The organism is Endozoicomonas sp. 8E, from assembly GCF_032883915.1.
Lineage (GTDB): Bacteria > Pseudomonadota > Gammaproteobacteria > Pseudomonadales > Endozoicomonadaceae > Endozoicomonas_A.
In genome coordinates, this window is the sequence record NZ_CP120717.1 from 3391128 (window position 1) to 3621813 (window position 230686).

Below are 230686 nucleotides of genomic sequence, written 5' to 3' on the forward strand. Positions count from 1 at the left end.
AGTCATTAACTGCAAGACTACCTGATTCAGGTCAGGCCGGTGGTCACGGCTGTAACCTTGGCAGATATGAATACAATTTAAGTCGTCTGGATTGTCATGACTGTTATAGACTCCATCCACATGAAAGCTGGTGCCATCCAGATTTAATGCCTTGCAAGGAAGTTTCAGATGATTGACGACCTTGACGGCCAGATTGAGATACAAGTCGCTAACACCAGCGTCGTACAAACTGTCGAGAGCCCGACCAAGTACCTTGTCGTTCAAGTGTTCAGCCTGTATACCTTCCCCGATAAGGCGGTCAATCGGCTTATCCTCAAAAAACTCAGGGAGCATGTACAGAGTTTGCCCCGTAAAGCCCAAGCCATTGATGATCATTGCAACTACAGCTTGTCCAATAGTGACATTACGAACATCGGAGTCATTTGTGATACGGGCATCAATGTATTCGGCTATCTTTAACTCCCGACACATAGCGGCAACCAAGCCAAGGTGGTTGAGGTTCTTAGACTGGTATTGAGCTTGAGGCATGTTGGTGTACCTGAATGTCTGTTTATTTCTTTGACAACAGATTTTAGGCAAATATCAATCGGTGTGGTGAAAGGCAGAGACAAAGAGCTGCACCTGATTTGCGACAACTATGCGACTCACAAACACCCGAAGGTGCGAGAATGGCTGGAAAAACATCCTCGTTTTCATATGCACTTTACGCCAACGTCAGCATCATGGTTAAACATGGTTGAGAGATTTTTTCGGGATCTCACGAGTCAGCGGTTACGCCGTGGTGTGTTTGTCAGTGTGCCAGAGCTAGTCAGTGCGATTGATGAATATATTGAAAAGCATAATCAAAATCCAAAGCCGTTTATCTGGACTGCTAAGGCAAATGATATCTTAGAAAAAGTCGTTCGGGCTAATCGCCGGTTAAGTTGCAAAAAGAACGACGCACTACACTAGCAGCCTGTCGGACTTAAGACTGTCCTACACGGCAACTGCTCCTGCGTTGCTCTAGCTCCTGCATCCATGCAGTCGTGCGGTTGCAATAAATTGGTCTAAAAATCCCTGTTTCTTCGTCAAATAGCTCGCTATTCTCCTCAGAAACAGAGATTTTTATCCTCAATTTCTTGCAATCCTCGCTACGGACGCTTAAGTCCGACAGGCTGCTAGCCGATTTATGTTGATTTTGACTATAGGTCAGAGTATCTCTGGTAACTTTCAAAATGAGCTTTAGCTTTCAGATATTCCAGACCTCCCGGGAAGCCTTTGTTTTTGTCTGGAGGTAATAAGTACCTAACCAGTTGGTTTCGCATATTCTGGACGGCGGCTTTTTCCATCCTTCTGCGTTCCAACTCTGGTTGCGTAGCTATGGCTACGCGCCCGTCGTTGCGTCTTGAAGGATGAAAAAATCCTCTCGCCAGAATATGCGAAACCAACTGGCCAGGTACTTAGTAAAAGCTCTTGTAAAACTTCATTGTTTTTTCTTTTCCATTTTATTTCATACCTTGGCAATATCGGATATAAGTGATAAGAAGTCTCTCGACTCCTTTGTAAATCCGAACCAACGGCCTGTATTCCAGTACAAATCATCATCTAAACACGTGTGTATAAAATGTCCTTCATGTTTTATTCGATTGAATATAGGAATAGAACCAAACATGCCGCTAAAGTAAAGATTTTCAGGCAAATCAAAACTAAAAAACAGGCAATCTCCTCCGTATGCAGAATTTATTTCTGAGACAAAACCAACATCCATATAGCTGTCTTCAAAAAAATCGGTAGATAATTCTTCCGGCAATTGCTTGATGTTGACTGTCAACTGCAGCCAAACCAGTGTAGCCCCTTTAGAGGTTTTCATTTTGGCGCTTTCTGCTTTACGAAGAGAGTTTATGCGTTGCAGCTCTTACTGACAATGCTGAGAATTGAACTTGTCTTTGACATCTTCCTCTTTGTTTTTGTTATCAAGTTAGCAATCATGCGCTCCAGCTTCTTTTGCTTATTCGCCAGTCTGCTGGTAATTTTTGTTATGCATTCTTTATATGTAGTTTGATTATCTGCTAAATTGTAGAAAATTTTTTTACAAAACAAGCTCTAAGTATTCATATGATTGATAACTCAAGGAATTGCTCGCTATGAGAACTGTGTTTTTTTTATTTGCTCTTTTTTTTATAAGCCATGTCTTAGCCCAGGAAAATACTGTTTTGATTTATTCAGATGCTGCTTACGAAAATATACTTAAATATGAGCTGGAGACTTTCAAAAAAGATCTTGAAGAAGAAGGTTGGAATACTAAGTTTCTTTTTAAAGGTGAGGAATATCACTCATATCATGAATTTCAAAAAGAATTAAAGTTGCAATATTCTATACACGGAATGAAAGGGGTTGTCTTAGTTGGCAGCTTCCCATATGAAGATGATCATTTAATTGCTTGTAGTAAATGTACTTTTTTTAATTCATTTGTTTTTTCGATAAAACCAGATTTTTGGGTAAGTCGTATTGATCCAAGCTTGGTAGTCTATATAGATAATCTGTCATTGCTTGAAGACTACTTTAGGAGAAATCATGAGTATCGACGAAGCAACTATAATTATCAGAATTTAATTTCATCACCTTCATATGCCTATTTAGATAAATATTCTTACTTCATACAGGCTTTAAAGTCCTTGGGAGGTTATATGCCCAAACTTGTTTACAATTCACATGATTTCTGGGAAGCTCTGAATGAGTCTGATGCAGCAATAACTGAAATAAGTGTTCATGGTACCAGTTCTACTCTATCCATAAATAATCAGCATATTGACTCTATAGACATTTTATACAGGTCTCAATTGAAAAGCAGTTTTCTTGATCTTTATTCTTGCGAGGGTGGTAAACCTGTCAATGGTAATCCTGCATCTGCATTCCTTTTTGCTCAAAATAGTAAAGTGCTTGCTGTTTCAGCAAGATCAGCTTTTTCAAGCTCTCTCAGTCAGGTATATGCACATTATTTAAATTCAATAAGTGGGGGTGTAGGTGATATTTTCTTAGAAAATTATTCTTGGGCAAACCATGCTATGCCACACTATAACGGTCGAATTTTATTAGGTGACGGAACATTAAAGCTGGAGAAATAATTTTGGTCAGTCGCTGGTTGATTCTGAAGCCAATTTAAGCGGCAACTATAAAAATTATGGATCAGGATGTCATCAAGAAGCTCGTCCAGATCTTTGGGCAGTCGAGCGAGTGCCTCCCTTAATTGATTCGACTGGTGGTAGTCTCAAGTCCGACAGGCTGCCAGGTGGCTTTGTTAAGAAAATGGTACAAAAATTATTCTAGCCATATGATCACTCATCATGAAGTATAAAAAGCAGCCTTCGAATTGCTCTTTAGATATATTAATTGAATAACGCTTGATATTGTCCAACAGGCAATGTGTAGTGCTTTCGTTATGTTCAATTAAATCAATTTCTGATGCATGATTTAGGAATGTTCTGTTTGATAGCATTAAATCTACATCATGCCTGTTTAGCCCTCGTGGCTTGTTTTTTTTAGAGCTGTTTTCTGCTGTTAGTACTACAAGATAATTTTTTATTTGATCTGATTTGGTTTGTCTGGAAAGTTGATCGAATGTTGAATAAATTGTAGATGATGCTCCTGAATAATTAATAATCTTGGCAATGTCTTCCTGTTTGTTAATGTAAGTGTCTTGCTGCTCTACATCATCAATCAAGATAGACAAATCATCCTCATTCATCCGAATAGCTTCATTGATTGGAACCACTAATGATGAATTGACGCTGAATTCTGGTGGTACGTCTAATTCAGCATTTGCTCCTGGTGGCGGGAACCTTAGATTCTTAGCTGCTCGTAATACAAAGGATAATCCTCTACCACAGCCATAGAGGATAGTTACAGGAATGGCCGCAATTGAAATACCTGTGACTGCTGTTGCTGCACCAATGGTAAGAAAAGTGCCGCCTATTAAAATACTAACACCTGCCATTGTTGGAATTGATCTGATTGTTGCTCTCCAGCCATGGTATGTTTTTTCAACGCCATTACTTACGATGGTAAGTTTTGCCCCTGTTTCAGAAGTTGAATATTTATATTCAGAAGTTGAATATCTATAGTTGAATTCAAATGAATAAGAATGCTCGGAAGAGGCTAAAGCCAAGAGAAACGATATTATATAAAACAGCTTTATCGTAGAGTGAGTGGTTGTTTTCATAGACTCAACCTATGCATTAGAGCTTTCATTTAAGGTAGAGTCGTTTTTGTCTTTTGTCACGTAACGAGTCTGTAGAAAAAACATCTCAAAGGCTGCTATCTCCAAGAGACTCACTTTAATATTCATTTAATCCTGTTTCAAATATTCAGTTACTGACTTTTTTCTGACTTCTCAGGGTAAGTTCGTTCGGTCGGTCTGATTTCCTGCCTGTGACCAAGCGGTGGTTCCGACGTCACCAGTCGTTTGCCGTAAAAAAACAACCGAGAGGCACCCGGTTACTACTGATGAAGGCTTCTTTATAAGTCCGCTATAGGCTGGCTGTAGCCTGTGAAGTCAGAAACCTCCCTTGACAAGTCGGGGAGTGTCACAGCAGGTATTGTAAATACCTGGATTCCCATTAATAAATGCTTATTATTCCGGCGGTAAATGAGGGCAGGGGATCTGAAGCAGTTGCGCATTTTCATCAACATACCATTCTATTTGTCCGTTTCTGGTGTTTAGCTTCACTGTAACTTCTGGTTCTGTTGCTTTAACGACACCCCATTTCAGATCTTCCATGGAAACAATGGATCTGCCGGAAATTTGGTAAGTTTCCAGTCCCATGATCCCGGCACCTTTTGCTCCCAGTGAATAGGGTGGTTTGCTGGCGATCATTGTGTAATCAACGGCAAGGTTACCGTCTGCCAGTTGTGTGACGGTTATCTGATGGTTATCGTCAGCGTCCCTGCCCATAGGATTCAGCAGAAAGGGGGTCACCTTAAACAGGCGATAAGTCTCAAGTTTGGTCTGGTAAGCAGCAAAAGTCTGGGTCAAAAGTTTTGACAAAGTCCTGGCCGCACGTTTGTCGCCAAGAAAGCGCATAAGTTGAGTGACTTCCAGCGTATTTCCGATATGTGAATAAGTTTGATTCTTTCTTTTCTTTTTGCTGCCAGTGGCTACCTTGAACTGATAGTCTGTTCGCGGGCGGTCCTTTTCAAATTGGGACAGCATTTCGTCGGAATCGTTAATACTGCTCAGAATGGCTTGCCACTCTTTTGTCATGCTTTCTTTTATGCCCAGAAATTCCGGGGAAACAGGCATGTCATGGTTAAGACCGTACTTCAACGCCACGGGTAATCTTTTCGTTATTTCGCCTGTGATGTAGCTCAGCCATTTTTTTGAAGGCTCCCTGATCATTTGACGGGTGTCAACAGAAACACTCGGTAATGAACAGGCATCGTGTATTTCCTCAACGAGAGCAAAAAGGTGTGATAGACCTTTGTCGTAAGAAAAATCTTCAGTTCCTGAGGCCACTTGAACCAGCAATGTGGGAATGTCTGCAACGTAGAAGTTTCTTAAATTTTTATCAGAATTATTGAATCGTTCAACCCTCTGTACAATAAAACCCATATCCTGATGAAATGTTTGTTGCCAGGGAGTGTTCTGAATTCCATGGATAGGTTGATCATTCGTCAGGTGCCGGGCGACAAGTGTAAAAAGCTGGCTCTGCATGCTCATTTGTTCGGGGGCCTGAATCAGCAGTCCCATGATGTAATGATTAAGTCTCTCTTGAGTCAACTGCTGTTGTTGAATATCAGACAACATTCCTGCCAGCAGCTTGTGTGTGCTTTCATCCAGAGAGGCTGAACTCCACGACACAAGGCACTCTATCAAGTCCGGCTGAATGGGATTGGAAGTTTCTACGGCTTGCAGTTGCTGCTCCAGGGTCTTTCCGGCCTGAAATGCGTTTACAAAACGCTGTATGGACTGCTCCAGTCCATCAAAGTATTGAATTCCGGGTAGGAGAGTCAGGTTAATCAGATGGTTTTCATCCAAGGGTTCACAAAGCTGACTCTTCAAAGGCTCATCGACCTGTTGCGACAGGGACTGACAGAAGTGTTCCAGCTTTTGCAATGTCATAAGGCCTGTTTGTTCAGATACCAGCGCCTGAACCGGTCGGGATCTGCGGGTTCGTTCCATTAGTTCAATATGGTCGAGCGTGATATCGACCGAAACCAGGCTGTAACTGTTGTCTTCATCCCGGCGGATAAAGCCCATCTGGCGGAGTTCATCGTTGGCAAAAAGTGGCGCTTCTTCTGTTCTGGCAGGATAAACACAGTGAAACACAAACCCCTGATCAAGTTTGCCACCGTCGTTTAACCAGATTCGACCAAACTCAACCGGGTCTGTACAGGCGAGATAGCGATCGAGCAGGAACAGCTTTCTGTTATTCAGTTTTGATGCGAAGAATCTTGAAGGCTTCAGTGAGTTAACCTGACCAGAAGCCATTCCAAGCCTGGTTAATACAAAGGCTACTTTGCTGCGCAGCTGATTTTTGTCTGCATAAAAGTCCGAATAGTGCCGTTCCAGAGACGCTACAAATTGATTCAGTTCATGCTGCCTGAGTCTTTTTTGGCGCAACTGCAGTAGTTCCTCTCCCTCACCTCTGGCAGTCACCTGCCAGTGTGCCAGGGTTTTTGCAGAAAAGGGCTGAGCTGTCGGGAGCGTATTTTGTGTGGGCAGACTCCTGACCTTATGACCCAGCCAGAGACCGGAGAGACGGCCAAGTCCACTGTGCAGGGAGCGATAGACTGAGCTGACAAAACTGGGTATCCGCATACCGGCTTAATCTTCCATGAAGGGGCTGATGGGAGTCTGTGTAAACCTTAACCTACCATAAAAAAGTTAAAGAAAAATGAGTTGTTAAGCCAGTTTCGTGTGCGCCAAACCGCTGCTAATTATTAAGGGACACTCCCTGTCCGGTCAGAATTGGTAAACCGATTGAGAATTAGTTTTCCAGCTCGAGCATCCAGTCACCGGGTATCCAAAAGTCGTCCAGGTCCAATGATAATACCGGGCGATCACCCTGATCAGACAAGGCCCTGGCATCTTTAAAGGCTTCAAGGCAGTCATCTTCGAGAATTGGGCCGATCAGCTCAGGCCGGTATTTATTGTCTTTTCCTGCCCGGTCGAGAATTTCGACGGCTTCGAATCCGAAAGAGCAATCCCAGAGTTCTTTGAGGCTGACTCTTGAAGCACCGTAGGCGATTCTGGCAATGTTAATATCGTGCATATTGCACCAGAGAATTGTCGACATGGCTGCGCAGTCCGGCTCGGTATTGGTCAGCAGAATCAGCTCCTGATCCCGGCGGACATGATAGTTCTGTGCCAATGCATGAAGGGCCAGACCTTCAGCGCTGAACAGGGGGCTGATATGCCGGGCATAAGCGGCAGTCACCAGAATCTGGCCGCAGGGGTCCAGGATGCAGCAGGAAAAAGGTGCTACGGGGTTGGCATTGATGCCGAGCTCGATCAGCTCTCCCATCATTTCTTCATACTCTTGCATAACTGTCCTCCGGACGGATTGAAATCATCAAGAGAGACACAGGCTATTGTCATGTCCCAATTGTTAAGCGGAAAAGAGCCTGAATAAAGCGGAAAAAACTGCCAAATTTATAGTTCTATTTGTCATCTCCATCAAGGTATTGCGCCCATTTCTTCGAAAAGTGCAATGTACACAAAGCGCAGTATATTTTGGGTACAATTTTCTTATGTCGCAGCAGTGCGATTCTGTACACACTGTTGGAAACTGCCATTGCCAGAGTGCTCTTTACAGTAGCCGGTGCTGACATGATGTTACTGCAAGGCTTTATCAAAAAGTCGGATAAAACCCCGGCAAAGATCTTAAGCTGGCAAAAACACGCCGTAATGATGTATTACGGAAACAGAAAGGAGGTAAGTGATGAGTAATCCCTATATTGGCAGCAGTTTCGACGACTTCCTGGAAGAAGAGGGCTTGCTGCCCGAATGCCAGGCAGAGGCCATAAAGCGAGTCTTGGCCTGGCAAATCAGCGAGTACCTGGAAAAAGAAAAGGTTAACAAATCAACCTTTGCCCGCCGCCTGGGTACCAGCCGTTCACAACTGGATCGTCTTCTTGATCCCAATAGCACCAGCCTGAATCTGAAAACACTGGCGAATGCTGCTCAGGTGATGGGGAGAAAGCTGGAGTTGAGAATTGTTTGATTTGTCCGGCTTCGGTTTCCATCGACTACGGGGGTCGTTAAGGTGGGTGTGTCGCTTGCTACTCGGTCGGCACAAATCACAAAATGCTGTATGGCTGGGAGGTCAGTCGAACCCATTTCTTGTCAGTCAGCAAGGCTTCCCGCTGTTTGCGCTTAGGCGTTGTCCAAAATCGTGTTTTAAGATTTTCCTGTTCGCTGATGAGGTTGCCATTCCAGGTATCCCTGGTTTGCCTTTGACTTGATAGCATTCAGGCTGAATGAGATTGCGAGGATAACTATCATTTACAAACACGCAATCGTTTCGCTCTGCACCTGCGCGGCCCGTCCTTACCGCCTTATATCCCTGCCCATTTGAGGTGTCGAAAAACTCTGGTTCCGATGCTTTCAGGCCCGTTGGGTCAAAGCATTTTTGCTAATGCACTACATTCTATAAAATGCCTAAGGTATAGAGGAGCAATCCATGTCAGTAAATGTGATGACAGGACTATCGTGGCGATTCGAAAAAAATTATTTCCTGTCTGGATGTATTCTTACTTTAACGGCACTGATACTGCCTTTGTCAGGTCTGAGTCTGGAGATCTTATCTGATGAGGTGGTTGAACCTGCAAGCTGTCTCAATCAGGAGCCGGACTTTCTCAGTCGGCTGAAGCATAATCAAAGATATTATCTGTTCTGTCATGTTCCTGCCTCGGACTGGAAGGTTTTTCGTGATGACATCATTGATGATGAATCTTTAAAGGTGGAAGCGGAACAGCTGGTTGAGAAAATCAGTAATAATGACTTTATATTGCCAGCCTCTGCCATTGAAAATTCTGAAGTCAAAAATGATGACGCAGTGCTGGAAAAAATGTTCGACCTTCTGGTCTACATTCATATTCACCTTGCCGATCAACTCACTACTGACAACCTTTTGAATGCTTGGATAACCGAGTTGCTTCCAGCTGCTCAGTTTGGTTCTGCATCAATAAGCAAGCTTGATTCTGTTAGTGATGGCTCTTTTCAGGGTGTCCAGGTTAACCTTGATGAGCGCTATCGGAAAGCTTTCCCCAAATCAGCAACGCGTGTTGACCGTTGCCCTCATGGGGGTTCTGAAAAAGCGGCAGCGGTTTTAACCTGGGTTCGAATTTTGGGCATAAATTTAGAGCCGTTTATCTATGATCGAGAAAAAAACCTGGTGCAGATACCCATCATGGCAAAAGTCTGGGCTGATATTGCCGCACATAATCGATTACATTTCTATCATGAGACCTTCGGACAATCACCGGAAAAACCTGTTCTTTTTCTCGGCGCGCCTGATATAAAAGCGCTCTATAAGCTTCGCAAAAATGGCCTGCACCCGTTGGCACTTTATCACCCAAAACTCAGCGAGCCGTCTCTGACAGCTGACGACTGTTATGCGGGCCCGGCTATGTCTGCCTGGCACGATATGAGCTACATCATACTGTTATCGACACTGTCCAATGACATTAAGCAGCACAGCTATGATCTCTACAATTCATTGACGCAACTGGGACAGGAATTACAAACGGGTACTCCATCATCTCCCGGGAATGCTTTTTTCCTGGCGCACTATTTAGAAGCCATGGATCGGTTATCCAGGACAACGGACTGGAATAAAGACCTGGCATTCTTATTGAGGGGACTGTTCAAATATAAGCCTTTTTTTGAGGGGGAGTCTGTTAACATCAGTGACTCCACTTATTTCGATATTCTTGAAATTGGGCATCACAACCATGCTATTGGTGATGAGCCCATTGATTTAATGAAGCTGTTATCGCTAATGATGCATGCCAAGACTGAGCTTCAAGAAGCCTACTGGGGCTTGGCCGGTCATTATTATGTCTTCACACACATGGACAAATGGTTAGCGCCTGGAAACAGCAAGGAGCTTGGACTGGTTCCGAAAACTCTGGTGGAGGTCTGGAGAGCAGTGCGTCAGTAAATTTGAGAGAGAGCTGGTGGGATATCCTGTTTTATAGCCGGGTTCAGAAGGGTACTATACCTCTCGAGGGAAGCTTAACCAAGAATGACAAGCCCGCAGTATAAGGTGAAAAACGAATGATACCGGTTATTCTTTCAGGAGGCAGTGGAACACGCCTGTGGCCTTTAAGCCGGAAAGACCATCCAAAACAGTTTCTGCGGTTACTCTCGGATCACTCCCTGATTCAGGAAACCCTGCTTCGTCTGAGGGGAGTGACAGAACAGAAGCCTGTTGTCATCTGTCATGAATCCCATCGTTTCAAGGTGCTTGAGCACAGCCGCCAGATCGATCAGCCGCTGGAATCGATTTTTCTTGAGCCGGTGGCCAGAAATACCGCACCGGCACTGGCGTTGGTCGCCTTGCAGAGAGTGGCGCTTGGCAAGAATGAGCCTCTGCTGGTGCTGCCTGCGGATCACAGAATACTTGATATCGAGTCATTTCAGCAGGCGCTGAAAGTGGCTGAACAACATGCCCTGACCGGTGCGCTTGTCTCTCTGGGTGTTGAGGCGAAGGAGCCCAGCACCGGTTATGGTTACATCAGGCGGGGAGGGCAGCAGGGCAATGCCTACCGGATACAAAGTTTTCGTGAAAAGCCTGATCCGGAGACAGCCAGAAAGTATGTGGAGTCGGGTGATTATTACTGGAACAGCGGTATTTTCATGTTTCGACCCGAGGCTTATCTGGATGAATTGCAGCGTAATGAGCCCGGCATTGTCGTAGCCTGTCATGAAGCCCTGAATAGCCTGCACGCTGATCTGCAATTCCTCCGAATAAATGAAAAGGCTTATGCCAGAAGCCCTTCCAATTCTATTGACTATGCCGTTATGGAACATACTCGAAAAGGTGTGGTGGTTCCTGTAGCCTGTGAATGGTCAGACATTGGCAGCTGGACTGCACTTCAGGCTTGCTCTGAACCGGATGAGTTCGGGAATGTTATTAAGGGCAAGGCAATCGTTGAGCAATGCAGTAACAGCTATATCCGTTCCGGTCATAGAACCATAGCGGCAGTCGGGGTCGATAATCTGGTGATAATAGACAGCCACGATGCGGTCATGGTGACTTCTGTGGATCATGTCCAGAATGTGGGCAAGCTGGCAAATCAATTTCAGAGTGGCACCAGTGTTTCACTGTTGCAGGAGGAAGAAGTTTTTCGTCCCTGGGGACATTACAAGAACCTGTCGCTGGGAGAAGGCTACTGTGTCAGAAAACTCAGTATTTTTCCGGGGGCGTCATTATCCGAGCACAGTCATAAGTTAAGATCCGAGAGTTGGGTTGTTCTCAAAGGAGAGGCCCGGATTCTTCTGGATGGGGAGGTTCATGATCTGGGGCCAGGGGAGTCGATTAATATAAAAAGTCAGCTCAGGCACAGACTGGAAAATATTGGTGAGGATACATTGGAAGTGGTTGAAACCCAGACAGGGCAGACTGTCTCGGAAGAGGATATTGATCGGGCTTAGTCAGAGTTGGCCGAAGAAGCATGTTTTAAAAGAGGGGCATCCTCGCCCCCTGGGTTTCACAAAGGCAGCGCCGTAGTGGATTTGACCGAGGCCAGGGCCAGGGCCGTCTTGACATGACTGACACCGGGCAAGGTCAGAAGCTCTTTCATTATAAATTCATTCAGAGCCTGACTATTGGGTGCCATGACTTTTAACAGATAGTCGCCATCGCCGGTTATCGAGTGGCACTCCAGTATCTGATCCATATGAAGGATGGAGGTCTGGAAACTTTCGGCAGAGTGCTTGCCATGGGTTTCCAGTGTCACAGTGACAAAGGCCGAGACATCCAGACCCAGGGCTTCGGGGTTTAGTTGTGCCACCTGCTTCCTGATGTAGCCCAGCTTCTTTAGACGGCTAATGCGTCTGGAGCATTGGGAGCTGGACAGATTCACCTTGTTAGCCAAGTCTGCCAGAGAGACTCCATCTTCCTTCTGCAGACTATCCAGAAGACTTACGTCGTACTTATCCAGAGATTCAGTCATCATGAACAAGGCCCTGATATGCAATCATATTGCATGATGTTGTTTTATTGCTTTTATGTCGCAACCATTTTGCATGACCACCCTTTTATACTGTATTTACTAAGGAAATGCAGCTCTTTCAATGGCCACTGCCACTTGGTTATGGCTGCTGAGTTCTTCTCCCTGAACACCTTTCAGGTTATTGGCAGTCTTGAGCTGAACTAACAAGAAGCTAATAAACGTCTGATTTGCCAAGGTTGGCCGATAGATAGAATAGCGGACTTTAAAGGGATAGTTAGCCCGAATTCATCCATAAAATGAGGGTAATTTATGAAAGGTATTGGCCATTCTGCAAAGGTTTCTGATATCAATCCCATGGGGACAGACGGCTTTGAGTTCGTAGAGTTTGCCTCTGCAGATCCTGCTGCGCTTCATGAGTTTTTCGCAAGCCTCGGTTTTCATGCATCTGGTCATCATAAAACCAGAGATGTTGCTCTTTACAAACAAGGCGATATCCATTTTCTGGTAAACGGCGATGCCGGTAGTTTTGGTCGTCGTTTCTATGAAAAGCATGGCCCCTGTGCCTGTTCTTTTGGTATCCGTGTAGCAGACGCTGAGTATGCATTGGAGCGAGCCTTGAGTCTGGGCGCAGAGCAGGGCAAATCTGAATATTCGGTCGATGGTCGTGAAATTCCCTGCATTATCGGTGTTGGCGGCGCATTGCTCTATCTGGTTGAGCGTTATGGACCGGCAGGCACCGTTTATGACAGCGATTTTGAGTTCGTTCAGGATCAGGCAAAAAAACCTGAAGTCGGTCTGGAAATACTGGATCATCTGACCCATAACGTGGCCCGTGGCAACATGGATAAGTGGGCTGACTTTTATGAAAGGCTTTTTAATTTCCGCGAGATTCGCTACTTTGATATTGAGGGCAAGTTGACGGGGCTCAAGTCCCGGGCCATGACCAGCCCCTGTGGCAAGGTTAGAATTCCCATCAATGAATCTTCCGATGACAAAAGCCAGATTGAAGAATATCTCGAGCAATACAAGGGGGAAGGTATTCAACATATTGCCCTGACAGCCGGAAATATTTATGAAACGGTAGACAGAATGAGAGGCCTGGGGGTTAGCTTCATGACGCCTCCTCCTGACACTTACTACGAAATGCTGAATGAGCGTCTGCCGTGGCATGGGGAAGAGGTTGAAGACCTGAAAAACAGGGCCATTCTGATGGATGGTGCTCCGACTTCAGACGGTGGTTTGCTGCTACAAATCTTTACCGAAACCGCCATCGGACCGATCTTTTTTGAGATTATTCAGCGCAAGGGCGACGAAGGCTTTGGAGAGGGTAACTTCAAGGCTCTGTTCGAAAGCATGGAGAGGGATCAGATTCGTCGAGGTGTTTTGCAGGAAAAATGATGTTTCTTGCATCTCTCAGATCAGGCTGTCTCTGTTTTTGGACAGCCTCCAATCTGTGAAAATGGCTATGGAGGTTGCTTTTTCACAGTAAAAGGAATTTCACATTGAAGAAGCCTACACACTATGTAGCCCGAAAACCTGATGAAGAGGGTTTTATCAAGTATCCGGCCGAAGAGCATGAAACTTGGCGAATACTCTATGAACGTCAGATCAGGGCGGTCGAAAGCAGAGCCTGCCCCGAGTATATCAGGGGGCTGGGGATTCTTGGTCTTTCTGCTGATCAAATCCCTCAGCTCAATGACATCAATGAAAAGCTGCTTGAATGCACCGGCTGGTCGGTGGCCAGGGTGCCAGCGCTTATCTCCTTTGACCGCTTTTTTGAGTTATTGGCCAATCGTCGTTTTCCAGTGGCTACTTTTATCCGCACCCGTGAAGAGCTGGATTATCTTGAGGAACCGGATATCTTTCATGAAATATTTGGACACTGTCCTTTATTGACGAACCCCGATTTTGCTCAGTTTACTGAAACCTATGGTCAATTGGGACTCAAAGCGAGCAAAGAAGAAAGAGTTTATCTGGCAAGGCTGTACTGGATGACTGTGGAGTTTGGCCTGGTGATGACAGATGAAGGGTTGAGAATATATGGAGGAGGTATTCTCTCCAGCTTCAGGGAAACGGTCTATGCTACTGAAAGTGAGGATCCTGAGCGTCTGTCCTTTGATTTGATGACGGCTTTGAGAACTCCCTACCGGATCGATATTCTTCAGCCGGTCTACTTTATTGTCCAGTCCCTTTCGGAGTTGCACAGCCTGACAGAAATGGATCTGATGGCAAAAGTGCATGAAGCCATGAAGCTGGGACTATTAACGTCAAAATTCGCCCCCAAGAGTGCCTGAGTCTATTGTCGCTGGTGCGGAGATCTGGTTGCTTTACCTTTAATATCCTGATAATTTTTCGGCATTCTTGCAGAGCTGTTTGGTGAATGGATAGAACTGCTTGAAAACTTTTGTGATGAGACCGACAGGCTCCTGGCCATAGTTTATGGCGAAAACAATGACACACTGTCGCGGAAGATAGAGAGGCTGACAAGAGAGAGCTATGGAGCCTAGAGACATTGAAATCAGTATCGGGCGGATGAACTTCTCCGGTCAGGAATGGGGCGATCCGGACGGAAAGCCGCTGATTGCCCTGCATGGCTGGCTGGACAATGCCGCCAGTTTTGCTCCCCTTGCTCCCTTTCTGAAAGATATTCGTTTGCTTGCCATTGATCAGGCCGGTCACGGACGTTCCTCTCATCGACCGGATGAATTGGATTATTCCATCTGGCACTATGTCGAAGATCTGATTGCAATCGCTGATAGTCTTGAGTTGGAATCCTTCAGTTTAATCGGGCACTCAATGGGAGCCATTGTTTCGGTGATGGCTTCAGCCATTCTGGGGGATCGGATTGAGAAAGCGATTTTACTGGATGGGCTTTTTCCCATGCCCAGAAAGCCTGAAGATACCCCCAATGCCCTGGCGGCCTACATTCAGGAACGAAAATCCTTTCGAAAAGGCAAGCCAGTAAATCGTTACCGCTCTTTGGAGCATGCTGTTCGTGTACGTTGTCTGGGACAATTTCCAGTAACGCGGGACTCTTCCGCATTGCTGGTGGAGCGAGCGTTATTTCAGGACGGTGATGCCTGGACCTGGCGAACCGATCCACGTCTGAAGTTGCCTTCCCCCACTCGTTTTACAGAAGATCAGGCGTTGGCGTTTGCAGAACAGATGAGCTGTGATGCACACATGCTCTTCGCAAAAGAAGGTTATGTTGATGCTTTGATTGAGCCATACCGTGAACGTCTTGATAATATCCGGTTTTATCCGATGTCAGGCTCCCACCACTTTCATATGGACGGGGAGACGGATTCTGTAGCCACCATAGTGAACACCGTTATGAGTTCTTGACTCTGTCTGGCGCGCCAGGCAACTGAAAGGTACTCATATCTGATAAAAAAGCGGTACTTCATTGGTCGGGATTGAAATGCAAATCATAGCCATTTTTCATTCTTTGTTAACACGAACACATACTTTAACATTGGCAGGTGGCCTTATTGCCTCTGCTACTCTCATTGCTGATGAAATAGTCCCGTTTCCCAATGCCACTCTCAACCTTGAATTCGAACAGCAGGTGACCAGCTATCCGGTCATCAGTAGCCCAATGAAAAAGGTGAATGGTGTCGTGACTGCCGATTCAGAGCAGTGGCTCGATGGCTCTCTCAATCGAAAACTCTACCAGCTGCCCAGTGGTAAAAGCAGTGATGAAGCCTATCGATTTTTTACCGATCAGTTTGAAAAACTGGGTGTCACCCCTGTATACAGCTGCGAACGTTTCAGCTGTGGGGCCAGTAATTTCTGGGCGAACAATGTTTTTGATGTAGCCCGTTTGTACGGACTTGATAAGACTCAGGCCTATTTTCTGGGTGAAAAGAAAGTCGATGGCAAGACCGTTTATTATCTGAACTATACGGTTCGCAGAGGTGACAAAAGAGAGTACGCTCTGGTCGATATCTTCACAGCAGGGAAAACAAAAGTAGTGAAGGGTAATCAGGTTGTCTTCACCAGCTTACCGACCAGTTCTTCAGCTCTGGCCCGTTCAGAAGCCTACAAGTCCCTGCTTAAGGCTTTTGAAAACCAGACCAGAGCCTTATTGATTACGGTCGAGTCAGCTTCAGCTGAAAGAGTCTCTGAGGTGGACAGTCTCAGCAGGCAGTTGCAACAATTCAAAAGCCTCCTTCAATCCAGACTCAGGGAAGATGCTATTGGCTCCAGTCGTTTCCGGATTCAATGGATTGTTGGAGATCACGAAGAGGCAATGATGCATTGGCAGTTGCTTCAGTAGAATAAGATTTTGAAAATCAAGCCTGCCGACATATCCGGAGGCTCGTTATACTGGCAGCGCCATAAGCGCAGCTAGCTATCGAGTCTGAAAATGCTCAATGTGTTGCTTTAGGCTAGCCGGGAACTCCCTGTCTAAGACGATAGCCTCTTGTTCCATTCTTGACTGTGTATCCTGTAGTTTTTTCAGAATAGGATATTGTGCTGACAATTTTCTGTATGAGCTTTCGTGCCAGGGTTTTCCCAGTTTCAGGTTAAAGAGATCAAAATATTCTTCCCACCAGACTGGAATAAACAGCTCAAGCTTCTTGTTCAGCTTTCTGGAAAGTTGTTTGGCGATCTCCAGCCCTTTCTGATCAAGGTCGCCGAAATGTGACCAGCTAAACTCATCCACTTTCTGCAACCAATTTGTAGCAATGCTCTGATTATTGCCGGGAACATAAACATAAAGAACCCCGGGAAGCAGGGGTAATGTATCCCAGGCGCCAGGATTTTCTATGGTCATTATGTGGAGAGTTTTGTTGGTCTCCAGAGTCGTAAATTGGTCAACAGCTCTCTGGTTCAGAATTAACTCGCCCATCGTTTTTATGCAGCTTTCTGCAGATATCGTCCAGTGAGTAAAATGAAAAACCACAGGTTCTGATGTTCTTATCCTCAATGTGTCGCATGAAACAACGGTCAGTTTATCAGGATGAGATTTTGCTGAGGACTTGGAATCTCCGGTCCAGACTGCCTGTGCAACCCTGTGATGAACTTGTGGTGGAAGATTTCCTGTTAACCTGTTTTTCAGAAATGTTGCGTGTTGTACCTCCCTGGATTCGATGGGAGAGTCCCAGTTCTCACCATAATTTTTTTTCATATAGTCACGAAGAGATCGGACACCACTTGGCGTCAGATCGTAGCAGAACCGGGTGTCTTGGCTGATAAAGTTATTCTCTATCAGCCATTGACCAAATTCAGGCATTTTACCGCGTATGCTTATCCTGCCATGCTCCAATAACTCTATAGCTATGGGAGCGGCTTCTTCTATTGGGTAGTGAGGCATTAAACACTTTCCAACGCTACAGGCTTACTTCTGACCCCTGAAAAAATGACGTGTTCATAAGGTTCCATGAGACGTACCATGCGGTACGTGACACCATTCTTTGGAAGAACATTGTCCGGAGCGCCTACCAGTAACTGCAGTGATTGATTGGCGCAGAGCTCTTCCAGAGTCTGGAGTGCCCGGGCATCCAGTCGGGCCGCCTCATCAAGGAACAGCAGGCGATTGGCTGCATGGCCGTTTCCTTCCCGGTTCTGGGATTCCCAGGAGTGCAGCACCATGGTGAGTACTGCCAGACCTGTGCCTATGGCTTCGCCGGTAGACAGGTTGGTCGGATTGGCGGCTTCAAACTGGCTGCTACCCGCGCGTTGAATCAGAATGTTTAGTTTGATGTACTCGCGATAGTCCAGTAGCTTCTCCCCGGTAATGGTGCCCCCTGTTTCCCGCTTGAATATTGCCGCAAGAGCATCTTCAACAGTCATTTCAGGCTGTTTGAAAAGATCGCCATAGAACTGGCTTTGCAGGGCATCCAGGACCTTTCTGAAGCTCTCAATCTCCTGCACTTCGATTTTGATAGAGCGGATGGTGCCAAAGTGAACGCTGGACAATGCAGAGTTAAGTTGAAAAATCTGCTTCCGCTGTCTGTTAATACTGCGTTGAATGTTCTGGCCCATGTATTCCGATTCAGCAAGGAACTGCTCTTCTGCATCTTTGAGTCGCTCTTCCAGTCGAACCAGATGTTCTTCAAGTTGTTCCAGTGCCTGTCTGGGATCATCAGAGTTGGAAATGGTTTTATCCATTCGCTCTGCCAGCAGTTGCTGGGCATAAAGCACGCATTCAAACAGGTCGGGCAGGTCGGAAGCACTGGCTTGGGACAAACGTATGAGCAGGGTGTTTTCAGGTTCAGGCTTGAGAGCCTGTTCAAGTCTCGCCCGGGCGGTTGAAATGTTTTCTTTTAACGCTTCATTACTCTCATGGAGTAATTGCTGAGAGTGAAGCCGGTTCAGCAAGCTGGACTGGCTGGCACGCTCCTCAATCGCTGCCCACTGTTGTTTTGCTGTCTCACACTTTGGGGTAATAGATTGAATGTCTTTTTGCAGTGCTTCCAAATGATTCTGTAGCGTATTCAGCTCTGAGCGACGTTCTGTGACTGACTTGAACAGGGTGTTGTGTTTCGGCTCAAGATCTTTTAGTTGACGGATGACCTCGTCCAGACGGGCTTTCATCTGGTCTGTCAGGGTTTCATGCCAATCCAGTGGGATGCCCTTGATCTCGTTTTCTTTGAGCAGGAGCTGACCTTCGTTGTGTTGCAATACGCTTTTATCGGCAGACACATTACTGTTAAGAGCTTGCAGCTGATCCTTAAGGAGTTCGAGTTCTCTCTGTTGAACCTGTTTTCTGGAGTCTTTTTCTTCCCATTCCCGTTTCAGGGATTCTCTCAGTGAGCTGGTTTCATTCTGACGATGAACTGAATTTTTAAAGCGCAGGTTTGGCAGGGTCTGTTCTGTCCGCTGGAGCAGATCAATAGTGTTACCTGACTCGGCTATCTGGCTGCTGAGTTTATCAAGGCTGGCCTTGAAGACTTCAATGTCATCAGCCGGAGGGGTATCAAGGTATAAACGACTGTTTTCCAGTTGACTGATGTTTTCAGAATGTATTTTGATCCATTCGGCGGCTTCGAGGCACTGATTCTGTCGGGACTTCAGACTCTCCACTGTTATCGCAAGATCAACTTCATCAAGAACAGTGGCATTGGATTGTTGAGAGGCCAGAAGAGAGACAACCAGGTTAAGCGTTTTTAACTCGGTATCTTTCTGAGTCAGGGTGGCCTGAGACGATGTGAGCTGGTTTTGACAGTCTTCAATGCTTACGGCCAGTGACTGGAGGTCAGGTTCCTCTCGGCCAATCCACTGTGATAAAGGTGCCATCCTGTCGAGCAGAGTAAACTGTTTTTCAAGTTTTCTGCGGTTTACGGCCAGCGTTTGTCTCTCATCAAGAATGTTTTCTTCCCGTTCAATGAGTCTTGCTCTCTCTTTCTCGCGGGCCAGCTTACCGAGAGTAGGAAATTCAGGCTCCTTGCTGAGACGGGAAATGTTCTTTGAAAGATTAACCAGTACACTGCCGTCTTCATCCTGATGTAACGGTGATTCAATGAAGAGATCTTCAGAAAAACTGGTGCTCGAATCACCCTCAAGCAACCAGACATCATCGGGGCGATCAGTTTCCTGTCTGATCAGTGCCGCAGCCTTTTCTGCATCCTGTACCAGCAAAGCATTGCGCAACGGACCCATTTTGGCTTCCAGCCAGGCGGCTTCTGCCAGTGAAATCTCATCTTCATCAAAGAACTGGCTTACCAGCTGGCCCTTGGTCAATTCCGCCAGTCTTTGCAGCTGGATCTGTTCTTTTGAATCGCTGATTTCGAGCCCTTTCAACCTGAGTCTCAGGGTGCTCAGTTCGGTTTCAAGCTTAAGGTCCTGACGATGGCAGGTATTCTGCTGTTCGGTCAGTGTATAGCGAAGGGTGCTCAGCTCCTCCGGCTGTTCTAATTGAATATCGCCATTTAGCTCAAACAGCTGTTGTCTGAGACCTTCATATTCCAGCCATTGGGTGTGATCTTTTTGCTTCTGTAAACGTCGCTGTTCCAGCTCCTGCTGTTTCACTTTCAGGTCCTGAATGGCACAGGAAAGCGTGCTCAGTTGTTCACTGATCAGAGCTTTATCCGTCTCTCCCTGCTTCAGGTGAATCAGCCACTGAGCATGGTTTGTAATGGCGTGGTTGAAGGGGGAGGGCAGTCTGGCGATGCTCTCTTTAAGTCGTTGTTGTTCTGCCAGTTTGCGTTGTGTCGAGTCCAGCCTGTCCTTTATAACGGTTATTTGACGTGTATCATGCTCTTTTGAGCGTTTTACCTGAATCCACTTGTCCGATAACTGGCCGGCATTGGCAGCAGACACTTCATTGTTTTCAAGGAGAGACAGGATCGGCAGGCACTGATCAAAGTGATGCCTGATATTTTCCATCTGCTCCAGCAAAGGCAGTTTAATATGATACTCTGCCGAGAGTTCGCTGCGCTGCTCAATCGTCTGCAGAAGAATCTGACTGAGGTTTTTTTCACTCAGGGTCTCATCCGAGAGAAGGCTGCGACACTCTTCCAGGCTGGCTAAAGCCTGACTATAGAGTCCGGCTTTACGGGCTTCTTCAGAATAAGCGTCTTCAGCGTCAGCCAGTTGTTTAACGAGTGAGCGAACGTCCTCTTCGATCTGTTCCAGTTGCTGGTTTTGTTGCTGTTTTTGAGCTTCCAGTATTTCAAGTTGTTCGTTCTGTTGTTGCAGGCGTTCGTGAATGTTGTCATTTTCTTGCTTCAGCAGCCTGGATTCACTGTGGATTCGGTCCAGAGTTTCGGCCTGTTCCTTTTGAGTGCGGGCCATCGTTTCATGGGTCTGGAGCTGTTCCCTGGTACTTTCCAGTTGCTCTATTTCAAGCTCAATTGCACTGATTTGCTGTTGTTGAGCTGTGATATCTGACTCAGTGCGCTCAGTCTGGTTCTGGCAATCAATCAGCGACTGCTCTAGTTGGACCTGAAGTCTTTGTGCCAATGCTATGACGTTTTCGCCCAGTTTGTAGCTTGAATCCAGTAACTCTTTAATCAGCTCCCGTTTTTCACGGGTATGGTGAATACTGTCCCGTGTTTTGCGAGTTTCCTGCAGAGCATTCTGCATGGAACCGACTGACTTTTTAACATTTTCTTCCGATGTCAGCAGGTAATCCCGGAGCCCTTTTTGCATTTCTGAAGACAGGCCGCCATAGAGGCTGGTTTCCAGCATTCGGTAATAACGCTGGCGGTCTCTGGTGTTTTCCATTCTGCGGGGGATGATCCGGCACTGAAATTGCCAGTCCATAAACTGACCGAGAGATTTGAAGCGTTTCAGTGTTCCGCCTTGAATGGCAATCTGGTTTGAAAGAGCGTTTCCTTCCAGGGCATCGTAACGATTCTCACCCGCAGGGCTCATCATCAGATCTTTTACTGAAATGTCGGGGTCTATGCCCGAAATGGCAAACATTTTCAGCTCGACTCTGGGCTTGCCAAGGCGCTTTAGCTGAACACCGGCGATAACACGTTCACCGTTGAACAGAGTGTAATCCACCAGTGAATAGCAGGTACCTTTGTCAATGCGTCCCCAGATACCGTTATCGCTGCGATCCTGACCGCTGTCGGAGTTGTTTCTTAATTTTACCAGACGATTGTCTGGTACCCGGTTAACCAGTAATGCGCCCATAATGGTCGTTTTGCCGGCACCATTATGACCAATCAGGTTGCTCATCCACTGGTGCAATGAGAGGGTTTTAAAGAATATCCCTCGAAAGTTGACCAGCGTCAGACTGTTAATCAGGGTACGTGTCTGACTCATGCTTCGGCTTCCTTAATCTCTTCATTGCTTTCAACGGAACCACTGTCTTCTGTTGCCGGTACGTTGCTGTTTAGTATTTCATCCGTCACTGATTCGTCTGCCACTTCTTCATCTGCCTCCAGAGAAATAGAACCGGATTGCACCAGTTTTTCCAGACTTTCCCGTGTCATTTGGCTGCTTCTTACAGGCTCAATAAATCGCATTAGAGGAGATTGGGTCTGAACTCTGTCTGCTTTCATGCCTTCCATGCGGATCATGCCCAGCTTCGCCAGTTGCCGCAGCGATCTCTTTAGTGTTTCCATGGCTTTTTCACGATCCATCTGGGTATCGATTTTCTTTCTATCCAGCAATCGCGCCAGCCGCTCGTCGCTTACAAGCATCCGTAAACGTTCAAATAAGGAATCCGCTTGAATCCAGCCGCCGCCTTCGAGCTGTTCCGGGTCAAGGTGATACAAGGCCAGAAGCTGGCCCAGCACCATGCTGAGTTCGTCGAGCTTTTTAGAGCGAATCAGATTTTTATTGCCCAGTTTTGGCTGCAGGTAATAATAGTCTTCCTGAGCACAAATCAGATCTATACCATAACGCTGGTAATGCCGGTCAAGCCAGGTTTCGCCTGCCTGTAGCATGCTATAGAGATGGGTATGTCTGGCATCGATATGCTCACCCCGGCGCAGTCGGCTGTCCAGCTCGGGAAAGAGATCGTCGTTTATGACATCGGCCAGAGTCTGGTAGGGGTTGTTAGCATTCAAGCGAAGATTCTCTCTCTGATGTGATGGGTTTTGTTAGCTCTAATTGCAGGTGTTCGGCTTCGAGGTCGGGCATGATTTCGTGCCAGAAACTTTCAGGAATATCCTGAGCATCACGGAAATGGCCCAGTCTGGTCATGGCTTCGAACAGCCAGCCTGCGGATTGCAGAAGATCGGTCATAGGTATGGTGTTGGCAAGTTCGCTCAGGGCTTCCTCATAGGAGGGGAGATAGCCTTTGTCAGAAACCCGTGTTTTTAGCCATAGGGCGATCTCTGCTTTACGACTTTCAAGATCGTCCATGTCGGTCATGCTCTCTTCATCCACGATGACCCGGGACTGAGTGGTCTCAGGTTGAGGCGCATCAATCTCTCTCAGTCGAAGTAAAGGAGCATCGCTGCAAAGATTGAGATACCACGGGTTCTGATCATACTGTTGAATGGCGTCCAGCGTTCTTTCCATCAGGGCTTTGCGTTCATCCATGTTGATAAACTGGCGGATATATTGATGGGCGCGTTGATGGAAACTTTCCCAGTGTGCCAGCCTTTCTCCGCTCCAGTGCTCAATTCGATCCAGGTGTTGCTCGAGTCTGAACACGGAGTGGGCTGCAAGCTTTCTATTCGCTGTTTCGCAGGCCTGGGAAATGGCTTCCAGAAGTTGTCTCAGGTCATGACAGGAGGCCAGCAACAGTTGTTGAAGATCCTGTAATCGGTCCTGGGTGTCATTCAGAAGGTGTTCGCACTGTGTCATGGCATTTTGCCAGTCTTGCTTCAGTAAGGCGACGACGTCAGACCGTGTTTCTATAGCCTCCTGGTCCAGTTGCCTCTGTCTGTGATCAATCGCGGTGACGAGTTGCTGTACAGTCACATCCAACGGTGCTTCGATTTGAAGGCGCCAGTACTGATCGTTACCATCATTGATAGCAGCATCCCTGATCTCCCGCAGGTGGCTGGCTACTGTCATAAACAGTGTGCTCAATGCGGTATGGGAGGCGTCAAAGCCTGTGCAGATGGATTCAACGATTTGCTCTGAAACGGGAGGGAGCAGGTAAGCGTGCTGTTTTTCACCGATACCCTCCAGACAGATGAGCAGGTTTTGATCCATCATGCGGCGAATGGTTTCATTGCAGCGGCGTTCAGATGTGACGGAATCACTGTCTACACGGTGTTTATCAACCTGTTCATAGATGATATGAAGCTCTGCTTCGCTGAACTCTGGCTGAGACTCCTGATCTCTCCAGTACCTCAGGGTAGCGAGAAAGGCCAGGTCTGCGGGTTGCAGGTTAAGTTTTTGACCGCTGGTTAAAATGTTGCTGATCAGTGAAGGGATATCACGAGATGCCGTCAATCCATACTCCCTGGCTACTTAATGTGGATACGATTTTATGCCACGCTGAACCTGTTATAAAGGTGGCACAGGATGAGTCAAAGCACGATTATGGAAAACCAAATGAGTCTCGTAAAGCAGAATTGATAAGCAGTGAGTAATAGTTTGCGAACAAAGGTAATTAATCAGGACAGCTGACACTGAAATACGGGCAACTGACTATAGGGATGGTAAAGATTTTTACTAAAGCAAGCCTCAGGCTCTACGGCACTTCGCCACGACTGGATATCTGGTTGGAAGCAGAGCTTTTAAGAGGGTGGCCCGGCTTGTTCTTTTCCACGGATTTGTCTTCTTACTTGTGTCTGTTAAGCTCTCTCTATCGGAAAACAGATCTGGTTGTTATGAAAACGCATAGTCAACGTTTGCTTCCTGGCGATGATCTCTATCTTGAACTCCAGACCCTTGCGAAGGAATGGCCCGCTGCCTGTCTGCTATCCTGCGTGGGAAGTCTGAAAGTGCTGTCGCTCAGATTGGCCGGCGCTGAGCAGGAGAAGATGCTTCAGGGCCCCTTCGAAATTCTTTCTCTTTCTGGCACCTGTTGTCCATCGGGGTTGCATTTGCATATCTGTGTGGCGGACAAGGAAGGGCGTGTTTTTGGCGGTCACTTAAAACAGGGGTCAATTATTGAAACCACAGCAGAAATAGTTGTGGGTATTCTTGACGATACCTGTTTCACCCGGGAAGCAGGCGATGAAACAGGTTATCTGGAGCTGGTGGTCAAAAAGGCTTCGCAGGCCAGTTCCTGACCAACTTTCGTCTGATGTTGGCCTGCTCTTCACTCGATAAATCACCAATGTGCTTACCGGCATAATCGCTGTAGAGGGTAACAAGTCGACGTGTATTTAACGGGTTGGGAATAACCATATACTGACGGCCAAACATGTCTTTATTGGCTGTAACGGATGCTTTCAGGTCTGGGTCAAAGCCATTTTCTTCAAGGCCAAAGTCAGAGAGCGTGTCACCAATGTACAGTACGATCTGATGTTTTTTTCTATCAACCTCTCCGCTGGTGATCGCACGTCGCTGAGAAGTTTTTGTGCAGTTCTTCAGCTCGACTTCCGAGCAGTATTCACCTTTTAATAAAACGTGGGTTTCATCTGCATCGGGGTAGCCAAGCTCCCTTAATTTCCTGACCGTAAGCATTTCTATGTCTTTTTTGTTGCCCTGTTGACCAGACGACACTGGTATTTCAGAAACATAAAAGATCTCAAATCCTCTTTCCTTTGCGGCAGCAAGAAACTGCGGAGCTCCGGGGATTGGCTTTGCATTTTTTTGTTGTTCAAGGTACCAGCTGAACAGACTGGGTTCTGACCCTGGTGCCGGTAGGCTCAGGTCAGGATTTTGGGGGGTGTATTGTAAAATGGTACCGTTGATGTTTACGACAATAGCAGGGTTCTCCATGGTTTTTCGATTCATTTTTTCCAATATTCTTGTGGATTGATTGTAAGCCTGATACGTCAGGGCATGATAATCCGCTGACGAGTTCATCCACAGCATTGCATTAATGTTGTGCAGTGCAAAACTTGGGTCCTGTATCTGGGCGAAGTGTGAATAGTTCAGCGCATTCAAATTGGCATCGTGCTTTTCATCAGGAGACAGCTGGTTGAAGTTCATAGTCACCACAGCATGCTCCCAGCTTCCATAGACAAGGTTGGGAAAGAAGATCCAATCTTTACCGAATCGGTTATGGTTTTGAAGAACCCACTGTTGTCTCCTGTTGAAGTGATGGCCTTCCACTTCTGCCAGATCATCCAGTTGGTCGCCCAGAAGCATCAGTATATGATAGCCCTTGTCTCTGATTATCTGACGCTGGTTCTCTTTACTTAATGTTTTATTGTCTGTTTGCTGAAAGAGTAGATAATCAGACCCTTTGATCGGGAATCCCAATCGTTTCAGTTTGGCCATGGTAAGTTCCTTGGCTTCATTAAAACGAGCGCTGATATAGAAGATGTCTATTCCCTGGTTTTCAACCTCATTCAGAAAGTCTAAGGCACCGGGCAAGGCTTCCATCCTTTGATCTTTCCACCAGGCTAAAGTAGCCTCGACGTTTCTTGCACCGTCGGTCCCCACCATACTTGAGAAATATGTGGTGCCATCGATCAGAGTGTCATCAATATCAGTCACTATCGCTGCACGCTTGCCTTTCGGTAGTTGATTCAGTGCGTTGCCAAGGTTGTCTCTGGCCATGTTGAAAGACTGGTACACCAGTGCTTCATATTCCGGTGAGTGTTGTTGCCAGTTGGAAGCAACGACTTTTTCTTCATTCAATTCTCTCTGGGAATAATCATCAGGACGCGCTGACGATATCGATGTGTATGCTGCCATTATAAGCAGGATTGAAGTTTGAGCTATGGCCATGAATTCCTCTGTCTGATCGATTTATCGCTGGGCTTTGACGATAGAATCTAGTCGAGGCTTCAGGGAAGGCGTGTTTTTTTTGTAACGGGTTGTTTGCAGGTAAGGTAAATAATGACCCACTGTTTAAGTGGGTCACACGGCGATGTCAGAGTGTTGCAATGTTCTCCGGATTACCTGGAAGCTGGGCATGAAAGGCTTTGCCGTTGACTGAATGGCTGTCGTCTCCCATCAGATACAGATACACTGGCATAATATCTTCAGGGGTAGGTCGGCTCATCGGGTCTTCACCGGGGTAGGCAGACGCTCTCATGGCTGTGCGGGTGCCACCAGGATTGATGGTGTTAACTCTTACCTGACTCAGGCCGTCTTCTTCGTCGGCCATAACTTGCATCAGGCCTTCGGTAGCAAATTTCGAAATGCTATAGGCTCCCCAGTGAGCACGCCCTTTATGACCGACGCTGGATGAAGTGAAGGTAATGGAACCCGATTTAGCCTTGCGGAGCAGGGGGAGCAGTTCTCTGGAGAGCAGAAAGGGTGCGGTCACATTAACGTGCATGACCTCATTCCATTTGTCCAGATCGAACTGTGCAATGGTCTTGAGTTCGCCCAAGAGGCCTGCATTGTGCAGAAGCCCGTCCAGTCTGCCAAATTCCTTGTCCAGAGTTTCTGCCAGGTTGGCATAGTCCTGCTCGGAGGCTCCGGCGAGGTTCATGGGGTAAATAGCCGCCTGGGGCCAGCCATTTTCTTCAATTTCGTCATAGACTTCTTCAAGCTTGCTGGTGGTTCTGCCCAACAAGATGACGGTTGCGCCGTGGCGTGCAAAGGTCAGGGCTGCCGTACGGCCAATACCACTGCCAGCACCAGTGACCAGGATAATTTTGTCCTGGAGGAGGTTGTCGGGTGCGGTATATTCAAACATGCGTTGCTCTCCGTGGCAGCTGCCACTTGTACTTTTCCAGCAGCGGAAGAATCTCTTCTGCGGACGAAACGTTGTAATCAGCGTGCCACTGATCCGGTGTGTCTATGGGGCTGATAAAACCATAGAGTGCTGCGATAGTCACCATTCCTGCGTTTCTGCCAGCCTCGATGTCGCGCAAATGATCACCTATATAAATGCACTTTGCCGGGTTAGCATCTGTTTGCTGGCAGGCTACCAGCAGAGCTTCCGGGTTGGGCTTGGTCAGTTTGACATGGTCTGGACAGATCAATGTTTTTGATCGCTGGCTCAAATCAGCCTGATCCAATAAGATTTTTGCATAAGCTGAAGGCTTATTGGTGACAACTCCCCAGGGAATGGCTTTGTCATCCAGAGTATCTAGCAGCATTGGCATTCCGTCGTACAGTTTTGCCGCCTTTTCTCTGCGATCATTATTGATGTATTCATTATATTCATCAAGAAGCCTGCTTCTCAGGCTTTCGAGTTTCGGGTCAGATGGCTCTAAACCATAGGCAAGTTGAACAAGCTTTCTTGAGCCTTCTGAAACATGGCTTCGAATCAGTTCACTATCAATTGCTGGCATATTGTCATCTGCCAGCATTTTGTTGACGGTGAAAATAAAGTCTTCCGAGGTGTCCAGCAGTGTGCCGTCCAGATCAAAAAAAATACCTTCAATGGCGTTCGGTTGGCTCATCGGGATTCTCATTGGGACTCTGGCTTGCTGCCATAGATCAGGTAATTAACGTCAGTGTCCGACTTTTTAAGGGAGTAAACGCCAGTAAACGGGTTAAAAACCATGCCTGTCATGTCGTGTACTTCCAGATCAGTCTGGCGCATCCAGCTACAGAGTTCATGGGGTTTAATGAATTTACTGTGCTCATGTGTCCCTTTGGGTAGCATTTTTAGAACATACTCGGCCCCGACAATGGCAAACAGCCAGGATTTGGCATTGCGGTTTATCGTAGCAAAGAAGATCTTTCCGCCGGGTTTGAGCAGCTTTTCACAGGCGCGAATAACGGATGCAGGCTCGGGAACGTGTTCGAGCATTTCAAGGCAGGTGACAACATCAAAGGTGCCGGGCATTTCTTCTGCCAGCTCTTCCACCGGAATCTTGCGGTAATTGACCTCGACTTCGCTTTCCATACTGTGCAGGCGAGCGACGGAAAGTGGTGCGTCGCCCATGTCGATGCCAGTCACCTCTGCGCCGCGAAGTGCCATGGATTCGCTGAGAATGCCTCCACCACAGCCAACGTCCAGGACTTTTTTTCCTGCCAGACCTGCTCGCTCATCGATGTAGTTGAGGCGCAGCGGGTTGATTTCGTGCAGTGGCTTGAATTCACCGTTCATGTCCCACCAACGGCTGGCCAACTCTTCAAATTTAGCAATTTCGGCTGGATCGACGTTTTGCACTGGGCGTGGTTCGTCCTGGTTTGCAGTCATAGTGTCCAGTTTCTCATGCGGTTGTGTTGAATGTGCGCCGGGAAGCGGGTCTCTCTGAAGATCGCTTTATGCGAAGAGTAACGCAAAAAACAAATATCGAGAGTTGGTTGATTTCCGAAAGTAACAGCGCAGTTTATATTCTTGTCTGCATTATACAGACAGAGTTATCAGAGTTAAGTATTCCTGTCATAGAGATACTAAACAGTTACTATGTCGTACTTCTGTGTCATTTTTTTATTCACAAATATTGTTGTCAACGCATAGACTGGCTCGCAGTAAGGCTGGCAGCTGTGGTATTATTCCCTACTTAATATGAAAAAAGTAGCCATGCCCTTTTTATCGTTAAATTCATTTCAACGCTCCTTTCTGTTCAGACGGGAACTGAATGATTGCTTCCACATGGCTGCGTGTTGATTGAATTGTTCGGGTTTCCGGCCTTCCGGGTTGAGAAAGGGTACTGACTGGTATCCGTTGGGCGCAAGCTAAAGGACGACTGGGTTTACATGACTGATATCGCCAAAGAGATTCTTCCGGTAAACATCGAAGACGAACTCAAGCAGTCCTATCTGGACTATGCCATGAGTGTCATCGTCGGGCGGGCGCTGCCCGACGTACGTGACGGACTCAAGCCGGTCCATCGGCGGGTTCTCTTCGCAATGAACGAGCTGGGCAATGACTGGAACAAGCCCTACAAAAAATCAGCTCGTGTGGTGGGTGATGTGATTGGTAAATATCACCCCCACGGTGACTCTGCAGTATATGACACCATTGTTCGTATGGCGCAGCCATTCTCTCTGCGTTACATGCTGGTAGACGGGCAGGGTAACTTCGGCTCCGTGGATGGTGACTCTGCAGCGGCCATGCGTTACACCGAGATCCGGATGCAGAAGATCAGTCATGACATCATGGCTGACCTGGATAAGGAAACGGTTGATTACGTACCTAACTATGATGGCACGGAACAGATCCCAGCTGTTATGCCTACCCGTATACCCAATCTGCTGGTGAATGGCGCTGCGGGTATTGCCGTTGGTATGGCAACCAATATACCTCCCCATAATCTGACTGAAGTGGTCAAAGGTTGTCTGGCGCTGATTGATGATGAGAGTCTCTCTGTTGATGACCTGATGGAATACATTCCGGGTCCGGACTTTCCGACTGCTGGCATTATTAATGGTCGTGCGGGCATTTTGCAGGCCTATCGAACCGGACGTGGTCGTATCTATATTCGTGCCCGTGCAAATATCGAGCACGATGAGAAGAAAAACAAAAGCACCATTATTGTTACCGAGCTGCCTTATCAGCTGAACAAGGCACGATTGATTGAAAAGATCGCCGAGCTGGTCAAAGACAAGAAAATTGAAGGCATTTCCGAACTGCGCGACGAGTCTGACAAAGACGGTATGCGTGTCGTGATCGAGTTGCGTCGTGGTGAAGTTGCCGACGTAGTGCTCAATAACCTTTATTCACAAACCCAGCTTGAAAGCGTATTCGGTATCAATAATGTTGCGCTGGTGGATGGTCAGCCAAGACTCCTGAATCTTAAGGAGATGCTGGAAGCCTTTGTTCGCCATCGTCGCGAAGTGGTGACCCGCAGAACCGTTTATGAGCTGCGTAAAGCTCGTGAACGGGGTCATTTGCTGGAAGGTCTGGCTGTGGCGCTTTCCAACATTGATCCGGTGATTGCCTTGATCAAGGACTCTCCAACGCCTGCAGAAGCCAAAGAAAAACTGATGGCTCAAGGGTGGGAGCCGGGCCACGTGCTGGAAATGGCGGAGCGTGCCGGTGCCGATGCCTGTCGGCCTGAAGAATTACCTGCAGAGTTTGGCATGAGGGATGATGGTCTCTACTATTTGTCCCCTGCCCAGGCTCAGGCAATTATGGAAATGCGTCTGCACAGACTGACCGGTCTGGAGCACGACAAACTGCTGGGTGAATATCGCGAGCTGCTGGAAAAAATTGCCGAGTTACTGCTCATTCTTTCCAGCTCCGAGCGTTTGATGGAAGTCATCCGTGAAGAGATGGAAAAAGTGGTTGAAGAGTACGGCGATGAGCGTCGCACTGAAATCACCAGTTCACGCCGAGATCTGACCGTTGAAGATCTGATTTCTGAAGAAGACATGGTAGTCACCCTGTCTCATGGTGGTTATGCAAAAACCACATCGCTCGACACCTATCAGGCACAGCGCCGTGGTGGTCGGGGCAAGTCTGCTGCTTCGGTAAAAGACGAAGATTATGTTGAACATATGCTGGTGGCCAATACCCATACCCAGATTCTTTGCTTCTCCAGCAGGGGTAAGGTCTATTGGTTGAAGGTCTATCAGATTCCGGAAGCAGGCCGTACTTCACGTGGCCGCCCAATTGTGAACATCCTGCCTCTGGAAGAGGGTGAGCGGATCACGGCGATGCTGCCTGTAGAAGAGTATACCGAAGGTTACTTTGTCTTTATGGCAACGGCTGCAGGAACGGTTAAGAAGACGCCTCTGGAGCAGTTTTCCCGCCCAAGAACCAGTGGCCTGATTGCCCTGGGGCTTGATGAAGGTGATACTCTTGTGGGTGCTGAAATTACCACCGGTGAGAAGCAGGTTATGCTGCTTTCCAATGCCGGAAAAGCGATCCGCTTCGAAGAGACTGATGTGCGCGCCATGGGCAGAACCGCCAGAGGTGTGCGTGGTGTCAAGTTACAGGATGCACAAAGAGTTATCTCTCTGATTATCCCCGAAGACGACACCCAGATTCTAACCGTCAGTCAGAATGGTTTCGGTAAACGCACGGCGGTAGAAGATTTCAGAATCACCGGGCGTGGTGGTCAGGGGGTCATCTCAATGCAGTGTACCGATCGAAACGGTGAGCTGATTGGTGCTATCCAGGTGCAGGATGGAGAGGAGATCATGTTGATCTCTGATCAGGGCACCCTGGTAAGAACCCGTGTTGATGAAATATCTGTCATGAGTCGTAATACTCAGGGTGTTACCCTGATCAAGGTTCAGGAAGGCGAGAAGCTAGTCGGTGTTGCCAGAGTTGAGGAGCCGGAAGAGCCTGAGCATTTAGCTGAGGGCGATGAAGCCGAAGAGGCTGGGGAAGAAACCTCTCAGGCCGGACCTGGTGAAGGGAAGGAAGGCTGATTCTGTATCCCATAACTTAACGCCAGCATCTTGCTGGCGTTTTATTTAGTGCGCTGAGTATGGCGCATAGCACCACTGGCGCTGTTTTAGTTTGCATGGCGGCGGCTGGAACGAGGAATCGATCTGTTAACGGCGGTATCAGACCGAATAGCAGCATGGAAAAGTGCTACCAATGGACGAGTTGAATGATGCAATGCCGAACTTGGTGCATGAATCAGGCACTGTCGAAGAAGTTGTTTGATCGAATAGGTTTGATATCGAAGGTTGATTATAATCAGCAGCTTACGGGTTTGAATTTCGGAAATTTCCATGGAAAAAAGTGTATTGGCAGATTGATCTCAGATTCCAGAAGTTGATGAGTTGGCGTCATTTCTGAATTGGTGAGTCTGGCTGTATGGGAGGATGGTATGAATAATCTATTGGCAGAAGCACTGGCTGAGCCGCAAGGGCAAACCTATAACTTTTCGGCGGGCCCGGCGCCTTTGCCAAAGTCGGTGCTTGAGCGTGCTCGTGATGAGCTGCTGGACTACAACCGTGAAGGGGCTTCCATTATGGAAGTCAGTCACAGAGGAAAATCCTTTCTCAAAGTCGCTGAGCAGGCGGAGCAGAATCTGCGTGATCTTTTGAAGATTCCTGAAAACTACAAGGTTCTGTTTTTACAGGGGGGTGCCCGTGGGCAGTTTGCTGCCGTCCCGTTGAACCTGAAAGGTGAGAAAAATAGTGCGGACTATGTCAACAGTGGGCACTGGGCTCAATCAGCTATCAAGGAAGCTCAGCGTTATTTGAATGTCAATGTTATTGCTGATGGTAAGGGTGCTTCGTTCCATACCATGCCGGAAGAGAGTGACTGGCGCTTCAGTTCAGATGCGGCCTATGTCCATTACACACCGAACGAAACGATTGGTGGTCTTGAATTTCCGTTTATACCGGATTCCGGTGATGTCCCGCTGGTAGCAGATATGTCATCCAACATCTTGTCCGGGCCTATTGATGTCAGCCGTTTTGGGGTTATCTATGCCGGTGCCCAGAAAAATATTGGTCCGGCAGGATTGACAGTAGTCATCGTGCGTGACGATCTGCTGGATCGAGGACATTCCAGCTGTCCCGCTGTTTTTGATTATCGAGTGCAGGCGGACAAGGATTCCATGTACAACACCCCGCCAACCTTTGCCTGGTACCTGGCCGGCCTGGTGTTTGAGTGGCTGAAGGAGCAGGGTGGTCTGGAGGTGATCGATCAGGTCAATGCCCGCAAGTCCGGCAAGTTTTACAAGGTGATTGATGAGTCCGGGTTTTATCACAACAAGGTAGACCGCCGCTGGCGTTCAAGAATGAATGTACCCTTTACGCTGACTGACCCTGAGTTGGACAGAGTCTTCTTGGCAGAATCTGAAAAGAATGGCTTTCTTTACCTTAAGGGCCACAAGGCAGTAGGCGGTATGCGGGCCAGTATTTATAATGCAGTACCGGAAGAGCATGTTGATGCGTTGATTGCCTTTATGCGTGAATTCGAAAGAAAATTTGGATAACAAATCCTTGATCCGTTGCAATCTTGATAACAAAGCTCGCAGGATTGCCAGCCGCTGATTGCACGGCTCTGGTCATTACAGTTAAACGCAGAGAACATTATGACAGATGACAAGTTGAAGGGGTTGCGGACAAAAATTGACAAGCTTGATCAGGATATTCTGAAGCTGATCAGTGAGCGTGCGCGCTGCGCTCAGGAAGTGGCCAGGGTCAAGCAGACTGAAGGCGCTGCGGCAGTATTTTATCGCCCGGAGCGTGAGGCTCAGGTTTTGCGTCGGGTGATGGAACGGAACAATGGTCCACTTGACGATGAAGAAATGGCTCGATTGTTCAGGGAGATTATGTCAGCCTGTCTGGCCCTTGAGGAGCCCGTCCGAGTGGCATTTCTTGGTCCGGAAGGCACCTTTACCCAACAGGCGGCCATGAAGCACTTTGGCCATTCTGCGATTTCTGTCCCTATGGCGGCAATTGATGAGGTGTTCAGGGAGGTGACGGCTGGGGCTGTAAGCTATGGTGTTGTGCCTGTTGAGAATTCAACGGAAGGTGTGGTCAGTCATACTCTGGACAGTTTCATGGATTCATCTCTGAAAATCTGTGGTGAAGTTGTATTGAGAATTCATCAGCATCTGCTGGTTTCTGAAAACACCCGTCGTGACAATATTACCCGTATATACTCCCACGCCCAGTCATTGGCGCAGTGTCGTAAATGGCTGGATGCTCACTGGCCAATGGCCGAAAGAGTAGCGGTCAGCTCCAATGCGGAGGCGGCCAAGCGTATCAGGGGTGAATGGAACTCTGCGGCCATTGCCGGTGACATGGCTGCTGATATTTATGGTCTGGAAAAAATCTCTGAGAAAATTGAGGATCAACCGGACAATTCCACGCGCTTCCTGATTATTGGTCATCAGGATGTGCCTGTCAGCGGAGAAGACAAAACCTCAATTGTCGTCAGTATGAGAAACCAGTCTGGTGCTCTGCATTCGATTCTTGAAGCGTTTGATGTTCATGACGTGGATCTCACCCGGGTGGAAACCCGTCCATCCCGTACCGGCATCTGGAACTATGTCTTCTTCATTGACTTTGAAGGTCATAAAGACGATCCGGTTATCCAGAAGGTGCTTGGAAAGTTGGCTGACAGAGTGAATGATCTCCGTGTTCTGGGCTCTTATCCCAAGGGTGTTCTCTAACGAATCAGCCATGAGCGATTGAAACAATTTTTCGTCTCCCATCCTCTGGAAGTTGTCGAGAAGCCTTGGTTCCCGTGCTCCAGTGCGGGATCGAGTAGATGGTAAAAAAACAGGTGAAACATGGGTTGTGATTTTACAAAGCTTGCCGTACCGGGAATACGTGGCCTGAATCCTTATCTTCCCGGCAAACCCGTGGAAGAGCTGGCGCGCGAACAAGGTCTGGATGCCAGTAGTATTGTTAAACTGGCCAGTAATGAGAATCCTCTTGGGGCGGCTCAGTCTTCCCGTGAAGCCATTGCCGCAATGATGGATGAGCTGGCTCGATACCCGGATAGCAGTCTTTACAACCTGCGAGATAGTCTCTGTAGAAAACTCGCGGTTGATCCTGATCAGATAACCTTTGGCAACGGTTCCAATGATGTTCTGGTTCTGTTGGCGCAATGCTACCTGAAAGAGGGGTGCTCAGCTGTGTTCTCTGAATATGCATTTGCGGTTTATCCCATAGCTGTTCAGGCTACCGGTGCTGAAAGTATTGTGGTTCCTGCTAAAAACTGGGGGCATGATCTGGAAGCGATGGCTGAAGCGGTTCGTTCTGATACCCGTATCGTGTTCCTGGCTAATCCTAATAACCCGACCGGTACCCGTTTTTCTGAAACAGAGTTGCGTGTCTTTCTGGGTAATGTGTCTGAAGAGGTTATTGTTGTTCTGGATGAAGCATACTTTGAGTATGTGTTGGAGAGTGAGTACCCGGATGGTATTGCGCTGCTGAAAGAATACCCCAATCTTGTAGTGATCAGAACATTCTCAAAAGCCTATGGTCTCGCGGGTGGTCGAATCGGTTATTCTGCTTCAAGTGGTGAAATAGCCTCAATTGTCAACAGGTTGCGACAGCCTTTTAATGTTAATAATCTTGTTGGGGCAGCAGCGGTTGCGGTTCTTAATGACGAAGAATACCTGAACCGTTCCAGACAGGTTAACCAGGATGGAATGGCTCAGATTGAAGCGGGTCTGAAGTCCATGAATATTGATTACATTCCATCCAGTGGTAACTTCATTACTTTTGATGCTGGCATGGAAGGTGTGGAGTGTTATCAGCGCTTACTCAAACAGGGTGTCATTGTCAGACCTCTTACCAATTATGGAATGCCGGGGCACCTCCGGGTTTCCATTGGTCTGGAAGAAGAGAACCGTCGTTTTCTGGAAGCGCTGGCCGCTGTTAAACCGTTTTGAGTGATATACAGCCCTGAGCCAAATACAGCCCTGAACGATAGCTAGTAGTCTGAAGAGGCTGTTGCCATTTTCAGTCGACAGACATTTGAAAGTGGTTTTTAAAAAGGTTGAACGTGTAGTGATAGAGCAAAACAAGACCGGTACCCCTCTGAATATTCTGGTGGTGGGGCTGGGCCTTATTGGAGGATCATTTGCAGTTTCCCTGAGAGAGTGCAGTGAGAACTTTCATCTGATGGGTTTTGATCTCAGGAGCGAAAACATTGAAGAAGCCCTTTCCCTGGGAATCATGGCAGAAGGTTGCAGTGATTTTGAATCCGCCGTCAGCAAGGCTGATGTTATCCTGCTGTCGGTTCCCATGCTGGCTATGCCAAAGTTACTCCGGCAGCTCAAGGGGCTCGATCTCACTGACAAAGTGATGACCGATGTGGGTAGCTGCAAAGGCTCACTGGTTCAGGCTGCCCGGGAAATATTTGGTTGTGTGCCTGAGAATCTGGTGCCGGGTCATCCCATCGCCGGTTCAGAAAAAAGCGGAGTCACTGCCGCCAGGGCCGGACTGTTCAAGAATCATAAGGTGATCCTGACACCGTTGGAGAATACCGATACTGCGGCTTTATCTCTCGTCAGGCATCTCTGGCAATGCTGTGGTGCTCAAGTCAACACTATGGATTTTCGGCGTCACGATGAAGTGCTGGCAATGACGAGCCATTTGCCTCATCTCCTGGCATTTTCACTGGTGGATACGCTGGCGGGCAATCCTGAAAATCAGGATATCTTTCGTTACGCCGCCGGAGGGTTTAGAGACTTTACCCGCATTGCCGGCAGTGATCCAATTATGTGGCACGATATTGCCCTGGGTAACAGCGAGGCTATTATTTCCTCGTTGGATCAGTTTTCTGAGGGCTTGATGCATCTTCGCCAGGCCATAGTTGAGAAAGACAGCAAAGGGATATTAGCCAGTTTTGAGCGAGCCCAATCAGCACGGCAGCACTTTGCCAGTATTCTGGAAAAAAGAGCCCACATGAACACCCTTGATGAGAACCGGGGTGGTTCCGTAATCTGAGATTCGTATTCTGGATTGTGGCACTGTGGCCATATCCTTACCTAACTTCGTCAACCTGGCTTTAGATGCGGGTCTGGCGCTCTCAACAGAAGGTATTCAAGCGTGAGAGATATTGATATGCCCACAGGGGCAGAAGTAATTTTTCATTACTTTATGGATTAGAGAGTCAGTCAATGAAAACTACTTCATATATAAGTGTGCCAGTCGTAACTATTGATGGCCCCAGCGGTTCCGGGAAAGGAACGGTTGCGGCTCTGCTGGCGAAAGAGTTTGACTGGCATCTGCTCGACAGTGGTGCCTTGTATCGACTGACGGCGTTGGCGGCCATGAATCACGGGGTGGATTTTTCTGATGAAAATTCACTGGAAGTTTTGGCAGGTCACCTGGATGTGCAATTTGAGCCGGGTGCTGAAGGTGAAGGTCTGAAAATCGTTCTTGAGGGTGAGCGCGTTGGCGCCAATCTGAGGACTGAAGAAGTGGGAGCCAAAGCTTCTCAGGTAGCGGCTTTGCCGGGAGTCAGGAAGGCTCTGTTGAAGCGTCAGCAGGACTTTGCAGAGGCTCCGGGTCTGGTTGCCGATGGAAGGGATATGGGGACTGTGGTATTCCCCCGCGCTAACGTCAAAGTTTACCTTACAGCCAGTCCGCAAGAGCGAGCGAAACGCCGTCGAAATCAGTTGCAACAGAAAGGGATTGATGCTAGCTTTGACCAGCTTTTAGCTGACATTCTTGCCAGGGACGAACGTGACATGAATCGCGATGTCGCCCCACTGAAACCTGCCGATGATGCTATTGTTCTGGACAGCACCAGATTGAGTATTCAGGAAGTCTTCAGTCGTGTAGTGGATGTCATGCGACAGAATGGCCTGATCTGATTAACGTTAATCATTTCGGAACCTGTTGGTTGTTGAGGGAGACTCGACAGCCTGTTTGTATCGAGATGGTCTGACCGATTTCCGGAAAGACCGGCGTGAATAACCGTAGGGTGCAGATTGCCAGTTACAACCATACGGTGTTTTTTGAAAAACAACCCACACTGACTGGCGGTGTGGCCAGCATGCGATCGGTAGTCACTGCCTTTCTGAGGCGGTGTTGATTGGAGTGCTGATTGATAGGAATGACCATGAGCGAAAGCTTTGCTGAACTGTTTGAAGAAAGCCTGAAAGATATCGAAATGAAGCCGGGCGCTATTGTTAGCGGCCAGGTTGTCGATATCGACAGCGACTGGGTTACTGTCCACGCAGGCCTGAAGTCTGAAGGTGTTATCCCAAAAGCTCAGTTCCTGAACGAACAGGGTGAACTGACCATCGCTGTCGGCGACGAAGTTCAGGTTGCTCTTGATGCGGTTGAAGATGGTTTCGGTGAAACCCGTCTTTCCCGCGAAAAAGCCAAGCGTATGGAAGCTTGGGGCGAACTCGAAAAAGCCTTCGAAGCTGAAGAGATCGTTAAAGGTGTTATTTCCGGTAAAGTCAAGGGTGGCTTCACTGTTGATGTTAACACTATCCGTGCCTTCCTGCCTGGCTCTCTGGTTGATGTGCGTCCGGTTCGTGACACAGCTCACCTGGAAGGCAAAGAGCTGGAATTCAAGGTTATCAAGCTGGACCAGAAACGTAACAACGTAGTCGTTTCCCGTCGCAGCGTTCTGGAAGCTGAAAACAGCGCTGAGCGCGAGCAGCTGCTGGAATCTCTGCAGGAAGGTCTGGAAGTTAAGGGTATCGTTAAGAACCTGACCGACTACGGTGCATTCGTAGATCTGGGCGGTGTTGACGGCCTGCTGCATATCACTGACATGGCCTGGAAGCGCATCAAGCATCCAAGCGAGATCGTCAACGTTGGTGACGAAATCAACGTTAAGGTCCTGAAGTTTGACCGCGACCGTAACCGTGTATCCCTGGGTCTGAAGCAGCTGGGTGAAGATCCGTGGGTGGCTATCACCAAACGCTTCCCTGAAGGTACCCGTGTATCAGGTCGCATCACCAACCTGACAGACTATGGCTGCTTTGTTGAGCTGGAAGAAGGTGTTGAAGGTCTGGTTCACGTTTCTGAAATGGACTGGACCAACAAGAACATCCACCCATCCAAGGTGGTTGCTCTGGGTGACGAAGTTGAAGTTCAGGTTCTGGACATTGACGAAGAGCGTCGTCGTATTTCTCTGGGTATCAAGCAGTGCAAGCAGAATCCATGGGAAGAGTTCTCCGGTTCCTTCAATAAGGGCGACAAGCTGGCTGGTAAGATCAAGTCTATCACTGACTTCGGTATCTTCATCGGTCTGGATGGCGGCATCGACGGTCTGGTTCACCTGTCTGACATCTCCTGGAACGAAACTGGCGAAGAAGCTGTTCGCAAGTACCGTAAGGGTGATGAAGTTGAAGCTGTTATCCTGGCGATCGACGCTGAGCGTGAGCGTATCTCTCTGGGTATCAAGCAGCTGTCCGAAGATCCATTCAACTCTTTCGCTGGCCTGAATGAGAAAGGTTCCATCGTCAAGGGTGTGATCAAGGAAGTGACTGCCAAGGCAGCTACCGTAGAACTGGCTGAAGACGTTCTGGCTACTCTGAAAGCTTCTGAAATCAGTGTTGACCGTGTTGAAGACGCAACTAACGTCCTGAAAGAAGGCGAAGAAGTCGAAGCCCGCATCATCAGTATCGATCGTAAGAACCGCAATATCTCCCTGTCCATCAAGGCGAAGGATCAGGCTGAAGAGAAAGCGGCTATGAAAGAACTGCGTGCGAAGCAGGAAGACGAGACTTCCGGTCCTACCACCATCGGTGACCTGATCAAGGCTCAGATGGAAAACAAGTAATACTTGTTGGAGAAAGCTTCTGATGAAGCTTTCTTTTACCATAAAAAAACCGCAGCCTAAGCTGCGGTTTTTTTATGGTAATCAATAGGTTGCTTGATTTATTGAATCGGGTTGGCTAGGGTAGGAATTATCTGTAATTCCTATCAGGTTCGGGGCTGCCAGAAGTGTCGGGCGTCCGGCTAATGAGATACTCAGCCGTTCTCGGCTACGACTGTTTAATGTCTTGTTTATCTCCTGATTTGGTTGCAGTGTCTGTAACGATACTGATACTTCAGTGTCACCCAAGGGTGCAGGGATAGGAAGAACGACAATGACCCGATCAGAATTGATAGAACGACTGACCGATCAGCAAGATCAGTTGTCGGTTAAGGATGTGGAGCTGGCCATCAAATCTATTCTTGAGCAGATGTCACAATCTCTTTCCTGCGGAACGAGAGTAGAAATCAGAGGGTTTGGCAGCTTTTCACTGCACTACAGGGCTCCCAGGGTGGGGCGAAATCCCAAGACCGGTGACTCTGTCGTTCTGAATGGAAAATACGTTCCTCATTTCAAGCCGGGCAAAGATATGCGGGATCGTGTAAATAGTAGTCTTCAGACTCTGTAACCTTAATTTTTCCACTGTGTGTTAAGCCCTGTTCAACTATGACTCGGAATCTGATCGTAAATAAGTCATCACTGGAGTTTGATCGAATATGGTCTCTCATTTGAGTATCTGGCTGAAGCGGCTGGTAATACTGTTGGGCAGTCTCCTCCTGCTGATTATTCTCGTCAATTTTATTGTCGCTAACCCTCAATTGGTAAGATTCGACCTGGCCGGTTTCTTATTGCCGGAAGTGAAGGTGTCTTCTGTCGTCGTTATCTCTTTTATAATGGGAGGGCTGTTCGGGCTGCTGGTCTCGCTGCTGGCTATGACCCGGTTGAGGTTGGCCAATGCCAGCTTCAAGCGTAAGCTGGGCCGACGTGATGCAGAAATACAAAAACTCAGAGCGAATGCCTTGCAAGGATTAACCTGATGCCCGATGTTGCACTGCTGGCACTGATTATCGTGGCAATGCTGGCAGGATATCTTCTGGGACGTACTGAAAAAAAGAAAAAAAAGGACCACTTCCCCGGGCGACCCCTTTCTAAAGAGTATTTTGTAGGGTTGAACTATCTGTTAAATGAGCAGACGGATGAGGCCATTGAGACCTTTATCAGGGCGCTGGATATCAATAATGATACTGTCGATACCTATCTTGCCCTGGGTAGCCTGTTTTGTCGTAAGGGAGAGGTGGATAAATCGATCCGGGTGCATCAGGATCTTTTGGCCCGACCCAGTCTGACCCCCCTTCAATCTATTCGTGTTCAGCTGGAGCTGGCCAAGGACTACATGACCGCGGGGTTATTTGATCGTGCGGAAGCCATGCTGGTCGATCTTTCCAGACAAAATCATAAATATCGGGTGGATGCCCTTGAACAGCTTCTGAAAATCTATGAGAGAGAGAAAGAGTGGCAGCAGGCTGTTGAGATTGCAGAATCCCTGCGTAAATTGTCGGGTGAGTACTATGCCTCCAGGCTGGCTCATTTGTACTGTGAGATAGCCGAAGAAAAACTGCTTCATAATGATCGATCGGGGGCCAGAAAGTTCATCAAAACAGCATTTTCCAGGGATAAGAACTGTGTCAGAGCCAGTTTGATACTGGGCCAGATAGAAATGGAGGAAGGCCGTGACAGAGAAGCCGTTAAGGTCCTCCAGAAGGTGTCCATTCAGGATAATCGTTATGTGCCCCTGACTCTGGAAATGCTGGAAACTGTCTGCCACCGCAGTCATCAGCAGCGTGCTCTGGGCAGCTATCTGGCACGGTGTCTTAATGAGAAGCCGGGTACAGCTATTATATTGGCCATGACGGCTCAGTTAATGAACAGTCGTGATGAAGTGTCTGCCATAGAATTTTTAACCAGTCAGTTGCGACGGCAACCCTCTCTCAAGGGTTTGAATGCCTTGATCAATATTCAGTTAAATCATTCCTCTGAACCCTCTCTGACCAGTATCAAACTGTTGAAAGAGGTCACAGACCAGATGTTGGTTTCAAAGCCTGTTTACCAGTGCTTCAGCTGTGGCTTTTCCGGTAAAGAGATGCATTGGCATTGTCCGGGTTGTGATGGCTGGGGAACACTGGCACCCGTTCAGGGCGTAGAAGGGGAATAATATCCCCGTTTGTTTGTTTTACTGAGTATCCTTGTCTAGACCTGTTTATAGAGCCTTCTTAATATATCTTCCAAATTTCAGGATGCAGTGTAGGAGGCAGACAGGAAGTTAAGGATGTCTCCGATGAGAAAAAGAATAATCAGTTTTACCGCAATGACCCTGCTGGCTCTTTCTGCCCCTGTTTTTGCCGACAAAGTCCCATCCCGATTGAAAGTTAAAATCAACATTGCCGCTCTTCAGGAAATGGATGAAGCCAGGGTTGAAGTGCGCCACACACTGACAAAGAGGATTGTCGGAGGCAGGGAAAATAATAACACCTTGAGCTGAAAGTTAAAATTGATTTTCAAGATGCCGCAGTACGACCATCTAATATTCTCATACTCATTCAGCAGATATTTCTTTTTGATATTTTGAAAAAATCCATATAAATAAAAAATTAATATTTCTGAAGTTACGATATTAATTAGTTAAATCGTGAATTGAAATAATTCTCATTTAGGTCTAGTATTCCGCTTGCTTTTCAATCTGTTGTTGTCTTTCCATAAACCGCCTCAGGTTACTCTTTTCACTACATCATCAGATGTATCAGGAAGCACTCTCTCCGGCGTGCTATGCGTTTCGGGAGGAGGCTTGGGAGATTGTGATGACGGTCACTTTAGGGGATCTCCGGACAGGAGAGGAAGCTCGGGTCTTTGCTTTCAGGGAAGCAGGCTCAGCCTATCGTCGTAAGCTTCTGGCCATGGGCCTAACGCCCGGAACCTGTTTTAAAGTATGCCGGGTCGCGCCTCTGGGTGATCCTATTCAGCTCCAGGTTCGCGGATTTCAACTCAGTCTGCGTCGTCACGAAGCGGCAGCCGTTGAAGTGACTCGTCTATGAAGGAACATGTATTTGCGATTGTAGGTAACCCTAATTGCGGCAAAACTACTTTATTTAACAGTTTAACGGGCGCCAGTCAGCATGTAGGTAATTGGCCCGGTGTTACCGTAGAAAAGCGCAGTGGCCGCTATGAGCATAAAAGTCAGCCCATTGAAGTGGTTGACCTGCCTGGTACCTATTGTCTGGATGTGGTCGATGATCAGGTATCGATGGATGAGCGCATTGCCCGTGACTTTATCCTTGCCCGTGAAGCTCAGCTGATCGTCAACGTTGTCGATGCTTCAAATATTGAGCGTAACCTGTATCTGACCACACAGCTGTTGGATATGGGACTCCCCGTGATTGTTGTCCTCAACATGATGGATGTTGCCAGGGACAAAGGTCTCAAGATCAATGCTGAAAAGCTTTCCAAACAGCTCGGTTGCCCTGTTCATGCCATGATAGCCTCCAGAAACAAAGGAACCCCGGGGCTCAAGGATCTTATCAATCAATGCTTTGTTAACGGAGTTGAACCAGCAAAGCCACAATCTCTGGGAAATGATCTGGAAGAGTCTGTTACTCGCCTGCAGGCACGTGTTGCCAGTGAGATCGAAGATCGCTCAATTGCACGCTGGGTGTCGCTTAAATTACTGGAAGGCGAGTCCGGTTTTGTTGATCAGGTTTCTCAGGGTCTGATGAAAGCAGCGGTTGTGGCACGATCCCGGCTTGAGGACGCCTATGATGCAGAGATGGATATCTTAGTGGCAAACGGTCGCTATGAAAGCATCAGCCTCATCATGCAGGATACTGTCAAAACCTCGGGGATTGTAAGTCAAGGTCTCACTGAGCGTGTCGACCGTATTGTCCTGAATCGACTGGTGGGGTTGCCGATTTTTTTTGGCGTTATGTATCTGATGTTTATGTTCTCTGTGAACATAGGCAGTGCTTTTATCGACTTTTTTGACATTCTCTCAGGCACCCTCTTTGTCGATGGTGTGAGCCATCTGCTTGAAAGTATTGGTGCGCCGGACTGGATCATTGCGCTGCTGGCCAAAGGTGTCGGTGGCGGTATTCAGACTGTCTCTACCTTCATACCGGTCATTGCTTTTCTGTTCCTGTTCCTTTCGTTACTGGAGGATTCTGGTTATATGGCCAGAGCCGCTTTTGTCATGGACAGGGCAATGCGTTTTCTGGGTCTCCCCGGAAAGGCTTTTGTTCCTATGCTGGTAGGTTTCGGCTGTAACGTACCGGCCATTATGGCGACCCGGACGCTGGAAAATCAGCAGGACCGGATGCTGACCATTGCCATGGCGCCTTTTATGTCCTGTGGTGCGCGTCTTCCTGTTTATGCGTTATTTGCTGCGGCCTTCTTTCCCGGTTCCGGTCAGAATGTGGTTTTCACACTTTATCTGACGGGTATTTTGGCTGCGGTCATAACGGGTTTGATGCTCAAGAAGAGTTTGTTCAGTGGCGAGGTGACAACTTTTGTTATGGAGTTGCCTAACTATCACAGGCCGTCAGTCAAGCATGTACTGCTCAGAACCTGGAGTCGACTGAAAGCGTTCCTTTTCAGGGCAGGTAAAGCCATAGTTCTTGTAGTAATGATACTCAATACCCTGAACTCTGTAGGAACCGACGGCAGTTTTGGCCATGAAAACACCCGGTCATCTGTGCTCAATAAGATAGGTCAAACCATCACACCTGCTTTTGCTCCCATGGGTATGTCAGAAGATAACTGGCCAGCAGCTGTAGGTCTGTTCACAGGCATTCTGGCAAAAGAGGCGGTGGTTGGCACGCTGAATTCCATGTACACCTCCATCGCTGAGCAGGAGAATGGCACTGAAGCCCAAGCCCATAACTTTGACTTTATGTCTGGCTTTGAGGAGGCTGTGGCAACCATTCCTGCCAATCTTTCAGAGGTGGCATCTTCCCTGGCGGATCCCCTTGGACTCAGTGTTGGGGATTTGAGTAATCTGGAATCAGTAGCACAGGACCAGGCGGTGGAAGTCTCCACCTTCGGGATCATGCAAAGACTGTTCATCAGTGATGCGGCTGTCGTCGCTTATCTCTTGATGATCCTGCTCTACACACCCTGTGTTGCAGCCTTGGGGGCTATTTATCGCGAATCAGGCCCTCGCTGGACATTCTTTGTGGCGGGCTGGACTTTCTTCATGGGATATTCAGTGGCTACTCTTTACTACCAGCTGTCCCGAATCACTATTCAGCCTGTGACATCTCTGTCCTGGCTGTCCATCATAGTACTGGCCATGGCTCTGATGTTTCTGCTACTCAGGAGGGCAGGGCAGAGAGTGCTATTTACTTCAGAAGATATACCCGCTGAAAGACTCAGAAGCTCCACAGGATGCCACTGATGCTGCTATTAATCAGAGATTTTCTGTCAGAAAAAGGTATCTGTACTCTGGCCGAACTGAGTCAGCATTTTGAAGTTGACCCCGAAGCCATGAAGGCCATGCTAAGTCACTGGGTCAGGAAAGGAAAAGTAGTGGAGGAGTCATCTGGCTGCAAACAGGGGTGTGTCAGTTGTGGGTCTGAACAGTTGATTGTCTATCGCTGGTTAAACTCGAGTCAGTACGACCTGATTCCTGTCTTTATTCAGAGTGATTAACCCGATACCGATAGACAGGGCTAAGGTATAAATCGTTAGCCTTGTTCATACACTCAGGCTGCCATCCCGGTAGCCTGAATGTGTGGCTGACGATATAGCAGCCATCCTTGAGTTTCTCCTTAAATGCCTCGGATAACTTTTCCATAGCGCCCGGATAGAGATAACATACGACCAATCCGGCTTCTTCCCATTGATGTTGAAAAATATCCTGCTGGATGATGATCACATTTTTCAGATGGCTGCTGCGTATTCGGCTGATCCAATAGGGGAGGGGAGAACGTTCAATTCCGAAGATGATGCGATCCGGATAAGCGTTTGCCAACACTGGAATCAGAGAACCGAAACCAGAGCCCAGTTCATAAATGTTGCCATCGACTCTTGAAGGCAGGGTTTCCAGCAGTTTTACTCTTACCTTGCCAGAAGTGGGTGTTGGACTGATGCCCAAACGCAGGCTCCAAAAGACAATAGTCGAAGTTATCAGGCTGCCCGCAAAAAAGATCAGAATCAGAATTGTGTGTTCAAAGTTCATCATTCCCTTAAAGAACGTTATTATCCGCCAGGTTTTTATATTGCTCTTTATTTGACGCTTAGATCAAGTTCTGGCTGGACAGTTTTGTTGTATGAACTAGCTTAAAATCAGAGCCTCAAGTCAAGTAGTGCGATGAATAGTGCGATAAATAGTGCGATTAGAAAACTGGCGATGACTGGTGCATTCGCACTGGTCTCCATCATCATTTGCCCACTCCATGCAGCTGAACCTGTCCCGTCTTTTGAAAGTCTGGATGCTGGCTTCCAAAAACTGCAATCGGTACTTGGGCGTTATGAGCCGATGCATGCTAAACAGTTCCGTATCATTATTGACAAGGAGTATAAAAATAAACCTGTCGAAAATGAGCCGGAAACACTGACCATCTCAAAAGGTGAGGTGCTCATTGGTAATCCTTATCGAATGGCGGATGGCATTGCTTTTGATACGATCGAAGCCATCAGGAATACGTTTTATGAAATCGATAAACATGATCAGCGCAAGAAAAAGTTTCGCGAGCACCGCTATCTGGCGATTCGCTATGTATTGAGAATAGATGCCGAACATCAATGGCATTTTGAAAGCAGTGTACTGTCCCACAGTGACCCTGCCGTGGTGGAGTCCCATGCCCTTACAGGCAGCGTCGACTGGCTGAAAAACGGCTTTGAGCTGACAGGTTTTACCTCGGGTGTTGCATACACAGCGGGAGTTAAGCCTCTGCCCATTGCGGTCTATGCTCAATTAAAATTCATACGTGCCGGTGATGAATTGTACATTGATGATCGATGGCAGGATTATAAAATGACCAAAGGTCCCAATGGCAAGCTACTGCCATTCCCGGATTTCAGTCAGCCCGTCGGGCGTCCTCAGTCCTGGTACAGTCGGGAAGCTTCTTACTATGAATAAAAGCCTATCGTCATCTATTGCGGTGCACTTTGGCTGCTAGATGGTTAGGGAGCATAGTAGGCTTAGATTTGCGCCACCGACTTTGCTGGTTTGACTTTTTTTGGTTTTTACAACACAGTGACATTTTCCTGATTTTGACCAAAAATATTCGCTCTTTAAAAAGTTGTTTGAAATCATATAGTTATAAATTGCTCAAAAAATTGGGGTGAATTTGATATTTATTCCTAAGCCGCTGTTATATAAGTGGTTTGATGCTTTATACTCTGGTTCACTGCCGCACAGGCAGCTTAGAAATAGACCCCATCCAAAAACATCAAATAGATTCTGTTCACTGCCGCACAGGCAGCTTAGAAAATTACAGTTTGATGATTTACCCTATGTTGGTAGTTCACTGCCGCACAGGCAGCTTAGAAAAATAATATTCTGAAGATTTAGCAAATGGACTCGTTCACTGCCGCACAGGCAGCTTAGAAAAACACAATCGTCCAGCGAAAAAACCGGCTCAAGTTCACTGCCGCACAGGCAGCTTAGAAAATATCCCCACTTAGCAACACCGGGCAAAATCTGTTCACTGCCGCACAGGCAGCTTAGAAAAGACATCCGGCGTATATCGGCTGCCCATAATCGTTCACTGCCGCACAGGCAGCTTAGAAAACTACTATTGTTGCCGCTATCACTGCACTGGCGTTCACTGCCGCACAGGCAGCTTAGAAATCTTCACGGAAAGGCTGTAACCATTCCGGCATGTTCACTGCCGCACAGGCAGCTTAGAAAATTCTGCTAGTTCCCCATTTACCGGCAGCTAAGTTCACTGCCGCACAGGCAGCTTAGAAAAGTAGGAGAAATGTAATTCATACAAGCAGCTTGTTCACTGCCGCACAGGCAGCTTAGAAACTTGAGGAAGTTTTTTAATTAGATCATCAGTCAGTTCACTGCCGCACAGGCAGCTTAGAAAAGTATCTATTATTGCAATGGTTTTCGGTATTAGTTCACTGCCGCACAGGCAGCTTAGAAAAGTCATTGCCGTTGTAGCCACTGAGAAGAAGCGTTCACTGCCGCACAGGCAGCTTAGAAAAAGAACGTGAGCTTAACCAAGTTAAGCATTCAGTTCACTGCCGCACAGGCAGCTTAGAAATCACGTATCAAGCAAGAATCTTTCTTCAGTATGTTCACTGCCGCACAGGCAGCTTAGAAAATTAATTTGATAATTCACATCGGCTGATACGCGTTCACTGCCGCACAGGCAGCTTAGAAATTTTATCGGTTAATTAAAAATTAGGAGTATTTGTTCACTGCCGCACAGGCAGCTTAGAAAATGAAGGATTTGCAGCCATCGGGCTCTAACGTGTTCACTGCCGCACAGGCAGCTTAGAAAATTCATAGCGTGCTTTCTTGTATGCTTTTAGTGTTCACTGCCGCACAGGCAGCTTAGAAATTGTAACCGTATGCTTGTTAAAACAAGCTACCGTTCACTGCCGCACAGGCAGCTTAGAAAGTTAAAGTTGCTGATGATCTGCGTGATATTGCGTTCACTGCCGCACAGGCAGCTTAGAAAAGTATCAAACGGTTTGTGTCTGATATTAATCAGTTCACTGCCGCACAGGCAGCTTAGAAAGACCTGAAGAAACGTTAAAACACATCGGAACCGTTCACTGCCGCACAGGCAGCTTAGAAATCTAAGTCACGAATACAAAGACTATCTAACATGTTCACTGCCGCACAGGCAGCTTAGAAAATAAAAAGAAGCCACTGGGTAGGATTGTTCTCGTTCACTGCCGCACAGGCAGCTTAGAAAAGTACATGGGTGAACTTGTCATTGAGGTTTTGGTTCACTGCCGCACAGGCAGCTTAGAAATGATGGTGCCTAAATTCATGTAGGTACCGAAAGTTCACTGCCGCACAGGCAGCTTAGAAATTCCTGCATAAGCCTGTCATACCTTCTCTTCCGTTCACTGCCGCACAGGCAGCTTAGAAAAGGGTAATATCGGTCGAAAGTGATGGACTAACCGTTCACTGCCGCACAGGCAGCTTAGAAACACTGTTCACGTGTTATCCACGCTGGCCCTCTGTTCACTGCCGCACAGGCAGCTTAGAAAAAGGTGAAAACGAGCCACGCTTACCAGACTTGGTTCACTGCCGCACAGGCAGCTTAGAAATGTCCAGAGCCGGAATCCGTAGCAACACAAACGTTCACTGCCGCACAGGCAGCTTAGAAATCAGATTTACTACTCTCCTGGGCTCCGCAAATCGTTCACTGCCGCACAGGCAGCTTAGAAAATAAACCCAGCCCATACGCCTGACATGTAACGGTTCACTGCCGCACAGGCAGCTTAGAAATAGAAGGCGCAGTTTTAAGAGAAGAAGATAGAGTTCACTGCCGCACAGGCAGCTTAGAAACTATGTTGACCGCTTCAAATCCCTAAATTTTGGTTCACTGCCGCACAGGCAGCTTAGAAATGCCTCCAGAGAATGTAAGTTGAGCGTAGTCCGTTCACTGCCGCACAGGCAGCTTAGAAAAGCGGAACGGATTACCTTCCGTTCTCATCTGGGTTCACTGCCGCACAGGCAGCTTAGAAACATTTAGGATCAGTGCTGCAGGTTCGGTTGCCGTTCACTGCCGCACAGGCAGCTTAGAAATTTATCTTTCGCAGCCTTGTAGGTCTCTCTAAGTTCACTGCCGCACAGGCAGCTTAGAAATGAGCGGGTCTTAATTCATCCTGCAGGATGCAGTTCACTGCCGCACAGGCAGCTTAGAAAACTCATTAAAGGGCATGGATGCACCATCTTGGGTTCACTGCCGCACAGGCAGCTTAGAAACGATGGATCGCCCTGGCACTTACCAAGTTTTGCGTTCACTGCCGCACAGGCAGCTTAGAAAATCAAGTGAACAAACGTCTTTCTGTTCACCATGTTCACTGCCGCACAGGCAGCTTAGAAATAAAGATCCCAATAAAACGACGGATGATCCAAGTTCACTGCCGCACAGGCAGCTTAGAAAAATAAGGCTCTGATACTGTCCATTGCTGATTTGTTCACTGCCGCACAGGCAGCTTAGAAAAACGGGACATTGTTAAGTACATCACAAGGTTCGTTCACTGCCGCACAGGCAGCTTAGAAAAACGTCGTAGACTTTGTAGAGTCTGTAGAGTTGTTCACTGCCGCACAGGCAGCTTAGAAATTTAAATTTTTGTCGTGTAAATCCTAGCCGTTGTTCACTGCCGCACAGGCAGCTTAGAAAAGCAGTTAAACCCGATACAGAATAAGCATCACGTTCACTGCCGCACAGGCAGCTTAGAAATTGACAATAGAGTTTGTCCCTGATGGTGCCTAGTACATCACTCCGATTTGATCGTCGGGTAAAGCTTCTTGAGTTTTACCCGAGCATCCTCGGTCGTAAATCGCCATTCCATTTTGCTTTCTACACCATTACGCTGGGACTCCCACGCTTCAATCTCTGATTTCAGTGCGGCCTGATCGGGTATGCGTCTACTTAAACACTGACGACTGAGAATACTCAATTCAATCTCTGCCATGTTGAGCCAGCTTCCATGCTTGGGTGTATAGATGATTTCCAACTTACTGGCCAACCGATGAGCCTCTCCTGGTTCAAAGGCTTTATAAAGAGATGCAGGTGTATGTGTGTTCAGGTTATCCATGACAAGACGGATGACATCAGCTTTTGGGAAGTGAACATCAACCAGCTGTTTGATCTGGTGAGCCCAGTCGCAGGCAGTTCGGCTATCAGTCACCTCGATATGTCGCCAACCTTCCAGTGGCGCAAAAAACATGAAGAGAGAACTCACACCATTGCGCTCATACTCATTGTCATATTTTAGGGGTTGGCCAGGCTTCATAGGGAGTGGAGTCCTGACCTCCAAAGTATGCTGCTTACTGCTCTCATCCATACAGATCAGTGGTCGATTCGGATCATGTGGTTGTTGATAAACATCCAAAACACGTTCCATAGCGCAAACAAATTCTGCGTTTGCTTTTTTTGGAATACACCACTCCTTTTTCTGCCAAGGCTTCAACTCGTTTTTTTTAACTCTCGGCCAATGGTTTGATGCGAGATGGAATTGACATGCTCCAACTCAACCATACGGTCAGCGAGAAGCTGTAGCGTCCAGCGGCTATGACCTTCTGGTGGTGTTGAGCAAGCCAGAGCTGTCAATGCCGCCTGCTGCTCCCCCTGGAGTTTTCTTGGGCGGGCAATGCCATTGAACTTGCTATTAACAGCAATATCCAGCCCTTCAAGTACACAGCGTTTGCGTGTTCTCTGAACCGTTTTCGTTGAAACACCACAGGTTTGGCTGGTCTGGAGCTCCGTCAGTTTTGGCCCGTTTTCATCGAGACACAGGAGGATCTGGGCATGAATACGTTTATGCTTGGCCACCTTGGTCTGGTGAATGAGGTCTTTTAATTGCTGCTGTTCGTCTATGGACAGGCGGATACGGTATTGAGCTGGCATAGGTCACCCTGATCTGAATCAGGGAGAAGAATGCCAGAATGGAAAATTCCGGCATTGCTGCAGGACAAAGAAACTGGAGTTATGTACTAGTTCACTGCCGCACAGGCAGCTTAGAAATTGCCCGGAATGCTTGGACAGTCTCCGTTCAGGTTCACTGCCGCACAGGCAGCTTAGAAACATATCATCGTGTAGGTGACTGAGTGACTTCCGTTCACTGCCGCACAGGCAGCTTAGAAATACTCTCGACACGTACAAATGCTTTGTTGAAGGTTCACTGCGGCACAGGCAGCTTAGAAAGATCACTGAAAGGTCGAATGCTGGTCCTCGCCGTTCACTGCCGCACAGGCAGCTTAGAAAAATAAAAGGCAGTCGTCTGATAGTGAATCGAAGTTCACTGCCGCACAGGCAGCTTAGAAATAGAGCTGGCAAGACGTTCAACGTCGTACAAAGTTCACTGCCGCACAGGCAGCTTAGAAAATCCTGTCGAACCACTTCCTGAATTTCTCGACGTTCACTGCCGCACAGGCAGCTTAGAAAGTGTGTGTAGTAAGGCGGCAAAACTTGGTAAGGTTCACTGCCGCACAGGCAGCTTAGAAAATATTGACGGTCTCCCTCTGCCTCCTGACTGCGGTTCACTGCCGCACAGGCAGCTTAGAAAAGAGTAAAAAACCGTGAAGTTATCCGCATGAAGTTCACTGCCGCACAGGCAGCTTAGAAATACCTAAATGAAGATACCCCAGAGCACCATCAGTTCACTGCCGCACAGGCAGCTTAGAAAAATACCTACCCACCTTGAGCAAAAAAAGAATGGTTCACTGCCGCACAGGCAGCTTAGAAAATTTTTCGGTGTCTACACTGTAAGGGTTTACTGTTCACTGCCGCACAGGCAGCTTAGAAAATATTCAATGCTAAACCCTACAAGCCTTCTCAGTTCACTGCCGCACAGGCAGCTTAGAAAATCATCAGGAAGTCGGGAACGGGGTCGTCGTGGTTCACTGCCGCACAGGCAGCTTAGAAAATCTGTCTATGACGACTCTATTTCATCTTGTGGTTCACTGCCGCACAGGCAGCTTAGAAAACTGGCACCGCTTCATTGTGTTGGGTGCTGGCGTTCACTGCCGCACAGGCAGCTTAGAAACAAAACACCACGCTCATGACGCCAGCCTAAACGTTCACTGCCGCACAGGCAGCTTAGAAATCATTTTCATATTGTCGTACCTTCTCGACAACGTTCACTGCCGCACAGGCAGCTTAGAAACAACTAATGTTGTGATCGTGCTTTTTGTAATAGTTCACTGCCGCACAGGCAGCTTAGAAATGCAAGAGATTCATCAACAAAAACCTTCCACTGTTCACTGCCGCACAGGCAGCTTAGAAAAACGACGACCGGAGGAACTGTCTACTGGGGTAGTTCACTGCCGCACAGGCAGCTTAGAAAGTTGAAAAAATCGTCATCATACTGTCGTTCATGTTCACTGCCGCACAGGCAGCTTAGAAAACAAAAGCTCGGCGATGCTCGGTCACGTAAGCGTTCACTGCCGCACAGGCAGCTTAGAAATTGCTCTTAGGCCCGTTTGGATACACTCGTTGGTTCACTGCCGCACAGGCAGCTTAGAAAAATCGCTAGGGTCGGCAGGATCAACGATCAATGTTCACTGCCGCACAGGCAGCTTAGAAAAGAAAAATTTGGCAGGCAGCTTAGCCGTTTGGGTTCACTGCCGCACAGGCAGCTTAGAAAAGATTGTTTCTGACATCATCACAAGACGTGTTGTTCACTGCCGCACAGGCAGCTTAGAAAAGTGAAACCGCTTGTTCTTGTTAAAAATTGCTGTTCACTGCCGCACAGGCAGCTTAGAAAGGACACGCCGCCTGGACTTGAGCCATCAATTGGTTCACTGCCGCACAGGCAGCTTAGAAAAGTTGCTCACGCCATGCGGCACTGGACACTCGGTTCACTGCCGCACAGGCAGCTTAGAAACAGTTAATTTCCAAACAGTAGAAAGCTGATTTGTTCACTGCCGCACAGGCAGCTTAGAAAAATTGCTTGTAACTCTCTGTGTAAAGACTCATGTTCACTGCCGCACAGGCAGCTTAGAAAATCAGGGCCGTCGGCACCAGGACGTGCCCGTCGGTTCACTGCCGCACAGGCAGCTTAGAAATCATTGAGAGCGTCTAACATCCTTCTCAGACTGTTCACTGCCGCACAGGCAGCTTAGAAAATGCAGGTAAGATATCAGTATCCCTTCCTAAAGTTCACTGCCGCACAGGCAGCTTAGAAATGTATTGGTTTACTGTCCTTATTGGAATAGTTGTTCACTGCCGCACAGGCAGCTTAGAAATCATAGCAGCTTTAGACAACTACTCAATTTCAGTTCACTGCCGCACAGGCAGCTTAGAAAAACGGCGAACCGTGGCCGGGGATCGACCGCAAGTTCACTGCCGCACAGGCAGCTTAGAAACTTTTCAGGTGTTAACATCGACAAACGCTCATGTTCACTGCCGCACAGGCAGCTTAGAAAATTAGAGTAAACTTTTACCGACCGCCGATCTTGTTCACTGCCGCACAGGCAGCTTAGAAAATAACCTTCCATCACCATTTTTGTCACTATTTGTTCACTGCCACACAGGCAGCTTAGAAAATTCATAGCGTGCTTTCTTGTATGCTTTTAGTGTTCACTGCCGCACAGGCAGCTTAGAAATGAGACACCTTGGGATAAGAAGCTACACTGCTGTTCACTGCCGCACAGGCAGCTTAGAAACACTGCTCACCGAGGCCAAGTTTGATGCCGCAGTTCACTGCCGCACAGGCAGCTTAGAAAATGGTGAAAGGCTCGAAAGTCGGCCAGCAAATGTTCACTGCCGCACAGGCAGCTTAGAAAGCTTGCAAATAATCGTCGGTTTTTTCGTCCTCGTTCACTGCCGCACAGGCAGCTTAGAAACATATATTCGGTATGACAGTAGACGAGAAGCAGTTCACTGCCGCACAGGCAGCTTAGAAAGACAAATTAAAAAGAGTACAAAACAAACTGATGTTCACTGCCGCACAGGCAGCTTAGAAACATGTTACACATCAGCACCGTTCAGTATCGTGGTTCACTGCCGCACAGGCAGCTTAGAAAGGTCATCTAGCAGTCATGCGTCGAAAGCTGTCGTTCACTGCCGCACAGGCAGCTTAGAAATTGTGCTCGCAATAGCCACTGTTGTAATAATCGTTCACTGCCGCACAGGCAGCTTAGAAAAAACCCAATACCATCAACCACTGGTGGCAACAGTTCACTTCCGCACAGGCAGCTTAGAAAAATAAACTGTGTGCCCTGAGTAACAAATATCTGTTCACTGCCGCACAGGCAGCTTAGAAACGGTTCGATTGTTGAATATTGCTTCGCATTCGGTTCACTGCCGCACAGGCAGCTTAGAAAAACACTCTTTTCCATTTAATAAAAATTTGCATGTTCACTGCCGCACAGGCAGCTTAGAAATTCGGAAAGTCCAACGGCCCCACCTGAGCAATGTTCACTGCCGCACAGGCAGCTTAGAAAGTTGATAAATCTGGAAGGGGGAACCTGCATTGGTTCACTGCCGCACAGGCAGCTTAGAAATAGGGTTATAAAACCTGCTGCAAATGCAGTAGGTTCACTGCCGCACAGGCAGCTTAGAAATTTAATGATCGACTGGCTAACAGTTGTAATTAATTCACTGCCGCACAGGCAGCTTAGAAAAAATACAACAACCGGGAATTACGCAGAGAATAGTTCACTGCCGCACAGGCAGCTTAGAAATTTGCAATCGCGCTGTCACCGTTGCTGATTCTCGTTCACTGCCGCACAGGCAGCTTAGAAAAACTACTACAGGCGGAACTGTCTATTGGGGTAGTTCACTGCCGCACAGGCAGCTTAGAAATTTATATGAGTAAACTCTCAGTCCACTACCTGGTTCACTGCCGCACAGGCAGCTTAGAAAGTCTTGTTGGAGCTGAACGCAAGGAAGCTCGTGTTCACTGCCGCACAGGCAGCTTAGAAAATGATTTCAAAGGCGTCACCGGGGTAACGCTCGTTCACTGCCGCACAGGCAGCTTAGAAAGAAAAGACTGCAGCGGCTGAAAGCTTGATGACGTTCACTGCCGCACAGGCAGCTTAGAAAAATACCCAGAACAGTACTCAGGCGTTGGAGGGGTTCACTGCCGCACAGGCAGCTTAGAAAACTATCGCCGTGCTGTTTTCTGTCTGGCCAAGGTTCACGCCGCACAGGCAGCTTAGAAAATCGAAATTAAACGCTACGCACACGCTAAACCGTTCACTGCCGCACAGGCAGCTTAGAAATGAAAGGAAGGTTTATTCGAAGCGATCAGTTTGTTCACTGCCGCACAGGCAGCTTAGAAAAGATAAATCAAGTACGTCAGCATGCCTCTTATGTTCACTGCCGCACAGGCAGCTTAGAAATTTAAACAGCTTGATAAGGAAGAAAGCCACAGGTTCACTGCCGCACAGGCAGCTTAGAAATGTATTACTAATTTCGGCCTAACGAATAAGGATAGATTGCGCCCAGCCGCAATCTTATCCTGTTGTTGCACAAGCCCGGGTTGAATTCTGGTAAGAAAGGTCTATTGAAGTTTACTTTTCTGGCGGACCTTGAATCAAAACGTTTTTTCTGAACGCTATTTATTCGGATGAGTGTCTCCAGACCACTGCATTACGGTAGTCTTGGATATGACGGATCTGTCTGGCTGAGCTTACATTTCCTCCTTGCTTGTGAATGGCGGTGTTTGTTGCTGAAGAGTACTCAGCATGGTCGCCCCCTTCATCGGACTGCCATTATCCGAATGCAGGACCAGCGGTTGTTCCTTAAGGCTGATCTTATGCTGCATGAACGCTTTTCGGATCATCTGAGCAGCCAGATCAGAGGACTCCCTCTCATGGACTTCCCAGGTCACAATCATGCGGCTATAGACGTCCAGAACCAAATAGAGGTAATAATATTTACCCCTGATGGGTGACCCTAAAAAGGTTATATCTCACGACCAGAGCTGATTTGGTCCCGTGGCCCGATGCGATGTTGGCTTCCGCTTTCCGGGCTTCCGACTGCGACCGCGGTGATGCTGTTGATTATTAGCCTTGAACACTCGATAAAAGCTTGACTCAGAAGCCATATAAACACCTTCGTCGGCCAGTGTCGGTACAATCTGGCTTGGCGACTTACTTTTGAATCGCTCGCTGTTACAGACTTTCAGAATCTCGTTTTGCTCGCTCTTGGTTAGTTGGTTGGCAGGCATTGGCCGGTCTGCGTATTGACGCTGATCTTCCCGCACCTGTTCTACATCGTTTTGCCAGCGCTGAACCGTGCGTATCGACAGGTTGAGCGCAGCACAGGCTTTCACTTTACGTGCACCCTGTGAAACAGCTTCCTGGATTAAAGCAACGGCTTCCTTGCGATCAGGGAGAGGAATCAATCGTCCTCGCGCTCCCCCCAGATCGCGTTTGCCTTTTTTGTTAGAACCAACAGTGCTGCGGTTTCAGCAAGTGCTTTGTCTTTGCGTTTGAGTTCTTTTTCGAGTTTCTGGATGCGCTTCTTGTCATCTCGTCTGGCAGCGGCCTGTACCTGACGGGATTCAGCAGGCTTTGTGCTGCCTGCGATAAAATCAGCTTTCCACTGCTGCAAGTCTTCATAGTAGAGACCCTTCTTACGACAGTATTCGGATAGCTCTGTTGTGTTCATGTTGGCGGTTTCCATCAGAACCGCGAACTTGTTTTCAGCACTCCACTGCTGAGGATTCTTACCATCACCGGGCAAGGCTACACCTTGCGCTTTTGCCTGTTTGCGCCAAGTATACAGGGTTGCATCAGTAATGCCGGTTTCTCTTTTAAGCTGAGTCACAGAAACATTATTGGGCGGCATCATCTTCTGGATAATGGACTCTTTCATTTCTTTGGAATAGCGAGCCATAACAGCCTCTTTCTGAATGCTCTCAGTTATTGAGAGTCATGAATCAAAAGAGGCGACATCTAGCCTGACACAGAGGGGTTTCGATATAACCGGTGACTTTTTTGCATTGCAGTTAAGCTGCTTATGCCATTCTGGTTCAAAAGCCAGGCAGAAATCAACAACATCACAGAATACACTGGTCATAGACAAGGGAGCCTCTGGTTAGACATCTAAGGGCTGCAACCGAGAGTTAGTTAAATCACAGGGGCTCCATTGTCTTTTTTTGCATCGAACTCACGTTAACTGTATGATTCAATAGGCTTCTTTAAAGATCAGTTTTTTTGGTCAAAACCAAGGGATTGTTGCTTTCTTGCTTAGTCCAAAAAAGTCAAACTCTCCTGATACCGGTTTAGTCAATATCTCTCCATGTTGTATGTACCGCCTGTATTTTTCACCTCTCGAGGTGCTAACCAGTTCAAAGTAAGGGTTATCCAAGCCTAGGGTGAACATTTTGTCACGATATGCTTTAACTTCCTCTTGTTTTAGCGAACCTCGCTTTAACAATCTCCTCATCTTGGCAGGGCTCATTTTGGTTTGGAGACGTGAAACGGTTCGGTGTTTTACGTCATCAGGTACGGGTTGAATAGCTGATAGCTGACAGTAACCTGCCATGCCTCCAAGCCAATTGTGTTGCTGAAAGTCTTCCAGTCTGGCAGCAGTAGCATGAAGCCGAATAACCCGCCCGAGTATCACTCTATACTCAGGAAAGCTTACCCCAATATCTCTTGCCTGAAGGTCAAACAAGGCCTTATGCAGCTTGGTATATACAGTGTTAAGCAACCTGTTCTGTCGCATTTCTGCATCGGGCTGGATGCGAATATCCATAAAACTATCCATTGATTACCACCATTCAAATCCGAATATTAGAAACATAGGCCAGTCCTTTTTTGCCAAGATAAAAAGCAGATACACCTGCTTTTTCAATAAGCCCTTTGAGTTCGTTTGCTTTTTCCGGGGAAATATCCAAATTAACTGTCAGGGTACCGCTGGCCTTGGTCAGCATAGATACAACTTCACCTTCACCCGCTCGTCGTTCTTTAAGAATATAGGGGTTGCCCCAGACTATTTTTTTCCGACCAGTGGTATAGCGATCCATAAAGTCTTTTTTGGTAAAACCACGCTTGGATATACCGCCAATGCCTCCATTCCTGGTTTTTGCACTGCTCATATCATAACTCTTACTCAAACGGTCTAATTGTAGGTACAAAGCTGAGCAATAAAGTGATAGAGGAATGGCGAGTCCCTTGTTATTGAGGTAATTGATATCGCCCAAGTATGTCGTTAACGCGTTGATTGCAACTTCAGTATCACCTTCAACCACAATAGCATTCAGTTTTTGTAAAGCTTCCAGTTTCTCAATAACAACTAAAGGTTCATATTTTCTTGTTGTGGTCACTTTGAATTTAGGCTCGGCAATAAACTGGTATAGCTTGTCTAGTTCAAGATCAAGCACTCCCCAAAATTCTGCGGAATAATTTGAGCTGAATATTGGATCATTAGCCCTTATCATGCCCGTGAATGACTGCTGGTCAGTGCTGCCAGTTACGTTGCGAAGATAGACTATCTCTTGCGTTAAACCGTTTCGTTGAGCAGGCTTGTCCTGAAAATGAACAGTTGGCTCAATATCAGCAAAATAATAGCGTGCTGATTGTCTAGCCTGATATAACTTGCGTTGATCACCAATCAGCCGGTTCAGAATCCCCATAACAGTGTTATGGGTAATATCATGTTTAATAAAGTTACCGAACCGGCCTTCTTCTTTCTTTTTAAGAGCTGTCATTGAGCCAATAAAGACTCTGCCTTTTTTTGGAACCGCTTCATTATTAGAGCCAGTCAGGAATGAATTCCGCCAGCTCGATTCGTAAGTGATTTCTATCTGCATGTTAAACTCCGTTACTTGCCATAGAAGTAAACAGCATAATCATTTTCGCGTTCTTCCATGATACTGTCAGGAGTCTGTTTTATCCGCATCATCTTATGACTATTGTTATAGTCAACAGTGATTTCATCGACATACATATAGCCTTTAGCTTGGCGTATGCTGAGTTCACTAACCATCTGCAGGGTTCTGTTAATCAGAATATCGATGGCCGTATCGTCCAGTAGAATACCAACTTCACCCTCTTCAAAAATCGTCCCTTTGCGGACGAAGTTAGGGTGAAATGCTGCTTTAGGATCACGCTCCGGTGCCAGACTTTTGATAAATTCCTGAATGGTGGTTGCAACATTTTCACCTTTGCCCTCTGTGATAATCATCGCTGGGCGATCAAATTTTTTGTCTAGAGATATAAACTGCAACTGTTCGATACTGATTGAGCCATAGGCTTCGTAAAAAGTCTCTCCAAAAGTGGTTTTGGAGAAGAAGGAATTACTGGCAACTTCCTTGCCATCTTTGTCTATATCTTTATCTTTACTGCCGGAACGCCCAAGTTGCTCAAAGTTACCGTTACCCAGCTTATCTTCAAAGTCTTCTATAAGTAGTGGACTGGTGCGTTTACACTGGCTCGAAGGAACAACATAGCCCCGAATCATACCGGTGATAGAGGCGATTAATGGCAACAGATTTTTATCTTTTGCATAGTGCAGGTCATAGGCCTGCTCTCGAAACAGGTGATGTCGGATACAGTTTTGACTGATATACAGCGGATTTTTCTTGAAGTCGATATCAGCCGGGTCTTTTTTAAGCTTGTAGCCTTTATCGCTCTCCTTGCCAGTCAGATTGGTATAACCACGAAGTTTTGGTAATGAGTGGTTATCTACAATTCGCCCTTCACTCTGTAGAGTTGTTGGGCCATTCCAGTTAACAACACCATGCCCCCGGGCAGTGACTTTGAAGTCAACGCTCTTGATACCCGTAATTTGTTCCATATCGGTATACCTTTTTATAACTATGTAGAATAAAAAAACAATCATCATCACATTGCTCGATGATGACGAGGATGAGTTTAAGCTATAGACTCAATAATGTCATTCCAAGAGGGTTTATATCTTATAAGTTATGTGTCGAAATTAGTTGGGCACGGCTATCCTGCCCCCTTTGCTGAACAAGCAGCTTTGAAAAAGAGTGTTTAAATCTTATTGACTGCCGAAAAGGCAGCCAGCGGCAGTAAGGACGACACGATCGTATTACTTGCCGCTCTCCATTATTAGCTTTCCTTTTTTAACAGCTGCTTGAATGCAATAGCCCCAATGGGCTGTTTATCACATACAGCGTAATAGGTAGCTTCACTGTGCGGGGCTTCTCCTCCAAGCTTTAAGGAAAGTTCATCAGGTGTATAGCTAATATAAACAGGGTATTCAGGGTCTCTTGCATAGCTTTCCAGCAAGTTTTTTCGAATGGTCATTTTATTGGCAGGAATCCCCTTGATAATACTGGCTTCATCCATGCGGCCATGTTTTTGAGCCAGATAATCTAACAGACCATCATTTCTGATTTTATCCAGTGACTCCGTCAGGTTATCAATCACCTCACTCTCATTGACACCGATATCATAGGCATATTGATTGAGAATTACAGGCTGCCCTGGCTGATTGACGCAGCACACCGCCATTTGCACAAAACGACTATCACCACGTAATGAGGATTTTGCAATTTTGGCACGTCCCTGTTGTTTCTTTATGGAAAAAACCATCGGTTCAGTGACTTTTGAGTGAATAGTTGTAACGCTTTTCATCAGCGATGCAGTAAGGTCACTAGTCAATGCCTTTGTATAAGCACTGTCAGGCTGGTAAAACTTTTGGTAGAGCTCATAGATATCAGTAAGCACGAATGGCTTGCTTATAGTATTAGACTCATTCAATAAGAATTCGTACCATGCTTTTGTTGAGGCAAAATTGTTATTTCTGGCAAGAAAGCGAGCAACAGCACCAGTACCTTTCCCAGCAGCCAAGGAATCAGGTATTGCAAGAGTAAGTTTGTTTACATCGTGATCATTCACCCCAAACCGATCTAACCGCCCAAGCCGTTGTAATGTATTTTCTGCTGTAGTTATTTCAGTCACCATATTGTCACAGCTAATATTAAGTGATGCCTGTACTATTGGGCCGCTTCGCAATACCTGATACATATGGCTACCTTCATTGCAGAATGAGTCATAGACTTCATCGAACAATCGCTGTTTATCACTCTTTTTAAATTTAGAGTGCAGTAAAATGGCATTTTCTTGATGCTGGTTGACAATAAAGCTTTTTTGTGCTGTGGTAGCTGTATTACTTATGACGAATGTATTGGAAATACAGGGTTGGTAAAGCGGATTACTGCTACCTTCCTGTGTCTCATCATAGTTCTTAAAGCAAAACTGATATAGGCTTGTGTTAAATGAAGGCATTACAACGACATCTTCCTGCCGGATACCCAAAATCTGGTCAAGATAAAAATAGTGGGGCGTTGCTGAAACTAGCAGGGTATTTGCATATTTTTGTTGGGAACGGCTTTTTAGCAGTTCTGCAAACAATAAGTTAAAGGCTGGCATATTTATGTATTCATGAAATTCATCAAATACCGTATGGGTGTTCAGATATTCAATAAATAAGTCTGCCTTAGTGTGGCTGATGATGCCTGCAAACAGCTGATCAATAGTAGTAATGACGATATCACCAGAAAGGTAAGCTCCTTCCGGTGTTGGGTGATCATAGGAGTTCAGGAATTTGAATTCGCCGGTATAAATCTCGATAGAAGCATCAGGCAAATACTGATTGCTTGACAGCTCCAGAAACAGCCCCTGACAGACTTGCACTCTGGGGCAAATCCAAAGGATCTTTTTGGTATTTCTCAGGTTGGCCCACTCCAGAGCAATTTTGGTTTTTCCGCATCCAGCCGCGCCTGAAAGAACCTGGACCTGACTTCCTTGTGCGAGTTGTGATGCTATTTTCGTCTGCTCTTGAGTACGACTACTGTTAGAAAAGCGGCTCAGGCAATCATCAATGTGCATACAGAGACCGTCATCTTTAAGCAAACGATCACCAACAAATTCAACAATGTCTTTATCATTAATCAGTTCATCCAACTCTTGTGCAGTCAGGGCAGAAACCCAGCGGTCAGCGGTAATAACACAGGAACGAACAATATTATTTGTGGCGTTAAAATGGATCTTACCGGAGTATTCTGAAAGCAGTTCACAATCATCGTATTCTTTATACGAAGGTACATTAATATCTTCAATCTCATGTATTCTTTCTAGATTGAGATCTGCCAAATAACATCTACTGAACCAGTCATTGTTTGATTTCTCATAACGCTGATCGATTTTGCTGACTACGTTCAGCATTGGAATTGCCTTTTCAACAATATCAACCCATGCCTGCCCCTTTAAATTTCGGTTCAGTTTTTTATAAATACTGCCATAGGTTTCAAAACCAGCCTCTTTACGGAACGGCTTGGCATGGTGCCAGTAGATGCTATGTCTGACTGATTTTTTATTTTGAGTATTGATTCCTTTAAGGTCGCTATGGTCTAAGAGCATGTAGAGCAAAGCTGATATTTCATTATGCCTTGGATGCTTTTCAAAACTGAAACGGGCTTCATCGATATGCTGTCCATCTTCAGCTATATATTTTTGATTTTTAGGCTTCACAACCCAAGACTGAAAACAGGGGTCAAGTTTTCCCATGTCATGAAAAGCGCCCGCCACAAATACGGCTCTTGCAAGCGCAGTATTTTCAGGAAATAGCTTTTGGCAAAGCATTTGAGCGGTATATGCGACTGCAAATAGGTGCTGATCTAGCCGTTGCAGTTTAGTATTTGCATAAAGCACACCCTTTACAGGCTTACTGGTAGGTATATCCATCGGAACCTCTTTTTCTGTGATATTGACGGGAACCCGCCCGTTATAGCTGAAACGATTTTTACTTCCAACCACCCAAACCAACTCACTACGCGACCGAGACCGAATCCAGTGGCAACTGACGGCAGTACTCTTAGTCGCTGTTTTCCGCAGCAGTTTTTTAACGGCGTTTAATCCTTCCTGAGTAATAATGGTTTGCCAGGTGTTGTCGCCAATTCGGTCTGCAAAAGCATCCAGAACCCGTCGTGTTTTTTTCAGGGCATTTTTTTCGCACTGGGAAACAAAGGTAACCATCATGGCTGCTTACTCCCAGTCATCTTTAAGGGCTATGGCTTTTACTTGATCAAACATAAAATCCAGGGCCTTATGATCAGTAAATGCCTGCAAACACTGTTGTCGGAACTCTTGCTCTGTAGCGCCTTCCTTTGCACAGACAAACGACCAGGGAAGAACCAGCGTATCCTTGATGAGATCAGCTATATCAAATACCAGAGCTCCCCGACGGGTTTTGCCATGCATCACTGCAAAGCCATGAGGGATACCTAATACCCAAAGTGTGGTTGCTGCCAGTCCGTAAGCCAGATAATTACCATGATTCAAAAATGTATTAGCCTGATCTTCTGCGCTGCGTTCACGAGTAAATGAACCATAACCGGTTTGCCGTGCTGCAAACTTATAAAGCGTCTTGGTCAGCCGAGCCTCTGCCTGTAGTAAATCATTGACTGTTAATACCTTGTTGATTGTGCTTTCAGTAGTCTCAAGCTCAGGCTTTATGCTATCAATGAGAAAGCCTTCATTTTTAAGATCTCTGTCTTTGCCCCAGATGGTTTTCATAAACTGAATTCTGGCGAGCTGCATTTGTTTGGCTGCTTGTAATCTTTTCTGCTCATCAAACCAGAACTGCATCCAGCCCTGCATGTATTCAGTGGGGCGATATTCACTTTGTGGCGTTAACCATTCCACCTCATTGGCCATCAACAGGGGAGTTCCACCTCCACCACAAAAGCCAATTAACACACCGGCAGAAGCCAGCATTCGAACAGCGGCCTGAGTAATAGAGGTCCCGTTGCCCAATAGCAGGCAAGTAGTGTTGGCAATGGGAATATTCCAGTAGTGGTTGTTATTTTTTGCTTCGGTAAGATAGAGCACCCGGCCATCTTTCTGCATGATCCGGCATTTTTCCAGATAATAGATATTGGCTCTTTTTGAATGCAGAATGGCCTTGAGATCTGTCAATACATCCATTGCACAACACTCCTTTTCTGAACCATGGCTCTCATTTAAATGCATCAAATTCAGATTTAAAAAAATAAGCAGGATGGTATGGCTGTCTTATTTCGTTCCTGGTACAGTCGGGAAGCTTCTTACTATGAATAGGGGGCTATCGTTGTATATTGCGATACAGTATGAGAAGAGAGGGCTTTCAAGCCCTCCAGAATCGGTCGATCAGATATCAATCACGTCAAAAGGCACCAGTGGATTAACATCCGCCTCATAATCAACACCTTCAACACCAAAACCAAAGAGTTTCAGGAACTCTTCCTTGTATTCAATGTAATCGGTCAGCTCGCTCAGGTTTTCGTTGGTCAGTGTCGGCCAGAGTGCCTGGCAGTGTGATTGGATGTCATCTCTCAGCTCCCAGTCATCCAGGCGCAGTCGGCTGGCGTCGTCCACTGCCGGAGCTTCGCCGTCTTTTCTGTAAAGGCGCTCACGGAACATTCGGCTGATCTGCTCAATACAACCTTCATGAACACCTTCTTCGCGCATCTTTTTGAAGACCATGGAGATATAGAGGGGCATTACAGGAATAGCGGAGCTGGCCTGGGTAACAACGCTCTTGAGTACTGCGATGTTGGCTGAACCGTTCAGGCTTTTCATTTGCTTATCAATGGCGTGGGCGGCACGATCCAGATCCTTTTTGGCCTGACCCAATGCGCCTTCCCAGTATATAGGCCAGGTAAGTTCGGTGCCAATGTAGCTATAGGCCACCGTTTTACAGCCTTCCGCCAGGACACCGGCTTCAGACAGGGCTTTCATCCAGAGTTCCCAGTCTTCACCACCCATTACCGTCACCGTTGCTGCCACTTCTTCTTCAGTCGCAGGCTCAACAGAGGCTTCAAACAGTTGATCTTTGTTGGTGTCGACGGCAGTTGCCTTATAAGGCTGTCCCATAGGCTTGAGTACGGAACGGATCACTTCACCACTGTCAGGCAGTTTACGGACGGGAGAAGCCAGGGAATAAACGACCAGATCAATCTGGCCCAGATCTTCTTTGATCAGTTCGATTGTTTTTGTTTTGGCTTCGTGACTGAATGCATCTCCGTTCAGGCTTTTGGCATAGAGACCTTCTTCATGGGCCAGCTTTTCGAAAGCGGCGGAATTGTGCCAGCCCGCTGTACCGGGTTTTTTTTCGGTTGCAGGCTTCTCGAAGAAAACACCGATGGTGGCTGCACCTGAACCAAATGCCGCAGTAATTCGAGAGGCAAGGCCATAACCACTGGAAGCACCAATGACCAGAACCCGCTTGGGACCTCCGGCGACTTCACCCTGAGCCTTGGTATAAGCGATCTGCTCTTTAACGTTCTGCTCACACCCGACAGGGTGGGTCGTTGTGCAGATAAATCCGCGAATCCTTGGCTTGATAATCATCTTTGGCTCCGGTTAACGATAAGAGACGGCGTTAAGAACACGGTTCGCTGTGTCATAACAGTCGAGTAAAGCTTATCCAAAACCGGCAGGGTGGAAAAGGCGCAGGCGGTATAGATCGGTCGGTATATTGATACGAAATGTATCAAGAGCTCTCAAGATAGAAAAGTTTGCCCCGAACACTGCGCTTAAAGTCGCTTGGCGTGAGCTGGAAGTGTTTCTGAAACAGTCGGCTGAAATAGTCAGGGTCTGTGTATCCGGCCTGGTAGGCTGCTTCCCTGATTGAAAGGTCGGTACTTTTCAGGAGATCCGAGGCCAGTGTCAATCTCATTCGCTGAATATATGCAGTGGGTGAGAAGCCCGTTGCTTCCTTGAATCTTCTGTGCAACGTTCTTCGTGTCAGGCCTGAAGCTGCTATCAGGTTTTCCATCTCGATATCTTCACAATAATGCTGCCTTATCCATTCCTGAAGCTGAATGATGACTTCATCGTTATGAGCAGTGGTGTGATCTTCGGCGAACAGTATCTGATCCATAGGACGACGAATTTCATGGGAGAACTGCTGCTCAACCTTGTGGGCAATTTGCTCTCCCATGCTCAGCTCAATAAGGTGAACCATAAGGTCGGCAACCGAGTTGACACTTCCGGCACAGAATATTCTGCCTGAGCGGGTAATCAGGTGGTGGGGTTTAAAATCAACCTTGGGATAGTGTCTTTTCAGTCGTTCAAGAAAATACCAGTGAGTCGCTGCAGGCTGGTGATTCAATAAACCTGTTTCGGCCATAAATGTGACCCCGGTCGCTGCCACGCAGAAGGTAGCGCCTTGCTGATGCTGATACCTTAGCCATTTCACCATTGCCCTGGACTGTCTGACCACGGGTAGGGGGTTCCGCCAGAGGCCAGGCACAATGACAAGATCTCCGGGACCTGTTTCAGAAAAGGTCACTTCCGGTGTCAGAGGTATGCCGCTCATACTGATGATCGGGTTAAGTTGCTCAGCACAGAAACAGACTTCGACGCCTGGATGCTGATGTCTCAGTCGACTGTAGGTGACTCCTGCCTGGATCATTTCAAGGGGTAAACTGATGCTGGTAGACAGCATATGATCCACAAGGGGAATCAGAACTCTGTTTAGTGAAAACGTTTTCTGTACCAATGCACCGGCCTGTGAATTCGATGGTGTGGCGTAATAATCAGGTATATTGGCGTAAATGTACAGATAAGTTGATGAATGTCCTATTAAACTACCGCTATATCTTTTATCTAAATGGAGTTGTTACCGTGAGCAGATTGCCGGTCATTGTCGCGCAGGGAGGCATTAGCCCGGCGGGACGAAGTTCAGGGTTTCATGGGTATAATCGCTTGATATTTGATCAATTGGGTGCTCAGCAACAGCAGGAAACATTGACTGCTATCGCACGACTCAGGGGCTTGGATAACGACACACCGGCAGACATCATTCTTTCAGGTACCTTAATCAGGCAGCTGGAAACCAACCTGTTTGATAATAACGCTCTCTATTATCACCAGCCCTTCAAAGCTGACAAGGGTTCAGAGTTGATTCTGCCCAAGAGCAGGCTGCCCAGGCCATTACCGGAAAACTGGCAGGTGGAAGAACTGAATGATGGTCGAAATGTCAGAGTTTGTTTTTCTGGTCTGCAAACCCTGATGTTGCCTTCAACAAGGTCAGGTTCGGTCAATGCTGCTGGTCAGTTACCCAGCGGTTTTGATCCTGCTGCGCTCTATCAGTCCAGACATCATCCCCGCTCACTGGCTATGACGGTTTATGGTGCGTCAGACGCCTTGCAATCCTCCGGTTTGGAGTGGCAGCACTTAAAAGAGAATTTGTCTCCCGAACAGATTGCTGTCTATTCAGGCAGTGCCATGAGCCAGCTCGACTACAACGGCTATGGCGGTATGCTGAAAGCCCGCTTGATGGGTAAGAGGGTCAGTTCCAAGCAATGTCCACTGGGTTTTGCTGAAATGTCTGCTGACTTTATCAATGCTTATATCCTGGGTTCACTGGGTAATACCGGCACCTCAATGGGAGCCTGTGCGACATTGCTTTATAACCTGCAGCTGGCAGTAAACGACATTCGTTCCGGCAAGCGCCGTTTGGTGATTGTTGGCAACAGTGAGGCACCGGTTGTTCCTGAAATCATGGATGGCTACAGCACCATGGGAGCGCTGGCTACGGACGATGCTTTGAGGAAGCTGGATGGTCTTGACGATGATACCAACCCCGATTGGCGAAATGCCTGTCGTCCTTTTGCAGAGAGTGCCGGTTTTACTATTGCAGAATCTTCTCAATACTTTGTCTTGATGGATGATGAACTGGCGCTGGAGTCCGGTGCTGAAATTCTGGGAGCAGTCGCTGATGTTTTCGTGAACGCAGACGGCTATAAAAAGTCCATTTCAGCACCTGGCGCCGGCAACTATCTGACCCTTGCCAGGGCTGCCGCTCTGGGCAGGGCGATTCTGGGAGAGGACGCTCTGCGACAGAGGAGTTTTGTTCAGGCTCATGGTACCGGCACCCCACAGAATAGGGTGACTGAATCTCGCATCCTCAATGAAACGGCTCGTCATTTTGGTATGAATAACTGGCCTGTCACAGCGGTTAAGAGCTATCTGGGTCACTCTATTGGTGCGGCTGCTGGTGATCAGCTCATGTCGACACTGGGTTTCTGGCATCAGGGCATTATTCCCGGAATCAGAACAATTCCCGGCATTGCTGAAGACGTTCATCATTCACACCTTGATATCAGTCTGAATCACAAAGAAATGGACCCATCAGAGATGGCCATGTCGCTGATCAATGCCAAGGGTTTTGGGGGCAACAACGCTACGGCAGTAATTCTGAGTCCTGATATAACCCGTGAGATGTTAAAAGCCAGGCACGGTGAGCAGGCACTATCATCCTGGCAGCAGTGTTATGAAACTACGGTCTGCCGTCAGGAAGAGTATGAGTCTGCACAACTGTCTGGTCAGGCGGAGCCTATTTATCTATTTGGTGAAGGGGTTCTTGGAGAAGACGATCTGGAGTTCACCGACCGATCCATTAAGGTACCCGGCTTCGGCCACCCGGTGAATCTCGAAGTAGACAATCCTTTCTGGTCTTTTTGATCTCAGAAGTCTGATGAAATGGCGGTACCACCTTTCCAGCTCGGGACATAAGTACCTAACCAGTTGGTTTCGCATATTCTGGACGGCGGCTTTTTCCATCCTTCTGCGTTCCAACTCTGGTTGCGTAGCTATGGCTACGCGCCCGTCGTTGCGCCTTGAAGGATGAAAAAATCCTCTCGCCAGAATATGCGAAACCAACTGGCCAGGTACATACGAAGAGTTAATGTACCCCAGTATTTGACTGCATTGGATGACATTATCGAGTCATAACCGAGCAAACGTTCGGTTGATTTATGGTCTATTTTACGGGCATGTTCTTCAAAAGCTTTACATCATTATCCGGGCTGGTCATTGAGTTGTGTATAAAGGTAGACTCAATCAGTCCTCCGTGTCTCATTAAAGGGAGAAAGTCATAATGAGAGCCAGACTCAAACTGACCGGAATACTGATTAGCACTGTTGTCCTTACTGCCATGACTGCCAATAGGGTAACGGCAGATGAACAGGCAGGAAGAGTGGAAGTCAGTCACGCCAACAGTACCCATTTAACACTCTACCCGGACAAAACCCTGGTGCGTCAGCAGTTCAAAGTGCTTCCCGGACCGGATGGGAGTCTGGTCGTCGAAGGCATGGCCGATGACTGGGAAGATGACAGCCTTGAGCTGGAATACATCAAAGACAAACAAGGTCTGGTGCCCGCTAGCCTTACCTGGCACAGAGGTGGACTGGACCGGGATCATCTTTACAACAGGTTGGTCGGCAAGTCGGTTGAACTCGTAGGGGGAGGGCTGAACGTCCCGGTACAGGGTGTGTTGCTCTCCTATGACAGTGGGATGGGTCTGGTCCAGGGCAATAACGGTCGACAATACCTGGTGGACTGGAACGATCCGCAAGGTATCAGGCTGGCTTCGCGGGAACAGGTTTTTCTGGAAAAAGACTATCAGACTCGTCTGATAGCACGCTTCCCGGAACTGGACGGCACCGACCAGTTACGTCTTTCTTACATTACGCCTTCCATTCGCTATTCAAGCCACTATCGAATGACTCTGGATGATGATGGAAAGGCCCGTATTGAGCTGACGGCACTTTTAAATAACAACACAGAAACCGATTACAACAACGCAGATATCAAGCTGGTGGCCGGTGATATGGGGCGGCCCAATGTAGGTTATGCTCACAAAATGGTGAGGGCAAATGCTGCCAGTCCCATGCCCGGTCAGGAAAGTCAGCGGGTAGGTGAAGTCATGGTCATACCGTTGCCGAAGGACCAAACGAAACTGACTCCCTTCTCCTGGCAGCAGATGACTCTCTATAAGGAAGATCAGATAGCACTCGATCATTACTATCAGCTGGATGTTAATGGTCGTTCATATTCAGGCAGAGGTTCTGATCTGCAAAGACCCAGGCTGAACTATCGCTTTAAGGCAGGGCGCGATCTTCCTGCGGGTGAGGTGAGAATTCTTGAGTCTACGGGCGACGGCACTGTGATTATCAGTGGTAATGCCATGATTCCCCAGACCACCAAAGGGGATTATGCCCATCTTGCTATGGGCGAAGCCCTGACTGTGAGGGTTGAGAGAAAGCGCGTTGATAGTCAGCAGCGTGAAAAGGAGCTGATCACTCGCTGGCAGGCTGTCGTATTTAATGACAGTGATGAAGAGGTGACCTTGATGATGACAGATCGCGATCACTCTCTGATTAAGTTGGAAGATGTGAAAGGCGGTACTCTGGAACAGACTGACACCATCAAGGTCAAAGTTCCCGTAAAAAGCAAGAAAACGCTTACATATACTTCGGCATACACTCGTTAATACCGTTCAGGGTCAGAAGTCTGAAGGCAGTGGTTGTTCAGGCTTCTGGCAAAATAAAATGCAACTTACTGCAGATCAAAGCCTCATGCTCAATTATCCATCTATTGTAGTTCTGACTGGTGCCGGTATTTCTGCCGAGTCGGGTATTCGTACCTTCAGGGGCAGTGGTGGCCTTTGGGAAAACCATTCGATTGAAGATGTCGCCACGCTGGAAGGTTATTATCGCAATCCGGCCCTGGTGCAGGCTTTCTACAATGACAGGCGACAACGACTGAGTGAAGTGGTTTGTAATGCTGCTCATAAGGCGCTTTCAGACTTTGAAAAGTCTTTTGATGGTGAGTTTCTGCTGGTAACCCAAAACGTTGATGATCTGCATTCCCGGGCGGGCAGTCAGAATCTGATTCACATGCATGGTGAGCTTTATAAAGTGAGTTGTCAGGACACAGAGCAGGTTTTCGAGTGGTATGACGATCTAACTACCGAAACACTCTGTCCATGTTGTCAAATGGCGGGCAACTTGCGGCCTCATATCGTCTGGTTTGGAGAAATGCCTCTGGAGATGGATCGTATCTACAAAGCTTTGTCGCAGTGTGATCTCTTCGTATCCATCGGAACTTCAGGTAATGTTTATCCAGCTGCCGGTTTTTTTGAAGAAGCCAAAGCTGCGGGCGCCGAAACTGTAGAGTTGAATCTTGAGCCCGGTACCAATGCCTCCCGGTTTGATCGGAGTCTTAGTGGGCCTGCTACTGAATTGGTTCCTGAATTCTTTAATGCTTTGTTGGGATAGATGTACGGCATTGTTTTTCTATCTCAAATTTTTCGATGCCCTGCGTGTTGTGCTTCTTCTTAATTGGAGGGAGCGGAGTGTGTGTTTTTTGTCGGTTCGTGCTTCTGTTCCGAAGAGGAGTTTTTTACTTTTTGGGCATTATCCAAAGGTGACAGTTTGTCTGGGTGGCGGGGCTTATAATCTGAGTGCATCAGGTCCCAGTCATCAGGAACGTGTTGAGATACAGTGGCTGCAGAACAGCCAGAGACTGCCTCTTCCCTCAAGTCACCGACGAATATGGCACCTCTTTTACCAGCGCGCCTTTCAACGCGCGTTTGCCCAGTAGCCGGAAAGGCAACAAAATTGAAGAGTTTAGGGTTGATACTGTCATACCTTGTAAACAGATGCTTCAAAACATCTTTAGTGAAGACGCTGCTGAGACAGCCTGAATATTCAAATTCAATCCTGGTTATAGGTTTGTCCGATGTACGCTCCGACACTGACCGTTTGACGAAGAGAGACTGCCCATCTGCAGACCAGCTAAACGAGGCTTTTTCCAGAGACTCAGGAGGAAACCATACCATTGGAACAGCATCAAATCGGTAAGTAACCGTGGTACCCGGCAGGCCAACAGAGACAACAGAGGTAGTACCTTTGATTTCGGGTGGCTGAACAAGAATATTCAGCGATGATAAATAGAAATTTCCCTTAGCTTTACCTTTAAATGACTTCACGTAGCTGAGGTAACCTGCATTCCTGTAATTGGGAGTAGCGTAGTAATCATGGTCAACGATCCACAGATACTCAGGGAACAAATCTGCCGGTGCCTGCGCCATAACCGGTCGAACCGTTGTCATAATAGTCAGAAAAATCACATCTCGTCGCACCAGAAATACCTCCTGATTTATAACAAACAGTAACTATAGACGCTCAAAATGGTTCTGCAGACAACCTTGATCTGAAAATAAAAAATAAAAGGCAATCACAAGCTAAAGGCATTAGAGGTCGGGTCACCGACCTTTGTCACCAATTCATCATGAAACTGACACCCTTGTAACATCACTATGTCTTATTTATTTCATACCCTGTGCTCGCAATATAACCCATAAGAAACGGGAGCCCGTGTGAGAGTTCTGAGTTTTATACCACTGATTGTTTTTTCACTATTGCTGAGTGGCTGTGACGATGAAACAGATACCACCAGTGGTGACAATAATACCAGTGAATACCACTGCCCAGTTGAATAAATAGTAAAGGCAATCAGCTAATTATGAAAAAAGCGTTGAGTCGTCGTAAATTTTTAAAAGCGTCAGGTGTTGGGTTGACTGGCGTGACAGCATCAGGGTTAATTCCACCTTCAATTGTGAAGGCTTTATCCATTCCGGCAAACAATGTCCATGGTAACATCAATGATGTGGAGCATGTTGTTATATTGATGCAGGAAAACCGGGCTTTTGACCACTATTTTGGAAAGTTGGCAGGGGTTCGTGGTTTTGCAGATCGCCATCCTGTTCCTACGGTGTATGGTGATGTCTGGAAGCAAAAATATGAGAAACGACAAAATGAGCGTTTTATTTATCCCTATCATCTGGATGCGGAACAGGGTAATGCTCAGCGTGTGAATGGTACGCCACATACTTTTCCGGATGCTCATGAAGCCTGGGATCATGGGCGCATGAGTGATTGGCCAACCTATAAAGAAGATCAGTCGATGGGGTACTATACAGAGGCTGAATTACCTTTCCAGTTTGCCCTGGCAGATGCTTTTACTGTCTGTGATGAATACTACTGCTCATTCCATGGGGGAACTAATCCTAACCGGCTCTTTCATTGGACGGGTATCAATCACCATGAACTGGACCCTAACCCACCTGCCATTTTTAATGATTATGATAGTCTTGGCTCGTCCAGTGAAGGGTATACCTGGACAACCTATCCCGAGCGTCTGGAGCAGGCGGGTGTTAGTTGGAGGATTTATCAGAACTTACCTGATAATTTTACAGATAACCCTCTGGCCGGTTTTAGACAGTACCGGGAAGCCAATGAATTAAAAGGCAATCAAGCCAATGGTAAGCCCTATCCCGAATGGTCAGAAGACGATGACAACATCAGCCCTTTGCTGAAAGGCGTCGCCAATACCATGGCTGACGGTGGCTTTTTGGAAAGTCTTAAAAAAGATATTGAAAACAAAACGTTGCCACAAGTGTCATGGATTATTGCGCCAGCAACCTATTCCGAGCACCCGGGACCTTCGTCACCGGTACAGGGAGGCTGGTATACTCAGGAAGTTCTGGACGCATTAACCAGCGACCCGGATATCTGGAGTAAAACAGTTCTGATTATCAATTTTGATGAAAATGATGGTTTCTTTGATCATATGCCTCCACCTTGCCCGCCTTCCTTGAGTGAGGGAGCTTTTCATGGTGAAAGTACTGTTGATACAACCGGAGAGTATCATACTGAAAATCAGGCTTATGGTCCGGGTCCAAGAGTTCCGGCATTGATTGTTTCTCCATGGAGCCGGGGAGGCTGGGTTAACTCACAGGTGTTCGATCATACGTCGGTGTTACAGTTTCTGGAAAAGCGGTTTGGAGTGATCGAAGAGAATATTACGCCTTTCCGTCGTGCGGTTTGCGGTGATTTATTATCGGCATTTAATTTTGAAAACCCTAATGACGAGCCATTGCCATCGCTACCGGAAATGACTAAATCAGAGGCTGATATCATAAGATTTTTCCAGCAACTATTGCCACAGATTAATCCTCCGGCTGAAGAAGATCAGCTACCGCCCGTCGCCAATGCCGGTATCCGGCCTTCAAGAGCTCTTCCTTATGAGCTGCACGTTAATTCCCTGGTCGATACAGACCAGTTCTCCGTCGTTCTGACTATGACCAACAGTGGTCAGCAGGGCGCCGTGATCCATGTCTATGATCAACTGAATCTGGAAGAGATACCCCGAAGGTTTGTGATTGGAGCCGGAGATACCGTACGGGCTACATGGCCGGCATCTCTCGACAACAAGTATGACTTGTGGGTGCTCTCTGCCAATGGTTTCCATCGTCAGTTTAAGGGAACCTGCGAGCGGGAGCATAACCAGGAAGTCTCCGTATGTTATGGAGTTAGCAAGGAAACGCCGTCGGTTTTGGTCAGACTGGAAAATCATGGAGATACAGAGAAACAGTTGACTGTAGATTTCTCAGCCTACGAGCCAGGTAATCAACAGACCATCACTCTGGCAGCCGGTGAAAAAGCGTCTGTTGAGCAGTTTATCAAGTCTGCATCCAACTGGTATGAGCTGGAAGTCAGTGTTGAAGGAAGTGACACGTTCAGGCGTTATTGTGGCAGGGTTGAAAATGGTACTCATGGCGTTTCAGACCCTTTGATGGGGTGATAAAACTTCTGAAAATTCAGAGGGCGCCCAGGGTGATGGGTAATACCGATCGAACTTTCTAACTCCCTATTGCGCTGAAGATTTGAGCCTTAATCCTGTGTTGGCGATCGTCGCCATAGTTAAGGCTATGACTCCTGACGCCGCCTTGTCTTAAGGCTCAAATCTCCATACTCATCATGGGAGTTAGCAAGCACGATTGGTATAACCTTTGTTTTTAGAACAAGAAACCTGCGACTTTGAGGAAAGAGTGTTCGGGTTATGACCCGCATTGGCTGTTGGTCTGGGCCGGAGGTTTGGCTAATGATGGATATTTTGAGGCAGGGTGACTATGGAAAAATAACTGGCCAGATGAAATGATAACCCTTAGTAATAATTTTTTAGACAATTTCTGCAGGACATTCTATTGAGCCCTTCAACATGTCAGCTTCCGGATGGTCTGGTCGATGCAATGCGACATTTCAGTGCAATTGATGCCATCTATCTATATGGCTCACGGGCAAAAGGGAACGCCAGGGACGACAGCGATTGGGATCTTGCTGTTATTTATACAGATTATGAAACCGATATTCTGGAACGTGCCGTCCGACCACAAATGATGGAAGCCGAGCTAGAGCGGCTGTATCCCGAGCTTGAACTCAGTGTTGTTGATCTTCGAGAGGTACCTGTGCCTCTGCAATGGAATATTATTCAGGGCATGAAACTATTTGACCGCTATGTTCCGGCCGTTCGCCGTCTTGAGCATGCCATTATTTCTGCCTGGGAAAAAGACTATGAGCGATAAAGCGTACGAACAGGAAATTGAGAATGTTCAGCAGGAGATGATACTTATTCTTGATGAGCTTCATGATGATCTTGGCAGCTGGAGAGCCAGGGACATGCTGGCTGCCCAGAGAGCATTACAAATTCTGATTGAGTCGCTGGTTGGCTTATCCCGTTATGTTTATCAGGAAAAATTTGGAGTTAAAGTCAGTAAATCCCGGGCGGCACTGGATGGTTTAGAGAAGCGGAACGCTTTAACTCGACAGGATTATGACAAAGCGATGAAGATGATCGGTTTTCGAAATGTGCTAGTGCATGACTATCTTGACGTCGATCGCAATATTCTTGAAGCCATTATAAAGAATAAGTTTTATCGTGATATTCAAAGGATTACTCTTCATATACAGGCTCTTTTGTAACACATTAGGGTAGCTATCAGTTTTTACTCGATATTTTTCCAGCCAGAAACGAACCTTCTGGACTGAGCCGATAACTTTGTCCGGGGCTGTTTGGGCTATCGGGGTTAGTCATGCTGATCAATTTCTGATCAAGAGCCGGTTTGAGATAGTTTTTACGAAATGTCGATCGATGCTTTAACCCCAGCTTTTCCATCATATCCTTAACTTTGAAAGGTTCTTCAGGGTCAGTCCGAAGAAGCTGAAGAAGACTTTTTACTTGGTCGCTTACTTGACGGTTTACTTGGTCGCTGAAATGGATGGGTTCACTGGCAAGTGCTTCGTTGAGAGCCTGCTCAATCGCTTTAAGTATGAAAGCGATAAATGGCGTTGAGTCGCTGGCATCGTCGGCCTGACGCAATGCTTCATAATAGGCATTTTGCTGGTCACGAATGATGGTTTCTACGGGCAAAAAAGCCATCGGCTCTCGCCACTTTGACAGGAGCAGGGTTTGCCAGAAGCGACCTATTCGGCCATTGCCGTCTGTAAAGGGGTGAATGAACTCCAACTCATAATGAAAGATGCAACTGCCTATCAAAGGATGAACATCGGTGCCTTCGACCCATGCGAAGAGTTCATACATCAGTCTGGCTACCTGTGAAGGTGGTGGAGGCATATGGACCAGCTGTTCATCCCGGTATATGCCAACGCCAGTATCCCGCCAACATCCAACCTGATCGGTCAACCCTTTCATTAGTAAGGCGTGAACGTGCAATAAGTCTTCTGCATTAGCAGGATCAAGGGTGGGCATGAGGTCATAGGCTTCAAAAGCGTTCCGGACTTCAAGGATTTCCTTTGGCTGACCAAGCACTCGTTTCCCTTCCAGAATGGCCGTTACCTGTTCAACGCTGAGTGTATTATGCTCAATCGCCAAAGAGGCCTGAATAGTTCGAATGCGGTTGTTTCGACGTAAGCGAGGTGTTGATGAAGAACACTGGCTGGCACTGTAGCGACCCAGCAGCTCACTGATATTGGCAACAGAGTCAAGAATAGCCGGGGTGATCGTATAAGGAGGTTGGTATTTTGCCATAGCAATGAGCTGGTAGCCTTAAATCACTGTTAAACCAATAGTCACAAAGTATTGCATATTGTGAGGCAGATCGACAGGAAGGCTGTGCTCTTCGTCATAGCTGTCTGAGTTTAATTCTTTCCGTCGCTGCTCTACCTGTTGGGTCACCGACATTTTTTCTTTAGGCAGAACCAGTTCACCTAAAGGACCGGCAGCCACACTGCTATCAGCAAAGGCATCACGGATGGAAGGTCGCAACGGCGCAAAAAGCCCTTAATACACAGGAGCTTCAGGAAAAAAGAAACCCGCGACTCTGGGGGAAGAGTACGCGGGCTAAGACCATTTTAGGAGTGAAACATAGGTACACAATGCAAGTATCAAGGTCACCTAAATCAGTAACCTAGACTGATTGATCGTAGGGGGAAGTCGACCGGATCAGTAGAAGTAATTATGGTGCAGATTCTTCTCGCGTCCACTGAGCTATAAGATCAATTCTGAATAATCAGCTTTTTTATTACTCTTGAATGATTTGATGCCTGTTAGTTTATCCGCTACAAGTCAGTTCAAAGTGTTTTTATTGTCGAGATTCTCTGAGCCTGAGCCACTATTTAATCCTATCTGCTGCAGTTCTTTCACCTCATCAGGGGTGATATAAAGATCACCTTCCTTACCTTCCAGAGCACCATGGCCATGCCAGGGAAGCAGTTTGTAATCCGAATGGTGGGTGTAATCGAGAAAGGGGTATTTAATGATCTGGAAGTAAGGCGAGTAGTCAAAGTCACTGGGGGTGCAGAGTTTGGGGTTGCGCTGAAACAGCTGAACACCACTTTCTCCATTCATCTTCACCAGAGGCAAAATCGGGAAGTGAATAAAACTGAATGCCTCGGCAATCATACTGGAGCAAACAGTTTTGGTTTCATCTCCGGGTGAATGTTGAAACAAACTGGAACGCCAGCGCCTGGGCATTATGGAATAAGGGAAGAAAAAGCGGGCCAGGTCCAATATATGGCGCACGTTGTAATCAAGACCCAAACGGCTGACAGCATAGTGAATGACCTGCTGGCTGTCGGAATAGTTTAATCCATTGGGTCGACAAATTCTCAGATGTTCACCTTCGTAACGGCTTAAAGGATGTACGACTGTTCCAAATCCGAGTTCACTCTCAATGATGAGTTGATCATCCGGAGAGCCGTCATAAGACTCTTTAACGGTCTGACGAATACGGTCATCTTCTATATCATGCAGACGTCCAATATAAAGCATGGCGTGGGACCAGGGGCTCTGGGTGATCTGTTTGATGACATTGCTGACTCGAGATTTACCTTCAACGAGCACTACATCGCAGGGCTTAAGCTCATGGCGGATTCTTTCGAAATCACAGAGAGGTCGGTTGGTGTCTTCAGGCTGCTGCATGAGCCATTTGGTGAGTAAGCCAGCGAGTGATTTGAAGAGCTGCATTATTTTTCCCTGTCGTTTTTCGACTATGCACTTCTCCATAACTTCAGTGCTTCAATTTAAATAGTAGCATTTGTCAGATCCCTGATAGGGTCATGGTTGGCTTCTGGTCTCGATCTTGCGTACTATCCTTTTTGGGTCGATCGAGTGTCCGGCATAGATAAATCAGACGTCGTCCTCATTAAGACGATATAATGACCTTGTTGCATCCATGTTTCATTCGAGTACTGACGTTTCGCCAGAACAATGACAACAGACAGAGGGGCCGAATTATGAGTGATCAATCCATATCACCCGGACAGCTGGCTGAGAGCATGAAGCCTCTCCTAAAACAGCAGGGTTTACCTCCTGTTCATTCATGGAATCCCGATTTTTGTGGGGATATAGACATGAAAATTTGTCGGGATGGCAGTTGGCTCTATATGGGGTCACCCATCGCCAGAGAGTCCATGGTTAAACTGTTTTCTACCATTCTCAGGCATGATGAGGATGACTGTTTCTATCTGGTGACCCCGGTAGAGAAGGTTAGAATCCAGGTAGAAGATGCTCCGTTTGTCGCCGTTTCCGTTGAAAATAAAGACGATGGCCTGACTTTCACTACTAACGTAGGTGATAAAGTGACTCTGGATCGTGAGCATCCTTTGTGGGTTAACATTGATTCGTCGACGGGAGAGCCTTCGCCGTATATCAGAGTCAGGGCCCAGCTGGATGCCCTTGTTCATCGGAATGTCTTCTATCAACTTATTGAGATGGCAGAAGAAAAGTCTACGGAGCGTGATGTAGAGCTATGCCTCAATAGTCACGGTCAAACTTTCTCGATTGGCAGTATAAAACCTGAATACTGATCCGGGATGGGAAGCAATAAATCTGCCTGAGCATCCATAAAACAGAAAAGGAGCCTGATGGCTCCTTTTCTGTTTGTCCCGAGTTACATGTTCGGGTAGTTGGGGCCACCGGTACCTTCCGGAGCTACCCAGGTAATGTTCTGAGCAGGGTCCTTGATGTCACAGGTTTTACAGTGAACGCAGTTCTGACTGTTGATCTGAAAGCGTTGTTCGCCGGACGTTTCCTCTTCGACAATTTCATACACGCCAGCCGGGCAGTAACGCTGAGCAGGCTCGTCGTATTTTGGCAGATTGTCTTTCAGAGGAATCGATGCGTCCGCCAGCTTCAGGTGGCAGGGCTGATCTTCTTCGTGGTTGGTGTTGGACAGGAACACAGAACTCAGGCGATCAAAGCTTATGACTCCATCCGGTTTTGGATAATCAATCTTCTTGCTATCAGCGGCTGGTTTAAGGGTTGCATAGTCGGGTGTTTTATCACGCAGGGTAAACGGCAGCTTGCCGCCAAAAATATTCTGGTCGACAAAAGCAAAGCCGGCACCTACGAAGTTGCCCCACTTATGCATGGCCGGTCCAAAGTTTCTCTGCGCATTAAGCTCTTCACCCAGCCATGAGTTTTCAAAAGCCCGGGCGTAAGAAGTGAGGTCTTCACCACCTTCGGAACCGCTGCTGATTGACTTGAAAACTTCTTCAGCCGCCAACATGCCGGACTTCATGGCCGTATGTGAGCCCTTGATTTTGGCGCCGTTCATGGTACCGGCATCACAACCGATCAGAAGGCCACCGGCAAAGGTCATTTTTGGCAGGGACTGAGGTCCGCCTTTAGCAAGGGCGCGGGCACCGTAAGAAACCCGTTTGCCCCCCTCGAGGAATTTCTTGATGGTTGGACTCTGCTTGTAACGCTGGAACTCTTCAAAAGGACTGATGTGGGGGTTGGAGTAACTCAGGTCGGTAATGAGCCCCAGAACGACCTGATTGTTTTCAATGTGGTAAAGGAAGCCACCACCGGTTGAGCCGCTTTCAGTCAGAGGCCAGCCAGCTGTATGCACTACCAGGCCCTGAGAGTGGTTTTCCGGAGCTATATCCCACAACTCCTTGATACCTATGCCGTAATGCTGAGGGTCTTTACCTTCGTCCAGATTGAAGCGGCTGATAAGTTCTTTGCCCAGCTGACCACGGCAGCCCTCTGAGAAAAGGGTATATTTGGCGTGCAGTTCCATGCCAGGCATGTAACTGTCTTTTTTCTCGCCATTGGCAGAGATGCCCATGTCGCCAGTAGCAATCCCTTTAACACTGCCATCTTCATTGAACAGAATCTCGTTGGCAGCAAAGCCAGGGAAAACTTCTACGCCCATGCTTTCTGCCTGTTCGGCCAGCCAGCGGCAAAGGTTGCCCAGACTGATGATGTAATTGCCTTCGTTGTGCATGGTCTTGGGTACAAAGGCCCCCGGCACTTTCAGGGCCTTTTCCTGAGAACTCAACCAGTAGATATCGTCGGATGCGACAGCGGTATTCAGTGGCGCACCTTTTTCTTTCCAGTCAGGAAACAGTTCATTCAGAGCAGTGGGTTCGAATACGGCGCCGGACAGGATGTGTGCTCCTACCTCTGATCCTTTCTCAACGACGCAGACAGAGAGTTCTTGACCCGCTTCCTGTGACAGTTGCATAAGACGACAGGCTGCAGACAAACCGGATGGACCAGCGCCCACAATTACCACGTCGAATGGCATAGACTCGCGTTCCAAAATGAATCCCCTCCCTCACCGAGTTATCATATGGTGATTTTCATACACTATTTTTTATCTGATGACGCTTTAACTTTTCCGGTTAAATTTCCCGGCTGCCGTTGTCAGAAGAATCTGCCAGCGTGAAAATCAAACAGTTGTTTGAATTTTTTTCTGCATTATACTGTCTCATACGCAAATAACCAGCATTCGCTGAGTCGAAGTCCCTTCGACGCAGTAGAGTGCCAGGTAGCTTTCTGCCGGTGATATGCCCCTGAGGCAGTTTGCAGATATGCGATAATGTTCGGGCGCTCTAATAAAAGGCACTGGTCAGACAAATAGTTCATAAAACTGCTTGATAATCATCAATCTTGAACATAGGTTTGAACCCTTATTGACGTGCTGTTAGACTGCCCACACAGCAGTGATGTGAAACAATGATAACAATTGATGCTCCGCGCGATGTTTTCGGAGATTTCATACCCTGCCTCACAACCAAGTATCCAGTCATAGTATAAATAAGGAAGGCTGCGAACCCATGAAAATTCTTGTAGCCGTTAAGAGAGTCATCGACTATAACGTCAAGGTTCGTGTAAAAGCGGACCATAGTGATGTCGATCTGACGAACGTAAAAATGGCCATCAACCCTTTCTGTGAAATTGCTGTTGAAGAAGCGGTGAGACTGAAGGAAAAGGGTGTTGCAAGTGAAATCGTTGTCGTATCTCTCGGTACCAAAGAGAGTCAGGAGCAAATTCGCACCGCTCTGGCTCTGGGTGCTGATCGCGGCATTCTGGTAGAAACCGAAGAAAATCCCGGTTCTCTGTCCGTTGCCAAACTGCTGAAAGCCATTGTTGATGAAGAAAAGCCGGATCTGGTGATTCTGGGTAAACAGTCCATCGACAGTGATAACAACCAAACCGGTCAGATGCTGGCGGCGCTGTCTGGTCTGCCCCAGGGTACTTTCGCCTCTGAGGTGACTATAGAAGACGGTAAGGCCTCTGTCACTCGTGAAGTCGACGGTGGTTTGCAGACAGTTTCCCTGTCACTGCCCGCTATCGTGACGACTGACCTGCGCTTGAATGAGCCTCGTTATGCTTCCCTCCCCAACATCATGAAGGCCAAGCGTAAACCTCTGGACGTCAAAACACCTGCAGATCTGGGTGTTGAGGTAACTTCCTCCCTGAACACGCTGAAAGTTGAGCCGCCTGCCGAGCGCAGTGCCGGTATTCGTGTGGGCAGTGTTGATGAACTGATCGAAAAACTGAAAACAGAAGCGAAGGTAATCTAATGGCTATTCTCGTAGTTGCAGAACATGATAATGCAGCCTTGGGCGCAGCCACTCTGAATACTGTAGCGGCTGCCCGTCAAATAGGCGATGATGTTCATGTATTAGTCGCCGGATCCGGCTGTGGTTCTGTTGCCGAAGCAGCGTCAGCCGTTGAAGGTGTCAGCAAGGTTATGGTTGTGGATAATGCCGCCTATGAGCATCAGCTGGCAGAAAATGTCAGTTTGCTGGTTGCTGAACTGGGCAAAGGCTATAGCCATATTCTGAGTGCTGCCAGCACCAGCGGTAAAAACTATATGCCTCGTGTTGCGGCTTTGCTGGATGTTGATCAGATTTCTGACATTATCCGTGTAGACAGTGCAGACACTTTTGCCCGTCCTATCTATGCCGGTAACGCCATTGCAACCGTACAGAGTAGTGCCACTGTGAAGGTTATCACCGTTCGTGGTACCGGCTTTGATCCTGTAGCCGCTACAGGAGGTAGTGCAGCCGTCGAACAGTTGGATATTGCCCACGACGCAGGTATTTCCTCCTTTGTCAGTGAAGAAATGGCCAAGTCTGATCGCCCTGAACTGGGTGGTGCAAAAATCGTAGTATCCGGTGGTCGTGGTATGGGGAATGGAGAAAACTTCGAAATCCTGTACAAACTGGCTGACAAGCTGGGTGCTGCCGTGGGTGCTTCCCGTGCTGCCGTGGACGCAGGCTTTGTTCCTAATGACATGCAGGTCGGTCAGACCGGCAAGATTGTTGCCCCTAACCTCTACGTTGCTGTAGGTATTTCCGGTGCGATCCAGCACCTGGCAGGTATGAAAGACTCTAAAGTCATTGTTGCCATCAACAAGGACGAAGAAGCGCCTATCTTCCAGGTAGCCGACTATGGTCTGGTAGCGGATCTGTTTGAAGCTGTGCCAGAGCTGGAAGGCAAACTCTGATTTCAGAGTCTGGTATCGCTGACAGGCTGGTAGCAGAATAAGCCTGTTGTACGATATTATTCGTGCGCAGGCTTTTTTGATGACATTGGAATGGTTTGCCATCAAGGAAGTGAGAGACGGATTAGGAAAATAACAACTATAAAGATGCAGGTTGGGGTGTTTCATGATTCGCGTACTGATTGCTGACGATCATGATCTGGTGAGAACGGGGCTGTCCCGTATGCTTTCTGATGTTCAGGAGCTGGTTATTGTCGGAGAGGCCGACAGTGGGGAAGAGGCTATCGAAAAATGTCGAAGCCTAAAGCCACAGGTCGTCCTGATGGATGTTCGTATGCCGGGCATTGGTGGTTTGGAAGCCACTCGCAGGATCAATCAGTCATTCCCTGAGATTCAAGTCATCGCTGTCACCGTCTGTAATGATGAGCTTTATCCTGCCAAGCTGATGGAAGCCGGTGCAGCCGGATACGTAACCAAAGGCATCAGTATCGACGAGATGGTAACCACCATCAAGTCGGTGGTCGTTGGCAAGCGTTGCATTAGCCCTGATATTGCACAGCAAATGGCGCTGAAATCATTATGCCCTTCCTCCGGCTCCCCCTTTGAAAAACTCTCCAGCCGGGAGATGCAGATATGCCTGATGATCGTCAGCTGTGAAAAGGTGCAAACTATTTCAGACAAGCTGTGTCTGAGCAGTAAAACGGTGAACAGTTATCGATATCGTATTTTTGAGAAGCTGCAAATAAACAGTGATGTGGAATTAACCCATCTGGCCATTCGATATGGCCTGATTGAAGTGGGGCAGGATATTGTTTCTGTTTAATCAGCTGCTTACTCTGAGTTGAAGTTTCAGTAGGTCTCTGGATTAGTTTATCAGTATACTGTTCGAAATTAATCGACAGTATTAGCACTCCATGACAGGCTCAATGGCTCAGGGTGAAGAAAAAGAGCGCTTCGATCACAAGGCTTTTCTAAAACAGGCGCCCAAACAACCGGGTGTCTATGACATGCGGGACAATCTCGGGAATACTCTCTATATCGGTAAGGCGAAAAATCTCAAAAATCGTCTTTCCAGTTACTTTCGTCCTACTGGTTTGACCACCAAAACCATGGCACTGGTCAGCAAGATACACACTATAGAGGTTACCATTACCAACTCCGAGTTGGAGGCTCTGCTACTGGAGCAAAACCTCATCAAAGACCGGAAGCCGCCTTACAATATCCTTCTCAGAGACGATAAGTCCTATCCTTTTATTTATCTTTCTTTAGAAGATGAGTACCCTCGCATTGGCTATCAGAGAGGTCGGAGTAAAAGCAAGAAAGGCTTGTTTTTCGGTCCTTATCCCAGCGGCGGTGCCGTGCGGGAAAGTCTGAATCTACTGCAAAAGGTGTTTAAAGTCAGGCAGTGCGAGAACAGTTATTTTCGCAATAGAAGCCGCCCCTGTCTCCAGCATCAGATTCAACGCTGTAAGGCTCCGTGTGTGAATCTGGTCAGGCCGGAAGAATATCAGCAAGATGTGCAGGATACTCGTCAGTTTCTGGAAGGAAAGAGCCAACAACTCATCCGTAAACTGATCAAGAGAATGGAGAACGAGTCCGAAGCGTTAAGGTTTGAAGAGGCGGCTGAAATTCGGGATCAGATCAGCCAGCTCAGACATGTCCAGGAGCAGCAGTCGGTGAATCGCAGCACCGGCGATGCTGACGTAGTCGGTTACAGTAATCAGATGGGTAAGGTCTGTTTTGCGGTGCTTTTTTTCCGCAATGGTCAGCTATTGGGTCACAAGAGCTATTTCCCGAACTTCAGACTGGATCATCAGCCGGAAGATCACCTGTCAGAATTTCTGGCCCAATTTTATATCAAGCTCGCTAATAGTCGCAATTTTCCCTCTGAGATTATTCTGCCTATTGCCATGGAGGATCAGCAGGTGCTTGAGCAGGGAATCAGTCAGTTGTCGGGTAAAAGTGTCAAAATCAAGCATCGGGTGAGGGGAGAGCGACAGGACTGGTTGAAGCTGGCAGAGAAAAATGCACAGATGAGCCTTCAGTCTGAGCTGGCCGGTAAAACTCACCAACGCAAGCGCACGGAACAACTGGGTAAGTTGCTGAAGCTGAAAGAACCTTTAACGCGGTTTGAATGTTTTGATATCAGTCATACCATGGGAGAAGCAACTGTTGCCTCCTGTGTTGTTTTTAATCAGGATGGGCCTGATAAAAGCCAGTACCGGCGTTTCGACATAACAGGCATCGAGCCCGGTGATGATTATGCAGCTATGAAGAAAGCCTTGCATAAGCGTTACAAAGGCTTGGCCGAGCATCCAGAGAATACGCCTGATCTGATATTGATTGATGGTGGTAAGGGGCAGCTGAGCATGGCAGAGGAAGTTATGTACGATCTGTCTCTGCAACATATTCCCTTATTGGGAGTCGCTAAAGGGGTTTCCAGAAAACCAGGTCTTGAAACACTGATCTATAAGGGCAGGGAGCTACCTGCGCTGGAAAAAGATGGCGCGCTGCTTCTGATTCAACATATACGGGACGAGTCGCACAGGTTTGCTATCACCGGCCACCGGCAGAAGCGCAGTGTTGCCAGAAAACGCTCAACGCTGGAAGATATTCCGGGTATTGGTGCCAAACGTCGTTCTGCATTGCTCAAGTTCTTCGGAGGGCGTCATGGCGTAATGAACGCACCAGTCGATGAGTTGGCAAAAGTCGAGGGGATCAGTCAGAACCTGGCAGAGCAAATACATGCTCATTTGCATGGTTCCTAGAATTCAGGCCGAAATTGACAGGATTCGGGTTTGTACTCTGTCTCATGACTGTGTAACTTATGCGGTTGTAAATACTTTCAACGACAGTCTGTGGAGTCTCCATTTGTACCAGAACTTCGAGGTTGAATGGGGGGCTCTCATAAAAAAATCGCAGCACTGTTTTCAGATCATGGTTAGTTATCTGTTGCTATGAATATTCCAAATACTCTGACAATGCTACGCGTTGTTCTGGTTCCTTTTCTGGTCTTGATTTTCTACCTGCCCATTGAGATGCGTTACACCCTTTGTGCCGGCATCTTTGCAGTAGCTGCTGTCACTGACTGGTTTGACGGATATCTTGCCAGGCGCTGGAATCAGACCACCTCCTTCGGGGCTTTTTTTGATCCGGTAGCAGACAAAATCATGGTTGCAACAGCGTTGTGTCTGTTGGTCGACGAATTCAGGGCAGCCTGGATAACCATACCCGCTATTATCATTATCGGTCGGGAAATCGTTATTTCTGCTCTGCGTGAATGGATGGCCGAAATAGGAAAGCGTACCAGTGTGGCGGTGAATATGATCGGAAAATTTAAAACGGCCGGGCAAATGATGGCCATTACCTTGTTACTGCTTGCCCCTGCTCCCCTGGAATCCATGATTGGTTATATTGGTTTGGCACTGCTTTACATTTCTGCGATCCTGACACTCTGGTCCATGTACGTATACCTTCATGCGGCATGGCCTGATCTGACACCATTCTCTAAGGCTGAAAGCTAATTCGTTGCTCCAATCTATTGACAGCAGACGAAATATTCTTAAACTACGCAGCATCTTCGACGGACACGAAGCTCAAGCGCTTCAGGTACTGACGAATATAAATGCGGGAATAGCTCAGTGGGTAGAGCACAACCTTTCCCAAGGTTGGGGTCGCCTCAGAGTTAAAGAGTGAGTCTCGTTTCCTGCTCCGGACTTTGAAGAAGTCCTAAAACATCTTTATTGCGGGAATAGCTCAGTTGGTAGAGCACAACCTTGCCAAGGTTGGGGTCGCCCAGAGTTAAAGAGTGAGTCTCGTTTTCCGCTCCGGACTTTGAAGAAGTCCTAAAACATCTTTATTGCGGGAATAGCTCAGTTGGTAGAGCACAACCTTGCCAAGGTTGGGGTCGCCCAGAGTTAAAGAGTGAGTCTCGTTTTCCGCTCCGGACTTTGAAGAAGTCCTAAAACATCTTTATTGCGGGAATAGCTCAGTTGGTAGAGCACAACCTTGCCAAGGTTGGGGTCGCCCAGAGTTAAAGAGTGAGTCTCGTTTTCCGCTCCGGACTTTGAAGAAGTCCTAAAACATCTTTATTGCGGGAATAGCTCAGTTGGTAGAGCACAACCTTGCCAAGGTTGGGGTCGCGAGTTCGAGTCTCGTTTCCCGCTCCAATCTCCCAAGAGATAAAAGGCGAGTTAGCAAAGCGGTTATGCAGTGGACTGCAACTCCATTTAGACCGGTTCGACTCCGGTACTCGCCTCCACATTCGAAAAAACAGGTTAGCTAGCCTGTTTTTTTTCGGCTGGAATAGATAAGCTATTCCTGTCGCCCGGGTGGTGAAATTGGTAGACACAGCAGACTTAAAATCTGCCGATCGTTAAGATCGTGCCGGTTCGATTCCGGCTCCGGGCACCAATCACAAAGGTCATTGTTTATTCAATGGCCTTTTTTTGTGCCTGTTTTAAAGCGTTAGCCCTTGCGAATCCTGTCTTTCGAGCAAAATTTACAACCTTCAAAATTTTTATTTCTCACTATTTTTTACCTCGTTTCACTGTGTTTTTCGTTCAAAAATTATCACTCTTCGATCACTCGATTTACCACTAAATTGATCAGAATCATAGGGATCAGCCTGTCCATACCAAGCCGCTGACGCCACTCTTTCAAACAACGCAGATAGTCTTGAATGTTCATTTTCGGGACGGGTAAAAAACCCGAACATAAGGGTTGGGCAAGGTTCTGGCTTTCACAAAATAAAAGCCCAGCCAGCAAAGCCGTTGGCTCAGGTGTCCGTCAGGGTGACGATCCCGAAACCGGCGATAAACACGAATCGCCATCCAGCCCAGAAATATGCCAGAAGCAGCTGGTCAAACCAGACACCCCAGATCAGACCTACCGCTACGGGGTAGATTTCATCCAGAGACCAGAACAGGAACTGGATGGGGTCGTTGATGGTGCGGGGGATTTCCATGATGCTTTCGACTCATTTACCGCCTATACTCTGTAAGACATATTCTTACAGGAGGTGCAATATGGCTCGAACATTAACCATCAGCCTTGGAGAAGAACTTCAGGGCTATGCTCAACAGTTGGTCGATTCCGGTGCGTACTCATCCGTCAGTGAAGTGGTGCGCGAGGCGTTAAGAAACCTGAGAGAACAGAAAGCTTCGTCAAACCTGGAGCAATTGAGGGCAATGATTGACGAAGGTGACAACAGTGGTGAACCGGTTGATCTTGAAGTTGAAAAGTTCCTTTCCCAAATGAAAAAACGGTAACCCTTATGCCCCCATACAAGCAGTACTTGTTCAAGCCCCGTGCACGACAGGATTTGGAAGGCATATATGACTATACCGTTAGTGAGTTTGGAGAAGAACAAGCTGATCTGTATATCCGAAATCTTTTTGATACCTTTCAACGACTGGCCGAAACACGGGGCTTTGCTCGATGCCGGGATGACCTCAGAAAAGGGCTCAAATCATACCCTGTGAAGGCCCATATCGTTTTCTTCAGAGAAACGGTGAATGGCGCATTAATTGTCAGAGTGCTTCACCAATCGATGGATTTTCAATCACAAAAATACTGATCGATTCTTGGAAATGCTCACTGCTGTCGAAGATTTATAGATTTGGTGTTTTGATAGTGATTGAGTTCTGATGGAGTAATGCTGTCGTATCGGGTTTCCAATTGTTTTCGACTGTCTTCCCGGTGCTGGTCGAAATCCAGCCTTGACCCTTTGCCCGTCAGAGTTTCCAGATTCAACTGTTTCAATGTGTCAGCATTCAACTCTGGCAGTTTGTTTTGCAATTTTAATAATGCCAGCCACTCGCTAAGGTCAATCTGGTTCCAGTTCACAGCTTGCAGAGTTTCAGGCGTTATACCCTGGCAATCGGGATGTTCGGCAGAGCCCCATCCAGTGTTCAGCTGCTTCCTGATCTGCACTTGCAAGATGCGGGAAAGCGTTGAACTGAAACAGCAATAGCTTTTGTACTCCATGCTGCTCAATCCCAAAAACTTGCTTTCTCTGTAACTGCCGACTTTATGGCAGGTTTTTCAAATTCTTCGGTTTCACATTTGTTGGTGATCTGAATAATCAGTTTGGTCATGGTGTATGCTGTGTAGATCATGGTGACTGCACTGATCGCTGAGGGTGATGGCCGGGTTCATAATCAGGGTTTGATGGCTCAGCTGACCGCCCTGGGAAGCCAGGTTGTCACCCACCGTTTGGAACAGCAGATTGGTGGCATCCTCGCCCAGAATTTTATGGACGACTTCCGCCATCTTTCGCATTAGCTGTTGCTGCATATTTCCGAGCATTGCGTCTTGAGTGCACTGTGAAAACCCACGTCCTATGGACGTGCTTATGAATGGTTGGCTTCGCCTGTCATGAACTACCCGTACGACAAAGATCGCCTATACAACCAAGGTTCAGTGATGAACAGAAAGCCTGTTGTGAACTGGTCCGGATGATTGCAGCATCAGGTATTAATGTTCGGGACTATCTGGGGCAGGAGCATACTATCACTACAGCGACTGACAACAGAGATCTGGTAGGTCAGCTTCAGCAGTTCGTGGGTGCCGATGGTCGGCTTACGCCCATTGTAAAAAGCACCGAGCTGAAACTGAATGTTGAAGGACTTAAGGCTATTGAAGTGGTTGACACACCGGGAATGAATGACCCGATTATCTCCCGTGGTCGCCGCACTCAGGAATTTATCGGCCAAGTTGAAAATGATGATATCGCCCGACTCCGACAGGTGCAAGGGCGTATTGTTGGTGTGCTAGTCAATGAGATGGCTGCGGAAGTGGATGCCAGTGTGACTGAAATCCTGGGCCGTTTATCTGCCGAGAAAGATCAGTTTATTCCGGAATTAACCCAGGATCTGAACGCTCAGGTCGAGCAGCTGAGTCAGGATCTTCAGAACAGCGAGCAGAAAATGGGCGAGTATAACCAAGTGCTGGAGTTAGTTTCTGAGGATCTTGAAAAGCTGGCAGTATGAAGAGCGTTTTTTTCCATTTGCCTTTTGTCCCGTAGCTATATTTTTGAACAAGCAGACTCAAGGTAGGAGAATATGAGCGCTCAGTGTGGAGAAGCGTACCGGTTTGGCTCCGAACAAAAGAACCATTAAATGTGGGTATTCAATTTCAGCAGTCAAACCCGTAGACGTTTTCGATATATGGCACAGTGATTGGCATTAATCGAACCCAAGGCCAGAACAAAAGCCATCCCAGCTTCGGCTCCGAGCTCCATGCTGAGGAGTTGCGCTGTTTTTAAGGGGGCGCTTTGATAGATGCTGCTCTGACTTCGGGAGATTCCTTTTGAAATCACTTAGGCTGTATTTATATACAGTACCTTTTGTATCGCCTATTTTAATAAATAAACTATGATATAGTTACTGTAATAAATATTACGGTAACATTTCATGAGATTCTATAACCGAGAAGACGAGCTTGAACAGCTCCAGGAGTGGAGTGAACAAGCCTCTAAAGGAACGGCCCACCTGACGACCGTAGTAGGAATGCGCCGGGTAGGTAAAACCGCTCTGCTAAATAAAACCTTTCCTCAGAACACGGCTGCTGCAGCTTCTATCTATTTGTTTGTATCCAGAAAACAGGAGTCATTGCTGTGTGAAGAGTTTGTCGAACAGATCAGAACGGTTTTAAATATTCCCATATTTGGTCAGCCTGCACGTCTTCGGGAAGTCATGGAAATCCTGTTGCAGTTCAGCATCACGACGCCGGTTACCGTCATACTGGATGAATTTCAGGATATCCAGCGGGTTAATCGGGCGTTTTTTTCCGAACTTCAGGATTTATGGGATCGGTACAGACAACAGAGTCGTATGCACCTGGTCTGCTGTGGCTCTTTATACAGCCTTATGACCCGGTTGTTTCAGGATGGACGAGAGCCCTTGTTTGGTCGAGCCGATCATCGCATCAACCTTCAGCCGTTGCGTTGTCGCTATATCGCCCAGATGCTGAATGACCGGCAGGAGTTTACGCCTGAAAAACTTCTGCAGTGGTACATGCTCAGTGGCGGTGTTCCTAAATATCTGGAGTGGCTGTTTAATATTGATCCTGCAGAAAACCTGTGGTCGCAGCTGATTAATGAACATAGCCTGGTTATTGAAGAAGGGCATTATCGTCTGGCCGAAGAGTTTGGGCCTGAGCATGGTACCTATTTTTCCATATTGGCGGCTATCGCTTCCGGTAGTAGGAGCCGACCTGAAATAGAATCATTGCTGGGCATTTCCGTAGGGCCACAGCTTGATCGTTTGGAAAATGAATTTGATATCATCAGCCGAAACCGGCCAGTGTTGTCTAAACCGGGAACCCGGTTGATTAAATATCGCATTGCCGATGCTTTCCTGGCCTTCTGGTTTCGCTCTATTTATAAGCACCGTAGCGCAGTGGAGATTGGCAACTTTCCGTTTATCCATAAAGTCATTGAGCGTGACTACCCGACCTGGAGTGGTCACTGGCTGGAAGAAATCGTCAGGGAAGTCATTGCTGAAACAGGCGAGTACAATATCGTTGGCAGTTACTGGGAGAGAGGGAACCAGAATGAAATTGATCTTGTCGCGATCAATGAACTGGATAAAAAAGTCCTGATTGCTGAAATCAAGCGTAACCCGAAAAATATCCGAAAAACGCATTTACAGGAAAAAGCCACCAAGTTGGTGCAGCAACTGAAGGGATATGATATTGAGTACAGGGGCTTTGCTCTGGACGATTTGGCAGATTGGTTTTGACAGGATGGCTCTGCCATGCCGCTTCTGTCCGACGGGTCAACAGGCGACGCTACGCGCATGAAAAGGTTTTTTCCCTACCAAGTCCCGTGAAATTCGCGCAGGGCGTGATTGAAAAATCATAGTGTTAATGCTGGACAGCCATATATGAAGGACTTTCTCTTCCACCCATGGGTCTTTCAGAATCCGTTTCTGGTAATCGTACTGGAGTCGATGTATGAGCAATATTTTCAAATGAGAGCCTAATTCATTAGCCATATCGCCCATGCGTAGCTCCATTGCCCTTCCACTTTAGGCAGATAACAGAATGGAAACAGAATCAATTACCACTTGCATGGGTTCATCGCCCCTTAACTGACTTGCCTGAACCTTGTGTAATTTGTTGTCGGTTTTTTTTCCCCGAATGCTTTTCTTTCCGCCACTGTTCAGCCTGTTTTCTAAAGGCTTCCCAGACAGGGTGACCCAGTCGCCCAAAAAGACGGCTGCCTTCTATCTCGTAACATTTGTCGGCAAAGGCCGGGTCGATGGTGTAATAACCCTGTTCCCCCGGCAGCCCAGCATTAAACCGCCACAGTTTCTGTTCCAGCATTTTCTGAATCATGGGGGATAACAGGATATTAAGCGCATGGGTATCGGGAGTTTTTGGAAAGGTTGCTCCAGAGCTTTGACTCAGGGGTAGGGCAGCCAAGTCAGTAATGTGTCGAGCCGGGGGGCAAAACGGCATTATCCATGGCTGAAGAGTTTCAACAGGGCAGAAACAGGGTAGTCTTTCATTCCTGATCATCCTCCGCTTTGCTGATTTTATTTTTTTGCTTTTCCAGTTGTTTAACGCTGGTTTCCGGTGTGGGCAGGTCTTCAGGCATGGTGCCACCCAGCTCATCAATGGTTTGGCGTACTTTGGCGCCGACCTGATGATGGGTCTGGTTGGCCTGGGTTTTGCCCTGCACCTGATCACGGCGCAACTTTTCTTCGGTCTGGGTAGCCCGGAACAGGTTGGCGGCCAGTTCGGTCGAGCCCATAAAATCGAGAATTTTGTGGCTTTTTTTCAGCCCTTTGCGCTGGTGGATATCTTTGGCATCCAGCCCGCCATAAAGCCCTCGGTAACCGTGGTTCTGGAAAATGGCAAAATCCATATTGCTGGTGACACCCGCATCGGCGGCAGCGTCCACCAACTGTTTATTATGCTCTTTCATCTCTTCCCGAAGCAGCAGACGTTTTTCATCTTCCTTCAGCTGCTTGAAAGCCTGATCATCAGCCAGCTCCTGACGGCGGGTTTGCAGGGCAAAGTAGGTCTGACCATTGGCGATCACTGGCTTGGACGGGTCGCCGTTCTGAACCACCAGATAACAGGCGTAGCGGGACAGGCGCACGTCGGGCAGTTTGCGTTTGGCGCCGGAGCCGATCGGGACCATTTCGTGGACCTCCACGAAATGGTTTGAAATAGCCTGATCGCTGTTAGTGCAGGCCTCGGCGGCTTTCGCTATGACAGGCTGAAAGTTTCGATATTCAGAATATCCCAGTACTTTGCTTAATTGTCTGGCAGACCAGAATGCCTGGCCGTGATCATTCACCTGCCTGATCGATTCAAAGCTCTGATGATCTGTGTTCATTGATTTATCCATGCTCTGTCTCTACCTGTATAAAAAAACAGTTATTATATAGCACACCCTGCCAGTTCTGGCTTCTGATCCTATTGCGCAGCTGCGTAATAGGGTCGAGAATGAGGTCGGTTTAATGTCATTCCAGCAACCGCTTTTTTAGCAGGCTCTGTAAATACTGCTGTGCCCAGCGGGTGAGGTGGACAGTGTAAGACGGACTTTCTGTTGCCCCGGACAGTTCAGGTTTGCTCATTAATTACCGCTCGCCAGAGTCTATCTGTTGTTTAAGCCGATTGAAAAACGCTTCAGCGGGTTCGATATCGCCCTGTTCGATCTGTTGCTGACCAGTGGCCAGGATTTTCAGCAAAGCCAGTCACTCCTGCTGTTGCTGGTAGCTGTCGGCATCAAGAATGACGGCGCTGGCCTCGCCGTTCTGGGTAATCACCATGGGCTGGCGGTTTTCCCGGATTTCGTTAATCACCGCTGAGGTGTTTCTTTTCAGATAGCTGATCGGTTTGATTTGGTCCATACGCATGGTGTCCTCCTGATGAAAGTCTTATAAAGTGCCTTTTAAGGTTCTTTATTATTGGCCTTAAGAGGCGCTTTGTAGCAATGGCGGATTGACTGATCCGTCGCTTCTTCCAGCAGTGGTTCCAGCTGGTCAATATCTGGGAACAGGGGTTCGCTTGCGCCATCAAAGCCATCGGTTTTCAGGTGTTCCAACAGAGTGCGGTTGTCGGTTTCGCTGGATTCGGCTTGGATTAGCTGTTGTTCGGTGAGTTGGCCTTCGATCGCCAGAGTTATGAAAGCATCCGAGTATGGAACTTATTGGTATTCTGTATATCTAATCGCTATACTTTTATGTAAGTCTGATAGATATACAGGAGGCGAATATGGCTAAAACAGTCCCCATCAACATGCGTGTAGAACCCGAACAACAGGCTCTGCTGACTATGGCAGCTTCTGTTCTGAAGAAAGACAGATCCGCTTTTATACTTGACGTTGCATGCAGGGAAGCGATGAATGTCTTGCTGGATCAAAGAGTATTCAATCTTGATGAAGCACAGGCTAAAGCCTTCGAAGAGGCTCTGGAAGCACCCGTTCCAGAAAACAGCAAACTCAAAAAGCTATTGGCGGAGCCTGCACCGTGGGAATAATCAAGGCACCAGAATTACTGACTGCTGAACATAATACGGATGACTTTGATTGTGGGCATGTTGTATTAAACCACTGGCTGAAAAAAACAGCTCTGAAAAACCAGTCAGCCAACGCCAGCCGAACCTTTGTTGTGAACAAAGGCAATATTGTTATAGGGTACTATGCTCTCTCCAGCGGCAGTGTCGAGCGAATGCAGGCTCCGAAAGCAATGGCCCGCAACATGCCTGATCCGGTTCCTGTGACCGTATTGGGACGGCTCGCCGTTGACAATCATCATCGGGGGCTGCGAATTGGCTCAGGATTACTGAAGGACGCCATGCTTCGTACACTGGTTGTCTCCGGTCACATTGGTGTTAAAGCCATGCTGGTTCATGCGATTTCGGATGAAGCGAAACAATTTTATCTCCAGTATGGATTTAAGGAGTCACCATTCAACCCAATGACGCTATTGCTTCCTGTCAAACAGATTGCTGACTTATTTCCTCAATGATCTCTGGCTTCGTAACGTAAAGCGTCAGCTTTCGTGTTCTGATATCTGTTTAACTGGCTGGAAGTAATGTCCCGGTAACGGGCTTTCAGTCGTTTGAGGCTATTTTCTCTTCGTTCATCAAAGTCCAGCCTTGAACCCTTGCCCGTTAGAGTTTCCAGATTTGCCCGCCCTGATTTATTCAGCCTTTAACTCTGTGACATAAGACAGAATTTTGCTGCGCAACCAGCAGTTGGTTTTGCTATTGCGCAGTCGGCTATGGGCCAGTAATTTGTAGTTAATGGGCAAAGAACGAAACGGTATTTTCATCACCTGTAAACCAAATTGTTGAGAAAATATCTTCGCCAGACTGCTGCTCATAGTGCCGATACTTTCACTACTGGCTACCAGAGCCATTAACGCAAGCAGGGAGTCGCACTCAGCCATAACCTTTCTTGGTTGCAGGGGCTCTTCTGTAAAAGAGTCTGCCAAAAATGTATTTTCACGCCTCAGTTTCAACGTTATATGTTTTTCCTGATAAAACTGCTCAGCCGAGACGCTTCCCTGGATTCTCGGGTGGGATTGGCTGGCAATCAGGCAGATCTGGTCAGTAAACAAAGGCTGGGAAAAATAAGATAAGGTCGAGACATGAGCAAAATCTATTGCTAAATCCGCCTGCCGTAAATTGAGCTTATCAAGTAACTCTTCCTCAGTGGTCGGTGTTGGGTAAAGCACTATTTCCCGGTTTTCCAATGTTAAGTCAGCTTCAATCTTTGGAAGCAGTACCAGCATTACGGGCTCTGGGGTATACACGACGAACCGGCGCTTTCCGTGATGGCTGAGTCCCTGCATATCACTCAGAGTATTGTTTATAGTTTCCAGGGCGGGCTCAATCTGGCGGGCTATTTCGTGGGCAAAATCCGTTGGCGCAATGCCCCGGCCATCACGAACAAACAGGGTATCTCCCAATTGGTTTTGCATTCTCTTTAATGCGCCACTCACGCCGGGTTGGGTTAGCTCCATAACCTCAGCCGCTACTGTGATTGATTGATGGTGATAGACCGCCAGAAAAACTCGCAGGAGATTAAGGTCGAACTTTGATGCTTTCATCAATACATAACCAGCAGTGATGATTAAACTAAAGAATGCCAAATATATCATTATGAATTAAGCCATTAAAGTGATCGGGTCTTCAGTTCAACCGTGAATAAGGACTACTATGAAACCGACACAGACTCTCTCAGCCATTACCATTGCTATTCTTGCGTCGTTTAATGCAAGTGCTGAATATACCAGCCTCGAGGACTATCAGGGCAAACCTGCCACTGCCCATACTCAACGAGCAAACCAGAATCTGGCAAAAAACCTGCCATGGAAAGATGTATCCGCTTTTGAACGTACCCGCAAAGGGCTGATTGCAGAATTTGGCAATCATGCTGCGGGAGAGCTGAAAAATCGTTTTCAGTACATGACGGATATGTCGATTGACGAAATACCTGCCACGGTCAATCCGTCTATCTGGCGTCAGGGTATGCTGAATTATACGGCCGGCGGCTTGTATCAGGTGACGGATGGTGTCTATCAGATTCGCGGGGCTGATCTATCCAATATGACCATTTATCGCTCCGAAAACGGCTATGTCATTCACGATCCGCTGTTGTCCCGGGAAACAGCCGCAGCTGCCTGGGATTTTGCCAAAACACACCTGCCTGAAATCAATGGTGAGCATAAAATTACTGGAATGATCTACTCCCATATGCATGCTGATCACTTTGGTGGTTCCAGGGGTGTCTATGAGTCCGGCAACTTCGCCGAAGGTGCGCAAATCTACGCACCAAAGGATTTCATCAAAGAGCTGGCTGACGAAAATGTCATCGCCGGTACGGCTATGGGCCGCCGGGCAAACTATCAATATGGAACAACGTTAACCAATAGTACCAAAGGCATCGTTGACAATGCTCTGGGGTTGGGTACGTCGAGGGGCGAGGTCACTCTTGTGGCGCCTACGACAGAAATTACGTCACGTGAAAAAGTGATCAATATTGATGGTCTGGAGTTTTACGCCATAAATATGCCGGGCGCTGAAGCACCCGCGGAAATGGTGCTCTATGTTCCGCAATATCGCTCACTCAATACCGCTGAACTCACTTATGACGGCATGCATAATATCTACACTTTCCGGGGAGCAAAAGTTCGTGATGCACTGGTCTGGACCAAGTATCTGACTGAACTGAAAATGCGTTTTGTGGATTCCGGAATGGTTGACAGTATTCACGCTGCACACTCAGCACCGGTTTGGAATGATCTAGCCACTGAAAACAACGAAATTGCCGAGTATATGACCCTGCAACGGGATAACTATGGCTTTATTCACAATCAGGCCATGCGCCTGGCCAACCATGGCACCACTATTAACGACGTAGGTCGTGAAATTGAGAAGTTGGTGCCAGAGGTTCAAAAACAGACCTGGCACACCAATGGCTACCACGGTTCATACAGTCACAACGCCCGCGCGGTGGTCAATTTATATCTCGGTTATCACGATATGAACCCGGTAAACACCAACCCGCTTGAAACCAGAGACAAGTCTTGTGTTTATGTCGAGGCAGCGGGTGCAGAGGCACTCTATAGAGCAGGAGTTTCAAACTTCAATAACGGGCAATATCAAGAAGCATCCCAGCTGTTCAATGATCTGGTGCAATGTCACCCGGATAACCTGGATTATCGCTATGCACTGGCTGACAGCTTTGAGCAACAGGGTTATCAGTCAGAAACCATGGCGTGGCGCAACTCCTACCTGCAAGGTGCAGTGGAGTTAAGAACCGGAGAGATCAAACCATCCATTAAGCTGGCTTCTGCCGATGTTATTGCTAATACGCCAACAGGCATGTTTCTCGACTTTCTGGCGGTTCGCCTGAATGCCGAAAAAGCGGAGCAGGCGGGTTTAGACTTTAGTTTTGGCCTTTACCACCCGGACTTGGAGCAGCGTTTCTTTGGTGAAGTTTCAAACGCCAATATGAGTAATATAGAAGTGGAAACACTGCCGGAAACGGATGTTGAACTGGTCATTGAAAAAACTGACCTGACAAAAATGGCGCTGGGTCAAACTTCCCTCCAAGCCCTCCTGAAATCCGGTGATGCTGAGATCAAAGGCAACGCAGAGCTGATAGAAAAGCTGTCAGCAACTCTGGATAACTTTGACGGAATGTTTGAGATCATTCCAATGCCTGCCAGCTAATTACTTTTTTGAATCATTTTTTGGTTGAGATGAACGACAGAAGTCATCTCAACCTTTTTTCTACATACAAACTTTATCCGGATCCTTTAGTGAAAAAAATCCTCCACACGCATTTGCCGCGGCTTGTGCTGCATTGACTATGACATGTGTGTTTGTCTTGGCAGAAGAGCTGCAGGATATGTCGATCCTCTGGTGGTCTACACACTGCCTGGTGCTGGCATCACCAATAATGGATTGAATGCCAAGTCAGGCAAAACCTACAATACTGGTAATGACGACACCATGGCCATAGCGGTGTTTGAAATCAGGGGCATCATAAGTGATACCCTGGGCTGGGATAGTAAGGGTACAGACAGCGTTGGCAGAATTTGGCTGCGTAACTTTGGCGTTGATCTGACCTATGGACGCGGCTCTCAGCTGGACATAGACTACAACTTTCATACCGAAGAGGGTCGGGTTTCCTAGGCTTTATTCAGGCTCTGCCAAAAATGGGTGTCCTTATGCTCTTTAAAGCCCTCAGCCAATTCTTGCTTACTGGAACGATAAGCGACTGTTGGAGCACACATCGCTTCGGTGATTGACCCGATTATGGCTATTGTCCCGTCACGACAAGAGAACAATCCGATAGTTGATATGCAGCGTCTGATCATTTACGAACGACCCGATACCGGGTACTGCGCCCACCCCCCGGCAATTTCTCAATACACCCTTTATACAATAAATCAGACAGATGTCGGGTAGCTGTGGCCTTGCTGACTTTTGCTACCTTCTGGTATTGCGATGCACTGATCCCGGATTCAAAGCCCTTCTCTCCTCCATCGAGCAGCCGGTTAAGCACTTTGATTTGCTCATTGGAAAGCCCTGTATCATGAAATGCCTGCCAGAACCGCGTTTTGTTAAGTGTACGGTCAATCTTTCTCAAGGAGGCTTTGATCGTTTCATCGAGCATCTGCAAAAACCAGAGTAGCCAGTGGGTGATGTCCACCTCCCCTCGCTGGGATTGTTCCAGAATCTGATAATAGGCTTTGCGATTATCCAGAATCGCGCTGGACACGGCGCAGAGCCGGATGCTTTGGGCATCGGCTTGTGCCAGGGCCAGGTCGGTAATAGCCCGGGTTAATCGCCCATTACCATCATCAAAAGGGTGTAGAGTCACAAACCAGAAATGACTGATGGCAGCACGAAGCAGGGGATCGCACTTTGGATCGTTTCTGCTCTGGTTAAACCAATCAAAGAATCGCTCCAGCTCTGATGTCAATACACTTCTTGGCGGTGCTTCAAAATGAACGGTGGGCCGATCAATACGTCCGGACACCACCTGCATGGGTTCATCGCCCCTTAACTGACCTGCCTGAACCTTGTGAAAGGTAAACTCCGTATTGGGAAACAGACAGCGGTGCCATTGGCAAAGACGATCCAGGCTGAGTGGGGCATCCAGGTTAGAGATCGCATCCAGCATCATTTCTGCCAACCCTTCAGTTCGCTCGGAAGTCGGGTAGGCAGCGTTATCAGTGCCTTCGAGATTCAGGCGTTTCGCCAGTGATGACCGGACAGACTGGACATTAAGGCGTTCACCTTCGATGGCAGAAGAGGTGATGATGTTTTCCAGCAGGGTGTCCAGTGCAGAGGCTTCTGCTTTATCACACTGGGTAGCGCTGGCTTTTCCTAAAAGGACTCCCAGGCTGAAGCGAACTTCTCTGAGCAGAGGTAATACAGCCTCTTCTTGCCAGTGAAACTGGGGCCAGTCTTTGTTTTGCCAGATCCACAGTGTTGGTGAACAATCGGTCATGTAAGAGTTTACCCAAAATAGTGAGCCGATTGTAAATCTTAATCAGCGCAAATTATGAGCTAAATAATAGTATTAATTGGCTCAAACAACAAGATTACGGGGTACAATCAAAACTACTGAACACAACATCAGTCACAACTCATTCTGTAAATCTGTATAAATGGATTGTTCAGATATACTGAAAGGTCCCGTCAGAAACTATGGGAATAACGATTATTAACTCAGACCACAATCAGGAAATCACTTGAATGCGAACATCACAATCAAATCCTTTACTCATTGATAGCGTTTCTATTCCTGGAGGTGGAATTCTGGGCATGGCCATTGCACCCGGTAAAAAGGGGCAGTCAATGGTTGCAGAGGACTGGAACCGGGATCTGCCTACAGACATTGCCACTATAAAAAAATGGGGTGCAGTGCTGGTGATTTCTCTGATTGAAGAACATGAGTTCCACATGCTGGGTATCAGTGAGCTTGAAGATGAGGTTAACAAAGCAGGTATGAAGTGGCTGCATTTGCCGATAAAAGATTTCTCCATTCCTGATGCCCGATTTGAACAACAGTGGCAGCAGTCTGTTAATACGATTTATCGTTACCTGGATCAGGGGAAGAAAGTATTGGTTCATTGCCGTGGAGGGCTTGGACGCACAGGATTGTTGGTTGCCAGACTGCTAATGGACTATGGGGCATCGTGTGATGAGGCTATTACAAATGTACGAGAAGCCCGGATCGGAGCCATAGAAACCAGGGAGCAGGAAGATTACGTGCGATCTATGCCCTCAGGCAATCACCCTGTCACCAGTAAAGCAAAAAAAGTTTAACAAGCCGCACAAGAAAACACTGTCTCATTCAATGCTTTCTGGTGCGGCCTGAAATCGCTGCGACCACGATGTTTCTCTTTACGGTTGTAGCGGTTTTTCAGCTCTTCCCGACGTTGGCGGAACATAGGGTCTTGCATCAGTTTCAGCACCGCCGAAGGCGAGCGTTTACGAGCGTTTTTTTGCTTTTTCATTGTTCAGTCTCCCTGTGGTTAGTATATTTTCAGTCCAGCCTTGAGTGTTGCCTTTATCGTAATAATATACGTTGTGTACTGCAAACGTGGATTCATGGTTTCAGGGTCGCAGGTTTCAATCACTCGGTCATTCCAGGCCATTACTACTTCTCCTTTACCTAGCCTTTCACATTGACGATCTGTCGCAGTGTACACACGACCTCAACCAGATCGTTCTGCAGGCTCATGACCTTATCGATATTTTTGTAAGCAGCGGGAATTTCATCCAGTACGCCTTTGTCCTTTCTGCACTCTATGCCCTGTGTCTGATCTTCAAGATCACGAACAGAGAAGGCTTTTTTGGCAGCGGTACGGGACATGCTCCGGCCAGCCCCATGAGCGCAGCTGCAAAATGCTTCGGGATTGCCTCTGCCACGGATAATGTAAGACCTGGCCCCCATAGAGCCGGGTATAATGCCCAGTTCGTTCTTTCTGGCCCGGATGGCTCCTTTACGAGTTACCCAGACTTGCTGGCCATCATGTAGCTCCTGCTCAACAAAGTTGTGGTGGCAGTTAATGGCTTCATTGATGACGGTGAACGGTTTCAGATGCTGGTGCAATACGTTAAGAATACTGTTCATCATGTGCTCCCGGTTCAGCAGGGCGTAGTTTTGTGCCCATACCACGGCTTCAACGTAATCATCAAAGTGGTCCGAGCCTTCCTTCAGGTAGCCGAGGTCTCTGTCGGGCAGATGAATCTGCTGCCTTTCCATGTCTTTTCGAGCCAGATGAATAAAGTACTGACCTATCTGGTTACCAATGCCCCGGCTTCCGGAATGCAGCATTATCCATACGTTGTCTTGTTCATCCAGGCACAGTTCAATAAAGTGGTTGCCAGAACCCAGGCTGCCCATCTGACGAACAAACTTGTCCCGATTGCCTCTATGGACAATATCCGGATGCTTTTCCAGAATACGTTGTAAGCCACGAGCAACCGATGAATCTCCGGCTAGTTGTGCTTCTTTATGCTGTCCGCCGGCTCCAAGGGGAATAACCTTTTCAATATCATGCCGAATGGCCAGAAGGCTGTCCGGCAGATCAGAGGCTTTCAGTGATAACTGAACTGCATTCATACCACAACCTATATCGACGCCAACTGCTGCAGGAATAATGGCTTCTGTGGTAGCAATAACAGACCCTATTGTTGCACCTTTGCCCAGATGGATATCAGGCATGCCAGCCACATGTTTGTGAATAAAGGGCAGGCTGGCGACTTTACGCATCTGCTCAAGTGCCTGTGGGCTGACTTCATCCGTCCAAATCTTAACTGGCTTTCGGCTATCAGTTCCCTCTAATAAAGTAATCACCGGCATAATGTAGCACCTCTCTCATTTTTTTCAGCGGTATGGTCCAAAATTTTGTGGAACAGGTGATTGATGGGCTCAAATGCTCCTACAGTCCTTTGCTGGCTGCCCTTGAAGGCTTCCAGCGCAGAGAGTTGTGACTCTATGAATTCATGCAGTGCCGGGATAGCCTGAATGGTTTTCGTTTCGCCACTACTGCGTTTAAGTATAAGGCGTTTATTCTAAACAGCTACAACGTCAAAATGTGATCGAAGTTTGCCGAAAAAGCTGATCCATGGCTGAAGCGGGAAAAACCTTGTTCAATGTGAGCCGTCAGAGCAAATCGAGCCAGAATGACTCTCATCGATTGCGACATTATTTGCAGAAATCTGGATTAAGTTTTCAAGGTATTCAGGGAGCAGAAAACTGATACCTTGCGAGATCAAATATTCGATTGAGTTTGCGCTTTTGTCTGTTTGCGCCAAGTATACAGGGTTGCATCAGTAATGCCGGTTTCTCTTTTGAGCTGAGCCACGGAAACATTACTGGGTAGTATCACCTTCTGGATAATGGATTCTTCCATTTTTTGTAGTGGCGAGCCACAACAGCCTCTTTTTATCGGCTCTCACTTATTGAAAGTCATGTATTAAAAGAGACGATATCTATCCTGACGTAGGGGGTTACCTATATGTCATTTATTTATGAAGCCAAGATATTATCCTACCGTTTTAGAGTATTAGTTACGCTAACTTTCATATTTTTAGATGTATGCCCCAGCTCTATGGCGGGGACAGATCTGATGCCTCCCCCACCCACGATATCCTCATCAGGAGGAGCAAGCGGCGGCGATGGTCGTAACCCCTATAACTGGCAGAAACGCTGGGTGAAAATTGGGGAACAAACATTTTTTGTACATGCCGAAGATGAAGAGCTCCTTCAGCTGCTTTCAGAACAACTTGAGCAGATGCGAAATGCAGGGATGCTTATCCCCTTTAGCATTATTTGGGGAGCCAATCTCTATCCTGGTGAATGGATACCGCAAGCAATAAGAAGGCTGATGGTACACTATCCAAATGGCGTTACTATTTTTTCAGCCAGTGCCTGTTTTGCCGGAATGATAGCTTATTGCAGATATAATGGAATCAGTGGCGCGTTAAGTCCAATGCTAAAAGGTGCAGGTTCGGCCACTTTTTCACATATGATGTTTTTTGTAAATCTATGCCCTTCTTACTTGCAGCGACCATTAATAGTGGGTTCTATAGGTGCGTCTGTCGCTAATACGTTTTGCAGAAATGCCATTGCTTATCATCGTTCAATATTAAAAGCACGCAGGACGACAGTTATAAATCCTCAAGTTGTTTTTCTGGCAGTAGAGCAAGGTCAATTTCAAATGTTGAATTCTGATGAAGATGTAATTTTACAAGCACAAGCAATAAAGCCGGATGATGAGAACGATATTGATGATGCATTACATACTCGTACCCAAACCTTAATAGCAAGACCCATAATTTATTTGAGACAAATGTATCATTGGCTTATGTCCTTTTTTTACCGTCATCGATAATTGATGTTTCAAGGAACATAACCGCCTGCTTCAGCCGAGCGCTGGCAGGCGACTAAAAGTCATGCACGACCACCACTGTGTAACTTATGAGAAAATTCTATCCATAACACGATAGGATCAATGGATACACCGGAATATCCGTTGCTGTTATATCAAACAGTGGCGCAAACCGGAAACCCGTTATAGAAATCTGATCAAGCCGGGCTTTGATCCTATCAAAGCGGCTTCGATGGCAGCCAGTAGCAAAGGGAATTACCGGTTGAGCAAAACTTTTGCAGTGCAGCAGGGCATTGGACGACATTTTTCTTGCAAACCCCGGGCTTGTTTCTCTGAAAGACTTACGGATCAGGTTTCATCGTCCTCGGTGAAACGTCCGGTGCGGACCAACACGCCGGGGTGATGTGGCTCCTGGAGACCTGCGTAAACCCGATTTATGTTGCATTTGTAGACTATCTTTTTGAACTTATAGTATGAAAGCTTGAGGTGAGGTCGTTATGCACTATTTTGGGCTGGTTTTTCTGATTGTTTACTCTGGTTGCATTTTTGCATTAGATAGGCAAAAGCGATACACAGAACCCACTGAAGTTGTTGCACCTGGTTTGCTGCCTTGGGTTGTTAAAATGACAGATGCTAGTGGCACTTTCACTGGAGTATTGATTTCAGATAGACATATAGTAACGGTTGCTCACGCGTTAGATACTTTTTCTGATACTGACTGCCTTAAGGCTCATTTTAAAAATGCTTTGGCTCCATTCTCGGTTAGAGCAAGCAGATATATATTACACTCGAAATTTGATTCTTCACGAATTATTTATAATTATGACTTTGCGATCATTGAACTGGATCAAAAAATATCTCTGGATGAGAAAGGTATAAAGCTACCCTTAATCGATAATAAAACATATTTAACAAATGATTTATATAAAATTAATCCCATTTACGCTGTTGCTTATTCAGATCATGATGCCTTGGAGAAAGTGATTCTGACATGGTTATCAGTCAAAAATTCTGTTTATGAGTTAAATTATGCTGGTTATGGAGAAGATGGCAATTCGGGAGGGCCTCTGTTCTACAGCATGAACGATACTGCATATTTATTAGGATTACTTGACGCAAGCTCTGGCGTGGCTGGTGGCGTAATTATCTTCGAAGCCCTATCAAAATATCTTGATTTTATCGAAGATAATACCAGTTTAAAAAAGTCTCAAAAAGATAATTGGAAGGACGTTATTTGTATTTTTGATATTACTGTTGGCATTGGAGCTGGTGTTGTTGGCACTCTTCTTGGAATAACAGCCATTTTATGTGTAAGTAAAAAACTCAAAGAAACCCGCTTGACAGGAGAAGCAATATAATTGGGATAGGGTAGAGTCTCACAACTCTGCACCTCACTGACCAGGATCAATGCAGATTACCCAGGGATTATGAGGGTGTCGCAAAACTCTCTCCAGCGTGGGAACGAGTTGACTCCCGTCATTCCCGACTTCATTCTCGTCATTCCCGGCTTCATTCTCGTCGTTCCCGGCTTCATTCTCGGCATTCCCGACTTCATTCTCGTCATTCCCGCGAAGGCGGGAATCCACACTGACTCACCACCAGAACCGTACTGCCCGGCGTCCCCCGGCCTTGTCATCCCCGAGAAGGCAGAGATCCACCGTTGGCGATGGATTCCCGCCTTCGCGGGAATGACGACCTCAGAGCATGGGAACGAGCTGTTGGAGTTTTGCGACACCCTCTTCAGGGCGGGGTTCAGTGACAAGAAGTGATTATCCAGTGACAGCAGACAATAAATGATTCCTTCGCAGTTCAGTGATTTTCACCATGCCATACTCGCTGGAGGTAATCACCTGGCTGCCATCAGCGCTAAAGGTGGCCGATGAGAGCCAGTCATCATCGACAATGGTGGCTTTTTCTGACCATGACCCATCATCTTGCTGGCCAATGATTTTCGCTGTTTTATCAATGCTGGCAGTCACAAGATGGCGGCCATCGGGGCTGAAGTTGGCTGATATGACGGAACTCTTATGGGAAAAGATGGCTTTTACTTTCCACGAGCCATTGGCTTTTCTGCGGTAAATTTTTACTTTGTAATCGTAGCCGACAGTCACCAGATGGTGGTTATCGGTGCTGAATCTGGCTGATTTGACCGAGTGTTGAATGGTGGTATTTTTTTTCCATGATCCATTGGCCTTCTTGCCATAGATTTTCGCCTTCCGATCAAGAGTGTTGGTGATCAGATTGCCAGTGTCGGCGCTGAAGATGGCTGACAAGACGTTACTAACATGGGTAATGGTATCTTTTTCTTCCCATGATCCATCGTACTTTTGGCTATAGATTGTCACCGTGTTATCAGAGGCGGTTAATACATGGCAGCCATCGATGCTGAAAATGGCATCATAGAAAAAAGACTGATTGGGAAGGGTGGCCGTTAGCTCCCATGATCCATCGTTCTTTCGACTATGGATTTTAGCTGTATCATCCCAACTGGAGGTCAGGACATTTCGACCATTGCTGCTGAAGCTAGCTGATTTGACGATACCATTATGGTGAATGAGGGTGTTTGGCTTCCATGATTCATCACAACTCAGATCATATATCTTCGCCGTACCATCCGAACTGGCGGTGACTAGATGATGACCATCGGGGCTGAAAATTGCTGATTTGATCCGTCCTTCATGGGGAATGGTGGTTTTTTTTTCCCATGTTCCATCAGGCTTATGGCCGAAGATTTTTGCCGTATTGTCTCCATTGGCGGTCACCAGATAGCGGCTATCGGCACTGAGTGCGGCCGAGTAGACTACATTGATGCTTTCAATTCGGATGAGATCGTCAATGTTGGCTTTAGTAACCAATTCAAAGGTATCACATTCAGACATCAGCTTTGCCTTGGTGAAAAATAACAGACCAGGTAAATAAACACTCGTCGGCCGACGATCTGCGAGTGAATCGGCTAACGCTTTATTATTCGAAAATAACTCAAACCATGCCCGGAGTTGATCCTTGTTTTTTGTACTGATGGTCATCCTTAGTTGATGCTGATGTGCTGAAGTAAACTGACGATACCAGGCTTTTGCCAGAGCATTGTCTTGTTTGATAAGGTCGCGAAGACGGGTAGATACCTTTTGTAAACTGCGTATATCCCGAAGTTTCAAATGACAAAAAATCATGGAAAGTGTATCTGAGGCCAAATCCTGTAACGAAAGTTTTTGCTTTTCTTTCTTGTCAGCTATTGTGATAGACCTACCCTGATGGTTACCCGTTAATGCCAGCGCTCTGACTCTAGCTCGTGTCAGTGGAGGTTCAAAACCGGAATTATTGATTTCATGCATGTCTGGATCCTGCAGTGCTGGTGTTTATTCCCGATCATCAGGGAGGTTTAAAAATTATTTAGTTAGTCAGAGACATTTCCAGAATGAAAGTTCATAACAGGCTGGTTAGTGAAACTAACAAAATGACTTTCGGTGCATGCAGGATCTTGTCACAGAGATAGTTGTCACAGAGATAGTTGTCACAGAGATAGTCACTCACTGACAGCAGACAATAAATGATTCCTTCGCAGTTCAGTGATTTTCACTATGCCATCCTCGCTGGAGGTGATCACCTGGCTGCCGTCGGCGCTAAAGGTGGCCGATGAGAGCCAGTCATTATGAACAATGGTGGCTTTTTCTGACCATGAACCATCATCCTGCTGACCAATGATTTTCGCCGTTTTGTCCCGGCTGGCAGTCACCAGATGGCGGCCATCAGGGCTGAAGGTGGCGGATGAGACCCAATCCTTATGGGAAAAGGTGGCTTTTTCTTTCCACGAGCCATTGGCTTTTCTGCCGTAAATTTTCACTATGCCACGGTCGCCGGTAGTCACTAGATGTCGGCTGTCGGGGCTGAAGGTGGCCGAGTTGACAGGTTCCCCTTGAGTGAAGGCACTTTCTTCCCATGATCCATCGGCCCTCTTGCCATAGATTTTCGCCCTGCCATCCACACCGGCAGTGGCCACATAGCTACTATCGGCGCTGAAGGTGGCTGAAATGACAAAACCAGTATGGGGAATGATATCTTTTTTTTCCCATGATCCATCGTCCTTCTGGCTATAGATTTTCAGTGTATTATCCAGACTGGCGGTTAACACATAGCGGCCATCGGTGCTGAAAGTGGCTGATTCGAGAGATCTGTAATGGGTAAGGATGGCTGATAACACCCATGATCCATCATCCTTCTGGCTATGGATTTTCGCTGTCTTATCCAAACTGGCGGTCAGTACATGTCGACCATCGGTGCTGAAGGTGGCTGATTTGATGACCCCATTATGAATAATGGTGGTTTTTGGTTCCCGTGGTTCATCACACTCCAGATCATATATCTTCGCTCTGCAATTACTACTGACGGTTACCAGATGGTGACTATCGGGGCTGAAAATCGCTGATTTGACCGATCCTTCATGAGGAATGGTTGTTTTTATTTCCCATGATCCATCAGGCTTGTGGTCGTAGATTTTTGCCGTTCGGTCCCCATTGGCGGTGACCAGGTAACGGCCATTAGCACTGAGCGCTGCTGAGTTGACTTTATTGAGGAGTCTCACACCGATTTGATCTTCAGCGTTGAGGTGGGCTGAGTTGGCTTTATAAGTTTTGTCAATCGTGGCTTTAGTGATTAATTCAAATGTTTCACATTTAGACATCAGCTCAGCCCTGGTGAAAAATAACAGCGCAGGTGAATAAACACCCCCGGGCCGGCGATCTATGAGCGCATTGACTAACGCCTGATCATTGGAAAACGGCTCAAACCACGCACGGAGTTGATGCTCATTTTTTATAGCCATGGCCATCCTCAGTTGCTCCTGGTGCGGTGAAGAAAACTGGCGATACCAGCCTTTTGCCAGAGCGTTATCTTGTTTGATAAGGTCGCGAAGACGGGTAGATACCATTTTTAAACTGCGAATATCCCGAAGGTTCAAATGGCAAAAAATCATGGAAAGTGTATCTGAGGCTAAATCTTGCAATGAAAGTTTTTGCTTTTCTTTCTTGTCAGCAACAGAGACGGACCTGCCTGCATTGTTACCCGTTAGTGCCAGCGCTCTGGCTCGAGCTCGCGTCAGTGGTGGCTCGTAACCGGAACTATTGATTCCATGCATGTCTGGATCCTGCAAAACTGGTGTTTATTTCTGATCACCAGGGAGGGTTAAAAATTATTTAGTTAGTCAGAGACATTTCCAGAATGAAAGTTCATAACAGGCTGGTTAGTGAAACTAACAAAATGACTTTCAGTGTCTGCAGGTTGGTTTCACTCAGTGACAACAGACCATGAATGATACCTTCGCAGTTCAATGATTTTTACTATGCCATCCTCGCTGGAGGTGATCACCTGGCTGCCATCGGCGTTAAAGGTGGCCGATGTGACCACGACATCATGGACAATGGTGGCTTTTTCTGACCATGACCCATCATCCTGCTGACCAATGATTTTCACCGTTTTTTTATGGTAGGCATTAGTCAGAACATGGCGGCCATCAGGGCTGAAGGCGGCTGATTCGATCAGAAATTTATGAGAAAAGCTGGCCCTTTCTTCCCATAAGCCACTGGCTTTTCTGCTACAAATTTTCACTGTGCCATCCTCGCTGGCAGTCACCAGATGGCGGCTATCGGGGCTGAAGGTGGCCAGGTTGACGGTATTCCAGTGTTGAGTGACGGTATTTTCTTTCCATGATCCATCGGATTGCTTCTCGTAGATTTTCGCCTTGCAATCCTCACTGGCGGAGACCACATAACGACCATCGGCGCTGAAGCTGGCTGACAGGACAGGCCCATTATGAGGGATGGCATCTTTTTCTTCCCATAATCCACCGTCCTTCTTGCTATAGACTCGCGCCATCTTATCGCTACAGGCGGTTACCAGGTGGCAGCCATCTGTACTGAAATTGGCTGAATAGACAGAAGTCCTGGGAAGGGTAGCTGTTAACTCCCATGATTGATCCTCCTTTTGGCTATGGATTTTCACTACAGTATCCAAACCGGCGGTCACCAAATGCTGACTATCGGCGCTGAAGCTGACTGATGTGATCCAACCACGATGGGAAATGGTGATGTTTGGTTCCCACGATTTATTGCACCTGTGAATATATATCTTCTGCCCGTGACTCCCAATGGTGGTCACAATATGTTGACTATCCGGGCTGAAAATTACTTTTCTGAGCCTTCCGGTATGGGGAATATTGGTTTTTTTTTCCCATGTTCCATCAGCCTTGCAGCGGAAGATGTTTGCTGTATCGTCACCATTGGCGGTGACCAGATAGCGACCGTCAGCACTGATTACGACAGAGTGGAGACTACTGAGGCGAAACATACGCATGTGCTCGTCAAAGCTGGCGGTCGAGTTGGCTTTATAAGTTTTGTCGATGGCGGCTTTAGTGACTAATTCAAAGGTATCACATTTAGACATCAGCTCAGTTTTGGTGAAGAATAACAGACCTGGTAAATAAAAACCCTCCGTTCGGTGATCTGCGAATGAATTGACTAACGCCTGATCATTCGAAAACGACTCAAACCACGCACGAATTTGATTCTCGTTTTTTGTAGCCATGGCCATCCTCAGTTGCTCCTGGTGCGATGAAGAAAACTGCCGATACCAGGCTTTTGCCAGTGCGTTATCTTGCTTGATAACGTCGTGAAGACGGGTAGACACCATTTGTAAACTGCGAATATCCCGAAGTTTCAAATGGCAAAAAATCATGGAAAGTGTATCTAAGTCTAAATCTTGCAATGAAAGTTTCTGCTTTTCTTTGTTGTCAGCAACAGAGACGGACCTGCCCGCATTGTTACCCGATAGTGCCAGCGCTCTGGTTCGAGCTCGCGTCAGTGGTGGTTCAAAACCGGAACTATTGACTCCATGCATGTCTGGATCCTGCAAAACTGGTGTTTATTCTTGATCACCGGGGAGGGTTAAAAATTATTTAATTAGTCAGAGACATTTCCAGAATGAAAGTTCATAACAGGCTGGTTAGTGAAACTAACAAAATGACTTTCCGTGCCTGCAAAATGGTGTCACTCAGTGACAGCAGACCATGAATGTTTCCATCGCAGTTCAGTGATTTTTACTATACCGTCCCGACTGGAGGTGACCACCTGGCTGCCATCGGCGCTAAAGGTGGCCGATGAGATCCAGTCATCATGGGCGATGTTGGCTTTTTCTGACCATGACCCATCATGCTGCTGACCAATGATTTTCACCGTTTTCCTGTAGCTGGCAATAGTCACTATATGGAGACCATCAGGACTGAAGGTGGCTGATGTGACCCAACCAGTGTGGAGAAAGGTGGTTTTTTCTGCCCATAAGCCATTGGCTTTCAGGCCGTAGATTTTTAATGTGCCATCATTGCTGGCAGTTACTACGTGGCGGCCATCGAGGCTGAAGGTGGCAGAGTTGACTCTTTTCCTGTGTTCAATGATGGTATTTTCTTCCCAGGATCCATCGGCCCTCTTGCCATAGATTTTCGCCTTGCCATCCAGACTGGCGGTGACCACATAGCTACCATCGGCGTTGAAGGTGGCTGACATGACAGCTCTATCATGGGGAATGACACCTTTTTTTCCCATGATCCATCGCCCTTCTGGCTAAGTATTTTCGCCTTCTTATGCTGACAGACGGTCACCACATGGCAGCCATCGGTGCTGAAAGTGACTGAATGGACAAACTCGTTATGGGGAAGGGTAAGGGTGGCCGTTAATTCCCATGATCCATCATCTTTCTGGCTATGGATTTTCGCTGTGCCATCCCAACTGGCGGTCACCACATGTCGACTATCGGAACTGAAAGCGGCTGATATGACCAGATAACCATGGGAAATGGTGGTGTTTGATTCCCATGATTCATTGCACCCCCGATCATAGATTTTCGCAGTGTGATCTCCACTGGCGGTGACTACATGGTGGCTATCGGGGCTGAAAATTGCTGATTTGACCCATCCTTCATGAGGAATGGTTGTTTTTATTTCCCATGATCCATCAGGCTTGTGGCCGTAGATTTTTGCCGTCAGGTCTGCATTGGTGGTGACCAGATAGCGGCCATCAGCACTGAGGGTCGCTGAGTTGACTTCATTGTCCTGACTCATACGGATGCGATCGTTTAATGAGGTGGTTGAGTCAGCTTTATAAGTTTTGTCAATGGTGGCTTTTGTGACTAATTCAAAGGTTTCACATTTAGACATCAGCTCAGCCCTGGTGAAAAATAACACAGCAGGTGAATAAACACTCATCGGCTGGCGATTTGTGAGTAACTCGACTGACGCTTTATCATTCGAAAATGACTCAAACCATGCACGAAGTTGATCCTTGTTTTTTGTGCTGATGGCCATCCTTAATTGATGCTGATGTGCTGAAGTAAACTGGCGATACCAAGCTTTTGCCAGAGCGTTATCTTGTTTGATAACGTCACGAAGACGGGTAGATACCTTTTCTAAACTGCGAATATCCCGAAGTTTCAGATGGCAAAAAATCATGGAAAGTGTATCTGAGGCTAAATCTTGCAATGAAAGTTGTTGTTTTTCTTTCGTGTCAGCTGCAGAGACGGACCTGCCCGCACGGCTACCCGTTAGTGCCAGCGCTCTGGCTCGAGCTCGCGTCAGTGGTGGTTCATAACCGGAACTATTGATTCCATGCATGTCTGGATCCTGCAAAGCTGGTGTTTATTCTTGATCACCAGGGAGGGTTAAAAATTATTTGGTTAGTCAGAGACATTTCCAGAATGAAAGTTCATAACAGGCTGGTTAGTGAAACTAACAAAATGACTTTCAGTGTCTGCAGATTGGTGTCACTCAGTGACAGCAGACCATGAATGATTCCTTCGCAGTTCAGTGATTTTTACTATACCGTCCCGACTGGAGGTGATCACCTGGCTGCCATCAGCGCTAAAGGTGGCCGATGAGAGTCGGTCATCATGGACAATGGTGGCTTTTTCTGACCATGACCCATCATCTCGCTGACCCATAATTTTCGCCGTTTTATCAACGCTGGCAGTCACCAGATGGCGGCCATCAGGGCTGAAGTTGGCTGATATGACAAAACCCTTATGAGAAAAGGTGGTTTTTACTTGCCACAAGCCATTGGCTTTTCTGCTGTAAATTTTTACTTTGCATTCGTAGCCGAGAGTCACCAGATGGCGGCTATCGGTGCTGAATCTTGCCGAATTGATCGAGTGGTGAATGGTGGTATTTTTTTGCCATGATCCATCGGCCTTCTTGTCGTAGATAATCGCCTTCCGTCCAAGACCGGTGGTGACCACACTGCCAGTGTCGCCGCTGAAGGTGGCAGACAAGATACCACCAACATAGGTAATGGTATCTTTTTCTTCCCATGATCCATCGTCCTTCTGGCTATGGATGGTCACCGTGATATCAGAGGTGGTTAATACATGGCAGCCATCGATGCTGAAAATGGGTGGATGGAGATAATCGTTATGGGGAAGGGTGGCCGTTAACTCCCATGATCCATCGTTCTTCAGGCTATGGATTTTCGCTGTGACCCTACTGGAGGTCACGATATATCGACCATTGCAGCTGAAGGTAGCTGAATTGACGGCACGATTATGGTGAATGAGGGTGTTTGGCTCCCATGAGTCATCACAGCTCAGACCATATATCTTCGCCGTACCATCCGAACTGGCGGTGACTAGATGACAACCATCGGGGCTGAAAATCGCAGATTCGACCCCACCGTCATGGGGAATGGTGGTTTTTTTTTCCCATGTTCCATCAGGCTTATGGCCGTAGATTTTTGCCGTATTGTCTCCATCGACGGTCACCAGATAGCGGCCATCGGCACTGAGTTCGGCCGAGTGGACTGTATAGATGCGTCTAATTCGGATGAGATCGTCAATGCTGTTGTCGTCTTTATAATTTTTGTCAATGGTGGCTGTAGTGACTAATTCAAAGGTGTCACATTCAGACATCAGCTTAGCCTTGGTGAAAAATAACAGACCAGGTGAATAAAGACCCGTCGGCCGACAATCTGTGAGTGACTCAACTAACGCTTTATTATTCGAAAATGACTCAAACCACGCACGGAGTTGATCCTTGTTTTTTGTAATGAGGGCCATCCTCAGTTGCTGCTGATGGGCTGAAGTAAACTGGCGATACCAAGCTTTTGCCAGAGCGTTATCTTGCTTGACAAGGTCGCGAAGGCGGGTAGATACCTTTTGTAAACTGCGAATATCCCGAAGTTTCAAATGGCAAAAAATCATGGAAAGTGTATCTGAGTCTAAATCTTGCAGTTTAAGTTTTTGCTTTTTTTTCTTGCCAGCTGCAGAAACGGACCTGCCCGCATTGTTACCCGTTAGTGGCAGTGCTCTGGCCTGAGCTCGCGTCAGTGGTTTTTCAAAAGCGGAATTATTGATTCCATGCATGTCAGGATCCTGCAAAGCTGGTGTTTATTATCGATTACCGGGTGAGTTTGAAAATTATTTGGTTATTCAGAGGCAGTTCCAGAATGAAAGTTCATAACAGGCTGGTCAGTGAAACTAACTAAATGACTTGCAGTGTCTGCAGGATGGTGTCACTCAGTGACATCAGACCATGAATGATTCCTTCGCAGTTCAGTGATTTTCACTATGCCATCCTCACTGGATGTGATCACCTGGCTACCGTCGGCGCTAAAGGTGGCCGATGAGAGCCAGCCATCATGGACAATGGTGGCTTTTTCTGACCATGACCCATCATCTTGCTGACCAATGATTTTCGCCGTTTTGTCATAGCTGGCAGTCACCACATGGCAGCCATCAGGGCTGAAGCTGGCTGATATGACCATACTCTTATGGGAAAAGGTGGCTTTTTCTTCCCAAAAGCCATTGGCTTTTCTGTCGCAAATTTTTGCTGTGTGATCATAGCTGGCAGTCACCAGATGTCGGCCATCGGGGCTGAAGGTGGCCGATTTGACAGGTCCCCTGTGTCGAATGACGGTATTTTCTGCCCATGATCCATCAGTCTTCTTGTTGAAGATGATCGCCTTGCAATCCAGAATACTGGCAGTGGCTACACAGTCACCATCGGCGCTGAAGGTGGCTGACATTGCACTGCCACTATGTTCAATGACATCTTTTACTTCCCATGATTGATTGTCCTTCTGGCGATGGATTTTCACCGTCCTATCCTGACAGGCGATCAACACGTAGCAGCCATCGGTGCTGAAAGTGGCTGAATAGACAGCACAATGATGGGAAAAGATGACTGATAACACCCATGATCCATCATCTTTCTGGCTATGGATTTTCGCTGTGTTATCCAAACTCGCGGTCACGATATGTCGACCATCGGTGCTGAAGGTGGCTGATAAGATGAGACCATCATGAGTAATGGTGGCTTTTGGTTCCCATGATTCATTGCATCCCAGACCATAAATCTTCGCCGTGCCATCACCACAGCGGGTCACTGCATGGTGACTATCGGGGCTGAAATTCGCTGATTTGACCCATCCTTCATGAGGAATGGTTGTTCTTATTTCCCATGATCCATCAGGCTGGTGGCCGTAGATTTTAGCCGTATTGTCGCCATTGGCGGTGACCAGATAGCGCCCATCAACACTGAGGGCGGCTGAATTGACTCTATTGAGGTGTCTTATGTGGATACTATCGACTAAATCGAGGTCTGGGTTGGGTTTATGAATTTTGTCAATGGTGGCTTTAGTGACTAATTCAAATCTTTCACATTTGAACATCAGTTCAGCCCTGGTGAAAAATAACAGGGCTGGTAGAAAAACACTCGTCGTCTGACGATCTGAGAGTGACTCCAGTAACGCCTGATCATTCGAAAACGACTCAAGCCAGGCTCGGAGTTGATTCTTATCTTTTCCGGCGATGATCATCCTTAGTTGAGACTGGTGTTCTGAAGAAAACTGGCAATACCAGGCTTTTGCCAGAGCGTTATCCTCTTTGATACTGTCGCGAAGGTAGGTGCATACTTTCTGTAAACTGCGAATATCCCGAAGTTTCAAATGACAAAAAATTAAGGACAGTGTCTCTGTGGGTAAATCCTGTAATGAAAGTTTTTGCTTCTCTTTCGTGTCAACTACTGTGCTGGATCTACCCTGATGGTTACCTGTTGATGCCAGCGCTCTGGCTCGAGCTCGCGTCAGTGGTGGTTCATAACCGGAATTATTGATTCCATGCATGTCTGGGTCCTGCAAAGCTGGTGTTTATTATCGATTACCGGGTGAGTTTGAAAATTATTTGGTTATTCAGAGGCAGTTCCAGAATGAAAGTTCATAACAGGCTGGTCAGTGAAACTAACTAAATGACTTGCAGTGTCTGCAGGATGGTGTCACTCAGTGACATCAGACCATGAATGATTCCTTCGCAGTTCAGTGATTTTCACTATGCCATCCTCACTGGATGTGATCACCTGACTGCCGTCGGCGCTAAAGGTGGCCGAAGAGAGCCAGTCATCATGGACAATGGTGGCTTTTTCTGACCATGCCCCATCATCCTGCTGACCAATGATTTTCGCCGTTTTGTCATAGCTGGCAGTCACTACATGGCGGCCATCGAGGCTGAAGTTGGCTGATATGACTGAACTCTTATGGGAAAAGGTAGCTTTTACTTTCCACAAGCCATTGGCTTTTCTGTCGTAAATCTTTACTCTGCAATCGTTGCCGACAGTCACCAGATGGCGGCTGTCGGTGCTGAATCTGGCTGAATTGACCCAGTGTCGAATGGTGGTGTTTTTTTTCCATGATCCATCGGCCTTCTTGCCATAGATTTTCGTCTTCCATTCAAGACCGTTGGCGACCACATAGTCAGCGTCGGCGCTGAAGGTGGCCGACAAGGCATTACCAACATGGGTAATGGTATCTTTTTCTTTCCATGATCCATCGTCCTTCTGGCTATGGATTTTCACTGTGTTATCTCGAGAGGGGGTTAACACATGGCAGCCATCGGTGCTGAAAATGGCTGGATTGACCTTAGACTGATTGGGAAGGATGGCCGTTAACACCCATGATCCATCGTTCTTCCGGCTATGGATTTTCGCTGTGCCATCCCAACTGGCGGTCACGATATGTCGACCATTGGTGCTGCAGGAAGCTGATTTGACGATACCATAATGGTGAATGATGGTGTTTGGCTCCCATGATTCATTACAGCTCAGATCATATATCTTCGCCGTACCATCCGAACTGGCGGTGACTACATGATGTCCATCGGGGCTGAAAATCGCTGCTTCGACCCGTCCTTCATGGGGAATGGTGGTTTTTTTTCCCATGTTCCATCAGGCTTATGGCCGTAGATTTTTGCCGTATTGTCTCCATTGGCGGTCACCAGATAGCGGCCATCGGCACTGAGTTCGGCCGAGTTGACTCTATTGATGCGTCTAATGTGGATGAGATCGTCAATGCTGTCGGTTGAGTGGGTGTTATAAGTTTTGTCAATGGTGGCTTTAGTGAGTAATTCAAAGGTATCACATTCAGACATTAGCTTTGCCCTGGTGAAAAATAACAGACCAGGTAAATAAACACTCGTCGGTCGGCGATCTGCGAGCGACTCGGCTGACGCTTTATTATTCGTAAATGACTTAAACCACGCATGGAGTTGATCCTTGTTTTTTGTACTGATGGTCATCCTTAATTGATGCTGATGTGCTGGAGTAAACTGGCGATACCAGGCTTTTGCCAAGGCATTGTCTTGTTTGACAAGATCGCGAAGGCGAGTACATACCTTCTGTAAACTGCGAATGTCCCGAAGTTTCAAATGACAAAAAATCATGGAAAGTGTATCTGAGGCTAAATCTTGCAATGAAAGTTTTTGCTTTGCTTTCGTGTCAGCTAAAGTGATGGTCCTGCCTGCATTGTTACCCGTTAATGCCAGCGCTCTGGCTCGAGCTCGCGTCAGTGGTGGTTCAAAACCGGAATTATTGATTCCATGCATGACGGATTCCTGCAAAGTTGTTATTTATCTTTGATCAACAAGGACGGTTAAAAATTATTTAGTCAGTCAGAGTACATTTCAGAATGAAAGTTCAGAACATGCTGGTCAGTGAAACTAACAAAATGACTTTTGGTGCGCACAACCGCCTTTCACCACCCCTGTCAGGAATACATAGACTCGTAAAAAATGCCCAAAATCTGAATGATCGTCCACTGCCTTTCCTTCAAAGACTACCTGATTCAGGTCAGGCCGGTGATCACGGCTGAAACCCTGGCAGATATGAATACAGTTCAAGTCGTAAGTACTCAGCCAGAAATATTCGATTCCGTATGGCTGAGTACTTACGAACATTGGAGTCATTTGTGATACGGGCATCAATGTATTCGGCCATCTTTAACTCCGACACTAGTGGCAACCAAGCCAAGGTGGTTGAGGTTCTTAAACTGGTATTGAGCTGGAGACATGTTGATATACCTGAATATCTGTTCATTTCTTTGACCACAAATTTTAGGTAAATGTCAACCGGGATGGTGGAAGGCAGATGAGAAGTTCACAAAAAAACAAAACGGCCTTATCGAGGGTTCGATCACTGCTTCTGCTGGTGACGATAATATTTGGTGGGCCGCTGCATGCACTGGAATTAGTCGACTCAAGCCCGCTACCAGTCTATTTTCTGTCTTCCCATAAGTTAGCTGAACCTGAACAGCCCGATCCTCTTCGATGGACCTTGACTCCCATGCTTTTAGGCCCTGTGGGCCCAAGGCGTGGGAAGGAGTTGTTGGAGTTTTACGTGCCCCCTGAAGTTCTGGAGAGCACTTCTAGTGGACTGATCGCCGGGGGCGCCGCAGGAGGTTGTGATGGCGATAAGCCTCCTGACGGAAACATCGGGAGTCCTGACCCAGAGCCCCAACCTGACCTTACCCTTATTCCTGATCCTGTCCAAACTTGTCTGCAGCAAAAAAAGCAACTGCTTATAATATTACAAATCAAACGACTATGGGCGATTATTACAGGCCAAACCACGCTGGCCCGGATTTTGTCAGACCGGATCACGGTGATTGAAGTCGATCTTCTTGATCTGGAAAGATCAGACCCTGGCACGATTCAACCAGGGCTGGTTCAGACATGGCTGGCAGAGAATGGTCAGGAACTCAGAGTTTACCGTGAGATGGTTTCTGGCAAATATTCTGGCCGACAGACGGGTAACGGGAAAAAGAATTCATCCTCCCAAACGACCAAAGCATCAACGACCGCGACAACAGGTCAGACCGGCCAGACAAGCGGATCTGCTGGCCGTAACAGGGGAACCCGTTCGACAGGTGCCAATGGTTGTGGAGGCGATGACCCACTGAAACCCTCAGCTGAGCAGAATGCCGGACATTCGGTCGTCGCTTGTTCGAAGTGTGACAAGGCATTGAATCCACAGGAATTAGGACGTGTAGCAAATCAGACAGCAGCTTCAGCGTTGTTGTGCAACACGTGCCTGTCGGGCATTCAAGGTAACAAAAGGGTAAGACGAATCCGGGAAGAAGCAGAAGCGGATTCATCAGAACATGCACCGAAAAAAAAGAAGGGCCCGGGTAGAAAGAGAAATAATTCAACAGCTGTTGCTGAACCAGCGGCCAAAAAAAAGAAACCGCCAGACACTCAAATTCCCGATGATCCGTTAAAAAAAGTAAAAGCAAATATCAAGTACGAATTAAGTCAGGAAGAGCTGAAAAAAGTGCAAACCCTGATGGCTGTATTCAAGGAAAAAAACATCACTGCCAAGGACACTTTTTATAGGCTGCTTGGTTCCGTAGATAGAGATTCTTTTAATGGCTTCTTCGATAATGCCGCCGCCTTTTTCGGGCACCTTTCTGAAAACTTCAAAAATACAGGTATGCTGACCGGCATGCTGAATAATAGCAAAAAACATATCCGTAGTTTTGCAGAGCGTAGCCAGGATGAACTCGAATATTTAGCGAGTTTAGATGTGGTGACTTCTTTCTCGTCCATGAATAATGGCAAAGGTGTGCCCACACATGAGCAAGTGAAAGCAATGCTGGGCTGGTCTGAATGGAAAGACAAGGATGGCGAGTTCAATATTGAACTGTTCCGCTCTTTCTCGTCCATGAATAATGGCCACGGCGTACCCAAACATGAGGAAGTGAAAAAGGTGCTGGGCTGGCCGGAATGGAAAGACAAGGATGGCGAGTTCAGTATGGAGCTGTTCCGCGCCTTCTCGTCTATGAATAGGAGCAAGGGCATGATTAAACATGAGGAAGTGAAAGAGGTGCTGGGCTGGCTGGAATGGAAAGACAAGGGTGGCGAGTTCAATATGGAGCTGTTCCGCGCCTTCTCATCTATGAATCATGGCAAAGGCATCCTCAAACATGAGGAAGTGAGAGAGGTGCTGGCCTGGTCGGAATGGAAAGGCAGGGATGGCGAGTTCAGTATTGAGCTATTCCGCTCCTTCTCATGTATGAATCATGGCAAAGGCATGATTAAACATGAGCAAGTTGAAGAGGTGCTGGGCTGGCCGGAATGGAAAAACAAGGATGGCGAGTTCAATATGGAGCTGCTCCGCTCCTTCTCATCCATGAACAATGGTAAAGGCGTGCTCACACATGAGCAAGTGAAAGAGGTGCTGGGCTGGCCGGAATGGAAAGACAAGGATGGCGAGTTCAGTATGGAGCTGTTCCGTACCTTCTCGTCTATGAATCATGGCAAAGGCGTGCTCAAAAAAAAGGAAGTGAAAGAGGTGCTGGGCTGGCCGGAATGGAAAGACAAGGATGGCAAGTTCAGTATGGAGCTGTTCCGCGCCTTCTCATCTATGAATCATGGCAAAGGCATCCTCAAACATGAGCAAGTGAAAGAGGTGCTGGGCTGGCTGGAATGGAAAGACAAGGATGGCGAGTTCAACATTGAGCTGTTCCGCACCTTCTCGTCCATGAATAGCAGCAAGGGCATGATTAAACAAGAGGAAGTGAAAGAGGTGCTGGGCTGGCCGGAATGGAAAGAGAGGGATGGCGAGTTTGATACGAAGTTGTTCCGATCCTTCTCGTCAATGAATAGTGGCAAAGGCATGCTCAAACATGAACAAGTGAAAGAGGTGCTGGGCTGGCCGGAATGGAAAGACAAGGATGGCGAGTTCAGTATGGAGCTGTTCCGCACCTTCTCGTCCATGAACAGTGGTAAAGGCATGCTCAAACATGAGCAAGTGAAAGAGGTGCTCGGCTGGCCGGAATGGAAGGACAAGTATGGCGAGTTCAGTATGGAGCTGTTCCGCTCCTTCTCATCCGTGAATAATGGTAAAGGCGTGCTCAAAAAAAAGGAATTGAAAGAGGTGTTGGACTGGATAGGTTGCCAGGGGGTGCCCAATCACAGGCTACTGCGAATCGTGCCCAGGCTCTGGGTATCAGAAGGGCTACCTGCTATCAAGATGCTGCAACACCGGGAAACACAACTGAAACAGTTACTGCTTACAGAGCTCACCGGAGAACATAGCAACCCGGATAATGAAGGAGAGGATAAATACAATCGCCAGATAAAAACAGTCGCTCTTTATCTTTCCACTCCTAAGCCGGACTGGTCACTAACATGGACGGTTTTAAAAGAGTTCTGCCAATTTCATGAACAGACTAAAACGATTCTGATGCTGGAATCACTGATAGGGCTTTTATCTTCTTCTGGAGGTAAAAGCGTCAAACGCTACCTTCAGGCTAATCAACAGGATCGGCATTTCTTGTGGCGTCATTCAATGAGAGCCGTGCCTTTGCGCGTGTTAAATAGAGCAATGTTCCTGTGTTCTTTCGATGAAGACAGGGAGCGTTTTGTCTATTTTGTCAAGCGGCTGAAGTCATTGCCGGATAAAAGACTATGGGAGCAGTACTTAGCCCGGTTGCAACCCTTGTCGGCGGTGCTGAAACTCGACTCTATGCAAAGGCTCTATCTGGAAATCCTGCAACCCTTAACAAAGGATGATCAGCTGCGTTTTCTGGATGCCAGCCACGCCCGGGTTGTATTCGACCTGTTTCCCTCGTTGAGCGCCCTGCAAAAACTCAGCAAAGAGCATTCTTGCCATTGGTTAAAGAAGCTGCTTGAAGCCTGCCTGCAACTAAAAACCCATGACATCACTAAAGAAGGCATCCAGATACTGTTTGAAGCGCTGCTTAAAACCCATAGTCTTCTAGCCTGGGATAACGATATCCCCGATCACTTTCTGTCCGGGATGCGAACAACCGACAATAACCATGTTGAGATACCTGTCTCCGGACTTATCCCATCAGGAGAACAGTTGGCCCTGAGCTATATCGCTGTCTTGATGCAGAACCTCAACGAGATGTCCTTTACCGTCAAAGGGCTGTGGCTTGAGGTTGAGGTGCCAGGTGACGGAGTTCAAAACTACCGCTTTCCAATGCCACAACTGGAAATACAGGATGAAAAAATGGCCATCAGCAACTGGTCAGAGGAGCAGTTCAGGACTGTTTTGAAAATCACCCGGATATCTGAACACTATTATTTGACTGCAGATCAATGGCAGAAACTGGATAACGTTCAATTCAGGCAAGCTGAAGCCTATCAGCCAGAGAATGAGTTGGAACCACAAAAACAGGCGTTTGGCAGTTTATGGTTAAAGCTCAATCAGACAGAAATTTTTGGCAGCGAAATACTGAATTTACTGGAGGAGTACGAGAGTGAAATGGAGCTTATGCATACAGTGACTCTCCTTAAAAAAGCCAGAATCGATAGCGCTACTCACATACTGGAAGAATGGCGGCAACGGGCATGCAGTAAAATAGAACAGTTAAAAAAGCAAGACCCTTTATTATCCGATGTTGCTCCTGATGTTTATCAGGGTTGTCAGGAACTGGAGTTGCTTGATGAATGTGGGAGTATTTTCTAAAAAGACTTGTGTCGTCTGATAAAACTTATAAAAACAAACTGTCTGTCAACTCCGTTCATGGCAAGCTTGCCAGTGCGGTGCTATAAAATCTAGCGCAAACGTGAATCATCAGGCCTAAGCCGGATGACGTACGAATTTTTTCCACTCGCGAATGGATTCACAGAAGCTGATTTTATTAGCCTGGATCTATGAGACGCTCACAACAAAAAAAAGCCGCCTGCTCGATGGTCCGATCACTGCTTGTGCTAGTGGCGATGTTGTTTGGGGATTCGCTGCATGCATTGGAATTAGTAGGCTCAAGTCCGCTACCAGCTCATTTCCTGTATTCCCATAAGTTAGCTGAACCTGAACAGCCCGATCCTCTTCGAGGGTGTCACGAGTTGACTCCCGTCATTCCCGCGAAGGCGGGAATCCACACTGACTCACCACCAGAACCGTACTGCCCGGTGCCCCCCTGGCTTTGTCATCCCCGAGAAGGCAGGGATCCACCGTTGGCGCTGGATTCCCGCCTTCGCGGGAATGACGACCTCAGAGCATGGGAACGAGCTGTTGGAGTTTTGCGACACCCTCCGGAGCGTGGGAACGAGTTGTTGGAGTTTTACGTGCCCCCTGAAGTTCTGGAGAACACTTCTAATGGTCTGATCACCAAGGGCGCCGCAGTAGGAGATGATGACGATAAGACACCTGATGGAAACAGTGGGAGTCCTGACCCAGAGCCCCAACCTGTCCTTACCCTTATTCCTGATCCTGTCCAAACTTGTCTGCAGCAAAAAAAGCAACTGCTTATAATATTACAAATCAAACGACTATGGGCAATTATGACAGGCCAAACCACGCTGGCCCGGATTTTGTCAGACCGGATTATGGTGATTGAAGCCGATCTTCTTGATCTGGAAAGGTCAGACCCTGCCAGAATTCAACCGGGGCTGATTCAGACATGGCTGGCGGAGAACGGTCAGGAACTCAGAGTTTACCGTGAGACCGTTTCTAGCAAATATTCTGGCCGACAGACAGGTAACGGGAAAAAGAATTCATCCTCCCGAACGACCAAAGCATCAACGACCGCGACAACAGGTCAGATCGGCCAGACAAGGGGACCTGCTGCCCGTAACAGGGGAATCGATTCGACAGACGTCAATGGTCGTGGAGGCGATGACCCACTGAGTCCATCAGCTGAGCAGGATACGGGTAACTCAATTGTCACTTGTTCAAAATGTGACAAAGTACTGAATCCACAGGAATTAGAACGTGTAGCAAATCAGACAGCAGCTACAGCGTTGTTGTGCAACAAGTGCCTGTCGGGCATTCAAGGTAACAAAAGGGTAAGACGAATCCGGGAAGAAGCAGAACCGGATTCACCAGAACCCGCTCTGAAAAAAAAGAAGGGCCCGGGTAGAAAGAGAAAAAATTCAACAGCTGTTGCTGAACCAGCGGCCAAAAAAAAGAAACCGGCAGACACTCAAACTCCCGATGACCCACTGGAAAAAATAAAAGCAAACATCGAGTACGAATTAAGTCAGGAAGAGCTGAAAAAAGTGCAAACCCTGATGACGGTATGCAAGAAAAAAAACATCACTGTAAAAAACACTTTTTATAAGCTGCTTGGTTTCGTAGAGAGAAATTCTTTTTATGGCTTTTTTGATAATGCCGCCGCTTTTTTTGGGCACCTTTCTGAAAATGTCAAAAATACAGGCATGCTGACCAGCATGCTGGGTAATAAAAAAAAATATATCCGTAGTTTCGCAGAACGTAGCCTGAGTGAACTCGAATATTTAGCAAGTTTGGATGTATTGAATTCCTTCTCGTCCATGAATAATGGCAAAGGCGTGCCTACACATGAGCAAGTGAAAGCAATACTGGGCTGGCCAGAATGGAAAGACAGGGATGGCGAGTTCAATACGAAGTTGTTCCGATCCTTTTCGTCTATGAATCATGGCAAAGGCATCCTCAAACATGAGCAAGTGAAAGAGGTGCTGGACTGGCCGGAATGGAAAGACAAGGATGGCGAGTTCAGTATGGAGCTGTTCCGCTCCTTCTCATCCATGAATAGCAGCAAGGGCATGTTTAAACGTGAAGAAGTGAAAGAGGTGCTGGGCTGGCCGGAATGGAAGGACAAGGATGGCGAGTTCAGTATGGAGCTGCTCCGCGCCTTCTCGTCTATGAATCATGGCAAAGGCATCTTCAAACATGAGCAAGTGAAAGAGGTGCTGGGCTGGCCGGAATGGAAAGACAAGCATGGCGAGTTCAGTATGGAGCTGTTCCGCTCCTTCTCATCCATGAACAGTGGTAAAGGCATGCTCAAACAAGAGGGAGTGAAAGAGGTGCTGGGCTGGCCAGAATGGAAAGACAAGGATGGCGAGTTCAACATGGAGCTGTTCCGCTCCTTCTCGTCTATGCATCATGGCAAAGGCATGCTCAAACATGAGCAAGTGAAAGAGGTGCTGGGGTGGCCGGAATGGAAGGACAAGTATGGCGAGTTCAATATGGAGCTGTTCCGCTCCTTCTCATCCATGAATAGTGGCAAAGGCGTGCTCAAACAAAAGGAAGTGAAAGAGGTGCTGGGCTGGCCGGAATGGAAAGACAAGGATGGCGAGTTCAGTATGGAGCTGTTCCGCTCCTTCTCATCCATGCATAGTCAGAAAGGCATGTTCAAACACAGGGAAGTGAAAGAGGTGCTGGGCTGGTCGGAATGGAAAGACAAGGATGGCGAGTTCAGTATGGAGCTTTTCCGCGCTTTCTCATCTATGAATCATGGCAAAGGCATCCTCAAACATGAGCAAGTGAAGGAGGTGCTGGGCTGGCCGGAATGGAAAGACAAGGATGGCGAGTTCAGTATGGAGCTGTTCCGCGCCTTCTCATCCATGAACAATGGCAAAGGCATGCTCAAACAAAAGGAAGTGAAAGCGATGTTGGATTGGCCGGAATGGAAAGACAAGGATGGGGAGTTCAGTATTGAGCTGTTCCGCGCCATCTCATCTATGAATCATGGCAAAGGCATCCTCAAACATGAGCAAGCGAAAGAGGTACTGGGCTGGCCGGAATGGAAAGACAAGGATGGCGAGTTCAACATTGAGCTGTTCCGCGCCTTCTCGTCCATGAATAGCAGCAAGGGCATGATTAAACATGAGGAAGTGAAAGAGGTGCTGGGCTGGCTGGAGTGGAAAGACAAGGATGGTGAGTTCAGCATGGAGTTGTTCCGTTCTTTTTCGTCTATGCACGCCACAAGGGGCATGCCCAAACAAAAGGAGGTGAAAGAGGTACTCGGCTGGCCGGAATGGAAACACAATAATGGTGAGTTCAATATAAAGCTGTTCCGCGTTTTCTCGTCCATGGATCACAGCCAAGGCTTGCCCAAACATGAGCCTGTGAAAAAAGTGCTGGACTGGATAGGTTGCCGGAGGGCGCCCAATCACAGGCTACTGCAAATCATGTCCAAGCTCTGGGTATCAGCAGGGCTACCTGTTATCAAGATGCTGAAACACTGGGAAACACAACTGAAACAGTTACTGCTTACAGAACTTACCGGAGAACAAAGCAACCCGGATAATGAAAGAGATGACGAATACAATAGCGACTCAGATGATGAAGAGGACAAATACAATCGCCCGATAAAAACAGTCACTCTTTACCTTTCCACCTCTAAGCCAGACTGGTCGCTAAAATGGACTGTTTTAAAACAGTTCTGCCAGTACCATAAAGAGACTAAAACGGCTCTGATGCTGGAATCATTGATAGGACTTTTATCTTCTTCTGGAGGGAAAAGTGTCGAGCGCTACCTTCAGGCTAATCAACTGGATCGGCATTTTTTGTGGCGTCATTCAATGAAAGCCGTGCCTTTGCGCGTGTTAAATAGAGCAATGTTACTGTGTTCTTGCGATGAAGACAGGGAGCGTTTTGTCTTTTTTGTCAAGCGGCTGAAGTCATTGCCGGATAAAAGGCTATGGGAGCAGTACTCAGCCCTGTTGCAACCATTATCGGCGGTGCTGAAACTCGACTCTATGCAAAGGTTCTATCTGGAAATCCTGCAACCTTTAACAAAAGATGATCAGCTGCGTTTTCTGGATGCCAGCCATGCCCGGGCTGTATTCGATCTGTTTCCCTCGTTAAGCGCCCTGCAAAAACTCAGCAAAGAGCATTCTTCCCATTGGTTAAAGAGGCTGCTTGAAGCCTGCCTGCAACTAAAAACCCATGACATCACCAAAGAAGGCATCCAGATGCTGTTTGAAGCGCTGCTCAAAACCCATAGTCTTCTACCCTGGGATTACGATATCCCCGATCACTTTTTGTCCGGAATGCAAACGACCGACAACAAACATGTTGAGATACCTGTCTCCGGACTTATCCAATCAGGAGAACAGTTAGCCCTAAGCTATATCGCTGTGCTCATGCAGAACCTCAACGAGGTGTCCTTTACCGTCAAAGGGCAATGGCTTGAGGTTGAGGTGCCAGCTGACGGAGTTCAAAACTACCGCTTTCCAATGCCACAGCTGGAAATACAGGATGAAAAAATGGCCATCAGCAACTGGTCAGAGGAACAGTTCAGGACTGTTTTGAAAATCACCGGGATATCTGAACACTATTATTTGACCGCAGATCAATGGCAGAAACTGGATAACGTTCAATCCAGGCAAGCTGAAGCATGTCAACCAGAGAATGAATTGGAACCACAAAAACAGGCGTTCGGCAGTTTATGGTTAAAGCTCAACCAGACAGAAATTTTTGGCAGCGAAATACTGAATTTACTGGAGGAGTACGAGAGTGAAATGGAGCTTATGCATACAGTGACCCTCCTTAAAAAAGCCAGAATCGATAGCGCTACTCACATACTGGAAGAATGGCGGCAAAGGGCGTGCAGAAAAATAGAACAGTTAAAAAAACAAGACCCTTTATTATCCGATGTTGATCCTGATGTTTATCAGGGTTGTCAGGAACTGGAGTTGCTTGATGGGTGTGGGAGTATTTTATAAAAAGACTTGTGTCGTCTGATAAAACTTATAAAAACAAACTGTCTGCCAACTCCGTTGATGGCAAGCTCGCCAGTGAACTGCTATAAAGTTTGCCGCAAACGTCAATCAATAGGCCTGAGCCGGACGACGCACAAATTTTTCCCAATAGCGAATGGATTCACAGACGCTGATTTTTTAAGCCTGGATCTATGAAACGCTCACAAAAAAACAAAACGGCCTTATCGAGGGTTCGATCACTGCTGGTGACGATAATATTGGGTGGGCCGCTGCATGCAGTGGAATTAGTCGGCTCAAGTCCGCTACCAGCTCATTTCCTGTATTCCAATAAGTTGGCTGAACCTGGACAGCCCGATCCTCTTCGAGGGTGTCACGAGTTGACTCCCGTCATTCCCGGCTTAATTCTCGTCATTCCCGCGAAGGCGGGAATCCACACTGACTCACCACCAGAACCCTACTGCCCGGTGCCCCCCTGGCCTTGTCATCCCCGAGAAGGCAGAGATCCACCGTTGGCGCTGGATTCCCGCCTTCGCGGGAATGACGACCTCAGAGCATGGGAACGAGCTGTTGGAGTTTTGCGACAGCCTCCGGAGCGTGGGAACGAGTTGTTGGAGTTTTACGTGCCCCCTGAAGTTCTGGAGAACACTTCTAATGGTCTGATCACCAGGGGCGCCGCAGTAGGAGATGATGGCGATAAGCCACCTGACGGAAGCAGCGGGAGTCCTGACATAGAGCCCCAACCTGACCTTACCTTTATTTCTGATCCTGTCCAAACTTGTCTGCAGCAAAAAAAGCAACTGCTTATAATATTACAAATCAAACGACTATGGGCAATTATGACAGGCCAAACCACGCTGGCCCGGATTTTGTCAGACCGGATCATGATAATTGAAGCCGATCTTCTTGATCTGGCAAGGTCAGACCCTGGCACGATTCAACCGGGGCTGCTTCAGACATGGCTGGCAGAGAATGGTCAGGAACTCAGAGTTTACCGTGAGATGGTTTCTGGCAAATATTCTGGCAGGCAGATGGGCAGCGGGAAAAAGAACAAATCCTCCCGAACGACCAAAGCATCAACGACCGCGACAACAGGTCAGACCGGCCAGACAAGGGGATCTGCTGCCCGTAACAGAGGAACCGGTTCGACAGGCTTCAATGGTCGTGGAGGCGATGACCCACTGAAACCCTCAGCTGAGCAGCATACCGGACATTCGCTTGTCGCTTGTTCGAAGTGTGACAGGGCATTGAATCCACAGGAATTAGAACGTGTAGCAAATCAGACAGCAGCTTCAGCGTTGTTGTGCACCAAGTGCCTGTCGGGCATTCAAGGTAACAAAAGGGTAAGACGAATCCGGGAAGAAGCAGAACCGGATTCACCAGAACCTGCTCCGAAAAAAAAGAAGGAGCCAGGTAGAAAGAGAAAAAATTCAAAAGCAGCTGCTAATGCACCACCGGCCAAAAAAAAGAAACCGCCAGACACTCAAATTCCCGATGATCCGTTAGAAAAAGTAAAAGCAAATATCAACTACGAATTAAGTCAGGAAGAGCTGAAAAAAGTGCAAACCCTGTTGGCGGTCTTCAAGAAAAAAAACATCACTGTAAAAAACACTTTTTATAAGCTGACTGGTTTTGTAGATAGAAAGTCTTTTAATGGCTTCTTCGATAATGCCATCACTTTTTTTGAGCATCTTTCTATAAACGTCAAAAATACAGGTATGCTGACCGGCATGCTGAAAAATAGAAAAAAACATATTCGTAGTTTTGCAGAGCGTAGCCAGGATGAACTCGAATATTTAGCGAGGTTAGAGGTAGTGACTTCTTTCTCGTCCATGAATAATGGCAAAGGCGTGCCCACACATGAGCAAGTGAAAGCAATACTGGGCTGGCCAGAATGGAAAGGCAGGGATGGTGAGTTTAATACGAAGTTGTTCCGGTCCTTCTCGTCAATGAATAGTGGCAAAGGCATGCTCAAACATGAACAAGTGAAAGAGGTGCTGGGCTGGCCGGAATGGAAAGACAGGGCTGGCGAGTTCAGTATGGAGCTGTTCCGCGCCTTCTCATCCATGAATCATAGTAAAGGCATCCTCAAACATGAGCAGGTGAAAGAGGTGCTGGGCTGGCCGGAATGGAAGGACAAGCATGGTGAGTTCAATATGGAGCTGTTCCGCTCCTTCTCATCCCTGAACAATGGTAAAGGCGTGCCCACACATGAGCAAGTGAAAGAGGTGCTGGGCTGGCCGGAATGGAAAGACAAGGATGGCGAGTTCAACATTGAGCTGTTCCGCGCCTTCTCGTCCATGAATAGCAGCAAGGGCATGTTTAAACGTGAAGAAGTGAAAGGGGTGCTGGGTTGGTCGGAATGGAAAGACAGGGCTGGCGAGTTCAGTATGGAGCTTTTTCGCGCCTTCTCATCCATGAATAGTGGTAAAGGCGTGCTCAAAAAAAAGGAAGTGAAAGAGGTGCTGGGCTGGCCGGAATGGAAGGACAAGCATGGCGAGTTCAATATGGAGCTGTTCCGCTCCTTCTCATCCGTGAACAATGGTAAAGGCGTGCCCACACATGAGCAAGTGAAAGAGGTGCTGGGCTGGCCGGAATGGAAAGACAAGGATGGCGAGTTCAACATTGAGCTGTTCCGCGCCTTCTCGTCCATGAATAGCAGCAAGGGCATGATTAAACATGAAGAAGTGAAAGAGGTGCTGGCTTGGTCGGAATGGAAAGACAGGGCTGGCGAGTTCAGTATGGAGCTTTTTCGCGCCTTCTCATCTATGAATCATGGCAAAGGCATCCTCAAACATGAGCAAGTGAAAGAGGTGCTGGACTGGCCGGAATGGAGGGACAAGGATGGCGAGTTCAGTATGGAGCTGTTCCGCTCCTTCTCATCCATGAACAATGCTAAAGGCATCCTCAAACATGAGCAAGTGAAAGAGGTGCTTAGCTGGTCGGAATGGAAAGACATGCATGGCGAATTCAACATTGAGCTGTTCCGTTCCTTCTCATCCATGAATGGTAGCAAAGGCATGCTCAAACAAGAGGAAGTGAAAGAGGTGCTGGGCTGGCCGGAATGGAAGGACAAGGATGGCGAGTTCAGTATGGAGCTGTTCCGCGCCTTCTCATCCATGAATCATGGCAAAGGCATCCTCAAACAAGAGGAAGTGAAAGAGGTGCAGGGCTGGCCAGAATGGAAAGACAAGGATGGCGAGTTCAACATTGAGCTGTTCCGCGCTTTCTCGTCCATGAATAGCAGCAAGGGCATGATTAAACATGAGGAAGTGCAAAAGGTGCTGGACTGGCTGGAATGGAAAGACAAGGATGGCGAGTTCAATATGGAGCTGTTCCGCGCCTTCTCATCCATGAACAGTCGTAAAGGCATGCTCAAACAAAAGGAAGTGAAAGAGGTGTTGGGCTGGCCGGAATGGAAGGAAAAGGATGGCGAGTTCAGTATGGAGCTTTTCCGCGCCTTCTCATCCATGAATAGTAGCAAAGGCATGCTCAAACAAGAGGAAGTGAAAGAGGTTCTGGGCTGGCCGGAATGGAAAAACAGGGATGGTGAGCTCAATATGGAGCTGTTTCGCTCGTTCTCGTCTATGAATAGCGGTAAAAGCATCCTCAAACATGAGCAAGTAAAAGATTTGCTCGCCTGGCCGGAATGGAAAGACAAGCATGACGAGTTCAACATTGAGCTGTTCCGCGCCTTCTCATCCATGAACAGTGGTAAAGGCATGCTCAAACATGAGGAAGTGAAAGAGGTGCTGGTCTGGTCGGAATGGAAAGACAAGGATGGCGAGTTCATTATGGAGCTGTTCCGTTCCTTCTCGTCTATGAATCATTGCAAAGGCATGCTCAAACATGAGCAAGTGAAAGAGATGTTGGGTTGGCCAGAATGGAAACACAAGGATGGCGAGTTCAATATGGAACTGTTCCGCGCCTTTTCATCTATGAACAATAGTAGAGGTATGCCCAAACATGAGAGCGTGAAAGAGGTGCTCGGCTGGCCAGAATGGAAACACAAGGATGGCGAGTTCAATATGGAACTGTTCCGCGCCTTTTCATCTATGAACAATAGTAGAGGTATGCTCAAACATGAGAGCGTGAAAGAGGTGCTCGGCTGGCCAGAATGGAAACACAAGGATGGCGAGTTCAATATGGAACTGTTCCGCGCCTTTTCATCCATGAATAATAGAAGAGGTATGATCAAACATGAGAAAGTGAAAGAGGTGCTGGACTGGATAGGTTGCCGGAAGGTGCCCAATCACAGGCTACTGCAAATCATGTCAAGGCTCTGGGTATCAGCAGGGCTACCTGCTATCAAGATGCTGCAACACTGGGAAACTCAACTGAAACAGTTACTGCTTACAGAACTTACCGGAGAACACAGCAACCCGGATAATGAAGGAGATGACGAATACAATAGCGACTCAGATGATGAAGAGGACAAATGCAATCGCCAGATAAAAACAGTTGCTCTTTATCTTTCCACCCCTAAGCCAGACTGGTCGCTAACATGGACAGTTTTAAAACAGTTCTGCCAATACCATAAAGAGACAAAAACGGTTCTGATGCTGGAATCATTGATAGGGCTTTTATCTTCTTCTGGAGGGAAAAGTGTCGAGCGTTACCTTCAGGCCAATCAACAGGATCGACATTTTTTGTGGCGTCATTCAATGAAAGCTGTGCCTTTTCGCGTGTTAAATAGAGCAATGTTCCTGTGTTCTTGCGATGAAGACAGGGAGCGTTTTGTCTTTTTTGTCAAGCGGCTGAAGTCATTGCCGGATAAAAGACTATGGGAGCAGTACTCAGCCCGGTTGCAACCTTTATCAGCGGTGCTGAAATTCGACTCTATGCAAAGGCTCTATCTGGAAATCCTGCAACCCTTGACAAAGGATGATCAGCTGCGTTTTCTGGATGCCAGCCACGCCCGGGTTGTGTTTGACCTGTTTCCCTCGTTGAGTGCTCTGCAAAAACTCAGCAAAGAGCATTCTTGCCATTGGTTGAAGAAGCTGCTCGAAGCCTGCCTGCAACTAAAAACCCATGACATCACCAAAGAAGGCATCCAGATACTGTTTGAAGCGCTACTCAAAACCCATAGTCTTCTCCCCTGGGATCACGATATCCCCGATCACTTTTTGTCCGGGATGCAAACGACCGACAACAACCATGTTGAGATACCTGTCTCCGGACTTATCCAATCGGGACAACAGTTGGCCCTGAGCTATATCGCTGTGCTCATGCAGAACCTCAACGAGATGTCCTTTATCGTCAAAGGGCAGTGGCTTGAGGTTGAAGTGTCGGGTGATGATGTTCAGACCTACCGCTACCCAATGCCACAGCTGAAAATACAGAGTGAAAAAATGGAAATCAGCAACTGGTCAGAGGAACAGTTCAGGACTGTTTTGAAAATCACCGGGATATCTGAACACTATTATTTGACTGCAGATCAATGGCAGAAACTGGATAACGTTCAATCCAGGCAAGCTGAAGCCTATCAGCCAGAGAATGAATTGGAAACACAAAAACAGGCGTTTGGCAGTTTATGGTTAAAGCTGAACCAGACAGAAATCTTTGGCAGCGAAATACTGAATTTACTGGAGGAGTATGAGAGCGAAATGGAGCTTATGCATACAGTGACCCTCCTTAAAAAAGCCAAAATCGATAGCGCTACTCACATACTGGAAGAATGGCGGCAAAGGGCGTGCAGAAAAATAGAACAGTTAAAAAAACAAGACCCTTTATTATCCGATGTTGATCCTGATGTTTATCAGGGTTGTCAGGAACTGGAGTTGCTTGATGGGTGTGGGAGTATTTCCTAAAAAGACTTGTGTCGTCTGATAAAACTTATAAAAACAAACTGTCTGTCAACTCCGTTCATGGCAAGCTTGCCAGTGCGGTGCTATAAAATCTAGCGCAAACGTGAATCATCAGGCCTAAGCCGGATGACGTGCGAATTTTTCCACTAGCGAATGGATTCACAGAAGCTGATTTTATTAGCCTGGATCTATGAGACGCTCACAACAAAAAAAAGCTGCCTGCTCGATGGTCCGATCACTGCTTCTGCTAGTGACGATGTTGTTTGGGGATTCGCTGCATGCATTGGAATTAGTCGGCTCAAGCCCGCTACCAGCTCATTTCCTGTATTCCCATAAGTTAGCTGAGCCTGAACAGCCCGATCCTCTTCGAGGGTGTCACGAGTTGACTCCCGTCATTCCCGGCTTCATTCTCGTCATTCCCGGCTTAATTCTCGTCATTCCCGCGAAGGCGGGAATCCACACTGACTCACCACCAGAACCCTACTGCCCGGTGCCCCCTTGGCCTTGTCATCTCCGAGAAGGCAGGGATCCACCGTTGGCGCTGGATTCCCGCCTTCGCGGGAATGACGACCTCAGTGCATGGGAACGAGCTGTTGGAGTTTTGCGACAGCCTCCGGAGCGTGGGAACGAGTTGTTGGAGTTTTACGTGCCCCCTGAAGTTTTGGAGAAAACTTCAAATGCGCTGATCGCCAAGGGCGCCGCCGGAGGAGATGATGACGATAAGCCACCTGACGGAAGCAGCGGGAGTCCTGACATAGAGCCCCAACCTGACCTTACCTTTATTTCTGATCCTGTCCAAACTTGTCTGCAGCAAAAAAAGCAACTGCTTATAATATTACAAATCAAACGACTATGGGCAATTATGACAGGCCAAACCACGCTGGCCCGGATTTTGTCAGACCGGATCATGATAATTGAAGCCGATCTTCTTGATCTGGAAAGGTCAGACCCTGGCACGATTCAACCGGGGCTGGTTCAGACATGGATGGTAGAGAATGGTCAGGAACTCAGAGTTTACCGTGAGATGGTTTCTGGCAAATTTTCTGGTCGGCAGGTGGGCAACGGGAAAAAGAACCAATCCTCCCGAACGACAAAAGCATCAACGACCGCGACAACAGGTCAGACCGGCCAGACAAGGGGATCTGCTGCCCGTAACAGGGGAACCGGTTCGACAGGCTTCAATGGTCGTGGAGGCGATGACCCACTGAAACCCTCAGCTGAGCAGCATACCGGACATTCGGTTGTCGCTTGTTCGAAGTGTGACAAGGCACTGAATCCACAGGAATTAGAACGTGTAGCAAATCAGACAGCAGCTACAGCGTTGTTGTGCAACAAGTGCCTGTCGGGCATTCAAGGTAACAAAAGGGTAAGACGAATCCGGGAAGAAGCAGAACCGGATTCACCAGAACCTGCTCCGAAAAAAAAGAAGGGCCCGGATAGAAAGAGAAATAGTTCAACAGCTGTTGCTGAACCAGCGGCCAAAAAAAATAAACCGGCAGACACTCAGATCCCCGATGACCCATTGGAAAAAATAAAAGCAAATATCAAGTACGAATTAAGTCAGGAAGAGCTGAAAAAAGCGCAAACACTGATGGCGATATTCAAGGAAAAAAACATCACTGCCAAGGACACTTTTTATAAGCTGCTTGGTTTCGTAGATAGAGATTCTTTTAATGGCTTCTTCGATAATGCCGCCGCCTTTTTTGGGCACCTTTCTAAAAACGTCAAAAATACAGGCATGCTGACCAGCATGCTGAATAATAGCAAAAAACATATCCGTAGTTTTGCAGAGCGTAGCCAGGATGAACTCGAATATTTAGCGAGTTTAGATGTAGTGACTTCTTTCTCGTCCATGAATAATGGCAAAGGTGTGCCCACACATGAGCAAGTGAAAGCAATACTGGGCTGGCCAGAATGGAAAGACAGGGATGGCGAGTTTAATACGAAGTTGTTCCGATCCTTCTCGTCAATGCATAGTGGCAAAGGCATGCTCAAACATGAACAAGTGAAAGAGGTGCTGGGCTGGCCGGAGTGGAAAGACAAGGATGGCGAGTTCAGTATGGAGCTGTTCCGCTCCTTATCATCTATGAACAGTAGTAAAGGCATGCTCAAACATGAGGAAGTGAAAGAGGTGCTGGCCTGGTCGGAATGGAAAGACAAGGATGGCGAGTTCAGTATGGAACTGTTCCGCTCCTTCTCATCCATGAACAGTGGTAAAGGCATGCTCAAACAAGAGGAAGTGAAAGAGGTGCTGGGCTGGCCGGAATGGAAAGACGAGGATGGCGAGTTCAGTATGGAGTTGTTCCGTTCCTTCTCGTCTATGAACCATGGCAAGGGCATCCTGAAACATAAGCAAGTGAAAGAGGTGCTGGGTTGGTCGGAATGGAATGACAGGGAGGGCGAGTTCAGTATGGAGCTTTTCCGCTCCTTCTCATCCATGAATAGTAGTAAAGGCATGCTCAAACATGAGGAAGTGAAAGAGGTGCTGGGCTGGCCGGAATGGAAAGACAAGGATGGCGAGTTAAATATGGAGCTGTTCCGCTCCTTCTCATCCATGAACAATGGTAAAGGCGTGCTCAAAAAAAAGGAAGTGAAAGAGGTGCTGGGTTGGCCGGAATGGAAAGACAAGGATGGCGAGTTAAATATGGAGCTGTTCCGCTCCTTTTCATCAATGAACAATGGTAAAGGCATTCTGACACATGAGCAAGTGAAAGAGGTGTTGAACTGGCCGGAATGGAAGGACAAGAATGACGACTTCAGCATGGAGCTGTTTCGCGCCTTCTCATCCATGAACAATGGCAAAGGCATGCTCAAACATGAGCAAGTGAAAGAGGTGCTGAGCTGGCCGGAATGGAAAGACAAGGATGGTGAGTTCAGTATGGAGCTGTTCCGCTCCTTCTCATCCATGAATAATGGCAAAGGCGTGCTCAAACATGAGGAAGTGAAAGAGGTGCTCGGCTGGCCGGAATGGAAAGACAAGGATGGCGAGTTCATTATAGAGCTGTTCCGCTCCTTCTCGTCTATGAATCATGGCAAAGGAATGCTCAAACAAGAGGAAGTGAAAGAGGTGCTGGGCTGGCGGGAATGGAAAGACAAGGATGGCGAGTTCAACATTGAGCTGTTCCGCGCCCTCTCATCCATGACCAGTAGTAAAGGCATGCTCAAACATGAGGAAGTGAAAGAGGTGCTGGCCTGGTCAGAATGGAAAGACAAGGATGGTGAGTTCATTATGGAGCTGTTCCGCGCCCTCTCATCCATGAACAGTGGTAAAGGCATGCTCAAACATGAGGAAGTGAAAGAGGTGCTGGCTTGGCCGGAATGGAAAGACAAGCATGGCGAGTTCATTATGGAGCTGTTCCGTTCCTTCTCGTCTATGAATCATGGCAAAGGCATGCTCAAACGTGAGCAAGTGAAAGAGGTGCTGGGCTGGCCGGAATGGAAAGACAAGCATGGCGAGTTCAACATTGAGCTGTTCCGTTCCTTCTCATCCATGAACAATGGTAAAGGCATGCTCAAACATGAGCAAGTGAAAGAGGTGCTGAGCTGGCCGGAATGGAAAGACAGGGATGGCAAGTTCAACATTGAGCTGTTCCGCGCCTTCTCGTCCATGAATAACCGCAAGGGCATGATTAAACATGAAGAAGTGAAAGAGGTGCTGGGCTGGTCTGAATGGAAACACAAGGGTGGCGAGCTCAATATAAAGCTGTTCCGCGTTTTCTCATCCATGCATCACAGCCAAGGCTTGCCCAAACATGAGCATGTGGAAAAAGTGCTGGACTGGATACGATACCGGGGTGCCCCCAATCATTGGCTACTGCACATTATGACCAGGCTCTGGTCATCAGCAGGGCTACCTGCTATCAAAGTGCTGCAACGTCAGGAAACACAACTGAAACAGTCGCTGCTTACAGAATTGACCGGAGAGCGTAGCGACCCGGACAATAAAGGAGATGACGAATACAATAGCGACTCAGATGATGAAGAGGACAGATACAATCGCCAGATAAAAACAGTCGCTCTTTATCTTTCCACCTCTAAGCCAGACTGGTCACTAACATGGACGGTATTAAAACAGTTCTGTCAATTCCATGAAAAGACTAAAACGCTTCTGATGCTGGAATCATTGATAGGGCTTTTATCTTCTTCTGGAGGAAAAAGTGTCAAACGTTTCCTTCAGGCTAATCAACTGGATCGGCATTTTTTGTGGCGTCATTCAATGAAAGCCGTGCCTTTGCACGTGTTAAATAGAGCAATATTTCTGTGTTCTTCCGATGAAGACAGGGAGCGTTTTGTCTATTTTGCCAAGCGGCTGAAGTCATTGCCGGATAAAAGACTATGGGAGCAGTATTCAGCCCTGTTGCAACCATTATCGGCGGTGCTGAAACTCGACTCTATGCAAAGGTTCTATCTGGAAATCCTGCAACCCTTAACAAAAGATGATCAGCTGCGTTTTCTGGATGCCAGCCATGCCCAGGCTGTATTCGATCTGTTTCCCTCGTTGAGTGCCCTGCAAAAACTCAGCAGAGAGCATTCTTTCCATTGGCTGAACAAGCTGCTTGAAGCCTGCCTGCAACTAAAAACCCATGACATCACCAAAGGAGGCATCCAGATACTGTTTGAAGCGCTGCTCAAAACCCATAGTCTTCTACCTTGGGATCATGATATCCCTGATCACTTTTTGTCCGGGATGCGAACAACCGAAGATAACCATGTTGAGATACCTGTCTCCGGACTTATCCAATCAGGAGAACAGTTGGCCCTGAGCTATATCGCTGTGTTGATGCAGAACCTCAACGAGATGTCTTTTACCGTCAAAGGGCAGTGGCTTGAGGTTGAAGTGTCGGGTGATGATGTTCAGACCTATCGCTACCCAATGCCACAGCTGAAAATACAGAGTGAAAAAATGGCCATCAGCAACTGGTCAGAGGAACAGTTCAGGACTGTTTTGAAAATCACCGGGATATCTGAACACTATTATTTGACTGCAGATCAATGGCAGAAACTGGATAACGTTCAATCCAGGCAAGCTGAAGCCTATCAGCCAGAGAATGAATTGGAACAACAAAAACAGGCGTTCGGCAGTTTATGGTTAAAGCTCAAGCAGACAGAAATTTTTGGCAGCGAAATACTGAATTTACTGGAGGAGTATGAGAGCGAAATGGAGCTTATGCATATAGTGACCCTCCTTAAAAAAGCCAAAATCGATACCGATAACCGCGTACTGGAAGAATGGCGGCAACGGGCGTGCAGTAAAATAGAACAGTTAAAAAAGCAAGACCCTTTATTATCCGATGTTGATCCTGATGTTTATCAGGGTTGTCAGGAACTGGAGTTGCTTGATGAGTGTGGGAGTATTTTATAAAAAGACTTGTGTCGTTTTATAAGGCTTCTAAAAAAAACTGTCTGCCAACTCCGTTTATGGCAAGCTCGCCAGTGCGGTGCTATAAAATCTAGCGCAGACGTGAATCATCAGGCCTAAGTCGGATGACGTGCGAATTTTTTCCACTAGCGAATGGATTCACGGAAGCTGATTTTATTAGCCTGGATCTATGAGACGCTCACAACAAAAAAAAGCTGCCTGCTCGATGGTCCGATCACTGCTTGTGCTAGTGACGATGTTGTTTGGGGATTCGCTGCATGCAGTGGAATTAGTCGGCTCAAGTCCGCTACCAGCTCATTTCCTGTATTCCCATAAGTTAGTTGAACCTGAACAGCCCGATCCTCTTCGAGGGTGTCACGAGTTGACGCCCGTCATTCCCGGCTTCATTCTCGTCATTCCCGGCTTCATTCTCGTCATTCCCGCGAAGGCGGGAATCCACACTGGCTCACCACCAGAACCCTACTGCCCGGTGCCCCCCTGGCCTTGTCATCCCCGAGAAGGCAGAGATCCACCGTTGGCGCTGGATTCCCGCCTTCGCGGGAATGACGACCTCAGAGCATGGGAACGAGCTGTTGGAGTTTTGCGACAGCCTCCGGAGCGTGGGAACGAGTTGTTGGAGTTTTACGTGCCCCCTGAAGTTTTGGAGAAAACTTCAAATGCGCTGATCGCCAGGGGCGCCGCCGGAGGAGATGATGACGATCAGCCACCTGACGGAAACAGCGGGAGTCCTGAACCAGAGCCCCAACCTGACCTTACCCTTATTCCTGATCCTGTCCAAACTTGTCTGCAGCAAAAAAAGCAACTACTTGTAATATTACAAATCAAACGACTATGGGCAATTATGACAGGCCAGACCACGCTGGCCCGGATTTTGTCAGACCGGATCATGGTGATTGAAGCCGATCTTCTTGATCTGGAAAGATCAGACACTGGCACGATTCAACCGGGGCTGGTTCAGACATGGTTGGCAGAGAATGGTCAGGAACTGAGAGTTTACCGTGAGATGGTTTCTGGCAAATATTCTGGCCGACAGGTGGGCAACGGGAAAAAGAACCAATCCTCCCGAATGACCAAAGCATCAACGACCGCGACAACAGGTCAGACGACAAGGGGATCTGCTGCCCGTAACAAGGGAACCGGTTCGACAGGCGCCAATGGTCGTGGAGGCGATGACCCACTGAGTCCATTAGCTGAGCAGGATACGGGTAACTCAATTGTCACTTGTTCAAAATGTGACAAAGTACTGAATCCACAAGAATTAGAACGTATAGCAAATCAGACAACAGCTTCAGCGTTGTTGTGCAACAAGTGCCTGTCGGGCATTCAAGGTAACAAAAGGGTAAAACGAATCCGGGAAGAAGCAGAACCGGATTCATCAGAACCTGCTCAGAAAAAAAAGAAGGGCCCGGCTAGAAAGAGAAAAGATTCAACCGCTGTTGCTGAACCAGCGGCCAAAAAAAAGAAACCGCCGGACACTCAGATCCCCGATGACCTATTGGAAAAAATAAAAGCAAATATCAAGTACGAATTAAGTCAGGAAGAGCTGCAAAAAGTGCAAACTCTGGTGGCGGTATTCAAGAAAAATAACATCGCTGTAAAAAACACTTTTTACAAGCTGCCTGGTTGTGTAGACAGAAAGTCTTTTAATGGTTTCTTCGATAATGCCGCCGCCTTTTTTGGGCACCTTTCTGAAAACTTCAAAAATACAGGCATGCTGACCGGCATGCTGGGTAATAAAAAAATACATATCCGTAGTTTCGCAGAACGTAGCCTGAGTGAACTCGAATATTTAGCAAGTTTGGATCTATTGAATTCCTTCTCGTCCATGAGTAATAGCAGAGGCGTGCCCACACATGAACAAGTGAAAGCAATACTGGGCTGGCCAGAATGGAAAGACAGGGATGGCGAGTTTAATACGAAGTTGTTCCGTTCCTTCTCGTCAATGAACAATGGCAAAGGCATGCTCAAACATGAGCAAGTGAAAGAGGTGCTGGGCTGGCCGGAATGGAAGGACAAGGATGGAGAGTTCAACATGGAGCTGTTCCGCTCCTTCTCGTCTATGAATCATGGCAAAGGCATGCTCAAACATGAGCAAGTGAAAGAGGTGCTGGCCTGGTCGGAATGGAAAGACAAGGATGGCGAGTTCAATATGGAGCTGTTCCGCTCCTTCTCGTCTATGAATAGTAGCAAAGGCATGCTCAAACATGAGCAAGTGAAAGAGGTGCTGGGCTGGAAGGAATGGAAAGACAAGCATGGCGAGTTCAACATGGAGCTGTTCCGCGCCTTCTCGTCTATGAATCATGGCAAAGGCATGCTCAAACATGAGCAAGTGAAAGAGCTGCTGGGCTGGCTGGAATGGAAAGACAAGGATGGCGAGTTCAATATCGAGCTGTTCCGCTCCTTCTCATCTATGAGTCATGGCAAGGGCGTGCTCCAACATGAGCAAGTGAAACTAGTGCTGGGCTGGCCGGAATGGAAAGACAAGGATGGTGAGTTCAGTATGAAGCTGTTCCGCTCCTTCTCATCTATGAACAGTAGTAAAGGTATGCTCAAACAAGAGGAAGTGAAAGAGGTTCTGAGCTGGCCGGAATGGAAAGACAAGGATGGCGAGTTCAACATGGAGCTGTTCCGCTCCTTCTCATCCATGAATCATAGAAAAGGCATGCTCAAACATGAGCAAGTGAAAGAGGTGTTGGGTTGGCCGGAATGGAAAGACAAGGATGGCGAGTTCAATATGGAGCTGTTCCGCTCCTTCTCATCCATGAACAGTGGTAAAGGTATGCTCAAACATGAGCAAGTGAAAGAGGTGCTGGGCTGGCCGGAATGGAAGGACAAGGATGGTGAGTTCAGCATGGAGCTGTTCCGCTCCTTCTCATCCATCAACAATGGTAAAGGCACCCTCAAACATGAGCAAGTGAAGGAGGTGCTGAGCTGGCCGGAATGGAAAGACAAGGATGGTGAGTTCAGTATGGAGCTGTTCCGCTCTTTCTCATCCATGAACAATGGTAAAGGCGTGCTCAAAAAAAAGGAAGCGAAAGAGGTGCTGGGTTGGCCGGAATGGAAAGACAAGGATGGCGAGTTCAGTATGGAGCTGTTCCGCTCCTTCTCATCCATGAACAATGGTAAAGGTGTACTCAAAAAAAAGGAAGTGAAAGAGGTGCTGGGCTGGCCGGAATGGAAGGGCAAAGATGGCGAGCTCAATATGGAGCTGTTCCGCTCCTTCTCATCCATGAACAATAGTAAAGGCGTGCCCACACATGAGCAAGTGAAAGAGGTACTGAACTGGCCTGAATGGAAACACAAGGGTGGCGAGCTCAATATAAAGCTGTTCCGCATTTTCGCGTCGATGAATCACAGCCAAGGCTTGCCCAAACATGAGCCTGTGAAAAAAGTGCTGGACTGGATAGGTTGCCGGGGAGCGCCCAATCACAGGCTACTGCAAATCATGCTCAGGCTCTGGGTATCAGCAGGGCTACCTGCTATCAAGATGCTGCAACATTGGGAAACACAACTGAAACAGTTACTGCTTACAGAACTTACCGGAGAACTTAGCAGCCCGGATAATGAAGGAGATGATAAATACAATCGCCAGATAAAAACAGTCGCTCTTTATCTTTCCACCCCTAAGCCGGAGTGGTCGCTAAGATGGACAGTTTTAGAACAGTTCTGCCAATTGCATAAAGAGGCTGAAACGCTTCTGATGCTGGAATCATTGATAGGATTTTTATCTTCTTCTGGGGGGAAAAGCGTCAAACGCTACCTTCAGGCTAATCAACCGGATCGGCATTTTTTGTGGCGTCATTCAATGAAAGCCGTGCCTTTGCACGTGTTAAATAGAGCAATGCTCCTGTGTTCTTGCGATGAAGACAGGGAGCGTTTTGTCTATTTTGCCAAGCGGCTGAAGTCATTGCCGGATAAAAGACTATGGGAGCAGTACTCAGCCCTGTTACAACCATTGTCGGCGGTGCTGAAACTCGACTTTATGCAAAGGCTCTATCTGGAAATCCTGCAACCCTTAACAAAAGATGATCAGCTGTGTTTTCTGGATGCCAGCCATGCTCGGGCTGTATTTGATCTGTTTCCCTCGTTGAGCGCCCTGCAAAAACTTAGCAAAGAGCATTCTTCCCATTGGCTGAACAAGCTGCTTGAAGCCTGCCTGCAACTAAAAAACCATGACATCACCAAAGAAGGCATCCAGATACTGTTCGAAGCGCTGCTCAAAACCCATAGTCTTCTACCTTGGGATAACGATATTCCCGGTCACTTTCTGTCCGGGATGCAAACAACCGACAATAACCATGTTGAGATACCTGTCTCCGGACTTATCCAATCAGGAGAACAGTTGGCCCTGAGCTATATCGCTGTGTTGATGCAGAACCTCAATGAGATGTCTTTTACCGTCAAAGGGCAGTGGCTTGAAGTTGAGATGCCAGCTGACGGAGTTCAAAACTACCGATTTCCAATGCCACAGCTGGAAATACAGGATGAAAAAATGGCCATCAGCAACTGGTCAGAGGAGCAGTTCAGGACTGTTTTGAAAATCACCGGGATATCTGAACACTATTATTTGACTGCAGATCAATGGCAGAAACTGGATAACGTTCAATCCAGGCAAGCTGAAGCACGTCAGCCAGAGAATGAATTGGAACCACAAAAACAGGCGTTTGGCAGTTTATGGTTAAAGCTGAACCAGACAGAAATCTTTGGCAGCGAAATACTGAATTTACTGGATGAGTATGAGAGCGAAATGGAGCTTATGCATACAGTGACCCTCCTGAAAAAAGCCAAAATCGATAGCGCTACTCACATACTGGAAGAATGGCGGCAAAGGGCGTGCAGAAAAATAGAACAGTTAAAAAAACAAGACCCTTTATTATCCGATGTTGATCCTGATGTTTATCAGGGTTGTCAGGAACTGGAGTTGCTTGATGGGTGTGGGAGTATTTTCTAAAAAGACTTGTGTCGTCTGATAAGGCTTCTAAAAAAAACTGTCTGCCAACTCCGTTTATGGAAAGCTCGCCAGTGCGGTGCTATAAAATCTAGCGCAAACGTGAATCATCAGGCCTAAGCCGGATGACGTGCGAATTTTTCCACTAGCGAATGGATTCACAGAAGCTGATTTTATTAGCCTGGATCTATGAGACGCTCACAACAAAAAAAAGCTGCCTGCTCGATGGTCCGATCACTGCTTGTGCTAGTGACGATGTTGTTTGGGGATTCGCTGCATGCATTGGAATTAGTCGGCTCAAGCCCGCTACCAGCTCATTTCCTGTATTCCCATAAGTTAGCTGAACCTGAACAGCCCGATCCTCTTCGAGGGTGTCACGAGTTGACTCCCGTCATTCCCGGCTTAATTCTCGTCATTCCCGGCTTCATTCTCGTCATTCCCGCGAAGGCGGGAATCCACACTGACTCACCACCAGAACCCTACTGCCCGGTGCCCCCCTGGCCTTGTCATCCCCGAGAAGGCAGGGATCCACCGTTGGCGCTGGATTCCCGCCTTCGCGGGAATGACGACCTCAGAGCATGGGAACGAGCTGTTGGAGTTTTGCGACAGCCTCCGGAGCGTGGGAACGAGTTGTTGGAGTTTTACGTGCCCCCTGAAGTTCTGGAGAACACTTCTAATGGTCTGATCACCAGGGGCGCCGCAGTAGGAGATGATGGCGATAAGCCACCTGACGGAAACAGCAGGAGTCCTGAACCAGAGCGTCAACCTTACCTTACCCTTGTTCCTGATCCTGTCCAAACTTGTCTGCAGCAAAAAAAGCAACTGCTTGTAATATTACGAATCAAACGACTATGGGCAATTATAACAGGCCAAACCACGCTGGCCCGGATTTTGTCAGACCGGATCATGGTGATTGAAGCCGATCTTCTTGATCTGGAAAGGTCAGACCCTGGCATGATTGAACCGGGGCTGATTCAGACATGGCTGGCAGACAATGGTCAGGAACTCAGAGTTTACCGTGAGATGGTTTCTGGCAAATTTTCTGGTCGGCAGGTGGGCAACGGGAAAAAGAACCAATCCTCCCGAACGACAAAAGCATCAATGACCACGACAGCGAGTCAGACCAGCCAGACAAGCAGATCTGCTGCCCGTAACAAGGGAACCGGTTCGACAGGCGCCAATGGTTGTGGAGGCGATGACCCACTGAAACCCTCAGCTGAGCAGAATACGGGAAATTCGGTTGTCGCTTGTTCGAAGTGTGACAAGGCGTTGAATCCACAGGAATTAGGACGTGTAGCAAATCAGACAGGAGCTTCAGCGTTGTTGTGCAACAATTGCCTGTCGGGCATTCAAGGTAACAAAAGGGTAAGACGAGTCCGGGAACGGGAAGAAGCAGAACCGGATTCACCAGAATCCGCTCCGAAAAAAAAGAAGGGCCCGGGTAGAAAGAGAAAGAATTCAACAGCTGTTGCTGAACCAGCGGCCAAAAAAAAGAAACCGGCAGACACTCAAATTCCCGATGATCCGTTAGAAAAAATAAAAGCAAATATCAAGTACGCATTAAGTCAGGAAGAGCTGAAAAAAGTGCAAACCCTGGTGGCGGTATTCAAGAAAAAAAACATCACTGTAAAAAACACTTTTTATAAGCTGTCTGGTTTTGTAGATAGAAAGTCTTTTAATGGTTTCTTCGATAATGCCGCCGCCTTTTTTGGACACCTTTCTGAAAACGTCAAAAACACAGGCATGCTGACGGGCATGCTGAATAATAGCAAAAAACATATCCGTAGTTTTGCAGAGCGTAGCCAGGATGAACTCGAATATTTAGCGAGTTTAGATGCAGTGACTTCTTTCTCGTCCATGAATAATAGCAAAGGCGTGCCCACAGATAAGGAAGTGAAAGCAATACTGGGCTGGCCAGAATGGAAAGACAGGGATGGTGAGTTTAATACGAAGTTGTTCCGATCCTTCTCGTCAATGAATTGTGGCAAAGGCATGCCGAAACATGAACAAGTGAAAGAGGTGCTGGGCTGGCCGGAGTGGAAAGACAAGGATGGCGAGTTCAGTATGGAACTGTTCCGCGCCTTCTCATCCATGAACAGTAGTAAAGGCATGCTCAAACATGAGGAAGTGAAAGAGGTGCTGGCCTGGTCGGAATGGAAAGACAAGGATGGCGAGTTCAGTATTGGGCTATTCCGCTCCTTCTCATCCATGAACAGTGGTAAAGGCACGCTCAAACAAAAGGAAGTGAAAGAGGTGCTGGGCTGGCCGGAATGGAAAGACGAGGATGGCGAGTTCAGTATGGAGTTGTTCCGTTCTTTCTCGTCTATGAACCATGGCAAAGGCATCCTGAAACATGAGCAAGTGAAAGAGGTGCTGAGTTGGTCGGAATGGAAAGACAAGGATGGTGAGTTCAGTATGGAGCTGCTCCGCTCCTTCTCATCCATGAACAATGGCAAGGGCATGCTCAAACATGAGCAAGTGATAGAAGTGCTGAGCTGGCCGGAATGGAAAGACAAGGATGGTGAGTTCAGTATAGAGCTGCTCCGTTCCTTCTCGTCTATGAGTCATGGCAAAGGCATGCTCAAACAAAAGCAAGTGAAAGAGGTGCTGGGCTGGCCGGAATGGAAGGACAAGGATGGCGAGTTCAATATGGAGCTGTTCCGCTCCTTATCGTCTATGAATCTTGGCAAAGGTATGCTCAAACAAGAGGAAGTGAAAGAGGTGCTGGGCTGGCCGGAATGGAAAGACGAGGATGGCAAGTTCAGTATGGAGTTGTTCCGTTCTTTCTCGTCTATGAACCATGGCAAAGGCATCCTGAAACATGAGCAAGTGAAAGAGGTGCTGGGTTGGTCGGAATGGAAAGACAAGGATGGTGAGTTCAGTATGGAGCTGCTCCGCGCCTTCTCATCCATGAACAATGGCAAGGGCATGCTCAAACATGAGCAAGTGAAAGAGGTGCTGGTCTGGTCGGAATGGAAAGACAAGGATGGCGAGTTCAACATTGAGCTGTTCCGCGCCTTCTCATCCATGAATAGCAGAAAGGGCATGCTCAAACAAGAGGAAGTGAAAGAGGTGCTGGGCTGGCTGGAATGGAAAGAGAAGGATGGCAAGTTCAATATGGAGCTGTTCCGCTCCTTCTCATCAATGAACAATGGTAAAGGCGTGCCCACACATGAGCAAGTGAAAGAGGTGCTGAGCTGGCCGGAATGGAAGGACAAGAATGACGACTTCAGTATGGAGCTGTTCCGCGCCTTCTCATCCATGAACAATGGCAAAGGCATGCTCAAACATGAGCAAGTGAAAGAGGTGCTGAGCTGGCCGGAATGGAAGGACAAGAATGGCGACTTCAGTATGGAGCTGTTCCGCGCCTTCTCATCCATGAACAATGGCAAAGGCATGCTCAAACATGAGCAAGTGAAAGAGGTGCTCGGCTGGCCGGAATGGAAAGTCAAGGATGGCGAGTTCATTATGGAGCTGTTCCGCTCCTTCTCGTCTATGAATCATGGCAAAGGTATGCTCAAACAAGAGGAAGTGAAAGAGGTGCTGGGCTGGCCGGAATGGAAAGACAAGGATGGCGAGTTCATTGTAGAGCTGTTCCGCGCCTTCTCATCTATGAACCATTGCAAAGGCATGCTCAAACATGTGCAAGTGAAAGAGGTGCGGGGCTGGCCGGAATGGAAAGACAAGGATGGCGAGTTCAATATTGAGCTGTTCTGCGCCTTCTCGTCCATGAATAGTGGCAAAGGCATGCTCAAACAAAAGGAAGTGAAAGAGATGTTGGGTTGGCCTGAATGGAAAAACAAGGATGGCGAGTTCAGTATGGAGTTGTTCCGCGCCTTTTCATCCATGAATAATAACAGAGGTATGCTCAAACATGAGAAAGTGAAAGAGGTGCTCGGCTGGTCTGAATGGAAACACAAGGGTGGCGAGCTCAATATAAAGCTGTTCCGCGCTTTCTCGTCCATGAATCACAGCCAAGGTTTGCCGAAACATGAGCCTGTGAAAAAAGTGCTGGACTGGATAGATTGCCGGGGGGCGCCCAATCACAGGCTACTGCAAATCATGCCCAGGCTCTGGGTATCAGAAGGGCTACCTGCTATCAGGATGCTGCAACACTGGGAATCACAACTGAAACAGTTACTGCTTACAGAACTCACCGGAGAACACAGCAACCCGGATAATGAAGGAGACGATAAATACAATCGCCAGATAAAAACAGTCGCTCTTTATCTTTCCACCCCTAAGCCAGACTGGTCGCTAAAATGGACGGTTTTAAAACAGTTCTGCCAATTGCATAAAGAGACTGAAACGCTTCTAATGCTGGAATCATTGATAGGATTTTTATCTTTTTCTGGAGGGAAAAGCGTCAAACACTACCTTCAGGCTAATCAACAGGATCGGCATTTTTTGTGGCGTCATTCAATGAAAGCCGTGCCTTTGCGGGTGTTAAATAGAGCAATGTTCCTGTGTTCTTGCGATGAAGACAGGGAGCGTCTTGTCTATTTTGCCAAGCGGCTGAAGTCATTGCCGGATAAAAGACTATGGGAGCATTACTCAGCCCTGTTGCAACCATTGTCGGCGGTGCTGAAACTCGACTTTATGCAAAGGCTCTATCTGGAAATCCTGCAACCCTTAACAAAGGATGATCAGCTGCGTTTTCTGGATGCCAGCCATGCCCAGGCTGTATTCGATCTGTTTCCCTCGTTAAGCGCCCTGCAAAAACTCAGCAAAGAGCATTCTTCCCATTGGTTAAAGAAGCTGCTTGAAGCCTGCCTGCAACTCAAAGCCCATGACGTCACCAAAGAAGGCATCCAGATACTGTTTGAAGCGCTGCTCAAAACCCATAGTCTTCTACCCTGGGATAACGATATTCCTGATCACTTTTTGTCCGGGATGCAAACGACCGACAATAACCATGTTGAGATACCTGTCTCCGGACTTATCCAATCAGGAGAACAGTTGGCCCTGAGCTATATCGCTGTGCTTATGCAGAACCTCAACGGGATGTCCTTTACCGTCAAAGGGCAGTGGCTGGAGGTTGAGGTGCCAGGTGACGGAGTTCAAAACTACCGCTTTCCAATGCCACAGCTGGAAATACAGGATGAAAAAATGGCCATCAGCAACTGGTCAGAGGAACACTTCAGGACTGTTTTGAAAATCACCGGGATATCTGAACACTATTATTTGACCGCAGATCAATGGCAGAAACTGGATAACGTTCAATCCAGGCAAGCTGAAGCACGTCAGCCAGAGAATGAATTGGAACCACAAAAACAGGCGTTCGGCAGTTTATGGTTAAAGCTCAACCAGACAGAAATTTTTGGCAGCGAAATACTGAATTTACTGGAGGAGTATGAGAGCGAAATGGAGCTTATGCATACAGTGACCCTCCTTAAAAAAGCCAGAATCGATAGCGCTACTCATATACTGGAAGAATGGCGGCAACGGGCGTGCAGAAAAATAGAACAGTTAAAAAAGCAAGATCCTTTATTATCCGATGTTGATCCTGATGTTTATCAGGGTTGTCAGGAACTGGAGTTGCTTGATGGGTGTGGGAGTATTTTCTAAAAAGACTTGTGTTGTCTGATAAGGCTTCTAAAAAAAACTGTCTGCCAACTCCGTTTATGGAAAGCTCGGCAGTGCGGTGCTATAAAATCTAGCGCAAACGTGAATCATCAGGCCTAAGCCGGATGACGTGCGAATTTTTTCCACTAGCGAATGGATTCACAGAAGCTGATTTTATTAGCCTGGATCTATGAGACGCTCACAACAAAAAAAAGCCGCCTGCTCGATGGTCCGATCACTGCTTCTGCTAGTGACGATGTTGTTTGGTGATTCGCTGCATGCGGTGGAATTAGTCGGCTCAAGCCCGCTACCAGTTCATTTCCTGTATTCCAATAAGTTGGCTGAACCTGAACAGCCCGATTCTTTTCGAGGGTGTCACGAGTTGACACCCGTCATTCCCGGCTTAATTCTCGTCATTCCCGCGAAGGCGGGAATCCACACTGACTCACCACCAGAACCCTACTGCCCGGTGCCCCCTTGGCCTTGTCATCTCCGAGAAGGCAGGGATCCACCGTTGGCGCTGGATTCCCGCCTTCGCGGGAATGACGACCTCAGAGCATGGGAACGAGCTGTTGGAGTTTTGCGACAGCCTCCGGAGCGTGGGAACGAGTTGTTGGAGTTTTACGTGCCCCCTGAAGTTCTGGAGAACACTTCTAATGGTCTGATCACCAGGGGCGCCGCAGTAGGAGATGATGGCGATAAGCCACCTGACGGAAACAGCAGGAGTCCTGAACCAGAGCGTCAACCTTACCTTACCCTTATTCCTGATCCTGTCCAAACTTGTCTGCAGCACAAAAGACAACTGCTTCTAATATTACAAATCAAACGACTATGGACAATTATGACAGGCCAGACCACGCTGGCCCGGATTTTGTCAGACCGGATCATGGTGATTGAAGCCAATCTTCTTGATCTGGAAAGGTCAGACCCTGACACGATTCAACCGGGGCTGGTTCAGACATGGCTGGCAGAGAATGGTCAGGAACTCAGAGTTTACCGTGAGATGGTTTCTGGCCGACAGACGGGTAACTGGAAAAAGAATTCATCCTCCCGAACGACCAAAGCATCAACGACCGCAACAACAGTTCAGACCGGCCAGACAAGCAGATCTGCTGCCCGTAACAGGGGAACCGGTTCGACAGGCGCCAATGGTCGTGGAGGCGATGACCCACTGAAACCCTCAGCTGAGCAGAATACCGGACATTCGGATGTCGCTTGTTCGAAGTGTGGCAAGGTATTGAATTCGCTGGAATTAGGACGTGTAGCAAATCAGACAGCAGCTTCAGTGTTGTTGTGCAACAAGTGCCTGTCGGGCATTCAAGGTAACAAAAGGGTAAGACGAATCCGGGAAGAAGCAGAACCGGATTCATCAGAACCTGCTCCAAAAAAAAAGAAGAGCCCGGGTAAAAAGAGAAATAATTCAAAAGCAGCTGCTACCGCACCACCGGCCAAAAAAAAGAAACCGGCAGACAGTCAGATCCCCGATGACCCATTGGAAAAAATAAAAGCAAATATCAAGTACGAATTAAGTCAGGAAGAGCTGAAAAAAGTGCAAACCCTGGTGGCGGTATTCAAGAAAAAAAACATCACTGTAAAAAACACTTTTTATAAGCTGCTTGGCTTCGTAGATAGAGACTCTTTTAATGGCTTCTTCGATAATGCCGCCGCCTTTTTTGGGCGCCTTTCTGAAAACTTTAAAAATACAGGCATGCTGACCGGCATGCTGAATAGTAGAAAAAAACATATCCGTAGTTTTGCAGAGCGTAGTCAGGATGAACTCGAATATTTAGCGAGTTTAGAGGTAGTGACTTCTTTCTCGTCCATGAATAATGGCAAAGGCGTGCCCACACATGAACAAGTGAAAGCAATACTGGGCTGGTCTGAATGGAAAGACAAAGATGGCGAGTTCAATATCGAACTGTTCCGCTCTTTCTCATCTATGAATAATGGCCACGGCGTACCCGAGCATGAGGAAGTGAGAGAGGTGCTGGGCTGGCCGGAATGGAAAGACAAGAATGGCGAGTTCAGTATGGAGCTGTTCCGCGCTTTCTCGTCTTTGAATCATGGCAAAGGCATGCTCAAACATGAGCAAGTGAAACAGATGCTGGGCTGGCCGGAATGGAAGGACAATGATGGCGAGTTCATTATGGAGCTGTTCCGCGCCTTCTCGTCTATGAATCATGGCAAAGGCATGCTCAAACATGAGCAAGTGAAAGAGGTGCTCGACTGGCCGGAATGGAAAGACAAGGATGGCGAGTTCAACATTGAGCTGTTCCGCGCCTTCTCGTCCATGAATAGCAGCAAGGGCATGATTAAACATGAAGAAGTGAAAGAGGTGCTGGGCTGGCCGGAATGGAAAGACAAAGATGGCGAATTCAGTATTGAGCTGTTCCGCGCCTTCTCATCTATGAATCATGGCAAAGGCATTCTCCAACATGAGCGAGTGAAAGCGGTACTGGACTGGCCGGAATGGAAAGACAAGGATGGCAAGTTCAGTATGGAGCTGTTCCGCGCCTTCTCGTCCATGAATAATGGCCAAGGGATGTTCAAACACAAGCAAGTGAAAACGATGCTGGGCTGGCCGGAATGGAAAGACATGGATGGCGAGTTCAGTATTGAGCTGTTCCGCTCCTTCTCGTCTATGAATCATGGCAAAGGCATGCTCAAACATGAGCAAGTGAAAGAGGTGCTGGGCTGGCCGGAATGGAAAGACAAGGATGGCGAGTTCAGTATGGAGCTGTTCCGCGCCTTCTCATCCATGAACAATGGCAAAGGCACGCTCAAACATGGGCAAGTGAAAGAGGTGCTGAGCTGGCCGGAATGGAAAGACAAGGATGGTGAGTTCAGTATGGAGCTGCTCCGCGCCTTCTCGTCTATGAATAACGGCAAAGGCACGCTCAAGCAAAAGGAAGTGAAAGAGGTGCTGGGCTGGCCGGAATGGAAAGACAAGGATGGTGAGTTCAGTATGGAGCTGCTCCGCGCCTTCTCGTCTATGAATAACGGCAAAGGCATGCTCAAACAAAAGGAAGTGAAAGAGGTGCTGGGCTGGCCGGAATGGAAAGACAAGGATGGTGAGTTCAGTATGGAACTGTTCCGCTCCCTCTCATCCATGAACAATGGTAAAGGCATGCTCAAACATGAGGAAGTGAAAGAGGTGCTGGGCTGGCCGGAATGGAAAGACAAGGATGGCGAGTTCAACATTGAGCGGTTCCGCTCCTTCTCATCCATGAATAGTGGCAAAGGCATGCTCAAACAAAAGGAAGTGAAAGAGGTGTTGGACTGGCCGGAATGGAAAGACAAGGATGGTGAGTTCAGTATCGAGCTGTTCCGCGCTTTCTCGTCTATGAATCATGGCAAAGGCATGCTCAAACATAAGCAAGTGAAAGAGGTGCTGGGCTGGCCGGAATGGAAAGACAGAGATGGTGTGTTCAATACGAAGTTATTACGCGCTTTCTCGTCGATGAATCATGGTCAGGGTGTGCCCGGGCATCAGCAAGTGAAAGAGGTGCTGGGCTGGCCGGAATGGAAAGACAAGGGCGAGTTCAATATGGAGCTTTTCCGCGCCTTCTCGTCCATGAAAAATACCAGAGGCATGCTCAAACATGAAAAAGTGAAAGAGGTGCTGAACTGGCCGGAATGGAAACACAAAGATGGCGTGTTCAATATGAAGTTGTTCCGCGCTTTCTCGTCTATGAATAATGGCCGTGGCTTGCTCAAATATGAGCCTGTGAAAAAAGTGCTGGGCTGGATACGTTACCAGGGGGCATCCAATCATCTGCTATTGCAAATTATGTCCAGACTCTGGAAATCAGAGGGGCTACCTGCTATTGAAGTGCTTCAACATCGGGAAACACAAATGAAACAGTGGCTGTCTACAGAATTTACTGGAGAACATAACAGCCCGGATAATGAGGGAAATGACGAATACAATAGCGATTCAGAGGATGAAGAAGATGACGACAAATTCAATCGCCAGATAAAAACAGTCGCTCTTTATCTTTCCACCCCTAAGCCAGACTGGTCACTAACATGGACGGTTTTAAAAGAGTTCTGCCAATTTCATGAACAGACTAAAACGGTTCTGATGCTCGAACCATTGATAGGGCTTTTATCTTCTTCTGGAGGGAAAAGCATCAAACGCTACCTTCAGGCTAATCAACAGGATCGGCATTTTTTGTGGCGTCATTCAATGAGAGCCGTGCCTTTGCGCGTGTTAAATAGAGCAATGCTCCTGTGTTCTTCCGATGAAGACAGGGAGCGTTTTGTCTTTTTTGCCAAGCGGCTGAAGTCATTGCCTGATAAAAGACTATGGGAGCAGTACTCAGCCCTGTTGCAACCATTGTCAGGGGTGCTGAAACTCGAATATATGCAAGAGCTCTATCTGGAAATCCTGCAACCCTTAACAAAAGATGATCAGCTGCGTTTTCTGGATGCCAGCCATGCCCAGGCTGTATTCGATCTGTTTCCCTCGTTGAGCGCCCTGCAAAAACTTAGCAAAGAGCATTCTTCCCATTGGTTAAAGAAGCTGCTTGAAGCCTGCCTGCAACTAAAAACCCATGACATCACCAAAGAAGGCATCCAGATACTGTTTGAAGCGCTGCTAAAAACCCATAGTCTTCTACCCTGGGATAACGATATCCCCGATCACTTTCTGTCCGGGATGCAAACGACCGACAACAACCATGTTGAGATACCTGTCTCTGGACTTATCCCTTCAGGAGAACAGTTAGCCTTGAGCTATATTGCTGTCTTGATGCAGAACCTCAATGAGATGTCATTCACCGTCAAAGGGCAGTGGCTTGAGGTTGAGGTGTCAGGTGACGGAGTTCAAAACTACCGATTTCCAATGCCACAGCTGGAAATACGGGATGAAAAAATGGCCATCAGCAACTGGTCAGAGGAGCAGTTCAGGACTGTTTTGAAAATCACCGGGATATCTGAACACTATTATTTGACTGCAGATCAATGGCAGAAGCTGGATAACGTTCAATCCAGGCAAGCGGAAGTATGTCAGCCAGAGAATGAATTGGAACCACAAAAACAGGCGTTTGGCAGTTTATGGTTAAAGCTCAACCAGACAGAAATTTTTGGCAGCGAAATACTGAATTTACTGGAGGAGTACGAGAGTGAAATGGAGCTTATGCATACAGTGACCCTCCTTAAAAAAGCCAGAATCGATACCGATAACTGCATACTGGAAGAATGGCGGCAACGGGCTTGCAGTAAAATAGAACAGTTAAAAAAGCAAGACCCTTTATTATCCGATGTTGCTCCTGATGTTTATCAGGGTTGTCAGGAACTGGAGTTGCTTGATGGGTGTGGGAGTATTTTCTAAAAAGACTTGTGTCGTCTGATAAAGCTTCTAAAAACAAACTGTCTGACAAATCCGTTCATGGCAAGCTTGCCAGTGTGGTGCTATAAAATCTAGCGAAAACGTGAATCATCAGGCCTAAGCCGGATGACGTACGAATTTTTTCCACTAGCAGCCTGTCGGACTTTAGACTGTCCTACTGCGGTTGCGATAAATTGGTCTAAAAATTCCTGCTTCCTCGTCAAATAGCTCGCTATTCTCCTCGGAATCAGAAATTTTTATCCTCAATTTCTCGCAATCCTCGCTACGGACGCTCAAGTCCGACAGGCTGCTAGCGAATGGATTCACAGAAGCTGATTTTATTAACCTGGATCTATGAGACGCTCACAACAAAAAAAAGCTGCCTGCTCGATGGTCCGATCACTGCTTCTGCTAGTGACGATGTTGTTTGGGGATTCGCTGCATGCATTGGAATTAGTTGGCTCAAGCCCGCTACCAGCTCATTTCCTGTATTCCAATAAGTTGGCTGAACCTGGACAGCCCGATCCTCTTCGAGGGTGTCACGAGTTGACTCCCGTCATTCCCGGCTTAATGCTCGTCATTCCCGCGAAGGCGGGAATCCACACTGACTCACCACCAGAACCGTACTGCCCGGTGCCCCCCTGGCCTTGTCATCCCCGAGAGGGCAGGGATCCACCGTTGGCGCTGGATTCCCGCCTTCGCGGGAATGACGACCTCAGAGCATGGGAACGAGCTGTTGGAGTTTTGCGACAGCCTCCGGAGCGTGGGAGCGAGTTGTTGGAGTTTTACGTGCCCCCTGAAGTTCTGGAGAACACTTCTAATGGTCTGATCACCAAGGGCGCCGCAGTAGGAGATGATGGCGATAAGCCACCTGACGGAAACAGCGGAAGTCCTGACCCAGAGCCCCAACCTGTCCTTACCCTTATTCCTGATCCTGTCCAAACTTGTCTGCAGCAAAAAAAGCAACTGCTTATAATATTACAAATCAAACGACTATGGACAATTATGACAGGCCAAACAACACTGGCCCGGATTTTGTCAGACCGGATCATGGTGATTGAAGCCGATCTTCTTGATCTGGAAAGGTCAGACCCTGGCACGATTGAACCGGGGCTGGTTCAGACATGGCTGGCAGAGAATGGTCAGGAACTCAGGGTTTACCGTGAGATGGTTTCTGGCAAATATTCTGGTCGACAGACGGGTAATGGGAAAAAGAATTCATCCTCCCGAACGACCAAAGCATCAACGACCGCGACAACAGGTCAGACTGGCCAGACAAGCCGATCCGCTGCCCGTAACAGGCGAACCGGTTCGACAGGTGCCAATGGTCGTGGAGGCGATGGCCCACCGAAACCCTCAGCTGAGCAGAATACCGGAAATACGGTTGCCGCTTGTTCGAAGTGTGACAAGGTATTGAATTCACAGGAATTAGGACGTGTAGCCAATCAGACAGCAGCTTCAGCGTTGTTGTGCGACAAGTGCCTGTCGGGCATTCAAGGTAACAAAAGGGTAAGACGAATCCGGGAAGAAGCAGAACCGGATTCACCAGAACCCGCTCCGAAAAAAAAGAAGGAGCCAGGTAGAAAGAGAAATAATTCAAAAGCAGCTGCTACTGCACCGCCGGCCAAAAAAAAGAAACCGCCAGACACTCAAACTCCCGATGATCCGTTAGAAAAAGTAAAAGCAAATATCAAGTATGAATTAAGTCAGGAAGAGCTGAAAAAAGTGCAAACCCTGATGGCGGTGTTCAAGAAAAAAAACATCACTGTAAAAAACACTTTTTATAAGCTGCTTGGTTTCGTAGATAGAGATTCTTTTAATGGCTTCTTCGATAATGCCACCGCTTTTTTTGGGCATCTTTCTGAAAACGTCAAAAATACAGGCATGCTGACCGGCATGCTGAATAATTGTAAAAAACATATCCGTAGTTTTGCAGAGCATAGCCAGGATGAACTCGAATATTTAGCGAGTTTAGATGCAGTGACTTCTTTCTCGTCCATGAATAATGGCAAAGGCGTGCCCACACATGAGCAAGTGAAAGCAACACTGGGCTGGCCGGAATTGAAAGACAAGGACGGCGACTTCAGTATAGAGCTTTTCCGCTCCTTCTCATCCATGAACACTTGTAAAGGCATGCTCAAACATGAGGAAGTGAAAGAGGTGCTGAGCTGGCCGGAATGGAAAGACAAGGATGGCGGGTTCAACATGGAGCTGTTCCGCTCCTTCTCATCCATGAATCATGGCAAAGGCATGCTCAAACATGAGCAAGTGAAAGAGGTGCTGGGTTGGTCGGAATGGAAAGACAGGGAGGGCGAGTTCAGTATGGAGCTTTTCCGCTCCTTCTCATCCATGAATAGTTGCAAAGGCATGCTCAAACAAAAGGAAGTGAAAGAGGTGCTGGGCTGGCCGGAATGGAAGAACAAGGATGGCGAGTTCAGTATGGAGCTTTTCCGCTCCTTCTCATCCATGAATCATGGCAAAGGCATGCTCAAACAAAAGGAAGTGAAAGAAGTACTGAACTGGCCGGAATGGAAGGACAGGGATGGCGAGTTCAATATGGAGCTGTTCCGCTCCTTTTCGTCTATTAATCATAGCAAAGGTATCCTGAAACATGAGCAAGTGAAAGAGGTGCTGGGTTGGTCGGAATGGAAAGACAGGGATGGCGAGTTCAGTATGGAGCTTTTCCGCTCCTTCTCATCCATGAATAGTGGCAAAGGCATGCTCAAACAAAAGGAAGTGAAAGAGATGCTGGGTTGGCCTGAATGGAAAGACAAGTATGGAGAGTTCAATATCGAGCTGTTCCGCGCCTTCTCGTCTATGAATCATGGCAAAGGCATCCTCAAACATAAGCAAGTGAAAGAGGTGCTCGCCTGGCCGGAATGGCAAGGCAAGGATGGAGAGTTCAGTATGGAGCTGTTCCGCTCCTTCTCATCCATGAATAGCAGCAAGGGCATGATTAAACATGCGGAAATGAAAGAGGTGCTGGGCTGGCTGGAATGGAAAGACAAGGATGGCGTGTTCAATATGGAGTTGTTCCGATCTTTCTCATCCATGAATAGCAGAAAGGGCATGATTAATCATGAGGAAGTGAAAGAGGTGCTGGGCTGGCTGGAATGGAAAGACAAGGATGGCGAGTTCAACATTGAGCTGTTCCGCTCCTTCTCATCCATGCACAATGGTAAAGGCATGCTCAAACAAGAGGAAGTGGAAGATGTGCTGGGCTGGCCGGAATGGAAAGACAGGGATGGCGAGTTTAATACGAAGTTGTTCCGATCCTTCTCGTCAATGAATAGTGGCAAAGGCATGCTGCTCAAACATGAACAAGTGAAAGAGGTGCTGGGTTGGCCGGAATGGAAGGACAAGGATGGCGAGTTCAACATGGAGCTGTTCAGCTCCTTCTCGTCTATGAATCATAGCAAAGGCATGCTCAAACGAAAGGAAGTGAAAGAGATGTTGGGTTGGCCTGAATGGAAACACAAGGGTGGCGAGTTCAATATGGAGCTGTTCCAAGTTTTCTCGTCCATGAATCACAGCCAAGGCTTGCCCAAACATGAGCCTGTGAAAAAAGTGCTGGACTGGATAGATTGCCGGGGGGTGCCCAATCACAGGCTACTGCAAATCATGCCCAGGCTCTGGGTATCAGAAGGGCTACCTGCTATCAAGATGCTGCAACACCGGGAAACACAACTGAAACAGTTACTGCTTAAAGAACTTACCAGAGAACACAGCAACCCGGATAATGAAGGAGATGATAAATACAATCGTCTGATAAAAACAGTCGCTCTTTATCTTTCTACCCCTAAGCCAGAGTGGTTGCTAAGATGGACAGTTTTAAAAAAGTTCTGCCAATTACATAAAGAGACTGAAACGCTTCTGATGCTGGAATCATTGACAGGACTTTTATCTTCTTCTGGAGGGAAAAGTGTCAAACGCTACCTTCAGGCTAATCAACAGGATCGGCATTTTTTGTGGCGTCATTCAATAAAAGCCGTGCCTTTGCGCGTGTTAAATAGAGCAATGTTGCTTTGTTCTTCCGAAGAAGACAGGGAGCGTTTTGTCTATTTTGCCAAGCGGCTGAACTCATTGCCAGATAAAAGACTATGGGAGCAATACTCAGCCATGTTGCAACTATTATCGGCGGTGCTGAAACTCGACTCTATGCAAAGGCTCTATCTGGAAATCCTGCAACCCTTAACACAGGCTGAACAGCTGCGTTTTCTGGATACCAGCCATGCCCGGGTTGTGTTCGACCTGTTTCCCTCGTTGAGCGCCCTGCAAAAACTCAGCAAAGAGCGTTCTACCCATTGGTTAAACAAGCTGCTTGAAGCTTGCCTGCAACTAAAAACCCATGACATCAGCAAAGAAGGTATCCAGATACTGTTTGAAGCACTGCTCAAAACCCATAGTCTTCTACCTTGGGATCACGATATCCCCGATCACTTTTTGTCCGGGATGCAAACGACCGACAACAATCATGTTGAGATACCTGTCTCCGGACTTATCCAGTCAGGAGAACAGTTGGCCCTGAGCTATATCTCTGTGTTGATGCAGAACCTCAACGAGATGTCCTTTACCGTCAAAGGCCAATGGCTTGAGGTTGAGGTGTCAGGTGACGGAGTTCAAAACTACCGATTTCCAATGCCACAGCTGGAAATACGGGATGAAAAAATGGCCATCAGCAACTGGTCAGAAGAGCAGTTCAGGACTGTTTTGAAAATCACCGGGATATCTGAACACTATTATTTGACTGCAGATCAATGGCAGAAGCTGGATAACGTTCAATCCAGGCAAGCGGAAGTATGTCAGCCAGAGAATGAATTGGAACCACAAAAACAGGCGTTTGGCAGTTTATGGTTAAAGCTCAACCAGACAGAAATTTTTGGCAGCGAAATACTGAATTTACTGGAGGAGTACGAGAGCGAAATGGAGCTTATGCATACAGTGACCCTCCTTAAAAAAGCCAAAATCGATAGCCCTACCCACATACTGGAAGTATGGAGGCAACGGGCGTGCAGAAAAATAGAACAGTTAAAAAAGCAAGACCCTTTATTATCCGATGTTGATCCTGATGTTTATCAGGGTTGTCAGGAACTGGAGTTGCTTGATGGATGCGGGAGTATTTGCCAAATCCGTTGATGGCAAGCTTGCCAGTGCGGTGCTATAAAATCTAACGCAAACGTGAATCATCAGGCCTAAGCCGGATGACGTGCGAATTTTTTCCACTAGCAGCCTGTCGGACTTAAGACTGTCCTACTGTGGTTGCAATAAATTGGTCTAAAAATCCCTGTTTCTTCGTCAAATAGCTCGCTATTCTCCTCAGAAACAGAGATTTTTATCCTCAATTTCTTGCAATCCTCGCTACGGACGCTTAAGTCCGACAGGCTGCTAGCGAATGGATTCAAAGAAGCTGATTTTATTAGCCTGGATCTATGAGACGCTCACAACAAAAAAAAGCTGCCTGCTTGATGGTCCGATCACTGCTTCTGCTAGTGACGATGTTGTTTGGGGATTCGCTGCATGCATTGGAATTAGTCGGCTCAAGCCCGCTACCAGCTCATTTCCTGTATTCCCATAAGTTAGCTGTACCTGAACAGCCCGATTATCTTCGAGGGTGTCACGAGTTGACTCCCGTCATTCCCGGCTTAATTCTCGTCATTCCCGCGAAGGCGGGAATCCACACTGACTCACCACCAGAACCGTACTGCCCGGTGCCCCCCTGGCCTTGTCATCCCCGAGAAGGCAGGGATCCACCGTTGGCGCTGGATTCCCGCCTTCGCGGGAATGACGACCTCAGAGCATGGGAACGAGCTGTTGGAGTTTTGCGACAGCCTCCGGAGCGTGGGAACGAGTTGTTGGAGTTTTACGTGCCCCCTGAAGTTCTGGAGAACACTTCTAATGGTCTGATCACCAAGGGCGCCGCAGTAGGAGATGATGGCGATAAGCCACCTGACGGAAACAGCGGGAGTCCTGACCCAGAGCCCCAACCTGACCTTACCCTTGTTCCTGATCCTGTCCAAACTTGTCTGCAGCAAAAAAAGCAACTGCTTATAATATTACAAATCAAACGACTATGGGCAATTATGACAGGCCAAACCACGCTGGCCCGGATTTTGTCAGACCGGATCATGATAATTGAAGCCGATATTCTTGATCTGGAAAGGTCAGACCCTGGCACGATTCAACCGGGGCTGGTTCAGACATGGCTGGCAGAGAATGGTCAGGAACTCAGAGTTTACCGTGAGATGGTTTCTGGCAAATATTCTGGCCGACAGACGGGTAACGGGAAAAAGAATTCATCCTCCCGAACGACCAAAGCATCAACGACCGCGACAACAGGTCAGACCGGCCAGACAAGGGGATCTGCTGCCCGTAACAGGGGAACCGGTTCGACAGGCGCCAATGGTCGTGGAGGCGATGACCCACTGAGTCCATCAGCTGAGCAGGATACGGGTAACTCAATTGTCACTTGTTCAAAATGTGACAAAGTACTGAATCCACAGGAATTAGAACGTGTAGCAAATCAGACAACAGCTTCAGCGTTGTTGTGCAACAAGTGCCTGTCGGGCATTCAAGGTAACAAAAGGGCAAGACGAATCCGGGAAGAAGCAGAACCGGATTCACCAGAGCCCGATCCGAAAAAAAAGAAGGAGTCAGGTAGAAAGAGAAATAATTCAAAAGCAGCTGCTAATGCACCACCGGCCAAAAAAAAGAAACCGCCAGACACTCAAATTCCCGATGATCCGTTAGAAAAAATAAAAGCAAATATCAAGTACGAATTAAGTCAGGAAGAGCTGAAAAAAGTGCAAACCCTGGTGGCGGTATTCAAGGAAAAAAACATCAATGCCAAGGACACTTTTTATAAGCTGCTTGGTTTCGTAGATAGAGATTCTTTTAATGGTTTCTTCGATAATGCCGCCGCCTTTTTTGGGCACCTTTCTAAAAACGTCAAAAATACAGGCATGCTGACCAGCATGCTGAATAATAGCAAAAAACATATCCGTAGTTTTGCAGAGCGTAGCCAGGATGAACTCGAATATTTAGCGAGTTTAGAGGTAGTGACTTCTTTCTCGTCCATGAATAATCGCAAAGGCGTGCCCACAAATAAGGAAGTGAAAGCAATACTGGGCTGGTCTGAATGGAAAGACAAAGATGGCGAGTTCAATATCGAACTGTTCCGCTCTTTCTCGTCCATGAATAATGGCCACGGTTTACCCAAGCATGAGGAAGTGAGAGAGGTGCTGGGCTGGCCGGAATGGAAAGGCAAGGATGGTGAGTTCAGTATGGTGGTGTTCCGCTCCTTCTCGTCTATGAATTGCAGCAAGGGCATTATTAAACATGAGGAAGTCAAAGAGGTACTGAGCTGGCCGGAATGGAAAGACAGGGATGGCGAGTTTAATACGAAGTTGTTCCGATCCTTCTCGTCAATGAACAATCGCAAAGGCATGCTCAAACATGAGGAAGTGAGAGAGGTGCTGGGCTGGCCGGAATGGAAAGACAAGGATGGTGAGTTCAGTATGGAGCTGCTCCGTTCCTTCTCGTCTATGAATAATGGCAAAGGCATGCTCAAACAAAAGGAAGTGAAAGAGGTGATGGGCTGGCCGGAATGGAAAGACAAGGATGGCGAGTTCAGTATGGAGCTGTTTCGCTCCTTCTCGTCTATGAATAATGGCAAAGGCATGCTCAAACAAAAGGAAGTGAAAGAGGTGCTGGGCTGGCCGGAATGGAAAGACAAGGATGGCGAGTTCAGTGTGGAGCTGTTCCGCTCCTTCTCGTCTATGAATAATGGCAAAGGCATGCTCAAACAAAAGGAAGTGAAAGAGGTGATGGGCTGGCCGGAATGGAAAGACAAGGATGGCAAGTTCAGTATGGAGCTGTTCCGCGCCTTCTCATCCATGAATAATGGCAAAGGCGTGCTCAAACATGAGCAAGTGAAAGAGGTGCTGGGCTGGCCGGAATGGAAAGACAAGGATGGCGAATTCAGTATGGAGCTGTTCCGCTCCTTCTCATCCATGAACAATGGTAAAGGCATGCTCAAACATGAGCAAGTGAAAGAGGTGCTGGGCTGGCCGGAATGGAAAGACAAGGATGGCGAGTTCAGTATGGAACTCTTCCGCTCCTTCTCGTCTATGAATCATAGCAAAGGCATGCTCAAACAAGAGGAAGTGAGAGAGGTGCTGGGCTGGCCGGAATGGAAAGACAAGGATGGCGAGTTCAGTATAGAGCTGTTCCGCGCCTTCTCATCTATGAATCATGGCAAAGGCATCCTCAAACATGAGCAGGTGAAAGAAGTGCTGGGCTGGCCGGAATGGAAAGACAAGGATGGCGAGTTCTATATGGAGCTGTTCTGCGCCTTCTCGTCCATGAATAGTAGCAAAGGCATGCTCAAACAAAAGGAAGTGAAAGAGATGTTGGGTTGGCCGGAATGGAAAGACAAGGATGGCGAGTTCAGTACGGAGTTGTTCCGCGCCTTTTCATCCATGAATAATAACAGAGGTATGCTCAAACATGAGAACGTGAAAGAGATGTTGGGTTGGCCTGAATTGAAGCACAAGAATGGTGAGCTCAATATGAAGTTGTTGCGCACTTTCTCGTCCATGAATCACGGCCAAAGCTTGCCCAAACATGAGCCTGTGAAAAAAGTGCTGGACTGGATAGGTTGCAGTGGGGCGCCCAATCACAGGCTACTGCAAATCATGTCCAGGCTCTGGGTATCAGAAGGGCTACCTGCTACCAGGATGCTGCAACACTGGGAAACACAACTGAAACAGTTACTGCCTGCGGAACTTACCGGAGAACTTGGCAGCCCGGACAATGAAGGAGATGATAAATACAATCGCCAGATAAAAACACTCGCTCTTTATCTTTTCACCCCTAAGCCAGACTGGTCGCTAAAATGGACGGTTTTAAAAGAGTTCTGCCAATTTGATGAACAGACTAAAACGGCTCTGACGCTGGAATCATTGATAGGGCTTTTATCTTCTTCTGGAGGGAAAAGCGTCAAACGCTACCTTCAGGCTAATCAAGAGGATCGGCATTTTTTGTGCCGTCATTCAATGAAAGCCGTGCCTTTGCCCGTGTTAAATAGAGCAATGTTCCTGTGTTCTTGCGATGAAGACAGGGAGCGTTTTGTCTTTTTTGCCAAGCGGCTGAAGTCATTGCCAGATAAAAGACTATGGCAGCAGTACTCTGCCCTATTGCAACCATTGTCGGCGGTGCTGAAACTCGACTTTATGCAAAGGCTCTATCTGGAAATCCTGCAACCCTTAACAAAGGATGATCGGCTGCGTTTTCTGGATGCCAGCCATGCCCAAGCTGTATTCGACCTGTTTTCCTCGTTGAGTGCCCTGCAAAAACTCAGCAAAGAGCATTCTTCCCATTGGTTAAAGAAGCTGCTTGAAGCCTGCCTGCAACTAAAAACCCATGACATCACCAAAGAAGGCATCCAGATACTGTTTGAAGCACTGCTAAAAACCCATAGTCTTCTACCTTGGGATCACGATATTCCCGATCACTTTCTGTCCGGGATGCAAACGACCGACAACAACCATGTTGAGATACCTGTCTCCGGACTTATCCCTTCAGGAGAACAGTTAGCCTTGAGCTATATTGCTGTCTTGATGCAGAACCTCAATGAGATGTCATTCACCGTCAAAGGGCAGTGGCTTGAGGTTGAGGTGTCAGGTGACGGAGTTCAAAACTACCGATTTCCAATGCCACAGCTGGAAATACGGGATGAAAAAATGGCCATCAGCAACTGGTCAGAAGAGCAGTTCAGGACTGTTTTGAAAATCACCGGGATATCTGAACACTATTATTTGACTGCAGATCAATGGCAGAAGCTGGATAACGTTCAATCCAGGCAAGCGGAAGTATGTCAGCCAGAGAATGAATTGGAACCACAAAAACAGGCGTTTGGCAGTTTATGGTTAAAGCTCAACCAGACAGAAATTTTTGGCAGCGAAATACTGAATTTACTGGAGGAGTACGAGAGCGAAATGGAGCTTATGCATACAGTGACCCTCCTTAAAAAAGCCAAAATCGATAGCCCTACCCACATACTGGAAGTATGGAGGCAAAGGGCGTGCAGAAAAATAGAACAGTTAAAAAAGCAAGACCCTTTATTATCCGATGTTGATCCTGATGTTTATCAGGGTTTTCAGGAACTGGAGTTGCTTGATGAGTGTGGGAGTATTTTATAAAAAGACTTGTGTCGTTTGATAAGGATTCTAAAAAAAACTGTCTGCCAACTCCGTTTATGGAAAGCTCGGCAGTGCGGTGCTATAAAATCTAGCGCAAACGTGAATCATCAGGCCTAAGCCGGATGACGTGCGAATTTTTTCCACTAGCGAATGGATTCACAGAAGCTGATTTTATTAGCCTGGATCTATGAGACGCTCAAAACAAAAAAAAGCTGCCTGCTTGATGGTCCGATCACTGCTTCTGCTAGTGACGATGTTGTTTGAGGATTCGCTGCATGCATTGGAATTAGTCGGCTCAAGTCCGCTACCAGCTCATTTCCTGTATTCCCATAAGTTAGCTGTACCTGAACAGCCCGATTCTCTTCGAGGGTGTCACGAGTTGACTCCCGTCATTCCCGGCTTAATTCTCGTCATTCCCGGCTTCATTTTCGTCATTCCCGCGAAGGCGGGAATCCACACTGACTCACCACCAGAACCGTACTGCCCGGTGCCCCCCTGGCCTTGTCATCCCCGAGAAGGCAGGGATCCACCGTTGGCGCTGGATTCCCGCCTTCGCGGGAATGACGACCTCAGAGCATGGGAACGAGCTGTTGGAGTTTTGCGACAGCCTCCGGAGCGTGGGAACGAGTTGTTGGAGTTTTACGTGCCCCCTGAAGTTCTGGAGAACACTTCTAATGGTCTGATCACCAGGGGCGCCGCAGTAGGAGATGATGGCGATAAGCCACCTGACGGAAACAGCGGGAGTCCTGACCCAGAGCCCCAACCTGACCTTACCCTTGTTCCTGATCCTGTCCAAACTTGTCTGCAGCAAAAAAAGCAACTGCTTATAATATTACAAATCAAACGACTATGGGCAATTATGACAGCCCAAACAACACTGGCCCGGATTTTGTCAGACCGGATTATGGTGATTGAAGCCGATCTTCTTGATCTGGAAAGGTCAGACCCTGGCCCGATTGAACCGGGGCTGGTTCAGACATGGCTGTTAGAGAATGGTCAGGAACTCAGAGTTTACCGTGAGATGATTTCTGGCAAATATTCTGGCCGACAGACAGCTAACGGGAAAAAGAATTCATCCTCCCGAACGACCAAAGCATCAACGACCGCAACAACAGGTCAGACTGGCAAGACAAGCGGATCTGCTGCACGTAACAGGGGAACCGGTTCGAGAGGCGCCAATGGTCTTGGAGGCGATGACCCACTGAAACCCTCAGCTGAGCAGAATACCGGAAATTCAGTTGTCGCTTGTTCGAAGTGTGACAAGGCATTGAATCCACAGGAATTAGGACGTGTAGCAAATCAGACAACAGCTTCAGCGTTGTTGTGCGACAAGTGCCTGTCGGGCATTCAAGGTAACAAAAGGGTAAGACGAATCCGGGAAGAAGCAGAACCGGATTCACCAGAACCCGCTCCGAAAAAAAAGAAGGGCCCGGGTAGAAAGAGAAAAAATTCAACAGCTACTGCTGAACCAGCGGTCAAAAAAAAGAAACCGCCAGACACTCAAATTCCCGATGATCCGCTAGAAAATATAAAAGCAATTATCAAGTACGAATTAAGTCAGGAAGAGCTGGAAAAAGTGCAAACCCTGGTGGCGGTATTCAAGAAAAAAAACATCACTGTAAAAAACACTTTTTATAAGCTGTCTGGTCTTGTAGATAGAAAGTCTTTTAATGGTTTCTTCGATAATGCCATCGTTTTTTTTGGGTATCTTTCTGAAAACATCAAAAATACAGGCATGCTGACCAGTATGCTGGGTAATAGCAAAAAACATATCCGTAGTTTTGCAGAGCGTAGCCAGGATGAACTCGAATATTTAGCGAGTTTAGAGGTAGTGACTTCTTTCTCGTCCATGAATAATGGCAAAGGCGTGCCTACACATGAGCAAGTGAAAGCAATACTGGGCTGGTCTGAATGGAAAGGCAAAGATGGCGAGTTCAATATCGAACTGTTCCGCTCTTTCTCGTCCATGAATAATGGCCACGGCGTACCCAAACATGAGGAAGTGAAAGAGGTGCTGGGCTGGCCAGAATGGAAAGACAAGGATGGTGAGTTCAGTATGGAGCTGTTCCGCGCCTTCTCATCCATGAACAATGGCAAAGGCATGCTCAAACATGAGCAAGTGAATGAGGTGCTGAGTTGGCCGGAATGGAATGACAAGGATGGTGAGTTCAGTATGGAGCTGCTCCGCCCCTTCTCGTCTATGAATAATGGCAAAGGCATGCTCAAACATGAGCAAGTGAAAGAGGTGCTGGGCTGGCCGGAATGGAAAGACAAGGGTGGCGAGTTCAGTATTGAGCTGTTCCGCGCCTTCTCGTCCATGAACAATGGTAAAGGTGTGCTCAAAAAAAGGAAGTGAAAGAGGTGCTGGGCTGGCCGGAATGGAAGGACAAGGATGGCGAGTTCAGTATGGAGCTGTTCCGTGCCTTCTCATCCATGAACAATGGTAAAGGCATGCTCAAACATGAGCAAGTGAAAGAGGTGCTGGGCTGGCCGGAATGGAAAGGCAAGGATGGCGAGTTCAGTATGGAGCTGTTCCGCACCTTCTCATCTATGAATCATTGCAAAGGCATGCTCAAACATGAGCAAGTGAAAGAGGTGCTGGGCTGGCCGGAATGGAAAGACAAGGATGGCGAGTTCAGTATGGAGCTGTTCCGTGCCTTCTCATCCATGAACAATGGCAAAGGCATGCTCAAACATGGGCAGGTGAAAGAGGTGCTGGGCTGGCCGGAATGGAAAGACAAGGATGGTGAGTTCAGTATGGAGCTGCTCCGCGCCTTCTCGTCTATGAATAACGGCAAAGGCATGCTCAAACAAAAGGAAGTGAAAGAGGTGCTGGGCTGGCCGGAATGGAAGGACAAGGATGGCGAATTCAATATGGAGCTGTTCCGTTCCTTCTCATCTATGAATCATGGCAAAGGCATGCTCAAACATGAGCAAGTGAAAGAGGTGCTGGGCTGGCCGGAATGGAAAGACAAGGATGGCGAGTTCGTTATGGAGCTGTTCCAGACCTTCCCGCCTATGAATCATGGCAAAGGCATGCTCAAACATGAGCAAGTGAAAGATGTGCTCGCCTGGCTGGAATGGAAAGACAAGGATGGCGAGTTCAGTATGGAGCTGTTCCGCGGCTTCTCGTTTATGAATAGTGGCAAAGGCATGCTCAAACAAAAGGAAGTGAAAGAGATGTTGGGTTGGCTGGAATGGAAAGACAAGGATGGCGAGTTCAGTATGGAGCTGTTCCGCGCCTTCTCATCTATGAATTATGGCAAAGGCATGCTCAAACAAGAGGAAGTGAAAGAGGTGCTGGGCTGGCCGGAATGGAGAGACAAGGATGGCGAGTTCAATGTGGCGCTGTTCCGCGCCTTCTCGTCTATGAATCATGGCAAAGGCATGCTCAAACATAAGCAAGTGAAAGAGGTGCTGGGCTGGCCGGAATGGAAAGACAGAGATGGTGTGTTCAATACGAAGTTATTACGCGCTTTCTCGTCGATGAATCATGGTCAGGGTGTGCTCGGGCATCAGCAAGTGAAAGAGGTGCTGGGCTGGCCGGAATGGAAAGACAAGGGCGAGTTCAATATGGAGCTGTTCCGCGCCTTCTCGTCCATGAAAAATACCAAAGGCATGCTCAAACATGAAAAAGTGAAAGAGGTGCTGAACTGGCCGGAATGGAAACACAAAGATGGCGTGTTCAATATGAAGTTGTTCCGCGCTTTCTCGTCCATGAATAATGGCCGGAGCTTGCTCAAATATGAGCCTGTGAAAAAAGTGCTGGGCTGGATACGTTACCAGGGGGCACCCAATCATCTGCTATTGCAGATTATGTCCAGACTCTGGAAATCAGAGGGGCTACCTGCTATTGAAGTGCTTCAACATCGGGAAACACAAATGAAACAGTGGCTGTCTACGGAATTTACTGGAGAACATAACAGCCCGGATAATGAGGAAAATGACGAATACAATAGCGATTCAGAGGATGAAGAAGATGACGAAAAATTCAATCGCCAGATAAAAACAGTCGCTCTTTATCTTTCCACCCCTAAGCCAGACTGGTCACTAACATGGACGGTTTTAAAAGAGTTCTGCCAATTTCATGAACAGACTAAAACGGTTCTGATGCTGGAACCATTGATAGGGCTTTTATCTTCTTCTGGAGGGAAAAGCATCAAACGCTACCTTCAGGCTAATCAACAGGATCGGCATTTTTTGTGGCGTCATTCAATGAAAGCTGTGCCTTTTCGCGTGTTAAATAGAGCAATGTTCCTGTGTTCTTGCGATGAAGACAGGGAGCGTTTTGTCTTTTTTGTCAAGCGGCTGAAGTCATTGCCGGATAAAAGACTATGGGAGCAGTACTCAGCCCGGTTGCAACCTTTATCGGCGGTGCTGAAATTCGACTCTATGCAAAGGCTCTATCTGGAAATCCTGCAACCCTTGACAAAGGATGATCAGCTGCGTTTTCTGGATGCCAGCCACGCCCGGGTTGTGTTTGACCTGTTTCCCTCGTTGAGTGCTCTGCAAAAACTCAGCAAAGAGCATTCTTGCCATTGGTTGAAGAAGCTGCTCGAAGCCTGCCTGCAACTAAAAACCCATGACATCACCAAAGAAGGCATCCAGATACTGTTTGAAGCGTTACTCAAAACCCATAGTCTTCTACCCTGGGATCACGATATCCCCGATCACTTTTTGTCCGGGATGCAAACGACCGACAACAACCATGTTGAGATACCTGTCTCCGGACTTATCCAATCGGGACAACAGTTGGCCCTGAGCTATATCGCTGTGCTCATGCAGAACCTCAACGAGATGTCCTTTACCGTCAAAGGCCAATGGCTTGAGGTGCCAGGTGACGGAGTTCAAAACTACCGCTTTCCAATGCCACAGCTGGAAATACAGGATGAAAAAATGGTCATCAGCAATTGGTCAGAGGAGCAGTTCAGGACTGTTTTGAAAATCACCGGGATATCTGAACACTATTATTTGACTGCAGATCAATGGCAGAAACTGGATAACGTTCAATCCAGGCAAGCTGAAGCCTATCAGCCAGAGAATGAATTGGAACCACAAAAACAGGCGTTTGGCAGTTTATGGTTAAAGCTGAACCAGACAGAATTCTTTGGCAGCGAAATACTGAATTTACTGGAGGAGTATGAGAGCGAAATGGAGCTTATGCATACAGTGACCCTCCTTAAAAAAGCCAAAATCGATAGCGCTACTCACATACTGGAAGAATGGCGGCAAAGGGCGTGCAGAAAAATAGAACAGTTAAAAAAACAAGACCCTTTATTATCCGATGTTGATCCTGATGTTTATCAGGGTTGTCAGGAACTGGAGTTGCTTGATGGGTGTGGGAGTATTTTCTAAAAAGACTTTTGTCGTCTGATAAAGCTTCTAAAAACAAACTGTCTGCCAACTCCGTTTATGGCAAGCTTGCCAGTGCGGTGCTATAAAGTCTGCCGCAAACGTCGATCAATAGGCCTGAGGCGGACGACGCACAAATTTTTCCCAATGGCGAATGGATTCACAGACGCTGATTTTTTAAGTCTGGATCTATGAAACGCTCACAAAAAAACAAAACGGCCTTATCGAGGGTTCGATCACTGCTGGTGACGATAATATTGGGTGGGCCGCTGCATGCAGTGGAATTAGTCGGCTCAAGTCCGCTACCAGTTCATTTCCTGTATTCCAATAAGTTGGCTGAACCTGAACAGCCCGATCCTCTTCGAGGGTGTCACGAGTTGACTCCCGTCATTCCCGGCTTAATTCTCGTCATTCCCGGCTTCATTCTCGTCATTCCCGCGAAGGCGGGAATCCACACTGACTCACCACCAGAACCCTACTGCCCGGTGCCCCCCTGGCCTTGTCATCCCCGAGAAGGCAGGGATCCACCGTTGGCGCTGGATTCCCGCCTTCGCGGGAATGACGACCTCAGAGCATGGGAACGAGCTGTTGGAGTTTTGCGACAGCCTCCGGAGCGTGGGAACGAGTTGTTGGAGTTTTACGTGCCCCCTGAAGTTCTGGAGAACACTTCTAATGGTCTGATCGCCAGGGGCGCCGCCGGAGGAGATGATGGCGATCAGCCACCTGACGGAAGCAGCGGGAGTCCTGACCCAGAGCCCCAACCTGACCTTACCCTTATTCCTGATCCTGTCCAAACTTGTCTGCAGCAAAAAAAGCAACTGCTTATGATATTACAAATCAAACGACTATGGGCAATTATGACAGGCCAAACCACGCTGGCCCGGATTTTGTCAGACCGGATTATGGTGATTGAAGCCGATCTTCTTGATCTGGAAAGATCAGACCCTGGCACGATTCAACCGGGGCTGGTTCAGACATGGTTGGCAGAGAATGGTCAGGAACTCAGAGTTTACCGTGAGATGGTTTCTGGCAAATATTCTGGCCGACAGGTGGGCAACGGGAAAAAGAACCAATCCTCCCGAATGACCAAAGCATCAACGACCGCGACAACAGGTCAGACCGGCCAGACAAGCAGATCTGCTGCCCGCAACAAGGGAACCGGTTCGACAGACGGCAATGGTCGTGGAGGCGATGACCCACTGAGTCCATCAGCTGAGCAGGATACGGGTAACTCAATTGTCACTTGTTCAAAATGTGACAAAGTACTGAATCCACAGGAATTAGAACGTGTAGCAAATCAGACAACAGCTTCAGCGTTGTTGTGCAACAAGTGCCTGTCGGGCATTCAAGGTAACAAAAGGGTAAGACGAATCCGGGAAGAAGCAGAACCGGATTCACCAGAACCCGCTCCGAAAAAAAAGAAGGGCCCGGGTAGAAAGAGAAAAAATTCAACCGCTGTTGCTGAGCCAGCGGCCAAAAAAAAGAAACCGGCAGACACTCAGATCCCCGATGGCCCATTGGAAAAAATAAAAGCAAATATCAAGTACAAATTAAGTCAGGAAGAGCTGGAAAAAGCGCAAACCCTGATAGAGGTATTCAAGAAAAAAAACATCACTGTAAAGGACACTTTTTATAAGCTGCTTGGTTTCGTAGAGAGAAATTCTTTTTATGGCTTTTTTGATAATGCCACCGCTTTTTTTGGGCACCTTTCTGAAAACTTCAAAAATACAGGCATGCTGACCGGCATGCTACATAATAGAAAAAAACATATCCGTAGTTTTGCCGAAAGTAGCCAGAGCGAACTCGAATATTTAGCAAGTTTGGATCTCTTGACTTCCTTCTCGTCCATGAATAATAACAAAGGCGTACCCACACACAAGGAAGTGAAAGCAATCCTGGGCTGGCCAGAATGGAAAGATGAGAATGCCGAATTCAATACGGAGCTTTTCCGCGCCTTCTCGTGCCTGAATCATGGTCAGGGCCTGCCCAGACATGAGAAAGTCAAAGAGGTGCTGAGCTGGCCGGAATGGCAGGACAAGGATGGCGAGTTCAGTATGGAGCTGTTCCGGGCCTTCTCGTCCATGAATATTGGCAGAGGCATGCTCAAACATGAGCAAGTGGAAGAGGTGCTGGGCTGGCCGGAATGGCAGGACAAGGATGGCGAATTCGGTATGGAGCTGTTCCGTGCCTTCTCGTCTATGAATCATGGCAAAGGCATGCTCAAACATGAGCAAGTGAAAGAGGTGCTGGGTTGGCCTGAATGGAAAGACAAGGATGACAAGTTCAGTATGGAGCTGTTCCGCGCCTTCTCATCTATGAATCATGGCAAAGGCATGCTCAAACATGAGCAAGTGAAAGAGGTGCGGGGCTGGCCGGAATGGAAAGACAAGGATGGCAAGTTCAGTATGGAACTGTTCCGCGCCTTCTCATCTATGAATCATTGCAAAGGCATGCTCAAACATGAGCAAGTGAAAGAGGTGCTGAACTGGCCGGAATGGAAAGACAGGTATGGCGAGTTCAGTATGGAGCTGTTCCGCTCCTTCTCATCCATGAATAGTGGCAAAGGCATGCTCAAACAAAAGGAAGTGAAAGAGGTGCTGGGCTGGCCGGAATGGAAAGACAGGTATGGCGAGTTCAGTATGGAGCTGTTCCGCTCCTTCTCATCCATGAATAGCAGCAAGGGCATGATTAAACATAAGGAAGTGAAAGAGGTGCGGGGCTGGCCGGAATGGAAAGGCAAGGATGGCGAGTTCAGTATGGAGCTGTTCCGCTCCTTCTCGTCTATGAATCATGGCAAAGGCATGCTCAAACAAAAGGAAGTGGAAGAGGTGCTGGGCTGGCCGGAATGGAAGGACAAGGATGGCGAGTTCAGTACGGAGCTGTTCCGTTCCTTCTCATCCATGAACAGTGGTAAAGGCATCCTCAAACATGAGCAAGTGAAAGAGGTGCTGGGCTGGACGGAATGGAAAGACAAGGATGGCGAGTTCAGTATGGAGCTGTTCCGCTCCTTCTCGTCTATGAATTTTGGCAAGGGTATGCTCAAACGTGAGCAAGTGAAAGAAGTGCTCAGCTGGCCGGAATGGAAAGACAAGGATGGCGAGTTCAGTATGGAGTTCTTCCGCTCCTTCTCGTCTATGAATCACGGCAAAGGCATGCTCAAACAAAAGGAAGTGAGAGAGGTGCTGGACTGGCCGGAATGGAAAGACAAGGATGGCGAGTTTAATACGAAGTTGTTTCGATCCTTCTCGTCCATGAACAGTAGCCAGGGAATGCTCAAACACAAGCAAGTGAAAGCGGTGCTGGGCTGGCCGGAGTGGAAAGACAAGGATGGTGAGTTCAACATGGAGTTGTTCCGTTCTTTTTCGTCTATGCACGCCACAAGAGGCATGCCCAAACAAAAGGAAGTGAAAGATGTACTCGGCTGGCCGGAATGGAAACACAAGAATGGAGAGTTCAATATGAAGTTGTTCTGCACCTTCTCGTCCATGAATCATCGCCTGGGCTTACCCAAACATGAGGATGTGAAAAAAGTACTGGGCTGGATAGGTTACCGAGAGGCATCCGATCATTGGCTACTGCACATTATGACCAGACTCTGGATATCAGCAGGGCTACCTGCTACTAAGGTGCTGCAACATCAGGAAACAGAACTGAAACAGTTACTGCTTACAGAGCTTACCGGAGGACACCGCAACCTGGATAATGAAGGAGATGATAAATACAATCGCCAGATAAAAACACTCGCTCTTTATCTTTCCACCCCTAAGCCAGACTGGTCACTGACATGGACGGTTTTAAAAGAGTTCTGCCAATACCATAAAGAGACTAAAACGGCTCTGATACTGGAATCATTGATAGGGCTTTTATCTTCTTCTGGAGGTAAAAGCGTCAAACGTTACCTTCAGGCTAATCAACGGGATCGGCATTTCTTGTGGCGTCATTCAATGAAAGCCGTGCCTTTGCGCGTGTTAAATAGAGCAATGTTTCTGTGTTCTTGCGATGAAGACAGGGAGCGTTTTGTCTTTTTTGTCAAGCGGCTGAAGTCATTGCCGGATAAAAGGCTATGGAAGCAGTACTCAGCCCTGTTGCAACCATTATCGGCGGTGCTGAAACTCGACTCTATGCAAAGGCTCTATCTGGAAATCCTGCAACCCTTAACAAAAGATGATCAGCTGCGTTTTCTGGATGCCAGCCATGCCCGGGTTGTATTCGACCTGTTTCCCTCGTTAAGCGCCCTGCAAAAACTCAGCAAAGAGCATTCTTCCCATTGGTTAAAGAAGCTGCTTGAAGCCTGCCTGCAACTAAAAAACCATGACATCACCAAAGAAGGCATCCAGATACTGTTTGAAGCGCTGCTCAAAACCCATAGTCTTCTACCCTGGGATAACGATATTCCCGATCACTTTCTGTCCGGGATGCGAACAACCGACAATAACCATGTTGAAATACCTGTCTCCGGACTTATCCAATCAGGAGAACAGTTGGCCCTGAGCTATATCGCAGTGTTGATGCAGAACCTCAATGAGATGTCTTTTACCCTCAAAGGGCAATGGCTTGAGGTTGAGGTGCCGGGTGATGATGTTCAGACCTATCGCTATCCAATGCCACAGCTGGAAATACAGGATGAAAAAATGACCATCAGCAACTGGTCAGAAAAACAGTTCAGGACTTTTTTGAAAATCACCGGGATATTTGAACACTATTATTTGACTCCAGATCAATGGCAGAAACATTCAAACCCGGATAACCCGGTATACGTCCAAAGACGTAAAGCCAGACTCGCCGCAAACAAAGAGCCAAGGGCAAAGAGTCTGGATGAAGCGACCGCCTTCAACCCTTTACCCATTCATATTCTGGTTATTCTGATCAAGGAAGGAATGGTCATCAAACCCGTCACCTGGAAATCCTTTGACCATCATAAAGAGAGACTGCCTGAATCCATGCTTTGCACACTGAGAGACAGAATCGAAACATCAGATACAGAATGCCCCGATGAAATTAGAGAATCGCTGACCCCGTACCTGAATAACGTTCAATCCAGGCAGGCTGAAGCCTATCAGCCAGAGAATGAATTGGAACCACAAAAACAGGCGTTTGGCAGTTTATGGTTAAAGCTGAACCAGACGGAAATTTTTGGCAGCGCAATACTGAATTTACTGGAGGAGTACGAGAGTGAAATGGAGCTTATGCATACAGTGACCCTCCTTAAAAAAGCCAGAATCGATAGCGCTACTCACATACTGGAAGAATGGCGGCAAAGGGCGTGCAGAAAAATAGAAGAGTTAAAAAAACAAGACCCTTTATTATCCGATGTTGATCCTGATGTTTATCAGGGTTGTCAGGAACTGGAGTTGCTTGATGGGTGTGGGAGTATTTTCTAAAAAGACTTGTGTCGTCTGATAAGGCTTCTAAAAACAAACCGTCTGCCAACTCCGTTGATGGCAAGCTCGCCAGTGAGCTGCTATAAAGTTTGCCGCAAACGTCAATCAATAGGCCTTAACCGGACGACGCACAAATTTTTCCCAATGGCGAATGGATTCACAGACGCTGATTTTTTAAGCCTGGATCTATGAAACGCTCACAAAAAAACAAAATGGCCTTATCGAGGGTTCGATCACTGCTGGTGACGATAATATTGGGTGGGCCGCTGCATGCACTTGAATTAGTCGGCTCAAGCCCGCTACCAGCTCATTTCCTGTATTCCAATAAGTTAGCTGAACCTGAACAGCCCGATCCTCTTCGGTGGTATCACGAGTTGACTCCCGTCATTCCCGGCTTAATTCTCGTCATTCCCGGCTTCATTCTCGTCATTCCCGGCTTCATTCTCGTCATTCCCGCGAAGGCGGGAATCCAAACTGACTCACCACCAGAACCGTACTGCCCGGTGCCCCCCTGGCTTTGTCATCCCCGAGAAGGCAGGGATCCACCGTTGGCGCTGGATTCCCGCCTTCGCGGGAATGACGACCTCAGAGCATGGGAACGAGCTGTTGGAGTTTTGCGACACCCTCTGGAGCGTGGGAACGAGTTGTTGGAGTTTTACGTGCCCCCTGAAGTTCTGGAGAACACTTCTAATGGTCTGATCACCAAGGGCGCCGCAGTAGGAGATGATGACGATAAGACACCTGACGGAAACAGCGGGAGTCCTGACCCAGAGCCCCAACCTGTCCTTACCCTTATTCCTGATCCTGTCCAAACTTGTCTGCAGCAAAAAAAGCAACTGCTTATAATATTACAAATCAAACGACTATGGGCAATTATGACAGGCCAAACCACGCTGGCCCGGATTTTGTCAGACCGGATTATGGTGATTGAAGCCGATCTTCTTGATCTGGAAAGGTCAGACCCTGCCAGAATTCAACCGGGGCTGATTCAGACATGGCTGGCGGAGAGCGGTCAGGAACTCAGAGTTTACCGTGAGACCGTTTCTGGCAAATATTCTGGCCGACAGGTGGGCAACGGGAAAAAGAACCAATCCTCCCGAATGACCAAAACATCAACGACCGCGACAACAGGTCAGACCGGCCAGACAAGCAGATCTGCTGCCCGTAACAAGGGAACCGGTTCGACAGACGCCAATGGTCGTGGAGGCGATGACCCACTGAGTCCATCAGCTGAGCAGGATACGGGTAACTCAATTGTCACTTGTTCAAAATGTGACAAAGTACTGAATCCACAGGAATTAGAACGTGTAGCAAATCAGACAACAGCTTCAGCGTTGTTGTGCAACAAGTGCCTGTCGGGCATTCAAGGTAACAAAAGGGCAAGACGAATCCGGGAAGAAGCAGAACCGGATTCACCAGAGCCCGATCCGAAAAAAAAGAAGGAGTCAGGTAGAAAGAGAAATAATTCAAAAGCAGCTGCTAATGCACCACCGGCCAAAAAAAAGAAACCGCCAGACACTCAAATTCCCGATGATCCGTTAGAAAAAATAAAAGCAAATATCAAGTACGAATTAAGTCAGGAAGAGCTGGAAAAAGTGCAAACCCTGGTGGCAGTATTCAAGAAAAAAAACATCACTGTAAAAAACACTTTTTATAAGCTGTCTGGTTTTGTAGATAGAAAGTCTTTTAATGGTTTCTTCGATAATGCCGCCGCTTTTTTTGGGCATCTTTCTGAAAACGTCAAAAATACAGGCATGCTGACCAGCATGCTGAATAATAGCAAAAAACATATCCGTAGTTTTGCAGAGCGTAGCCAGGATGAACTCGAATATTTAGCGAGTTTAGAGGTAGTGACTTCTTTCTCGTCCATGAATAATGGCAAAGGCGTGCCCACAAATAAGGAAGTGAAAGCAATACTGGGCTGGCCAGAATGGAAAGACAGGGATGGTGAGTTTAATACGAAGTTGTTCCGATCCTTCTCGTCCATGAATAGTGGCAAAGGCATGCTGAAACACGAACAAGTGAAAGAGGTGCTGGGCTGGCCAGAGTGGAAAGACAAGGATGGCGAGTTCAGTATGGAGCTGTTCCGCTCCTTATCATCCATGAACAGTAGTAAAGGCATGCTCAAACATGAGGAAGTGAAAGAGGTGCTGGCCTGGTCGGAATGGAAGGACAAGGATGGCGAGTTCAGTATGGAGCTGTTCCGCTCCTACTCATCCATGAACATTGGTAAAGGCATGCTCAAACAAGAGGAAGTGAAAGAGGTGCTGGGCTGGCCGGAATGGAAAGACGAGGATGGCGAGTTCAGTATGGAGTTGTTCCGTTCCTTCTCGTCTATGAACCATGGCAAAGGCATTCTCAAACAAAAGGAAGTGAAAGAGGTGCTGGGCTGGCCGGAATGGAAGGACAAGGATGGCGAGTTCAGTATGGAGCTTTTCCGCTCCTTCTCATCCATGAATAGTGGCAAAGGCATGCTCAAACAAAAGGAAGTGAAAGAGATGTTGGGTTGGCCTGAATGGAAAGACATGAATGGCGAGTTCAGTATGGAGCTTTTCCGCTCCTTCTCATCCATGAACAATGGTAAAGGCATCCTCAAACATGAGCAAGTGAAAGAGGTGCTGGCCTGGTCGGAATGGAAAGACAAGGATGGCGAGTTTAATACGAAGCTGTTCCGGTCCTTCTCGTCAATGAATAGTGGCAAAGGCTTGCCCACATATGAGCAAGTGAAAGAGGTGCTGGGCTGGCCGGAATGGAAAGACAAGGATGGCGAGTTCAACATTGAGCTGTTCCGCGCTTTCTCCTCCATGAATAGCAGCAAGGGCATGATTAAACATGAGGAAGTGAAAAAGGTGCTGGGCTGGTCGGAATGGAAAGACAAGGATGGCGAGTTAAATATGGAGCTGTTCCGCGCCTTCTCATCCATGAACAATGGTAAAGGCGTGCTCAAAAAAAAGGAAGTGAAAGAGGTGCTGGGTTGGCCGGAATGGAAAGACAAGGATGGCGAGTTCAATATGGAGCTGTTCCGCTCCTTCTCATCCATGCATAGTCAGAAAGGCATGTTCAAACACAGGGAAGTGAAAGAGGTGCTGGGCTGGCCGGAATGCAAGGACAAGGATGGCGAGTTCAATATGGAGCTGTTCCGCTCCTTATCGTCTATGAATCATGGCAGGGGCTTGCTCAAACAGGAGGAAGTGAAAGAGGTGCTATCCTGGTCGGAATGGAAAGACAAGCATGGTGAGTTCAACATTGAGCTGTTCCGCTCCTTCTCATCCATGAACAATGGTAAAGGCGTGCTCAAAAAAAAGGAAGTGAAAGAGGTGCTGGGCTGGCCGGAATGGAAAGACAAGGATGGTGAGTTCATTATGGAGCTGTTCCGCTCCTTCTCGTCTATGAATCATGGCAAAGGCATGCTCAAACAAGAGGAAGTGAAAGAGGTGCTGGGCTGGCCGGAATGGAAAGACAAGGATGGCGAGTTAAATATGGAGCTTTTCCGCGCCTTCTCATCTATGAATCATGGCAAAGGTATCCTCAAACATGAGCAAGTGAAGGAGGTGCTCGGCTGGCCGGAATGGAAAGACAAGGATGCCGAGTTCAGTATGGAGCTGTTCTGCGCCTTCTCGTCCATGAATAGTGGCAAAGGCATGCTCAAACAAAAGGAAGTGAAAGAGATGTTGGGTTGGCCTGAATGGAAACACAAGGATTGCGAGTTCAGTATGGAGCTTTTCCGAGCCTTTTCGTCCATGAACAGTAGCAGAGGTATGCTCAAACATGAGAAAGTGAAAGAGGTGCTCGACTGGTCTGAATGGAAACACAAGGGTGGCGAGCTCAATATAAAGCTGTTTCGCGTTTTCTCGTCCATGAATCACGGCCAAGGCTTGCCCAAACATGAGTCTGTGAAAAAAGTGCTGGACTGGATAGGTTGCCGGGGGGCGCCCGATCACAGGCTACTGCAAATCATGCCCAGGCTCTGGGTATCAGAAGGGCTACCTGCTATCAAGATGCTGCAACACCGGGAAACACAACTGAAACAGTTACTGCTTACAGAACTTACCGGAGAACACAGCAACCCGGTTAATGAAGGAGAGGATAAATACAATCGCCAGATAAAAACAGTCGTTCTTTATCTTTCCACCCCTAAGCCAGACTGGTCGCTAAAATGGAAGGTTTTAAAACAGTTCTGCCAATTGCATAAAGAGACTGAAACGCTTCTGATGCTGGAATCATTGATAGGATTTTTATCTTCTTCTGGAGGGAAAAGCGTCAAACGCTACCTTCAGGCTAATCAACTGGATCAGCATTTTTTGTGGCGTCATTCAATGAAAGCCGTGCCTTTGCACGTGTTAAATAGAGCAATGTTCCTGTGTTCTTGCGATGAAGACAGGGAGCTTTTTGTCTATTTTGCCAAGCGGTTGAAGTCATTGCCGGATAAAAGACTATGGGAGCAGTACTCAGCCCGGTTGCAACCATTATCGGCGGTACTGAAACTCGACTCTATGCAAAGGTTCTATCTGGAAATCCTGCAACCCTTAACAAAGGATGATCAGCTGCGTTTTCTGGATGCCAGCCACGCCCGGGTTGTGTTTGACCTGTTTCCCTCGTTGAGTGCTCTGCAAAAACTCAGCAAAGAGCATTCTTGCCATTGGTTGAAGAAGCTGCTCGAAGCCTGCCTGCAACTAAAAACCCATGACATCACCAAAGAAGGCATCCAGATACTGTTTGAAGCGTTACTCAAAACCCATAGTCTTCTCCCCTGGGATCACGATATCCCCGATCACTTTTTGTCCGGGATGCAAACGACCGACAACAACCATGTTGAGATACCTGTCTCCGGACTTATTCAATCAGGAGAACAGTTAGCCCTGAGCTATATTTCCGTGTTGATGCAGCACCTCAATGAGATGTCTTTTACCGTCAAAGGGCAGTGGCTTGAGGTTGAGGTGCCAGGTGACGGAGTTCAAAACTACCGCTTTCCAATGCCACAGCTGGAAATACAGGATGAAAAAATGGCCATCAGCAACTGGTCAGAGGAGCAGTTCAGGACTGTTTTGAAAATCACCGGGATATCTGAACACTATTATTTAACTGCAGATCAATGGCAGAAACTGGATAACGTTCAATCCAGGCAAGCTGAAGCCTATCAGGCAGAGAATGAATTGGAAGCACAAAAACAGCCATTTGCCAGTTTATGGTTGAAGCTCAACCAGACAGAAATTTTTGGCAGCGAAATACTGAATTTACTGGAGGAGTACGAGAACGAAATGGAGCTTATGCATACAGTGACCCTCCTTAAAAAAGCCAGAATCGATAGCGCTACTCACGTACTGGAAGAATGGCGGCAACGGGCGTGCAGCAAAATAGAGCGTTTAAAAAAGCAAGACCCTTTATTATCCGATGTTGATCCTGATGTTTATCAGGGTTGTCAGGAACTGGAGTTGCTTGATGGGTGTGGGAGTATTTTATAAAAAGACTTTTGTCGTCTGATAAAACTTATAAAAACAAACTGTCTGCCAACTCCGTTTATGGCAAGCTTGCCAGTGCGGTGCTATAAAATCTAGCGCAAACGTGAATCATCAGGCCTAAGCCGGATGACGTACGAATTTTTTCCACTAGCGAATGGATTCACAGAAGCTGATTTTATTAGCCTGGATCTATGAGACGCTCACAACAAAAAAAAGCTGCCTGCTCGATGGTCCGATCACTGCTTCTGCTAGTGACGATGTTGTTTGGGGATTCGCTGCATGCATTGGAATTAGTCGGCTCAAGCCCGCTACCAGCTCATTTCCTGTATTCCCATAAGTTAGCTGTACCTGAACAGCCCGATCCTCTTCGAGGGTGTCACGAGTTGACACCCGTCATTCCCGGCTTAATTCTCGTCATTCCCGGCTTCATTCTCGTCATTCCCGCGAAGGCGGGAATCCACACTGACTCACCACCAGAACCCTACTGCCCGGTGCCCCCCTGGCCTTGTCATCCCCGAGAAGGCAGGGATCCACCGTTGGCGCTGGATTCCAGCCTTCGCGGGAATGACGACCTCAGAGCATGGGAACGAGCTGTTGGAGTTTTGCGACACCCTCCGGAGCGTGGGAACGAGTTGTTGGAGTTTTACGTGCCCCCTGAAGTTCTGGAGAACACTTCTAATGGTCTGATCACCAGGGGCGCCGCAGTAGGAGATGATGGCGATAAGCCACCTGACGGAAACAGCAGGAGTCCTGAACCAGAGCGCCAACCTGTCCTTACCCTTGTTCCTGATCCTGTCCAAACTTGTCTGCAGCAAAAAAGACAACTGCTTCTAATATTACGAATCAAACGACTATGGGCAATTATGACAGGCCAGACCAGGCTGGCCCGGATTTTGTCAGACCGGATCATGGTGATTGAAGCCGATCTTCTTGATCTGGAAAGATCGGACCCTGGCACGATTCAACCGGGGCTGCTTCAGACATGGCTGGCAGAGAATGGTCAGGAACTCAGAGTTTACCGTGAGATGGTTTCTGGCAAATATTCTGGCAGGCAGATGGGCAACGGGAAAAAGAACCAATCCTCCCGAACGACCAAAGCATCAACGACCGCACCAACAGTTCAGACCGGCCAGACAAGTGGATCTGCTGCCCGTAACAAGGGAACCGGTTCGACAGGCGCCAATGGTCGTGGAGGCGATGACCCACTGAAACCCTCAGCTGAGCAGGATACCGGACATTCGGTTGTCGCTTGTTCGAAGTGTGACAAGGCATTGAATCCACAGGAATTAGAGCGTGTAGCAAATCAGACAGCAGCTTCAGCGTTGTTGTGCGACAAGTGCCTTTCGGGCATTCAAGGTAACAAAAGGGTAAGACGAATCCGGGAAGAAGCAGAACCGGATTCATCAGAACCTGCTCGGAAAAAAAAGAAGGGCCCGGCTAGAAAGAGAAAAAATTCAACCGCTGTTGCTGAACCAGCGGCCAAAAAAAAGAAACCGGCAGACACTCAGATCCCCGATGACCCATTGGAAAAAATAAAAGCAAATATCAAGTACGAATTAAATCAGGAAGAGCTGAAAAAAGTGCAAACCCTGATGGCGGTATTCAAGAAAAAAAACATTACCGTAAAAAACACTTTTTATAAGCTGCTTGGTTTCGTAGATAGAGATTCTTTTAATGGCTTCTTCGATAATGCCGCCGCTTTTTTTGGGCACCTTTCTGAAAACGTCAAAAATACAGGCATGCTGACCGGCATGCTGGGTGATAAAAAAAAACATATCCGTAGTTTCGCAGAACGTAGCCTGAGTGAACTCGAATATTTAGCGAGTTTAGATGCAGTGACTTCTTTCTCTTCCATGAATAATTGCAAAGGCGTGCCAACACATGAACAAGTGAAAGCAATACTGGGCTGGCCAGAATGGAAAGGCAGGGACGGCGAGTTTAATACGAAGTTGTTCCGATCCTTCTCGTCAATGAACAATGGCAAAGGAATGCTCAAACATGAGCAAGTGAAAGAGGTGCTGGGCTGGCCTGAATGGAAGGACAAGGATGGCAAGTTCAGTATGGAGCTGTTCCGCTCCTTCTCATCCATGAACAATGGTAAAGGCGTGCTCAAAAAAAAGGAAGTGAAAGAGGTGCTGGGCTGGCCGGAATGGAAAGACAAGGATGGTGAGTTCATTATGGAGCTGTTCCGCTCCTTCTCGTCTATGAATCATGGCAAAGGCATGCTCAAACAAGAGGAAGTGAAAGAGGTGCTGGGCTGGCCGGAATGGAAAGACAAGGATGGCGAGTTAAATATGGAGCTGTTCCGCGCCTTCTCATCCATGAATAGCAGCAAGGGCATGATTAAACATGAGGAAGTGAAAGAGGTGCTGGGCTGGCCGGAATGGAAAGACAAGGATGGCGAGTTCAGTATGGAGTTGTTCCGCTCCTTCTCGTCTATGAATCATGGCAAAGGCATCCTCAAACAAAAGGAAGTGAAAGAGGTGCTGGGTTGGTCGGAATGGAAAGACAGGGATGGCGAGTTCAGTATGGAGCTTTTCCGCTCCTTCTCATCCATGAACAATGGTAAAGGCGTGATCAAAAAAAAGGAGGTGAAAGAGGTGCTGGGCTGGCCGGAATGGAAGGACAAGAATGGCGAGTTTAGTGTGGAGCTATTCCGCTCCTTCTCATCCATGAACAATGGTAAAGGCGTGCTCAAAAAAAAGGAAGTGAAAGAGGTGCTGGGCTGGCCGGAATGGAAACACAAGGATGGCGAGTTCAGTATGGAGCTGTTCCGCTCCTTCTCATCCATGAACAATGGTAAAGGCATGCTCAAACGAAAGGAAGTGAAAGAGGTGCTGGCCTGGCCGGAATGGAAAGACAAGGATGGCGAGTTCAGTATGGAGCTGTTCCGCACCCTCTCATCTATGAATCATGGCAAAGGAATCCTCAAACATGAGCAAGTGAAAGAGGCGCTGGGCTGGCCAGAATGGAAAGACAAGGATGGCGAGTTCAACATTGAGCTGTTCCGCGCCTTTTCGTCCATGAATAGCAGCAAGGGCATGATTAAACATGAGGAAGTGAACGAGGTGCTGGGCTGGCCGGAATGGAAAGACAAGGATGGCGAGTTCAGCACGGAGCTGCTCCGCGCTTTCTCATCTATGAATCATGGCAAAGGCATCCTCAAACATGAGCAAGTGAAAGAGGTGCTGGGCTGGCCTGAATGGAAAGACAAGGATGGCGAGTTCAGTATGGAGCTGTTCCGCGCCTTCTCATCCATGAACAGTGGTAAAGGCATGCTCAAGCATGAGGAAGTGAAAGCGGTGCTGGGCTGGTCGGAATGGAAAGATGAGGATGGCGAGTTCAATATGGAGCTGTTCCGCTCTTTCTCATCCATGAATAGCAGTAAGGGCATGATTAAACATGAGGAAGTGAAAGAGGTGCTGGGCTGGCCGGAATGGAAAGACAAGGATGGCGAGTTCAATATGGAGCTGTTCCGCGCCTTCTCATCCATGAACAGTGGTAAAGGCATGCTCAAACAAGAGGAAGTGAACGAGGTGCTGAGCTGGCCTGAATGGAAAGACAAGGATGGCGAGTTCAATATGGAGCTGTTCTGCGCCTTCTCGTCCATGAATAGTGGCAAAGGCATGCTCAAACAAAAGGAAGTGAAAGAGATGTTGGGTTGGCCTGAATGGAAACACAAGGATGGCGAGTTCAGTATGGAGCTGTTCCGAGCCTTTTCGTCCATGAACAGTAGCAGAGGTATGCTCAAACATGAGAAAGTGAAAGAGGTGCTCGGCTGGTCTCAATGGAAACACAAGGGGAGCGAGCTCAATATAAAGTTGTTCCGCGTTTTCTCGTCCATGAATCACGGCCGAGGCTTGCCCAAACATGAGCCTGTGAAAAAAGTGCTGGACTGGATAGGTTGCCGGCGGGCGCCCAATCACAGGCAACTACAAATCATGCCCAGGCTCTGGGTATCAGAAGGGCTACCTGCTATCAAGATGCTGCAACACCGGGAAACACAACTGAAACAGTTACTGCTTACAGAACTTACCGGAGAACACAGCAAGCCGGATAACGAAGGAGATGATAAATACAATCGCCAGATAAAAACAGTCGTTCTTTATCTTTCCACCCCTAAGCCAGACTGGTCGCTAAAATGGAAGGTTTTAAAACAGTTCTGCCAATTGCATAAAGAGACTGAAACGCTTCTAATGCTGGAATCATTGATAGGATTTTTATCTTCTTCTGGAGGAAAAAGCGTCAAACGCTACCTTCAGGCTAATCAACAGGATCGGCATTTTTTGTGGCGTCATTCAATGAAAGCCGTGCCTTTGCGCGTGTTAAATAGAGCAATGTTACTGTGTTCTTGCGATGAAGACAGGGAGCGTTTTGTCTATTTTGCCAAGCGGTTGAAGTCATTGCCGGATAAAAGACTATGGGAGCAGTATTCAGCTCTGTTGCAACCATTGTCAGGAGTGCTGAAACTCGAATATATGCAAAGGTTCTATCTGGAAATCCTGCAACCCTTAACAAAGGATGATCAGCTGCGTTTTCTGGATGCCAGCCATGCCCAGGCTGTATTCGATCTGTTTCCCTCGTTGAGCGCCCTGCAAAAACTCAGCAGAGAGCATTCTTCCCATTGGTTGAAGAAGCTGCTTGAAGCCTGCCTGCAACTAAAAACCCATGACATCACCAAAGAAGGCATCCAGATACTGTTTGAAGCGCTGTTCAAAACCCATAGTCTTCTACCCTGGGATAACGATATTCCCGATCACTTTCTGTCCGGGATGCAAACGACCGACAACAATCATGTTGAGATACCTGTCTCCGGACTTATCCAATCAGGACAACAGTTGGCCCTGAGCTATATCTCTGTCTTGATGCAGAACCTCAATAAGATGTCTTTTACCGTCAAAGGGCAGTGGCTTGAGGTTGAAGTGTCGGGTGATGATGTTCAGACCTATCGCTACCCAATGCCACAGCTGGAAATACAGGATGAAAAAATGGCCATTAGCAACTGGTCAGAGGAGCAGTTCAGGACTGTTTTGAAAATCACCGGGATATCTGAACACTATTATTTGACTGCAGATCAATGGCAGAAACTGGATAACGTTCAATCCAGGCAAGCTGAAGCCTATCAGCCAGAGAATGAATTGGAACCACAAAAACAGGCGTTTGGCAGTTTATGGTTAAAGCTGAACCAGACAGAAATCTTTGGCAGCGAAATACTGAATTTACTGGAGGAGTATGAGAGCGAAATGGAGCTTATGCATACAGTGACCCTCCTTAAAAAAGCCAAAATCGATAGCGCTACTCACATACTGGGAGAATGGCGGCAAAGGGCGTGCAGAAAAATAGAACAGTTAAAAAAGCAAGACCCTTTATTATCCGATGTTGATCCTGATGTTTATCAGGGTTGTCAGGAACTGGAGTTGCTTGATGGGTGTGGGAGTATTTTATAAAAAGACTTGTGTCGTCTGATAAGGCTTCTAAAAAAAACTGTCTGCCAACTCCGTTTATGGAAAGCTCGGCAGTGCGGTGCTATAAAATCTAGCGCAAACGTGAATCATCAGGCCTAAGCCGGATGACGTGCGAATTTTTTCCACTAGCGAATGGATTCACAGAAGCTGATTTTATTAGCCTGGATCTATGAGACGCTCACAACAAAAAAAAGCCGCCTGCTCGATGGTCCGATCACTGCTTCTGCTAGTGACGATGTTGTTTGGTGATTTGCTGCATGCATTGGAATTAGTCGGCTCAAGTCCGCTACCAGCTCATTTCCTGTATTCCCATAAGTTGGCTGAACCTGAACAGCCCGATCCTCTTCGAGGGTGTCACGAGTTGACTCCCGTCATTCCCGGCTTAATTCTCGTCATTCCCGGCTTCATTCTCGTCATTCCCGCGAAGGCGGGAATCCACACTGACTCACCACCAGAACCATACCGCCCGGTGCCCCCCTGGCCTTGTCATCCCCGAGAAGGCAGGGATCCACCGTTGGCGCTGGATTCCCGCCTTCGCGGGAATGACGACCTCAGAGCATGGGAACGAGCTGTTGGAGTTTTGCGACAGCCTCCGGAGCGTGGGAACGAGTTGTTGGAGTTTTACGTGCCCCCTGAAGTTCTGGAGAACACTTCTAATGGTCTGATCACCAGGGGCGCCGCCGGAGGAGATGATGGCGATAAGCCACCTGACGGAAACAGCAGGAGTCCTGAACCAGAGCGTCAACCTTACCTTACCCTTGTTCCTGATCCTGTCCAAACTTGTCTGCAGCAAAAAAAGCAACTGCTTATAATATTACAAATCAAACGACTATGGGCAATTATGACAGGCCAGACCACGCTGGCCCGGATTTTGTCAGACCGGATCATGGTGATTGAATCCGATCTTCTTGATCTGGAAAGGTCAGACCCTGACACGATTCAACCGGGGCTGATTCAGACATGGCTGGCGGAGAACGGTCAGGAACTCAGAGTTTACCGTGAGATGGTTTCTGGCAAATATTCTGGCCGACAGACGGGTAACGGGAAAAAGAATTCATCCTCCCGAACGACCAAAGCATCAACGACCGCGACAACAGGTCAGACCGGTCAGGCAAGCGGATCTGTTGCCCGTAACAGGGGAACCGGTTCGACAGGCGCCAATGGTCGTGGAGGCGATGACCCACTGAAACCCTCAGCTGAGCAGGATACCGGACATTCGGTTGTCGCTTGTTCGAAGTGTGACAAGGCATTGAATTCACAGGAATTAGAGCGTGTAGCAAATCAGACAGCAGCTTCAGCGTTGTTGTGCGACAAGTGCCTTTCGGGCATTCAAGGTAACAAAAGGGTAAGACGAATCCGGGAAGAAGCAGAACCGGATTCATCAGAACCTGCTCGGAAAAAAAAGAAGGGCCCGGCTAGAAAGAGAAAAAATTCAACCGCTGTTGCTGAACCAGCGGCTAAAAAAAAGAAACCGCCAGACACTCAAATTCCCGATGATCCGTTAGAAAAAATAAAAGCAAATATCAAGTACGAATTAAGTCAGGAAGAGCTGAAAAAAGTGCAAACCCTGGTGGCGGTATTCAAGAAAAAAAACATCACTGTAAAAAACACTTTTTATAAGCTGTCTGGTTTTGTAGATAGAAAGTCTTTTAATGGTTTCTTCGATAATGCTGCCGCCTTTTTTGGACACCTTTCTGAAAACTTCAAAAATACAGGCATGCTGACCAGCATGCTGGGTGATAAAAAAAAACATATCCGTAGTTTCGCAGAGCGTAGCCTGAGTGAACTCGAATATTTAGCGAGTTTAGATGCAGTGACTTCTTTCTCGTCCATGAATAATCGCAAAGGCGTGCCTACACATGAACAAGTGAAAGCAATATTGGGCTGGCCAGAATGGAAAGGCAGGGATGGTGAGTTTAATACGAAGTTGTTCCGTTCCTTTTCGTCAATGAACAATGGCAAAGGCATGCTCAAACATGAGCAAGTGAAAGAGGTGCTGGGCTGGCCGGAATGGAAGGACAAGGATGGCGAGTTCAGTATGGAACTGTTCCGCGCCTTCTCATCCATGAACAGTGGTAAAGGCATGCTCAAACATGAGGAAGTGGAAGAGGTGCTGAGCTGGCCGGAATGGAAAGACAAGGATGGCGAGTTCAGTATGGAGCTGTTCCGCGCCTTCTCGTCTATGAATCATGGCAAAGGCATCATGAAACATGAGCAAGTGAAAGAGGTGCTGGGTTGGTCGGAATGGAAAGACAGGTATGGCGAGTTCAATATGGAGCTGTTCCGCTCCTTCTCGTCTATGAATAGCAGCAAGGGCATGATTAAACATGAGGAAGTCAAAGGGGTGCTGGGCTGGCTGGAATGGAAAGACAAGGATGGCGAGTTCAATATGGAGCTGTTCCGCTCCTTCTCATCCATGAACAATGGCAAAGGCATCCTGAAACATGAGCAAGTGAAAGAGGTGCTGGGCTGGCCGGAATGGAAAGACAAGCATGGCGAGTTCAGTATGGAGCTGTTCCGCTCCTTCTCATCCATGAACAATGGTAAAGGCGTGCTCAAAAAAAAGGAAGTGAAAGAGGTGCTGGGCTGGCCGGAATGGAAAGACAAGGATGGCGAGTTCAGTATGGAGCTATTCCGCTCCTTCTCATCCATGAATAGTGGCAAAGGCATACTCAAACATGAGCAAGTCAAAGAGGTGCTGGGCTGGCTGGAATGGAAAGACAAGGATGGCGAGTTCAATATGGATCTGTTTCGCTCGTTCTCGTCTATGAATAGTGGCAAAGGCATGCTCAAACATGAGCAAGTGAAAGAGGTGCCGGGCTGGCCGGAATGGAAAGACAAGTATGGCGAGTTCAGTATGGAGCTTTTCCGCACCTTCTCATCCATGAACAATGGTAAAGGCGTGCTCATAAAAAAGGAAGTGAAAGAGGTGTTGGGCTGGCCGGAATGGAAAGACAAGGATGGTGAGTTCAGTATGGAGCTGTTACGCGCCTTCTCATCTATGAATCATGGCAAAGGCATGCTCAGACAAAAGGAAGTGAAAGAGATATTGGGTTGGCCGGAATGGAAAGACACGGATGGCGAGTTCAGTATGGAGCTGTTCCGCGCCTTCTCGTCTATGAATCACGGCAAAGGCATGCTCAAACAAAAGGAAGTGAAAGAGGTGTTGGGTTGGCCCGAATGGAAACACAAGGGTGGCGAGCTCAATATAAAGCTGCTCCGCATTTTCTCGTCCATGAGTCACGGCCAAGGCTTGCCCAAACATGAGTCTGTGAAAAAAGTGCTGGACTGGGTAGGTTGCCGGGGGACGCCCAATTACAGGCTACTGCAAATCATGTCCAGGCTCTGGGCATCAGCAGGGCTACCTGCTATCAAGATGCTGCAACACCGGGAAACACAACTGAAACAGTTACTGCTTACAGAGCTTACCGGAGAACACAGCGACTCGCGTAATGAAGGAGATGATAAATACAATCATCAGATAAAAACAGTTGCTCTTTATCTTTCCACCCCTAAGCCAGACTGGTCACTAACATGGAGGGTTTTAAAAGAGTTCTGCCAATTTCATGAACAGACTAAAACGGCTCTGATGCTGGAATCATTGATAGGGCTTTTATCTTCTTCTGGAGGTAAAAGCGTCAAACGCTACCTTCAGGCTAATCAACAGGATCGGCATTTCTTGTGGCGTCATTCAATGAAAGCCGTGCCTTTGCGCGTGTTAAATAGAGCAATGTTCCTGTGTTCTTCCGATGAAGACAGGGAGCGTTTAGTCTATTTTGCCAAGCGGCTGAAGTCATTGCCGGATAAAAGACTATGGGAGCAGTATTCAGCTCTGTTGCAACCATTGTCAGGAGTGCTGAAACTCGAATATATGCAAAGGTTCTATCTGGAAATCCTGCAACCCTTAACAAAGGATGATCAGCTGCGTTTTCTGGATGCCAGCCATGCCCAGGCTGTATTCGATCTGTTTCCCTCGTTGAGCGCCCTGCAAAAACTTAGCAGAGAGCATTCTTCCCATTGGTTGAAGAAGCTGCTTGAAGCCTGCCTGCAACTAAAAACCCATGACATCACCAAAGAAGGCATCCAGATACTGTTTGAAGCGCTGTTCAAAACCCATAGTCTTCTACCCTGGGATAACGATATTCCCGATCACTTTCTGTCCGGGATGCAAACGACCGACAACAACCATGTTGAGATACCTGTCTCCGGACTTATTCAATCAGGAGAACAGTTAGCCCTGAGCTATATTTCCGTGTTGATGCAGCACCTCAATGAGATGTCTTTTACCGTCAAAGGGCAGTGGCTTGAGGTTGAGGTGCCAGGTGACGGAGTTCAAAACTACCGCTTTCCAATGCCACAGCTGGAAATACAGGATGAAAAAATGGCCATCAGCAACTGGTCAGAGGAGCAGTTCAGGACTGTTTTGAAAATCACCGGGATATCTGAACACTATTATTTGACCGCAGATCAATGGCAGAAACTGGATAACGTTCAATCCAGGCAAGCTGAAGCCTATCAGCCAGAGAATGAATTGGAACCACAAAAACAGGTGTTCGGCAGTTTATGGTTAAAGCTCAATCAGACAGAAGTCTTTGGCAGCGAAATACTGAATTTACTGGAGGAGTATGAGAGCGAAATGGAGCTTATGCATACAGTGACCCTCCTTAAAAAAGCCAAAATCGATAGCGCTACTCACATACTGGAAGAATGGCGGCAAAGGGCGTGCAGGAAAATAGAACAGTTAAAAAAGCAAGACCCTTTATTATCCGATGTTGATCCTGATGTTTATCAGGATTGTCAGGAACTGGAGTTGCTTGATGAGTGTGGGAGTATTTTCTAAAAAGACTTGTGTCGTCTGATAAGGCTTCTAAAAAAAACTGTCTGCCAACTCCGTTTATGGAAAGCTCGCCAGTGCGGTGCTATAAAATCTAGCGCAAACGTGAATCATCAGGCCTAAGTCGGATGACGTGCGAATTTTTTCCACTAGCGAATGGATTCACAGAAGCTGATTTTATTAGCCTGGATCTATGAGACGCTCACAACAAAAAAAAGCTGCCTGCTTGATGGTCCGATCACTGCTTGTGCTAGTGACGATGTTGTTTGGGGATTCGCTGCATGCACTGGAATTAGTCGGCTCAAGTCCGCTACCAGCTCATTTCCTGTATTCCAATAAGTTGGCTGAACCTGGACAGCCCGATCCTCTTCGAGGGTGTCACGAGTTGACGCCCGTCATTCCCGGCTTAATTCTCGTCATTCCCGGCTTCATTCACGTCATTCCCGCGAAGGCGGGAATCCACACTGACTCACCACCAGAACCCTACTGCCCGGTGCCCCCCTGGCCTTGTCATCCCCGAGAAGGCAGAGATCCACCGTTGGCGCTGGATTCCCGCCTTCGCGGGAATGACGACCTCAGAGCATGGGAACGAGCTGTTGGAGTTTTGCGACAGCCTCCGGAGCGTGGGAACGAGTTGTTGGAGTTTTACGTGCCCCCTGAAGTTCTGGAGAACACTTCTAATGGTCTGATCACCAGGGGCGCCGCCGGAGGAGATGATGGCGATAAGCCACCTGACGGAAACAGCGGGAGTCCTGACCCAGAGCCCCAACCCGTTCTCACCCTTATTCCTGATCCTGTCCAAACTTATCTGCAGCAAAAAAGACAACTGCTTCTAATATTACAAATCAAACGACTATGGGCAATTATAACAGGCCAAACCACGCTGGCCCGGATTTTGTCAGACCGGATCATGGTGATTGAAGCCGATCTTCTTGATCTGGAAAGATCGGACCCTGGCACGATTCAACCGGGGCTGCTTCAGACATGGCTGGCAGAGAATGGTCAGGAACTCAGAGTTTACCGTGAGATGGTTTCTGGCAAATATTCTGGCAGGCAGATGGGCAACGGGAAAAAGAACAAATCCTCCCGAACGACCAAAGCATCAACGACCGCGACAACAGGTCAGACCGGCCAGACAAGGGGATCTGCTGCCCGTAACAAGGGAACCGGTTCGACAGGCGCCAATGGTCGTGGAGGCGATGACCCACTGAAACCCTCAGCTGAGCAGCATACCGGACATTCGGTTGTCGCTTGTTCGAAGTGTGACAGGGCATTGAATCCACAGGAATTAAGACGTTTAGCAAATCAGACAGCAGCTTCAGCGTTGTTGTGTAACAAGTGCCTGTCCGGCATTCAAGGTAACAAAAGGGCAAGACGAATCCGGGAAGAAGCAGAACCGGATTCATCAGAACCTGCTCCGAAAAAAAAGAAGGAGCCAGGTAGAAAGAGAAATAATTCAAAAGCAGCTGCTACTGCACCACCGGCCAAAAAAAAGAAACCGCCAGACACTCAAATTCCCGATGATCCGTTAGAAAATATAAAAGCAAATATCAAGTACGAATTAACTCGGGTAGAGCTGAAAAAAGTGCAAACCCTGATGGCGGTATTCAAGAAAAAAAACATCACTGTAAAAAACACTTTTTATAAGCTGCTTTGTTTCGTAGATAGAGATTCTTTTAATGGTTTCTTCGATAATGCCGCCGCCTTTTTTGGGCACCTTTCTGAAAACTTCAAAAATACAGGTATGTTGACCGGCATGCTGGATAATAGCAAAAAACATATCCGTAGTTTTGCAGAGCGTAGCCAGGATGAACTCGAATATTTAGCGAGTTTAGATGTAGTGACTTCTTTCTCGTCCATGAATAATGGCAAGGGCGTGCCCACAAATAAGGAAGTGAAAGCAATACTGGACTGGCCAGAATGGAAAGACAGGGATGGTGAGTTTAATACGAAGTTGTTCCGATCCTTCTCGTCAATGAATCGTCGCAAAGGCTTGCTCAAACATGAACAAGTGCAAGAGGTGCTGGGCTGGCCGGAGTGGAAAGACAAGGATGGCGAGTTCAGTATCGAGCTGTTCCGCCCTTTCTCATCCATGAACAATGGTAAAGGCGTGCCCACACATGAGCAAGTCAAAGAGGTGCTGAGCTGGCCGGAATGGAAAGACAAGGATGGTGAGTTCAGTATGGAGCTGCTCCGTTCCTTCTCGTCTATGAATAGTGGCAAAGGCGTGCTCAAACATGATGAAGTGAGAGAGGTGCTGGGCTGGCCGGAATGGAAAGACAAGGATGGCGAGTTCAACATTGAGCTGTTCCGAGCCTTCTCGTCCATGAATAGCAGCAAGGGCATGATTAAACATGAGGAAGTCAAAGAGGTGCTGGACTGGCTGGAATGGAAAGACAAGGATGGCGAGTTCAATATGGAGCTGTTCCGCTCCTTCTCATCCATGAGCAATGGTAAAGGCGTGCTCAAAAAAAAGGAAGTGAAAGAGGTGCTGGGCTGGCCGGAATGGAAAGACAAGGATGGCGAGTTCAGTATGGAACTGTTCCGCGCCTTCTCATCCATGAATCATGGCAAAGGTGTGCTCAAACATGAGCAAGTGAAGAAGGTGCTGGGCTGGCCGGAATGGAAAGACAAGGATGGTGAGTTCAGTATGGAGCCGTTCCGCGCCTCCTCATCTATGAATCATGGCAAAGGCATCCTCAAACAAGAGGAAGTGAAAGATGTGCTGGGCTGGCCAGAATGGAAAGACAAGGATGGCGAGTTCAACATGGAGCTGTTCCGCGCCTTCTCGTCTATGAATCATGGCAAAGGCATGCTCATACATGAGCAAGTGAAAGAGGTGCTGGGTTGGCCGGAATGGAAAGACAAGGATGGCGAGTTCAGTATGGATCTGTTCCGTTCCTTCTCATCCATGAACAATAGTAAAGGCATGCTCAAAAACAAGGAAGTGAAAGAGGTGCTGGGTTGGCCGGAATGGAAAGATGAGGATGGCGAGTTCAGTATGGAGCTGTTCCGCTCCTTCTCATCCATGAATAGTGGCAAAGGCATGCTCAAACAAGAGGAAGTGAAAGAGGTGCTGAACTGGCAGGAATGGAAAGACAGGGATGGCGAGTTTAATACGAAGTTGTTCCGATCCTTCTCGTCAATGAACAATCGCAAAGGCATGATTAAACATGAGGAAGTGAAAGAGGCACTGAGCTGGCCGCAATGGAAAGACAAGGATGGCGAGTTCAATATGGAACTGTTCCGCGCCTTCTCATCCATGAACAGTGGTAAAGGCATGCTCAAGCATGAGGAAGTGAAAGAGGTGCTGGGCTGGCCGGAATGGAAAGATGAGGATGGCGAGTTCAGTATGGAGCTTTTCCGCGCCTTCTCATCCATGAATAGTGGCAAAGGCATGCTCAAACAAAAGGAAGTGAAAGAGGTGTTGGGCTGGCCGGAATGGAAGGAAAAGGATGGCGAGTTCAGTATGGAGCTGTTCCGCGCCTTCTCATCCGTGAATAATAGCAAAGGCATCCTTAAACAAGAGGAAGTGAAAGAGGTGCTGGACTGGCCGGAATGGAAAAACAGGGATGGCGAGTTCAATATGGAGCTGTTCCGCTCGTTCTCGTCTATGAATAGTGGTAAAGGCATCCTCAAACATGAGCAAGTAAAAGAGGTGCTCGGCTGGCCGGAATGGAAAGACAAGGATGGCGAGTTCAACATTGAGCTGTTCCGAGCCTTTTCATCCATGAATCATGGCAAAGGCATGCTCAAACAAAAGGAAGTGAAAGAGATGTTGGGTTGGCCTGAATGGAAACACAATGGTGGCAAACTCAATATAAAGCTGTTCCGTGTTTTCTCGTCCATGAATCACGGCCAAGGCTTGCCCAAACACGAGCCTGTGAAAAAAGTGCTGGACTGGATAGGTTGCCGGGGGGCGCCCAATCACAGGTTACTGCAAATCATGCTCAGGCTCTGGGCATCAGCAGGGCTACCTGCTATCAAGCTGCTGCAACACTGGGAAACACAACTGAAACAGTTACTGCTTACAGAACTTACCGGAGAGCACTGCAACCCGCATAATGAAGGAGATGATAAATACAATCGCCTGATAAAAACAGTCGCTCTTTATCTTTCCACCCCCAAGCCAGACTGGTCGCTAAAATGGACGGTTTTAAAACAGTTCTGCCAATTGCATAAAGAGACTAAAACGCTTCTGATGCTGGAATCATTGATAGGATTTTTATCTTCTTCTGGAGGAAAAAGCGTCAAACGCTACCTTCAGGCTAATCAACAGGATAAGCATTTTTTGTGGCGTCATTCAATGAAAGCCGTGCCTTTGCGCGTGTTAAATAGAGCAATGTTCCTGTTTTCTTCCGATGAAGACAGGAAGCGTTTTGTCTATTTTGCCAAGCGGCTGAAGTCATTGCCGGATAAAAGGCTATGGGAGCAATACTCAGCCCGGTTGCAATCATTGTCAGGAGTGCTGAAACTCGAATATATGCAAGTGTTCTATCTGGAAATTCTGCAGCCCTTAACAAAAGATGATCAACTGCGTTTTCTGGATGCCAGCCATGCCCAGGCTATATTCGATCTGTTTCCCTCGTTAAGCGCCCTGCAAAAACTCAGCAGAGAGCATTCTTCCCATTGGCTAAACAAGCTACTTGAAGCCTGCCTGCAACTAAAAACCCATGACATCACCAAAGAAGGCATCCAGATACTGTTTGAAGCGCTGCTCAAAACCCATAGTCTTCTACCCTGGGATAACGATATTCCCGATCACTTTTTGTCCGGGATGCGAACAACCGACAATAATCATGTTGAGGTACCCGTCTCCGGACTTATCCAGTCAGGAGAACAGTTGGCCCTAAGCTATATCGCTGTGTTGATGCAGAACCTCAATGAGATGTCCTTTACCGTCAAAGGGCAATGGCTTGAGGTGCCAGGTGACGGAGTTCAAAACTACCGCTTTCCAATGCCACAGCTGGAAATACAGGATGAAAAAATGGCCATCAGCAACTGGTCAGAGGAGCAGTTCAGGACTGTTTTGAAAATCACCGGGATATCTGAACACTATTATTTGACTGCAGATCAATGGCAGAAACTGGATAACGTTCAATCCAGGCAAGCTGAAGCCTATCAGCCAGAGAATGAATTGGAACCACAAAAACAGGCGTTTGGCAGTTTATGGTTAAAGCTGAACCAGACAGAAATCTTTGGCAGCGAAATACTGAATTTACTGGAGGAGTATGAGATCGAAATGGAGCTTATGCATACAGTGACCCTCCTTAAAAAAGCCAAAATCGATACCGATAACCGCATACTGGAAGAATGGCGGCAACGGGCGTGCAGTAAAATAGAACAGTTAAAAAAACAAGACCCTTTATTATCCGATGTTGATCCTGATGTTTATCAGGGTTGTCAGGAACTGGAGTTGCTTGATGGGTGTGGGAGTATTTTCTAAAAAGACTTTTGTCGTCTGATAAGGCTTCTAAAAACAAACTGTCTGCCAACTCCGTTCATGGCAAGCTTGCCAGTGCGGTGCTATAAAATCTAGCGCAAACGTGAATCATCAGGCCTAAGCCGGATGACGTACGAATTTTTTCCACTAGCGAACGGATTCACAGAAGCTGATTTTATTAGCCTGGATCTATGAGACGCTCACAACAAAAAAAAGCTGCCTGCTCGATGGTCCGATCACTGCTTCTGCTAGTGACGATGTTGTCTGGGGATTCGCTGCATGCATTGGAATTAGTCGGCTCAAGTCCGCTACCAGCTCATTTCCTGTATTCCCATAAGTTAGCTGTACCTGAACAGCCCGATCCTCTTCGAGGGTGTCACGAGTTGACTCCCGTCATTCCCGGCTTAATTCTCGTCATTCCCGCGAAGGCGGGAATCCACACTGACTCACCACCAGAACCATACCGCCCGGTGCCCCCCTGGCCTTGTCATCCCCGAGAGGGCAGGGATCCACCGTTGGCGCTGGATTCCCGCCTTCGCGGGAATGACGACCTCAGAGCATGGGAACGAGCTGTTGAAGTTTTGCGACAGTCTCCGGAGCGTGGGAACGAGTTGTTGGAGTTTTACGTGCCCCCTGAAGTTTTGGAGAAAACTTCTAATGCGCTGATCGCCAGGGGCGCCGGAGATGATGGCGATAAGCCACCTGACGGAAACAGCGGGAGTCTTGACCCAGAGCCCCAACCTGACCTTACCCTTGTTTCTGATCCTGTCCAAACCTGCCTGCAGCAAAAAAGACAACTGCTTCTAATATTACGAATCAAACGACTATGGGCAATTATGACAGGCCAAACCACGCTGGCCCGGATTTTGTCAGACCGGATCATGGTGATTGAGGCCGATCTTCTTGATCTGGAAAGGTCAGACCCTGACACGATTCAACCGGGGCTGATTCAGACATGGCTGGCGGAGAACGGTCAGGAACTCAGAGTTTACAGTGAGACTGTTTCTGGCAAATATTCTGGCCGACAGACAGGTAACGGGAAAAAGAATTCATCCTCCCGAACGACCAAAGCATCAACGACCGCGACAACAGGTCAGACCGGCCAGACAAGCAGATCTGCTGCCCGTAACAAGGGAACCGGTTCGACAGGCGCCAATGGTCGTGGAGGCGATGACCCACTGAGTCCATCAGCTGAGCAGGATACGGGTAACTCAATTGTCACTTGTTCAAAATGTGACAAAGTACTGAATCCACAGGAATTAGAACGTGTAGCAAATCAGACAGCAGCTTCAGCGTTGTTGTGCAACAAGTGCCTGTCGGGCATTCAAGGTAACAAAAGGGTAAGACGAATCCGGGAAGAAGCAGAACCGGATTCATCAGAACCTGCTCCGAAAAAAAAGAAGGGCCCGGGTAGAAAGAGAAAAAATTCAACAGCTGTTGCTGAACCAGCGGCCAAAAAAAAGAAACCGGCAGACACTCAAATTCCCGATGATCCGTTAGAAAAAATAAAAGCAAATATCAAGTACGAATTAAGTCAGGAAGAGCTGAAAAAAGTGCAAACCCTGGTGGCGGTATTCAAGAAAAAAAACATCACTGTAAAAAACACTTTTTATAAGCTGTCTGGTTTTGTAGATAGAAAGTCTTTTAATGGTTTCTTCGATAATGCTGCCGCCTTTTTTGGACACCTTTCTGAAAACTTCAAAAATACAGGCATGCTGACCAGCATGCTGGGTGATAAAAAAAAACATATCCGAAGTTTTGCAGAGCGTAGCCTGAGTGAACTCGAGTATTTAGCAAGTTTGGATGTATTGAGTTCCTTCTCGTCCATGAATAATCGCAAAGGCGTGCCTACACATGAACAAGTGAAAGAGGTGCTGGGCTGGCCAGAATGGAAAGACAGGGATGGTGAGTTTAATACGAAGTTGTTCCGTTCCTTCTCGTCAATGAACAATGGCAAAGGCATGCTCAAACATGAGCAAGTGAAAGAGGTGCTGGGCTGGCCGGAATGGAAGGACAAGGATGGCGAGTTCAGTATGGAGCTGTTCCGCTCCTTCTCATCCATGAACAATGGTAAAGGCGTGCCCACACATGAGCAAGTGAAAGAGGTGCTGGGCTGGCCGGAATGGAAGGACAAGGATGGCGATTTCAGTATGGAGCTGTTCCGCGCCCTCTCATCCATGAACAATGGTAAAGGCGTGCCCACACATGAGCAAGTGAAAGAGGTGCTGGGCTGGCCGGAATGGAAGGACGAGGATGGTGAGTTCAACATTGAGCTGTTTCGCGCCTTCTCGTCCATGAATAGCAGCAAAGGCATGATTAAACATGAACAAGTGAAAGAGGTGCTGGGCTGGCTGGAATGGAGAGACAAGGATGGCGAGTTCAATATGGAGTTGTTCCGCTCTTTCTCATCCATGAATAGCAGCAAGGGCATGATTAAACATGAGGAAGTGAAAAAGGTGCTGGGCTGGCTGGAATGGAAAGACAAGAATGGCGAGTTCAGTATGGAGCTGTTCCGCTCCTTCTCATCCATGAACAATGGTAAAGGCGTGCTCAATAAAAAGGAAGTGAAGGAGGTGCTGGGCTGGCCGGAATGGAAGGACAAGGATGGCGATTTCAGTATGGAGCTGTTCCGCTCCCTCTCATCCATGAACAATGGTAAAGGCGTGCCCACACATGAGCAAGTGAAAGAGGTGCTGGGCTGGCCGGAATGGAAACACAAGGATAGTGAGTTCAGTATGGAGCTGTTCCGCGCCTTCTCATCCATGAACAGTAGCAAAGGCATGCTCAAACATGAGGAAGTGATAGAGGTGCTGGGCTGGCCGGAATGGAAAGACAGGGATGGCGAGTTCAGTATGGAGCTATTCCGCTCCCTCTCATCCATGAACAGTAGTAAAGGCATGCTCAAACAAGAGGACGTGAGAGAAGTGCTGGGCTGGCCGGAATGGAAAGACAGGGATGGCGAGTTCAGTATGGAGCTATTCCGCTCCTTCTCATCCATGAACAATGGTAAAGGCATGCTCAAACAAGAGGAAGTGAAAGAGGTGCTGGGCTGGCCGGAATGGAAAGACAAGGATGGTGAGTTCAGTATTGAGCTGTTCCGCTCCTTCTCATCCATGAACGGTGGTAAAGGCATGCTCAAACAAGAGGAAGTGAAAGAGATGTTGGGCTGGCCGGAATGGAAAGACAGTGATGGCGAGTTCAGTATGGAGCTGTTCCGCTCTTTCTCATCTATGAACAGTAAAAAAGGCATGTTCAAACATAAGGAAGTGAAAGATATGTTGGGTTGGACTGAATGGAAAGACAAGCATGGCGAGTTCAGTATGGAGCTGTTCCGCTCTTTCTCATCTATGAACAGTAATAAAGGCATGCTCAAGCAAAAGGAAGTGAAAGAGATGTTGGGTTGGCCTGAATGGAAAGACAAGAATGGCAAGTTCAGTATGGAGCTGTTCCGCTCTTTCTCATCCATGAATCGTAGCAAAGGCATGCTCAAACACGAGGAAGTGAAAAAGGTGCTGTTCTGGCCGGAATGGAAAGACAAGCATGGCGAGTTCAACATTGAGCTGTTCCGCTCCTTCTCATCCATGAACAATGGTAAAGGCATGCTCAAACAAGAGGAAGTCAAAGAGGTGCTGGGCTGGCTGGAATGGAAAGACAAGGATGGCGAGTTCAACATGGAGCTGTTCTGCGCCTTTTCGTCCATGAACAATAGCAAAGGTATGCTCAAAAATGAGAAAGTGAAAGAGGTGCTCGGCTGGCCTGAATGGAAACACAAGGATGGCGAGTTCAATATGGAGCTGTTCCGCGCCTTTTCGTCGATGAATAATAGCAGAGGTATCCTCAAACATGAGAAAGTGAAGGAGATGCTCGGCTGGTCTCAATGGAAACACAAGGGTGGGGAGTTCAATATGGAGCTGTTCCGCGTTTTTTCGTCCATAAATCACGGCCAAGGCTTACCCAAACATGACCCTGTGAAAAAAGTGCTGGACTGGATAGGTTGCCGGGGGGCGCTCAATCACAGGCTACTGCAAATCATGTCCAGGCTCTGGGCATCAGCAGGGCTACCTGCTATCAAGCTGCTGCAAGACCGGGAAACACAACTGAAACAGTTACTGCTTACAGAACTTACCGGAGAGCACTGCAACCCGCATAATGAAGGAGATGATAAATACAATCGCCTGATAAAAACAGTCGCTCTTTATCTTTCCACCCCCAAGCCAGGCTGGTCGCTAAAATGGACGGTTTTAAAACAGTTCTGCCAATTGCATAAAGAGACTAAAACGCTTCTTATGCTGGAATCATTGATAGGATTTTTATCTTCTTCTGGAGGGAAAAGTATCAAGCGCTACCTTGAGGCTAATCAACTGGATCGGCATTTTTTGTGGCGTCATTCAATGAAAGCCGTGCCTTTGCGCGTGTTAAATAGAGCAATGTTCCTGTGTTCTTCCGATGAAGACAGGGAGCGTTTTGTCTATTTTGCCAAGCGGCTGAAGTCATTGCCGGATAAAAGACTATGGGAGCAGTATTCAGCTCTGTTGCAACCATTGTCAGGAGTGCTGAAACTCGAATATATGCAAGGGCTCTATCTGGAAATTCTGCAACCCTTAACAAAAGATGATCAGCTACGTTTTCTGGATGCCAGCCATGCCCAGACTGTATTCGATTTGTTTCCCTCGTTGAGCGCCCTGCAAAAACTCAGCAAAGAGCATTCTTCCCATTGGTTAAAGAAGCTGCTTGAAGCCTGCCTGCAACTAAAAACCCATGACATCACCAAAGAAGGTATCCAGATACTGTTTGAAGCGCTGCTAAAAACCCATAGTCTTCTATCCTGGGATAACGATATCCCCGATCACTTTTTGTCCGGGATGCAAACGACCGACAGTAACCATGTTGAGATACCTGTCTCCGGAATTATCCCATCAGGAGAACAGTTGGCCCTGAGCTATATCGCTGTGTTGATGCAGAACCTTAATGAGATGTCTTTTACCGTCAAAGGGCAGTGGCTTGAAATTGAGGTGCCAGGTGACGGAGCTCAAAACTACCGCTTTCCAATGCCACAGCTGGAAATACGGGATGAAAAAATGGCCATCAGCAACTGGTCAGAGGAGCAGTTCAGGACTGTTTTGAAAATTACCGGGATATCTGAACACTATTATTTGACCGCAGATCAATGGCAGAAACTGGATAACGTTCAATCCAGGCAAGCTGAAGCCTATCAGCCAGAGAATGAATTGGAACCACAAAAACAGGCATTTGCCAGTTTATGGTTAAAGCTCAACCAGACAGAAATCTTTGGCAGCGAAATACTGAATTTACTGGAGGAGTACGAGAGTGAAATGGAGCTTATGCATACAGTGACCCTCCTTAAAAAAGCCAGAATCGATAGCGCTACTCACATACTGGAAGAATGGCGGCAAAGGGCGTGCAGTAAAATAGAACAGTTAAAAAAGCAAGACCCATTATTATCCGATGTTGATCCTGATGTTTATCAGAGTTGTCAGGAACTGGAGTTGCTTGATGAATGCGGGAGTATTTTCTAAAAAGACTTGTGTCGTTTGATAAAGCTTCTAAAAACAAACTGACCGGTTAAACAGAGCTGCCAGAATATCCACTACCTGGTATCAACCTGTCACACTTTGTCGGCAGACAACGAATGATTCCTGCGTAGTTCAGTGATTTTCACTATGCCATCCTCACTGGATGTGATCACCTGACTGCCATCAGGGCTAAAGGAGGCCGATGAGATCCAGTCATTATGGGCAATGTTGGCTTTTTCTAACCATGAGCCATCATCCTGCTGACCAATGATTTTCGCCGTTTTACAATACATGGCAGTAGTCACTGCGTGGCGGCTATCAGGACTGAAGTTGGCTGATAAGACCCAAAGCTTATGGGGAAAGGAGGCTTTTTCTTCCCATAAGCCATCGGCTTTTCGGCCGTAAATTTTCACTGTGCGATCTTTGCTGGCAGTCGCCAGATGGCGGCCATCGGGGCTGAAAGTGGCTGAGTTGACAGCATCCCTGTGTTGTATAATGGTATTTTTTTTCCATGATCCATTGGACTTCTTCTCAAAGATTTTCGCCTTGCAATCCATACTGGCGGTGACCACATAGCGACCATCGGCGCTGAAGGCGGCTGACAGGACAGCCTCCTCATGGGGAAAAATCTCTTTTTCTTGCCATGATCCATCGGCCTTCTGGCTATGGATTTTTGCTGTCTTATCCTTACAGGCGGTTACTACATGGCAGCCGTCATTACAGAAAGCGGCTGAGTAAACAAATTCGTTATGGGGAAGGGTGGCTGTTAACTCCCATGATCCATCGCGCTTTTGGCTATGGATTTTCGCCGTTCCGTCCATACTGGCGGTCACCACATGCTGGCTATCGGTGCTGAAGGAAGCTGATTTGATCCGATCTTCATGGCGAATGCTGGTGCCTGGTTCCCAGGATTCATTGTCTCCCAGGTCACATATCTTTGCCGTGCCATTATTACTGACGGTTACTACATGGAGACTATCGGGGCTGAAAATCGCTGATTTGACGTGGCCATCATGAGGAATGGTGTTTTTTTTTCCCCATGTTCCATCAGGGTTTTGGCTGTAGATTTTTGCCGTACGGTCTCCATTGGCGGTGACCAGATAACGGCCATCACTACTGAGGGCGGCTGAATTGACTTTACTGAGGTGTCCCAGGCGGATGCGATTCATAATGCTGATGGCTGGGTTGGTTTTATAAGTTTTATCAATGGTAGCTTTAGTGACTAATTCAAAGGTTTTACAGTTAGACATCAGCTCAGCCCTGGTGAAAAATAATAGAGCAGGTAAATAAACACTCGTCGGCCGACGATCCGTAAGCGATTCGATTAACGCCTGATCATTGGAAAACGACTCAAACCAGACACGGAGTTGATTCTTATTTTTTCTGGCGATGGTCATCCTTAGTTGAGACTGGTGTTCTGAAGAAAACTGGCGATACCAGGCTTTTGCCAGCGCGTTATCTTCTCTGATAACGTCGCGAAGTCGGGTACATACCTTTTGTAAACTGCGAATATCCCGAAGTTTCAAATGGCAAAAAATCATGGAGAGTGTATCTGAGGCTAAATCCTGCAATGAACGTTTTTGCTTTTCTTTCTTGTCAGCTATAGCGATGGATCTGCCTGTATGGTTACCCGTCGGTGTTAGCGATAGAGCCTGCGTTAGTGGTGGTTCAATACCGGGCTTATTATTTATTCCATGCATGCCGGGTTCCTGCAAATTATCTTCGATCAGCAAGGGCGTTTAAAAATTATTTAGTCAGTCAGAGACAATTTCAGAATGAAAGTTCATAACAGGTTGGTCAGTGAAACTAACAAAATGACTTTCGGTACATTCAAGAGGGTGTCACTCAGTGACAGCAGACAATTAATGATTCCTTCGTAATTCAGTGATTTTCACTATGCCATCCTTACTGGATGTGATCACCTGGCTGCCATCGGCGCTAAAGGTGGCCGATGTGATAAAGTCATCATGGACAATGTTGGCTTTTTCTAACCATGAGCCATCATCCTGCTCACCAATGATTTTTGCCGTTTTACAACGTTTGATAATTGTCACCAGGTGTCGGCCATCAGGGCTGAAGCTGGCTGGCAATGCATCATTATCATGGTAAAAAGTGGCTTTTACTTTCCATACACCATTGGCTTTTTGACCGTAGATTCTCACTGTGCCACGGCTGCTGGCAGTCAGTAAATGGCGGCTATCGGGGCTGAAGGTGGCCGATTTGTTAATGTAATTGTGTTCAATGAGGGTATTTTCTTCCCATGATCCATCGGACTTCTTCTCAAAGAGTTTTACCCTGAAATCCCTTCTGGTGGTGACCAAATAGCAGCCATTGGGGCTGAAGTTGGCTGAAATGACTTTACCACTGTGGGGAATGGAATCTTTTTCTTCCCATGATCCATCCGCCATCTGGCTATGGATTTTCACCATTTTATCATAAGAGGTGGTTACCACATGGCAGCTATCATCGCTGAAGTTGGCTGAGTGGAAGGCTTTCCTGAGGGTGGCCGTTAATCGCCAGGATCCATCATCCTTTCGGCTAAGGATTTTCCCTGTATTATCACAACCGGTGATCACCGCATGACGACTATCACTGCTGAAGGTGGCTGAATTGATCAGAGCATTGTGGAGAATGGTGGTGTTTGGTTCCCAAGATTCATCCCATGCCAGATCATATATCTTCGCCGTATTTAAACTTACGCTTAATACATGGTGACTATCGGGGCTGAAAATGGCTGACACAACCCACTTGTCATGGGGAATAGTGGTTTTTATTTCCCATATTCCATTAGCCTTGAGGCCGTAGATTTTTGCCTTATGGTCGCCATTGGCGGTGACCAGATAGCGGCCATCAGCACTGAGAGCGGCTGAGTTGACCCTATTGAGGTATGGCATATTCGTGAGATCGGCAATGGGGGTGGATGAGTTCGCTTTATAAGTTTTGTCAATGGTGGCTTTAGTGACTAATTCAAAGGTTTCACATTCAGACATCAGCCTGGCCCTGGTGAAAAATAATAGAGCAGAAGAGTAAACACTTGTCGGCTGGCGATCCGTGAGTGACTCGAGTAACGCCTGATCATTGGAAAACGACTCAAACCAGGCTCGCAGTTGATTCTTGTCTTTAATGGTGAGGGTCATCCTCATTTGATTCTGGTGTGCTGAAGAAAACTGGCGATACCAGGCTTTTGCCAGTGTGTTATCTTCTTTGATCAGGTCGCGAAGGCGGGTACATACCTTTTGTAAACTGCGTATATCCCGAAGTTTCAAATGGCGAAAAATCAAGGACAGTGTATCTGAGGTTAAATCCTGAAATGAAGATTTTATTTCCTTGTCAGGTACTGTAATGGACTTGCCCGCATGATTACCCGTTGGTGTCAGCGATAGAGCTCGTGTTAGAAGTGGTTCAATAGCGGTATTATTATTTATTCCATGCATGACGGGTTCCTGCAATCTTGTTCTTTATCTTTGATCAACAAGGGCGTTTAAAAACTATTTAGTCAGTCAGAGACAATTTCAGAATGAAAGTTCATAACAGGTTGGTCAGTGAAACTAACAAAGTTTCTTTCAGTACATGCAGGATAGTGCTGTTGAGATAGTGTCACTCAGTGACAGCAGACAATGAATGATTCATGCGTAGTTCAGTGATTTTCACTATGCCGTCCTCACTGGATGTGATCAACAGACTGCCATCGGTGCTAAAGGTGGCCGATGAGACACAGTCATCATGGACAATGGTTGCCTTTTCTAACCATGTCCCATCATCCTGCTGACCAATGATTTTTGCCGTTTTGTCATCGCTGGCAGTCACCACATGGCGGCTATCAGGGCTGAAGGTGGCTGATGTGACCGAATCCTTATGGGAAAAGGTGGCTTTTTCTTCCCATGAGCCATCGGCTTTTCGGCCGACTATTTTCACTGTGCCATCGTCGCTGGCAGTCACAAGATGGCGGCCATCGGGGCTGAAGTTAGCTGAGTTTACAATTTTCTTATGTTCGATGGTGGTATTTACTTCCCATGATCCATCGGCCTTCTTGCTAAAGATTTTCGCCTTGCAATCATACACACCGGCGGTGGCCACATAGCGACAATCGGGGCTGAAGGTGGCGGTGACTGACAGGACATCATTATTAATGGGAATAACATCTTTTTTTTCCCAGGTTACGTCGTCCTTCCGGCTGTAGATTTTCACCGTTCCATCGCAACAGGCGGTTATCAGATAGCAGCCATCACTGCTGAAAGCGGCTGATTTAACAGTACTTTCATGGGGAAGGGGGGTTGTTAACTGCCATGATCCATCGCGTTTTTTGCTATGGATTTTCGCCGCCTGGCGGCTACCGGCGGTCACCACCTGCTGGCTATCGGGGCTGAAGGCGGCTGATTCGACGTAAAGGTCATCGAGAGTGGTGGTCTTTGGTTCCCATGATTCATCGCCCAGATCATATATCTCCGCTGTGTTCATCGAACTGGAGATCAGTACATGGTGACTATCGGGGCTGAAAACCACTGATTCGACCCTTTCATCAAAATAGGAAATGGTGGTTTTTATTTCCCATGTTCCATCAGCTTTTTTTTCGTAGACTTTTGCCGTGTAGTCGCCATTGGCGGTGACCAGATAGCGGCCGTCACCACTGAGTGCGGCTGAATTGACTCGATTGTGAAATGCCATATCTGAAATATGGGCAGAGAGATCATTGGAGTCAGCTTTATAAGTTTTGTCAATAGTGGCTACAGTGACTAATTGAAAGGTTTTACATTGAGACATCAGCTCAGCCCTGGTGAAAAATAATAGAGCAGACGAATAAAGGCCTGTGGGCTGGCGCTCTGTAATTGACTTGAGGAACGTCTGATCATTGGAAAACGACTCAAACCAGGCTCGAAGTTGATTCTTGTCCTTTCGGGTGAGGGTCATCCTCAGCTGATTCAGGTATGCTGGCGAAAGCTGTCGATACCAGGCTTTTGCCAGAGCGTTGTCTTCTGTGATCACGTCGCGAAGGCGGGTGCATACCTTTTGTAAACTGCGAATATCCCGAAGTTTCAAATGGCAAAAAATCAGGGACAGTGTATCTGAGGTTAAATCCTGAAATGAAGATTTTTGTTCCTTGTCAGGTACACTAATGGTCCTGCCCGCACTTTTTTCCATTGGTGTTAGCGATAGAGCTTGAGCTTGCGTTATTGGCGGTTTAATAACGGCATTATTTATTCCATGCATGACGGCTTCCTGTAAAGTGGTTATTTATCTTTGATCAACAATGACGGTTAAAACTATTTAGTCAGTCAGAGACAATTTCAGAATGAAAGTTCAAAACAGCTTGGTCAGTGAAATTAACAAAAGTTCTTTCGGCACGTGCAGGATGGTTTTATTGAGATAGTGTTATTGAGATAGTGTTATTGGGATAGTGTTATTGAGATAGTGTTATTGGTTTTCGATAGCTGTCAGTAAAAGTCAGGGTAACGACAGGATGCGCCGGGTTTGGCGCAGTATGAGGGGGGAGGTTTGAAGTAATCAAGAATCGGTTCTGCGCGCAATTTTATTGCTCACTGTTGAAGGCTGCCCGATGATTGGGCTCCATAGTCTTCAAGAAGTTTCTTGCAGTCTGTGCAGACAAGCTGCATAGCATAGTCGAGAGCCGTCCTGCCATATTTATCCTTCTCTTTGGCCAGTGAGCGGTCAAAGTTCAGCAATTTCTGGATGACCTCTGGATGGCCCCAATCAGCAGCTGTGTGGAGAGCCGTTTTGCCATATTTATCCTTCTCTTTGGCCATTGAGCGGTCAAAGTCCAGCAATGTCTGGATGGCCACTGTGTGGCCACAAAAAGCAGCATTGTGGAGAGCCGTTTTGCCATCGTTGTCCTTCTCTTTGGCCAGTGAGCGGTCAAAGTCCAGCAATGTCCGGATGACCACTGTGTGGCCTTCAAAAGCAGCCTTGTGGAGAGCCGTTTCGCCAAGGATATTCTTCTCTTTGGCCAGGGAGGGGTCAAAGTCCAGCACTTTCTTGATCAATTGTGTGTTGCCAGTGCGGACAGCAGAGTGCAAATCCAGAAGGTGCTTGATTCGGTCACTGTCCGACAATATCTCGGCCTGGACGCTCTCTGTGTGGCCTTGACCGGTAGCAAAGTGGGGTAATTTTGCTCCATCAGGCGACGAGTTTTTTTCTTCTGGCTTCACTTTAGGCTGAACATCAAACACTTTCGTCACAAAAATCTCAGGCAGTCGGATGGTTGTTAATTGATTGGCTGAAATACTCTTGCGGCAGTGAGAACACTGATTTTTGCCTTTTACCCAACTAGTAATGCAATCTTTATGGAAGAGTTGACCGCAGCAGGGAGTGGCCGCAACATTTTCGGCCATTGCCTCCATACAAATTGGACACTCCATATGAGCCACTGCGTCTGAAAACTCCTGAGTTGATGGCGATGAAGCCATTTCAGATGATGTGGGTTTCTGATTGAATATCGGCTCAAGCAGCCCCAGAACCTGTTTGAGTTTCAGGTCTTTTTCAAGATAAGAAGATACACGGGCATAATCGTATATATGCCGCCAGCCAAGTGCGCCAAAGAGATCTATATCAAGCAGTTCATTGGCCACGGCATCTGATAAACCATGCAAAAGCCAGGAAAAAATAGTACCGGCGCTGATACCTCGATCAACCAATATATGAAAAGGCGTAAAACCAGCACTATTGGCTTTTGATAGCATGGCTGGCGTAATGGTTTCTGCATTGCGCTCGAAGATTGCTGCAATATCTTCAGGTGAGTTGTTTCTTGCTATTTCGTGTAACTGGTTTTCAGCACTGGCGACAGTGACTATGGATTTTTCTGTGATGCTTTTTTCTCGCTCTTCCTTCAACCAGTCAAGTCGATGTGACCTGACTTGAAGCAGCCTGGCCTGTTGAAACAGTTCGTCCCAGCTGAGTTCAGGGTTACTCTCCAAAAGTGTTTTTAGTAGCTGCTCATGCTTATGCTCAAGGTTAGCCAGCAACCAAGACGATGCAGCTGCAGGAGAAGTATGCTGTAACAACATCTGAGCTACAGAGACACCGGCATGGTTGGTTGTTAATCCTATGAGATAATCAAAGTAAACCCTGCCCAGAAATGCTTTGGTCAGAGAGTTATTACCTCTGGCAAAGAGAAGATGCAGCGGGGTATAGCCATCAATGGCTCGTTTTTTGCCTAACACCTTAGAGTCAAGGTAAATGCGACAGCCTTCAATAATCCGTTCAATGGTAGCTGAAGAACCCTGACCAAACAGTATGTGCAGTGGCGTTTCGCCATTATGGGCTTCAGCCACCAGCATAGCATCGGTCATCAGGGAATAATTCTGGTCAATAAAATAATAAATCAGCGGGGTACTGCAACTGGCAAAAAGAATATGCAGCAGGTTTGCGCCACTGAAATTCTGCATTGCCAGATACTGGCTAACAGGTCTGCCTGTCTGATTTTGTAATCTTTGAAACACGCCCTCCACTGCCCGGACGAAATTCCGGTGATAAAGAATATGAAGCGGAGTTGAACCTCGGCGGTTCTGCCGAGCCTGCAATTCCCAGGTAATCATCTTGCCATTAGATTGAATGGTTTCCATGATGTCCTGTTCTGACTGATATTGAAACAGGTAGTGTGCTGAAGTCCAGCCGTAATTGTCTGGAAGCTGTATCAGTTCAGCGGTTACCCAATGCTTGAAACGCTGCAGAAACGATCGGATGACTGCCGGTGAAGTATATTGAGCCAGATCGTGAAGCACGGTTCTGTGGTTACGATCTGTCTGATTTAAATCCTCAGCGACTATCGGTAAATCGAATTGTTGTAACAGGTCGAGCAGGGTTTCTTCGGTTCCGAAACGAATCATGAAACGGAACAGAGTCAGAGTATTGTCCATTGAAGGTGTTCCCGGTACCTGCCCTCTGTACCGAGTGCACTGACTTTGGGTATGGATTTTTAGCATTACTTGGCGCGCGTCAAGGGTACCTGCAATGGGTCTGAATTGTTGACACTGATCGCACGTTATCCAGTGCCTTTGTGCGTGAGGCAGTACTTCCTGAAGCAGAAACCCGCTTTGTTCGCAATCCATACAGGATAGCCTTAAACCGGCTTCTGACGCAGGCCTGTCCAGATTTGCTAACACCTGTCGTTTGCTGACGTGATATTCGGTTTGATGCAGTATGACGGTGTAATACTCATCATCCCCGGAAAATGCATTATGAGTGTAATCGGTACGTTTGTTATCAGGTTCTGGATAATTCTGCTCTGGCTGGTTTTGTTTTTTTTCATTGTTGTGTGTCAGGCGGCCTGAATAACGCTGTTTGTTGCCTTTATTCACTGCGGGATTTTGTGAACTTGTGCTTTGGGCGTTTCCCAACTGTACGTTTTCGGGGGGTGTCTGAGTCCTGGTCTGTCTTTTAAAGGTGCGTTCCAGTTCCGAGTATTCAAACTCAAGACTGAACTCAGTATCGGGTAGTTCCAACACGATAGCCAGTTGCTTGCGGAGGGATTTAAGGATGTCTTCAGACAATGGGCAGGGCCGTTCATCTGAGTCTGTCGTCAGCTCCAGAAGCCGTTGTATCAGATGCTCCCTGCCACTGAGCCTGGGAGCGAGCCAGTGTAAAAGCTCCCGTGTATTAAGCAGCTTAACCGCCAGTTCCCGGGATTCAGCCAGGCTGATTCGGAAGGTAAGAGGCGGTGAATCACCGAACCGTACAACAATCGTTACCCCTTCGGGCTGTGTATTGGTAAGCCAGTGGTACACTCCGACAAAAGGCAAATAATCACGCCAGTTAGCAGGCAGGCTTAGAGTGGGCAGGAGAATCAGGTCGACCATCATTTTGTCAGGTACGGGCATAAAGGGCGGTCGTTTGAAATCGTTGTCATCGTCAGTATCGTAGCCACCACCTGAAGGGCTTTGAAATAACACAGGCTTGATTGGCATGCCGGCAGGGGGAATGGCCCCGGCATTTTGAGTATCGTGCGTTTTTTCTACTCGTCCATTTACCACTAAAAAAGGCTTTTTTGAACGCAGATATTGCCCTGATGTGAATGGATACGGGTGATTAAAAGACTCCGGGCAAGGCTGGCTTTCTTTAACCGCTATTCTGCCCGTTTGCTCACTCAACCTGAGCACATAAAGATGGGTTGATTTATCACTATTAGAAAAAGGGAGAGGTACAACAGCACTGGCTTCATAAGTAAAGCCCTGAGCGTTTAAGCCTTGTGCACAGACGATAAATGGCTGGTCGATCTGCCCGAAAATAGTGACTTCGCCAGTAAAAGACTGCGTTCGTGTGCCCTGAGTTTTTGTCGCAACACTTACCGACCTGGCTCGAACGGATATAGAGGAATCACTTTGTTGGTTTACAGGCAGCTGCCATTCCAAGTATTCACCAGTGGCCACTTCAGGATTTGTCAAAAAGGAAATTACTGTTGCTACAAATGCTACATTGGACAGCTGTAAAAAGGTGTAAAAGGTGTACATTGCCAGAGCGGTTAGGTTGCTGAGTTAATACAGGGTAGTCTGTTTTGTTGAGACTGCGAATTGGAATAAGCCTTGTGAGGCTGTCGCAAAACTCCAACAGCTCGTTCCCATGCTCTGGGGTCGTCATTCCCGCGAAGGAGGGTGTCGCAAAACTCCAACAGCTTGTTCTCATGCTCTGGGGTCGTCATTCCCGCGAAAGCGGGAATCCAGCGCCAACAGTGGGTCTCTGACTTCTCGGGGATGACAAGGCGGGGGGGGGCACCGGGCAGTATGGTTCTGGTGGTGAGTCAGTGTGGATTCCCGCCTTCGCGGGAATGACGAGAATGAAGCCGGGAATGACGAGAATGAAGCCGGGAATGACGAGAATGAAGCCGGGAATGACGGGAGTCAACTCGTTCCCACGCTGGAGAGAGTTTTGCGACACGATCTACATGCAGAATGGTGTCACTCAGTGACAGCCAACAATAAATGATGCCTCCGTAGTTCAGTGATTTTCACTATGCCATCCTCACTGGATGTGATCACCTGACTGCCATCGGCGCTAAAGGTGGCCGATGAGATAGTGTCACCATGGACAATGTTGGCTTTTTCTAACCAGGTCCCATCATTCTGCTGACCAATGATTTTCGCCGTTTTGTCATAGCTGGCAGTCACCAAATGGCGGCCATCAGGGCTGAAGGTGGCTGACAAGACCGAACTCTCATGAGAAAAGGTGGCTTTTTCTTCCCATAAGCCATTGGCTTTTCGGCCGTAAATTTTCACTGTGCCATCTCCTCTGGTCGTCACTAGATGACGGCCATCGGGGCTGAAGGAGGCCGATTTGACAGCGTTAATGGGTTGAATGAAGATATTTTCTTCCCATGATCCATCGGACTTTTTCTCATAGATTTTCATCTTGCCATCATACATAGTGACGGTGACCACATAGTTACCATCGGCGCTGAAGGCGGCTGACAGGACTGGCTCCTCATGAGGAAAAACCTCTTTTTCATCCCATAATACACCGGCCCTCTGGCTATAGATTTTCGCCGTTTTATCCCCGCAGGCGATGACCAAATGGCGGCCATCGGTGCTGAAAATGGCTGAAAGGACAGAATTGTAATGGGGAAGGGCGGTTGTTAACTGCCATGATCCATCATCCTTCTGACTATAGATTTTTGCAGTTTTATCAAAACTGGCGGTCACGACATGTCGACTATCGGTGCTGAAAGTGACTGAACAGAGTGGACTAACATTGCGAATGGTGGCGTTTAGTTTCCATGATTCATCAGATCCCAGGTCACATAGCCAGACCGTGCCATGCAAACTGCCGAGGACCAGATGGTGACTGTCGGGACTGAAAGTTGCTGAATTGACCGGTCTGTGTAGAGGAATGGTGGTTTTAATTTCCCATGTTCCATTTGACTTGTAGTCGTAGATTTTTGCTGTGTTGTCGCCATTGGCGGTGACCAGATAGCGGCCATCAGCACTGAGATCGGCAGAGTGGACTCTATTGTCAAATTCCATAGACATGAGCTCGTCAAAGCTGGTGGCTGAGTTCGCTTTATAAATTTTGTCAATGGTGGCTTTTGTGACTAATTCAAAGGTTTCACATTGAGACATCAGCTCAGCCCTGGTGAAAAATAGTAGAGCAGGAGAATAAACACTCTTAGGCTCGCGCTCTGTGAGCGATTGGAGTAACGCCTTATCATTGGAAAACGACTCAAACCAGGCTCGGAGTTGATTCTTGTCTTTTCTGTTGATCGTCATCCTCAGTTGATTCTGGTGTGCTGGAGAAAACTGGCGATACCAGGCTTTTGCCAGAGCGTTATCTTCTTTGATCAGGTCTCGAAGGTGGGTACATACCTTTTGTAAACTGCATATATCCCGAAGTTTCAAATGGCGAAAAATCAGGGACAGTGTATCTGAGTTTAAATCCTGAAATGAAGAATTTTGTTCCTTGTCAGGTACGGTAATGGACCCGCCCGCACTTTTTCCCATTGGCGTTAGCGATAGAGCTTGAGCATGCGTTATTGGCGGTTTAATAACGGAATTATTTATTCCATGCATGACGGCTTCCTGCAAGGTTGTTATTTATCTTTGATCAACAAAAGCGTTTAAAAATTATCATAAATAGTCAGAGACAATTTCTTAACGAAAGTTCAAAACAGCTTGGTCAGTGAAACTAACAAAAGTTCTTTCGGCACATGCAGGAGAGTGCTTTTGAGATAGTGTCACTCAGTGACAGCAGACAATGAATGATTACTCCGTAGTTCAGTGATTTTCACTACGCCATCCAGACTGGATGTGATCACCTGGCTGCCATCGGCGCTAAAGGTGGCCGATGAAATATTGTCATCATGGACAATGTTGGCTTTTTCTGACCATGAACCATCATCCTGCTGACCAATGATTTTCGATGTTTTGTTATGGAAAGGAGTGGTCACCAGATGGCGGCCATCAGGGCTGAAGGTGGCTGATGAGACCCATTTATTATGGTCAAAGGTGACTTTTACTTCCCACAAGCCATTGGCTTTTCGGCCACATATTTTCACTGTGCAATACTTGCCGGCAGTCACAGTCACTAAATTGCGGCTATCGGGACTGAAGGTGGCTGAGTTGACAGCTTGCCTGTGTTGAATGATGGTATTTTTTTTCCATGATCCATCGGACTTCTTCTCATAGATTTTCGCAAGGCAATCCTTACCGGCGGTGAACGCATAGCGACCATCGGCGCTGAAGGCGGCTGACCGGACACCATTATGGTGAAAAACCTCTTTTTCTTCCCATGATCCGTCGTCCATCTGGCTGAATATTTTCGCCGTATCATCATTGCAGGCGGTCAATACATGGCGGGCATCGGTGCTGATGACTGAATTGAGAGAGCTGTTATGGGGAAGGATGGCTGTTAACTGCCATGATCTACCATTGTCGTTCAGGCTATGGATTTTCGCTATGCCTTCCCAGCTGCCGGTCAAGACATGTCGACTGTCGGTGCTGAAGCTGACTGAATCGATGAAAGCATCATGGGGAATGGTGGTGTTTGGTTCCCATGATTCATCGCACTCCAGACTATATATCTTTACCGCGCCATCAAAAGTGGCAGTATGCAGATGGTGACTATCGGGGCTGAAAATCGCTGAGCTGACCCAATCGTTATGGGGAATGGAGGTTTTTTTTTCCCAGGTTCCATCAGCCTTTTGGCGGTAGATTTTTGCCGTACTGTCTCCATTGGCGGTGACCAGATAGCGGCCATCTGCACTTAGGGCGGCTGAGTTGACCCTATTGAGGTATGGCATATTCATGTGATCGGCAATGGGGGGGGTTGAGTTGGCTTTATAATGTTTGTCAATGGTGGCTTTTGTGACTAGTTCAAAGGTTTTACATTGAGACATCAGCTCAGCCCTGGTGAAAAATAATAGAGCAGGTAGATAAACACTTGTGGGCTGGCGATCCGTGAGTGACTTGAGTAACGCCTGATCATTAGAAAACAATTCAAACCAGGCTCGGAGTTGGTTCTTATCTTTTCTGCTGATGGTCATCCTCAATTGGTTCTGGTGTGCTGAAGAAAACTGGCGATACCAGGCTTTTGCCAGTGCGTTATCTTCTTTGATCAGGTCTCGAAGGTGGGTACATACCTTTTGTAAACTGCGAATATCCCGAAGTTTCAAATGGCGAAAAATCAGGGACAGTGTATTTGAGGTTAAATCCTGAAATGTAGAGGTTTTTTCCTTGTCAGATACAGTAATGGACCAGGCTGCACTGTTACCCGTTGGAGTTAGCGATAGGGCTTGAGTTACTGGCGGTTCAATAGCGGATTTATTATTTATTCCATGCATGACGGGTTCCTGCAAAGCTGTTACTTATCTTTGATCAACAAGGACGGTTAAAACTATTTAGTCAGTCAGAGATAATTTCAGAATGAAAGTTCATAACAGGTTGGTCAGTTAAACTAACAAAGTTTCTTTCGGTACGTGCAGGGTAGTGCTGTTGAGATAGTGTTACTCAACAGCAGGCAATAAATGATTCCTCCGTAGTTCAGTGATTTTCACTATGCCTTCCAAACCTGATGTGATCACCTGGCTGCCGTCGGCGCTAAAGGTGGCCGATGTGACCCAGTCATCATGGACAACGGTGGCTTTTTCTAACCATGTGCCATCATCCTGCTGACCAATGATTTTCGCCGTATTGTCCTGGCTAGCCGTCACCACATGGCGGCCATCAAGGCTGAAGGTGGCTGATATGACCCAATCCTTATGGGAAAAGGTGGCTTTTTCTTCCCATAAGCCATCGGCTTTTCGGCCGTATATTTTCACTGTGTCATCGTGGCTGGCAGTCACAAGATGGCGGCTATCGGGGCTGAAGGTGGCTGAGTTGACAGTTCTCTTATGTTCAATAGTGGTATTTACTCCCCACGATCCATCGGCCTTCCTGCTAAAGATTTTCGCCTTGCATAGATCCAAGCCGGCGGTGGCCAAATAGCGACCATCGGGGCTCAAGGTGCCTGACAGGACACCATTATTATTGAAAATGACATCTTTTTTTTCCCATGATACTTCGTCCTTCCGGCTATAGATTTTCAAGGTTCCATCGCAACAGGCGGTTATCAGATAGCAGTCATCACTGCTGAGAGTGGCTGATTTGACAGTACTTTCATGGGGAAGGGTGGCTGTTAACTCCCATGATCCATCGTGTTTTTTGCTATGGATTTTCGCCGTTTGCTCTCTACCGACGGTCACCACGTGCCGACTATCGGTGCTGAAGGTAGCTGCTACGACGTAACGGCTATGGAGAATGGTAGTGTTTGGTTCCCATGATTCATCGTGCACCAGATCATATATCTTCGCCCTGCCATCCGAACCTGCGGTTACTAAATGATGACTATCGGGGCTGAAAATCGCTGATCTGACCCAACTGCCATGGGGAATGGAGGATTTTTTTTCCCATGTTTCATCAGCCTTTTGACCGTAGATCTTTGCCGTACTGTCTCCATTGGCGGTGACCAGATAACGGCCGTCAGCACTAAGTGCCGCTGAATTGACTCGATTGTAATATTCTATATCTGATATATAGGGAGAGTGATCGTATGACTCGCCTTTATAATTTTTGTCAATGGTGGCTTTTGTGACTAATTCAAAGGTTTCACATTGAGACATCAGCTCAGCCTTTGTGAAAAATAATAGAGCAGGTGAATAAACACTCGTAGGCTCGCGCTCTGTGAGTGACTGGAGTAACGCCTTATCATTGGAAAACGACTCAAACCAGGCTCGGAGTTGGTTCTTATCTTTTCTGCTGATGGTCATCCTCAATTGGTTCTGGTGTGCTGAAGAAAACTGGCGATACCAGGCTTTTGCCAGTGCGTTATCTTCTTTGATCAGGTCTCGAAGGTGGGTACATACCTTTTGTAAACTGCGAATATCCCGAAGTTTCAAATGGCGAAAAATCAGGGACAGTGTATTTGAGGTTAAATCCTGAAATGTAGAGGTTTTTTCCTTGTCAGATACAGTAATGGACCAGGCTGCACTGTTACCCGTTGGAGTTAGCGATAGGGCTTGAGTTACTGGCGGTTCAATAGCGGATTTATTATTTATTCCATGCATGACGGGTTCCTGCAAAGCTGTTACTTATCTTTGATCAACAAGGACGGTTAAAACTATTTAGTCAGTCAGAGACAATTTCATAATGAAAGTTCATAACAGGTTGGTCAGTGAAACTAACAAAATAACTTTCGGCACATGCAGGAGAGTGCTGTTGAGATAGTGTTATTGAGATAGTGTTACTCAGTGACAGCAGACAATAAATGATTGCTCCGTAGTTCAGTGATTTTCACTATGCCATCTTCACTGGATGTGATCACCTGACTACCATCGGTGCTAAAGGAGGCCGATGAGATAAAGTTATCATGCTCAATGCTGGCTTTTTCTAACCATGACCCATCATCCTGCTGACCAATGATTTTCGCCGTTCCGTCCTGGCTGGCAGTCACCACATGGCAGCCATCAGTGCTGAAGGTGGCTGATAAGGCGCAACCGTTATGGGAAAAGGTGGCTTTTTTATCCCAAAAACCATTGGCATTTTTGCCGTAAATTGTCACTGTACGATCTCTGCTGGCAGTGACCACATGACGGCCATCGGGGCTGAATGTGGACCAGCTGACAAAATCCCCGTGTTGAATGATGCCACTTTCTTTCCATGATCCGTCGGCCTTTTTCTCATAGATTTTCGCTTCGCGATTCGGACTGACGATGACCAGAGAGCCACCATTGGCGGTAAAGGTGGCTGAACAGACACTATCACTATGAGGAATGGCCTCTTTTTCTTCCCATGATCCACCGTCCTCCTGGCTAAAGATTTTCAACCTCTTATCCTGACCGACAGTTAGCAGATAGCAGCCATCGGTGCTGAAAGTGCCTGAATAGATAGCATACTGATGGGAAAAGAAGGCTGATAACCCCCATGATCCATCATCTTTCTGGCTATGGATTTTCACTTTACCATCCAGACTGACGGTGACCAGATGTTGGCTATCGGTGCTGAAGGTGGCTGATTTAATGTGCCCATTATGAATAATGGTGGTTTTTTGTTCCCATGATTTATCACTTCCCAGCTCATATATCATCGCCTTGTAATGACCACTGACGGTGACTAAATGGTGACTATTGGGGCTGAAAATGGCTGATTGGAAATGGCTTCTATGGGGAAAAGAGGTTTGTATTTCCCATGTTCCATCAGGATTGTGGTGGTAGATTTTTGCCTTATGGTCTCCATTGGAGGTTACCAGAAAGCGGCCATCGGCACTGAGCACGGCCGATTTGACCTTATTCAGGCGTTCCATACGGACGCGATCTTCGGGGCTGCTGGCTGAGTTGGTTTTATAAATTTTGTCAATGGTGGCATTAGTGACTAATTCAAAGGCTTTACATTTAGACATCATTTCAGCCCTGGTGAAAAATAATAAAGCAGGTAAATAAGCACTTGTTGGCTGACGATCCGTGAGTGACTCGAGTAACGCCTGATCATTGCTAAACGACTCAAACCAGGCTCGGAGTTGATTCTTGTCCTTTTTGCTGATGACCATCCTCAGCTGATTCTGGTGTGCTGAAGAAAACTGACGATACCAGGCCTTTGCCATTGCGTTATCTTCTTTGATAACGTCGCGAAGGCGGGTACACACCTTTTGTAAACTGCAAATATCCCGAAGCTTCAAATGGCGAAAAATCAAGGACAGTGTATCTGAGGTTAAATCCTGAAATGACGAGTTTTTTTCCTTGTCAGGCACTGTAATGGACCTGCCTGCACTATTGCCCTCTGGTGTTAGCGCTAGAGCTTGAACTTCCGTTACCAGTGGTTCAATAGCGTAATCATTATTTATTCCATGCATGACGGGTTCCTGAAAAGTTGCTATTTATCTTTGATCAACAATGACGGTTAAGAATTATTTAGTCATTCAGAGACAAAATCAGAATGAAAGTTCATAACAGGTTGGTCAGTGAAACTAAGAAAATGCCTTTCGGCACATGCAGGAAGGCGTCACTCAGTGACAGCAGACAATAAATGATTCCTCCGTAGTTCAGTGATTTTCACTATGCCATCCTCGCTGGATGTGATCACCTGACTGCCGTCGCCGCTAAAGGTGGCTGATGAGATCCAGTCATCATGGGCAATGTTGGCCTTTTCTAACCATGAGCCATTATCCTGCTGTCCAATGATTTTTGCCGTTTTACATTGCCTGGCAGTCGTCACCAGGTGGCGGCCATCAGGACTGAAGTTGACTGATGTAACCTCATTTTTATGATAAATAATGGTTTCTTCTTCCCAGGATCCATCGGCTTTCCGGCCATAGATTTTCATCATACAATCTTTGTTGGCAGTCGCCAGACGGCTGCCATCGGGGCTGAAGGTGGCCAATTTGACACCGTTACTGTGTTGAATGAGGGTATTTTCTTCCCATGTTCCATCGGACTTCTTCTCAAAGAGTTTCGCCCTGCAATCCCGACTGGCGGTGACCAGATAGCAATCATTGGGGCTGAAGTTGGCTGAAATAACTCTACCACTGTGGGGAATGGAATCTTTTTCTTCCCATGAACCATCAGCTTTCTGGCTATGGATTCTCACCATTTTATCCCAACAGGTGGTTACCACCTGGCAGCTATCATTGCTGAAGTTGGCTGAAAAGAGAGCGTTTTTAAGGATCGCCGTTAATTGCCATGATCCATCATCCTTCCGGCTATGGATTTTCCCTGTTTTATCCCAACTGGTGGTCACCGCATGTCGACTATCGGTGCTGAAGCTGGCTGAATGGATGATACCTATATGGAGAATGGTGGTGTTTGGTTCCCATGATTCATCGCATGCCAGATCATATATCTTCGCCGTTTTAAAACTTACGGTTAATACATTATGACTATCGGGGCTGAAAATGGCTGAGTCGACCCATTTGTCATGGGGAATAGTGGTTTTTATTTCCCATATTCCATTAGCCTTGAGGCCATAGATTTTTGCCGTGTGGTCTTCATTGGCTGTGACCAGATAGCGGCCATCAACACTGAGGTCGGCTGAGTTGACTTTATTGGCGGATGCCACATGGCTTTGATCGTCAATGGTGGCTCTGGTGACTAATTCAAAGGTTTCACAGTTAGACATCAGTTCAGCCCTGGTGAAAAATAATAGAGCAGGCAAATAAGCACCTGTGGGCTGGCGATCTGTGAGTGATTCGAGTAACGCCTTATCATTCGAAAAAGACTCAAACCAGGCTCGGAGTTGATTCTTGTCTTTTCTGCTGATGGTCATTCTCAGTTGGTTCTGGTGTATCGAAGAAAACTGGCGATACCAGGCTTTTGCCAGTGCGTTGTCTTCTTTGATCAGGTCGCGAAGGCGAGTAGATACCTTTTGTAAACGGCGAATATCCCGAAGTTTCAAATGGCGAAAAATCAGGGACATTGCATCTGAGGTTAAATCCTGAAAAGAAGATTTTTTTTCCTTGTCAGGTACAGTAATGGACCTGCCCGCACTGTTACCCGTTGGTGTGAGTGATAGCGCTTGAACTTGCGCTGGTAGTGGTTCAGTAACAGGAGGATTATTTATTCCATGCATGAATGACTCTTGCAAAGTTGCTAATGATCTTTGATCAACAAGGGCGTTCTAGTTAGTCAGAGACAGTTTCAGAATGAAAGTTCATAACAGTTTGGTCAGTGCAACTGACAAAATGACTTTCGGCACATTCAGGATGTTGTCACTCAGTGACTGCAGACAATAAATGATTCCTCCGTAGTTCAGTGATTTTTACTACGCCATCCACACTGGATGTGATCACCTGGCTGCCATCGGCGCTAAAGGTGGCCGATGAGATAGCGGCATCATGGACAATGTTGGCTTTTTCTAACCAGGTACCATAATCCTGCTGACCAATGATTTTCGCCGTTTTACAATGCAAGGTAGTTGTCACCAGGTGGCGGCCATCAGGGCTGAAGGTGGCTGACATGGCCAAAAAATTATTGGCAAAGGAGGCTTTTTCTTCCCATAAGCCTTTGGCTTTTCTGCCGTAGATTTTCACTGTGCCATCGAAGATAGCAGTCACAACATGACGGCCATCGGGGCTGAAGGTAGCTGAGTTGACACCTTTACTGTGTTGACTGATGGTGTTTTTTTCCCATGATCCATCGGACTTCTTCTTATAGATTTTCACTGTGCCATCGAGGCTGCCTGTGACCACACAGTTACCAGCAGGGCTGAAGGCCGCTGACATGACAGCACCTTCATGGGGAAAAACCTCTTTTTCTTCCCATAATCTATCGTCTCTCTGGCTATAGATTCTTGCCGTTTTATTCCCGCAGGCGGTTACCACATGGCGGCCATCGCTGCTGAAAGTGGCTGAATAGACAGAATAATGATGGTAAAAGGTAACTGTTAACCCCCATGATCCATCATCCTTCTGACTATGGATTTTCACTGTGTTATCAAAACTGGCGGTCACGACATGACGACTATCGGTGCTGAAGGTGGCTGAACTGATCTGATGATGATGGAGAATGTTGATGTTTAGTTTCCATAACTCATTGCATCCAAGGCCACATATCTTCGCCCTGTGATTCGAGACGGTTACCAGATGGTGACTATCGGGGCTGAAAATCGCTGATCTGACCGAACTGCCATGGGGAATGGAGGTTGTTCTTTCCCATATCCCATCAACCTTTTGGCGGTAGATTTTTGCCGTGTGGTCTCCATTGGTGGTGATCAGGTAGCGGCCATCGGCACTGAGAGCGGCAGAGTGGACTTTATTGAGGTTTCTTATAGGGTCGGTGTCGTCAATGCTGGTGGCTGAGTTGACTTCACAAATTTTGTCAATGGTGGCTTTTGTGACTAACTCAAAGGTTTTACATTGAGACATCAGCTCAGCCCTGGTGAAAAATAATAGAGCAGGTGAATAAACACTCGTCGGCTGGCGATCTGTGAGTGACTCGAGAAACGCCTGATCATTGGAAAACGACTCAAACCAGGCTCGGAGTTGGTTCTTGTCTTTTCTGTTGATGGTCATCCTCAGTTGATTCTGGTGTGCTGAAGAAAACTGTCGATACCAGGCTTTTGCCAGAGCGTTATCTTCTTTGATCACATCGCGAAGGCGGGTACAGACCTTTTGTAAACTGCGAATATCCCGAAGTTTTAAATGGCGAAAAATCAGGGACAGTGTATCTGAGGTTAAATCCTGAAATGAAGATTTTTCTTCCTTGTCAGTTACAGTAATGGACTTTCCCGCATGGTTACCTGTTAGCGATAGAGCTTGAACTTGCGGTAGTGGTGGTTCAATAGCGGAATCATTATTTATTCCATGCATGACGGGTTCCTGCAAAGTTGTTATTTATCTTTGATCAACAAGGAGGGTTCAAAATTATTTAGTAGTCAGAGACAATTTCAGAATGAAAGTTCATAACAGGTTGGTCAGTGAAACTAACAAAATTTCTTTCGCAAAGGTGTCACTCAGTGACAGCAGACAATAAATGATTCCTCCGTAGTTCAGTGATTTTCACTATGCCATCCACACTGGCTGTGATCACCTGGCTGCCATCGGCGCTAAAGGTGGCCGATGAGATCCTTTCATCATGGGTAATGGTGGCTTTTTCTGACCATGACCCATTATCCTGCTGACCAATGATGAACGCCGTTTTGTGATAAATCACCATATGTCGGCCATCAGGGCTGAAGGTGGCTGATAAGCCCCGACAATCAGAGGGTTTATCAAAACCTCTGGCTCTCACCCTCCAGCGTGGTAACCCATACAATATCACACGCTGTAGAGTCTGGTTTTCAGGGGAGTTATGTATTCTCACCCTCTGCGTGGGAACGAGTTGTTGGAATTTTGCGACACTCTCCTTAAGGCGAAAGGTGGTTTCTCTTTCCCATGAGCCACTGGCGGTTCTGTCGTAAATTTTCACTGTGCCATCGTCGCTGGCAGTCACTAAATGGCGGCTATCGGGACTGAAGGTGGCCGAGTTGACAGTTTCCTTGTGTTCAATGATGAAATTTTCTTCCCATGATCCATCGGCCTCTTTGGTATAAATTTTCACCTTGCCATCTATAGTGGCGGTGACCACGTAGTTACCACCGGCGCTGAAGGTGGCTGACAGGACAGCATCTCTATGGGGAATGGCTTTTATCACTTCCCATGATCCGTCCTTCTGGCTGTAGATTCTCGCCGTTTTATTCCAGCAGGCTGTGACCAGATGGCTCCTATCGGTGCTGAAACTGGCTGAAAAGACTAAATCTTTATGGCGAAGGGTGGCCGTTAACTGCCATGATCCATCATCGTCCTTCCGGCTATGGATTTTTACTGTTCTATCGTAACTGGCGGTCACCAGCTGTCGGCTATCGGTGCTGAAGGTGGCTGATCTGACGGCACCATAATGGCGAATGGTGGTGTTTGGTTCCCATGATTCATCGCACCTCAGATCAAGTATCTTCACCTTGCCATTCCCGTCGGCAGTCACCAGATGTTGAATATCGGGACTGAAAGTCGCTGATTCGACCACTCCATCATGGCGAATGATGGTTTTTAATTCCCATGTTCCATCAGGCTTGTGGCCGTAGATTTTTGCCGTATGGTCTCCATTGCCGGTGACCAGATAGCGGCCATCAGCACTGAGGCAGACTGAGTTGATTTTATTCTTGTGTATTATATCGTCGCGATCGTCATCGCTGGTGGCTGAGTTCGCTTTATACGTTTTGTCAATAGTGGCTATAGTGACTGATTCAAAGGTTTTACATTGAGACATCAGCTCAGCTCTGGTGAAAAATAATAGAGCAGGTGAATAAACCCTTGTGGGCTGGCGATCTGTGAGTGACTCGAGTAATGCCTGATCATTAGAAAATAATTCAAACCAGGCCCGGAGTTGATTCTTGTCTTTTCTGTTGATGGACATCCTCAGTTGATTCTGGTGTGCTGAAGAAAACTGTCGAAACCAGGCTTTTGCCAGTGTGTTATCTTCTTTGATCAGGTCGCGAAGGCGGGTACATACCTTTTGTAAACTGCGAATATCCCGAAGTTTCAAATGACGAAAAATCAGAGACAGCGTATCTGAGGTTAAATCCTGAAATGAAGATTTTTTTTCCTTGTCAGTTACAGTGATGGACCTGCCAGCATGGTTACCCGTTAGCGATAGAGCTTGAGTTTGCATTATTGGTGGTTTAATAACGGAATCATTATTTATTTGATGCATACCGTGTTCCTGCAAGGTTGTTATTTATCCTTGATCAACAGGGGCGTTTAAAAATTATCTAGTCAGTCAGAGACAATTTCAGAATGAAAGTTCAGAACAGTTTGGTCAGTGCAACTAACAAAATGCCTTTCGGCACATACATGAAGGTGTTGCTCAGCGACAGCAGACAATAGATGATTCCTCCGTAGTTCAGTGATTTTCACTATGCCATCCTGGCTGGATGTGATCACCTGACTGCCATCGGCATTAAAGGTGGCCGATGAGATCCAGTCATCATGGGCAATGTTGGCCTTTTCTAACCATGAGCCATCATCCTGCTCACCAATGATTTTCGCCGTTTTACTGAAGAAGATAGTAGTCACCACATGGCAGCCATCGGGGCTGAAGGTGGCTGATAAGACAGACCCGCTATAGGAAAAGGTGGCTTTTTCTTCCCAGAAGTCATTGGTTTTTCTGCCATAAATTTTCACTGTGCGATCGCTGCTGGCAGTCACTACGTGGCGGGCATCGGGGCTGAAGGTGGCCGAGTTGAGATGATTACCGTGTTGAATGACGGTATTTTCTACCCATGATCCATCGCACTTCTTGCCATAGATTTTCGCCTTGCAATCGGTACTGGCGATGATCACATAGCAACCATCGGCGCTGAAGGTCGCTAACTCGACAACACTATCATGGGAAATGATATCTTTTTGTTCCCAGGATCCATCGCCCTTCTGGCTATAGATTTTCACCGTCTTATCCCGACAGGCGGTTACCAAATGACAGCCAACAAGGGTGAAAGTGGCTGAAAGGACAGCATTCCGACGGGGAAGGGTGGCTGTTAACTCCCATGATCCATGATCCTTCTGGCTATGAATTTGTGTTGTGTCATCAATACTGACAGTCGCGACATGCCGACTATCGCTGCTGAAGATGGCTGATTTGATGTCACGACCATGGAGAATGATGGTGTTTTGTTCCCATGATTCATTGCATCCCAGATCATATATCATTGCCTTGGCATCACTGGTGATGACAGCATGGCGACTATCGGGGCTGAAAATCGCTGATCTGGTGTCTCCGTAATGGCGAATGATGGTTTTTATTTCCCATGTTCCATCAGCCATGCAGCCGTAGATTTTTGCCGAACAGTCGTTATTGGCGGTGAGCAGATAGCGGCCATCAGCACTGAGGGCGGCTGAGTCGACTCCGCTGAGGTGTACCATACGGAGGCGATCAACTTCGCTGGTGGCTGAGTTGGGGTTATAAGTTTTGTCAATGGTGGATTTAGTGACCAATTCAAATGTTTTACATTGAGACATCATCTCAACCCTGGTGAAAAATAACAGACTGGCTAAATAAACACTCGTCGGCTGGCGATCTGTGAGTGACCCGAGTAATACCTGATCATTGGTAAACGACTCAAACCAGGCTCGGAGTTGATGCTTGTCTTTTCTAGTGAGGGTCATCAATAGCCGAGACTGGTGTTCTGAAGAAAACTGGCGAAACCAGGCTTTTGCCAGAGCGTTATCTTCTTTGATTACGTCGCGAAGGCGGGTACATACCTTTTGTAAACTGCGAATATCACGAAGTTTCAAATGGCGAAAAATAAAGGACAGTGTCTCTGAGGCTAAATGCTGCAATGAAGGTTTCTTTTCCTGGTCAGGTTCAGTAATGAACCTGCCCGCATGGTTGCCCGTTGGTGTTAGCGATAGAGCTTGAACTTGCGGTATTGGTAGTTCAGGACCGGGATTATTATCTATTCTGTGCATGACTGGCTCTTTCAAAGTTGCTGTTTATCTTTGATCAACAAGGACGGTTAAAATTATTTAGTCAGTCAGAGACAATTTCAGAATGAAAGTTCAGAACAGGTTGGTCAGTGAAACTGACAAAATTTCTTTTGGTACATTGAGGATGGTGTTACCCAGTGACAGCAGACAACAAATGATTCCTCCGAAGTTCAGTGATTTTCACTATGCCATCGAAACTGGATGTGATCACCTGACTGCCATCGGCGCTGAAGGAGGCCGATGATATCCGGCGATCATGGATAATAGTGGCTTTTTCCAACCATGTTCCATCATCCTGCTGACCAAAAATTTTCGCCCTTGTGAGATAGTTAGAAGCAGTCACCACATGGCGACCATCAGGGCTGAAGGTGGCTGATACGACGAATGGCTCATGGTCAAAGATGGCTTTTACTTCCCACAAGCCATTGGCTTTTCGACCGTATATTTTCATTAAGTAATTGTTGCTGGCAGTCACCAGATGACGGCTATCGGGACTGAAGGTGGCCAAGTTAAAAGCTTGGCTGTGTTGAATGGTGGTATTTATTTCCCATGCTCCATCGGACTTCTTCTCATAGATTGTCGCAATGCAATCTTTACTGGCGGTGGCCACATAGCGACCATCGGCGCTGAAGGTGGCTGACAGGACGCCATCATTATGGGTAATGACATCTTTTTCTTTCCATGATCTGTCGTCCATTTGGCTGTAAATTTTCACCGTTTTATCGAGACTGGCTGTGATCACATGGCAACCATCGGTGCTGAAAGTGGCTGAATTGACTAAATCGTTATGGGGAATGATGGCTGTTAACTGCCATGATCCATCATCCTTCTGGCTATGGATTTTCGCTGTGTAATCAAAACTGGCGGTCACCACATGTTGGCTATCGGTGCTGAAGCCGACTGATTTGATGTCACGACCATGGACAATGGTGGTGTTTGGTTCCCATGATTCATCGCACCTCAAATCAAATATTATTGCCGTGCCATTCACACTGGCAGTTGCTAGATGATGACTATCGGGGCTGAAAACCGCTGATTTGACCTGTCTGTCATGGGGAATGGTGGTTTTTTTTTCCCATGTTCCATCAGGTTGGTGGTCGTAGATTTTTGCCGTTTTGTCTCCATTGGCGGTGACCAGATAGCGGCCATCAGCACTCAGGGCGGCCGATACAACCCTATTTAGGTGTGACATATTCATGTGGTCCTCAAAGGATGTGGCTGAGTTCGCTTCATATGTTTTGTCAATGGTGGCTTTTGTGACTAACTCAAAAGTTTTGCATTTAGACATCAGCTCAGCCCTGGTGAAAAATAATAAAGCAGGTGAATAAACACTCGTCGGTTGGCGATCTGTGAGTGACTCGAGTAATGCCTGATCATTAGAAAATAATTCAAACCAGGCCCGGAGTTGATTCTTGTCTTTTCTGTTGATGGACATCCTCAGTTGATTCTGGTGTGCTGAAGAAAACTGTCGAAACCAGGCTTTTGCCAGTGCGTTATCTTCTTTGATCAGGTCGCGGAGGCGGGTACATACCTTTTGTAAACTGCGAATATCCCGAAGTTTCAAATGGCGAAAAATCAGAGACAGCGTATCTGAGGTTAAATCCTGAAATGAAGATTTCTTTTCCTTGTCAGGGACAGTAATGGACCTGCCCGCATGGTTACCCGTTGGTGTTAGCGATAGTGCCTGGACTTGCGGTGGTGGTTCAATAACGGAATCATTATTTATTCCATGCATCACGGGTTCCTGCAAAGTTGCTATTTATCTTTGATCAACAAGGAGGGCTCAAAATTATTTAGTAGTCAGAGACAATTTCAGAATGAAAGTTCATAACAGGTTGGTCAGTGAAACTAACAAAATGACTTTCGGCACATGCAGAAAGGTATCACTCAGTGACAGCAGACAATAAATGATTCCTGCGTAGTTCAGTGATTTTCACTATGCCATCGAAACTGGATGTGATCACCTGACTGCCATCGGCGCTGAAGGAGGCCGATGAGATAGGTTCATCATGAACAATATGGGCTTTTTCTGACCATGACCCATCATCCTGCTGACCAATGATTTTCGCCGTTTTGTCATAGCTGGCAGTCACCACATGGCGGCCATCAGGGCTGAAGGTGGCTGATAAGACCCAATCCTTATGGGAAAAGGTGGCTTTTTTTTCCCAAAAGCCATCGGCTTTTCTACCGTAAATTCTCACTGTGTTATCTTTGCTGGCAGTCACTACATAACGGCTATCGGGGCTGAAGGTGGCCGAGCTGACAGTTTTCCTGTGTTTAATGATGAAATTTTCTTCCCATGATCCATCGGCCTTCTTGCTAAAGATTCTCGCTGTGCCATCCATATTTGCGGTGACCACATAGCGACTATCGGCGCTAAAGATGGCTGACAGGGCATCACCAACATGAGGAATGGCATCTTTTTCTTCCCATGATCCATCGTCCTTCTGACTATGGATGTTCAGCGTGTTACCAGCGGTGGTCAACACATGGCGGCCATCGGTGCTGAAAATGGCTGAATGGACAAATTTTTTATGGGGAAGGGTGGCTGTTGACACCCATGATCCATCATCCTTCCGGCTATGGATTTGCACTGTCTTATCCAAACAGGCGGTTACGACATGACGACTATCGGTGCTGAAGCTGGCTGAACTGATCACAGGATCATGGCGAATGGTGGTGTTTGGTTCCCATGATTCATCGCACCTCAAATCAACTATCTTTGCCGTGCCATTCGAACTGGCAGTAGCTACATGATGACTATCGGGGCTGAAAATCACTGATTGGACCTCTCCGTCATGGGGAATGGCGGCTTTTTTTTCCCATGTTCCATCAGGTTGGAGGCCGTAGATTTTTGCCGTTTTATCTCCATTGGCAGTGACCAGATAGCGGCCATCAGCACTTAGGGCAGCTGATATAACACTATTGAGGAGTGCCATATACATGCGGTCCTCAAAGGATGTGGCTGAGTTCGCTTCATATGTTTTGTCAATGGTGGCTTTTGTGACTAACTCAAAGGTTTTGCATTTAGACATCAGCTCAGCTCTGGTGAAAAATAATAAAGCAGGTGAATAAACACTCGTCGGCTGGCGGACTGTGAGTGACTTGAGTAACGCCTGATCATTCGTAAACGACTCAAACCAGGCCCGGAGTTGATTCTTGTCTTTTCTGTTGATGGACATCCTCAGTTGATTCTGGTGTGCTGAAGAAAACTGTCGATACCAGGCTTTTGCCAGTGCGTTATCTTCTTTGATCAGGTCGCGAAGGCGGGTACATACCTTTTGTAAACTGCGAATATCCCGAAGTTTCAAATGACGAAAAATCAGAGACAGCGTATCTGAGGTTAAATCCTGAAATGAAGATTTTTTTTCCTTGTCAGTTACAGTGATTGATTTGCCAGCATGGTTACCCGTTAGCAATAGAGCTTGAGTTTGCATTATTGGTGGTTTAATAACGGAGTCATTATTTATTCGATGCATACCGGGTTCCTGCAAGGTTGTTATTTATCCTTGATCGACAGGGGCGTTTAAAAATTATCTAGTCAGTCAGAGACAATTTCAGAATGAAAGTTCAGAACAGATTGGTCAGTGCAACTAACAAAATGCCTTTCGGCACATACATGAAGGTGTTACTCAGCGACAGCAGACAACCAATGATTCCTCCGTAGTTCAGTGATTTTCACTATGCCATCAAAACCGGATGTGATCACCTGGCTGCCATCGGCGCTAAAGGTGGCCGATGTGATAAAGTCATCATGGACAATATTGGCTTTTTCTAACCATGTTCCATCATCCTGCTGGCCAATGATTTTCGCCGTTTTACAAAACATGACAGTTGTCACCAGGTGGCGGCTATCAGGGCTGAAGGAGGCTGATGAGACCCAAAGCTTATGGGTAAAGGAGGCTTTTTCTTCCCATAAGCCATTGGCTTTTCTGCCGCAAATTTTCACTGTGTAATCTTTGCTGGCCGTCACTAAATGACGACCATCGGGGCTGAAGGTGGCTGATCTGACAGCTTTACTGTGCTGAATGATGCTATTTTCTTCCCATGATCCATCGGACTTCTTCTCATAGATTTTCGCATTGTAATCCTGGCTGGCGGTCACCACATAGCGACCATCGGGGCTGAAAGCGGCTGACAGGACAATATTGTTATGGCGGATGACATCTTTTTCTTCCCATAATTCGTCGTTCTGGCTATGGATTTTCGCCGTACAATCATTGCAGGCGG

134 protein-coding genes, 7 tRNA genes, 5 pseudogenes and 2 CRISPR repeat arrays (2 of these 148 only partly in view) are annotated in these 230686 nt (G+C 47.3%); of the genes and pseudogenes, 75 read left to right on the top strand and 71 right to left on the bottom strand.

Annotated features, from left to right (window positions below):
- A protein-coding gene (locus P6910_RS11115) for an IS1634 family transposase (protein WP_317142404.1) crosses the window boundary here: on the bottom strand, window positions 1-528 show its 5' end (the start). Its footprint begins 1107 nt before the window's first position; 528 of the gene's 1635 nt are visible here — the first part of the coding sequence; the start codon lies at window positions 526-528; the stop codon falls past the left edge of the window.
- Window positions 529-603: 75 nt separating this feature from the next.
- Here P6910_RS11115 and P6910_RS11120 point away from each other — a divergent pair.
- A pseudogene (locus tag P6910_RS11120) lies at window positions 604-951 on the top strand (transposase); the annotation flags it as partial.
- Between the two features lie 538 nt (window positions 952-1489).
- Here P6910_RS11120 and P6910_RS11125 read toward each other — a convergent pair.
- Window positions 1490-1849 (bottom strand): hypothetical protein, encoded by a 360-nt coding sequence (locus P6910_RS11125; protein ID WP_317146312.1) that lies wholly within the window; start codon window positions 1847-1849, stop codon window positions 1490-1492.
- A 274-nt stretch (window positions 1850-2123) separates the two neighbouring features.
- On the opposite strand from P6910_RS11125, the gene P6910_RS11130 reads away from it, so the two are divergent.
- Entirely contained in the window at window positions 2124-3104 is a 981-nt protein-coding gene (locus P6910_RS11130) for a hypothetical protein (RefSeq protein WP_317146313.1), read from the top strand.
- Between the two features lie 173 nt (window positions 3105-3277).
- Here the strand turns inward: P6910_RS11130 and P6910_RS11135 are convergent, their stop codons facing one another.
- From P6910_RS11135 to P6910_RS11145, 3 genes are all read right to left on the bottom strand, one after another.
- Window positions 3278-4198: a hypothetical protein gene (locus P6910_RS11135; protein WP_317146314.1), complete on the bottom strand. Its 921-nt coding sequence runs from the start codon at window positions 4196-4198 to the stop codon at window positions 3278-3280.
- Between the two features lie 411 nt (window positions 4199-4609).
- On the bottom strand, window positions 4610-6796 hold the full coding sequence (locus P6910_RS11140; protein ID WP_317146315.1) for a hypothetical protein: 2187 nt from the start codon (window positions 6794-6796) through the stop codon (window positions 4610-4612).
- 169 nt (window positions 6797-6965) lie between these two features.
- Window positions 6966-7523 (bottom strand): hypothetical protein, encoded by a 558-nt coding sequence (locus P6910_RS11145; RefSeq protein WP_317146316.1) that lies wholly within the window; start codon window positions 7521-7523, stop codon window positions 6966-6968.
- Between the two features lie 188 nt (window positions 7524-7711).
- Between P6910_RS11145 and P6910_RS11150 the strand changes: the two genes are divergently transcribed.
- The 4 genes from P6910_RS11150 (at window position 7712) to P6910_RS11165 (ending at window position 11638) form a co-directional block, all read left to right on the top strand.
- On the top strand, window positions 7712-7927 hold the full coding sequence (locus tag P6910_RS11150) for a hypothetical protein (protein ID WP_317146317.1): 216 nt from the start codon (window positions 7712-7714) through the stop codon (window positions 7925-7927).
- A complete protein-coding gene (locus P6910_RS11155; protein WP_317146318.1) occupies window positions 7920-8201 on the top strand; it encodes a Fis family transcriptional regulator in 282 nt (93 codons plus the stop codon). The genes P6910_RS11150 and P6910_RS11155 overlap by 8 nt, the downstream gene beginning before the upstream one ends.
- Window positions 8202-8660: 459 nt before the next feature.
- Window positions 8661-10142 (top strand): hypothetical protein, encoded by a 1482-nt coding sequence (locus tag P6910_RS11160; protein ID WP_317146319.1) that lies wholly within the window; start codon window positions 8661-8663, stop codon window positions 10140-10142.
- Window positions 10143-10258: 116 nt separating this feature from the next.
- The gene (locus P6910_RS11165) at window positions 10259-11638 is read left to right on the top strand and encodes a mannose-1-phosphate guanylyltransferase/mannose-6-phosphate isomerase (RefSeq protein ID WP_317146320.1); all 1380 of its coding nucleotides are present in this window, start codon (window positions 10259-10261) and stop codon (window positions 11636-11638) included.
- A gap of 56 nt (window positions 11639-11694) precedes the next feature.
- On the opposite strand, the gene P6910_RS11170 is transcribed toward P6910_RS11165, so the two are convergent.
- On the bottom strand, window positions 11695-12162 hold the full coding sequence (locus P6910_RS11170; RefSeq protein WP_317146321.1) for an Lrp/AsnC family transcriptional regulator: 468 nt from the start codon (window positions 12160-12162) through the stop codon (window positions 11695-11697).
- Window positions 12163-12468: 306 nt separating this feature from the next.
- Between P6910_RS11170 and hppD the strand changes: the two genes are divergently transcribed.
- From hppD to P6910_RS11190, 4 genes are all read left to right on the top strand, one after another.
- Window positions 12469-13557, top strand: coding sequence for a 4-hydroxyphenylpyruvate dioxygenase (gene hppD / locus P6910_RS11175; RefSeq protein WP_317146322.1), 1089 nt, complete (start codon window positions 12469-12471; stop codon window positions 13555-13557).
- A 104-nt stretch (window positions 13558-13661) separates the two neighbouring features.
- Window positions 13662-14453, top strand: coding sequence for a phenylalanine 4-monooxygenase (gene phhA / locus P6910_RS11180; protein ID WP_317146323.1), 792 nt, complete (start codon window positions 13662-13664; stop codon window positions 14451-14453).
- A 202-nt stretch (window positions 14454-14655) separates the two neighbouring features.
- Window positions 14656-15504, top strand: a complete 849-nt coding sequence (locus tag P6910_RS11185) for an alpha/beta hydrolase (protein WP_317146324.1) — start codon at window positions 14656-14658, stop codon at window positions 15502-15504.
- A 76-nt stretch (window positions 15505-15580) separates the two neighbouring features.
- A complete protein-coding gene (locus P6910_RS11190) occupies window positions 15581-16438 on the top strand; it encodes a DUF4892 domain-containing protein (RefSeq protein ID WP_317146325.1) in 858 nt (285 codons plus the stop codon).
- A gap of 75 nt (window positions 16439-16513) precedes the next feature.
- Here P6910_RS11190 and P6910_RS11195 read toward each other — a convergent pair whose 3' ends face one another.
- From P6910_RS11195 to P6910_RS11210, 4 genes are read right to left on the bottom strand one after another with little or no spacing between them, the layout of a single operon-like run.
- Entirely contained in the window at window positions 16514-17479 is a 966-nt protein-coding gene (locus tag P6910_RS11195) for a Wadjet anti-phage system protein JetD domain-containing protein (RefSeq protein WP_317146326.1), read from the bottom strand.
- Window positions 17479-21882 carry a chromosome partition protein MukB gene (mukB, locus tag P6910_RS11200; protein WP_317146327.1) on the bottom strand — a complete coding sequence of 1468 codons (4404 nt, stop codon included), beginning with the start codon at window positions 21880-21882 and terminating at the stop codon, window positions 17479-17481. The genes P6910_RS11195 and mukB overlap by 1 nt, the downstream gene beginning before the upstream one ends.
- Window positions 21879-22631: a chromosome partition protein MukE gene (locus tag P6910_RS11205; RefSeq protein WP_317146328.1), complete on the bottom strand. Its 753-nt coding sequence runs from the start codon at window positions 22629-22631 to the stop codon at window positions 21879-21881. The genes mukB and P6910_RS11205 overlap by 4 nt, the downstream gene beginning before the upstream one ends.
- Complete coding sequence (locus P6910_RS11210; RefSeq protein ID WP_317146329.1) at window positions 22621-23973, bottom strand: hypothetical protein; 1353 nt, start codon at window positions 23971-23973, stop codon at window positions 22621-22623. The genes P6910_RS11205 and P6910_RS11210 overlap by 11 nt, the downstream gene beginning before the upstream one ends.
- Before the next feature lie 380 nt (window positions 23974-24353).
- Between P6910_RS11210 and P6910_RS11215 the strand changes: the two genes are divergently transcribed.
- On the top strand, window positions 24354-24758 hold the full coding sequence (locus tag P6910_RS11215; protein ID WP_317146330.1) for a DNA-binding protein: 405 nt from the start codon (window positions 24354-24356) through the stop codon (window positions 24756-24758).
- Here the strand turns inward: P6910_RS11215 and P6910_RS11220 are convergent.
- The 4 genes from P6910_RS11220 to ubiG form a co-directional block, all read right to left on the bottom strand.
- Window positions 24730-26370: an HAD family acid phosphatase gene (locus P6910_RS11220; protein WP_317146331.1), complete on the bottom strand. Its 1641-nt coding sequence runs from the start codon at window positions 26368-26370 to the stop codon at window positions 24730-24732. The two genes, P6910_RS11215 and P6910_RS11220, sit on opposite strands and share 29 nt — an antisense overlap.
- A gap of 145 nt (window positions 26371-26515) precedes the next feature.
- Window positions 26516-27289 carry a YciK family oxidoreductase gene (locus tag P6910_RS11225; protein WP_317146332.1) on the bottom strand — a complete coding sequence of 258 codons (774 nt, stop codon included), beginning with the start codon at window positions 27287-27289 and terminating at the stop codon, window positions 26516-26518.
- The gene (locus tag P6910_RS11230; RefSeq protein WP_317146333.1) at window positions 27282-28001 is read right to left on the bottom strand and encodes an HAD-IA family hydrolase; all 720 of its coding nucleotides are present in this window, start codon (window positions 27999-28001) and stop codon (window positions 27282-27284) included. The genes P6910_RS11225 and P6910_RS11230 overlap by 8 nt, the downstream gene beginning before the upstream one ends.
- Before the next feature lie 8 nt (window positions 28002-28009).
- Window positions 28010-28747 carry a bifunctional 2-polyprenyl-6-hydroxyphenol methylase/3-demethylubiquinol 3-O-methyltransferase UbiG gene (gene ubiG, locus P6910_RS11235; RefSeq protein ID WP_317146334.1) on the bottom strand — a complete coding sequence of 246 codons (738 nt, stop codon included), beginning with the start codon at window positions 28745-28747 and terminating at the stop codon, window positions 28010-28012.
- A 503-nt stretch (window positions 28748-29250) separates the two neighbouring features.
- Between ubiG and gyrA the strand changes: the two genes are divergently transcribed.
- The 14 genes from gyrA to P6910_RS11305 all read left to right on the top strand — a co-directional run bounded on the left by gyrA (window position 29251) and on the right by P6910_RS11305 (window position 45343).
- Complete coding sequence (gene gyrA / locus P6910_RS11240) at window positions 29251-31872, top strand: DNA gyrase subunit A (RefSeq protein WP_317146335.1); 2622 nt, start codon at window positions 29251-29253, stop codon at window positions 31870-31872.
- Window positions 31873-32279: 407 nt separating this feature from the next.
- Window positions 32280-33398, top strand: coding sequence for a 3-phosphoserine/phosphohydroxythreonine transaminase (gene serC, locus P6910_RS11245; protein WP_317146336.1), 1119 nt, complete (start codon window positions 32280-32282; stop codon window positions 33396-33398).
- 99 nt (window positions 33399-33497) lie between these two features.
- Window positions 33498-34583, top strand: coding sequence for a prephenate dehydratase (gene pheA, locus P6910_RS11250; RefSeq protein ID WP_317146337.1), 1086 nt, complete (start codon window positions 33498-33500; stop codon window positions 34581-34583).
- A 120-nt stretch (window positions 34584-34703) separates the two neighbouring features.
- The gene (hisC, locus tag P6910_RS11255; protein ID WP_317146338.1) at window positions 34704-35813 is read left to right on the top strand and encodes a histidinol-phosphate transaminase; all 1110 of its coding nucleotides are present in this window, start codon (window positions 34704-34706) and stop codon (window positions 35811-35813) included.
- 61 nt (window positions 35814-35874) lie between these two features.
- Window positions 35875-36873: a prephenate dehydrogenase/arogenate dehydrogenase family protein gene (locus P6910_RS11260; protein ID WP_317146339.1), complete on the top strand. Its 999-nt coding sequence runs from the start codon at window positions 35875-35877 to the stop codon at window positions 36871-36873.
- A 173-nt stretch (window positions 36874-37046) separates the two neighbouring features.
- A complete protein-coding gene (gene cmk, locus P6910_RS11265) occupies window positions 37047-37745 on the top strand; it encodes a (d)CMP kinase (RefSeq protein ID WP_317146340.1) in 699 nt (232 codons plus the stop codon).
- A 248-nt stretch (window positions 37746-37993) separates the two neighbouring features.
- Window positions 37994-39673 (top strand): 30S ribosomal protein S1, encoded by a 1680-nt coding sequence (rpsA, locus tag P6910_RS11270; RefSeq protein ID WP_317146341.1) that lies wholly within the window; start codon window positions 37994-37996, stop codon window positions 39671-39673.
- Window positions 39674-39983: 310 nt separating this feature from the next.
- Window positions 39984-40277 carry an integration host factor subunit beta gene (gene ihfB / locus P6910_RS11275; protein ID WP_317146342.1) on the top strand — a complete coding sequence of 98 codons (294 nt, stop codon included), beginning with the start codon at window positions 39984-39986 and terminating at the stop codon, window positions 40275-40277.
- 88 nt (window positions 40278-40365) lie between these two features.
- Window positions 40366-40686 carry a lipopolysaccharide assembly protein LapA domain-containing protein gene (locus P6910_RS11280; protein WP_317146343.1) on the top strand — a complete coding sequence of 107 codons (321 nt, stop codon included), beginning with the start codon at window positions 40366-40368 and terminating at the stop codon, window positions 40684-40686.
- Window positions 40686-41861: a lipopolysaccharide assembly protein LapB gene (gene lapB, locus P6910_RS11285; RefSeq protein ID WP_317146344.1), complete on the top strand. Its 1176-nt coding sequence runs from the start codon at window positions 40686-40688 to the stop codon at window positions 41859-41861. The genes P6910_RS11280 and lapB overlap by 1 nt, the downstream gene beginning before the upstream one ends.
- Window positions 41862-41984: 123 nt before the next feature.
- The gene (locus P6910_RS11290; RefSeq protein WP_317146345.1) at window positions 41985-42188 is read left to right on the top strand and encodes a hypothetical protein; all 204 of its coding nucleotides are present in this window, start codon (window positions 41985-41987) and stop codon (window positions 42186-42188) included.
- A gap of 316 nt (window positions 42189-42504) precedes the next feature.
- The gene (locus P6910_RS11295) at window positions 42505-42738 is read left to right on the top strand and encodes a FeoA family protein (RefSeq protein WP_317146346.1); all 234 of its coding nucleotides are present in this window, start codon (window positions 42505-42507) and stop codon (window positions 42736-42738) included.
- Window positions 42735-45089: a Fe(2+) transporter permease subunit FeoB gene (gene feoB, locus P6910_RS11300; protein ID WP_317146347.1), complete on the top strand. Its 2355-nt coding sequence runs from the start codon at window positions 42735-42737 to the stop codon at window positions 45087-45089. Before P6910_RS11295 ends, feoB begins: the two co-directional genes overlap by 4 nt.
- Window positions 45089-45343 carry a FeoC-like transcriptional regulator gene (locus tag P6910_RS11305; RefSeq protein ID WP_317146348.1) on the top strand — a complete coding sequence of 85 codons (255 nt, stop codon included), beginning with the start codon at window positions 45089-45091 and terminating at the stop codon, window positions 45341-45343. Before feoB ends, P6910_RS11305 begins: the two co-directional genes overlap by 1 nt.
- Here the strand turns inward: P6910_RS11305 and P6910_RS11310 are convergent.
- A complete protein-coding gene (locus P6910_RS11310; RefSeq protein WP_317146349.1) occupies window positions 45327-45788 on the bottom strand; it encodes a hypothetical protein in 462 nt (153 codons plus the stop codon). The two genes, P6910_RS11305 and P6910_RS11310, sit on opposite strands and share 17 nt — an antisense overlap.
- Before the next feature lie 255 nt (window positions 45789-46043).
- Here P6910_RS11310 and P6910_RS11315 point away from each other — a divergent pair, with 255 nt between their 5' ends.
- Window positions 46044-46775, top strand: coding sequence for a hypothetical protein (locus P6910_RS11315; RefSeq protein ID WP_317146350.1), 732 nt, complete (start codon window positions 46044-46046; stop codon window positions 46773-46775).
- 266 nt (window positions 46776-47041) lie between these two features.
- A CRISPR array of direct repeats spans window positions 47042-50074; the repeat unit is 28 nt; unit sequence GTTCACTGCCGCACAGGCAGCTTAGAAA.
- 36 nt (window positions 50075-50110) lie between these two features.
- Here the strand turns inward: P6910_RS11315 and P6910_RS11320 are convergent.
- From P6910_RS11320 to P6910_RS11370, 11 genes are all read right to left on the bottom strand, one after another.
- Window positions 50111-51243 (bottom strand): IS630 family transposase gene (locus P6910_RS11320; RefSeq protein WP_317141894.1). Its coding sequence is split into 2 segments (ribosomal slippage): window positions 50111-50823 and window positions 50823-51243, totalling 1134 coding nucleotides; the frame shifts between segments, so codons are not numbered across the junction.
- An 89-nt stretch (window positions 51244-51332) separates the two neighbouring features.
- Window positions 51333-55742: direct repeats of the CRISPR family, unit length 28 nt; unit sequence GTTCACTGCCGCACAGGCAGCTTAGAAA.
- A 230-nt stretch (window positions 55743-55972) separates the two neighbouring features.
- Window positions 55973-56251 (bottom strand): DDE-type integrase/transposase/recombinase, encoded by a 279-nt coding sequence (locus P6910_RS11325; RefSeq protein ID WP_317146538.1) that lies wholly within the window; start codon window positions 56249-56251, stop codon window positions 55973-55975.
- Between the two features lie 3 nt (window positions 56252-56254).
- Window positions 56255-56689, bottom strand: a complete 435-nt coding sequence (locus P6910_RS11330) for a hypothetical protein (RefSeq protein ID WP_317146351.1) — start codon at window positions 56687-56689, stop codon at window positions 56255-56257.
- Window positions 56686-57183 carry a transposase gene (locus P6910_RS11335; protein WP_317146352.1) on the bottom strand — a complete coding sequence of 166 codons (498 nt, stop codon included), beginning with the start codon at window positions 57181-57183 and terminating at the stop codon, window positions 56686-56688. Before P6910_RS11335 ends, P6910_RS11330 begins: the two co-directional genes overlap by 4 nt.
- A gap of 324 nt (window positions 57184-57507) precedes the next feature.
- Window positions 57508-58059, bottom strand: coding sequence for a type I-F CRISPR-associated endoribonuclease Cas6/Csy4 (gene cas6f, locus P6910_RS11340; protein WP_317146353.1), 552 nt, complete (start codon window positions 58057-58059; stop codon window positions 57508-57510).
- A 13-nt stretch (window positions 58060-58072) separates the two neighbouring features.
- A complete protein-coding gene (gene cas5fv, locus P6910_RS11345; RefSeq protein WP_317146354.1) occupies window positions 58073-59104 on the bottom strand; it encodes a type I-Fv CRISPR-associated protein Cas5fv in 1032 nt (343 codons plus the stop codon).
- Between the two features lie 11 nt (window positions 59105-59115).
- Window positions 59116-60090 carry a type I-Fv CRISPR-associated protein Cas7fv gene (gene cas7fv / locus P6910_RS11350; RefSeq protein ID WP_317146355.1) on the bottom strand — a complete coding sequence of 325 codons (975 nt, stop codon included), beginning with the start codon at window positions 60088-60090 and terminating at the stop codon, window positions 59116-59118.
- 278 nt (window positions 60091-60368) lie between these two features.
- The gene (locus P6910_RS11355; protein WP_317146356.1) at window positions 60369-63302 is read right to left on the bottom strand and encodes a CRISPR-associated endonuclease Cas3''; all 2934 of its coding nucleotides are present in this window, start codon (window positions 63300-63302) and stop codon (window positions 60369-60371) included.
- 6 nt (window positions 63303-63308) lie between these two features.
- Window positions 63309-64250, bottom strand: a complete 942-nt coding sequence (gene cas1f / locus P6910_RS11360; protein WP_317146357.1) for a type I-F CRISPR-associated endonuclease Cas1f — start codon at window positions 64248-64250, stop codon at window positions 63309-63311.
- A gap of 201 nt (window positions 64251-64451) precedes the next feature.
- On the bottom strand, window positions 64452-65654 hold the full coding sequence (gene fabV / locus P6910_RS11365) for an enoyl-ACP reductase FabV (protein WP_317146358.1): 1203 nt from the start codon (window positions 65652-65654) through the stop codon (window positions 64452-64454).
- A 142-nt stretch (window positions 65655-65796) separates the two neighbouring features.
- On the bottom strand, window positions 65797-66807 hold the full coding sequence (locus P6910_RS11370) for a GlxA family transcriptional regulator (RefSeq protein WP_317146359.1): 1011 nt from the start codon (window positions 66805-66807) through the stop codon (window positions 65797-65799).
- A gap of 125 nt (window positions 66808-66932) precedes the next feature.
- On the opposite strand from P6910_RS11370, the gene P6910_RS11375 reads away from it, so the two are divergent.
- The 3 genes from P6910_RS11375 (at window position 66933) to cobB (ending at window position 71371) form a co-directional block, all read left to right on the top strand.
- Window positions 66933-68774, top strand: a complete 1842-nt coding sequence (locus P6910_RS11375) for a beta-ketoacyl synthase (RefSeq protein ID WP_317146360.1) — start codon at window positions 66933-66935, stop codon at window positions 68772-68774.
- 415 nt (window positions 68775-69189) lie between these two features.
- Entirely contained in the window at window positions 69190-70584 is a 1395-nt protein-coding gene (locus P6910_RS11380) for a DUF4139 domain-containing protein (RefSeq protein WP_317146361.1), read from the top strand.
- Between the two features lie 58 nt (window positions 70585-70642).
- The gene (cobB, locus tag P6910_RS11385) at window positions 70643-71371 is read left to right on the top strand and encodes a Sir2 family NAD+-dependent deacetylase (protein WP_317146362.1); all 729 of its coding nucleotides are present in this window, start codon (window positions 70643-70645) and stop codon (window positions 71369-71371) included.
- Between the two features lie 59 nt (window positions 71372-71430).
- Here cobB and P6910_RS11390 read toward each other — a convergent pair whose 3' ends face one another.
- Window positions 71431-72207 (bottom strand): hypothetical protein, encoded by a 777-nt coding sequence (locus P6910_RS11390; RefSeq protein WP_317146363.1) that lies wholly within the window; start codon window positions 72205-72207, stop codon window positions 71431-71433.
- 267 nt (window positions 72208-72474) lie between these two features.
- On the opposite strand from P6910_RS11390, the gene P6910_RS11395 reads away from it, so the two are divergent.
- The 4 genes from P6910_RS11395 (at window position 72475) to hepT (ending at window position 75919) form a co-directional block, all read left to right on the top strand.
- Window positions 72475-72597 carry a hypothetical protein gene (locus tag P6910_RS11395; protein WP_317146364.1) on the top strand — a complete coding sequence of 41 codons (123 nt, stop codon included), beginning with the start codon at window positions 72475-72477 and terminating at the stop codon, window positions 72595-72597.
- Between the two features lie 23 nt (window positions 72598-72620).
- Entirely contained in the window at window positions 72621-74741 is a 2121-nt protein-coding gene (locus P6910_RS11400; RefSeq protein WP_317146365.1) for a phosphocholine-specific phospholipase C, read from the top strand.
- A 403-nt stretch (window positions 74742-75144) separates the two neighbouring features.
- Entirely contained in the window at window positions 75145-75522 is a 378-nt protein-coding gene (gene mntA, locus P6910_RS11405; RefSeq protein WP_317146366.1) for a type VII toxin-antitoxin system MntA family adenylyltransferase antitoxin, read from the top strand.
- The gene (hepT, locus tag P6910_RS11410) at window positions 75512-75919 is read left to right on the top strand and encodes a type VII toxin-antitoxin system HepT family RNase toxin (protein ID WP_317146367.1); all 408 of its coding nucleotides are present in this window, start codon (window positions 75512-75514) and stop codon (window positions 75917-75919) included. Before mntA ends, hepT begins: the two co-directional genes overlap by 11 nt.
- A 16-nt stretch (window positions 75920-75935) precedes the next feature.
- Here hepT and P6910_RS11415 read toward each other — a convergent pair whose 3' ends face one another.
- From P6910_RS11415 to P6910_RS11425, 3 genes are all read right to left on the bottom strand, one after another.
- Entirely contained in the window at window positions 75936-76985 is a 1050-nt protein-coding gene (locus tag P6910_RS11415) for a Fic family protein (RefSeq protein ID WP_317146368.1), read from the bottom strand.
- An 18-nt stretch (window positions 76986-77003) separates the two neighbouring features.
- Window positions 77004-77222, bottom strand: coding sequence for a hypothetical protein (locus P6910_RS11420; protein ID WP_317146369.1), 219 nt, complete (start codon window positions 77220-77222; stop codon window positions 77004-77006).
- Window positions 77223-77522: 300 nt separating this feature from the next.
- Complete coding sequence (locus P6910_RS11425; protein WP_317146370.1) at window positions 77523-78422, bottom strand: hypothetical protein; 900 nt, start codon at window positions 78420-78422, stop codon at window positions 77523-77525.
- Between the two features lie 269 nt (window positions 78423-78691).
- On the opposite strand from P6910_RS11425, the gene P6910_RS11430 reads away from it, so the two are divergent.
- A complete protein-coding gene (locus tag P6910_RS11430) occupies window positions 78692-79264 on the top strand; it encodes a DUF1285 domain-containing protein (RefSeq protein ID WP_317146371.1) in 573 nt (190 codons plus the stop codon).
- An 83-nt stretch (window positions 79265-79347) separates the two neighbouring features.
- Here the strand turns inward: P6910_RS11430 and P6910_RS11435 are convergent, their stop codons facing one another.
- Window positions 79348-80991 (bottom strand): electron transfer flavoprotein-ubiquinone oxidoreductase, encoded by a 1644-nt coding sequence (locus P6910_RS11435; protein WP_317146372.1) that lies wholly within the window; start codon window positions 80989-80991, stop codon window positions 79348-79350.
- Window positions 80992-81523: 532 nt separating this feature from the next.
- On the opposite strand from P6910_RS11435, the gene P6910_RS11440 reads away from it, so the two are divergent.
- From P6910_RS11440 to P6910_RS11495, 12 genes are all read left to right on the top strand, one after another.
- On the top strand, window positions 81524-82273 hold the full coding sequence (locus P6910_RS11440) for an electron transfer flavoprotein subunit beta/FixA family protein (protein WP_317146373.1): 750 nt from the start codon (window positions 81524-81526) through the stop codon (window positions 82271-82273).
- Complete coding sequence (locus tag P6910_RS11445) at window positions 82273-83202, top strand: electron transfer flavoprotein subunit alpha/FixB family protein (protein ID WP_317146374.1); 930 nt, start codon at window positions 82273-82275, stop codon at window positions 83200-83202. The genes P6910_RS11440 and P6910_RS11445 overlap by 1 nt, the downstream gene beginning before the upstream one ends.
- A gap of 163 nt (window positions 83203-83365) precedes the next feature.
- Complete coding sequence (gene uvrY / locus P6910_RS11450) at window positions 83366-84022, top strand: UvrY/SirA/GacA family response regulator transcription factor (protein ID WP_317146375.1); 657 nt, start codon at window positions 83366-83368, stop codon at window positions 84020-84022.
- A gap of 91 nt (window positions 84023-84113) precedes the next feature.
- Window positions 84114-85967, top strand: a complete 1854-nt coding sequence (uvrC, locus tag P6910_RS11455) for an excinuclease ABC subunit UvrC (RefSeq protein WP_317146376.1) — start codon at window positions 84114-84116, stop codon at window positions 85965-85967.
- A gap of 189 nt (window positions 85968-86156) precedes the next feature.
- A complete protein-coding gene (gene pgsA, locus P6910_RS11460; RefSeq protein ID WP_317146377.1) occupies window positions 86157-86723 on the top strand; it encodes a CDP-diacylglycerol--glycerol-3-phosphate 3-phosphatidyltransferase in 567 nt (188 codons plus the stop codon).
- 103 nt (window positions 86724-86826) lie between these two features.
- Window positions 86827-86910: transfer RNA gene (locus tag P6910_RS11465), tRNA-Gly, on the top strand.
- 34 nt (window positions 86911-86944) lie between these two features.
- Window positions 86945-87026 (top strand) — tRNA-Gly (locus P6910_RS11470).
- 34 nt (window positions 87027-87060) lie between these two features.
- A tRNA-Gly gene (locus P6910_RS11475) sits at window positions 87061-87142 on the top strand.
- A 34-nt stretch (window positions 87143-87176) separates the two neighbouring features.
- Window positions 87177-87258 (top strand) — tRNA-Gly (locus P6910_RS11480).
- Between the two features lie 34 nt (window positions 87259-87292).
- Window positions 87293-87368: transfer RNA gene (locus P6910_RS11485), tRNA-Gly, on the top strand.
- Between the two features lie 18 nt (window positions 87369-87386).
- Window positions 87387-87460 (top strand) — tRNA-Cys (locus tag P6910_RS11490).
- A gap of 64 nt (window positions 87461-87524) precedes the next feature.
- Window positions 87525-87612: transfer RNA gene (locus P6910_RS11495), tRNA-Leu, on the top strand.
- A gap of 272 nt (window positions 87613-87884) precedes the next feature.
- Here the strand turns inward: P6910_RS11495 and P6910_RS11500 are convergent.
- Window positions 87885-88165: pseudogene (locus tag P6910_RS11500) on the bottom strand (type IV conjugative transfer system protein TraL).
- A gap of 61 nt (window positions 88166-88226) precedes the next feature.
- Between P6910_RS11500 and P6910_RS11505 the strand changes: the two are divergent.
- Both P6910_RS11505 and P6910_RS11510 read left to right on the top strand, forming a co-directional pair.
- Window positions 88227-88469 (top strand): type II toxin-antitoxin system ParD family antitoxin, encoded by a 243-nt coding sequence (locus P6910_RS11505; protein WP_317146379.1) that lies wholly within the window; start codon window positions 88227-88229, stop codon window positions 88467-88469.
- A 5-nt stretch (window positions 88470-88474) separates the two neighbouring features.
- Window positions 88475-88777 (top strand): type II toxin-antitoxin system RelE/ParE family toxin, encoded by a 303-nt coding sequence (locus P6910_RS11510; protein ID WP_317146380.1) that lies wholly within the window; start codon window positions 88475-88477, stop codon window positions 88775-88777.
- Between the two features lie 17 nt (window positions 88778-88794).
- Here P6910_RS11510 and traN read toward each other — a convergent pair.
- Window positions 88795-89232, bottom strand: a pseudogene (gene traN, locus P6910_RS11515) (conjugal transfer protein TraN); the annotation flags it as partial.
- Between the two features lie 27 nt (window positions 89233-89259).
- Complete coding sequence (locus tag P6910_RS11520) at window positions 89260-89481, bottom strand: hypothetical protein (protein ID WP_317146381.1); 222 nt, start codon at window positions 89479-89481, stop codon at window positions 89260-89262.
- A gap of 77 nt (window positions 89482-89558) precedes the next feature.
- On the opposite strand from P6910_RS11520, the gene P6910_RS11525 reads away from it, so the two are divergent.
- Both P6910_RS11525 and P6910_RS11530 read left to right on the top strand, forming a co-directional pair.
- Complete coding sequence (locus P6910_RS11525) at window positions 89559-90191, top strand: hypothetical protein (RefSeq protein ID WP_317146382.1); 633 nt, start codon at window positions 89559-89561, stop codon at window positions 90189-90191.
- 423 nt (window positions 90192-90614) lie between these two features.
- Window positions 90615-91943: an ATP-binding protein gene (locus P6910_RS11530; RefSeq protein WP_317146383.1), complete on the top strand. Its 1329-nt coding sequence runs from the start codon at window positions 90615-90617 to the stop codon at window positions 91941-91943.
- A 337-nt stretch (window positions 91944-92280) separates the two neighbouring features.
- Here the strand turns inward: P6910_RS11530 and P6910_RS11535 are convergent, their stop codons facing one another.
- The 4 genes from P6910_RS11535 to P6910_RS11550 form a co-directional block, all read right to left on the bottom strand.
- Window positions 92281-92724, bottom strand: a complete 444-nt coding sequence (locus P6910_RS11535; protein ID WP_317146384.1) for a hypothetical protein — start codon at window positions 92722-92724, stop codon at window positions 92281-92283.
- Complete coding sequence (gene dinD / locus P6910_RS11540) at window positions 92711-93562, bottom strand: DNA damage-inducible protein D (RefSeq protein WP_317146385.1); 852 nt, start codon at window positions 93560-93562, stop codon at window positions 92711-92713. Before dinD ends, P6910_RS11535 begins: the two co-directional genes overlap by 14 nt.
- Window positions 93563-93911: 349 nt before the next feature.
- Window positions 93912-94073 carry a type II toxin-antitoxin system Phd/YefM family antitoxin gene (locus tag P6910_RS11545; RefSeq protein WP_317146386.1) on the bottom strand — a complete coding sequence of 54 codons (162 nt, stop codon included), beginning with the start codon at window positions 94071-94073 and terminating at the stop codon, window positions 93912-93914.
- A 35-nt stretch (window positions 94074-94108) separates the two neighbouring features.
- The gene (locus P6910_RS11550) at window positions 94109-94261 is read right to left on the bottom strand and encodes a hypothetical protein (RefSeq protein WP_317146387.1); all 153 of its coding nucleotides are present in this window, start codon (window positions 94259-94261) and stop codon (window positions 94109-94111) included.
- 170 nt (window positions 94262-94431) lie between these two features.
- On the opposite strand from P6910_RS11550, the gene P6910_RS11555 reads away from it, so the two are divergent.
- Both P6910_RS11555 and P6910_RS11560 read left to right on the top strand, forming a co-directional pair.
- The gene (locus tag P6910_RS11555) at window positions 94432-94695 is read left to right on the top strand and encodes a DUF1778 domain-containing protein (RefSeq protein ID WP_317146388.1); all 264 of its coding nucleotides are present in this window, start codon (window positions 94432-94434) and stop codon (window positions 94693-94695) included.
- A complete protein-coding gene (locus P6910_RS11560) occupies window positions 94686-95186 on the top strand; it encodes a GNAT family N-acetyltransferase (RefSeq protein ID WP_317146389.1) in 501 nt (166 codons plus the stop codon). Before P6910_RS11555 ends, P6910_RS11560 begins: the two co-directional genes overlap by 10 nt.
- A gap of 174 nt (window positions 95187-95360) precedes the next feature.
- Here P6910_RS11560 and P6910_RS11565 read toward each other — a convergent pair whose 3' ends face one another.
- On the bottom strand, window positions 95361-96272 hold the full coding sequence (locus tag P6910_RS11565; protein WP_317146390.1) for a LysR family transcriptional regulator: 912 nt from the start codon (window positions 96270-96272) through the stop codon (window positions 95361-95363).
- 109 nt (window positions 96273-96381) lie between these two features.
- On the opposite strand from P6910_RS11565, the gene P6910_RS11570 reads away from it, so the two are divergent.
- On the top strand, window positions 96382-98400 hold the full coding sequence (locus P6910_RS11570; RefSeq protein ID WP_317146391.1) for an alkyl/aryl-sulfatase: 2019 nt from the start codon (window positions 96382-96384) through the stop codon (window positions 98398-98400).
- Between the two features lie 144 nt (window positions 98401-98544).
- A complete protein-coding gene (locus P6910_RS11575; protein WP_317146392.1) occupies window positions 98545-98865 on the top strand; it encodes a hypothetical protein in 321 nt (106 codons plus the stop codon).
- A gap of 181 nt (window positions 98866-99046) precedes the next feature.
- On the opposite strand, the gene P6910_RS11580 is transcribed toward P6910_RS11575, so the two are convergent.
- A complete protein-coding gene (locus P6910_RS11580; protein ID WP_317146393.1) occupies window positions 99047-100189 on the bottom strand; it encodes a Fic family protein in 1143 nt (380 codons plus the stop codon).
- A gap of 248 nt (window positions 100190-100437) precedes the next feature.
- On the opposite strand from P6910_RS11580, the gene P6910_RS11585 reads away from it, so the two are divergent.
- Entirely contained in the window at window positions 100438-101010 is a 573-nt protein-coding gene (locus P6910_RS11585; protein ID WP_317146394.1) for a cyclin-dependent kinase inhibitor 3 family protein, read from the top strand.
- Here the strand turns inward: P6910_RS11585 and P6910_RS11590 are convergent.
- The 4 genes from P6910_RS11590 to P6910_RS11605 form a co-directional block, all read right to left on the bottom strand.
- Window positions 101007-101201, bottom strand: coding sequence for a hypothetical protein (locus P6910_RS11590; RefSeq protein WP_317146395.1), 195 nt, complete (start codon window positions 101199-101201; stop codon window positions 101007-101009). The genes P6910_RS11585 and P6910_RS11590 overlap by 4 nt on opposite strands.
- 18 nt (window positions 101202-101219) lie before the next feature.
- Window positions 101220-101342 carry a hypothetical protein gene (locus P6910_RS11595; RefSeq protein ID WP_317146396.1) on the bottom strand — a complete coding sequence of 41 codons (123 nt, stop codon included), beginning with the start codon at window positions 101340-101342 and terminating at the stop codon, window positions 101220-101222.
- A 17-nt stretch (window positions 101343-101359) separates the two neighbouring features.
- Window positions 101360-102553: an RtcB family protein gene (locus P6910_RS11600; RefSeq protein ID WP_317146397.1), complete on the bottom strand. Its 1194-nt coding sequence runs from the start codon at window positions 102551-102553 to the stop codon at window positions 101360-101362.
- Between the two features lie 220 nt (window positions 102554-102773).
- Window positions 102774-102899 (bottom strand): hypothetical protein, encoded by a 126-nt coding sequence (locus P6910_RS11605; protein ID WP_317146398.1) that lies wholly within the window; start codon window positions 102897-102899, stop codon window positions 102774-102776.
- A gap of 312 nt (window positions 102900-103211) precedes the next feature.
- On the opposite strand from P6910_RS11605, the gene P6910_RS11610 reads away from it, so the two are divergent.
- From P6910_RS11610 to P6910_RS11620, 3 genes are all read left to right on the top strand, one after another.
- Window positions 103212-104087, top strand: coding sequence for a hypothetical protein (locus tag P6910_RS11610; RefSeq protein ID WP_317146399.1), 876 nt, complete (start codon window positions 103212-103214; stop codon window positions 104085-104087).
- A gap of 494 nt (window positions 104088-104581) precedes the next feature.
- The gene (locus P6910_RS11615; protein ID WP_317146400.1) at window positions 104582-105442 is read left to right on the top strand and encodes a trypsin-like serine protease; all 861 of its coding nucleotides are present in this window, start codon (window positions 104582-104584) and stop codon (window positions 105440-105442) included.
- A gap of 75 nt (window positions 105443-105517) precedes the next feature.
- Entirely contained in the window at window positions 105518-105853 is a 336-nt protein-coding gene (locus tag P6910_RS11620; protein WP_317146401.1) for a hypothetical protein, read from the top strand.
- Here the strand turns inward: P6910_RS11620 and P6910_RS11625 are convergent, their stop codons facing one another.
- The 10 genes and pseudogenes from P6910_RS11625 to P6910_RS11665 all read right to left on the bottom strand — a co-directional run bounded on the left by P6910_RS11625 (window position 105854) and on the right by P6910_RS11665 (window position 117986).
- Window positions 105854-107416, bottom strand: a complete 1563-nt coding sequence (locus P6910_RS11625; RefSeq protein WP_317146402.1) for an F-box/WD repeat-containing protein — start codon at window positions 107414-107416, stop codon at window positions 105854-105856. It abuts the gene before it with no gap.
- Between the two features lie 191 nt (window positions 107417-107607).
- Complete coding sequence (locus tag P6910_RS11630) at window positions 107608-109215, bottom strand: F-box/WD repeat-containing protein (RefSeq protein WP_317146403.1); 1608 nt, start codon at window positions 109213-109215, stop codon at window positions 107608-107610.
- Window positions 109216-109364: 149 nt separating this feature from the next.
- Window positions 109365-110972, bottom strand: a complete 1608-nt coding sequence (locus tag P6910_RS11635; protein ID WP_317146404.1) for an F-box/WD repeat-containing protein — start codon at window positions 110970-110972, stop codon at window positions 109365-109367.
- A 149-nt stretch (window positions 110973-111121) separates the two neighbouring features.
- Window positions 111122-111601, bottom strand: a complete 480-nt coding sequence (locus tag P6910_RS11640) for a WD40 repeat domain-containing protein (RefSeq protein ID WP_410493930.1) — start codon at window positions 111599-111601, stop codon at window positions 111122-111124.
- Window positions 111602-111673 (bottom strand): annotated as a pseudogene (locus tag P6910_RS26820) (hypothetical protein); the annotation flags it as partial.
- 170 nt (window positions 111674-111843) lie between these two features.
- A pseudogene (locus P6910_RS11645) lies at window positions 111844-112737 on the bottom strand (F-box/WD repeat-containing protein); the annotation flags it as partial.
- A 149-nt stretch (window positions 112738-112886) separates the two neighbouring features.
- Window positions 112887-114476 (bottom strand): F-box/WD40 repeat-containing protein, encoded by a 1590-nt coding sequence (locus P6910_RS11650; RefSeq protein WP_317146406.1) that lies wholly within the window; start codon window positions 114474-114476, stop codon window positions 112887-112889.
- 149 nt (window positions 114477-114625) lie between these two features.
- A complete protein-coding gene (locus tag P6910_RS11655) occupies window positions 114626-116236 on the bottom strand; it encodes an F-box/WD repeat-containing protein (protein WP_317146407.1) in 1611 nt (536 codons plus the stop codon).
- A 149-nt stretch (window positions 116237-116385) separates the two neighbouring features.
- Complete coding sequence (locus P6910_RS11660) at window positions 116386-117324, bottom strand: hypothetical protein (protein WP_317146408.1); 939 nt, start codon at window positions 117322-117324, stop codon at window positions 116386-116388.
- Entirely contained in the window at window positions 117249-117986 is a 738-nt protein-coding gene (locus P6910_RS11665) for an F-box protein (protein WP_317146409.1), read from the bottom strand. Before P6910_RS11665 ends, P6910_RS11660 begins: the two co-directional genes overlap by 76 nt.
- A 541-nt stretch (window positions 117987-118527) precedes the next feature.
- On the opposite strand from P6910_RS11665, the gene P6910_RS11670 reads away from it, so the two are divergent.
- The 17 genes from P6910_RS11670 (at window position 118528) to P6910_RS11750 (ending at window position 202537) form a co-directional block, all read left to right on the top strand.
- A complete protein-coding gene (locus tag P6910_RS11670) occupies window positions 118528-122874 on the top strand; it encodes a hypothetical protein (protein WP_317146410.1) in 4347 nt (1448 codons plus the stop codon).
- A 254-nt stretch (window positions 122875-123128) separates the two neighbouring features.
- Window positions 123129-127841 (top strand): hypothetical protein, encoded by a 4713-nt coding sequence (locus P6910_RS11675; RefSeq protein ID WP_317146411.1) that lies wholly within the window; start codon window positions 123129-123131, stop codon window positions 127839-127841.
- A gap of 188 nt (window positions 127842-128029) precedes the next feature.
- On the top strand, window positions 128030-133645 hold the full coding sequence (locus P6910_RS11680) for a hypothetical protein (RefSeq protein ID WP_317146412.1): 5616 nt from the start codon (window positions 128030-128032) through the stop codon (window positions 133643-133645).
- 253 nt (window positions 133646-133898) lie between these two features.
- Window positions 133899-139004 carry a hypothetical protein gene (locus tag P6910_RS11685; RefSeq protein ID WP_317146413.1) on the top strand — a complete coding sequence of 1702 codons (5106 nt, stop codon included), beginning with the start codon at window positions 133899-133901 and terminating at the stop codon, window positions 139002-139004.
- A gap of 253 nt (window positions 139005-139257) precedes the next feature.
- Window positions 139258-143973, top strand: coding sequence for a hypothetical protein (locus tag P6910_RS11690; RefSeq protein WP_317146414.1), 4716 nt, complete (start codon window positions 139258-139260; stop codon window positions 143971-143973).
- 252 nt (window positions 143974-144225) lie between these two features.
- Window positions 144226-149538 (top strand): hypothetical protein, encoded by a 5313-nt coding sequence (locus P6910_RS11695; protein ID WP_317146415.1) that lies wholly within the window; start codon window positions 144226-144228, stop codon window positions 149536-149538.
- A gap of 253 nt (window positions 149539-149791) precedes the next feature.
- A complete protein-coding gene (locus tag P6910_RS11700) occupies window positions 149792-154870 on the top strand; it encodes a hypothetical protein (protein WP_317146416.1) in 5079 nt (1692 codons plus the stop codon).
- A gap of 417 nt (window positions 154871-155287) precedes the next feature.
- The gene (locus tag P6910_RS11705) at window positions 155288-160003 is read left to right on the top strand and encodes a hypothetical protein (protein ID WP_317146417.1); all 4716 of its coding nucleotides are present in this window, start codon (window positions 155288-155290) and stop codon (window positions 160001-160003) included.
- A gap of 359 nt (window positions 160004-160362) precedes the next feature.
- Complete coding sequence (locus P6910_RS11710) at window positions 160363-165066, top strand: hypothetical protein (RefSeq protein WP_317146418.1); 4704 nt, start codon at window positions 160363-160365, stop codon at window positions 165064-165066.
- 253 nt (window positions 165067-165319) lie between these two features.
- Complete coding sequence (locus tag P6910_RS11715; RefSeq protein ID WP_317146419.1) at window positions 165320-167422, top strand: hypothetical protein; 2103 nt, start codon at window positions 165320-165322, stop codon at window positions 167420-167422.
- 5 nt (window positions 167423-167427) lie between these two features.
- Window positions 167428-170421 carry a hypothetical protein gene (locus P6910_RS11720; protein ID WP_317146420.1) on the top strand — a complete coding sequence of 998 codons (2994 nt, stop codon included), beginning with the start codon at window positions 167428-167430 and terminating at the stop codon, window positions 170419-170421.
- A gap of 188 nt (window positions 170422-170609) precedes the next feature.
- Window positions 170610-175799, top strand: coding sequence for a hypothetical protein (locus P6910_RS11725; RefSeq protein ID WP_317146421.1), 5190 nt, complete (start codon window positions 170610-170612; stop codon window positions 175797-175799).
- A gap of 188 nt (window positions 175800-175987) precedes the next feature.
- The gene (locus P6910_RS11730; protein ID WP_317146422.1) at window positions 175988-181261 is read left to right on the top strand and encodes a hypothetical protein; all 5274 of its coding nucleotides are present in this window, start codon (window positions 175988-175990) and stop codon (window positions 181259-181261) included.
- 254 nt (window positions 181262-181515) lie between these two features.
- Entirely contained in the window at window positions 181516-186705 is a 5190-nt protein-coding gene (locus P6910_RS11735) for a hypothetical protein (RefSeq protein WP_317146423.1), read from the top strand.
- A gap of 253 nt (window positions 186706-186958) precedes the next feature.
- The gene (locus tag P6910_RS11740; protein ID WP_317146424.1) at window positions 186959-191563 is read left to right on the top strand and encodes a hypothetical protein; all 4605 of its coding nucleotides are present in this window, start codon (window positions 186959-186961) and stop codon (window positions 191561-191563) included.
- Between the two features lie 253 nt (window positions 191564-191816).
- Window positions 191817-197003, top strand: coding sequence for a hypothetical protein (locus P6910_RS11745; RefSeq protein ID WP_317146425.1), 5187 nt, complete (start codon window positions 191817-191819; stop codon window positions 197001-197003).
- Window positions 197004-197257: 254 nt separating this feature from the next.
- Complete coding sequence (locus P6910_RS11750; RefSeq protein ID WP_317146426.1) at window positions 197258-202537, top strand: hypothetical protein; 5280 nt, start codon at window positions 197258-197260, stop codon at window positions 202535-202537.
- Between the two features lie 89 nt (window positions 202538-202626).
- On the opposite strand, the gene P6910_RS11755 is transcribed toward P6910_RS11750, so the two are convergent.
- From P6910_RS11755 to P6910_RS11835, 17 genes are all read right to left on the bottom strand, one after another.
- Window positions 202627-204234 (bottom strand): F-box/WD repeat-containing protein, encoded by a 1608-nt coding sequence (locus P6910_RS11755; RefSeq protein ID WP_317146427.1) that lies wholly within the window; start codon window positions 204232-204234, stop codon window positions 202627-202629.
- A 162-nt stretch (window positions 204235-204396) separates the two neighbouring features.
- Entirely contained in the window at window positions 204397-205968 is a 1572-nt protein-coding gene (locus P6910_RS11760) for an F-box/WD40 repeat-containing protein (RefSeq protein WP_317146428.1), read from the bottom strand.
- Window positions 205969-206131: 163 nt separating this feature from the next.
- Window positions 206132-207742 carry an F-box/WD repeat-containing protein gene (locus P6910_RS11765; RefSeq protein WP_317146429.1) on the bottom strand — a complete coding sequence of 537 codons (1611 nt, stop codon included), beginning with the start codon at window positions 207740-207742 and terminating at the stop codon, window positions 206132-206134.
- Window positions 207743-208068: 326 nt separating this feature from the next.
- On the bottom strand, window positions 208069-211929 hold the full coding sequence (locus tag P6910_RS11770) for an ankyrin repeat domain-containing protein (RefSeq protein WP_317146430.1): 3861 nt from the start codon (window positions 211927-211929) through the stop codon (window positions 208069-208071).
- Between the two features lie 77 nt (window positions 211930-212006).
- Entirely contained in the window at window positions 212007-212183 is a 177-nt protein-coding gene (locus P6910_RS11775; RefSeq protein ID WP_317146431.1) for a hypothetical protein, read from the bottom strand.
- Window positions 212180-212419: a hypothetical protein gene (locus P6910_RS11780; protein WP_317146432.1), complete on the bottom strand. Its 240-nt coding sequence runs from the start codon at window positions 212417-212419 to the stop codon at window positions 212180-212182. The genes P6910_RS11775 and P6910_RS11780 overlap by 4 nt, the downstream gene beginning before the upstream one ends.
- A 20-nt stretch (window positions 212420-212439) precedes the next feature.
- A complete protein-coding gene (locus tag P6910_RS11785; protein ID WP_317146433.1) occupies window positions 212440-214044 on the bottom strand; it encodes an F-box/WD repeat-containing protein in 1605 nt (534 codons plus the stop codon).
- Window positions 214045-214208: 164 nt separating this feature from the next.
- Window positions 214209-215813 carry an F-box/WD repeat-containing protein gene (locus P6910_RS11790; RefSeq protein ID WP_317146434.1) on the bottom strand — a complete coding sequence of 535 codons (1605 nt, stop codon included), beginning with the start codon at window positions 215811-215813 and terminating at the stop codon, window positions 214209-214211.
- A gap of 162 nt (window positions 215814-215975) precedes the next feature.
- The gene (locus P6910_RS11795) at window positions 215976-217574 is read right to left on the bottom strand and encodes an F-box/WD repeat-containing protein (protein WP_317146435.1); all 1599 of its coding nucleotides are present in this window, start codon (window positions 217572-217574) and stop codon (window positions 215976-215978) included.
- Window positions 217575-217750: 176 nt separating this feature from the next.
- The gene (locus P6910_RS11800; RefSeq protein WP_317146436.1) at window positions 217751-219355 is read right to left on the bottom strand and encodes an F-box/WD40 repeat-containing protein; all 1605 of its coding nucleotides are present in this window, start codon (window positions 219353-219355) and stop codon (window positions 217751-217753) included.
- Between the two features lie 149 nt (window positions 219356-219504).
- Window positions 219505-221067: an F-box/WD40 repeat-containing protein gene (locus tag P6910_RS11805; RefSeq protein ID WP_317146437.1), complete on the bottom strand. Its 1563-nt coding sequence runs from the start codon at window positions 221065-221067 to the stop codon at window positions 219505-219507.
- Window positions 221068-221206: 139 nt separating this feature from the next.
- On the bottom strand, window positions 221207-222805 hold the full coding sequence (locus P6910_RS11810; protein ID WP_317146438.1) for an F-box/WD40 repeat-containing protein: 1599 nt from the start codon (window positions 222803-222805) through the stop codon (window positions 221207-221209).
- A 139-nt stretch (window positions 222806-222944) separates the two neighbouring features.
- On the bottom strand, window positions 222945-224684 hold the full coding sequence (locus tag P6910_RS11815; protein ID WP_317146439.1) for an F-box protein: 1740 nt from the start codon (window positions 224682-224684) through the stop codon (window positions 222945-222947).
- 62 nt (window positions 224685-224746) lie between these two features.
- Complete coding sequence (locus tag P6910_RS11820) at window positions 224747-226438, bottom strand: F-box/WD40 repeat-containing protein (protein WP_317146440.1); 1692 nt, start codon at window positions 226436-226438, stop codon at window positions 224747-224749.
- A gap of 148 nt (window positions 226439-226586) precedes the next feature.
- Entirely contained in the window at window positions 226587-228191 is a 1605-nt protein-coding gene (locus P6910_RS11825) for an F-box/WD repeat-containing protein (RefSeq protein ID WP_317146441.1), read from the bottom strand.
- 148 nt (window positions 228192-228339) lie between these two features.
- Complete coding sequence (locus tag P6910_RS11830) at window positions 228340-229935, bottom strand: F-box/WD40 repeat-containing protein (RefSeq protein WP_317146442.1); 1596 nt, start codon at window positions 229933-229935, stop codon at window positions 228340-228342.
- Between the two features lie 149 nt (window positions 229936-230084).
- Window positions 230085-230686, bottom strand: the 3' end of a protein-coding gene (locus P6910_RS11835; RefSeq protein WP_317146443.1) for an F-box/WD40 repeat-containing protein. It continues 946 nt past the right edge of the window; the window shows 602 of its 1548 coding nt (coding positions 947-1548); the start codon falls outside the window, past its right edge; it ends in the stop codon at window positions 230085-230087.

Bases quoted from the DNA above. Each gene is read 5' to 3' on its own strand.
- P6910_RS11695 (WP_317146415.1), top strand. From the start codon at position 144,226: ATGTTGTTTGGGGATTCGCTGCATGCATTGGAATTAGTCGGCTCAAGC.
- P6910_RS11680 (WP_317146412.1), top strand. From the start codon at position 128,030: ATGAAACGCTCACAAAAAAACAAAACGGCCTTATCGAGGGTTCGATCA.
- cas1f (WP_317146357.1), bottom strand. From the start codon at position 64,250: ATGGATGTATTGACAGATCTCAAGGCCATTCTGCATTCAAAAAGAGCC.
- P6910_RS11440 (WP_317146373.1), top strand. From the start codon at position 81,524: ATGAAAATTCTTGTAGCCGTTAAGAGAGTCATCGACTATAACGTCAAG.
- pgsA (WP_317146377.1), top strand. From the start codon at position 86,157: ATGAATATTCCAAATACTCTGACAATGCTACGCGTTGTTCTGGTTCCT.
- P6910_RS11140 (WP_317146315.1), bottom strand. From the start codon at position 6,796: ATGCGGATACCCAGTTTTGTCAGCTCAGTCTATCGCTCCCTGCACAGT.
- P6910_RS11535 (WP_317146384.1), bottom strand. From the start codon at position 92,724: ATGATCAGGAATGAAAGACTACCCTGTTTCTGCCCTGTTGAAACTCTT.
- P6910_RS11690 (WP_317146414.1), top strand. From the start codon at position 139,258: ATGTTGTTTGGGGATTCGCTGCATGCAGTGGAATTAGTCGGCTCAAGT.
- P6910_RS11595 (WP_317146396.1), bottom strand. From the start codon at position 101,342: ATGGCCTGGAATGACCGAGTGATTGAAACCTGCGACCCTGAAACCATG.
- serC (WP_317146336.1), top strand. From the start codon at position 32,280: ATGAATAATCTATTGGCAGAAGCACTGGCTGAGCCGCAAGGGCAAACC.
- P6910_RS11785 (WP_317146433.1), bottom strand. From the start codon at position 214,044: ATGCATGGAATAAATAATTCCGTTATTAAACCGCCAATAACGCATGCT.
- cas7fv (WP_317146355.1), bottom strand. From the start codon at position 60,090: ATGGAACAAATTACGGGTATCAAGAGCGTTGACTTCAAAGTCACTGCC.
- P6910_RS11735 (WP_317146423.1), top strand. From the start codon at position 181,516: ATGTTGTTTGGGGATTCGCTGCATGCATTGGAATTAGTCGGCTCAAGC.
- P6910_RS11715 (WP_317146419.1), top strand. From the start codon at position 165,320: ATGTTGTTTGAGGATTCGCTGCATGCATTGGAATTAGTCGGCTCAAGT.
- P6910_RS11510 (WP_317146380.1), top strand. From the start codon at position 88,475: ATGCCCCCATACAAGCAGTACTTGTTCAAGCCCCGTGCACGACAGGAT.
- P6910_RS11755 (WP_317146427.1), bottom strand. From the start codon at position 204,234: ATGCATGGAATAAATAATAAGCCCGGTATTGAACCACCACTAACGCAG.
- P6910_RS11650 (WP_317146406.1), bottom strand. From the start codon at position 114,476: ATGCATGGAATCAATAATTCCGCTTTTGAAAAACCACTGACGCGAGCT.
- P6910_RS11125 (WP_317146312.1), bottom strand. From the start codon at position 1,849: ATGAAAACCTCTAAAGGGGCTACACTGGTTTGGCTGCAGTTGACAGTC.
- P6910_RS11705 (WP_317146417.1), top strand. From the start codon at position 155,288: ATGTTGTTTGGGGATTCGCTGCATGCATTGGAATTAGTTGGCTCAAGC.
- P6910_RS11575 (WP_317146392.1), top strand. From the start codon at position 98,545: ATGTGTGTTTGTCTTGGCAGAAGAGCTGCAGGATATGTCGATCCTCTG.
- hepT (WP_317146367.1), top strand. From the start codon at position 75,512: ATGAGCGATAAAGCGTACGAACAGGAAATTGAGAATGTTCAGCAGGAG.
- P6910_RS11605 (WP_317146398.1), bottom strand. From the start codon at position 102,899: ATGTCGCAATCGATGAGAGTCATTCTGGCTCGATTTGCTCTGACGGCT.
- P6910_RS11615 (WP_317146400.1), top strand. From the start codon at position 104,582: ATGCACTATTTTGGGCTGGTTTTTCTGATTGTTTACTCTGGTTGCATT.
- ihfB (WP_317146342.1), top strand. From the start codon at position 39,984: ATGACCCGATCAGAATTGATAGAACGACTGACCGATCAGCAAGATCAG.
- P6910_RS11570 (WP_317146391.1), top strand. From the start codon at position 96,382: ATGAAACCGACACAGACTCTCTCAGCCATTACCATTGCTATTCTTGCG.
- P6910_RS11700 (WP_317146416.1), top strand. From the start codon at position 149,792: ATGTTGTTTGGTGATTCGCTGCATGCGGTGGAATTAGTCGGCTCAAGC.
- hppD (WP_317146322.1), top strand. From the start codon at position 12,469: ATGAAAGGTATTGGCCATTCTGCAAAGGTTTCTGATATCAATCCCATG.
- P6910_RS11830 (WP_317146442.1), bottom strand. From the start codon at position 229,935: ATGCATCGAATAAATAATGACTCCGTTATTAAACCACCAATAATGCAA.
- P6910_RS11820 (WP_317146440.1), bottom strand. From the start codon at position 226,438: ATGCACAGAATAGATAATAATCCCGGTCCTGAACTACCAATACCGCAA.
- P6910_RS11750 (WP_317146426.1), top strand. From the start codon at position 197,258: ATGTTGTCTGGGGATTCGCTGCATGCATTGGAATTAGTCGGCTCAAGT.
- P6910_RS11810 (WP_317146438.1), bottom strand. From the start codon at position 222,805: ATGCATGGAATAAATAATGATTCCGCTATTGAACCACCACTACCGCAA.
- P6910_RS11610 (WP_317146399.1), top strand. From the start codon at position 103,212: ATGTCATTTATTTATGAAGCCAAGATATTATCCTACCGTTTTAGAGTA.
- P6910_RS11800 (WP_317146436.1), bottom strand. From the start codon at position 219,355: ATGCATGGAATAAATAATGATTACGCTATTGAACCACTGGTAACGGAA.
- P6910_RS11530 (WP_317146383.1), top strand. From the start codon at position 90,615: ATGAGATTCTATAACCGAGAAGACGAGCTTGAACAGCTCCAGGAGTGG.
- hisC (WP_317146338.1), top strand. From the start codon at position 34,704: ATGGGTTGTGATTTTACAAAGCTTGCCGTACCGGGAATACGTGGCCTG.
- P6910_RS11145 (WP_317146316.1), bottom strand. From the start codon at position 7,523: ATGCAAGAGTATGAAGAAATGATGGGAGAGCTGATCGAGCTCGGCATC.
- P6910_RS11775 (WP_317146431.1), bottom strand. From the start codon at position 212,183: ATGACGACCCCAGAGCATGAGAACAAGCTGTTGGAGTTTTGCGACACC.
- P6910_RS11725 (WP_317146421.1), top strand. From the start codon at position 170,610: ATGAAACGCTCACAAAAAAACAAAACGGCCTTATCGAGGGTTCGATCA.
- lapB (WP_317146344.1), top strand. From the start codon at position 40,686: ATGCCCGATGTTGCACTGCTGGCACTGATTATCGTGGCAATGCTGGCA.
- P6910_RS11230 (WP_317146333.1), bottom strand. From the start codon at position 28,001: ATGAGCCAACCGAACGCCATTGAAGGTATTTTTTTTGATCTGGACGGC.
- pheA (WP_317146337.1), top strand. From the start codon at position 33,498: ATGACAGATGACAAGTTGAAGGGGTTGCGGACAAAAATTGACAAGCTT.
- P6910_RS11740 (WP_317146424.1), top strand. From the start codon at position 186,959: ATGTTGTTTGGTGATTTGCTGCATGCATTGGAATTAGTCGGCTCAAGT.
- P6910_RS11625 (WP_317146402.1), bottom strand. From the start codon at position 107,416: ATGCATGAAATCAATAATTCCGGTTTTGAACCTCCACTGACACGAGCT.
- P6910_RS11555 (WP_317146388.1), top strand. From the start codon at position 94,432: ATGGCTAAAACAGTCCCCATCAACATGCGTGTAGAACCCGAACAACAG.
- P6910_RS11445 (WP_317146374.1), top strand. From the start codon at position 82,273: ATGGCTATTCTCGTAGTTGCAGAACATGATAATGCAGCCTTGGGCGCA.
- P6910_RS11805 (WP_317146437.1), bottom strand. From the start codon at position 221,067: ATGCATGGAATAAATAATCCTCCTGTTACTGAACCACTACCAGCGCAA.
- P6910_RS11415 (WP_317146368.1), bottom strand. From the start codon at position 76,985: ATGGCAAAATACCAACCTCCTTATACGATCACCCCGGCTATTCTTGAC.
- P6910_RS11525 (WP_317146382.1), top strand. From the start codon at position 89,559: ATGGTTGGCTTCGCCTGTCATGAACTACCCGTACGACAAAGATCGCCT.
- P6910_RS11135 (WP_317146314.1), bottom strand. From the start codon at position 4,198: ATGAAAACAACCACTCACTCTACGATAAAGCTGTTTTATATAATATCG.
- P6910_RS11215 (WP_317146330.1), top strand. From the start codon at position 24,354: ATGAAAACGCATAGTCAACGTTTGCTTCCTGGCGATGATCTCTATCTT.
- cas5fv (WP_317146354.1), bottom strand. From the start codon at position 59,104: ATGCAGATAGAAATCACTTACGAATCGAGCTGGCGGAATTCATTCCTG.
- rpsA (WP_317146341.1), top strand. From the start codon at position 37,994: ATGAGCGAAAGCTTTGCTGAACTGTTTGAAGAAAGCCTGAAAGATATC.
- P6910_RS11580 (WP_317146393.1), bottom strand. From the start codon at position 100,189: ATGACCGATTGTTCACCAACACTGTGGATCTGGCAAAACAAAGACTGG.
- P6910_RS11280 (WP_317146343.1), top strand. From the start codon at position 40,366: ATGGTCTCTCATTTGAGTATCTGGCTGAAGCGGCTGGTAATACTGTTG.
- cobB (WP_317146362.1), top strand. From the start codon at position 70,643: ATGCAACTTACTGCAGATCAAAGCCTCATGCTCAATTATCCATCTATT.
- P6910_RS11600 (WP_317146397.1), bottom strand. From the start codon at position 102,553: ATGCCGGTGATTACTTTATTAGAGGGAACTGATAGCCGAAAGCCAGTT.
- feoB (WP_317146347.1), top strand. From the start codon at position 42,735: ATGAAGGAACATGTATTTGCGATTGTAGGTAACCCTAATTGCGGCAAA.
- P6910_RS11185 (WP_317146324.1), top strand. From the start codon at position 14,656: ATGGAGCCTAGAGACATTGAAATCAGTATCGGGCGGATGAACTTCTCC.
- P6910_RS11160 (WP_317146319.1), top strand. From the start codon at position 8,661: ATGTCAGTAAATGTGATGACAGGACTATCGTGGCGATTCGAAAAAAAT.
- P6910_RS11355 (WP_317146356.1), bottom strand. From the start codon at position 63,302: ATGATGGTTACCTTTGTTTCCCAGTGCGAAAAAAATGCCCTGAAAAAA.
- uvrC (WP_317146376.1), top strand. From the start codon at position 84,114: ATGACAGGCTCAATGGCTCAGGGTGAAGAAAAAGAGCGCTTCGATCAC.
- P6910_RS11390 (WP_317146363.1), bottom strand. From the start codon at position 72,207: ATGACAACGGTTCGACCGGTTATGGCGCAGGCACCGGCAGATTTGTTC.
- P6910_RS11660 (WP_317146408.1), bottom strand. From the start codon at position 117,324: ATGGGAAAAAAAACCACCATTCCCCATGAAGGACGGGTCGAAGCAGCG.
- P6910_RS11675 (WP_317146411.1), top strand. From the start codon at position 123,129: ATGTTGTTTGGGGATTCGCTGCATGCATTGGAATTAGTAGGCTCAAGT.
- P6910_RS11765 (WP_317146429.1), bottom strand. From the start codon at position 207,742: ATGCATGGAATAAATAATGCCGTTATTAAACCGCCAATAACGCAAGCT.
- P6910_RS11195 (WP_317146326.1), bottom strand. From the start codon at position 17,479: ATGCCTCACTACCCAATAGAAGAAGCCGCTCCCATAGCTATAGAGTTA.
- P6910_RS11220 (WP_317146331.1), bottom strand. From the start codon at position 26,370: ATGGCCATAGCTCAAACTTCAATCCTGCTTATAATGGCAGCATACACA.
- P6910_RS11425 (WP_317146370.1), bottom strand. From the start codon at position 78,422: ATGCAGCTCTTCAAATCACTCGCTGGCTTACTCACCAAATGGCTCATG.
- P6910_RS11745 (WP_317146425.1), top strand. From the start codon at position 191,817: ATGTTGTTTGGGGATTCGCTGCATGCACTGGAATTAGTCGGCTCAAGT.
- mukB (WP_317146327.1), bottom strand. From the start codon at position 21,882: ATGAGTCAGACACGTACCCTGATTAACAGTCTGACGCTGGTCAACTTT.
- P6910_RS11730 (WP_317146422.1), top strand. From the start codon at position 175,988: ATGAAACGCTCACAAAAAAACAAAATGGCCTTATCGAGGGTTCGATCA.
- P6910_RS11760 (WP_317146428.1), bottom strand. From the start codon at position 205,968: ATGCATGGAATAAATAATAATACCGCTATTGAACCACTTCTAACACGA.
- P6910_RS11585 (WP_317146394.1), top strand. From the start codon at position 100,438: ATGCGAACATCACAATCAAATCCTTTACTCATTGATAGCGTTTCTATT.
- P6910_RS11295 (WP_317146346.1), top strand. From the start codon at position 42,505: ATGACGGTCACTTTAGGGGATCTCCGGACAGGAGAGGAAGCTCGGGTC.
- P6910_RS11190 (WP_317146325.1), top strand. From the start codon at position 15,581: ATGCAAATCATAGCCATTTTTCATTCTTTGTTAACACGAACACATACT.
- P6910_RS11825 (WP_317146441.1), bottom strand. From the start codon at position 228,191: ATGCATGGAATAAATAATGATTCCGTTATTGAACCACCACCGCAAGTC.
- cmk (WP_317146340.1), top strand. From the start codon at position 37,047: ATGAAAACTACTTCATATATAAGTGTGCCAGTCGTAACTATTGATGGC.
- P6910_RS11815 (WP_317146439.1), bottom strand. From the start codon at position 224,684: ATGCATCAAATAAATAATGATTCCGTTATTAAACCACCAATAATGCAA.
- fabV (WP_317146358.1), bottom strand. From the start codon at position 65,654: ATGATTATCAAGCCAAGGATTCGCGGATTTATCTGCACAACGACCCAC.
- P6910_RS11685 (WP_317146413.1), top strand. From the start codon at position 133,899: ATGTTGTTTGGGGATTCGCTGCATGCATTGGAATTAGTCGGCTCAAGC.
- P6910_RS11670 (WP_317146410.1), top strand. From the start codon at position 118,528: ATGAGAAGTTCACAAAAAAACAAAACGGCCTTATCGAGGGTTCGATCA.
- P6910_RS11710 (WP_317146418.1), top strand. From the start codon at position 160,363: ATGTTGTTTGGGGATTCGCTGCATGCATTGGAATTAGTCGGCTCAAGC.
- P6910_RS11335 (WP_317146352.1), bottom strand. From the start codon at position 57,183: ATGGCTCGCTATTCCAAAGAAATGAAAGAGTCCATTATCCAGAAGATG.
- P6910_RS11505 (WP_317146379.1), top strand. From the start codon at position 88,227: ATGGCTCGAACATTAACCATCAGCCTTGGAGAAGAACTTCAGGGCTAT.
- P6910_RS11430 (WP_317146371.1), top strand. From the start codon at position 78,692: ATGAGTGATCAATCCATATCACCCGGACAGCTGGCTGAGAGCATGAAG.
- P6910_RS11520 (WP_317146381.1), bottom strand. From the start codon at position 89,481: ATGCGAAAGATGGCGGAAGTCGTCCATAAAATTCTGGGCGAGGATGCC.
- P6910_RS11315 (WP_317146350.1), top strand. From the start codon at position 46,044: ATGACTGGTGCATTCGCACTGGTCTCCATCATCATTTGCCCACTCCAT.
- P6910_RS11665 (WP_317146409.1), bottom strand. From the start codon at position 117,986: ATGCATGGAATCAATAATTCCGGTTTTGAACCACCACTGACGCGAGCT.
- P6910_RS11630 (WP_317146403.1), bottom strand. From the start codon at position 109,215: ATGCATGGAATCAATAGTTCCGGTTACGAGCCACCACTGACGCGAGCT.
- P6910_RS11165 (WP_317146320.1), top strand. From the start codon at position 10,259: ATGATACCGGTTATTCTTTCAGGAGGCAGTGGAACACGCCTGTGGCCT.
- P6910_RS11565 (WP_317146390.1), bottom strand. From the start codon at position 96,272: ATGAAAGCATCAAAGTTCGACCTTAATCTCCTGCGAGTTTTTCTGGCG.
- ubiG (WP_317146334.1), bottom strand. From the start codon at position 28,747: ATGACTGCAAACCAGGACGAACCACGCCCAGTGCAAAACGTCGATCCA.
- dinD (WP_317146385.1), bottom strand. From the start codon at position 93,562: ATGGATAAATCAATGAACACAGATCATCAGAGCTTTGAATCGATCAGG.
- P6910_RS11155 (WP_317146318.1), top strand. From the start codon at position 7,920: ATGAGTAATCCCTATATTGGCAGCAGTTTCGACGACTTCCTGGAAGAA.
- P6910_RS11170 (WP_317146321.1), bottom strand. From the start codon at position 12,162: ATGATGACTGAATCTCTGGATAAGTACGACGTAAGTCTTCTGGATAGT.
- P6910_RS11655 (WP_317146407.1), bottom strand. From the start codon at position 116,236: ATGCATGGAATCAATAATTCCGGTTATGAACCACCACTGACGCGAGCT.
- uvrY (WP_317146375.1), top strand. From the start codon at position 83,366: ATGATTCGCGTACTGATTGCTGACGATCATGATCTGGTGAGAACGGGG.
- P6910_RS11545 (WP_317146386.1), bottom strand. From the start codon at position 94,073: ATGCGTATGGACCAAATCAAACCGATCAGCTATCTGAAAAGAAACACC.
- P6910_RS11290 (WP_317146345.1), top strand. From the start codon at position 41,985: ATGAGAAAAAGAATAATCAGTTTTACCGCAATGACCCTGCTGGCTCTT.
- cas6f (WP_317146353.1), bottom strand. From the start codon at position 58,059: ATGGATAGTTTTATGGATATTCGCATCCAGCCCGATGCAGAAATGCGA.
- P6910_RS11225 (WP_317146332.1), bottom strand. From the start codon at position 27,289: ATGTTTGAATATACCGCACCCGACAACCTCCTCCAGGACAAAATTATC.
- P6910_RS11435 (WP_317146372.1), bottom strand. From the start codon at position 80,991: ATGCCATTCGACGTGGTAATTGTGGGCGCTGGTCCATCCGGTTTGTCT.
- P6910_RS11380 (WP_317146361.1), top strand. From the start codon at position 69,190: ATGAGAGCCAGACTCAAACTGACCGGAATACTGATTAGCACTGTTGTC.
- P6910_RS11795 (WP_317146435.1), bottom strand. From the start codon at position 217,574: ATGCATGGAATAAATAATAAATCCGCTATTGAACCGCCAGTAACTCAA.
- P6910_RS11305 (WP_317146348.1), top strand. From the start codon at position 45,089: ATGCTGCTATTAATCAGAGATTTTCTGTCAGAAAAAGGTATCTGTACT.
- P6910_RS11400 (WP_317146365.1), top strand. From the start codon at position 72,621: ATGAAAAAAGCGTTGAGTCGTCGTAAATTTTTAAAAGCGTCAGGTGTT.
- gyrA (WP_317146335.1), top strand. From the start codon at position 29,251: ATGACTGATATCGCCAAAGAGATTCTTCCGGTAAACATCGAAGACGAA.
- P6910_RS11130 (WP_317146313.1), top strand. From the start codon at position 2,124: ATGAGAACTGTGTTTTTTTTATTTGCTCTTTTTTTTATAAGCCATGTC.
- P6910_RS11790 (WP_317146434.1), bottom strand. From the start codon at position 215,813: ATGCATGGAATAAATAATAAATCCGCTATTGAACCGCCAGTAACTCAA.
- P6910_RS11635 (WP_317146404.1), bottom strand. From the start codon at position 110,972: ATGCATGGAGTCAATAGTTCCGGTTTTGAACCACCACTGACGCGAGCT.
- P6910_RS11590 (WP_317146395.1), bottom strand. From the start codon at position 101,201: ATGAAAAAGCAAAAAAACGCTCGTAAACGCTCGCCTTCGGCGGTGCTG.